Source organism: Sphingobium baderi, assembly GCF_001456115.1.
Lineage (GTDB): Bacteria > Pseudomonadota > Alphaproteobacteria > Sphingomonadales > Sphingomonadaceae > Sphingobium > Sphingobium baderi_A.
In genome coordinates, this window is record NZ_CP013264.1 from 1 (window position 1) to 223,191 (window position 223,191).

Annotated in this window: 213 protein-coding genes, 2 tRNA genes and 14 pseudogenes (1 of these 229 only partly in view); 116 read left to right on the forward strand and 113 right to left on the reverse strand. The window is 62.8% G+C overall.

Annotated features, from left to right (window positions below):
* Nucleotides 1-2: 2 nt before the first annotated feature.
* The gene (locus ATN00_RS00005; RefSeq protein WP_062060601.1) at nt 3-1,307 is read left to right on the forward strand and encodes a cyclic di-GMP phosphodiesterase; all 1,305 of its coding nucleotides are present in this window, start codon (nt 3-5) and stop codon (nt 1,305-1,307) included.
* 91 nt (nt 1,308-1,398) lie between these two features.
* On the opposite strand, the gene dnaA is transcribed toward ATN00_RS00005, so the two are convergent.
* From dnaA to mutM, 3 genes are all read right to left on the reverse strand, one after another.
* A complete protein-coding gene (gene dnaA / locus ATN00_RS00010) occupies nt 1,399-2,814 on the reverse strand; it encodes a chromosomal replication initiator protein DnaA (RefSeq protein WP_062068198.1) in 1,416 nt (471 codons plus the stop codon).
* Between the two features lie 420 nt (nt 2,815-3,234).
* Complete coding sequence (gene rpsT, locus ATN00_RS00015; RefSeq protein ID WP_062060604.1) at nt 3,235-3,498, reverse strand: 30S ribosomal protein S20; 264 nt, start codon at nt 3,496-3,498, stop codon at nt 3,235-3,237.
* A gap of 113 nt (nt 3,499-3,611) precedes the next feature.
* Complete coding sequence (mutM, locus tag ATN00_RS00020; RefSeq protein WP_062060606.1) at nt 3,612-4,424, reverse strand: bifunctional DNA-formamidopyrimidine glycosylase/DNA-(apurinic or apyrimidinic site) lyase; 813 nt, start codon at nt 4,422-4,424, stop codon at nt 3,612-3,614.
* An 83-nt stretch (nt 4,425-4,507) separates the two neighbouring features.
* On the opposite strand from mutM, the gene ATN00_RS00025 reads away from it, so the two are divergent.
* From ATN00_RS00025 to infC, 8 genes are all read left to right on the forward strand, one after another.
* Complete coding sequence (locus ATN00_RS00025; protein ID WP_062060609.1) at nt 4,508-5,239, forward strand: class I SAM-dependent methyltransferase; 732 nt, start codon at nt 4,508-4,510, stop codon at nt 5,237-5,239.
* A 6-nt stretch (nt 5,240-5,245) separates the two neighbouring features.
* A complete protein-coding gene (gene ubiB / locus ATN00_RS00030) occupies nt 5,246-6,787 on the forward strand; it encodes a 2-polyprenylphenol 6-hydroxylase (RefSeq protein ID WP_062060612.1) in 1,542 nt (513 codons plus the stop codon).
* On the forward strand, nt 6,784-8,043 hold the full coding sequence (coaBC, locus tag ATN00_RS00035; protein WP_062060615.1) for a bifunctional phosphopantothenoylcysteine decarboxylase/phosphopantothenate--cysteine ligase CoaBC: 1,260 nt from the start codon (nt 6,784-6,786) through the stop codon (nt 8,041-8,043). The genes ubiB and coaBC overlap by 4 nt, the downstream gene beginning before the upstream one ends.
* Nucleotides 8,018-8,482 (forward strand): dUTP diphosphatase, encoded by a 465-nt coding sequence (dut, locus tag ATN00_RS00040; protein WP_062060618.1) that lies wholly within the window; start codon nt 8,018-8,020, stop codon nt 8,480-8,482. The genes coaBC and dut overlap by 26 nt, the downstream gene beginning before the upstream one ends.
* On the forward strand, nt 8,479-9,246 hold the full coding sequence (locus ATN00_RS00045) for a HesA/MoeB/ThiF family protein (protein WP_062060621.1): 768 nt from the start codon (nt 8,479-8,481) through the stop codon (nt 9,244-9,246). Before dut ends, ATN00_RS00045 begins: the two co-directional genes overlap by 4 nt.
* Complete coding sequence (locus tag ATN00_RS00050; RefSeq protein ID WP_021244141.1) at nt 9,234-9,599, forward strand: DsrE family protein; 366 nt, start codon at nt 9,234-9,236, stop codon at nt 9,597-9,599. Before ATN00_RS00045 ends, ATN00_RS00050 begins: the two co-directional genes overlap by 13 nt.
* 101 nt (nt 9,600-9,700) lie before the next feature.
* The gene (gene thrS, locus ATN00_RS00055) at nt 9,701-11,692 is read left to right on the forward strand and encodes a threonine--tRNA ligase (RefSeq protein ID WP_062060624.1); all 1,992 of its coding nucleotides are present in this window, start codon (nt 9,701-9,703) and stop codon (nt 11,690-11,692) included.
* Between the two features lie 127 nt (nt 11,693-11,819).
* Nucleotides 11,820-12,353, forward strand: coding sequence for a translation initiation factor IF-3 (gene infC / locus ATN00_RS00060; RefSeq protein WP_062060627.1), 534 nt, complete (start codon nt 11,820-11,822; stop codon nt 12,351-12,353).
* Between the two features lie 102 nt (nt 12,354-12,455).
* Here infC and msrA read toward each other — a convergent pair whose 3' ends face one another.
* From msrA to pabB, 5 genes are all read right to left on the reverse strand, one after another.
* On the reverse strand, nt 12,456-13,127 hold the full coding sequence (gene msrA / locus ATN00_RS00065; RefSeq protein WP_062060630.1) for a peptide-methionine (S)-S-oxide reductase MsrA: 672 nt from the start codon (nt 13,125-13,127) through the stop codon (nt 12,456-12,458).
* Entirely contained in the window at nt 13,114-13,341 is a 228-nt protein-coding gene (locus tag ATN00_RS00070) for a hypothetical protein (RefSeq protein WP_156415180.1), read from the reverse strand. Before ATN00_RS00070 ends, msrA begins: the two co-directional genes overlap by 14 nt.
* Nucleotides 13,342-13,497: 156 nt before the next feature.
* A complete protein-coding gene (locus ATN00_RS00075; protein ID WP_062060636.1) occupies nt 13,498-14,700 on the reverse strand; it encodes a pyridoxal phosphate-dependent aminotransferase in 1,203 nt (400 codons plus the stop codon).
* 110 nt (nt 14,701-14,810) lie between these two features.
* Nucleotides 14,811-15,434, reverse strand: a complete 624-nt coding sequence (locus tag ATN00_RS00080) for an aminotransferase class IV (protein ID WP_062060639.1) — start codon at nt 15,432-15,434, stop codon at nt 14,811-14,813.
* 34 nt (nt 15,435-15,468) lie between these two features.
* Nucleotides 15,469-16,650 carry an aminodeoxychorismate synthase component I gene (gene pabB, locus ATN00_RS00085; protein ID WP_062060641.1) on the reverse strand — a complete coding sequence of 394 codons (1,182 nt, stop codon included), beginning with the start codon at nt 16,648-16,650 and terminating at the stop codon, nt 15,469-15,471.
* A gap of 107 nt (nt 16,651-16,757) precedes the next feature.
* Between pabB and ATN00_RS00090 the strand changes: the two genes are divergently transcribed.
* Complete coding sequence (locus ATN00_RS00090; RefSeq protein ID WP_062060643.1) at nt 16,758-17,141, forward strand: DUF983 domain-containing protein; 384 nt, start codon at nt 16,758-16,760, stop codon at nt 17,139-17,141.
* Between the two features lie 10 nt (nt 17,142-17,151).
* Here ATN00_RS00090 and ATN00_RS00095 read toward each other — a convergent pair whose 3' ends face one another.
* Nucleotides 17,152-17,589 (reverse strand): acyl-CoA thioesterase, encoded by a 438-nt coding sequence (locus ATN00_RS00095; protein WP_062060645.1) that lies wholly within the window; start codon nt 17,587-17,589, stop codon nt 17,152-17,154.
* A 192-nt stretch (nt 17,590-17,781) separates the two neighbouring features.
* Between ATN00_RS00095 and ATN00_RS00100 the strand changes: the two genes are divergently transcribed.
* Both ATN00_RS00100 and ATN00_RS00105 read left to right on the forward strand, forming a co-directional pair.
* Nucleotides 17,782-19,035 carry a YceI family protein gene (locus tag ATN00_RS00100; protein WP_062060647.1) on the forward strand — a complete coding sequence of 418 codons (1,254 nt, stop codon included), beginning with the start codon at nt 17,782-17,784 and terminating at the stop codon, nt 19,033-19,035.
* 64 nt (nt 19,036-19,099) lie between these two features.
* Nucleotides 19,100-20,200 carry an AI-2E family transporter gene (locus tag ATN00_RS00105; RefSeq protein ID WP_062060650.1) on the forward strand — a complete coding sequence of 367 codons (1,101 nt, stop codon included), beginning with the start codon at nt 19,100-19,102 and terminating at the stop codon, nt 20,198-20,200.
* Between the two features lie 148 nt (nt 20,201-20,348).
* Here ATN00_RS00105 and ATN00_RS00110 read toward each other — a convergent pair whose 3' ends face one another.
* The 4 genes from ATN00_RS00110 to ATN00_RS00125 form a co-directional block, all read right to left on the reverse strand.
* Nucleotides 20,349-22,217 (reverse strand): ABC-F family ATP-binding cassette domain-containing protein, encoded by a 1,869-nt coding sequence (locus tag ATN00_RS00110; protein WP_062060653.1) that lies wholly within the window; start codon nt 22,215-22,217, stop codon nt 20,349-20,351.
* A gap of 198 nt (nt 22,218-22,415) precedes the next feature.
* Nucleotides 22,416-24,713 carry a glycoside hydrolase family 3 N-terminal domain-containing protein gene (locus tag ATN00_RS00115; RefSeq protein WP_062060656.1) on the reverse strand — a complete coding sequence of 766 codons (2,298 nt, stop codon included), beginning with the start codon at nt 24,711-24,713 and terminating at the stop codon, nt 22,416-22,418.
* 74 nt (nt 24,714-24,787) lie between these two features.
* Nucleotides 24,788-25,108 (reverse strand): DMT family transporter, encoded by a 321-nt coding sequence (locus ATN00_RS00120; RefSeq protein ID WP_062068200.1) that lies wholly within the window; start codon nt 25,106-25,108, stop codon nt 24,788-24,790.
* A 91-nt stretch (nt 25,109-25,199) separates the two neighbouring features.
* A tRNA-Tyr gene (locus ATN00_RS00125) sits at nt 25,200-25,286 on the reverse strand.
* 98 nt (nt 25,287-25,384) lie between these two features.
* On the opposite strand from ATN00_RS00125, the gene ATN00_RS00130 reads away from it, so the two are divergent.
* Together ATN00_RS00130 and ATN00_RS00135 are read left to right on the forward strand one after the other, a co-directional pair.
* On the forward strand, nt 25,385-26,128 hold the full coding sequence (locus ATN00_RS00130; protein WP_062060659.1) for a TrmH family RNA methyltransferase: 744 nt from the start codon (nt 25,385-25,387) through the stop codon (nt 26,126-26,128).
* 28 nt (nt 26,129-26,156) lie between these two features.
* Nucleotides 26,157-26,912: a hypothetical protein gene (locus ATN00_RS00135; protein ID WP_062060662.1), complete on the forward strand. Its 756-nt coding sequence runs from the start codon at nt 26,157-26,159 to the stop codon at nt 26,910-26,912.
* A 54-nt stretch (nt 26,913-26,966) separates the two neighbouring features.
* Here the strand turns inward: ATN00_RS00135 and ATN00_RS00140 are convergent, their stop codons facing one another.
* Complete coding sequence (locus ATN00_RS00140; protein WP_062060665.1) at nt 26,967-27,284, reverse strand: 2Fe-2S iron-sulfur cluster-binding protein; 318 nt, start codon at nt 27,282-27,284, stop codon at nt 26,967-26,969.
* Between the two features lie 77 nt (nt 27,285-27,361).
* Here ATN00_RS00140 and ATN00_RS00145 point away from each other — a divergent pair, with 77 nt between their 5' ends.
* From ATN00_RS00145 to ATN00_RS00155, 3 genes are all read left to right on the forward strand, one after another.
* Nucleotides 27,362-27,979 carry a DNA-3-methyladenine glycosylase family protein gene (locus ATN00_RS00145; protein WP_062060668.1) on the forward strand — a complete coding sequence of 206 codons (618 nt, stop codon included), beginning with the start codon at nt 27,362-27,364 and terminating at the stop codon, nt 27,977-27,979.
* Nucleotides 27,980-27,984: 5 nt separating this feature from the next.
* Nucleotides 27,985-28,215: a DUF2188 domain-containing protein gene (locus ATN00_RS00150; protein ID WP_062060671.1), complete on the forward strand. Its 231-nt coding sequence runs from the start codon at nt 27,985-27,987 to the stop codon at nt 28,213-28,215.
* Nucleotides 28,216-28,286: 71 nt separating this feature from the next.
* Nucleotides 28,287-28,724 (forward strand): response regulator, encoded by a 438-nt coding sequence (locus ATN00_RS00155; protein WP_062060675.1) that lies wholly within the window; start codon nt 28,287-28,289, stop codon nt 28,722-28,724.
* Here the strand turns inward: ATN00_RS00155 and ATN00_RS00160 are convergent.
* Together ATN00_RS00160 and murA are read right to left on the reverse strand one after the other, a co-directional pair.
* Nucleotides 28,669-30,189, reverse strand: a complete 1,521-nt coding sequence (locus tag ATN00_RS00160; protein WP_062060678.1) for a sensor histidine kinase — start codon at nt 30,187-30,189, stop codon at nt 28,669-28,671. The two genes, ATN00_RS00155 and ATN00_RS00160, sit on opposite strands and share 56 nt — an antisense overlap.
* Entirely contained in the window at nt 30,182-31,465 is a 1,284-nt protein-coding gene (murA, locus tag ATN00_RS00165) for a UDP-N-acetylglucosamine 1-carboxyvinyltransferase (protein ID WP_062068202.1), read from the reverse strand. Before murA ends, ATN00_RS00160 begins: the two co-directional genes overlap by 8 nt.
* Before the next feature lie 211 nt (nt 31,466-31,676).
* Between murA and ATN00_RS00170 the strand changes: the two genes are divergently transcribed.
* Nucleotides 31,677-32,414: a Crp/Fnr family transcriptional regulator gene (locus tag ATN00_RS00170; protein ID WP_062068204.1), complete on the forward strand. Its 738-nt coding sequence runs from the start codon at nt 31,677-31,679 to the stop codon at nt 32,412-32,414.
* Between the two features lie 6 nt (nt 32,415-32,420).
* Here the strand turns inward: ATN00_RS00170 and ATN00_RS00175 are convergent, their stop codons facing one another.
* On the reverse strand, nt 32,421-32,987 hold the full coding sequence (locus tag ATN00_RS00175) for an HNH endonuclease (protein ID WP_062060680.1): 567 nt from the start codon (nt 32,985-32,987) through the stop codon (nt 32,421-32,423).
* 107 nt (nt 32,988-33,094) lie between these two features.
* On the opposite strand from ATN00_RS00175, the gene gluQRS reads away from it, so the two are divergent.
* The 3 genes from gluQRS to ATN00_RS00190 are packed head-to-tail and all read left to right on the forward strand — an operon-like array spanning nt 33,095 to nt 34,838.
* Nucleotides 33,095-34,009: a tRNA glutamyl-Q(34) synthetase GluQRS gene (gene gluQRS, locus ATN00_RS00180; protein ID WP_062060682.1), complete on the forward strand. Its 915-nt coding sequence runs from the start codon at nt 33,095-33,097 to the stop codon at nt 34,007-34,009.
* 9 nt (nt 34,010-34,018) lie between these two features.
* Nucleotides 34,019-34,252: a twin transmembrane helix small protein gene (locus tag ATN00_RS00185; RefSeq protein WP_062060685.1), complete on the forward strand. Its 234-nt coding sequence runs from the start codon at nt 34,019-34,021 to the stop codon at nt 34,250-34,252.
* Nucleotides 34,253-34,256: 4 nt separating this feature from the next.
* Nucleotides 34,257-34,838: a cob(I)yrinic acid a,c-diamide adenosyltransferase gene (locus ATN00_RS00190; RefSeq protein ID WP_062060688.1), complete on the forward strand. Its 582-nt coding sequence runs from the start codon at nt 34,257-34,259 to the stop codon at nt 34,836-34,838.
* Between the two features lie 6 nt (nt 34,839-34,844).
* On the opposite strand, the gene ATN00_RS00195 is transcribed toward ATN00_RS00190, so the two are convergent.
* Complete coding sequence (locus tag ATN00_RS00195; RefSeq protein WP_062060691.1) at nt 34,845-35,900, reverse strand: DUF1176 domain-containing protein; 1,056 nt, start codon at nt 35,898-35,900, stop codon at nt 34,845-34,847.
* 147 nt (nt 35,901-36,047) lie between these two features.
* A complete protein-coding gene (typA, locus tag ATN00_RS00200; RefSeq protein ID WP_021244917.1) occupies nt 36,048-37,865 on the reverse strand; it encodes a translational GTPase TypA in 1,818 nt (605 codons plus the stop codon).
* A gap of 197 nt (nt 37,866-38,062) precedes the next feature.
* Between typA and ATN00_RS00205 the strand changes: the two genes are divergently transcribed.
* From ATN00_RS00205 to ATN00_RS23560, 3 genes are read left to right on the forward strand one after another with little or no spacing between them, the layout of a single operon-like run.
* Nucleotides 38,063-39,274: a toxic anion resistance protein gene (locus ATN00_RS00205; RefSeq protein ID WP_062060694.1), complete on the forward strand. Its 1,212-nt coding sequence runs from the start codon at nt 38,063-38,065 to the stop codon at nt 39,272-39,274.
* Between the two features lie 49 nt (nt 39,275-39,323).
* Entirely contained in the window at nt 39,324-40,034 is a 711-nt protein-coding gene (locus tag ATN00_RS00210; RefSeq protein ID WP_062060697.1) for a hypothetical protein, read from the forward strand.
* Between the two features lie 20 nt (nt 40,035-40,054).
* Nucleotides 40,055-40,210 (forward strand): hypothetical protein, encoded by a 156-nt coding sequence (locus ATN00_RS23560; RefSeq protein ID WP_197413634.1) that lies wholly within the window; start codon nt 40,055-40,057, stop codon nt 40,208-40,210.
* A gap of 12 nt (nt 40,211-40,222) precedes the next feature.
* On the opposite strand, the gene ATN00_RS00215 is transcribed toward ATN00_RS23560, so the two are convergent.
* The 4 genes from ATN00_RS00215 to ATN00_RS00230 all read right to left on the reverse strand — a co-directional run bounded on the left by ATN00_RS00215 (nt 40,223) and on the right by ATN00_RS00230 (nt 46,036).
* Nucleotides 40,223-40,951 (reverse strand): class I SAM-dependent methyltransferase, encoded by a 729-nt coding sequence (locus ATN00_RS00215; protein ID WP_062060700.1) that lies wholly within the window; start codon nt 40,949-40,951, stop codon nt 40,223-40,225.
* Nucleotides 40,951-42,078, reverse strand: a complete 1,128-nt coding sequence (prfB, locus tag ATN00_RS00220) for a peptide chain release factor 2 (RefSeq protein WP_062060702.1) — start codon at nt 42,076-42,078, stop codon at nt 40,951-40,953. Before prfB ends, ATN00_RS00215 begins: the two co-directional genes overlap by 1 nt.
* A gap of 66 nt (nt 42,079-42,144) precedes the next feature.
* Nucleotides 42,145-44,685: a penicillin-binding protein 1A gene (locus ATN00_RS00225; protein ID WP_062060706.1), complete on the reverse strand. Its 2,541-nt coding sequence runs from the start codon at nt 44,683-44,685 to the stop codon at nt 42,145-42,147.
* Nucleotides 44,686-44,752: 67 nt separating this feature from the next.
* On the reverse strand, nt 44,753-46,036 hold the full coding sequence (locus tag ATN00_RS00230) for an N-acetylmuramoyl-L-alanine amidase (RefSeq protein ID WP_062060709.1): 1,284 nt from the start codon (nt 46,034-46,036) through the stop codon (nt 44,753-44,755).
* Between the two features lie 537 nt (nt 46,037-46,573).
* Between ATN00_RS00230 and ATN00_RS00240 the strand changes: the two genes are divergently transcribed.
* From ATN00_RS00240 to ATN00_RS00280, 9 genes are all read left to right on the forward strand, one after another.
* Entirely contained in the window at nt 46,574-49,261 is a 2,688-nt protein-coding gene (locus ATN00_RS00240) for an Rne/Rng family ribonuclease (RefSeq protein WP_231746339.1), read from the forward strand.
* Nucleotides 49,262-49,422: 161 nt separating this feature from the next.
* Complete coding sequence (locus ATN00_RS00245) at nt 49,423-50,775, forward strand: M48 family metalloprotease (RefSeq protein WP_062068206.1); 1,353 nt, start codon at nt 49,423-49,425, stop codon at nt 50,773-50,775.
* Nucleotides 50,772-51,539, forward strand: coding sequence for a DsbA family protein (locus ATN00_RS00250; protein ID WP_062060718.1), 768 nt, complete (start codon nt 50,772-50,774; stop codon nt 51,537-51,539). Before ATN00_RS00245 ends, ATN00_RS00250 begins: the two co-directional genes overlap by 4 nt.
* Before the next feature lie 186 nt (nt 51,540-51,725).
* Nucleotides 51,726-51,860, forward strand: coding sequence for a 50S ribosomal protein L34 (gene rpmH / locus ATN00_RS00255; RefSeq protein WP_021317369.1), 135 nt, complete (start codon nt 51,726-51,728; stop codon nt 51,858-51,860).
* Nucleotides 51,861-51,904: 44 nt separating this feature from the next.
* Nucleotides 51,905-52,312 (forward strand): ribonuclease P protein component, encoded by a 408-nt coding sequence (gene rnpA, locus ATN00_RS00260; RefSeq protein ID WP_062068208.1) that lies wholly within the window; start codon nt 51,905-51,907, stop codon nt 52,310-52,312.
* Nucleotides 52,309-52,521 carry a membrane protein insertion efficiency factor YidD gene (yidD, locus tag ATN00_RS00265; RefSeq protein ID WP_062060722.1) on the forward strand — a complete coding sequence of 71 codons (213 nt, stop codon included), beginning with the start codon at nt 52,309-52,311 and terminating at the stop codon, nt 52,519-52,521. Before rnpA ends, yidD begins: the two co-directional genes overlap by 4 nt.
* A gap of 36 nt (nt 52,522-52,557) precedes the next feature.
* Nucleotides 52,558-54,261, forward strand: a complete 1,704-nt coding sequence (yidC, locus tag ATN00_RS00270) for a membrane protein insertase YidC (protein WP_062060724.1) — start codon at nt 52,558-52,560, stop codon at nt 54,259-54,261.
* A 21-nt stretch (nt 54,262-54,282) separates the two neighbouring features.
* Complete coding sequence (gene yihA / locus ATN00_RS00275) at nt 54,283-54,930, forward strand: ribosome biogenesis GTP-binding protein YihA/YsxC (protein WP_062060727.1); 648 nt, start codon at nt 54,283-54,285, stop codon at nt 54,928-54,930.
* A gap of 12 nt (nt 54,931-54,942) precedes the next feature.
* The gene (locus ATN00_RS00280; RefSeq protein WP_062060730.1) at nt 54,943-55,245 is read left to right on the forward strand and encodes an alkylphosphonate utilization protein; all 303 of its coding nucleotides are present in this window, start codon (nt 54,943-54,945) and stop codon (nt 55,243-55,245) included.
* Nucleotides 55,246-55,252: 7 nt separating this feature from the next.
* Here ATN00_RS00280 and ATN00_RS00285 read toward each other — a convergent pair whose 3' ends face one another.
* Both ATN00_RS00285 and ATN00_RS00290 read right to left on the reverse strand, forming a co-directional pair.
* Nucleotides 55,253-55,810, reverse strand: a complete 558-nt coding sequence (locus ATN00_RS00285) for a 2'-5' RNA ligase family protein (protein WP_231746340.1) — start codon at nt 55,808-55,810, stop codon at nt 55,253-55,255.
* Between the two features lie 96 nt (nt 55,811-55,906).
* Complete coding sequence (locus ATN00_RS00290) at nt 55,907-56,194, reverse strand: DUF3175 domain-containing protein (RefSeq protein WP_062060732.1); 288 nt, start codon at nt 56,192-56,194, stop codon at nt 55,907-55,909.
* A gap of 154 nt (nt 56,195-56,348) precedes the next feature.
* Between ATN00_RS00290 and ATN00_RS00295 the strand changes: the two genes are divergently transcribed.
* Both ATN00_RS00295 and ATN00_RS00300 read left to right on the forward strand, forming a co-directional pair.
* Nucleotides 56,349-58,397: a carbon starvation CstA family protein gene (locus ATN00_RS00295; RefSeq protein ID WP_062060735.1), complete on the forward strand. Its 2,049-nt coding sequence runs from the start codon at nt 56,349-56,351 to the stop codon at nt 58,395-58,397.
* A complete protein-coding gene (locus tag ATN00_RS00300; RefSeq protein ID WP_062060739.1) occupies nt 58,394-58,579 on the forward strand; it encodes a YbdD/YjiX family protein in 186 nt (61 codons plus the stop codon). Before ATN00_RS00295 ends, ATN00_RS00300 begins: the two co-directional genes overlap by 4 nt.
* 69 nt (nt 58,580-58,648) lie before the next feature.
* Here the strand turns inward: ATN00_RS00300 and ATN00_RS00305 are convergent, their stop codons facing one another.
* Both ATN00_RS00305 and ATN00_RS00310 read right to left on the reverse strand, forming a co-directional pair.
* The gene (locus ATN00_RS00305) at nt 58,649-59,566 is read right to left on the reverse strand and encodes an XdhC family protein (RefSeq protein WP_062060742.1); all 918 of its coding nucleotides are present in this window, start codon (nt 59,564-59,566) and stop codon (nt 58,649-58,651) included.
* A 46-nt stretch (nt 59,567-59,612) separates the two neighbouring features.
* Nucleotides 59,613-60,287 (reverse strand): S24 family peptidase, encoded by a 675-nt coding sequence (locus ATN00_RS00310; RefSeq protein ID WP_062060744.1) that lies wholly within the window; start codon nt 60,285-60,287, stop codon nt 59,613-59,615.
* Between the two features lie 115 nt (nt 60,288-60,402).
* Between ATN00_RS00310 and ATN00_RS23825 the strand changes: the two genes are divergently transcribed.
* Nucleotides 60,403-60,588 (forward strand): hypothetical protein, encoded by a 186-nt coding sequence (locus ATN00_RS23825; protein ID WP_062060747.1) that lies wholly within the window; start codon nt 60,403-60,405, stop codon nt 60,586-60,588.
* Between the two features lie 86 nt (nt 60,589-60,674).
* Nucleotides 60,675-60,956: a hypothetical protein gene (locus ATN00_RS00320; RefSeq protein ID WP_306812036.1), complete on the forward strand. Its 282-nt coding sequence runs from the start codon at nt 60,675-60,677 to the stop codon at nt 60,954-60,956.
* Nucleotides 60,957-61,065: 109 nt separating this feature from the next.
* Here the strand turns inward: ATN00_RS00320 and ATN00_RS00325 are convergent, their stop codons facing one another.
* Nucleotides 61,066-62,004, reverse strand: coding sequence for a hypothetical protein (locus tag ATN00_RS00325; protein ID WP_082635273.1), 939 nt, complete (start codon nt 62,002-62,004; stop codon nt 61,066-61,068).
* A gap of 52 nt (nt 62,005-62,056) precedes the next feature.
* Nucleotides 62,057-63,289, reverse strand: coding sequence for a TIGR04063 family PEP-CTERM/XrtA system glycosyltransferase (locus ATN00_RS00330; RefSeq protein WP_062068214.1), 1,233 nt, complete (start codon nt 63,287-63,289; stop codon nt 62,057-62,059).
* Nucleotides 63,290-63,377: 88 nt separating this feature from the next.
* Between ATN00_RS00330 and ATN00_RS24170 the strand changes: the two genes are divergently transcribed.
* Genes ATN00_RS24170 through ATN00_RS00340 form a run of 3 tightly spaced genes read left to right on the forward strand, consistent with a single transcriptional unit; the run spans nt 63,378 to nt 65,918 of the window.
* A complete protein-coding gene (locus ATN00_RS24170) occupies nt 63,378-63,500 on the forward strand; it encodes a hypothetical protein (RefSeq protein WP_257720651.1) in 123 nt (40 codons plus the stop codon).
* Complete coding sequence (locus ATN00_RS00335; protein WP_062060753.1) at nt 63,493-64,839, forward strand: putative O-glycosylation ligase, exosortase A system-associated; 1,347 nt, start codon at nt 63,493-63,495, stop codon at nt 64,837-64,839. The genes ATN00_RS24170 and ATN00_RS00335 overlap by 8 nt, the downstream gene beginning before the upstream one ends.
* The gene (locus ATN00_RS00340) at nt 64,836-65,918 is read left to right on the forward strand and encodes an acyltransferase family protein (protein ID WP_062060756.1); all 1,083 of its coding nucleotides are present in this window, start codon (nt 64,836-64,838) and stop codon (nt 65,916-65,918) included. The genes ATN00_RS00335 and ATN00_RS00340 overlap by 4 nt, the downstream gene beginning before the upstream one ends.
* A 16-nt stretch (nt 65,919-65,934) precedes the next feature.
* Here ATN00_RS00340 and ATN00_RS00345 read toward each other — a convergent pair whose 3' ends face one another.
* Nucleotides 65,935-66,489 carry a type 1 glutamine amidotransferase domain-containing protein gene (locus ATN00_RS00345; RefSeq protein ID WP_062060767.1) on the reverse strand — a complete coding sequence of 185 codons (555 nt, stop codon included), beginning with the start codon at nt 66,487-66,489 and terminating at the stop codon, nt 65,935-65,937.
* 117 nt (nt 66,490-66,606) lie between these two features.
* Here ATN00_RS00345 and ATN00_RS00350 point away from each other — a divergent pair, with 117 nt between their 5' ends.
* The 3 genes from ATN00_RS00350 to ATN00_RS00360 all read left to right on the forward strand — a co-directional run bounded on the left by ATN00_RS00350 (nt 66,607) and on the right by ATN00_RS00360 (nt 69,317).
* Nucleotides 66,607-67,614, forward strand: coding sequence for a DNA topoisomerase IB (locus ATN00_RS00350; protein ID WP_062060770.1), 1,008 nt, complete (start codon nt 66,607-66,609; stop codon nt 67,612-67,614).
* 30 nt (nt 67,615-67,644) lie between these two features.
* Nucleotides 67,645-68,808: a mechanosensitive ion channel family protein gene (locus tag ATN00_RS00355; protein ID WP_062060773.1), complete on the forward strand. Its 1,164-nt coding sequence runs from the start codon at nt 67,645-67,647 to the stop codon at nt 68,806-68,808.
* 110 nt (nt 68,809-68,918) lie between these two features.
* Nucleotides 68,919-69,317: a hypothetical protein gene (locus ATN00_RS00360; RefSeq protein ID WP_062060776.1), complete on the forward strand. Its 399-nt coding sequence runs from the start codon at nt 68,919-68,921 to the stop codon at nt 69,315-69,317.
* On the opposite strand, the gene dgcA is transcribed toward ATN00_RS00360, so the two are convergent.
* Nucleotides 69,311-70,288 (reverse strand): N-acetyl-D-Glu racemase DgcA, encoded by a 978-nt coding sequence (gene dgcA / locus ATN00_RS00365; RefSeq protein ID WP_062060779.1) that lies wholly within the window; start codon nt 70,286-70,288, stop codon nt 69,311-69,313. The two genes, ATN00_RS00360 and dgcA, sit on opposite strands and share 7 nt — an antisense overlap.
* 291 nt (nt 70,289-70,579) lie before the next feature.
* Here dgcA and ATN00_RS00370 point away from each other — a divergent pair, with 291 nt between their 5' ends.
* The 3 genes from ATN00_RS00370 to ATN00_RS00380 all read left to right on the forward strand — a co-directional run bounded on the left by ATN00_RS00370 (nt 70,580) and on the right by ATN00_RS00380 (nt 72,946).
* Nucleotides 70,580-71,512, forward strand: a complete 933-nt coding sequence (locus ATN00_RS00370) for an RcnB family protein (RefSeq protein ID WP_062060783.1) — start codon at nt 70,580-70,582, stop codon at nt 71,510-71,512.
* A 115-nt stretch (nt 71,513-71,627) separates the two neighbouring features.
* Complete coding sequence (locus ATN00_RS00375) at nt 71,628-72,305, forward strand: prolyl hydroxylase family protein (protein ID WP_062060787.1); 678 nt, start codon at nt 71,628-71,630, stop codon at nt 72,303-72,305.
* Nucleotides 72,306-72,475: 170 nt separating this feature from the next.
* Nucleotides 72,476-72,946: an RcnB family protein gene (locus ATN00_RS00380; protein ID WP_062060791.1), complete on the forward strand. Its 471-nt coding sequence runs from the start codon at nt 72,476-72,478 to the stop codon at nt 72,944-72,946.
* A gap of 211 nt (nt 72,947-73,157) precedes the next feature.
* Here the strand turns inward: ATN00_RS00380 and ATN00_RS00385 are convergent, their stop codons facing one another.
* Complete coding sequence (locus ATN00_RS00385; protein ID WP_062060794.1) at nt 73,158-74,738, reverse strand: lysine--tRNA ligase; 1,581 nt, start codon at nt 74,736-74,738, stop codon at nt 73,158-73,160.
* Nucleotides 74,739-74,865: 127 nt separating this feature from the next.
* Between ATN00_RS00385 and ATN00_RS00390 the strand changes: the two genes are divergently transcribed.
* The 5 genes from ATN00_RS00390 (at nt 74,866) to ATN00_RS00410 (ending at nt 80,247) form a co-directional block, all read left to right on the forward strand.
* The gene (locus tag ATN00_RS00390) at nt 74,866-75,249 is read left to right on the forward strand and encodes a PilZ domain-containing protein (RefSeq protein ID WP_062060798.1); all 384 of its coding nucleotides are present in this window, start codon (nt 74,866-74,868) and stop codon (nt 75,247-75,249) included.
* 116 nt (nt 75,250-75,365) lie between these two features.
* The gene (locus tag ATN00_RS00395) at nt 75,366-76,349 is read left to right on the forward strand and encodes a phosphatase PAP2 family protein (RefSeq protein WP_197413635.1); all 984 of its coding nucleotides are present in this window, start codon (nt 75,366-75,368) and stop codon (nt 76,347-76,349) included.
* 70 nt (nt 76,350-76,419) lie between these two features.
* On the forward strand, nt 76,420-79,176 hold the full coding sequence (locus ATN00_RS00400) for an ATP-dependent DNA helicase (RefSeq protein WP_062060805.1): 2,757 nt from the start codon (nt 76,420-76,422) through the stop codon (nt 79,174-79,176).
* Entirely contained in the window at nt 79,173-79,715 is a 543-nt protein-coding gene (locus ATN00_RS00405; RefSeq protein ID WP_062060808.1) for a SixA phosphatase family protein, read from the forward strand. The genes ATN00_RS00400 and ATN00_RS00405 overlap by 4 nt, the downstream gene beginning before the upstream one ends.
* Before the next feature lie 10 nt (nt 79,716-79,725).
* Nucleotides 79,726-80,247: a GNAT family N-acetyltransferase gene (locus tag ATN00_RS00410; RefSeq protein WP_062060811.1), complete on the forward strand. Its 522-nt coding sequence runs from the start codon at nt 79,726-79,728 to the stop codon at nt 80,245-80,247.
* 8 nt (nt 80,248-80,255) lie between these two features.
* On the opposite strand, the gene ATN00_RS00415 is transcribed toward ATN00_RS00410, so the two are convergent.
* The 5 genes from ATN00_RS00415 to rpmF form a co-directional block, all read right to left on the reverse strand.
* Nucleotides 80,256-80,597: a MerR family transcriptional regulator gene (locus ATN00_RS00415; RefSeq protein WP_062060814.1), complete on the reverse strand. Its 342-nt coding sequence runs from the start codon at nt 80,595-80,597 to the stop codon at nt 80,256-80,258.
* Between the two features lie 83 nt (nt 80,598-80,680).
* Entirely contained in the window at nt 80,681-80,977 is a 297-nt protein-coding gene (ihfA, locus tag ATN00_RS00420; RefSeq protein WP_062060817.1) for an integration host factor subunit alpha, read from the reverse strand.
* Nucleotides 80,978-81,093: 116 nt separating this feature from the next.
* Nucleotides 81,094-82,062, reverse strand: a complete 969-nt coding sequence (locus ATN00_RS00425; RefSeq protein WP_062060821.1) for a beta-ketoacyl-ACP synthase III — start codon at nt 82,060-82,062, stop codon at nt 81,094-81,096.
* The gene (gene plsX, locus ATN00_RS00430; RefSeq protein ID WP_062068217.1) at nt 82,059-83,081 is read right to left on the reverse strand and encodes a phosphate acyltransferase PlsX; all 1,023 of its coding nucleotides are present in this window, start codon (nt 83,079-83,081) and stop codon (nt 82,059-82,061) included. The genes ATN00_RS00425 and plsX overlap by 4 nt, the downstream gene beginning before the upstream one ends.
* A 65-nt stretch (nt 83,082-83,146) precedes the next feature.
* Nucleotides 83,147-83,326 carry a 50S ribosomal protein L32 gene (gene rpmF, locus ATN00_RS00435; RefSeq protein WP_031291030.1) on the reverse strand — a complete coding sequence of 60 codons (180 nt, stop codon included), beginning with the start codon at nt 83,324-83,326 and terminating at the stop codon, nt 83,147-83,149.
* Between the two features lie 216 nt (nt 83,327-83,542).
* Between rpmF and ATN00_RS00440 the strand changes: the two genes are divergently transcribed.
* Nucleotides 83,543-83,974: an MAPEG family protein gene (locus ATN00_RS00440; protein WP_062060824.1), complete on the forward strand. Its 432-nt coding sequence runs from the start codon at nt 83,543-83,545 to the stop codon at nt 83,972-83,974.
* Here the strand turns inward: ATN00_RS00440 and ATN00_RS00445 are convergent.
* The 4 genes from ATN00_RS00445 to ATN00_RS00460 form a co-directional block, all read right to left on the reverse strand.
* Nucleotides 83,971-84,627: an MBL fold metallo-hydrolase gene (locus ATN00_RS00445; protein WP_062068219.1), complete on the reverse strand. Its 657-nt coding sequence runs from the start codon at nt 84,625-84,627 to the stop codon at nt 83,971-83,973. The two genes, ATN00_RS00440 and ATN00_RS00445, sit on opposite strands and share 4 nt — an antisense overlap.
* A 62-nt stretch (nt 84,628-84,689) precedes the next feature.
* Nucleotides 84,690-85,124, reverse strand: coding sequence for an RrF2 family transcriptional regulator (locus ATN00_RS00450; RefSeq protein ID WP_062060827.1), 435 nt, complete (start codon nt 85,122-85,124; stop codon nt 84,690-84,692).
* A gap of 116 nt (nt 85,125-85,240) precedes the next feature.
* Nucleotides 85,241-85,597 (reverse strand): ArsC family reductase, encoded by a 357-nt coding sequence (locus ATN00_RS00455; protein ID WP_062060830.1) that lies wholly within the window; start codon nt 85,595-85,597, stop codon nt 85,241-85,243.
* A gap of 6 nt (nt 85,598-85,603) precedes the next feature.
* Nucleotides 85,604-85,984 (reverse strand): RidA family protein, encoded by a 381-nt coding sequence (locus ATN00_RS00460; RefSeq protein ID WP_062060833.1) that lies wholly within the window; start codon nt 85,982-85,984, stop codon nt 85,604-85,606.
* A 137-nt stretch (nt 85,985-86,121) separates the two neighbouring features.
* Here ATN00_RS00460 and ATN00_RS00465 point away from each other — a divergent pair, with 137 nt between their 5' ends.
* Nucleotides 86,122-86,415: a hypothetical protein gene (locus tag ATN00_RS00465; protein WP_062060836.1), complete on the forward strand. Its 294-nt coding sequence runs from the start codon at nt 86,122-86,124 to the stop codon at nt 86,413-86,415.
* A gap of 6 nt (nt 86,416-86,421) precedes the next feature.
* Here the strand turns inward: ATN00_RS00465 and ATN00_RS00470 are convergent, their stop codons facing one another.
* From ATN00_RS00470 to ATN00_RS00480, 3 genes are read right to left on the reverse strand one after another with little or no spacing between them, the layout of a single operon-like run.
* Entirely contained in the window at nt 86,422-87,870 is a 1,449-nt protein-coding gene (locus tag ATN00_RS00470; RefSeq protein WP_062060839.1) for an efflux transporter outer membrane subunit, read from the reverse strand.
* A 3-nt stretch (nt 87,871-87,873) separates the two neighbouring features.
* Nucleotides 87,874-89,406: a DHA2 family efflux MFS transporter permease subunit gene (locus ATN00_RS00475; RefSeq protein ID WP_062060842.1), complete on the reverse strand. Its 1,533-nt coding sequence runs from the start codon at nt 89,404-89,406 to the stop codon at nt 87,874-87,876.
* On the reverse strand, nt 89,403-90,509 hold the full coding sequence (locus ATN00_RS00480; protein ID WP_231746488.1) for an HlyD family secretion protein: 1,107 nt from the start codon (nt 90,507-90,509) through the stop codon (nt 89,403-89,405). Before ATN00_RS00480 ends, ATN00_RS00475 begins: the two co-directional genes overlap by 4 nt.
* Before the next feature lie 125 nt (nt 90,510-90,634).
* On the opposite strand from ATN00_RS00480, the gene ATN00_RS00485 reads away from it, so the two are divergent.
* The gene (locus tag ATN00_RS00485) at nt 90,635-91,585 is read left to right on the forward strand and encodes a LysR family transcriptional regulator (protein WP_062060847.1); all 951 of its coding nucleotides are present in this window, start codon (nt 90,635-90,637) and stop codon (nt 91,583-91,585) included.
* Nucleotides 91,586-91,871: 286 nt separating this feature from the next.
* Here ATN00_RS00485 and ATN00_RS00495 read toward each other — a convergent pair whose 3' ends face one another.
* Entirely contained in the window at nt 91,872-93,461 is a 1,590-nt protein-coding gene (locus ATN00_RS00495; RefSeq protein ID WP_062060854.1) for a PepSY-associated TM helix domain-containing protein, read from the reverse strand.
* The gene (locus ATN00_RS00500) at nt 93,461-93,763 is read right to left on the reverse strand and encodes a hypothetical protein (protein ID WP_062068220.1); all 303 of its coding nucleotides are present in this window, start codon (nt 93,761-93,763) and stop codon (nt 93,461-93,463) included. The genes ATN00_RS00495 and ATN00_RS00500 overlap by 1 nt, the downstream gene beginning before the upstream one ends.
* A gap of 323 nt (nt 93,764-94,086) precedes the next feature.
* On the opposite strand from ATN00_RS00500, the gene paoA reads away from it, so the two are divergent.
* From paoA to ATN00_RS00580, 18 genes are all read left to right on the forward strand, one after another.
* Nucleotides 94,087-94,722: an aldehyde dehydrogenase iron-sulfur subunit PaoA gene (gene paoA / locus ATN00_RS00505; protein ID WP_062060857.1), complete on the forward strand. Its 636-nt coding sequence runs from the start codon at nt 94,087-94,089 to the stop codon at nt 94,720-94,722.
* Nucleotides 94,719-95,669 carry an FAD binding domain-containing protein gene (locus ATN00_RS00510; protein WP_062060860.1) on the forward strand — a complete coding sequence of 317 codons (951 nt, stop codon included), beginning with the start codon at nt 94,719-94,721 and terminating at the stop codon, nt 95,667-95,669. The genes paoA and ATN00_RS00510 overlap by 4 nt, the downstream gene beginning before the upstream one ends.
* 3 nt (nt 95,670-95,672) lie before the next feature.
* Complete coding sequence (paoC, locus tag ATN00_RS00515) at nt 95,673-97,871, forward strand: aldehyde oxidoreductase molybdenum-binding subunit PaoC (RefSeq protein ID WP_062060863.1); 2,199 nt, start codon at nt 95,673-95,675, stop codon at nt 97,869-97,871.
* Between the two features lie 83 nt (nt 97,872-97,954).
* Nucleotides 97,955-98,476, forward strand: coding sequence for an MbcA/ParS/Xre antitoxin family protein (locus tag ATN00_RS00520; RefSeq protein ID WP_062068222.1), 522 nt, complete (start codon nt 97,955-97,957; stop codon nt 98,474-98,476).
* A gap of 110 nt (nt 98,477-98,586) precedes the next feature.
* A complete protein-coding gene (locus ATN00_RS00525; RefSeq protein ID WP_197413636.1) occupies nt 98,587-99,171 on the forward strand; it encodes an RES family NAD+ phosphorylase in 585 nt (194 codons plus the stop codon).
* Nucleotides 99,172-99,654: 483 nt separating this feature from the next.
* Entirely contained in the window at nt 99,655-100,209 is a 555-nt protein-coding gene (locus ATN00_RS00530; protein WP_062060869.1) for a hypothetical protein, read from the forward strand.
* Nucleotides 100,199-101,557 (forward strand): AAA family ATPase, encoded by a 1,359-nt coding sequence (locus ATN00_RS00535; RefSeq protein WP_062060873.1) that lies wholly within the window; start codon nt 100,199-100,201, stop codon nt 101,555-101,557. Before ATN00_RS00530 ends, ATN00_RS00535 begins: the two co-directional genes overlap by 11 nt.
* A complete protein-coding gene (locus tag ATN00_RS23240; protein ID WP_156415182.1) occupies nt 101,554-101,712 on the forward strand; it encodes a hypothetical protein in 159 nt (52 codons plus the stop codon). Before ATN00_RS00535 ends, ATN00_RS23240 begins: the two co-directional genes overlap by 4 nt.
* Nucleotides 101,705-102,091 (forward strand): HNH endonuclease, encoded by a 387-nt coding sequence (locus tag ATN00_RS24325; RefSeq protein ID WP_082635044.1) that lies wholly within the window; start codon nt 101,705-101,707, stop codon nt 102,089-102,091. Before ATN00_RS23240 ends, ATN00_RS24325 begins: the two co-directional genes overlap by 8 nt.
* The gene (locus tag ATN00_RS00540; protein WP_062060876.1) at nt 102,091-103,677 is read left to right on the forward strand and encodes a terminase large subunit; all 1,587 of its coding nucleotides are present in this window, start codon (nt 102,091-102,093) and stop codon (nt 103,675-103,677) included. Before ATN00_RS24325 ends, ATN00_RS00540 begins: the two co-directional genes overlap by 1 nt.
* Before the next feature lie 280 nt (nt 103,678-103,957).
* Nucleotides 103,958-104,296, forward strand: coding sequence for a hypothetical protein (locus tag ATN00_RS00545; protein WP_156415183.1), 339 nt, complete (start codon nt 103,958-103,960; stop codon nt 104,294-104,296).
* 112 nt (nt 104,297-104,408) lie between these two features.
* On the forward strand, nt 104,409-105,080 hold the full coding sequence (locus ATN00_RS00550) for a hypothetical protein (RefSeq protein ID WP_156415184.1): 672 nt from the start codon (nt 104,409-104,411) through the stop codon (nt 105,078-105,080).
* 151 nt (nt 105,081-105,231) lie between these two features.
* Nucleotides 105,232-106,542, forward strand: coding sequence for a phage major capsid protein (locus ATN00_RS00555; RefSeq protein ID WP_062060885.1), 1,311 nt, complete (start codon nt 105,232-105,234; stop codon nt 106,540-106,542).
* Nucleotides 106,539-107,057, forward strand: a complete 519-nt coding sequence (locus tag ATN00_RS00560) for an HK97 family phage prohead protease (RefSeq protein WP_231746341.1) — start codon at nt 106,539-106,541, stop codon at nt 107,055-107,057. Before ATN00_RS00555 ends, ATN00_RS00560 begins: the two co-directional genes overlap by 4 nt.
* Complete coding sequence (locus ATN00_RS00565) at nt 107,054-108,244, forward strand: phage portal protein (RefSeq protein ID WP_062060888.1); 1,191 nt, start codon at nt 107,054-107,056, stop codon at nt 108,242-108,244. The genes ATN00_RS00560 and ATN00_RS00565 overlap by 4 nt, the downstream gene beginning before the upstream one ends.
* Nucleotides 108,241-108,507, forward strand: coding sequence for a head-tail connector protein (locus ATN00_RS00570; RefSeq protein ID WP_062060891.1), 267 nt, complete (start codon nt 108,241-108,243; stop codon nt 108,505-108,507). The genes ATN00_RS00565 and ATN00_RS00570 overlap by 4 nt, the downstream gene beginning before the upstream one ends.
* Nucleotides 108,507-108,752 carry a helix-turn-helix transcriptional regulator gene (locus ATN00_RS23245; protein WP_062060893.1) on the forward strand — a complete coding sequence of 82 codons (246 nt, stop codon included), beginning with the start codon at nt 108,507-108,509 and terminating at the stop codon, nt 108,750-108,752. The genes ATN00_RS00570 and ATN00_RS23245 overlap by 1 nt, the downstream gene beginning before the upstream one ends.
* A complete protein-coding gene (locus ATN00_RS00580) occupies nt 108,734-109,813 on the forward strand; it encodes a site-specific integrase (protein ID WP_082635045.1) in 1,080 nt (359 codons plus the stop codon). Before ATN00_RS23245 ends, ATN00_RS00580 begins: the two co-directional genes overlap by 19 nt.
* 17 nt (nt 109,814-109,830) lie before the next feature.
* On the opposite strand, the gene ATN00_RS00585 is transcribed toward ATN00_RS00580, so the two are convergent.
* Nucleotides 109,831-109,906, reverse strand: a tRNA-Glu gene (locus tag ATN00_RS00585).
* Between the two features lie 99 nt (nt 109,907-110,005).
* On the reverse strand, nt 110,006-111,772 hold the full coding sequence (recJ, locus tag ATN00_RS00590; protein ID WP_062068226.1) for a single-stranded-DNA-specific exonuclease RecJ: 1,767 nt from the start codon (nt 111,770-111,772) through the stop codon (nt 110,006-110,008).
* Between the two features lie 181 nt (nt 111,773-111,953).
* Here recJ and ATN00_RS00595 point away from each other — a divergent pair, with 181 nt between their 5' ends.
* The 3 genes from ATN00_RS00595 to ATN00_RS00605 all read left to right on the forward strand — a co-directional run bounded on the left by ATN00_RS00595 (nt 111,954) and on the right by ATN00_RS00605 (nt 120,152).
* Nucleotides 111,954-114,026 carry a BamA/TamA family outer membrane protein gene (locus tag ATN00_RS00595; RefSeq protein ID WP_475630839.1) on the forward strand — a complete coding sequence of 691 codons (2,073 nt, stop codon included), beginning with the start codon at nt 111,954-111,956 and terminating at the stop codon, nt 114,024-114,026.
* Complete coding sequence (locus tag ATN00_RS00600; protein ID WP_062060903.1) at nt 114,026-118,219, forward strand: translocation/assembly module TamB domain-containing protein; 4,194 nt, start codon at nt 114,026-114,028, stop codon at nt 118,217-118,219. Before ATN00_RS00595 ends, ATN00_RS00600 begins: the two co-directional genes overlap by 1 nt.
* 145 nt (nt 118,220-118,364) lie before the next feature.
* Nucleotides 118,365-120,152 carry an ABC transporter transmembrane domain-containing protein gene (locus ATN00_RS00605; RefSeq protein WP_062060906.1) on the forward strand — a complete coding sequence of 596 codons (1,788 nt, stop codon included), beginning with the start codon at nt 118,365-118,367 and terminating at the stop codon, nt 120,150-120,152.
* A gap of 38 nt (nt 120,153-120,190) precedes the next feature.
* Here the strand turns inward: ATN00_RS00605 and ATN00_RS00610 are convergent, their stop codons facing one another.
* From ATN00_RS00610 to ATN00_RS00630, 5 genes are all read right to left on the reverse strand, one after another.
* Nucleotides 120,191-120,520 (reverse strand): PilZ domain-containing protein, encoded by a 330-nt coding sequence (locus tag ATN00_RS00610; protein WP_062068228.1) that lies wholly within the window; start codon nt 120,518-120,520, stop codon nt 120,191-120,193.
* A gap of 186 nt (nt 120,521-120,706) precedes the next feature.
* The gene (locus tag ATN00_RS00615; protein ID WP_062060909.1) at nt 120,707-121,129 is read right to left on the reverse strand and encodes an ExbD/TolR family protein; all 423 of its coding nucleotides are present in this window, start codon (nt 121,127-121,129) and stop codon (nt 120,707-120,709) included.
* 21 nt (nt 121,130-121,150) lie between these two features.
* Nucleotides 121,151-121,639, reverse strand: a complete 489-nt coding sequence (locus ATN00_RS00620) for an ExbD/TolR family protein (RefSeq protein WP_062060912.1) — start codon at nt 121,637-121,639, stop codon at nt 121,151-121,153.
* Nucleotides 121,640-121,752: 113 nt separating this feature from the next.
* Nucleotides 121,753-122,511 carry a MotA/TolQ/ExbB proton channel family protein gene (locus ATN00_RS00625; RefSeq protein WP_062060915.1) on the reverse strand — a complete coding sequence of 253 codons (759 nt, stop codon included), beginning with the start codon at nt 122,509-122,511 and terminating at the stop codon, nt 121,753-121,755.
* Nucleotides 122,512-122,585: 74 nt separating this feature from the next.
* A complete protein-coding gene (locus ATN00_RS00630; protein WP_062060919.1) occupies nt 122,586-123,239 on the reverse strand; it encodes an energy transducer TonB in 654 nt (217 codons plus the stop codon).
* Between the two features lie 255 nt (nt 123,240-123,494).
* Between ATN00_RS00630 and ATN00_RS00635 the strand changes: the two genes are divergently transcribed.
* From ATN00_RS00635 to glpX, 3 genes are all read left to right on the forward strand, one after another.
* Nucleotides 123,495-124,388 carry a hypothetical protein gene (locus ATN00_RS00635; RefSeq protein WP_197413722.1) on the forward strand — a complete coding sequence of 298 codons (894 nt, stop codon included), beginning with the start codon at nt 123,495-123,497 and terminating at the stop codon, nt 124,386-124,388.
* A gap of 80 nt (nt 124,389-124,468) precedes the next feature.
* Nucleotides 124,469-125,773 (forward strand): homoserine dehydrogenase, encoded by a 1,305-nt coding sequence (locus tag ATN00_RS00640; protein ID WP_062060922.1) that lies wholly within the window; start codon nt 124,469-124,471, stop codon nt 125,771-125,773.
* A gap of 344 nt (nt 125,774-126,117) precedes the next feature.
* A complete protein-coding gene (gene glpX, locus ATN00_RS00645) occupies nt 126,118-127,101 on the forward strand; it encodes a class II fructose-bisphosphatase (protein ID WP_062068232.1) in 984 nt (327 codons plus the stop codon).
* 142 nt (nt 127,102-127,243) lie between these two features.
* Here glpX and ATN00_RS00650 read toward each other — a convergent pair whose 3' ends face one another.
* The 19 genes and pseudogenes from ATN00_RS00650 to ATN00_RS23250 all read right to left on the reverse strand — a co-directional run bounded on the left by ATN00_RS00650 (nt 127,244) and on the right by ATN00_RS23250 (nt 149,282).
* Entirely contained in the window at nt 127,244-127,621 is a 378-nt protein-coding gene (locus ATN00_RS00650) for a MerC domain-containing protein (protein WP_062060925.1), read from the reverse strand.
* A gap of 88 nt (nt 127,622-127,709) precedes the next feature.
* Nucleotides 127,710-129,485, reverse strand: coding sequence for a sensor domain-containing diguanylate cyclase (locus ATN00_RS00655; RefSeq protein ID WP_062060928.1), 1,776 nt, complete (start codon nt 129,483-129,485; stop codon nt 127,710-127,712).
* 116 nt (nt 129,486-129,601) lie between these two features.
* Entirely contained in the window at nt 129,602-131,101 is a 1,500-nt protein-coding gene (locus ATN00_RS00660; protein WP_062060931.1) for a catalase, read from the reverse strand.
* A gap of 99 nt (nt 131,102-131,200) precedes the next feature.
* Nucleotides 131,201-132,667 carry an FGGY family carbohydrate kinase gene (locus tag ATN00_RS00665; protein WP_062060934.1) on the reverse strand — a complete coding sequence of 489 codons (1,467 nt, stop codon included), beginning with the start codon at nt 132,665-132,667 and terminating at the stop codon, nt 131,201-131,203.
* A complete protein-coding gene (locus ATN00_RS00670) occupies nt 132,664-134,172 on the reverse strand; it encodes a glycerol-3-phosphate dehydrogenase (RefSeq protein ID WP_062060937.1) in 1,509 nt (502 codons plus the stop codon). Before ATN00_RS00670 ends, ATN00_RS00665 begins: the two co-directional genes overlap by 4 nt.
* Before the next feature lie 151 nt (nt 134,173-134,323).
* The gene (gene clpS / locus ATN00_RS00675; RefSeq protein WP_062060940.1) at nt 134,324-134,704 is read right to left on the reverse strand and encodes an ATP-dependent Clp protease adapter ClpS; all 381 of its coding nucleotides are present in this window, start codon (nt 134,702-134,704) and stop codon (nt 134,324-134,326) included.
* 172 nt (nt 134,705-134,876) lie between these two features.
* The gene (locus ATN00_RS00680; RefSeq protein WP_062060943.1) at nt 134,877-138,350 is read right to left on the reverse strand and encodes an error-prone DNA polymerase; all 3,474 of its coding nucleotides are present in this window, start codon (nt 138,348-138,350) and stop codon (nt 134,877-134,879) included.
* On the reverse strand, nt 138,347-139,951 hold the full coding sequence (locus ATN00_RS00685) for a Y-family DNA polymerase (RefSeq protein ID WP_197413639.1): 1,605 nt from the start codon (nt 139,949-139,951) through the stop codon (nt 138,347-138,349). The genes ATN00_RS00680 and ATN00_RS00685 overlap by 4 nt, the downstream gene beginning before the upstream one ends.
* The gene (locus ATN00_RS00690; protein ID WP_062068234.1) at nt 139,839-140,654 is read right to left on the reverse strand and encodes an ImuA family protein; all 816 of its coding nucleotides are present in this window, start codon (nt 140,652-140,654) and stop codon (nt 139,839-139,841) included. Before ATN00_RS00690 ends, ATN00_RS00685 begins: the two co-directional genes overlap by 113 nt.
* An 82-nt stretch (nt 140,655-140,736) precedes the next feature.
* Nucleotides 140,737-141,516 carry a transglutaminase-like domain-containing protein gene (locus tag ATN00_RS00695; protein WP_062060949.1) on the reverse strand — a complete coding sequence of 260 codons (780 nt, stop codon included), beginning with the start codon at nt 141,514-141,516 and terminating at the stop codon, nt 140,737-140,739.
* A gap of 535 nt (nt 141,517-142,051) precedes the next feature.
* Nucleotides 142,052-143,125, reverse strand: a complete 1,074-nt coding sequence (gene recA / locus ATN00_RS00700; protein WP_062060953.1) for a recombinase RecA — start codon at nt 143,123-143,125, stop codon at nt 142,052-142,054.
* Nucleotides 143,126-143,224: 99 nt separating this feature from the next.
* Nucleotides 143,225-143,584, reverse strand: coding sequence for a response regulator (locus tag ATN00_RS00705; RefSeq protein ID WP_062060957.1), 360 nt, complete (start codon nt 143,582-143,584; stop codon nt 143,225-143,227).
* 82 nt (nt 143,585-143,666) lie between these two features.
* A pseudogene (locus ATN00_RS00710) lies at nt 143,667-145,220 on the reverse strand (ATP-binding protein); the annotation flags it as partial.
* Between the two features lie 55 nt (nt 145,221-145,275).
* Complete coding sequence (locus ATN00_RS00715) at nt 145,276-146,040, reverse strand: IS6-like element IS6100 family transposase (protein WP_001389365.1); 765 nt, start codon at nt 146,038-146,040, stop codon at nt 145,276-145,278.
* Nucleotides 146,006-147,316 carry a VirB4 family type IV secretion/conjugal transfer ATPase gene (locus ATN00_RS00720; protein WP_420496686.1) on the reverse strand — a complete coding sequence of 437 codons (1,311 nt, stop codon included), beginning with the start codon at nt 147,314-147,316 and terminating at the stop codon, nt 146,006-146,008. The genes ATN00_RS00715 and ATN00_RS00720 overlap by 35 nt, the downstream gene beginning before the upstream one ends.
* A complete protein-coding gene (locus ATN00_RS00725) occupies nt 147,309-147,653 on the reverse strand; it encodes a VirB3 family type IV secretion system protein (RefSeq protein ID WP_420496687.1) in 345 nt (114 codons plus the stop codon). Before ATN00_RS00725 ends, ATN00_RS00720 begins: the two co-directional genes overlap by 8 nt.
* Before the next feature lie 60 nt (nt 147,654-147,713).
* Complete coding sequence (locus tag ATN00_RS00730; protein WP_231746344.1) at nt 147,714-148,079, reverse strand: TrbC/VirB2 family protein; 366 nt, start codon at nt 148,077-148,079, stop codon at nt 147,714-147,716.
* Nucleotides 148,076-148,789, reverse strand: coding sequence for a lytic transglycosylase domain-containing protein (locus ATN00_RS00735; RefSeq protein ID WP_062060964.1), 714 nt, complete (start codon nt 148,787-148,789; stop codon nt 148,076-148,078). Before ATN00_RS00735 ends, ATN00_RS00730 begins: the two co-directional genes overlap by 4 nt.
* 205 nt (nt 148,790-148,994) lie before the next feature.
* Nucleotides 148,995-149,282 carry a hypothetical protein gene (locus ATN00_RS23250; RefSeq protein ID WP_062060967.1) on the reverse strand — a complete coding sequence of 96 codons (288 nt, stop codon included), beginning with the start codon at nt 149,280-149,282 and terminating at the stop codon, nt 148,995-148,997.
* A gap of 92 nt (nt 149,283-149,374) precedes the next feature.
* On the opposite strand from ATN00_RS23250, the gene ATN00_RS00745 reads away from it, so the two are divergent.
* The 6 genes from ATN00_RS00745 (at nt 149,375) to ATN00_RS00770 (ending at nt 152,844) form a co-directional block, all read left to right on the forward strand.
* Nucleotides 149,375-150,259, forward strand: a complete 885-nt coding sequence (locus ATN00_RS00745) for a DUF7146 domain-containing protein (RefSeq protein ID WP_231746345.1) — start codon at nt 149,375-149,377, stop codon at nt 150,257-150,259.
* The gene (locus ATN00_RS00750) at nt 150,256-150,855 is read left to right on the forward strand and encodes a thermonuclease family protein (RefSeq protein WP_231746346.1); all 600 of its coding nucleotides are present in this window, start codon (nt 150,256-150,258) and stop codon (nt 150,853-150,855) included. Before ATN00_RS00745 ends, ATN00_RS00750 begins: the two co-directional genes overlap by 4 nt.
* A gap of 244 nt (nt 150,856-151,099) precedes the next feature.
* Nucleotides 151,100-151,429: a hypothetical protein gene (locus ATN00_RS00755; protein WP_231746347.1), complete on the forward strand. Its 330-nt coding sequence runs from the start codon at nt 151,100-151,102 to the stop codon at nt 151,427-151,429.
* Nucleotides 151,430-151,514: 85 nt separating this feature from the next.
* Nucleotides 151,515-152,207, forward strand: a complete 693-nt coding sequence (locus tag ATN00_RS00760; RefSeq protein WP_062060970.1) for a hypothetical protein — start codon at nt 151,515-151,517, stop codon at nt 152,205-152,207.
* Nucleotides 152,208-152,269: 62 nt separating this feature from the next.
* Entirely contained in the window at nt 152,270-152,548 is a 279-nt protein-coding gene (locus tag ATN00_RS00765) for a type II toxin-antitoxin system ParD family antitoxin (RefSeq protein WP_082635046.1), read from the forward strand.
* On the forward strand, nt 152,548-152,844 hold the full coding sequence (locus tag ATN00_RS00770; protein ID WP_062060973.1) for a type II toxin-antitoxin system RelE/ParE family toxin: 297 nt from the start codon (nt 152,548-152,550) through the stop codon (nt 152,842-152,844). Before ATN00_RS00765 ends, ATN00_RS00770 begins: the two co-directional genes overlap by 1 nt.
* A 128-nt stretch (nt 152,845-152,972) precedes the next feature.
* On the opposite strand, the gene ATN00_RS00775 is transcribed toward ATN00_RS00770, so the two are convergent.
* The 4 genes from ATN00_RS00775 to ATN00_RS00790 all read right to left on the reverse strand — a co-directional run bounded on the left by ATN00_RS00775 (nt 152,973) and on the right by ATN00_RS00790 (nt 156,228).
* Nucleotides 152,973-154,481: an FAD-dependent oxidoreductase gene (locus tag ATN00_RS00775; RefSeq protein ID WP_062060976.1), complete on the reverse strand. Its 1,509-nt coding sequence runs from the start codon at nt 154,479-154,481 to the stop codon at nt 152,973-152,975.
* A gap of 359 nt (nt 154,482-154,840) precedes the next feature.
* Nucleotides 154,841-155,179 carry a DUF423 domain-containing protein gene (locus tag ATN00_RS00780; RefSeq protein ID WP_062060979.1) on the reverse strand — a complete coding sequence of 113 codons (339 nt, stop codon included), beginning with the start codon at nt 155,177-155,179 and terminating at the stop codon, nt 154,841-154,843.
* A gap of 157 nt (nt 155,180-155,336) precedes the next feature.
* A complete protein-coding gene (locus ATN00_RS00785) occupies nt 155,337-155,540 on the reverse strand; it encodes a hypothetical protein (RefSeq protein ID WP_062060982.1) in 204 nt (67 codons plus the stop codon).
* A gap of 220 nt (nt 155,541-155,760) precedes the next feature.
* Nucleotides 155,761-156,228 carry an efflux MFS transporter permease gene (locus tag ATN00_RS00790; RefSeq protein WP_062060985.1) on the reverse strand — a complete coding sequence of 156 codons (468 nt, stop codon included), beginning with the start codon at nt 156,226-156,228 and terminating at the stop codon, nt 155,761-155,763.
* A gap of 70 nt (nt 156,229-156,298) precedes the next feature.
* Between ATN00_RS00790 and ATN00_RS00795 the strand changes: the two genes are divergently transcribed.
* Nucleotides 156,299-157,063, forward strand: coding sequence for an IS6-like element IS6100 family transposase (locus tag ATN00_RS00795; protein WP_001389365.1), 765 nt, complete (start codon nt 156,299-156,301; stop codon nt 157,061-157,063).
* A 113-nt stretch (nt 157,064-157,176) separates the two neighbouring features.
* Here the strand turns inward: ATN00_RS00795 and ATN00_RS22655 are convergent.
* Nucleotides 157,177-157,674 (reverse strand): annotated as a pseudogene (locus ATN00_RS22655) (CoA transferase); the annotation flags it as partial.
* Between the two features lie 190 nt (nt 157,675-157,864).
* Nucleotides 157,865-158,341: a FadR/GntR family transcriptional regulator gene (locus ATN00_RS00805; RefSeq protein WP_051743924.1), complete on the reverse strand. Its 477-nt coding sequence runs from the start codon at nt 158,339-158,341 to the stop codon at nt 157,865-157,867.
* Nucleotides 158,342-158,409: 68 nt separating this feature from the next.
* On the opposite strand from ATN00_RS00805, the gene ATN00_RS00810 reads away from it, so the two are divergent.
* Together ATN00_RS00810 and ATN00_RS00815 are read left to right on the forward strand one after the other, a co-directional pair.
* Nucleotides 158,410-159,630, forward strand: coding sequence for an acyl-CoA dehydrogenase family protein (locus ATN00_RS00810; protein ID WP_062060991.1), 1,221 nt, complete (start codon nt 158,410-158,412; stop codon nt 159,628-159,630).
* A gap of 312 nt (nt 159,631-159,942) precedes the next feature.
* Nucleotides 159,943-161,001, forward strand: a complete 1,059-nt coding sequence (locus ATN00_RS00815; protein ID WP_257720652.1) for an iron-containing alcohol dehydrogenase — start codon at nt 159,943-159,945, stop codon at nt 160,999-161,001.
* A gap of 182 nt (nt 161,002-161,183) precedes the next feature.
* On the opposite strand, the gene ATN00_RS00820 is transcribed toward ATN00_RS00815, so the two are convergent.
* Nucleotides 161,184-162,548, reverse strand: a complete 1,365-nt coding sequence (locus ATN00_RS00820) for a transposase (protein ID WP_013039168.1) — start codon at nt 162,546-162,548, stop codon at nt 161,184-161,186.
* Nucleotides 162,549-162,730: 182 nt separating this feature from the next.
* Between ATN00_RS00820 and ATN00_RS23830 the strand changes: the two are divergent.
* Both ATN00_RS23830 and ATN00_RS24330 read left to right on the forward strand, forming a co-directional pair.
* Nucleotides 162,731-163,498 (forward strand): annotated as a pseudogene (locus tag ATN00_RS23830) (SphA family protein).
* A 655-nt stretch (nt 163,499-164,153) separates the two neighbouring features.
* Nucleotides 164,154-164,621, forward strand: a complete 468-nt coding sequence (locus ATN00_RS24330) for a flavin reductase family protein (protein WP_048574813.1) — start codon at nt 164,154-164,156, stop codon at nt 164,619-164,621.
* Nucleotides 164,622-164,907: 286 nt separating this feature from the next.
* Here ATN00_RS24330 and ATN00_RS00840 read toward each other — a convergent pair.
* Nucleotides 164,908-165,845, reverse strand: a pseudogene (locus tag ATN00_RS00840) (IS110 family RNA-guided transposase).
* Nucleotides 165,846-166,625: 780 nt separating this feature from the next.
* On the opposite strand from ATN00_RS00840, the gene ATN00_RS00845 reads away from it, so the two are divergent.
* From ATN00_RS00845 to ATN00_RS00865, 5 genes and pseudogenes are all read left to right on the forward strand, one after another.
* On the forward strand, nt 166,626-166,832 hold the full coding sequence (locus ATN00_RS00845) for a dodecin (protein WP_048574815.1): 207 nt from the start codon (nt 166,626-166,628) through the stop codon (nt 166,830-166,832).
* A 470-nt stretch (nt 166,833-167,302) separates the two neighbouring features.
* Nucleotides 167,303-167,533 (forward strand): annotated as a pseudogene (locus ATN00_RS00850) (transposase); the annotation flags it as partial.
* Nucleotides 167,534-167,721: 188 nt separating this feature from the next.
* Complete coding sequence (gene istA / locus ATN00_RS00855) at nt 167,722-169,227, forward strand: IS21 family transposase (protein WP_030092541.1); 1,506 nt, start codon at nt 167,722-167,724, stop codon at nt 169,225-169,227.
* Entirely contained in the window at nt 169,224-170,093 is an 870-nt protein-coding gene (gene istB, locus ATN00_RS00860; RefSeq protein WP_062061004.1) for an IS21-like element helper ATPase IstB, read from the forward strand. The genes istA and istB overlap by 4 nt, the downstream gene beginning before the upstream one ends.
* Before the next feature lie 130 nt (nt 170,094-170,223).
* A complete protein-coding gene (locus ATN00_RS00865) occupies nt 170,224-171,846 on the forward strand; it encodes an ISNCY family transposase (protein ID WP_030539573.1) in 1,623 nt (540 codons plus the stop codon).
* Between the two features lie 121 nt (nt 171,847-171,967).
* Here ATN00_RS00865 and ATN00_RS00870 read toward each other — a convergent pair.
* A protein-coding gene (locus ATN00_RS00870) for an IS3 family transposase (protein WP_148564655.1) occupies nt 171,968-173,139 on the reverse strand; the annotation gives its coding sequence in 2 pieces (ribosomal slippage) (nt 171,968-172,875 and nt 172,875-173,139; 1,173 coding nt in all).
* 383 nt (nt 173,140-173,522) lie between these two features.
* Here ATN00_RS00870 and ATN00_RS00880 point away from each other — a divergent pair.
* The 6 genes and pseudogenes from ATN00_RS00880 to ATN00_RS00905 form a co-directional block, all read left to right on the forward strand.
* Nucleotides 173,523-174,362 carry an alpha/beta hydrolase gene (locus ATN00_RS00880; RefSeq protein WP_030091690.1) on the forward strand — a complete coding sequence of 280 codons (840 nt, stop codon included), beginning with the start codon at nt 173,523-173,525 and terminating at the stop codon, nt 174,360-174,362.
* Nucleotides 174,363-174,389: 27 nt separating this feature from the next.
* Complete coding sequence (locus tag ATN00_RS00885; protein ID WP_030091689.1) at nt 174,390-175,085, forward strand: VOC family protein; 696 nt, start codon at nt 174,390-174,392, stop codon at nt 175,083-175,085.
* Nucleotides 175,086-176,324 (forward strand): iron-containing alcohol dehydrogenase, encoded by a 1,239-nt coding sequence (locus ATN00_RS00890; RefSeq protein ID WP_048575098.1) that lies wholly within the window; start codon nt 175,086-175,088, stop codon nt 176,322-176,324.
* 94 nt (nt 176,325-176,418) lie between these two features.
* On the forward strand, nt 176,419-176,817 hold the full coding sequence (locus ATN00_RS00895; RefSeq protein ID WP_062061007.1) for an alpha/beta fold hydrolase: 399 nt from the start codon (nt 176,419-176,421) through the stop codon (nt 176,815-176,817).
* Entirely contained in the window at nt 176,783-177,547 is a 765-nt protein-coding gene (locus ATN00_RS00900) for an IS6-like element IS6100 family transposase (protein ID WP_001389365.1), read from the forward strand. The genes ATN00_RS00895 and ATN00_RS00900 overlap by 35 nt, the downstream gene beginning before the upstream one ends.
* A gap of 47 nt (nt 177,548-177,594) precedes the next feature.
* Nucleotides 177,595-178,110 (forward strand): annotated as a pseudogene (locus tag ATN00_RS00905) (IS6-like element IS6100 family transposase); the annotation flags it as partial.
* A gap of 18 nt (nt 178,111-178,128) precedes the next feature.
* Here ATN00_RS00905 and ATN00_RS00910 read toward each other — a convergent pair.
* The 22 genes from ATN00_RS00910 to ATN00_RS01010 form a co-directional block, all read right to left on the reverse strand.
* Nucleotides 178,129-179,382, reverse strand: a complete 1,254-nt coding sequence (locus ATN00_RS00910) for a hypothetical protein (protein ID WP_231746349.1) — start codon at nt 179,380-179,382, stop codon at nt 178,129-178,131.
* Nucleotides 179,379-180,728: a tyrosine-type recombinase/integrase gene (locus ATN00_RS00915; protein ID WP_062061010.1), complete on the reverse strand. Its 1,350-nt coding sequence runs from the start codon at nt 180,726-180,728 to the stop codon at nt 179,379-179,381. The genes ATN00_RS00910 and ATN00_RS00915 overlap by 4 nt, the downstream gene beginning before the upstream one ends.
* Before the next feature lie 156 nt (nt 180,729-180,884).
* Entirely contained in the window at nt 180,885-181,268 is a 384-nt protein-coding gene (locus ATN00_RS23840; protein WP_062061013.1) for a zincin-like metallopeptidase domain-containing protein, read from the reverse strand.
* Nucleotides 181,265-181,612: an ArdC-like ssDNA-binding domain-containing protein gene (locus ATN00_RS23845; protein WP_053085592.1), complete on the reverse strand. Its 348-nt coding sequence runs from the start codon at nt 181,610-181,612 to the stop codon at nt 181,265-181,267. Before ATN00_RS23845 ends, ATN00_RS23840 begins: the two co-directional genes overlap by 4 nt.
* A 444-nt stretch (nt 181,613-182,056) precedes the next feature.
* Nucleotides 182,057-183,127, reverse strand: coding sequence for a phosphotransferase (locus tag ATN00_RS00930; protein WP_030093123.1), 1,071 nt, complete (start codon nt 183,125-183,127; stop codon nt 182,057-182,059).
* Complete coding sequence (locus tag ATN00_RS00935) at nt 183,124-184,314, reverse strand: acyl-CoA dehydrogenase family protein (protein WP_030093124.1); 1,191 nt, start codon at nt 184,312-184,314, stop codon at nt 183,124-183,126. The genes ATN00_RS00930 and ATN00_RS00935 overlap by 4 nt, the downstream gene beginning before the upstream one ends.
* Nucleotides 184,315-184,333: 19 nt before the next feature.
* Entirely contained in the window at nt 184,334-185,089 is a 756-nt protein-coding gene (locus ATN00_RS00940) for an SDR family NAD(P)-dependent oxidoreductase (protein WP_030093125.1), read from the reverse strand.
* A 102-nt stretch (nt 185,090-185,191) separates the two neighbouring features.
* A complete protein-coding gene (locus tag ATN00_RS00945) occupies nt 185,192-185,956 on the reverse strand; it encodes an IS6-like element IS6100 family transposase (protein ID WP_001389365.1) in 765 nt (254 codons plus the stop codon).
* Between the two features lie 134 nt (nt 185,957-186,090).
* Nucleotides 186,091-187,269 (reverse strand): acyl-CoA dehydrogenase family protein, encoded by a 1,179-nt coding sequence (locus ATN00_RS00950; protein ID WP_062061016.1) that lies wholly within the window; start codon nt 187,267-187,269, stop codon nt 186,091-186,093.
* 330 nt (nt 187,270-187,599) lie between these two features.
* Entirely contained in the window at nt 187,600-188,109 is a 510-nt protein-coding gene (locus ATN00_RS00955) for a hypothetical protein (RefSeq protein ID WP_197413642.1), read from the reverse strand.
* Nucleotides 188,106-189,242, reverse strand: a complete 1,137-nt coding sequence (locus tag ATN00_RS00960) for a phosphotransferase family protein (protein WP_062061019.1) — start codon at nt 189,240-189,242, stop codon at nt 188,106-188,108. The genes ATN00_RS00955 and ATN00_RS00960 overlap by 4 nt, the downstream gene beginning before the upstream one ends.
* 102 nt (nt 189,243-189,344) lie before the next feature.
* Nucleotides 189,345-190,394 (reverse strand): TIGR03857 family LLM class F420-dependent oxidoreductase, encoded by a 1,050-nt coding sequence (locus ATN00_RS00965; protein WP_030092905.1) that lies wholly within the window; start codon nt 190,392-190,394, stop codon nt 189,345-189,347.
* Nucleotides 190,395-190,528: 134 nt separating this feature from the next.
* Nucleotides 190,529-190,714, reverse strand: a complete 186-nt coding sequence (locus tag ATN00_RS23850) for a zinc-binding dehydrogenase (RefSeq protein WP_030092904.1) — start codon at nt 190,712-190,714, stop codon at nt 190,529-190,531.
* Nucleotides 190,715-190,731: 17 nt separating this feature from the next.
* The gene (locus tag ATN00_RS00975; RefSeq protein ID WP_081876369.1) at nt 190,732-191,799 is read right to left on the reverse strand and encodes a hypothetical protein; all 1,068 of its coding nucleotides are present in this window, start codon (nt 191,797-191,799) and stop codon (nt 190,732-190,734) included.
* Nucleotides 191,800-191,844: 45 nt separating this feature from the next.
* The gene (locus tag ATN00_RS23255; RefSeq protein ID WP_156415186.1) at nt 191,845-192,000 is read right to left on the reverse strand and encodes a hypothetical protein; all 156 of its coding nucleotides are present in this window, start codon (nt 191,998-192,000) and stop codon (nt 191,845-191,847) included.
* A 137-nt stretch (nt 192,001-192,137) separates the two neighbouring features.
* Complete coding sequence (locus ATN00_RS00980) at nt 192,138-192,530, reverse strand: TonB-dependent receptor (protein WP_062061022.1); 393 nt, start codon at nt 192,528-192,530, stop codon at nt 192,138-192,140.
* Nucleotides 192,531-192,610: 80 nt separating this feature from the next.
* Complete coding sequence (locus ATN00_RS00985) at nt 192,611-193,375, reverse strand: IS6-like element IS6100 family transposase (protein ID WP_001389365.1); 765 nt, start codon at nt 193,373-193,375, stop codon at nt 192,611-192,613.
* Between the two features lie 590 nt (nt 193,376-193,965).
* On the reverse strand, nt 193,966-195,153 hold the full coding sequence (locus ATN00_RS00990) for a CaiB/BaiF CoA transferase family protein (protein ID WP_030092754.1): 1,188 nt from the start codon (nt 195,151-195,153) through the stop codon (nt 193,966-193,968).
* A gap of 97 nt (nt 195,154-195,250) precedes the next feature.
* Nucleotides 195,251-196,441 (reverse strand): iron-containing alcohol dehydrogenase, encoded by a 1,191-nt coding sequence (locus ATN00_RS00995; protein ID WP_030092753.1) that lies wholly within the window; start codon nt 196,439-196,441, stop codon nt 195,251-195,253.
* A gap of 262 nt (nt 196,442-196,703) precedes the next feature.
* Nucleotides 196,704-198,317: an acetate--CoA ligase gene (locus ATN00_RS01000; RefSeq protein WP_062061025.1), complete on the reverse strand. Its 1,614-nt coding sequence runs from the start codon at nt 198,315-198,317 to the stop codon at nt 196,704-196,706.
* 84 nt (nt 198,318-198,401) lie between these two features.
* Nucleotides 198,402-199,550 (reverse strand): acyl-CoA dehydrogenase family protein, encoded by a 1,149-nt coding sequence (locus ATN00_RS01005; protein ID WP_030092751.1) that lies wholly within the window; start codon nt 199,548-199,550, stop codon nt 198,402-198,404.
* A gap of 109 nt (nt 199,551-199,659) precedes the next feature.
* Entirely contained in the window at nt 199,660-200,454 is a 795-nt protein-coding gene (locus ATN00_RS01010) for an enoyl-CoA hydratase/isomerase family protein (protein ID WP_030092750.1), read from the reverse strand.
* A gap of 394 nt (nt 200,455-200,848) precedes the next feature.
* Between ATN00_RS01010 and ATN00_RS01015 the strand changes: the two genes are divergently transcribed.
* From ATN00_RS01015 to ATN00_RS01030, 4 genes are all read left to right on the forward strand, one after another.
* The gene (locus tag ATN00_RS01015) at nt 200,849-202,090 is read left to right on the forward strand and encodes a thiolase family protein (protein ID WP_030092749.1); all 1,242 of its coding nucleotides are present in this window, start codon (nt 200,849-200,851) and stop codon (nt 202,088-202,090) included.
* Nucleotides 202,091-202,104: 14 nt separating this feature from the next.
* A complete protein-coding gene (locus tag ATN00_RS01020; protein WP_030092748.1) occupies nt 202,105-202,881 on the forward strand; it encodes an SDR family NAD(P)-dependent oxidoreductase in 777 nt (258 codons plus the stop codon).
* A gap of 121 nt (nt 202,882-203,002) precedes the next feature.
* Nucleotides 203,003-205,912: a Tn3 family transposase gene (locus ATN00_RS01025; RefSeq protein ID WP_006961814.1), complete on the forward strand. Its 2,910-nt coding sequence runs from the start codon at nt 203,003-203,005 to the stop codon at nt 205,910-205,912.
* 40 nt (nt 205,913-205,952) lie between these two features.
* Nucleotides 205,953-206,921, forward strand: a complete 969-nt coding sequence (locus ATN00_RS01030) for a recombinase family protein (protein ID WP_225870698.1) — start codon at nt 205,953-205,955, stop codon at nt 206,919-206,921.
* Nucleotides 206,922-207,138: 217 nt separating this feature from the next.
* Here ATN00_RS01030 and ATN00_RS01035 read toward each other — a convergent pair whose 3' ends face one another.
* From ATN00_RS01035 to ATN00_RS22675, 4 genes and pseudogenes are all read right to left on the reverse strand, one after another.
* A complete protein-coding gene (locus ATN00_RS01035; protein WP_062061028.1) occupies nt 207,139-207,423 on the reverse strand; it encodes a ribbon-helix-helix domain-containing protein in 285 nt (94 codons plus the stop codon).
* The gene (locus ATN00_RS01040; protein WP_062061031.1) at nt 207,423-208,058 is read right to left on the reverse strand and encodes a nucleotide-binding protein; all 636 of its coding nucleotides are present in this window, start codon (nt 208,056-208,058) and stop codon (nt 207,423-207,425) included. Before ATN00_RS01040 ends, ATN00_RS01035 begins: the two co-directional genes overlap by 1 nt.
* 117 nt (nt 208,059-208,175) lie before the next feature.
* Nucleotides 208,176-208,801: pseudogene (locus ATN00_RS01045) on the reverse strand (transcription elongation protein SprT).
* 75 nt (nt 208,802-208,876) lie between these two features.
* Nucleotides 208,877-209,634, reverse strand: a protein-coding gene (locus ATN00_RS22675) for an IS5 family transposase (RefSeq protein WP_156415188.1) whose coding sequence is annotated in 2 segments (ribosomal slippage) — nt 208,877-209,301 and nt 209,301-209,634 — 759 coding nt in all. Because the reading frame shifts where the segments join, the coding sequence is not laid out codon by codon here.
* A gap of 225 nt (nt 209,635-209,859) precedes the next feature.
* Between ATN00_RS22675 and ATN00_RS01060 the strand changes: the two genes are divergently transcribed.
* The 5 genes and pseudogenes from ATN00_RS01060 to ATN00_RS23265 all read left to right on the forward strand — a co-directional run.
* Nucleotides 209,860-211,425 (forward strand): glycosyltransferase family 2 protein, encoded by a 1,566-nt coding sequence (locus tag ATN00_RS01060; protein ID WP_420496688.1) that lies wholly within the window; start codon nt 209,860-209,862, stop codon nt 211,423-211,425.
* Nucleotides 211,426-211,682: 257 nt separating this feature from the next.
* Entirely contained in the window at nt 211,683-212,276 is a 594-nt protein-coding gene (locus ATN00_RS23855) for a DUF5672 family protein (protein ID WP_265736659.1), read from the forward strand.
* Between the two features lie 6 nt (nt 212,277-212,282).
* Nucleotides 212,283-212,855, forward strand: a pseudogene (locus tag ATN00_RS01070) (phytanoyl-CoA dioxygenase family protein); the annotation flags it as partial.
* Between the two features lie 55 nt (nt 212,856-212,910).
* Nucleotides 212,911-213,117: pseudogene (locus tag ATN00_RS01075) on the forward strand (transposase); the annotation flags it as partial.
* Between the two features lie 71 nt (nt 213,118-213,188).
* A pseudogene (locus ATN00_RS23265) lies at nt 213,189-213,338 on the forward strand (IS110 family transposase); the annotation flags it as partial.
* Between the two features lie 28 nt (nt 213,339-213,366).
* Here the strand turns inward: ATN00_RS23265 and ATN00_RS01080 are convergent.
* Nucleotides 213,367-216,258: a Tn3 family transposase gene (locus tag ATN00_RS01080; protein ID WP_016746447.1), complete on the reverse strand. Its 2,892-nt coding sequence runs from the start codon at nt 216,256-216,258 to the stop codon at nt 213,367-213,369.
* A 125-nt stretch (nt 216,259-216,383) separates the two neighbouring features.
* Between ATN00_RS01080 and ATN00_RS01085 the strand changes: the two genes are divergently transcribed.
* The 3 genes and pseudogenes from ATN00_RS01085 to ATN00_RS01095 all read left to right on the forward strand — a co-directional run.
* A complete protein-coding gene (locus ATN00_RS01085; protein WP_008832583.1) occupies nt 216,384-217,004 on the forward strand; it encodes a recombinase family protein in 621 nt (206 codons plus the stop codon).
* Entirely contained in the window at nt 217,001-217,531 is a 531-nt protein-coding gene (locus tag ATN00_RS01090; RefSeq protein ID WP_062061046.1) for a GNAT family N-acetyltransferase, read from the forward strand. Before ATN00_RS01085 ends, ATN00_RS01090 begins: the two co-directional genes overlap by 4 nt.
* Before the next feature lie 57 nt (nt 217,532-217,588).
* A pseudogene (locus ATN00_RS01095) lies at nt 217,589-218,223 on the forward strand (transposase); the annotation flags it as partial.
* Nucleotides 218,224-218,565: 342 nt separating this feature from the next.
* On the opposite strand, the gene ATN00_RS01100 reads toward ATN00_RS01095, so the two are convergent.
* Complete coding sequence (locus ATN00_RS01100) at nt 218,566-219,126, reverse strand: recombinase family protein (protein WP_062061052.1); 561 nt, start codon at nt 219,124-219,126, stop codon at nt 218,566-218,568.
* A 390-nt stretch (nt 219,127-219,516) separates the two neighbouring features.
* Between ATN00_RS01100 and ATN00_RS01105 the strand changes: the two genes are divergently transcribed.
* The 3 genes and pseudogenes from ATN00_RS01105 to ATN00_RS23270 form a co-directional block, all read left to right on the forward strand.
* Entirely contained in the window at nt 219,517-219,795 is a 279-nt protein-coding gene (locus tag ATN00_RS01105) for a CopG family ribbon-helix-helix protein (RefSeq protein WP_062061055.1), read from the forward strand.
* Nucleotides 219,783-220,076: a type II toxin-antitoxin system RelE/ParE family toxin gene (locus tag ATN00_RS01110; protein WP_059153568.1), complete on the forward strand. Its 294-nt coding sequence runs from the start codon at nt 219,783-219,785 to the stop codon at nt 220,074-220,076. The genes ATN00_RS01105 and ATN00_RS01110 overlap by 13 nt, the downstream gene beginning before the upstream one ends.
* A gap of 18 nt (nt 220,077-220,094) precedes the next feature.
* Nucleotides 220,095-220,190: pseudogene (locus tag ATN00_RS23270) on the forward strand (histidine phosphatase family protein); the annotation flags it as partial.
* A 14-nt stretch (nt 220,191-220,204) separates the two neighbouring features.
* On the opposite strand, the gene ATN00_RS22680 reads toward ATN00_RS23270, so the two are convergent.
* Nucleotides 220,205-220,486, reverse strand: coding sequence for a WGR domain-containing protein (locus ATN00_RS22680; protein ID WP_082635049.1), 282 nt, complete (start codon nt 220,484-220,486; stop codon nt 220,205-220,207).
* 436 nt (nt 220,487-220,922) lie between these two features.
* Nucleotides 220,923-222,296 carry a DUF7986 domain-containing protein gene (locus ATN00_RS01125; protein ID WP_062061067.1) on the reverse strand — a complete coding sequence of 458 codons (1,374 nt, stop codon included), beginning with the start codon at nt 222,294-222,296 and terminating at the stop codon, nt 220,923-220,925.
* Here ATN00_RS01125 and tnpB point away from each other — a divergent pair.
* Nucleotides 222,273-222,530 (forward strand): annotated as a pseudogene (gene tnpB, locus ATN00_RS24425) (IS66 family insertion sequence element accessory protein TnpB); the annotation flags it as partial. The gene ATN00_RS01125 and the pseudogene tnpB overlap by 24 nt on opposite strands.
* Here the strand turns inward: tnpB and ATN00_RS23860 are convergent.
* Together ATN00_RS23860 and ATN00_RS01135 are read right to left on the reverse strand one after the other, a co-directional pair.
* Nucleotides 222,489-222,761 (reverse strand): annotated as a pseudogene (locus ATN00_RS23860) (hypothetical protein); the annotation flags it as partial. The pseudogenes tnpB and ATN00_RS23860 overlap by 42 nt on opposite strands.
* Nucleotides 222,762-222,776: 15 nt before the next feature.
* On the reverse strand, nt 222,777-223,191 hold the 3' end of the coding sequence (locus ATN00_RS01135; RefSeq protein WP_059153565.1) for a tyrosine-type recombinase/integrase. It continues 548 nt past the right edge of the window; the window shows 415 of its 963 coding nt (coding positions 549-963); its start codon lies off the right edge, out of view — the gene reads right to left on this strand; the stop codon is at nt 222,777-222,779.

The following is a 223,191-nucleotide window of genomic DNA, read 5'->3' on the forward strand; positions in this document are numbered from 1 at the left end:
CGATGTTGAAACGGATCAAAACGGATGAAGTGAAGCTGGGCATGTTCCTCCACAAGATGGAAGGATCATGGTTCTCGCATCCCTTCTGGCGCAGCAGGATGCTGCTGGACGATCCCGATCAGCTGGAAGAACTCAGGGCCAGCAAGGTCGAATGGGTGCAGATCGACACCGCGCGCGGGATCGGCCCGGCGTCTGAAACCACACCCACGCCCCGTTCCTTCCAGCCCGCCGAAAAAGACGTGAACGAGCGTCTGTTCGGACGCACCAGCGCGCAGGGCGTGACAATCATGCGCCGCCATCCGGCCCGGCCCGCCGCCGCGCCGCAGAGCTTCGATCCGCTGTCCAAGGACAGGCTGCCGCTGCAAGCCGAAATGGCCCACGCCAGCAAGCTGGCGCGCAAGGCCAGCCGGGCGATGCGGAAGGTCTTCGACGATGCGCGACTGGGCAAGGCGATCAAGTTCAACCGGCTGCAGCCGATGATCGAGGAGATTTCCAGTTCGGTCCAGCGCAACCCCCACGCCTTCATGGCGGTGACGCGGCTCAAGAACAGCAGCGAATATCTCTACATGCATTCGCTTTCGGTCTGCGCCCTGATGATAAGCCTGGCGCAGCAGCTCCGGCTCCGTCCCGAACAGATCCAGGAAGCGGGTCTTGCCGGTCTGCTGATGGATGTCGGCATGGGCCATGTGCCGCAGGAAACATGGGACAAGGGCGCACCGCTGACGCCGGAAGAGTGGCAGGTGATCAAAAGCCACACGACGCTGGCGCATGAGTTCCTGACATTGGGCGGCGAAATGCCCGAAACGGTGCTGGACGTATGCCTGCATCATCATGAACGCATGGACGGCAGCGGCTATCCGCATGGGCTGGTTGGGGAAGAGATCAGCCTGTTTTCCCGCATGGCCGCGATCTGCGACACGTATGACGCGATGACGTCGGACCGCGTTCACCGGCAGGGGCAGGATCCGGCCGACGCCCTGCTCAACATCGACCAGGCCCATATGCTCTACGATCCGGAGATTTTCGCGGCGTTCCAGCAGGCCGTGGGCATTTATCCCATCGGATCGCTGGTGCGGCTGCGTAACCATCGCCTCGCCATCGTGATCGACCAGAATCCCGACGATCTGACGCTGCCCAAAGTCCGCCCCTTCTACTCGCTGCGGACGCGGACATTCGAAAATGCTCCCGACATCGACCTCAGCCGCTGCTTCGGCAGCGACCAGATCGTCTCACGCGAAACGCCTGCGGCATGGGAGATCGCCGATTGGCCCGCGGTCAGCGCCAAATTGCTCGCGCAGGAAAACTGAGCCGAAACCGGGCAAAAGCGCCGCCGCCAAAGGATCATCATAATGGCGGAGCGAACGGGAGCCAGGCCCCCGTCCGCTCCGCCACCCCCCTTCAGCCCTCCAACTGCCGTTGCAGCGCGCGTATGTCCGCGTCGATATCGGGGTTGCTCTGCCGCAGTTCCTCAATGGTCCGCACCGCATGGATGACCGTGCTATGATCCCGCCCGCCGAAGATACGGCCGATTTCGGGCAGTGAGCGCGGCGTCATCTTCTTCGCCAGATACATGGCTACCTGACGGGGACGGGCCACGGCGCGCGCGCGCCGCTTGGAGCGCATCTCCGCCGGATCGATCCGGTAATGGGCGGCGCACGCCTTCTGAATTTCATCCACGGTGATGCGGCGGACATTGGCGCGCACCGCGTCGGCCAGCATCCCCTGCGCGAATTCCAGGTCGATCGACCGGCCGGTGAGTTGGCCATAGGCGACCAGCTTGTTGAAGGCGCCTTCCAGCTCGCGGACATTGGAGCGAATCGAGCGGGCGAGGAAATCGATCACGGCATCGGGCACCGGCGGGTCGCCAGCAACCGCCCGCTTGCCTTCCAATATCGCCAGGCGCAGGCCGAGATCGGCGGGCTGGATGTCGGCGACCAGACCGCCCGCAAGACGCGAGAGGATGCGCGGGTCGATGCCGTCCAGCATCTGAGGCGCGCGGTCAGCGGTGATGATGATGCGCGCGCCCGCATCGATCAGGTCGTTGATCGTGTGGAGGAATTCCTCCTGCGTCGATCCCTTCCCCGCGATGAACTGAATGTCGTCGATCAGCAGCAGCCGCGCCGCGCGCAGCCGGGCCTTGAACGCCATGCTCTCATTGGCGCGCATGGCGTTCACGAACTCCATCATGAACCGCTCCGCCGACATATAGAGCACCTGCGCTGACGGCGAATGCGCGGAAAAAGCCGCGGCTGCCGCATGGAGCAGGTGCGTCTTGCCCTGTCCGGTGCCGCCATGCAGGAACAGCGGCGTGAAACGCGGCTGCTCCACCGACGCCATGGCCTGCGCCGCCGAAAAGGCGAAGCGGTTGGAGTCGCCGGTCACGAACTGGTCGAAGCTGTGACGGGGCTGGAAATTGGAAGCGGGCGCGCTTTCCTCCACCGACGCGTCGCATGCCGCCTCTGCGTCATGCGAATCGCGAACGATCTGGAGCAGACGCGGGCCCGTCGAATCGGGTGCCCGCAGCAGGCGGACTTCCCGCACGCCCACATTGGCGGAACGCCACGCCATGCGGAGCCGGTCGCCAAACTGGCCCGACACGAAGTTCGCGCTGAAATCGGAAGCGAATAACAGGTCGATCGTCTGCGAATCGGGGCAATAAACCCCAAGGCGCGCCGGCTTGAGCCACTGATCGAAAAGGCGCGCACCAATGTCGCGGCGCAAACCCGCACGGATTACGGCCCAGGCGGACTCCAGACGGGCGTCATTCCCTTCCGTCTGTCCCTCCCGTCCATCCACCGCTGCGTTATCCTTTATCAAAATGCCGCCCCCTTAGCGTCCCCCGCGCTGCCAGAAATGACGACACAAAAAGCCTTTCCGGAAAAGCCTCGCTTTTCCAGGCGTTCTCGTCCCACACAACAACTAGCAACGACCCGCCGAAAACGATTCGATCAGCGGCCAGAGGGAGAAAATAGACAGGCCTTCTCCGCCGGATCAAGGGCCGGGTGGTTCAAAAAAATGAAATAAAGACGTTGACTCAGCAAAGCCGCCAAAAATCCGAAATATGGATTTTTCACCTATATTTCATAATCTTAATTCATGGATTTTTTGCCGCAGTGCGTCGAATCGGTGGAAATCCGCCAATCCCGAAATGTGACAATGGGATAAAAGCCACATGAAAAAAGCCCACCCCGGACTTTGCCGGAGCAGGCTGTTGAAATGTCGAAGCCGAAAGGTTCAGCCGAGCGCGCTGACAGCCTTGGTCAGGCGGCCGAACTTGCGGGCGGCGGTGTTCTTGTGCAGCACGCCGCGGGCAACGCCGCGCGCGAGTTCGGGCTGAACGGTCTGAAGCGCGGTCGCGGCGGCCGTCTTGTCGCCGGCGACGATGGCAGCTTCCACCTTCTTCACCAGGGTGCGGATCCGGCTGATGCGGGCGCCATTGATTTCGGCGCGGCGCGCGTTGCGGCGGATGCGCTTCTTGGCTTGCGGCGTATTGGCCATTCTTGTCCTCGGCTTGCAAATCTCGTGAAAGAACCGCCCGGAATCGCCCTGGCGGCTCGTGAAGGCTGGCCCCTTACAGGGATTGAAGCATAGCGTCAACCAATGCGGTCACGCTATTTCTGGCATTTCGGGCAGTAAAAGGTCGATCGTCCGCCGTCCACGCGCCGCTCTACCACGCCGCCGCACGGGCAGGTTTCCCCTTCCCGGCCATAGACGCGCCATTGTTTGGAAAAATAGCCCAGCTCGCCGTCGGGCCGCGCATAATCACGCAGGGTGGAACCGCCCGCCACGATGGCGGCGGAGAGGACTGCGCGAATCGATTCGACCAGCAGGGCAAGGCGCGGACGCGTGATCTTCCCCGCCGTGCGAGTCGGCGCGATGCCCGCCATGTTCAGCGCCTCGCACACATAGATGTTGCCAAGGCCCGCGACGATCCGCTGGTCGAGCAGCGCGGCTTTGATCGACGTCGCCTTGCCCTCCAGCGCCCGCGCCAGCGTGGCGGGCGTGAAATCCGGCCCCAGCGGCTCAGGCCCCATACGGGTGAAGGGGGCATAATCCTCCCAAGCCTCGCTCCGCACCAGATCGAGCGAACCGAAGCGGCGCGGATCGTTGAGCGAAAGCAGCCGTCCAGCCCCTGTCTCGATCAGCAGATGATCATGCGCGCCGATTTCCGCCGGATCGATCCGCCAGCGTCCCGACATGCCGAGGTGGAAGATGAGCGTGTCACCCCTGTCGGTGCCGATCAGGCCATATTTGGCGCGGCGCGACAGGGTGGTGACGGTCGCGCCGGTCAGCCTCTGGCGCAGATCCACGGGGATCGGGAAGCGCAGGTCCGCGCGGCGCGGCTCCACGCGCACCAGCATCGCGCCTTCAAGCACGGCGCGCAGGCCCGCGACGGTGGTTTCGACTTCGGGAAGTTCAGGCATGATGCCCTGTCTAGCGATGCGCGGACGATAATCCCAGCTTCACGGCTGGCATGGCGTGTAAACTCCGGCTAGAGCGCTTTGCCATGAACGATACTGCATCCTTCGGCTATCGCGATGTGGACGCCGCTGAAAAACAGGGCATGGTCCGCGCGGTCTTTTCCAATGTCGCGTCGAAATACGACCTGATGAACGACGCCATGTCGGGCGGCGCGCACCGGTTATGGAAGGACCAGTTCGTGAACCGCGTGAAGCCGCGCAAGGATGAGCATATCCTCGACATGGCGGGCGGCACCGGCGATATCGCGTTTCGGATGCACCGACATGGAGCGCGCGTGACGGTGTCCGACATCAATCCCGAAATGCTGGCGGTCGGCATCGAGCGGGCCAGGAAGAAGGGCTATGAGGGACTGATCTGGTCGGAACAAAATGCGGAGGAACTGACCTTCGGCGACCGCGCTTTCGACGCCTATACGATCGCCTTCGGCATCCGCAACGTCACGCATATCGACAGAGCCCTGCGCGAGGCGCATCGGGTATTGAAATATGGCGGGCGCTTTTTCTGCCTGGAGTTCTCGACAACGACCTGGCCGGGCTTTGCCGATGTTTACGACGTCTATTCACACCGGCTGGTGCCCAAGCTCGGCAAGCTGTTCGCCGGTGACGAGGACAGCTACCGCTATCTGATCGAATCGATCCGCCGCTTTCCGCCCATGCCGAAGTTCGAGAGCATGATCCGCGAGGCCGGTTTCGTGAACACGAAGGTCGAGCCGATATTGGGCGGGCTGGTGGCGATCCACAGCGGCTGGAAGATCTGACGTCCCGTGCCTTCCCATACGACTCATATCTGGCGGCTGCTGAAATGGGGCCGCACATTGGCGCGACACGGTGCGCTGCGCGGGATCGAGCGCGATCCGCTGACCCCGGCGCCGGTGCGGCGGCTGGTGCGGCTGGCCCGTTTTGGCGCGCGCGTGCCCAAACAGCCCCGTTACGCGGACGCCTTCCAGGCCATCGGCCCCGCTGCGATCAAGCTGGGGCAGACGCTGGCGACTCGGCCCGATCTGGTCGGCGACGAGGCTGCGAATGACCTGTTGCGCTTGCAGGACGCGCTGCCTCCCGTCCCGTTCGCCACGATCCGCGCGCAGATCGAGCAGAGCTTCGGACGGCCGCTCGAATCCATATACAGCCATTTCGATGAAGTGCCGGTGGGCGCGGCCTCCATCGCGCAGGTGCATCGCGCCGTCACCACCGATGGCCGCGATGTGGCGGTGAAGGTGATCCGCCCCGGCGTGATCGACCGCTTCAACCGCGACATCCAGACCTATGAATGGGGCGCCGCCCATCTGGAGATGCTGGGCGGCGAAGCGGCGCGCCTGCGCCCGCGCCTGGTCATCGCCAACATGAAACGGTGGACGGCGCGGGAACTCGACCTGCGGCGCGAGGCCGCATCCGCCTCCGAACTCGCCGAAGCGATGGAGGCGATGCCGGGATACCGCATCCCCGCCATCGACTGGGACCGCACGACCGGCAAGGTCATGACGATGGAGTGGGTCGACGGCGTCAAGATCTCCGACCGCGACGCACTGATCGCCGCCGGACATGACGTGAAGGACATCGCGGCGCGGCTCGTCAACGCCTTCCTGCGGCAGGCGATCGCGGAAGGTTTCTTCCACGCCGACATGCATCAGGGGAACCTGTTCGTGACGGCGAACGGCGATATCGTCGCCATCGACTTCGGCATCATGGGCCGGATCGACCGCCGCGCGCGCATGTGGCTCGCCGAGATTCTCTACGGTCTCATCACCGGCAATTATCGGCGCGTCGCCGAAATCCATTTCGAGGCGCAATATGTGCCCGCCCATCATGACGTGGCGGAGTTCGCGACCGCGCTGCGCGCCGTGGGCGAGCCGATGCGCGGCAAGCCGGTGCGCGAACTGTCGGTCGGCGGGATGCTGGACGGCCTGTTCGCCATCACCCGCGATTTCGACATGCAGACGCAGCCGCATTTGCTGCTCCTCCAGAAAACGATGGTGATGGTGGAGGGCGTGGCGACCGCACTCGATCCCGACATCAACCTGTGGGAAACGAGCGGCCCCTATGTGAAGGAATGGCTGCGGACCGAATTAGGGCCGGAGGCCAAGGCCGCCGACACGCTGATCGAGAATTGGCGCACGCTGCAACGCTTGCCGGGGCTGGTGCGGCGGATCGAGGACGCCTTCCCCGAAAAGGGCGGCGCGCCCCCGCCTCCGCCGCTGAGCGAAGTCAGGGTCATCCGCATCGGCGGCGGTTGGCGCTATGCCGTGGTGGCGGCCATCGCGGCGGCGGCTGGAGCGATCGTTACGGCGCTGCTACATCTGCATATATGACTCAGCCTCGCGTCCTTCTCATCATCTCCGGCGGCATTGCGGCCTATAAGTCGTTGGAGCTTGTCCGGCTGCTGCGAAAGCGCGGCATCGCGGTGCGCGCCGTGCTGACGGCGGCGGCGGAGAAGTTCGTGACGCCGCTGTCGCTGGGCGTGCTGACCGAGGATCATGTCTATGGCGACATGTTCGACCTGAAGGAAGAGCGCGAGATCGGGCATATCCAGCTTTCGCGCCAGGCCGATCTGGTCGTGGTCGCGCCCGCCACCGCCGACATATTGGCCAAGATGGCGGCGGGCATCGCCGACGATCTGGCCACGACGCTGCTGCTCGCCACCGACAAGCCGGTGCTGGCCGTGCCCGCGATGAACGTCCGCATGTGGCACCATGCCGCGACTCAGCGCAACCTCGCGCAGCTTCGCGAGGACGGCGTGCACATCATGGAGCCGGACAGCGGCGAGATGGCCTGCGGCGAATATGGCAGGGGCCGCCTGCCCGAACCGGAGCAGATCGCGGCGGAGATCGCGCGGCTGATCGCCCTGCCCTCGCCCACCGATCCGCTCGCGGGCCAGCCGGATTTCGAAGGGCCTGAACTGCCGTTGACGGGCAGGCATGTCCTCATCACCGCCGGGCCGACGCATGAGCCGATCGACCCGGTGCGCTACATCGCCAACCGATCGTCGGGCAAGCAGGGTTTCGCCATCGCCGCCGCCGCCGCGCGGGCAGGCGCGCGGGTGACTTTGGTCGCCGGGCCGGTGAACCTCCCTACGCCGCAGGGTGTCAAGCGCGTGGACGTGGAAACCGCGCTGGAGATGATGGCAGCGGTCGAAGCGGCCCTGCCCGCCGACGCCGCGATCATGGTCGCCGCCGTCGCCGACTGGCGCACCGCCGGCGCGGCCAACCAGAAAATCAAGAAGGACGGGTCGGGCAAGCCCGCGCCGCTTTCGCTGGTTGAAAATCCCGACATCCTCGCGACACTCGGCAAACATGGGCAGCGCCCCACGCTGCTGGTCGGGTTCGCCGCCGAAACCGAAAAGGTCGCCGACCATGCCCGCGCCAAGCTGGCGAAGAAGGGCGCGGACTGGATCGTCGCCAATGACGTGTCAGGCGCCCCCGGAGCAAGCGTGATGGGCGGCGACGCGAACAGCGTTCATATCGTCACGGCCGACGGCATCGAAAGCTGGGAAAACCTGCCCAAGGATGTTGTCGCCACCCGCCTCATCGAAAAGGTCGCCCATGTCCTCTCCGCTCGTCCCGATTGAAATAAGGCTGAAGCGCCTGCCCCATGGCGAAGGGTTGCCCACGCCCGCTTATGCGACCGAACATGCGGCAGGCATGGATGTGGTATCGGCGGAAGATGTCACGATTGCACCCGGCGGCCGCTATGCCGTTGCAACCGGCTTCGCCATGGCCATCCCCGAAGGCTATGAGGTGCAGGTGCGCCCGCGTTCGGGTCTGGCGTTGAAGCACGGCATCAGCCTGCCCAACACGCCGGGCACCATCGACGCCGACTATCGCGGCGAACTCAAGGTGATCCTCATCAATCTGGGTGACACACCCTTCATCATCGCGCGCGGCGATCGGATCGCGCAGCTTGTGGCCGCCCCGGTCCAGATGGCGCGCTTCGCCGAAGTCAGGGAACTGGACGACACCGCGCGGGGTTCAGGGGGTTTCGGCTCCACGGGCATCGCTTCCTCATGACGCTGACCGACGACCAACTCGAACGCTATGCACGCCACATCGTCCTCAAGGAGATCGGCGGCGCGGGGCAGGCGCGGCTGCTGTCGGCGGATGTGGCGGTGATCGGCGCGGGCGGCATCGGCAGCCCGGCGATCCTGTATCTGGCCGCGGCGGGCGTCGGCACTATCCGGGTGATCGACGATGACGCGGTGGCGCTCTCCAACCTGCAGCGGCAAGTGCTGTTCGGCACCGCCGACATCGGCGCGTCCAAGGCGGAGGTCGCCATGGCCGCCGTCGCCCGGCTCAATCCCGACGTGAAGCTGATCCCCATCAACGCCCGCATCGATGCGGAAAATGCGGGGTTGATGCTGCGCGAGGCGGACGTGGTGCTGGACGGCTGCGACAGTTTCGCGACGCGTCTCGCGGTCGCCGACGCCGCGCAGGCGCTGCGTATCCCGCTGGTGTCGGCTGCGGTCGGCCCGTTCGAGGGGCAACTCGCCACCTATCGCGGATGGGAAAGGGACAAGCCCTGCTATCGCTGCCTTGTCGGGACGCCGGAAGACGCGGCGGAGCGCAATTGCGCGGAAACCGGCGTCATTGGCGCACTGACCGGCGTGATGGGCAGCCTCGCCGCGCTGGAGGTGATCCGCGCGCTGGTTCCCTTTGGCGAGGACAGCGCGGGCAAGCTGCTGCTCTGCGACCTGCTCTCCATGCGGTTCCGCACCCTTACGGTGCCCAAGGACCCGGCCTGTCCCGCCTGCGCGGTGGAACTGTGCGCGAACTGAGGATCATCGTTGCCTGCGCGGATTCAGAGCGGTTGCGCGCCGCCCTGGTGACGGCATCGGCGCAGGCGGCGCTGGGCGGCAAGGCAGCGGTATTCCTGCAACTCGACGCCGTGGCCCTGCTGCGCGCGCCCATCGCGGCCCGCCTGGACGACGCGCATGAAGCGGCGGGTCTGCCGACGCTGGCGCTGCTGCTGGAGGACGCGGTCGCTTTAGGCGTCGCGCTCTTCGCCTGCCAGAGCGGATTGGCGCTGTCGAACTTGTCCGCGAGCGACCTGCCCAAAGGCGTGGAGATGAGCGGCCCGGTCGCTTTCCTGCAACAGACCAGCGACGACGCCCGCCTCCTGTTCGCCTGACCCAGGCACAGCCCTTCTATTGACAGGCGGGATGGCCCATTTAAGGGGAAGGCGCGGCCTTTGCGCCCATCCACATAAATGAAAGTCATCCCGTGTCCGCCATGCTCAAGATCACCCTGCCCGATGGTTCCGTGCGCGAAGTCGCGCCCGGCACTACCCCGGCGGACATTGCGGCGGCGATCGGGCCGGGCCTGGCCAAGGCCGCCATCGCGGCGCGGGTCGATGGCGAGCTGCGCGACATCACGCGCCCGCTGGAGGCAGACGCTGCGCTCGCGCTAGTGACAGCGAAGGATGAAGCCGACGCGCTGGAACTGGCGCGTCACGACTTCGCGCATCTGCTGGCCGAAGCGGTGCAGGAACTGTTCCCCGGCACGCAGATCACTTTTGGACCCGCGACCGAGGACGGCTTTTACTACGACTTCGCGCCCGATCCGAAGCGCGGACCCTTCACCGAGGAAGACCTGCCCGTCATCGAGGAAAAGATGCGGGAACTCATCCGCGCCGACAAGCCGCTGCGCCGCGAAGTGTGGCGCCGCGAGGATCTGATCGCGCGCTGGCAGGCGGAGGGGGAGACGTTCAAGGCGCAGTGGGCCGCAGAACTGCCCGAGGGCGAGGAACTGACGGTCTACTGGTCGGGCAATGACTGGCTCGACATGTGCCGGGGGCCGCACCTCGCCTCGACGGGAAAACTCGACCCGCAGGCGTTCAAGCTGACCCGCGTGTCGGGCGCTTACTGGCGCGGCGATCAGAAGAACGCGATGCTTTCGCGCATCTACGGCACCGGCTGGCTCAACAGGAAACAGCTCGACGCGCATCTTCACATGCTGGAGGAAGCGGGCAAGCGCGACCATCGCAAGCTGGGCGCGGAAATGGACCTGTTTCACCTCCAGGCCGAAGCGCATGGCTCCGTCTTCTGGCACGCCAAGGGCTATATCATCTGGCGGCAACTGGAATCCTACCTGCGCCGCCGGCTCGACGCGGCAGGCTACCAAGAAGTGAAGACGCCGCAGATCATGGACGCCCGCCAGTGGGAGCAATCCGGCCACTGGGGCAAATATCGCGAGAATATGTTCGTCATCCCCGACGAGGTGCCGAACACCGAGGATGAAGGTCCGGTCGTATCGCATGACGCGGCATGGATGGCGCTTAAGCCCATGAACTGTCCCGCGCATGTCCTGATCTTCCGCCAAGGGATCAAGAGCTATCGCGATCTGCCGCTCCGCATGGCGGAAATGGGCTGCTGCCATCGCAACGAACCGCATGGCGCGCTGCACGGCCTGATGCGCGTGCGCCAGTTCACGCAGGACGACGCGCATATCTTTTGCCGCGAAGACCAGCTGGTGAGCGAGGTCGCGCAATTCTGCGACCTGCTGGATGTGGTATATAAGGATCTGGGCTTCGCGGACTATGCCATCAAGCTGGCGCTCCGCCCGGAAAAGCGGTTCGGCACCGACGAAATGTGGGACTGGTCCGAACAGTCGCTGCGCGATGCCGTCGCCGCGACGGGCCGCAACACGGCCGAATGGGGATGGGAAGAATTACCGGGCGAAGGCGCCTTCTACGCGCCCAAGCTGGAGTTCCACCTGACCGACGCGATCGGGCGGACGTGGCAGGTCGGCACGATCCAGACCGACACGGTGCTGCCCGAACGACTCGACGCCAGCTATGTGGGCGAGGACGGCGAACGGCACCGGCCGGTGATGCTCCACAGGGCGATCCTGGGCAGCTATGAACGCTTCATCGGCATATTGATCGAACATTATGCGGGCAAATTTCCGCTCTGGCTCGCCCCTGTTCAGGCGGTCGTGGCGACCATCGTATCGGATGCGGACCCGTATGCACAGGAAGTTGTCGAGAAGCTCCGTGCCGCCGGAATCCGCACCGAAGCGGACGTACGGAACGAGAAGATCAACTACAAGGTGCGCGAGCATAGCCTTGCAAAAGTGCCCAATCTGCTGGTCGTCGGAAGGCGCGAGGCGGAGGAAGGCACGGTGGCGCTGCGCGAACTGGGCAAGGAAGGGCAGTCCGTCCTTTCACTGGACGATATCATCGCCCGACTTGCAAAAGAGGCGCTGGCTCCCGATATGCGGTGAGGCTGCCATGTCACAGAGGGACCGGCAATCCGCAACTGCGGACTTGCCGCCCCTTTCGGCTTTGCGCTAAAGGCGCATCCACCGACATTTTTGAACGACCATAGGAGATACCGCTATACGTCCCCCAATGATGCGCCGTCCAATGGCGCCGCCGCCGAAGTCCGGTCCCCGTTATAATGAGTTCATCACCGTGCCCAAGGTGCGGGTGATCGACGACGAAGGCGAAAATCTGGGCGTGATGTTGACGCAGGAGGCGATGGAGCGCGCTTACGAGATCGGGCTGGACCTGGTCGAAGTGTCGCCGACAGCCGATCCGCCGGTCTGCAAGTTTCTGGACATCGGCAAGTTCAAATACGAAGCGCAGAAAAAGGCGAATATCGCCCGCAAGACGCAGCGGACGCAGGAACTCAAAGAGATCAAGATGCGTCCCAACATCGACGATCATGACTATGATACGAAGATGAAGAAGGTGCATGATTTCATTGGCGATGGCGACAAGGTGAAGATCACCCTGCGCTTTCGGGGCCGCGAATTGTCGCACCAGCAGCTCGGCATGCAGTTGCTTCAGCGCGTTGCTGAGAATGTGGCGGAGATCGCCAAGGTCGAAGCCTATCCCCGCATGGAAGGCCGCCAGATGCTGATGGTGCTCGCACCGAAATAAGCGCGGCTGCTCGCAAAGCGACACAAGCAAATGGGCGGAGTCTGGCGACAGGCTTCGCCCGATGCTTTTGGAGGTCCGGCCAGATTGACCCTACCCGCCGAATCAGGCCGAAGGCTTGTCTCGATAGAGTGCCGGGAACATCGCCTTGAGCGCCGCCACCTTGGACGCATCCCAGCGCAATATATAGGGATGGCGTGGGTTGCGGCGCATGAAATCCTGATGATAGCTGTCGGCATCCTGAAAGCCGGTGAAACGCTCCACCCGCGTCACGATGGGGTCGCGCCACAACCCTGCCTTGCCTAATTGGATCAGATAGGCGTCCGCTGCCTTCACCTGCTCCGCGTTCAACGGGAAGAGCGCACTGCGATATTGGGTGCCGCGGTCCGGTCCTTGGGCATTGAGCGTCGTCGGGTCCGCGATCACAGAGAAGAATATCCGCAGCAGCGCGCCATAGCTTACCAGCTTTGGATCATAGGTGACGCGCACCGCTTCGGCATAGCCGGTATCGCCCTCGCTCACCCGCTCATAGTCCACCTTGCGCCCGCGCGGTCCGCCCGCGAAACCCGAAACGGCGAGGTGAACGCCTTTCACATGAGAAAACACGCCCTCCACGCCCCAAAAGCAACCGCCCGCAAAAACAGCGGTTTCCAGTTTCCGGCCGGGCGACGCATCGACCGCCGGAACAGGCGCCAGCACCGGCCTTTCGGCGCGCAGGGGAGAAGCGGCGGTCAGCGCCGCGACAAGAGCAAGAAAGATGCCGTCAGCGCGTCGCATAATCCGCCGCCGGCGCGGCGATGGCGGACGGCGCGATCATTGACGGTTCTTCCTGATGAAAGGCAAACATGCCGATGGCGCCAAGGACGAATCCCCCCAAGAAGCGGAAGAACAGGTCGGATTTCAAAAATGCCTTCATGGGCGTCTTGTCCTCGCGCCGCCTGCGGCCCAATGGGCAGAGCGGCTTTGCAATAAAGTTCGCCTTCGCCGCCACTCATAAACTTTGTCGATGAGTGCTCGATGAACACCCGTCAGAAAGCGATCGGTAGCGGCAAGGCGGAAACAGGTTTCGGTTCGAAACGGGATATAGAAACCGCCGCGCCAATCGCAAGACGGCGCGGCAGGAAAAAGACCGTTTCCGCTTTCGCGCCTATTTGAGCGCGGCGCAGGCTTCCTGGATGCGGATGCAGGCGGTTTTCAGCACTTCGTCCGAGGTCGCATAGCTGATGCGAAAAGCAGGCGAGAGGCCGAAGGCCGCGCCATGCACCGCGGCAACCCGCGCTTCATCGAGGAAGTAGCCGATCAGCGTTTCGTCGCTGTCGATCACCTGCCCCTTGGGCGTCGTCTTGCCGATCAGGCCACTGGCGTCGGGATAGACATAGAAAGCGCCTTCGGGCGTCGGGCAATCGAGGCCCGGCGCGTCGTTCAGCATGGCGACCACCATGTCGCGGCGCTTTTTGAACGCTGAATTGCGTTCTTCGAGAAAGTCCTGATCACCGGTCAGCGCGGCGACGGCGGCGGCCTGGCTGATCGAGCAGGGGTTGGAGGTGGATTGCGATTGCAGCTTGCCCATCGCCTTGATGATCCATTCCGGGCCGCCCGCGAAACCGATGCGCCAGCCGGTCATGGAAAAGGCCTTGGAACAGCCGTTGACCGTCAAGGTGCGATCGTAAAGCTCCGGACACACCTGCGCGATGGTGGCAAAGGGCGTGGGCGCATACCAGACATGCTCATACATGTCGTCGGTCATCACCATCACATGGGGATAGCGCAGCAGCACATCGCCCAGCGCCTTCAATTCCGCCGCCGAATATGCCGCACCCGACGGGTTGGAGGGCGAGTTCAGGAGCACCCACTTGGTCCGGGGCGTGATCGCGGCCTCAAGCTGGGCGGCGGTGATCTTGTAGCCTTGACTGGCGGGACCCTCGATAAAAACCGGCGTGCCCCCCGCAAAGTTCACGATGTCGGGATAGCTGACCCAATAGGGCGCGGGGATGATGACTTCATCGCCCGCATCGACGGTCGCGACCAACGCGTTGAACAAGGTGTGCTTGCCGCCGGAGTTCACGCTGATCTGGCTGCGCTTGTAGACGAGGCCATTATCGCGCTTGAACTTGAAGGCGACCGCTTCCTTGAGATCGGCGGTGCCGTCCACATCGGTATAGCGAGTGAGGTTGTTGCGAATCGCCGCAATCCCCGCTTCCTTGACGAAATCGGGCGTGTCGAAATCCGGCTCGCCCGCCGACAGGCCGATCACGTCCACGCCTTCGGCTTTCAGCGCGTTGACCCGCGCGCTCATGGCGAGCGTGGCGGAAGGCTGGATACGGCCAAGGGCGGCGGAAGTCTGGCTCATGACGACAATCTTTCTGAAGAATCCCCAAGGTCCGCGAGAAGGCGGACGCCGCGTCCCTTAGTCCGCAACGGACGCAGGGGCAACCATGTGTTGCCGCCCCGGCGCGAAAGCTATCGCGCCAGCGAAGCGGCCACCATGCCGCGCGCCGCATTGCCGATGAAAAAGCCGCCCTCCAGATCGTGCGGGCGCAGATCCGCCTCTACCGCTTCCCCCATGTCGATCAAGCTTTGGCGCAGGATTCCGGGAAGCAGCCCGCGCCGCAGGGGCGGCGTCACCAGCTTGTCGCCGCGCTCCACGAAGATGGTGGAAAAACAGCCTTCGGTAAGGAAGCCCTGAGCATCGGTCATCAGCACTTCAAAGGTGCCGCCGCGGCGGAGCGCATCGCGATAGATCGAACGGTCGGTCGTCTTATGCCGCAGACGCAAATCCTCGGCGGTCGCGTCGCGGGAAACGATGGCCACATGCATGATCGCTTCCGGCCATGTGCGATAACCGCGCACCTCGATCGCGATCGAGCCCCGGCGCGATGCCAGCAGGCGCAGGCGGCTTTTCTCACGCAGGCGGAAAGTCGCGGCCTGAAGCTCGTTACGCACTTCATGCCGGTCGAAAACGAAGCCGAGCGCCTCCGCGCTGGCCTTCATCCTTTCCAGATGCAGTTCCAGCAGCCTGATGCCTTCGACCGGATCGAAAGCCATGGTTTCCAAAAGGTCGAAGCGTTCGTCAGCCAATGCCATTGCACCCATTGCAAAGCCTCACAAACGAGAGAAGTCAAGTATCGGCAAGAAACCGCCCCTTGGCCAGGCATTCCGCCCATTCCGACGCCGCGTCGGAATCCGCCACAATCCCAGACCCAAGGCCCAGACGGCCCAAGGCGCTGCCCTTTTCGACGCAAATGGTCCGTATGGCAACATTGAAGGCGGCGTCCCCTTCCGGGTCGATCCAGCCCATCGCGCCCGTATAGACGCCCCGGGCAAAGGGTTCGATGGCGTCGATGACCTCCATCGCCCGCACCTTGGGTGCCCCGGTGACGGAGCCGCAGGGGAAGAGGATACGCAGCACGTCCACGGGCGACAGGCCCGGCAGAACGCGAGAGCGCACGGTGGACACCATCTGATGCACGGTGGGGAAGGTTTCGACATGGAAAAGTTCGGGCACGGTGACGGTGCCCGCCCGCGACACGCGCGACAGATCGTTGCGGAGCAGGTCCACGATCATGAGGTTTTCGGCGCGCTGCTTCGCGTCATTTTCCAGCCATCGCGCCAGCGCCGCGTCACGAGCCGGATCGGCATCGCGCGGGGCGGTGCCCTTCATGGGCCGCGCCGTCAGCTGTCCGCGAACCTGCGTGAAGAACAGTTCGGGGGAGAAGGACAGGATATCGTGCCCGCCCGTGCGAATAACGCCGCCATAGCCCGCCGCGGCGCGGGGACGGACGGCGGCATAGAAGGCCATGAGATCGCCGGGAAGGGTCACGTCGCAGGGGAAGGTCAGGTTCGCCTGATAGATATCGCCGGCCCGGATATAGTCCTGCACACGCTCGAAGGCTTGACGATAAGCCGCTTCATCGATCAGGGGCCGGGGCGCCGCCATCGTGCCGGGCGACGGGGGAGGCAACAGATCCGCCAATTCGTTCGGGGCGATCAGGCGGCATCCCTCGAAAAGACCGAACCACAGCAAAGGCGGTGCGCCCGGCTGTGCTTTCTCCACCTGACGCAGGCCGATGGCGTGCAGGCGGTCTTCCAGCGCCAGCCCGGCTTCGTAGCTCAGGAACCCGGCGGCATGAAGGCCCTGCTCCTGCGCCTGCGCCAGACGGTCCAGCGCGGGTTGCACCTCAGCCTGATGCCGCGCCACGATTGTCGCCACCGGGTCGCGATAGAGCCGCGCCGGAGCGGCGTTATGCGCGCGCGCATCGTCGAACAAGGCAAAGACTTCAGAAGGTCCAGGCAAGCGCATAGCGCCCTCTTAACAGGCTTTGGCCAGCGCGGAAGGCGTTAGCGCCAGGGAAGGAACCGAAGATTCCTTCGTTGCCGCGCAAAACGAATCAGCCTAGCGGAACGGGCATGACCGACAGACAGCCATCGCGGCCGACCGACCGCCCTTTCGGCCCCGCTTTCGCGCTCGCCATAAGGGGGCGCTGTCCCGCCTGCGGTGAAGGCCGGATGTTCGCGGGCTATCTCAAGCCGGTCCATAGCTGCAGCCATTGCGGCCAGCGTTGGGACGTGCATCAGGCCGATGATTTCCCGGCCTATATCGTCATCCTGCTGCTGGGTCACATATTGGTGCCGCTGATGATAGAAGTGAACGCCGCCTTTTCCATTCCACTGGGATGGCAGGCAGTGATCTGGCCCGGCCTGGCGATCATCCTGTGCACTTTGCTGATCCAACCGGCCAAAGCGGCGGTCATCGCATTCCAGTGGACGCGAAGGATGCACGGCTTCGCATGATGGCGTGCGGTCAGTCCGGCTGACGCAGGAAATTCCGCTCCATCGCTTCACGCAGCGTTCCGTCGATCACGCGACGTCCTTCCGGGCCATGGGTGACGACGGTGGTGTCGCAGGTGGCGACGCAGACGCCCTTCTGGAATCCGGCGGAGCTGATGGTCCAGCTCGTGCGGCCGATATGGCCGATGGCGCAATGGACATCGAAGGGATAGGGGAAATGCGCTTCCTCGATGAAGCTCAGGGAAACGGCGGCGACCAGCCAGCGCACGCCCTGTTCCTGCGGATGGCGGCCCAGATGATGGTGAAACCGGATGCGCGCGGTTTCGAATATCCCCGATATCGCCACATTGTTGATGTGGCCCATCGTGTCGATGTCCTGGAAGCGTGTATCGATGCTGGTAACGAAATTATAGGCGTCGGGACTGAAACGCCAGGAATCGGGTTTTGCCATCTGCTGCTTTCCGCTGCGTGATCCTTTTCGTCATACTCGCGCAAGCCGCCGATGCAATCGCGACACGCGCATTATTACGGAAACTGCGGCCTTTTTAACACAGGGGAGGGCCACGCCCTGTTTTCGCACGGGATGGTGGACTTCGCGGCTGGGGCTTTCTAGCCTGCGCTTCCCTTTGCCCGGAGCGTGCCGATGCAACGATACAGCCTTGCCGCCATCTTCCTCCACTGGACCATCGCGATCCTGCTGGCTTTCCAGATCAGCGTCGGGTGGGCGCTGGAGGGCCTGGGCGCGCGCGGCTTCGCCCTGTTTCAGCTGCACAAGTCGATCGGCATCACCATCCTTGCGCTCACGCTGGCGCGGATCGCGGTGCGATATTGGAAACCGCGCCCCGCGCCGGTCGAAGGCGGGTGGCAGGGCGCGCTCGCCAAAACGGTTCATGGCGGGCTGTATCTTTTCATGATCGGCGCGCCGCTGACCGGATGGGCGCTGGTATCGACCGCCAAGGTGAAGGTGCCGACGCTGATTTTCGGCCTCATTCCCCTACCCCATCTGCCCCTGCCGATGCACGGGCACGAACTGGCGGAAGGCGCGCACGGCCTGCTCGCATGGATCGGCGTCGCGCTGTTCCTGCTGCATGTGGCGGGGGCGCTCCGCCATCATATTCTGCTGCGCGATGGACTGATCTGGCGGATGATGCCCGCGCGCTCGCCGGTGCTGATCCTGCTGTTGCCCGCGCTGGTCCTGGGCGGGCTGGCGCTGGGCAAGGCGATCCTTCCCGCCCCGGCGCCCAAGCCAGCGGCAGAGGCAGCACAACTGGCGGTGGCGGGGAATGTCATGGAGGCGGTGGAGAATGAGCCTGCGCCGGTCGAGAACGGCACGGACATAATGGATAATTCAGCGGCAGCGGCAGGGGCCGACAACGCCGCCCAGCCGGAGGAAAAGCCAGTCGGGCCGCCCCCCGCATGGACCATGCAGCCCGGCGGGCGGGTCAGCTTTTCAGTCGGCAATGGCGGCGAGACGATCAGCGGCAGTTTTTCGAAATGGACGGCCAAGATCGCGATGGACCCCGACCATCCGCAATCCGCCGACATCCGCGTCGACATCGATCTTGCGAGCGCGAGCGTCGGGGACGCCTATAAGGACGGGATGCTGCCCGGGGACGAATTTTTCGACGTGGCGGCGCATCCCTCCGCGCGCTTCGTGGCCAGGGGCGCGGAGAAGGCGGGTGCGAACAGCTATCGCGCATCGGGCACCTTGACCCTGAAGGGCGTCAGCCGCCCGCAGAACATCCGCTTCACCCTGTCAGGCGACGGCGCGACGCGGAAAGTGGCGGGTTCCGCGACCATCGCCCGCGCGCCCTTTGGCGTGGGGAACGGGGCCAGCAGCACCGGGCTGGACCCCAAAGTGTCAGTGGATTTCAGCTTCTCCGCCACCCGGCAATGACAATCGAGCCGGCACCCGCGAGCAGCCATGGATTCCCGCCGGAAATCATGGCATTTGCTGATCCATGAATGCTGAAAAACCGCCGAGCACACGCATCGAGGACGGAGTCTTTCTCGCCCTCGTCCTGCTGGTCACCATCGCCTTTGCCTGGGTGATCGAACCTTTTGCCGCGGCGATCCTGTGGGGCGTGATCGTGGCGATCCTCTTTGCGCCGGTGAACCAGCAACTATTGGCGTCGATGCCGGGACGGCGCAACGGCGCGGCGCTGCTGACGCTGCTTCTTATCCTTGTCATCGTCATCGTGCCCGCCATCGTGCTGGCGATGGCGCTGGTGCAGGAAGGGAGCTATTTTTACGGTCGCCTGCAATCGGGCCAGATCAATGTCGCGGAAATCTTCGACCGTTTCCAGGCCAGCCTGCCCCATTGGGCTTCGGCCTGGCTGGAACGGCTGGGCATCACCAATTTCGCGACGGTGCGGGACATGCTGAGCGACGGCATCGCATCGAGTTTCCAGACGCTTGCAGGGCAAGCCCTGTCGATCGGGCAAAGCGCCATGGGTTTCGTGCTGGCGCTGGGCGTGATGCTGTATCTCACATTCTTCCTGCTGCGCGATGGCAGCAATCTGGTCGCGATGCTCGACAGGGCCGCGCCCCTGCGCGCCACCCCGCGCCATGCGCTGATGCAGCAGTTCGTCATCGTCGTTCGCGCAACCATCAAGGGCAGCCTGGTCGTCGCCATCGTGCAGGGCCTGATCGGCGGCATCGCCTTCTGGGCGCTGGGGATACCGGGCGCGCTGCTGTGGGGCGTGCTGATGGGATGCGCGTCGCTATTGCCCGCCGTGGGCACCGGACTCGTCTGGGTGCCGGTCGCGATCTACCTGCTGGCGACAGGCGCGCTGGTGAAGGGGTTGATCCTCGTCTTTTGCGGCATATTCATCATCGGCATGGTGGACAATGTGCTGCGCCCCATCCTCGTCGGGCGGGAGACGCGGATACCCGATTATGTCGTGCTCATCACCACGCTGGGCGGGATCGAGCTGTTCGGCGTGAACGGCATCATCATCGGGCCGGTGATTGCGTCGCTTTTCATCGCCACATGGAACATCGTGACGCGGATGCGCCGCCCCGGCGGAATGGAGGGTCCGCTCGCCGACCGGACCGAATGAAGGCTTAGGGTCAGCGACATTCGGTTCTGGTCGGCTGCCAATGGCGTCGTTTCGTACTTCCGGTGCTCACGACCCTATAGGTCGCTGCGCGCCGGGTCACGAAAACCCACCATTTTCGTTCCACCATCTTCCGAATATCGCTGACCCTTTAGAGCGCCTCCAATCCGGCGCTGGCTTCCATCCAGGCTTCCTCAACGGCTTCCAGCTTCTTTTCGACGGCGGCGCGTTTCACCATCAGTTCAGTCATGGTCATCTTCGCCTCCGCCCCGCTCGCGGCCTTGGGATCGAACAGCGCCTGATCGATGCGGCTGCGTTCCGCGCCCAGGGTCGCCATTTCCTTTTCGGCCTTGCTGACGGCAGCTTTCAGGGCCTTTTGCTTTTCGCGCCATTCGGCGGCGTTGCGTTTTTCGGCCTTGCGGTCGGGCCTGGGCGTATCGCCGCCGCTGCCGTTGCTGTCCGCCTTACGCAGGACGATGTCGGTATAATCGTCGAGGCTGCCCGCAAACTCCTGCGCCGTACCGCCATCGACCAGCACGAGGCGGTCTGCGGCAAGTTCGATCATGTGGCGGTCATGGCTGACGATCACCACCGCGCCCGAATATTCGTTGAGCGCCTGCACCAGCGCCTCGCGACTGTCGACGTCAAGGTGGTTGGTCGGTTCATCGAGGATCAGCAGATGCGGCGCATCGCGCGTGATGAGCGCGAGGGCGAGACGGGCTTTCTCCCCGCCCGACATGCTACCGACCTTCTGCGTGGCGCGCTCGCCGGAAAAGCCGAAGCGGCCCAACTGGGCGCGGACGGCGGCGGGGGTCGCGCCCTTCATCACGCGGCTCATATGTTCAAGCGGCGTGTCGGTGACGTCCAGTTCCTCCACCTGATATTGCGTGAAATAGCCTACGCTCATCTTGGAAGAGCTGTTCATCGCGCCTTCCATGGGCGCAAGCTGCGCGGCCATCAGGCGTGCCAGCGTGGTCTTGCCATTGCCGTTGCGGCCGAGCAGCGCGACGCGGTCGTCCGGGTCGATACGCAGGTTGACACGTTTCAGGATCGGCGTGTCGCCATAGCCGACCGCCGCCATATCCATGGTGATGAGCGGCGGGCGCAGTTCGGGCGGGCTGGGGAAGGTGAAGGCCAGCGTCGGATCTTCGATGGCGGCCGCGATAGGCTGCATCCGCGCAAGCGCCTTGGCGCGGGACTGGGCCTGTTTGGCCGTGGAAGCACGCGCCGAGTTGCGGGCGATGTAATCCTGCAGCTTCTCCCGTTCGGCCTGCTGTTTCGAGCGGGCGGCTTCCTGCTGGGCGAGGCGTTCGGCACGCTGGCGCTCGAAGGCGTCATAGCCGCCGGGGTAGAGCGTCACCTTGCCCCCCTCCAGATGCAGGATGTGGTCGACCACATTGTTCAGAAGATCGCGCTCATGGCTGATGACGACCACGGTGCCGCGATAGTTTTTGAGGAAGCTTTCCAGCCACATCGTCGCTTCAAGGTCGAGATGGTTGGACGGTTCGTCGAGCAGTAGCAGTTCCGGCTCGGAAAAGAGCAGCGCGGCAAGGGCCACGCGCATCTTCCAGCCGCCCGAATAGCTATCGAGCGGGCGGCCCTGCATCTCCTCGTCGAAGCCGAGGCCGACGAGGATGCGGGCGGCGCGGGCGGGGGCGGTATAGGCATCGATGGCGTTCAGGCGCTCATAGATGTGGCCGAGGCGGTCGGGGTCTTCGGTATGCTCCGCCTCCGCCATCAGGGCGGCACGTTCCTTGTCGGCGGCCAGCACCGTTTCGAAGGGGGTGGCGGTGCCGGCAGGGGCTTCCTGCGCGATATAGCCCAGCCGCGTGTCGCGCGGCATGTCGCAACTGCCTTCGTCCGGGTCGATCTGGCCGATCATCACCTTCATCAGCGTGGACTTGCCCGCCCCGTTGCGGCCGATGAGGCCCACGCGGCTGCGCGGCGGCAACGCGACGCCGGCGCGGTCAAGGATGGTGCGTCCGCCAAGGCGCACGGTGATACCGTTCAAGTTAAGCATGGCGGCCCCCTAGCCTATTTTGGCGGCGGGGGGAAACCGGTGACGGCAGAGAAAGCGGGGTGACTGTTTTCGGCCAATAGCCGCCACCCCCCTTCCGTTCGGGCTGAGCCTGTCGAAGCCTGTCCTGAGCGGCGTCGCTCAGGGCGAACGGAGATGGGAATAGCGGACAGTCCACCTTCCACCCAAAACCAGTCTCTCCTACCCTTTCTTGGCCGGCACCTGTTCCGCATAAAGGGTGAACTGCGCGTGGAGCCCGCCTTGCGAAGACTGCCCTAGCCACAGGTCGAACAGGCCCGGTTCGGCGATGCGCTTGCTGCCGGACCCCACAAATTCCAGATCGGTGCGGGATAGGGAGAAGCGGGCCAGCCTGCTTTGCCCGGGGCCGAGCGTCACGCGCTCAATGCGTTTGAGTTCGCGGATCGGGCGGGTGCGGCTGGCCACCCTGTCGCGAATGTAGAGTTGCACCACTTCGCTGCCGGAGCGGTCGCCGGTGTTGCGGACGCGCGCCGTCACCTCGATAGCGCGGTCCCAGCGCAGCGCGGTGTCGGAGAGCTTCAAATCCTCCAGCGCGAATTGCGTGTAGGACAGGCCATGGCCAAAGGGAAAACGGGCGCTGTTGTCGGTGGTGGCATAGCGCGCCTTATATTCGGTGCCGCCATTGTCGGTGACGGGGCGTCCGGTGGATTTGCGATCGTAGAAGAAGGGCTCCTGCCCCGATTCCCATGGGAAGCTGACGGGGAGCTTGCCGGACGGGTCCGCCTTGCCAAAGAGAAGGTCGGCGATGGCGTGGCCGGTTTCGGAGCCGAGGAACCATGTCGCCAGGATCGCCTGCGCGTTCGCCACGCCGTCATGCAACGCCAGTGCGCGGCCGTGGCGGAGCATGATGATAACCGGCTTTCCGGTCATGGCGACGGCATCGGCCAGCGCCTGCTGCGCGGCGGGGATTTCAATGACGGTGCGGGACTGGGCCTCACCGGACATATCCTGGGATTCTCCTATGGCCAGGAGCACGATGTCGGCGGCCTTGGCGGCGTCCACCGCCCCTGCGATGCCATCGTCTATCGGTTTGCGGACGCCGCAGCCCTTGACGATGGTGAGCAGCGAGGGGTCGGGCATCGCCGCGCGCAAGCCGGTGGCGATGTCCACGCCCTTGTCGGGATCGCCATAGAAAGCCCACGGGCCGTAGAGATTCGCCTTATCCTCGCCGAAGGGACCGATGAGCGCGATCTTCTGCCGTTTCGCGGGATCGAGCGGCAGGACGCCTTCATTCTTGAGCAGCACGACCGAGCGGATCGCGGATTCGCGGGCCAGGGCGCGATGGGCGGGCGTGGCGATGCGGCTCTTTTCCGCCGCCTCGTCCAGCGAGCGATAGGGATTGTCGAACAGGCCGATGGCGGTCTTTACATAGAGGATGCGGCGGACGGCGACGTCGATGGTGCCTTCGGGCACCGCGCCGCTCTTCACCAGATCGGGCAGATATTTGATGAAGAGGCCGCTCTGCATCGACATGTCGACCCCGGCAAGCACCGCAAGCCGCGCGGCGTCCCGGTCATCCTGCGCGAAGCCATGAGCGACCAGTTCCTCGTCCGCCGTATAGTCGGAAAAGACGAAACCCCGGAAACCCATCTCGCCGCGCAGCAGATCGGTCAGAAGCTCCCGGTCGGCGGTGGCGGGGACGCCGTTGATCTCGTTGAAGGCGGCCATGGTCGTGAGCGCGCCCGCCGCGAAGGCCGAACCAAAGGGCGGGATATGGGTTTCGCGCAGCGTCTCGTCGGAAATGTCGACATTGCCATATTCCAGGCCCGCCGCCACCGCGCCATAAGCGGCGAAATGCTTGGGACAGGCGAGCAGGCTGTCGGCGCGGCGCAGATCGCCCCCCTGAAAGCCGCGCACGCGAGCGGCGGCGAACAGGCTGGTGAGGGTGACGTCCTCTCCCGCCCCTTCGACCACGCGGCCCCAGCGCTGATCGCGCGCCACGTCGACCATCGGCGCGAAGGTCAAATGCAGGCCCGCCGCCGTCGCTTCAACCGCCATGGCGCGGGACGTTCGGCGCGCCAGTTCCGGATCGAAGCTGGCCGCTTCGCCCAGCGGCACAGGAAAGACGGTCTTCAGCCCATGGATCACATCGCCCGCGAAAAGCAGCGGAATGCCGAGGCGGCTGTCCTTGACCGCGATGTCCTGCGCGCGGCGGCCACCCTCCACGCCGATGCCGTTGAAGAGGCACCCGACGCGCCCCTTGCGAATTTCCCCGGCGAGGCGCTTTTCGTCCTGGATGCCCACTTGCGGGTTAGGCGGATTGAACGGGCGGAAACTGTCGGCGAGGCAGGTCATCTGCCCGGCCTTCTCCTCCAGCGTCATGCGGGAGATAAGGTCGTCCACCCGCGCCACGTCACTGGCGGCAAGGGCAAAGGCCCGTCGCGACGCCGCGAGGCTCAGGGGTAAGGTCAGAAAAGACGCAAGGGATGCGGTCAGCAGGGAACGGCGGTCAAGGCTCATGCAGGCGGGCTAACAGGGTCCATATGAATATAGCTTGTCCGCCGAACGCATGAACCGAGCCATGTTGCAGCGCATCACGCCGAAGCGAACAGCTTGGTCCCTACCACGCCGATCACGGTCAGCGCCATGAAAGCGGCCTGCACCGGCGTCACCTTGTCCCCGAAAAGGATCACCCCGCCGATGATGACTCCCACCGCGCCAAGACCGGTCCAGATCGCATAGGCGGTTCCGGCGGGCAGGCCCCGCATCGCCAGCGCCAGCAGGCCCATGTTCACGAAGCTCAGGGTGATGGGCACCAGCGACGCCTGCCAATGTCCGACGGTGGCGGCCCATTTGAGGCTGAGCGCCCAGATGATTTCGGTGATAACCGCGATGCCAAGAATTAGCCACGCCATGTCCGCGCGTTCCTTCTGCTCAATCAGGCTCGGGAAAAAGGGGAAGCGTGCGGGCCGGAAACCCGAAAGAGGCGGCACGCCGGATATGCGATGGTGGACAGGGCTGGATTCGAACCAGCGTACGGGAAACCCGGGCAGATTTACAGTCTGCTGCCTTTAACCACTCGGCCACCTGTCCAGTCGCCTGACCGTTCCGGGGATGCCCGATCCGGTTGGAGGGCGCTCAATGACGAAAGGAGGCTTGCCTGTCAATGCTTCCCGTGAAAAGAGCGCGACATGAAGAAAAGAGGTCATCGCCCGACGGGGCACAAGGGCAATTATCCGCGCTTCTATGGACGCCATGCCGTGATCGCGGCGCTGGCGAATCCCGATCGCGTGGTGCGGAAGATATGGGGCACGCGCGATGCGCTGAACGCGCTGGAACTGCCGCCGGTGCTGCCCATCGTCTATGCCGACGTGGCCGATCTGGGGCGGATGGTCCCGTCGGACGCGCCGCATCAGGGGCTGGTGGCGGAAGTCGAGCCATTGGACGACGTATGGCTGGGCGATGCGCTGGAGGCTGGGCAGGACGACAAAAGGCCCGTTCTGGTGCTGGATCAGGTGACGGACCCGCATAATGTCGGCGCGATCCTTCGTTCGGCCGCCGCGTTCGATGCGCTCTGCATCGTGACGCAGGACCGCCACGCGCCCCCCGAATCGGGGGTGCTGGCGCGGTCGGCTTCGGGCGCGCTGGAAATCATGCCGTGGGTGCGCGTGGTGAATCTCGCCCGCGCGCTGGATGAGATTGCGGAGGCGGGATATTGGCGCATTGGCCTCGATGGAGAGGCCGATACCACGCTGGGCGAGGCAATCGGCGAATCGCGGGTCGCGCTGGTGCTGGGGGCCGAAGGCGAGGGCCTGAGGCATAACAGCATGGCGCATTGCGATATTCTGGCTAAACTGCCGATCAGTCCGCGGATGGAGAGCCTGAACGTCTCCAATGCCGCGGCCATCGCGCTCTACGCCGCCGCCAGCCGGTAGCGGCAGAAACGCAAGACAGGGGGTTGTCATGTCCGTTCTGACGCGCGCGGTCGCCGCGCTCTTGCCCATGTTGCTGCTGTCCGCCTGTCTGGTGACGCCGGGCAAATTCGATTCCACGCTCGATATCCGGGCCGACCGCAGCTTCACTTTCACCTACAAGGGTGAGATTATCGCGTCGGACATGGGCAAGGACCTGCCGGGCCCCGACGGGTTGGGCGACGAGCCGACCGACGATGCCGCGCCCACGACGCAGGACAGCGTCTACCACATGGCGGGGATCTGGCGGATCAAGGACGAAACCGCCGAACAATCCTTCGCCAACCGCAAGAACCCGGGCGACGACGCCAAAATGCAGGCGATTGCCGAAGCGCTGACCAAGGAAAAGGGGTTCCGCGCCGCGCGCTATATGGGCGATCACAAGTTCGAGATCGATTATGCGATCAGCGGCAGGCTGGATCACGCCTTTCTCTTTCCGTTCAACACGGACGCGCAGATCGTGCTGCCCTTCGTGGCGGTGGAACTACGCGGAGCCGATCGGTTGCGGGTGAAGGCGCCGGGCTTTTCCACCAGCTATGACAAGAGCCAGGGACCATCCATGGGCGGTTCGGACGATGATGCGGCCAAGGCGCTGGACGGCACCTTCACCCTGACCACCGACGCCGAAATCGTGGCGCAGAATCAGGAAGACGGCGCGCAGGACACGCCGCAGGGCAAGCGGATCGTCTGGAAAGTGACGCCGATGACGAGCGATGCACCCAGCGCGACGCTGCGAGTGAAGCCGTAAACCCGGCGGGAATGCGAACCGTGCCCCCGCAAAGGCAGGAGCACGGCGTGCTTGTCAGTCTTCCGGCGCGATGGTGACGCGCAGGCCGTCCAGATCGTCCGATATCATGATCTGGCAGGACAGACGGCTCTGTTCATTGCGGTGATCGGAACTGTCGAGCAGGTCATTCTCATCCTCGCTCATCGCCGGCAATTTATCAGCGAATGCGGGATCGATATAGACGTGGCAGGTCGCACAGGAACAGCAGCCACCACACAGCGCCAGCAATTCATCGAAGCCATTGTCGCGGACAATTTCCATCACCGACAGGCCATTGTCTCCATCGACAGCCCGTTCCTCGCCCTCACGGTTGACTACAATCAGCTTCGGCATTTACTCAATCCCCTCGAAAACATTTCCGCCGCTCTGGCGAAGGAGCCGGTGAAAATCAAGGGTCGGATAACGATTTCATGGTGGCGACAGCCGAACAGTTGCGCGAAAGCATCGACGCGATAGCCGCGCTGGAGCCCGGCTTTGCCGATGTGCTCAAAGACATAGGCTATCCGGGAACGCGGATGCGACCGGCCGGCTACGAAACCCTGCTTCGCACCATCGTGGGACAACAGGTGAGCGTCGCATCGGCGGCGGCGGTATGGCGCAGGCTGGAAGCGGAACTGGGCGCGGGATGCGAACCGGCGGCGCTGCTGGCGCGGGATTTCGACGCCTTGCGCGCCTGCGGCCTTTCCCGTCAAAAACAGGGCTATGCCCGCAGCCTTGCCGAACTGGTGACGAGCGGCGCGCTCGACCTGCATTCGCTGCCCGCCGATGACGAGGAAGCGATCGCGCAGTTGGTGCGGATCAAGGGTATCGGGCGCTGGTCGGCGGAAATCTACCTGCTCTTCGCGGAAGGGCGGCCCGACATCTGGCCCGCGGGCGACCTGGCCGTGCAGATCGCCATCGGCCGCATATTGGGCCTGCCTGAACGGCCGAGCGAGAAGATGATGCGCGATCTGGCCGAACGCTGGCGTCCGCACCGGGGGGCCGCGGCGATCATGGCCTGGCACCATTATAATACGGAGGTTCTTTAACACCCATGCCCCTGCCCCATGCCCGCTACATCGTCCTCAATCATGACGGCCAGTGGAAGATCAATCTCGACAACCGCTATTACGGTCCTTTCGCGACACAGGAGGCGGCTGTCGAGATGGCGACCGACACCGCGAAGAAAGCCGATTCGGCCGGCTATCCCGCTACCGTGCTGCTGATGAAGGGCACGGCGTTCGAGACATTGTGGACCAGCAGCGTTCCAGACCATCCGGGCTGAAGACCCCCTTCCCGGTTGGAACCGAACGGGAAGAACTGCATTATTGGGCATCAAGGAGCGAATGTGCAGGAATGACCAAACGGGTTCTGATTGTCGAAGACGAGATTTTCGTGGCGCTGGAAATTGAGCAGATCGTGCAACAGTCCGGCCTGGACGTGATAGCCATCGCGGCCGACCGGGAAGAAGCGCTTGCGGTCGCATCGCTGTGTGACATCGCCCTTGTCGACCTGAATCTGCGCGACGGGCCGACCGGGCCGGGCATAGGCATGGAACTGGCCAGCCGCCACGATGTGCGGGTAATCTATGTCACCGCAAATCCCGACCAGATCGGCGCAGCGTCCGACACCGCCATCGGCTTCGTCACCAAACCTTTCGGCCCACACTGCATTGCCGCCGCCCTGAAGCAGGCCATTGCGGAAGAATGCGATCCGGAAGAAAGCCGGACCGACGGTTTCACGCCGTTTCTTGCTGCGCGCGATGCATGGCGCGGCGGGGAATCCATACACTGACCTCCAGCCCGCCAGGCTGCCAGTTCCGCGTCATCCGCCCGCCCAGTTGCCGCTCGACGCTCAGCGACATCAATCTTGTCCCGAACCCTTCCGCTTCCATCGGCGGGACAGCCGGGCCGCCCTCCTCCCGCCAGTCTATGCGGATGTCCTCATCCTCCTGCGCGACGTGCAGGCGCACAATCCCGCCCGCCGCCGACAGCGCGCCATATTTGGCGGCGTTGGTCGCAAGCTCATGGAACAGCAGGGCAAGGGGCGTGGCGGAACGGTCATCCACTTCGGGATCGTCGCCGGACAGGATGAAACGCGGCCGGCCTTTGCCCCGATAGGGCGCGAAAAGCTGATCCAGCACGCCCCATAGCGTCGTATGTTCCCTGGACAGCGCGGGCTCCCCATGCGGACGCACGAAATCATGCGCGCGGCCCAAGGACAGAATGCGTGCGCGCAGATCCTCTGCCACCGCCCCCATTTCGGGATGTTCGCGCGCGGACAGGCCGACCAGCCCGCTGATAACCGAAAAAATGTTCTTGATGCGATGCGACAGTTCATGCGCGATCATTTCGCGCTCCTCCATCATCATCTTCTGTTCATGGATGTCGGTGCAGGTGCCAATCCAGCGAATGATCCTTCCATGGTCATCGCGAATCGGATGCGCGCGGCCCAACGTCCAGCGATGACCGCCCTCATTATGACGCAGGCGATATTCGATCTCATAAGGCTCACCGGTTTGCAGCGAATGGCTCCAGCGGTCCAAAGCATGGTCCTTGTCGTCCGGGTGGAGGATGTCCACCCAGCCCTCTCCCTCGCTCGACCCGACCGGCGCGCCGATATATTCATACCAGCGCGCATTGAAATAATCATTATAGCCGTCAGGCCGCGCCGCCCAGACAAGCTGCGGCATGGTATCGGCAAGGGTGCGGAACAGGCGGTTGCTTTCGGCCAGCGCTGCGGCATCGCGCAATTGCCGGGCGTTTGTGGCCCGATCCCGGCGGCGGCTTTGCAATGCGGCCAGCACCTGCTGCGCCATGAGGGTCAGGCCCTGCCGCTGAAGCGCGGTCAGATCGGCGCGCGGCCTGTCTTCTATGACACAGAGCGCGCCCAGCGGCACGCCATCTTCATCGACCAAAGGCGCCCCCGCGTAAAAGCGGATATGGGGTGCGCCCGTCACCAGCGCGTTATCGGCAAAACGCGGATCAAGCCGCGCATCCGGCACGATGAAGATGGCATCGTCCAGCATCGCATGGGCGCAGAAGGACAGTTCGCGCGGCGTTTCTTCCGCCTCCAGCCCGGTGCGAGCGATAAAGCGCTGGCGCACATCCTCCACGATGCTGACCAGCGCGATGGGCGCATCGCACAGCGCCGCGGCGAAGTCGGTAATCCGGTTGAGCGTTGCAAAACCCCCGGCATCGAGATCGTACTGCGCGAGAACAGCCGCGCGGTCCGTCTCAAGGCCGTGCCAGTCAGCCATCGCTGACCCGCTCGATGTCCGCTCCCACGGCGGAAAGCTTTTCCTCCAGCCGCTCATAGCCGCGGTCGAGATGATAGACGCGGTTGACCTGCGTTTCCTCCTCCGCTGCCAGACCCGCCAGGATCAGGCTCATCGAAGCGCGCAGGTCCGTCGCCATCACCGGCGCGCCGACCAGCCGCTCGACGCCGCGCACCACGGCTGTGCGGCCGTTGACGGCGATGTCCGCCCCCATGCGCGCCAGTTCAGGAACGTGCATGTAACGGTTTTCGAAGATGGTCTCGGTCAGCACCGAAGCCCCGTCCGCCAGCGTCAGCATCGCCATGAACTGCGCCTGCATGTCGGTCGGGAAGGCCGGGAAGGGCGCGGTGGAGAGATTGAGCGGTTTCAGCTTCCCGTCGGAAGCGACACGGATGCCGTCCTTCGTCACGTCCACCTGCACACCCGCGTCGCGCAGGGCGGCAAGAATGGCGTGCATGTCGTCGGCATTGGCGCCGATCAGGTCCAATGTGCCGCCGGTAATCGCGACCGCGCAGGCATAGCTGCCCGCCTCGATCCGGTCCGGCATCACGCGGTAGGTCGCGCCGTGCAGCCGATCGCGGCCATGGACGACCAGCTTGTCGCTGCCCACGCCCTCAATCTGCGCGCCCATGGCGATCAGGAGGTTGCACAGATCGACGATTTCCGGTTCGCGCGCCGCATTTTCCAGCGTGCATGTGCCCTTGGCGAGCACGGCGGCCATCAATGCGTTTTCCGTCGCGCCGACCGACACGACCGGGAAGGTGTAGATGCCCCCCGCCAGGCCGCCGTCCGGGGCGCTGGCGCGGACATAACCCGCCGTCACTTCGATCTTCGCGCCAAAGGCTTCCAGCGCTTTCAAATGCAGGTCGATCGGGCGGTTGCCGATAGCGCATCCCCCCGGCAGCGACACCCGCGCTTCGCCCGCGCGCGCCAACAGCGGCCCCAGCACGAGGATCGACGCGCGCATTTTCCGCACGATGTCATAGGGCGCTTCGGTCGAGGTGACGCGGCCCGCACGCATGGTCATGACGCGGCCGAAATCCTCCGGCCTGGCCCCTTCGATCATGGTCGACACGCCAAGCTGGTTCAGCAGATGGCCGAAGCTGTCGACATCGGCCAGCCGCGGCAGGTTGCGGAGCGTCACCGGTTCGTCGGTCAGAAGCGCGCAGGGCAGCAGCGTCAACGCCGCATTCTTCGCGCCAGAGATGGGAAGGCGGCCATTGAGCGTTTTGCCGCCGCGGATGTGAATGCGGTCCATTGCCTTCGGTTCATAGCGGGAAATGCGCGCCACGCAAGGCGCATGGATACCGGATCGCCGCGCAGGCAGGCCGGAAAACCACGCCGCCGCGATAATCGCACAGCGACGGAAGGAACCTTAATCGAGTTTAGTGCACGGACTGAAAATGCAGCCAAAAGAGTTGCTGGGGCGTTCTGCCATCGTAACGACAATTCAGGCAAAAAAGGTATTATTGGTGGCAACAAGCTGCTTCGCAGAAAGACTGGGAAAGCATGTGCCGCTGTCCGACGCGGAAAGGGCGGCTCTTGCCCGGTTGGAGGAAAATCCGCGCAAGATCAGGCGCGGTGGAATGATCCAGCGCGTCAATGAGACAGTGACGGAACTCTTTGTGCTGCGTGAGGGGCGGGTGATGAGTTTCGTGATATTGCCCGACGGCAGCCGACAGATATTGCGCGTCTACTTCCCGGGCGATTTCATCGGATCAGCCAGCACAATCTACAACAAGGCGCCCGAATCGCTTGTGGCGCTGTCGGATGCAGTCATCTGTCCATTCGACAAACATGCCCTGCGCCGGTTGCTGGAGGAATATCCGCGGGTCGCGGCCCTGCTGTTCCTGCTGTCCAATGCTGAGCGGGTGGCGATGACCGACCGGCTCGCCTCGCTGGGGCGGACATCGGCCAAGGCGCGCGTCGCATCCTTCCTGCTGGACATGTTCGACCGGCTGCGGCTGACCGATGACAGCATCACCGACAGTTTCGACCTCAAGCTGACGCAGGAGGAAATTGGCGACGCCATCGGCCTCACCTCCGTCCATGTGAACCGGATGATCCGGCAGATGGAGCAGGAAGGCCTCATCAGCCGCGCCAATGGCCGCATCACGCTGCTCGACATGGCGCTGCTGGAGGAAATCGGCCATTATACCAATCGGCACAAGGACATGGACCTGGACTGGCTGCCCACCATATCCTGACCCGGTTCAGGCCAGCAGTTCCACGTCCCAGTAAAGCCAGTCATGCCAGCTTTCATGCAGATAGCCGGGTGGAAAGGCCCGGCCATGTTCCTGCAACTGCCAACTGGTCGGGCGGATCGGCGGGACATGGAGGCGCATGCCCGCTTCTTTGGGCGTGCGGCCGCCCTTGCGGAGGTTGCAGGGTGAACAGGCGGTCGCGACATTTTCCCACGTCGTGCGGCCGCCCGCGCGGCGCGGGACCACATGGTCGAACGTCAGGTCATGGGGCGATCCGCAATATTGGCAGGCGAAGCGATCACGCAGGAACAGGTTGAAGCGCGTGAAGGCGGGGTGTTCGGACGGGCGCACATATTGCTTGAGCGCGATCACGGAGGGAATCTTCATGCCCAGGCTGGGGCTGTGGACTTCGCGTTCATAGCTGGCGACAATATCCACCCGCTCCAGAAAGACCGCCTTGATGGCGGTCTGCCACGGCCAAAGACTCAGGGGATAATAGCTGAGCGGCGTATAGTCCGCATTCAGCACCAGCGCCGGACAATTTTCCGGATGCCGTATCAGGTCGGGATGGTACATAAGACCCTTCTACCCCCTTTTCGCTCCTTTTTCGCCAACCCGCTGATTGACCGGAAACGTGACGCAGGCATGACAGCATTAACCACTCGCCTTCGTCAAGAGCCGGTATGACTCAATCCGTCGCACCACATCATATGGTGATTCGCTTTGCCCCCAGCCCTACCGGGCGGCTCCATATGGGACATGGCTGGTCGGCGCTGATGGCTTGGGACATGGCGCGCGGCGCGGGCGGCGCGTTCCGGCTGCGGATCGAGGATATAGACGGCACCCGCAGCCGACCGGAACATGTCGCGGGGATTATCGAGGATCTGCAATGGCTGGGCGTGGACTGGGACGGCGAGATCGTCTTGCAGTCGGCGCGGTTGGCGCAATATGATGCGGCGCTGGAGCGATTGCGGGAGATGGGGCTGCTCTATCCCTGTTTCTGTACCCGCGCCGACATTCAGGCGCAGTGGACCGCGAGCGCCAGCGCACCGCATGGGCCGGAGGGAGCGATCTATCCGGGAACGTGCCGGCATCTTTCCGGCGCGGAAGGGGCCAGGCGAATCGCGGCGGGCGATACGCATGCGTGGCGGATAAACATGGCCGAAGCGGTAGCGCGAGTGGGGCCGCTGCACTGGACCGCCCTGCCCTTTCCACCGGGTGATGGGACAGAGCGGAAAATCGCCGCTGATCCGCTGCCGGCGGGAGACGTCGTGCTGGCGCGCAAGGATGCCCCTGCCAGCTATCATCTGTCCTGCACGCTGGACGATGCGGCGATGGGCGTGACCCATGTGCTGCGCGGCGAAGACCTGTTTGCGACCACGCATATCCATCGGCTGATCCAGGCGCTGCTGGACCTGCCGACGCCGGCCTATGTGCATCATCCGCTGCTGGTGGGGATGGACGGCAAGCGGCTCGCCAAGCGAAGCGGGTCGATCGCTCTGGCGGACCTGCGGGCGCAGGGCGTCGATCCCGCCGCGCTCGCCGCCGATCTGCGCGCCGCGCGCTTTCCGGTTGGCATTTCGCTGGGGCAGGCTTAGACTCCGCCCATGAATATCGTGCTAGTCATCGCCTTGATCCTTGCCATGGCCGCGACGCTGTTCGCGCTGATCCGGGGCATCGTCGCTTTTCTCCAGACCACCAAGGAGGAACTCAACTCCCCCGAAGGCGGTCCCAGCCGGTCCAGCCTCAAGCAGAACAGGATGATGATGAATCGCATCCTATTCCAGGCAGCGGCGATCATCATCGTCGCGATCCTGCTGCTGATGAAGGGCACTGGCTGACGCCATGGTCAAGCTGAACAAAATCTACACCCGCACCGGCGATGCGGGGACGACCGGCCTTGTCGACGGATCGCGCCTGCCCAAACATGCGCCGCGGATGCAAGCGGTGGGCGATGTGGACGAAGCAAACAGCGCCATCGGCCTTGCCGTCCTCGCCATTGGCCTCGCCATCGGCGACGCGCAGGAAGCGCGGTGGCTGACGGTGATCCAGAACGACCTGTTCGATCTGGGCGCGGACCTTGCCACGCCGGTGCCGGAAGGGGCGGATGAACCCTGGGCGCTACGCATCGTCGAAAGCCAGGTGAAGCGGCTGGAAGCTGAGATCGACCTGATGAACGCGGAACTGAAGCCGCTCGACAGCTTCATCCTGCCGGGCGGATCGCCTGCCGCCGCCGCCGTCCACCTTGCCCGCGCCGTGACACGTCGCGCCGAACGCAGCGCAACCGCTGCGGCGGCGGAGGTCGCCATCAACCCGCAGGCGCTGGCCTATTTGAACCGGTTGTCCGACCTGTTGTTCGTGATGGCGCGGCGTCTCAACGGCAATGGCGCGAGCGACATCAAATGGGTGCCGGGCGCATCGCGCTAAATCGCTTTAATGGGCTGGCTTTTCGGCGATGCGGGCCGACCATGTGGTGATCCAGTGCCATGCGCCGCGACATTCGCCCATGGCGGCGGCTTCGACCAGCCGGAAGCCCATACCATCCCAGACATAGGATTCGCTGCCGCCGCAATCGCCAAGGCCGCGGCCCTTGGCATGGCTCTCCAGCCGCGCCTGCTGCGGGGACCAGCTTGCATTGACCAGCATGGGACGCTTCGCGTCCTCGCTCCAGCCGGGCTCGTAATCGAAAGTCGCGAAGCGGAAGGTGCGGCGCCCCGGAACGCCCGTGGCGATCACCGGGACAGACGTGAAATTATAGGCCCCCGACCCGCAGGGCACCAGCACCAGTGCTTCAGCCTTGGACAGGCGATGCTGTTCGAGGGTCTGGGCGTCACGCATTTCCTCCGCGCAGCCGGTGAAACTGCCCAGCGCCGTCAGTTCCTCGCGCCAGAAGGCCGCAGGCGCCGGCCCGGATGAAATGGGGAGACGGATGACTGTCGGTGCGAGCGGCGCCGGACGGACCGCGTTGGCGCGCAACGGCCCGGTGGCGATCAGCGCGGTGGTGGTGCCTGCCCTTCCCTGCTGCGCGTCCATGTAACGGAGCGCCGCACCCGATCCGGCGAGCGAAGGACGGCCCAGCAATCTCGCGCCGGAGCGGATTTCCAGCGAGAAGCCGCGCGCCATCGCAACGGCGAGCGCGGAAGCCTGCGGTCCGCTGATCTTCGCCTCGCCATCCATGCCCGTCGTGCTGGCGATCCTGCGCCCATCGACCAGGAAGGCATATTCCGCCGGTCCCTTCGCGTCCCGGCTGGCCCAGACTTCGGGTTCCGCAGCGGGTCCGGCATCGCGGCTGATGCCCACCATCACCGGATTGTCCGGCCAGTCCGCGCCTTCCGCCAGCAAGGATACCGCTTCGCACCGGCCGCGATTGTCGCAACCGATGGTCCAGTCCTTATAGGTTTCCAGCGTTCCCGGTTTCGGCGCCTGCGCCCCCGCAGACGCCGAAACGGCGCAGGCCATTACAGCCGCCAGAAAATATTTTGCCCCCATGGATTAACCATAACTTAATCGCGCTTTGAGCGATAGAGTTTTCGTTACAGAAACAAAACGACTGGCGCTTTCAGCGCCACCCGCGAAATATTCTCTATATTTCCAAAGATATAGGGGAAACGGCTTGAACCGCTTCCCCTTAAAAGATCAGGCCGCCTTGGCGCGGGACATGCGCTTGCGTTCGTTGGGGTCGAGGTAGCGCTTGCGTAGGCGGATATTCTGCGGGGTCACTTCGACCATTTCATCGTCGTCGATATAGGCGATGGCCTGTTCCAGCGTCATCTTCCAAGGCGGGGTCAGGCGGATGCTGTCATCCTTGCCGCTGGCGCGGAAGTTGGTGAGCGCCTTCGACTTCATCGGATTGACTTCCAGGTCTTCCGGCTTGGCGTTCTCGCCGATGATCATGCCTTCATAGAGCGCCTCGCCCACGCCCACCATCAGCACGCCGCGCTCTTCGAGCGGGCCGAGGGCATAGGCCACCGCCTCGCCCGCGCCGTTGGAAATCAGCACGCCGTTCTTGCGGCCTTCGATGGTGCCCTTGTGGGGGCCGTACTTCTCGAACAGGCGGTTCATGATGCCGGTGCCGCGCGTGTCGGACAGAAACTCGCCATGGTAGCCGATCAGGCCGCGTGACGGCGCGGAGAAGGTGATGCGGGTCTTGCCGCCGCCCGATGGGCGCATGTCGGTCATTTCCGCCTTGCGCTGGTTCATCTTCTCGACGACCGTGCCGGTGAATTCGTCGTCCACGTCGATGACGACGGTTTCATACGGCTCAGTGCGGTCGCCCGCCTCGTCCGTGCCGAACAGCACGCGCGGCCGGCTGATGCCCAGTTCGAAGCCTTCGCGGCGCATCGTTTCAATGAGCACGCCAAGCTGCAATTCGCCGCGGCCGGCGACTTCGAAGCTGTCCTTGTCGGCAGCTTCAGTCACCTTGATCGCCACGTTGGATTCCGCTTCGCGCATCAGGCGGTCGCGGATCATGCGGCTCGTCACCTTGCTGCCTTCGCGGCCCGCCATCGGCGAATCGTTCACCGCAAAGCGCATCGACAGCGTCGGCGGATCGATCGGCTGGGCCTGGATCGGTTCGCTGACCGAGGTGTCGGCGATGGTGTTCGCCACGGTCGCGACGGTCAGGCCCGCGAGGCTGATGATGTCGCCCGCTTTCGCTTCCTCCACCGGCACGCGATCGAGGCCGCGGAAGGACAGGATCTTCGACGCGCGGCCGGTTTCGATCACCTTGCCCTCGCTGTCGAGCGCGTGGATCGGCTGGTTGACCTTCAGCGTGCCGGACTGGACGCGGCCGGTCAGGATGCGGCCAAGGAAATTGTCGCGGTCGAGCAGCGTGACGAGGAAGCTGAAGGGTGCGTCCTGATCCAGCGACGGCGGCGGCACATGATCCACGATCTTCTGGAACATCGGTTCCAGCGTGCCTTCGCGGCGAGTCGGGTCTTCGCTGGCATAGCCGTTGCGGCCCGACGCATAGAGCACCGGGAAATCAAGCTGCTCGTCGGTCGCTTCGAGCGTCACGAACAGGTCGAACACCTCGTCCAGCACTTCCTGGATGCGCTCGTCCGGGCGGTCGACCTTGTTGACGACGACGATGGGCTTCAGGCCCAGCGCCAGCGCCTTGCCGGTCACGAACTTGGTCTGCGGCATCGCGCCTTCGGACGAATCGACCAGCAGGATCACGCCGTCGACCATGGAGAGGATGCGCTCCACCTCGCCGCCGAAATCGGCGTGGCCGGGCGTGTCGACGATGTTGATGCGCGTGCCGTTCCATTCGATGGAGGTCGGCTTCGCCAGGATGGTGATGCCGCGTTCCTTTTCGAGGTCGTTCGAATCCATCGCCCGTTCCTCGACCCGCTGATTGTCGCGGAAGGTGCCGGACTGGCGGAAAAGCTGGTCGACCAGCGTGGTTTTGCCGTGGTCGACGTGCGCGATGATCGCAATGTTACGCAGGGACATGGGTTCGGATGCCTTCGGGGTCTGGTGCCCGGCCGGCACAGCGCCTGACCAGTGATTTGCGCGCGCCCTTACAGGAAATGATGCGGTGCGGCAAGACGCCGCGCGGTTGTCGTGGAGAAGGGAAGCCCCTATCCTGCTTTCCTGTCGACCTTGCAGCATCGGTGTTATATATCCATATGACACCGACAGGAGATACTATGGCCACGACCGCGCCCGCCACGACTGCCGAACCGCTGAACCTGACGCCGCCCGATCCGGTGCCGCCCGTCTCGCTCGAAAAGGCAGCGGGGCTGGTGCCGCTGGACGAAGGGCAGAAGTCGAAGCTGGACGAGAAGGTGGACGCCTTCATCGACGATCTGGTGGCACAGGACGCCGCTTCGCCGGAGTTCGGCAAGCGGGTCGATCAGCTCACCAATATGGGGCGCAAGGAAATCGCCGAAGCCGCCGGGCACAGCAACCGCTTCCTCGATCGGCCCGTGCGGGCGATGGACAGCGACAATAAGGTGGGCGCGGACCTCGCCGAACTGCGCCGCACGGTGGAAGACCTCGATCCGGGCAAGCGCGGCAATTTGATGACGCGCAAGAAGCTGTTCGGGATCATCCCCTTCGGCAACCGGATGCGCGACTATTTCGACGGCTATAAAAGCGCGCAGAGCCATATCAATTCGATCCTGGGCAGCCTCGCCAGCGGCAAGGACGTGCTCATCAAGGACAATGCCGCCATCGATGTCGAGCGGCAGAATATGTGGGCCGCCATGGGCCGTCTGGAGCAGATGATCCATATTTCCAAAACCCTGGACGCGCGGCTGGAAGCCAAGGCGCTGGAACTGGATTCAACCGATCCGGCCAAGGCGAAGGCGGTGCGGGAAAGCGCGCTCTTCTACATCCGCCAGCGCACGCAGGATCTCCTCACGCAGATGGCGGTGACGGTGCAGGGCTATCTGGCGCTGGACCTCGTCAAGAAGAACAATGTCGAGTTGGTGAAGGGCGTGGATCGCGCCAGCACTACCACGGTCGCGGCGCTGCGGACGGCGGTGACGGTGGCGCAGGCGCTGGTCGGGCAGAAACTGGTGCTGGAGCAGATCACGGCGCTCAACACGACGACCGCGAACATGATCGATTCGACCGGCGAGATGCTCAAGAGCCAGACCGCGCAGATCCATGAGCAGGCGGCCTCCAGCACCATTCCCATCGAAACGCTGCAACGCGCTTTCCAGAATATCTACGACACGATGGACAGCATCGACACCTTCAAGCTCAAGGCGCTGGAGAATATGAAGACGACGGTGAACACCCTGTCGAACGAGGTCGAAAAGTCGAAGGGCTATATCGCGCGGGCCGAAGGACAGGCGCAGGCGGCGCAGGAAGCGCGGAGCGAGAACCCGCTGCTGAGCGCGATCGAGGGGTGAGGATGCAGGCCGCCCTTTCCCGTTCGGTTCGCGCGAAGGGTGAGAACATATGACCCGCTCCGACCGCGTGCTGGCCGATGCGGAGGCCGTGCTGCGCCGCCATAGCGAGCGCGGGCAGAGCCTCTCCACTCGTGCGCGGCAGAGGCGCAATGCGGGGCTGATGCGGAAGGTCAAATATGCCTTCTGGGCCATCGTCGCCGTGCTGGTCGCGGGCACGGTTGCCGGTTTCGTGACGCCTCTGGGCACAACCGGCGTGATGGTGGCGCTGGGCGTCATGGTCGCCGCCGTGCTGCTGATCGCGCTGATGCCGACCGAGACGCGGGTGCGGACGGAGGCGCTGGCCGAGACGGAACTCACCGCCCTCCCCCTCAAGACCGAAATCTGGCTGGAGAACCAGCGCAAGGCGCTGCCCGCGCCCGCGGTGACGCTGGTGGACAGCATCGGGGTGAAGCTGGAGGCACTGGGACCGCAACTCGAACGGCTGAACCCGCAGGAACCGGCGGCGCAGGAAGTCCGCAAGCTGCTGGCCGATCATCTGCCTGAACTGGTGACGGGCTACCAGTCCATTCCCGAATCGCTGCGGCGCGAGGAACGAAACGGCCGCGTGCCGGAGAAACAGTTGATCGAGGGGCTGTCCGTCATCGACGCCGAAATCGCGCGGATGAGCGAGACGCTGGCGAGTGGCGATCTCGACAAGCTGGCGACGCAGAACCGCTTTCTGGAACTGAAATATCAGGAAGCAAAGGAACTGGGGGACTAGTCCCCGCTTTTCCTTATCCGATGATCCATCTCACCCTCATCATCGTCGATTTCCTGACGGGCCTGCTCGCGGCAGGCGCATGGGCGCTGGCGTCCGCGGGCGGCGCCATCGCGGCGCTGGTGGGGAGCGGTTTCGTCGGCTTTTCCCTGTTCAGAAGATGGCGGCGACGGCAATAGAGCAACCGCCTTCTATTCCTGAACCTGATAGGTGCAGGGCACGATGCTGGCCGGATCGGGCCGCGCGGCGATACGCTTGAAGCGGGCGAGATAGCCACCCGCCGTGGGTTTGGGGATCAGTTCCTCCAGCCGAAAGCCCATGGCCGCGAACTCGCAGGAGAGGAGGCGCGGCGGCGTGCCGTGCTGCTCGGTCGGGCGGTTCGCGTCGACCACGATGATCTCGCCATCGGGCCTGAGCGCGGGGCTGAGGTGCCAGAGAAAAGCGTATGGCTCGCCGATCTCATGATACATATGGACCATGAAGATGCGGTCGAAACTGTTTTCGGGCAAGCGCGGGTCTTCCGGCGCGCCCAGCTTCACGCTGACATTCTTCCAGTCCTCCCGCGTGATGCGGCGGGACAGCGCCTCGATCACTTCGGGCATGATATCCTCGGCCAGCACCCGGCCCTTGGCGCCCACGCGCTTGGCGAGACGGACGGTGTAATAGCCCTCTCCCGCGCCGATATCCGCGATGGTCATGCCCGGCTTGATCCCGGCGCGGTCCATAATGTCATCCGCTTCGCGCACCCGGTCGCGCGCCTCTTCGCTGGACCAGCGGGTCGAGACGATAGGGGCAACGGGCCGGTCGGCGCGCGGGAAAGGCCGGGCGGCGGGCGATCGGTCGTCCTTGCCGGACGAAAGCATGTCGCAGGCGGCCAGCAGGAACAGCAATGCCCCTCCCAACGCCCCGCGCCGCTGCATCAGTCGACATCCTCCACATCGACCTTCTCGCCCGTCACTTTCTGCGACAGGGCGGCGGCCATGAAGGGATCGAGCGCGCCGTCCAGCACATCGTCGGGCGCGGTCGAGGTGACGCCGGTGCGAAGATCCTTCACCAGCTGATAGGGCTGGAGGACATAGGAGCGGATCTGGTGGCCCCATCCGATCTCCGTCTTCGCCTGATAATCGGTCGATGCGGCTTCCTCGCGGCGGCGCAGTTCGGCCTCGTAAAGCCGCGCCTTCAGCATGTTCATCGCGGTGGCGCGGTTCTTGTGCTGGGATCGGTCGTTCTGCGAAGCGACGATGATGCCGGATGGAACGTGGGTGATGCGGACGGCGGAGTCGGTCGTGTTGACGTGCTGACCGCCCGCGCCCGATGCGCGGTAGGTATCGATCTTGAGGTCGCTTTCCTTGACCTCGATGTCGATATCGTCGTCGATCACCGGATAGACCCAGACGGACGAGAAACTGGTGTGCCGCCGCGCCGAGCTGTCATAGGGGCTGATGCGGACCAGCCGATGCACGCCGCTCTCGGTCTTGGCATAGCCATAGGCGTTCTCGCCCTTGATGAGGAAGGTCGCGGACTTGATCCCCGCCTGATCGCCCGCCTGATAATCGACCAGTTCCACCTTGTAGCCGCGCCGTTCCGCCCAGCGGCGATACATGCGGCTGAGCATCTCCGCCCAATCCTGGCTTTCGGTGCCGCCCGCGCCCGCATGGATTTCCAGATAGGTGTCGCTGGCGTCTGCTTCGCCCGCCAGCAGCGCCTTGATCTTGTCCTCGTCCGCGCGGTCAGCAAGTGCCTTCAGGGAAGCTATGGCTTCGCTGACCATATCCTCATCACCCTCGGCCTCGGCCATTTCGATGAGTTCGGCGGTGTCGGTCTTGTCCTGCTCGATGGCGCGGGTCGCGCCGATGGCGGCGTCTAGGCGGGTGCGCTCGCGCATCACTTCCTGCGCCATCTTCTGATTGTCCCACAACGTCGGGTCTTCGACGCGGGCGTTCAGCTCATCCAGCCGCCGCAGCGCGCGGTCCCAGTCGAGGAAACGGCGCAGCAGGTCCAGCGCGGCGTCGATACGGTCGATATATTGCTGCGCTTCGGCGCGCATGGTCTGTTCTCCAAAGTTCCTTGCGGCGGCCCCTAGCACCCGAAAAGAGCGCGAACCAGCCGCATATCAATATATGCCGCCCTGATCCTGGAGGAAGTCCGCGTCGGTGCGCTGACGCCGCGCGCCGGAAGCTGCCCCGGCCGCAGCCGCCTTGTCCTGCGCTTCCACTTCCTCCTTGCGGATGGAGCGGCGCGGTTCGGATTCGGGCTTGAAGGCTTCCCAGATCACCGATGCCTTGGGTTCATCGGTTGGCCACGCGCCATAGATGCGCTTGCCCGAACGGCGGTCGATCGTGACCATTCGCACCCCTGCCGGGGCAACGAACGGCGTCTTGGGCATATTCTCAAGCACCGGGGCCATCGCCGCCTTCCAGATCGGCGCGGCGATGCGGCCGCCCTGCGCCCAGCCGCCCAGGCTGCGCGGCTGATCATAGCCCAGATAGACGCCCGCGACGAGATCAGGCGATCCGCCGACAAACCAGACATTGGTGGGGCCGTTCGTCGTGCCGGTCTTGCCGAACAGCGGTCGATTAAGGTCGCGCAGGACCGTCGCCGTGCCGCGCTGGATCACGCCTTCGGCGATATGGACGACCTGATAGGCGGTCATGGGGTTCATGACCTGTTTCCCTTCAAAACCGAAACGGGGCATGGGCTTGCCATCCCAGTTCGGCAGGTTGCACCCGTCGCAGGGCCGCCAGCGTTCCGGCCAGATCACCTTGCCGCGCCGGTCCTGCACATAATCCATGACCTTGGGGCTGAGCTGCCGCCCATGGTTGGCGAGCATGGCATAGGCGTTCACCATCCGCTCGACCGTGGTTTCGCCCGCGCCCAGCGCAAAGGAGAGATAGGGCTGATAGTCGCCGATGCCCATCGCCTTGATGGTGCGGACGACCCGCTCCATGCCGGTCTGGCTGGCGGCGCGCACGGTCATCAGGTTGCGCGACTGCTCGACGCCCCAGCGCAGCGTCTGCGGCCCGGCGCCGCCGCCGGAGAAATTGCGGAAGCATTTCTGGCCGAGACTGGCCGATTGATAGACGCACAGGGGGCCATCGACGATGATCGAGGCGGGCGTCATGCCATTGTCCAGCGCGGCGGCATAGACGAAGGGCTTGATGGTGGAGCCGGGCTGCCGCATCGCCTGCGTCGCGCGGTTATAGGATGACAGGCGGGAATCGAAACCGCCCTGCAAGGCGCGGAGGCGGCCTGAATGGACTTCCTCGACCACCATGCCGCCCGACACTTCGGGAATGTTGCGGAGCGCCCAGTCCGACCCGTTGCGCGCGACGACGATCAGGTCGCCCGGCTTCATCGCGGAGAAGGCTGAACCCCCGGTCTTGCGATAGGAAAGCTGCGCCGACCCGGCAGGCAGCGTGCCGGTGGTGCCGTCGGCAAAACCGATCTGCGCGGAAGACGCACTGCGGCTGATGACGGCGGCGACGCGCCAGCCTTCATAATCGACGCTGACATAGCTGGCGGCCAGTTCCCGCTCCCAGCCATTATCGACCTTGATCTCGCCGACCGGGCCGGACCAGCCCCGCCCGGCGTCGAAGCGCAGCAGGCCGTTGCGAAGCGCGGTCGTCGTGCTGGCCTGGATGGCCGGGTCATAGGGGCTGCGGACCCACAGGCCGCCCGCATAGACGCTGTTGGGGCCGTCCTCCGCCTTTTCCCCGAATCGCTGGATCAGGCGGCGGCGGATTTCCTCCATATAATAACCGCCCGCCCGGTCCTCGAAGCTCGCCCCGCGGGAGGCGACCGTGCCCAGCGGCGCGGCGCGGGCCGCATCGCGCTGCGCTGCCGTGATCCAGCCGTTCGCATGCATTTCGCCCAGCGCCCAGTTGCGCCGCTCCAGCGCGCGTTCATGGCCGGTCGGGCTTTCCGGGCGGTAATTGGCCGGACCCTTGGGCAGAATGGCGAGATAGGCCATTTCCGGCAATGTCAGGTCGGCCACATCCTTGTCGAAATAAGCGCGCGAGGCCGCCTGCACGCCATAGGCGTTGCGGCCCAGGAATATCTGGTTGAGATAGAGTTCAAGGATCTGCTGCTTCGACAGCACTCCTTCCATGCGATAGGCGAGGATCATCTCCTTCACCTTGCGCGTGGGGGAATATTCGTCACCGATCAGCAGGTTCTTCGCCACCTGCTGCGTGATGGTGGAGCCGCCGCGGGCGCGCTGGCCCGACCCGATCTTGCTGGCATAATCGAACACCGCGCCGGCAAAGCCGGGAATGTCGACGCCATGATGCTCGAAGAAGGTCTTGTCCTCCGCCGCCAGATAGGCGCGGATAAGGAGCGGCGGATAATCGCTATATTGAAGCTGCACACGTCGTTCGCGGGCGTAGCTGTGCACCGGCTGGCCGTTGATGTCGCGCACGATGGTCGGCAGCGGCGGCTCATATTCCAGCAGGGTGGAGGCGTCGGGAAGGCCGCGCGCGAAGATCAGCCAGAACAGGAATATCGCCAGCAGGAAGCCGCCCAGCAGGATCGCGCTCCAGCGGAACAGGCGGCGTCCCCAGAAGGGGCGAAGACGGTCCCTGATGCCCCCGGCCTCACGGCGCAGGCGATAGGCGAAGGACGACGGTGCGGCGGTTTCAGGGCGAGCCTCTTCCATGATGGAGCAGGCTCTACGGTCAAAATGCGGTCAATGCCAGCACCGATCGGCGGATTGCGTGCAGACTCTATCCCCCCGCCCCGCTTCCCCGCAGGGCGAGCTTGCGAGCAAAGTGCACTTCGATGGCGCGGGCTACGCCCTTCGCGATACGACCTTGCCCCTCCTTCGACGACAGGAAGGCAGCGTCCTCGAAATTGCTGATATAACCGGTTTCGAACAGCACCGACGGCATGTCGGGCGCCTTCAAAACCATGAGTGAGGCAAAGCGGTGATAGGCGCTGCGGAAGGGCACATAGGGCGACGCCTCCCGCTGCAACAACCGCGCGAAGTTCGATGATATATTCATGGATTCGCGCTGCGTCAGGTCGATGAGGATCGAAGAAACATCGCTGCTCTGCCCGCCCAGGTTGACCCCGTTGATGATGTCCGCCTTGTTCTCCCGCGCCGCCAGACGCGCGGCTTCGCGGTCGGACGCGGTTTCAGACAGGGTGTAGACGGTCGCGCCCCGCGCCGTATCATTTTCCGCCGAATCGGCATGGACGGAAATGAAGAGGTCCGCGTTCAGCTTGCGCGCAATGCCATAGCGTTCTTGCAGCACCAGGAAGCGGTCGTCGTCGCGGGTCAGCGCGACACGCACCCGGCCCGCCTTCACCAGTTCGTCGCGGATCGCCTGCGCTATGGCGAGCGTCACGTCCTTCTCGCGCTTGCCCGTCTGCGGATTGATCGCGCCCGGATCATGACCGCCATGGCCCGCATCGATCACGACCAGCGGGCGAGCGCCATCGCGCGGCCCTTCGATCGGCGGCAGCGCCACGCCCTTGGCGGCACGTGGGATCGGCACGGTGATGCTGTGCACGCGCTGACGCGGCCGCGCGCTCATATGGGCGGGCGCGTCGAATTGGGTGCGACCCCGGCCGAGCACGGTGCGAAAAGCGTTATCCGACACCCCCTGCAAGGAAAAGCTGAGCGACTTCCCATCGGGCGCGATCCGCGCATTGCCCAGCGTCGCGGGCAAGGCGAGGTCCAGCACCACGCGGGCGGTGCCCTCGTTCAACTGCCCCTGGCGTACGGCGGCAACCGCCGCATTGCTCCCCGCATAGGATTGCCCGCGCCCCGCCTGCGCGCCGCTGATGTCCAGCGCAAGACGGCGTGGTCCGTCCAGCAGGAAGGCCGATGCGCCCTCCACACTGTCGTCGAAGCGCACGACGACGCGGTCGCCCTGCACATCGACAGCGGAAATGCCGCCCGCGAAACCGGGAGCCGCCGCGAATATCGCGCCTGCCATGGCAAGGCTCTGAAGCATGCGCCGCTTGTGCAACGCAGTGGCATTGGCCGTCCAGCCAAATATCATGACGTAAATCCGTCCAGCGCGTCCCCACGCTGAATCGGGCATTAAGCATCACCTCTTGTCCCGGCGTAAAGTGAGACGGTTAATGCTATCTTCAGCACGATCATGCCAATGGATCAGATCAGCGATCCGGCGCAAGAATTTGCAAAAGAGAGAATATTTCCACCAGCCGTTGCTCCGCCGCGCATTGGCTGCTAACCATTCACATTCCGATAAGTGTGGCCAGATAAAGCGATACCTTCGGGGCCAATTTTTTGCACGCATCGGCGCGCTTTTCCAGCGACGCCGATGTTCGAACAGGTTGACGCTGCATGAGGCATGTTTTCCATTCCCCGCTGAACCCGGCAACGGGCGATGCGGCGCGGATGGACCGGTCCGGCATAATGCCCGGCCATGCCGATGCAGTAGACGCACATAATTTCCTTCAAAACCGGACGATGCAGCAATCCGCGCCGCTGGCGACGCCCATGCTGCCGTCCCTTCACTATCGCGTGGCGGCCCGGCCCTCAGCCGCAGGCCGCCGACGCCGGAGACTCATAAATGACAATGCGTATGCTGATCGATGCGCGCCACCGGGAAGAAACCCGGGTCGCGGTCGTCAAGGGAAACCGGATCGAGGAGTTTGACTTCGAGTCCGCCGAGCACAAGCAGCTCAAGGGCAATATCTATCTCGCCAAAGTCACCCGCGTAGAGCCCTCGCTCCAGGCGGCGTTCGTGGATTATGGCGGCAACCGCCATGGCTTCCTCGCCTTTTCGGAAATCCATCCTGACTATTACCAGATCCCGCGCGAAGACCGCGAGGCACTGCTGCGCGAGGAACGCGCCCATGCGGAGGAAGAGGCCGCGCTGCGCGCCGAGGTCGATGACGATGAAGAGGGGCTGACCGGCGAAGACGGCGTGGAGGTCATCGTCGCCACCCATCATGAAGATGATGAAGGTGGCGAGGATGCCGAAACCGACGAAGGCGGCGACAAGCCTGCGCGCCGTGGGCGCGGCAGGGGCCGGGGCGGCGACGAGGCTGCCGACGAGCTGCGCCGCAAGCGCATGGCGCTGCGCCGCCGCTACAAGATCCAGGACGTCATCAAACGCCGCCAGGTACTGCTGGTGCAGGTCGTCAAGGAGGAGCGCGGCAACAAGGGTGCGGCGCTGACCACCTATCTGAGCCTTGCGGGCCGCTATTGCGTGCTGATGCCCAACACCAGCCATGGCGGCGGCATTTCGCGCAAAATTTCCAATGCCGCGGACCGCAAGCGGCTCAAGACGATCATCGCCGACATGGCGCTGCCCTCCACCATGGGCTGCATCGTCCGCACCGCAGGCCTTCAGCGCACCAAGACGGAGATCAAGCGCGACTTCGACTATCTGGCGCGCCTGTGGGACGAAATTCGCGAAAATACGCTCAATTCCGCCGCACCCGCATTGATCCACAATGATAGCGACCTCATCAAACGAGCGATCCGCGATATCTACAACAAGGATATCGAAGAAGTCATCGTCGAGGGCGAGCATGGCTATAAGGCCGCCAAGGATTTCATGAAGCTGCTGATGCCCAGCCATGCCCGGCGGGTGAAGCAATATGCCGATGCCGTGTCGCTGTTCCAGCGGGCCAGTGTCGAAGACCAGCTCGCAGCCATGTATAATCCGGTCGTGCAGCTCAAGTCCGGCGGCTATCTCGTCATCAATCCGACGGAGGCGCTGGTGTCGATCGACATCAACTCGGGCCGTTCGACCCGCGAGCATGGCATCGAGCAGACCGCCGTCGCCACCAATCTGGAAGCGGCGCGGGAAATCGCGCGGCAGCTTCGCCTGCGCGACATGGCTGGCCTGGTCGTTATCGACTTCATCGACATGGAGATGAACTCCAACATTCGCAAGGTCGAGAAGGCGATGAAGGAGGCGTTGAAGGACGATCGCGCCCGCATCCAGGTCGGCCGCATCTCGGGCTTTGGCTTGATGGAGATGAGCCGCCAGCGGCTACGCACCGGCGTACTGGAAGCATCGACCCGCCAATGCCCGCATTGCGAAGGCACCGGGCTGGTGCGGACCGCTTCGTCGGCGGGGCTTTCCGCGCTGCGTATGCTGGAAGAGGAAGCGGCGCGCGGTCGCGGCAGCATCGTCACGCTGCGCGCAAGCCAGGAAGCGGCCTTCTACGTCCTCAACAACAAGCGGCGTGAACTCGATGAGATCGAGCAGCGCTATGGCGTCACTATCGTCATCCTGCCCGATGGCGAAGTGGAAGGCGCGCGCATGTCGGTGGAGGCCAGCGGCCCCCGTCCCGAGCGCGTCGTGAGCTATGCGCCGCTCGCCGAAGAGGAAGATGACCTCGACGTGATTGAGGAGGAGGAAGAAGAATCCGAGGAGGAAGAAACTTCCTCCGAGCGTGAGGAACGCGGCGAGGAACGCGAAGGCGGCCGTCGCCGTCGTCGCCGTCGTCGTCGCCGGGGTGGTCCGCGTGACGAACAGGATAGCCAGGCCGCTGCCGATGGGAGCGAAGAAGCGGAAGGCGAAGCGGACGTGGATGCCGACGCTGGCGAAGACATTGCCGAAGCAGCCGCAGGCGAAGGAGCCGACGAAGGCGAAGCGGGCCGCAAGCGTGGCCGCCGTGGTCGCCGGGGCGGTCGTCGTCGGCGCGAGGCTGGCGAAGCGGAGGCTGGTGACGCTGCGAGCGAAACCGCCGAAGCGGTGGAAGCAGTCGAAAATGCCCCCGAAGCGGAACCTGTGGTCGCGCCGGATGCGGCAGCCGCTGTAGAGCCCGTCGCGGAGGAAGCGCCCAAGACACGCCGCCGTCCCCGCGCTCGCAAGGTGAAGGAAGCCGTAGCTGAACCGGCTGCGACGGAAAATGCCGAGCCGGTCGCGCAAGCGCCTGTCGAGGAGCCTGTCACCGAAGCGGCTCCGGCCAAGCCCAAGCGCACCCGCCGCAAGAAGCCTGCCGCGAGCGATGCCGAAACGGCCGATACCGTGATCGTGGCGGAAGCCCCTGCGGTGGAGACAGAAGCCGAAGCAAAGCCCAAGCCCAAGCGCACCCGCCGCAAGAAGGCGGATGCCGCCGTCGAGGAAATCGCTGCCGAGGTTGCGCCGGAAGCGGCTGCAGAAGTGATCGAACCGATTGCCGCGCAAGCAGCGCCCGAAACGGTGGCGGCTTCGGTCGAGGGCGCGGAAACCGCCGAAGGGGAAGAGGAAAACGGCTCGCCCCGGCGCGGTTGGTGGCAGCGCACCTTCGGCCAATAAGCTCTATTGCCTGGTTTGAACAACGCCGTCCCGTGCCCGGCCCACGCCGGAACGGGGCGGCGTTTCCATTTGCTCAAAGCGCGGCTTCATTGTGTATTCAGCGGCGCCATGGCAGAGTGACGCCGATGCCTGCCTCCCTTGCCCTCGCCCGGTCGCGCATCATGACGGGCCGATGCCTTCGCTTCCTCGCCATTCTTCTGGCATCCTTCGCGCTGCTCGCGCGGCCTGCGCTGGCGCAGCAGATCCTGCGCGACGCGGAAACCGAAGCCTTCATGGCCGACATGTCCGGTCCGCTGGTCAAGGCAGCGGGGATGGAACCGCGCAATGTGCAGGTCTTCGTCATCAATGATCCAGAGATCAACGCTTTCGTCGCGGGCGGGCAATATGTCTGGGTGCATAGCGGCCTCATCGCGCAGGCCGATAACGTGAACCAGTTGCAGGGCGTCGTCGCACACGAACTGGGCCATATCGAGGGTGGACATATCATCCGCTCGGCCGAAGGAATGAAGGAAGCGACCGGCATCACGCTGCTCAGTCTGGTATTGGGCGCAGCGGCCATCGCGGCGGGCGGCGCGGAAGCGGGCATGGGCATATTGGGCGCCGGGCAACAGGCGGCGATGGGCAAATTCCTCGCCTTTTCCCGCGCGCAGGAAAGCTCCGCCGACTTGGCGGGCGCGCGTTATCTGAGCAAGGCCGGGGTTTCGGGCAAGGGCAGCCTCGAATTTTTCAAGAAGCTGCAAAACCTGGAATATCGCCTCGCCATCCCGCAGGAGGACAGCTATGGACGCACGCACCCCTTGTCGGGCGAGCGCATCAATGTGCTGCGCGAGGTCTATACTGTCGATCCGGCCTGGGACAAGCCGGTCGATCCCCCGTTGGAAGCGCGGTTCGAACGGATCAAGGCAAAGCTGATCGGCTTCGTGTCCGAACCCACCCAGACGCTTCGAAAATATCCCGAAAGCGACCAGACTATCCCCGCCCATTATGCACGGGCCTATGCCTGGCACAAAAGCGCCTATCCGCAAAAGGCGCTGGCGGAAGCGGATGCGCTGCTCGCCGCCATGCCGCACGATCCCTATTTTCTGGAACTCAAAGGCCAGATCCTGCTCGAGAGCGGCAAGCCCGCCGATGCCATCGCGCCCCTGCGCGAGGCAGTGAAGCTGACCAACCAGCCTCTCATCTCCACGCTGCTGGGCCATGCATTGATCGCGACGGAAGATGACGCCAATTTCGCCGAGGCCGAGCAGGTGCTACGCAATGCCGTGGCGCGCGACCGCGAAAACCCCTTCGCCTGGTATCAGTTGGGCGTCGTCTATGAGCGACGCGGGGATACCGCGCGCGCGGCGCTGGCGACGGCGGAACGCTATTCGATGATGGGGCAAGACGCGATGGCGATGCGAAGCGCCGACGCCGCCCTGCAGGGATTAAAGCCCGGCACTGTTGACTATCTGCGCGCACAGGATATCGCCATGGTATCGCGCGCCGCGGTGGAGCAACAACGGAAGAAAAAATGACGGACTCCAACCGGCCGGGTTTCCGCGCGGCCCTTTCCAACAGGACCATGCAGATGACTCTTGGCGCTTTCGCCTTTATTGCCGCCGCCGCAGGCACCGCGCTTGCCATGCAGGCAGGAAACAACGTGAATGCAGGCGATAAGACCGCGATCGAGCAGATCGTGCATGACTATATTCTCGAACATCCCGAAATCATCCCGCAGGCGATCGAGAAATTGCAGTCGAAGCGGATGGAAAGCACCATCGAATCAAGCCGCAGCGCTCTTGAAACGCCCTATGCGGGCGCATGGGAAGGCGCGGCCAAGGGCGATGTCACCATCGTCGAATTTTTCGACTATGCCTGCGGCTATTGCCGGGCTTCCCTGCCCGATCTCGCCAAGCTGGTCAGCCAGGACCGGAATCTGAAGGTCGTCTATCGCGAACTGCCGATTCTCTCTGAGGAGAGCAGCGATGCGGCCAAGGTATCGCTGCTGGCGGCGGAACGCGGACAATATATGCCCTTTCACCGCGCGCTTTACGATGCGGGCCGGGTGACGCGAAATACAATTCTTGCGTCCGCCGCCAAGGTCGGGATCGGCAAGGCCGACGCCGAAGCCGCTATCGCGTCGAAAAAATATGATGCCGAAATCGCCTCCAACATCGCACTCGCCCAGAAATTGCAGGCCAGCGGCACACCGACCTTCGTGATCGGCAATCAGGTGCTGAACGGCGCGGTGGGACATGAGGCGCTCAAGGAAGCGGTGAGCGCGGCGCGGGGGAAGTGAAGCGCGATACGGTTTTTCATCGCGAAACATCCGCCATTTCCTGACGCGCGCAAAGCGAAGGCAGGCACCTTCCGCCATTGACTTCACCGGGCCTTTTGCCTATCGGCACCCCCCTGACATGCGGTCGCCAACCGGCGGCCCTTTTTTGTCACGCCCGATTCTCTATTTGTTTTTGAGGAATGAACGATGAAGCGCACCTTTCAGCCGAGCAATCTGGTTCGGAAGCGCCGTCACGGTTTCCGCGCCCGCATGGCGACTCCCGGCGGCCGCAACGTGATCCGCGCGCGCCGTTCGCGCGGCCGCAAGAGCCTGAGCGCCTGAGCCAAGCGACGCGCGAATCTGTGCCGGACCGAGGGCCTGCCGTAATAGGCAGGCGCGCGGATTTTCTGGCAGCGAATCGCGGCAAGCGCGCGCCCATGCCAGGCTTCGTCCTGTTGGTGCGCGAACGCGGTGATGGCAATCCGGCGATGCGCTATGGCATCACGGTCACCAAGAAGATTGGCGGCGCTGTCGTCCGGAACCGGATGAAGCGCCGTTTTCGCGTTCTCGCGCGGGAACTCCTGCCCGTTCATGGCGTGTCGGGGGCGGACCATGTGCTGATCGGCCGCGCGGACGGCGTGGAGCGCGATTTCATGAAACTGCGGCAGGAACTGGAAAAGGCCCTGCAGAAAATCCGTCGCGCGGATTCGCAGGCAGGCGCGCCACCTTCCCGACATCGGCGCGACAGCAAGAGCAAGCCCTCTGCTCCCGAACAGCGCAAGGCAGGCCGGTGATCTCCCGCATCCTCATCCTGATCGCGCGCGGCTGGCAGCTTGGCCCTTCGCGGGTTTTGCCACCTTCCTGCCGCTATGCGCCTTCCTGTTCGGAATATGCGATTCAAGCGATCGGCAAATATGGCCCGATCAAGGGTAGCTGGCTGGCGGCGAAGCGGCTAATGCGGTGCCACCCGTGGGGTGGATCGGGCTATGACCCGGTTCCCTGACTCATCAGAATAACGATTACGGCGGAGCCGAGATAAGTGGACGACAAGAAGAACATTGTGCTGGCGGTTATCCTGACCGCGCTGATCCTGTTCGGCTGGCCCTATATCGCCAATCATTTCTTCCCGGCGGCCAACCCGCCCGCAACCAAAGTGGAAAGCGGCAAGCAAGTCCCCGCACCGCAACCGGGCGCCGATCCAGCGGCGGATTCGCCGAGCGCGATCCGCGACCGCGCGCTGGTGCTGAAGGAAGGCCCGCGCATTGCAATCCGAACGCCCAAGCTGACCGGCTCCATCAACCTCAAGGGCGCGCGCATCGACGATATCGTGCTGCCGACCTACAGCGAGACGATCTCCAGGGATTCACCCGCCATCCGACTGTTTTCGCCCAGCGGCACGCAGGACGCCTTCTTCGCGGGCTTCGGCTGGCAGGGCGAAGGCGTCAAGACGCCGGATAACAACACGCTCTGGACGGCGGACGATACGGAATTGACGCCGACCAGCCCGGTCACCCTGCGCTGGAACAATGGTGCGGGCCAGACCTTCGAAATCCGCTATTCGGTCGATCAGAATTACATGATTACCGCGCAGCAGAAAGTATCGAACAGCGGCGCGGGCGCCATTGGCGTCAAAAGCTATGGCTATGTCAGCCGAACCGGTATTCCTCATGATCCCGACACCTGGACTATCCATATCGGCCCGATGGGCGTGTTCAACGGCGCGGCCAATTATGACGTGAACTACAAGGATCTGGACAAGGGTCCGTCGACCCAGAGCTTCCAGTCGACCGGCGGCTGGCTGGGCTTTACCGACAAATATTGGCTCTCCGCGCTCGTTCCCGACCAGAAGGAAGCCTTTGCAGGCCAATTCCGCAAAGGCGCGGGCACGCAATATCAGGCCGACTACAGCTTGCCCCCTGTGATGCTCGCCCCGGGCAAGGCGATCACCCAGACCGCACGCCTGTTCGTGGGCGCCAAGGAAGTGAAGACGCTGGAAGCCTATCAGGACGCGGGGATTCCGCTGTTCGACCGGGCGATCGACTGGGGCTGGTTCTACTGGTTCGAAAAGCCGATCTTCGCCCTGCTCCACTGGCTGTTCCAGCATATCGGCAATTTCGGCGTGGCGATCATCTGCCTGACCTTCGTGGTCCGGGCGCTGATGTTCCCCGTCGCCCAGCGCCAGTTCGCCAGCATGGCCGCGATGCGCGCCGTGCAGCCCAAGATGAAGGCGTTGCAGGAACGCTACAAGGACGACAAGCCCAAGCTCCAGCAGGAGATGATGGAGCTTTACAAGCGCGAGAAGGTCAATCCGCTGGCCGGCTGTCTGCCGATCTTCATCCAGATTCCGATCTTCTTCGCGCTCTACAAGGTGTTGCAGCTCACCATCGAAATGCGGCACCAGCCCTTCGTCCTGTGGATCAAGGATCTGTCCGCGCCCGACCCGCTGCATATCCTCAATCTGTTCGGCCTGCTGCCCTTCACGCCTCCGGCTTTCCTGGGAATCGGCGTTCTGGCGTTGCTGCTGGGCATCAGCATGTTCTTCCAGTTCAAGCTGAACCCGGCGCAGATGGACCCGATGCAGCAGCAGATATTCGCGATCATGCCATGGGTGATGATGTTCATCATGGCGCCTTTCGCGGCGGGTCTGCTGGTCTACTGGATCACCAACAACTGCCTGTCGATGGCGCAGCAATGGTGGCTCTACAAACGTCACCCACAGCTGAGCACGGCGGAAGCGAAATAGGCCGCCCTTGTGAACCAACCCGTGACCGAACAGGAACAAAGCGAACTGATCGAGGAAGCCCGCAAGGTCTTTGCCGGGCCGATCGCCTTCCTCAAATCCGCGCCGGACCTTAAATTCCTGCCCGACATGGCGGTGAACGAGGTGGCTTTCGCGGGTCGGTCCAATGTCGGCAAGTCGTCGCTGCTTAATGCGCTGACCGGGCGCAACAGCCTCGCCCGGACGTCCAATACGCCGGGACGGACGCAGGAACTCAATTTCTTCGACGTGGGAGAGCCGCTGCGCTTCCGGCTCGTCGATATGCCGGGCTATGGCTATGCGCGCGCGCCCAAGGACATGGTGCGAAAGTGGCGGTTCCTGGTGAACGACTATCTCCGCGGGCGGGCGAAGCTGAAGCGCACGCTGGTGCTGATCGACAGCCGCCATGGCGTCAAGGAGGTAGATACCGACATATTGGACATGCTGGACGCGGCGGCGGTCAGCTATCGCATCGTTCTCACAAAGGCGGACAAGGTGAAGGCCAGCCATCTGGCCGAGGTGATGGAAAAGACCGCGCAGGCCATCCGCAGGCGCCCCGCCGCCCATCCCGACATCATCGCCACGTCGAGCGAAAAGGGCATGGGACTGCCCGAACTGCGCGCGGCGGTGCTGGAAAGCGTCACCCAGGGATAAGGAGCCGGTCGCATGAGCGATGATGATTATGTCTATGACGAAGCCAGCGGTGAATGGATCAGCGCGACAGACGCGGCGGCGAAACAGGGTGCAAGCGATGTCGTGGAAGTGCGCGATGCGGTCGGCAATCTACTGGCCGATGGGGATCAGGTGACGCTCATCAAGGATCTGACGGTCAAGGGCGCGGGCCAGACACTGAAACGCGGCACGCTCATCAAGTCAATCCGGCTGACCGGTGACTCCCAGGAAATCGATTGCCGCTATGAAGGCATAAAGGGACTGGTGCTGCGCGCGGAGTTCGTCCGCAAGCGTTAGGCATAGGTCAAAACAGGCTGAGCTGCGCCCCGCCCCTGAGCGGCCAACGCCCCAGTTCCTCATGATGCGTGCGGCCGACATGGCTGCAGATCAGCACAAAATCCTCCACGCGCCAGCCAAAGCCCTCGATGCGGCGCTGTCCCGCCGCCCCGTCGCGATAGAAGAGCGTTTGGTGCGGACTGAAGCTCCATTCGCCACGCAGAGCCACGCCGGCATCGCGCGTGGCGCGCATGAGGTCGCGTTGCAGGGCCTTCAAGGGCTGTACGGCGCGGGACGGGCGCAGCGCCACCGACCGGTTGGCGAAGCTCAGATGATCGAGCCGCAAGTCGAACGGGTCCGCCATGACGGTCGCGCCCACCTGCAACAAGCGGCCAGACACCCAATCAGGATAGGCCTCATAATCCTCCGTGATGGCAAGCGTCATATGTTGATGCTCAACATGGATGCGGGAAGCCCTCCCCGCCAGACCTTCCGCGAAACGATCGACCTGACGTGCAAGCATGAGCGGCGGCTTGAGCGCAAAGAACAGCCGATAAAGCGAGGCTCTGCCAACTTGACGCTGCACCGTTGTCACTCCGACTCACATCATAAATGTTTATGATATGTTCTTTGCATTTCCGTGGCGAGAGCGGTTTGGTCACGTATCGAAAACAAATGAGATTCAGGCCTTACGCGGCTTTCCGAAAGCTACACGCAATTCGTCCTTGGCCTGCTCCAATATCCGGCGCTGGCGCGCATCCAGCCCCTCCCCCGCGCGGTTGATGTAGAAAGTCAGCATGGACATGGCCGAACGGAACGGCCCGCTCTTGCGGTGGCGGCTGGCCTCCGCCGAGCGTTTGAGGGAGGCTGCGATCTCATGAGGATCATGCAAGGTGAAAACATCAGGCTCCAGATCGAGCGCATCGCTCTCTTCAGTCACTTTCTGCGACCATTTGCGGGTTTTCGCCATCTGTCCATCCTCCGGTCTGCATGGTGGTTGAAGATCAGATGATAACGGCGCTTACGGCAAAAGGTTCGCCCGCCAGGGGCAGGAGGCGATTGTCTTTCGGTCGCGCGCCCTTACTGTACGGCCAACCCAAGTAATAAACGAGCAAGAGAGAGCGATGGCGCGGCACATTCCATGGATCCTGATCGCGATTGTGGGGGCCGTGGCGCTGGCCGTGGTCGCAGTATCGCGGGGCGAGGCGGTGAACGCGCTGTGGATCGTGGTGGCGGCGGTCAGCAGTTTCCTCGTCGCCTATCGCTATTATGCGCTCTACATCGCGCGGCATGTGATGCGGCTCGATCCGGCGCAGCCGACGCCGGCAATCCGCCGGGCCGACGGCATGGATTATGTCGCGACCGACCGCACCGTGCTCTTCGGACATCATTTCGCGGCCATCGCGGGCGCGGGGCCTTTGGTGGGACCGGTGCTGGCGGCGCAGATGGGCTATTTGCCCGGAACGCTGTGGATCATCGCGGGCGTCGTGCTGGCAGGTGCGGTACAGGACTTCATGGTCCTCTTCATCTCCATGCGTCGCGACGGCAGGTCGCTGGGCGAACTCATCCGCATGGAAATGGGGCAGGTCGCGGGGACCATCGCCCTGTTCGGCGCGTTCATGATCATGGTCATCATTCTGGCCGTGCTGGCGCTGATTGTGGTCAAGGCGCTGGCGGAAAGCCCCTGGGGCATGTTCACGGTCGCGGCGACGGTGCCGCTCGCGATCTTCATGGGCGTCTATACCCGCTGGATCAGGCCGGGACGCATCGGCGAAGTGTCGGTGTTGGGGCTGGTCGGGCTGCTGACGGCCATTGTCTATGGCCAGAGCATTGCCCAGTCGCCTTTCTGGGGTCCGGCCTTCACCTTCACACCGGTGCAATTGTGCTGGATATTGATCGGCTATGGCGCGATGGCGTCCGTGCTGCCGGTCTGGCTATTGCTGGCGCCGCGCGACTATCTGTCGACCTTCCTCAAGATCGGAGCGATCGCCGCGCTGGCCATCGGCATCGTCATCATGGCGCCGCCGCTCAAAATGCATGCGGTCACGCAGTTCGTGGACGGCGGGGGACCGGTCTGGTCGGGCGGGCTGTTTCCTTTCCTGTTCATCACCATCGCCTGCGGAGCGGTGTCGGGCTTTCATGCGCTGATCGCCAGCGGCACGACGCCAAAGCTGATCGCCAGCGAAGGCGACGCGCGGATCATCGGCTATGGCGCGATGCTGATGGAGGCGTTTGTCGCGATCATGGCGCTGGTGGGTGCGTCGATCCTCGATCCGGGCATCTATTTCACGATGAACAGCCCCGCCGCCGTCATCGGCACGGATGCTGCGAGCGCGGCGGCGGCCGTAACGAGCATGGGCTTCCCGATCTCATCGGACCTTATTCTCCAGACCGCGAAGGATGTGGGCGAACATAGCATCATATCCCGCGCGGGCGGCGCACCGACGCTGGCGGTGGCGATGGCGGAAATCTTTTCCCATGTCGTCGGCGGTCCCGCGATGAAGGCCTTCTGGTATCATTTCGCGATCCTGTTCGAAGCGCTGTTCATCCTGACCGCCGTGGATGCGGGGACGCGCGCGGGACGCTTCATGCTGCAGGATCTGATCGCGCTGGCGGTGCCGGGTTTCAAGGATACGACCAGTCCCATCCCCGGTTTCGTCGCTACCGGGCTGTGCGTCGCCGCGTGGGGCTTTTTCCTGCATCAGGGCGTCACCGATCCGCTGGGCGGGGTGAATACGCTCTGGCCGGTGTTCGGCATTTCCAACCAGATGCTGGCGGCCATCGCGCTGATGCTGGCGACGGCGGTGCTGTTCCGCATGAAGCGGGACCGCTATGCTTGGGTGACGATGGCGCCGACGGCGTGGCTGCTGATCTGCACCGTGAGCGCGGGGTGGCTGAAACTGTTTTCCGCTGACGCCAAGATCGGCTTCCTCGCTCATGCCGCGAAATTTTCCGAAGCCGCCGGGCGGGGCGAAGTGCTGGCGCCCGCCAAATCGATGGCGGAAATGGAGAAGATCGTCTTCAACGACCGGATCGACGCCGCATTGTGCGCGATCTTCCTGGCGGTGGTGCTCTCCCTCCTGTTCTTCACCATCCGCACCTGCCTCGCCGCGCGGCGGACGGATCGCCCCACGGCGCAGGAAATCCCGGCGGCAATGGCGGCGGCGGAATGAGCGCCTTCCTCACCCGCCTGCGGCAGATCGCGCGCGCCATGGTCGGCGCACCGGATTACGACGCCTATCTGCGCCATATGCGCGAACATCATCCCGGCACATCGCCGCTGAGCGAGACGCAATTGTTCCGCGAACGGCAGGAGGCGCGCTATGGCGGTAAAAATGGTGGGAAATGCTGTTAGCATTTTTCAGACGATCAATGGCGCTGAACCATGGGCCAGCGCAGCTAAAAGCCGCAATCAAAAAGCGGTTCAGCGGTTGGCGTTAAATCCAGCGATCATGCCCGCCGCGATGGAAAGAGCGATCTCCGCCGCGCCGACCGCGCCGATGTCCATACCGGCGGGGCCATCTATTCGCGCCAGATCCTCTTCCGCAAAGCCCATGGCGGAAAGGCGCTTCAGCCGGGCGGCGTGGCTTTTGCGCGACCCCAGCGCCGCGATATAGCCAGTCGGCGCGCGCAGAGCGGCGGTCAGGGCGGGATCGTCGATCTTGATGTCATGGCTGAGCGTCACCACAGCGGTGGATTGACCCGGATGATGAGCCGCGACGGCATCGTCAGGCCAGCGATCGTCGAGCGCAACGCCTGGAAAACGCTCCTCCATCAGGAAACGGCCACGCGGGTCGATAACGATCGGCGTCACCCCGATGGCCTGCGCCAACGCGCTCAGGGACTGGGCGATCTGCACCGCCCCGACGATCAACAAGCGCCGGGGCGGATCGTAGCGGTTGATGAACTGCCCTTCGACTGTCCCTTCCACCGTGAGCCCGCTTTGCAAATCGGTCGATAGGATGAGCGGCCGGCCCAGCGCACTGGCGGCCGCGATCCGGTCGAACAGGCCGGGCGGGAAACCCTCCACCGAGACAGGCTGCACCAGCACGCCGATTTCTCCACCGCAGGGCAGGCCAGCCGACCAGGCGTCGCCGTCCGTCACGCCATAGCTTTGCAAATGCCCCGGACGCCCGGCCAGTACCTCCGCCGCGCGCTGGAGCACATCGGCCTCCACGCAGCCGCCCGAAACGCTGCCTTCAAAGCGGCCGTCCCCATGCACGATCATATGGCTGCCGCGCGGGCGCGGCGCCGAGCCCCAGGTCGACACCACCGTCGCCAGCGCCAGCGGTGCCCCCCCCCATTCCATCGCCTTGCGGATCACCGCTTCATTATCGATCATCGTTCGAAATTACCTCTGATGGCATCAGATAGGGAAGATCGGGCGATCAGACCAGCCTGCGCCCGGTCCACACCACACGGCCCACTATATCGACCAGCGCCGGATCGATATCGATCCAGTCGGGATAATGTACATTGTCGCTGAGCACGCTGATCGCGCCCCGGCGCGGCCCCAGCGCCACCCGCTTCACCATCAGCACGCCGTCGAGCCGCAGCACATAGACACCGTCGCGCAGCCTCTCAACGCCGTCATCATGATCGACCATGATCTCATCCCCATCGCTGAGCGTGGGCGCCATCGATTCGCCATCGACGCGAATAATGGAAACGCGCTGCGGCCGGACGCCGATATGGCGTAGCCAGTTGGCGTCGAACGCCATGACGCCTGCCGCCCTTTCATCCTCGTCCAACGTCCCTGCACCCGCTGAGGCCCCCAGCGCCAGACGCGGCACGGTGACAATGGCCGGGATGGAACGGGAACGCGCCGATGGCCCGGGAGAAGGCGAGACCCGACCACCCAGCATCTCCTCCGAAATGCCGAAATAACGCGCCAGAATATGGCGGTCCTCCTCATCCAGCTTGCGCGGCGTTCCGCGCTTTATGAACTGCTGGATATAGGCCGGGTTGCGTTTGAGCAGGCGCGACAGGTCGGCATAATTCTCTCCCCGCTCGGCAATCAGCCGATCCAGCACAATCCTGGGATCTTCTCCATTACCGATCATGTTGCATCCATAATGAAAGGAATTTTCCTAGACAAGTAGGAAATCGTTTTAGAGATAGGAATAACCCTATCGACTTGCAGTGGGCGAGTCGGCCCGGAGAGGAGAATGAAAACCGATGATTCTGCGCGCGATCGAAAAATTCCTGCGTGAACATGACATTGCGCCAACCCGTTTCGGGCGTGAATGCGCGCGCGATCCTCGGTTGGTCTTCGACCTGCGGAGGGGCCGCGAACCGGGCCAGCGGGTGACGCAAAGAATAGAACATTTCATGAACACATATCGCAGGAGTGTCGGCCTGTGACAAGTGTGGATCATGGCTTCACAAGCCGGAACTTGGTCCGAAATCAAGCAATAGGAAATCGCTCAGGCGATCCTCTACCGCGCCTGTTGACGCAATTGTTGGAACGGGCGGGAACGGGCTCGACCGTCCTGCACGCGACCAGCCGCCCCTGGGCAAGCGCCCTGTTTCAGGGACGACGGCATATCATCGTTCTTGCGCTGGAAGGGGTGGATGCTTCCACCCGAGCCGACCGCTTCGCAGATGGCATCGAAGAAGCGCAATGGAATCTCAATCGGCATTTCGTCGCGGACATCACCATAGACGATCAACGGCCAACGGATAACGGCGTCCAGATAGAACTGGCCGCCCTAACGATCGAGGATTGGTAAAAGGGAATGGCGGGTCACTCGATGCGGTGAACGATCGGATTGGATCGGTCACCGCATCAAGGATCTTTCGCATTCCGCAAGCGGTCGGCTCGAGTCGATTGCAGAATGTTCAGCCCGCCCGCCCGGCCATCATCCGCAATGTGCCAAGCGCGTCGCGCAGCGCCGCGTCGACATCTTCCACCACGGCATCGCGCACAGGCACGGCGGCAGCGACGGGCATGTCTGCGATGACCTGATGCGATCCGGCGCTCGCCTGCCTGACGCGCGCGCGTTCCGCCAGTCCCCGCTCCAGCCGCGCCGTCAGTTCCGCGATCGAAAGCCGCTCTGCGGAAGAAACCACGCTGGCCTCCGCCGGATAGAAAGTCGCTGGTTCATCCCCCGCATCGGAGATGATGGGATCGACCTCTCTACAAATGGCGGCTTCAACCGCTTCTTCGGCGAAGTCTGGTTCCTCTTTCAGGACCACGCCGGAAAGAGGCAAGCCAACACTCGACTGGAGCAATTCCTCGTCCGACAGGGGTTCCGGCGCGTTTGGCAATGTCAGGCCGACCGGCGAAGCCGCTTCCTCGGCGAATGCTTCGGCTTCACCTTCCGTTTCAGAGTGCCGCGCGGGTCCGGTCCGCCCGAAAATGTCGAGACCATCAAAGTCGCGGCTGGCAAAGATCGGCGCGCGGGCGGGCGCATCCGGATGCGCGTCCGCGCGGCGCAGCGCCGGCTGGCCGAATCGATCCGAAGGATGCTCCCGCCTCCGCGCGAAAGCTGTCAGCCTAGACAATGCAAAACCCATTTTACCTGCTCCCCGGACGCCATCGTGGCGCCCTCCATGTTCCAAAGCCAAAAGCCGCCCTTCGCGGCGCATAGCTCCCATGATTCCCATCGCCATCAACGCCGCGAACAGCGTCAGCGCCAGCCGCGCCTTCATGCCCAGAGGCGGCGCGGCGGCAGGCAGAATTTCCGAAACGCCGGTAGACGCGATCAGCGTTTCCACCAGCCCAACCGGCATCGACAGCATGGCAAGCGCCGCGCCGGCACCGGCCAGCAACACCATCGCCACGGCTTTATTCCGATTCCTGCGCCGTCCCATTTTCAGAACCTTCCGTTCATGCCGCCGCCCGCGCATCGGATGCGGCGGATGCCAGCAGGCCCCGATAGACAGGTTCATAGCGCAGGATGTTTGACGCCCAGTTGCGTTCGCCCTCCACAAAGGCACGCGCGGTCGCACGCCGTTCGTCCCAGAACTGCCGGTCGGCAAACATGCCGGCCAGCGCGGTGGCGATAGCTGCCGGATCGTCGGGCGCGAACAGGGTGCCGGTGACGCCATCCTCGATCAATTCGCGATGACCGCCGACGCTGGACGCGGCGACAAGCCTGCCCTGTGCCATGGCTTCCAGCGGCTTGAGGGGGGTCACCAGATCGGTAAGCCGCATCGCCTTTCGCGGATAGGCAAGAACATCGATCTGTGCATAGTAATCCTCGACCTGTGCATGCGGCACACGGCCCACGAACAGGATGTGATCGGCAAAGGGCGATGCCATTGCCCGGTCCCGCAGCGCCTGTTCGCAAGGCCCTCCCCCTACAAGCAGCAGTTTCGCCCTGGGCCGCGCCCGCACGAGACGGGGCATGGCGGCGATCAGGTCGTCCAGCCCTTCATAATCATAGAAGCTGCCGATGAAGCCAACGACATCCGCGCCCTCCAGACCCAGCTTCCCGGTCAGGGCGGGATCGCGGGCAACGGGCGCGCCAAACTGGTCCATGTCGACGCCATTGGGCGAAACGATGATCTTTCGTGCATCGATCCCGCGCGCGATCAGGTCCGACCGCAGACCTTCGCAGATCACGGCGACCGCGTCGGCGTTTCGCACTGCATGGGTTTCGAGTTGGCGGGTCAGCCAATAGCGGGGGCTGCCTTCGGTGCCGGTGCCATTGCCGACCGCGGCATCCTCCCAGAAGGCGCGAATCTCGTAAACGAAAGGGATGCCGTGCCGCCGTGCGATTCGCTGGGCCGCGATGGCGTTAAGCACGGGCGAATGGGCGTGAATGATGTCCGGGCGCCATTGCCTGACCAACGCATCGATCGCATCGGCATGGGCGGCAATGTCCCGCCATTCGCGCAGCAGGGCATTACCGGTCGCGGCCTCACCGGGCGTCCGGTGAAAATGCAGCCCATCCACGATTTCCTGTAATGGCCCCGGCGCGCCATGGCGGTGGCCGGTGATTCCCCGCACGTCCCAGCCCTTGCCCATCTGCGCCCGCAAAATGGCGCGGGTGCGGAACGTATAACCGCTTTGCAACGGCAAGCTGTGGTCGAGCACATGAAGAATACGCGTCGTCATGGCCATTTCTCTGCCAGAAATTGTTTAACGGCCCGTCAACTCTGCCGCGCTAGGACAATCCCGTGCGTAGCGGAGCCTTCAACCCACGATGATCGACACCCTATCCCTGCTGATCAGCCATGGCGTGATCCTGCTCGCCGCCTTCCGGCTGCTGTCGCGCCCGGATCTGGACCGCGATCCCGAAGCAAAGGGGCCGTCCGGCGATGCGTGACCTGTTCTTCATTGCTTTTCTGGGACTTTTTTTCCTGCTGGGCTTCCGGCGGCCGTTCCTGCTGATCGCGGTCTATGCCTATATCGACATCGTTTCGCCCCAGCGTCTTTGCTATTTCCTGCTCAACAGCATCCCGATTTCAGCCATCGCCTTTCTATTGGCGACCGGCGCGTGGCTGCTGGTGGACGACAAGAAGGATTGCCGATTCTCTTTCCGGCAGGTGCTGTTGCTGATCCTGCTTGGCTGGTGCGCCTATACGACCGCGACGGCGGATTTCCCCATTGAAGCGTCCCAAAAATGGTCCTGGGTGTGGAAGGCGCTGATCTTCGCGGTTTTCCTGCCGGTGACGCTACGCACGAAGCTGCGAATCGAGGCGCTGGCGCTGTTCATGGTGCTCTGCGCCAGCACGATCATCATAAACGGGGGCATGAAAACCGCGCTGTCGGGCGGCGGCTATGGCGTGCTCAACCTGATGGTCGACAATAATAGCGGCCTGTATGAAGGCAGCACGATCTCCACGGTGGCGATCGCGATCATCCCGCTGATCTGGTGGCTGGCGCACCACGGCACGATCTTTCCGCCCGACCGGCGCGTCAAGCTGTTCGCGCTCGCCCTCACCCTGGCTTGCCTTTTGATTCCCATTGGCACCGAAACGCGCACGGGCCTGCTCTGCATCCTGTTGCTGGGCGGAATGGCGCTGATGCGCTCCAGGAAAAAGATGGTCTATGGCCCGCTGCTGATGCTCGCGGGGCTGATGGCCATCCCCTTCCTGCCTGCCAGCTTTACCGAACGCATGTCGACGATCGAAAATCACCAAAGCGACGAAAGCGCATCGACTCGCGTTGCCGTATGGATGTGGACCATCGACTATGTGAAGGATCATCCAGGCGGCGGCGGCTTCGACAATTATCTGGCGAACAGCTTCACCTATCTGTCGAGCGGCATTGTGTCCGACAGCGGCGGAAAGCGAGTCGAAACGCGTATCGTGACCGACCGGGGCCGCGCCTATCACAGCGCCTATTTCGAAATGCTGGGCGAACAGGGCTATTTCGGATTCGCGCTCTGGGCGTTGATCCATATCGTCACCCTGGTCCGCACGGAAACGATCCGCCGCCGCTATTTGCGCGATACAGAAGCTGGAAACGGCTGGATCGCGCCACTGGCGTTAGCGCTGCAACAGGGACATCTCGTCTACCTGTTGGGCGCATTGTTCATCGGCATCGCCTACCAACCCTTCATTTTCATGCTGCTGTCGCTGCAAATCGGTCTGGACACCTATCTTTCCCGCCTCCGCAAGAATCAGGCGCGGCAACCAATGCTGGCGGGAGTGGTGGCATGAAGGGCGAGTTGCGTAGCCTGACCACCGCACGCGGCCTCGCGGCCTGGCTGGTGGTCTTCTATCATATCCGGATCGGCTTGCCCTGGCTGCCAGAACCGTTGATGGCCGTCGCGCGCAAGGGTTATCTTGCCGTCGACTTTTTTTTCCTGCTGTCGGGATTCGTCATCTATCTGTCGGCCCATCGCGGGCTGCTGCGTGAGGGCGCGGCGGCCGTTCCCGCATTCCTCGCCCGCCGCTTCGCCCGGATCTATCCGCTCTATGCCGTGATCCTGTCCGGCACTGTCGCCTTCGCCCTGCTCCTGACGCTGACCGGCCGCGACACAGCGGGCTTCCCCTGGGCTGAATTACCGCTGCATGTCGCGATGATGCAGAATTGGGGGCTGACTTCATCCCTCAGTTGGAATCACCCCGCCTGGTCGATCAGCGCGGAGTTCGCCGCCTATCTGCTTTTCCCGGCGCTGATGCTGTGGACACCTGTCAGCCGTGCGCGCCGACCCAATCTGCTGGCGGGCATGATCCTGCTGATCGCCATCCTCTTCCTCTGGCTGCGATGGGATGGACAGACGACATTGGGCATGGACATTCCGCGCCACGGCCTCATCCGCTGTCTGACCGAATTCGGCTGCGGCGCGCTGCTCTGCGCTTTCTGGTTGCGCGGGCGGGATTGCGACAGGCGGGCGCTGCTGCTTTCGCTGGGGGGCGTGGCGCTGTTCTGGGGCCTATGGCTGCTGACGGGCGTGGGCAGCGAGATCTGGGCGTTCCCGGCGGGCGCCGCCTGCCTGATCCTGATGCTCGCCCACGCATCCAACTTGCGGAAAAATCCGCTCCACTGGCGCCCACTCGTCTATCTGGGCGAGATCAGCTATGCGACCTATCTCGCCCATTTCATGGCGTGGATCGTCTTCAAGATCATGTTCGTGGAAGACGCCGCGGCCATATCGCCAGTTCTGTTAGCAGCCTTTCTGTCGCTCCTGTTCCTCCTCTCCATGCTGCTCCACCATGGCGTCGAGAAGCCCGGCCGGCGATGGTTGACACATCCCTTTCCGAACTGGCGGCGCATCATGGCGAGCGATCGGTAACCATCCGGGCAAGGCATCAGGCGGCGGCGGTTACGCCTTCGATCACGGCCTTTCTGAATGCGAAGACGAAGGCGGGGATGTCGGCGGGTTTGCGGCTGGTGATGAGGTTGCCGTCGATCGCGACTTCCTGATCCACCACCTTCGCCCCGGCGTTGGCGAGGTCGGTGCGGACCGAAGGCCAGGATGTCACTGTCCGGCCGGACACGATGTCCGCCTCCACCAGCAGCCAAGGTCCGTGGCAGATTGCAGCGACCGGTTTTCCCGAATGGACAAAAGCCCGCACCAGATCGACCGCCTTTCCGTTGGTACGCAGCCTATCGGGATTGGCGACGCCGCCGGGAAGGATAAGGCCGTCATAATCCTCGACCCGCACATCATCGAGCGTCAGATCGGGCGTGATGGTGGCGCCTTTTTCATCATGTTTCATGCCCTGAATGGGCTTCTTTTCGGGCGAGGCGAGCTTCACGGTAGCGCGCGCGCCGATGAGTTGGTCGCGCGGGTCGAACAATTCCGATTGCTCGAAACCGTCTGTCGCGATGATGAGGATACGTGTCTGATCGATGGCGGGCATGGGACGATCCTTTTTTGCCTGTGAGAATGAAGCGACAACAATGCTGGCGAGCATGTGTTGCGGAACGAAGCGATGAACGGCGGGTTTGCAGGGATGATAAGGAAGGCCGCCCCTTCTATGCCCGCACATGCCATTATCCATTCCGACGATAGCCAGCCGGGCATCACCCGCCGGGCATTGAAGCGAGGTTGGGCTTATTTCGGCGTTGACGGGACGCGCATCACCGACAGGGAGGAGATCGACCGGCTGAACGCCATCGCCATGCCGCCTGCCTATACGAACTGCTGGTTCTGCCTCTCCCCCTATGGCCATATCCAGGCGACGGGGCAGGATGCCCGGGGCCGCAAGCAATATCGCTATCACCCCGATTTCCGGGCCGAGCGGGAAGCGGAGAAATATGCCGGATGCCTCGCCTTCGGCCTTGCTCTGCCGCGCCTGCGCGCCCGGCTGGACACCGATTTGTCCTGCCGCGGGATGCGGAAGGAAAGGACCATCGCCGCCGTGGTGCGCCTGCTCGACCTTGCCAAGTTGCGCGTGGGGAATGAACATTACGCCACCACCAACAAGAGCTTCGGGGCGACCACCTTGCGCCGCCGCCATGTGGACATGGCGGGGCATTCGCTGATGCTGCGCTATCGCGCTAAGTCTGGGCTGCTACGCGAAATGACGGTGACAGACCGGCGGCTGTCGCGCTTCTTGCGGAAGCTGCATGACCTGCCGGGCCAACATCTGTTCCAATATCTGGACGAAGCGGGGGAAGCGCGGCCGATCACCTCCGGCGACGTCAACGCCTATATCGCCGAAACGATGGGCGATGCGTTCACCGCCAAGCATTTCCGCACTTGGGGCGCTTCCACCATCGCCTTCGCAGCGCTGTGCGAAGGGCCGGTCTCGCTCAAGCAGATGATCGCGCCAGTCGCCGAAGCGCTGGGCAATACCCCTGCCATCAGCCGGAAAAGCTATATCCATCCCGCGCTTATCGACTTGTGCAGGAACGGCCAGGACAAATGGCGTGAAGGGCTTCGCTTGCCGCGCCGGACGCGCTATCTGTCGCGACATGAGCGCGGGTTGATCGCGCTGCTGGAAATGCTGGCGGATAAGGAGCCGCTGCCTGCGGCGGCCTGACCTCCTTTACGGCATGAGCGAAGGACAAGCATGGCGGACCAGAAGGATGTGACGATAACCGGGTTGGACGGAAAGCCGCTGAACCTGCGTAACGACTGGGATCTGATGACGGGATGGGTTTCCGATCACGCCGTCCAGATCATGATCGCGGCGGGCGCGGCCATTGTCATCTATCTGCTGCTGACGGCGATGCGATCCTTCGGCACCCGGATAAAAGGCAAGCCCGGCGATCATCTGGGGGTATCCAATGTGCTGGGCCGGACCTTTGCCCGCACAACGCAGTTCTTCATGGTGATGGTCTCCGCCCGGCTGGTGGCCGGCTATGCCGATCCGCCGCCCGCATTTTACAAGACCGTGACCTTTCTTTTCACTATCGCCGCCGTATTCCAGGTGGCGATCTGGCTGCGCGAAGTCATCCTGGGCCTGATCGAGCGAAAAGCCACAGAGGACGGTCAGGCCGACACGCTCAGCAACGCGATGGCCCTGATCCGGGTGCTGGTGACGGTGGCCCTGTTCGCCATCGCAACGGTGGTCGTGCTCGACAATCTGGGCGTCAACGTCACTGGCCTGGTCGCGGGCCTCGGCATTGGCGGCATCGCCATCGGTCTGGCCGCGCAGGGCATTTTTTCCGACCTGTTCGCCGCGCTTTCCATCATCTTCGACAAGCCGTTCCGCCGGGGCGAGATCATCACCTATGACCAGACGACCGCAAGGGTGGAGCGCATCGGCCTTAAAAGCACGAGATTGCGAGCGGTGTCGGGCGAGCGAAAGGTCATTTCCAACGCGAACCTGCTGCAAAAGGAAATCACCAGCCTCCAAACCCTGACGCAGCGGCGGGTCCAGTTCCTGATCGGCCTCATTTACCAGACGCCGGAAGACAAGGCCGAAGCCGTTCCCGCCATGCTGAAGGACATCGTGGAGAAGGAAGGGCATATATTCGTCAATGCGGGGCTGGTCAGCTTTGGCGCGAGTTCCCTGGATTTCGAGCTGAATTTCGATGTGCCCGACCCGGACAGGCACGATTATTTCCAGTCGCGGCACAAGGTCGGCCTCGCCATCTGGAAGCGTTTCAATGCCGAGGGGATCGAGTTCGCCTATCCCACGCAGACCAGCTTCACCGCCGCGCCGGATGGAAGAGCGGTGATGCCCTATCCTGATGTTCAGCCGGTGATCCGTGTTGACGGCCACTCCTGATCCAGGATTCGGCCTGCCGTGAACGGGACTCGCCTCATCCCCAAGGCGTTGCGCGGCAGCGGCGGTCGCCCCTACTGCTCCCCGAAAGCATGACAAGCGGGAAGCCGGATATGAACTTCACGAAAATCCTGACCGGCGCAGCGGCGCTGGTCATCGCCGCCATCGCGCCCGCCGCCCATGCCGAAGGGCTGGGCGCGGAAGTGAATTACGGGCGCGCGGACGGTCATTGGGGTGCGGAAATCGGCGCGGGCTATGCCATGGGTTTTGGCGGTTTCAGCCTGACGCCGGGCGCTGGCGTCTATTTCCGCAATGGCGACGAGCGGCTCTATGGCCGGATCGAGGCGGCCTATACGCTGCCCGCTTCCGCCACCATCGGGATCGGCGCGCGTTTCAGCAGCGACAATACCCGTCCCTATGCAACATTTGCCATGCCGCTGATCCCCAAGCTGCGGGTGAAGGGCAATGTCGGTCCCAAATATTATGCGGTCGGTCTGACGCTGGGTTACTGACCAAGACCCCACAGCGTTCCGGGGCGCAGCAGGCCGTCCTGAACGCAAAGGCCACCATCCCGATCGCTTGCCAGCAGCAAGGCGCCGTCCAGATCAATCCAGTCCGCCCCCTGCGCCACCAGCGCGGCGGGCGCGATGCCCAGCGACGTTCCCAGCATACAGCCCACCATGATCCGGAAACCCCGCGCCCGGGCTTCCCCTGCAAGCGCCAGCGCCTCGGTCAATCCACCCGCCTTATCGAGCTTGATGTTGACCGCATCGAAATCGCCGAGCCGGTCGAGATCGGCCCTCGTATGACAACTCTCGTCGGCGCATAGCGGCAGGGACGCGCGGACGCCGGACAAGCGGCCTTCCTGTCCATGCAGCACTGGCTGCTCGACCATTTCGACACCCAGCTCAGCCAAGGCCTGCGCCTCGACCGCTATATCCAGCGCGTGCCAGCTTTCATTGGCGTCCACGATCAGGCGAGCAGTCGGCGCCCCCATCCGCACGGCGGCAATGCGAGCACGGTCGTCCTCGCCCGTCAGCTTGCATTTGAGCAGGGAGAACCCCCTTGCCACGGCGGCGCGGGCATCGGCCTCCATCCGCTCTGGATCATGCAGGCTGATCGTAAAGGCCGTGGGGAACGGCGCGGGTTCCGACAGTCCCGCCAGCTTCCACACAGGCGTCCCCGCCCGTTTCGCCTCCAGATCCCAAAGCGCGCAATCCAGCGCATTGCGGGCAGCACCCCGCGGCATGGTTTCCAGCAACGCGAGCCGGTCGAGTGGCCCGTCATAGGCGTTGATGGCGGCGGCGCAGCCTTCCGCGCTCTCGCCCTCATAATAAATCGCAGTCCCCTCCCCGCGCCCGACCAGCCCATCTCCCTCCACCACGCAGACTATGACATCCACCACCGTCTTTGCACCCCGGCTGATGATGAAGGCTCCCGCCACCGGCCAACGTTCGACGGTTGCGGAAAGGATGCGGGTCATGCGGTGTTCCTGCGATGCGAGATGAACGGACGCGCGAATGGTGTCCTTACCACGTTCATAATGGCCCCTCCGCTCTTGTCCAATCACGCTTGATCTGTCGGTTTCATCATGCCTGCAATCCCTGCCTCCGCAGAAATGACGGAAGCCCCAAAAATGAATGGGCGGGCAGCGCTTTTCCTTGCCGCCGATTCTTTCAAATCGCTGACAGCCCGGTTCAGCACCGCGACATCGCCTTGCCCGCATAAGGGTGGCACGAGGGGCGCTATGCCCCGTGCAAGGAAAGCAACGACGATGCTGAGGAAAGTCATGCTGGCGGGCCTGATGGCCGCGACGACGCTGGGCGGGATCGCACCCGCCTACGCCCAGAACTGGGGCGAACGGATGCGCGGCCGCATGGAGCAGCCATCCGGTCACGCGCAGGGCCAGGCCCGGCCCGGCGGCGATGCGGGGCGAAGCGCGGGACGCGTGCGCGCTGACAGGCCCGCGACACCGCGCGCGGAACGGCCCGCGCAGAACTGGCAGCAGCGCGCACGGCAGGATCGTCCGGCGCCCGATGTGAGGCCATCACCGCAACCACGCGCCGAATCGCGCTGGAACGGGAATGACCGCAATCGCGGTGAGGTTCGGCAGGGTGCGCGCCCCGGCTGGCAGGGGGGAACCGCGCGGAACGACCGGGACCGGCGCGACAATGATCGCGGCGCCGCTTCCAATGTGCCGCAGCGGCAGGAATGGCGCGACCGCCAGAACGATGGCCGCAGCGCCGCCGACGACCGCCGCTGGGATGATAATCGCCGCAACGGCAACGACCGGCGCTGGAACGACAACCGCCGCAACGGCCGGGACGACCGCAACTGGAATCGCGGTTCCGCCAACAACCGCTTCGATGATCGGACGCGTTGGAGCAACCAGCGGCGCTGGGACAATGGCTGGCGCAACGACAGGCGCTATGATTGGCACAACTATCGCGCCCGTTATGGCGATCGCTATCGGGCAGGCCGCTATTATGCGCCACGCGGATGGGACTATGGCTATCGGCGCTTTTCCATCGGGATTTTCCTGGGCGCCCCGCTCTATGCCAATAATTACTGGCTGGACGATCCCTGGTCCTACCGCCTGCCGCCCGCTTACGGCACGCTGCGCTGGGTCCGTTACTATGACGACGCGCTGCTGGTCGATGTCCGCGACGGCTATGTGGTCGACGTGATCCACAATTTCTTCTGGTAAGCGCCGGATGATGCGAACTTCCTGAACTGGCCTTCAGGAACCACTTGGCCCGAAGCCGCGCGCTTCGGGCCATTTTCATTTGCGCCGGGCGCGGCCCCGGTGGCAGGAGGGCGCGATGAGCGAGATTATCGACGATGGCGGCGTCGCATCCGCTGCCCGCGCCCACATCGGCGACACCATTCGGGCGCGGCTGGACCGCAATCCCATGGTGCACCGGATCGACACTCCGCATCTGGAAATCTATGGGCGGCAAGACTTCCTGAGCGCGCAGGAATGTGCGGGCTTGCGCGAACTGATCGATGCGGGCGCGCAGCCATCCACGCTTTTTTCGGGCAGCGCCAATGCCGAGTATCGCACCAGCCACAGCTGCCATCTCAGCCCATGGAGTCCGCTGGTCGAAACGATCACGCAGCGCATCTGCGCTCTCACCGGCATCGCGCCCGAAACAGGAGAGACGCTGCAGGGACAGCGCTATACGCCTGGGCAGGAATATAAGGTCCATTGCGACTTCTTCCCGGTCACTGCCAGCTATTGGCCGCGCATGCTCAAAAGCGGCGGGCAGCGGTGCTGGACAGCAATGATCTACCTGTCCGGGGTGGAGGAAGGCGGAGAAACGCATTTCCCGAAATGCGAATTTATGGTGCCACCAGTCGAAGGCATGGTCCTGGTCTGGAACAATCTGGATCTCGACGGCGCGCCCAACGAATATAGCCTGCATGCGGCGCGGCCAGTCGTGCGCGGCACTAAATATGTCGTCACAAAATGGTTTCGCGAGCGCAAATGGGCGCCCTGAAATCTCTGCGGGCCGTTACATCTTGCGACATAAATAACTGATTCCTGACTATTTCATTCCCGCTCGGTTCAGACGGCGGAGCGCATATGCGGGGCACCGGCAAAGGAACCGGCGACCAGCCCGCAGGGTTGATCCCCCCACCTTTCCGAATCGGACGATGGAGACAGATTATGCGTAAGTTGATCATATTGGGCCTGATCGCAGCGACCGCCGCACCGGGAATCGCTACGGCCCAGTCGGCCTCCGAATTGCGCCACGATCGGCGCGAAATCCGGCAGGACCAGCGCGACCTGCGTCAGGCCCAGCGCCATGGCGACCGTCATGACGTGCGCGATGCGCGCCGCGACGTGCGCGATTCCCGGCAGGAATATCGCGAGGACTGGCGCGACTATCGCCGGACGCACCGCGATGTTTATCGGGGCGGCAACTGGCGTGCGCCCTTCCGCTATTCGCGTTGGAACGTCGGCGCGCAGATGAGGCCGGCCTATTACAGCTCGCGCTATTATATCGCCGATCCCTATCGCTATCGGCTCCCCCGTCCGGGCGCCAATTTGCGCTGGGTGCGGCATTATAATGACGTGTTGCTGGTGAATGTCCGCACTGGTCGCGTTGTACAGGTCCATCGCGGCTTTTTCTGGTAAGCGCGGCCCCCGAAAAGGGCTGACGCAAGAACGGCTCCGGGTTCCCTTTCCCCGGAGCCGTTTGTTTTTTGCCCGACAACAAAGCCACCGCCCTTGGCCGCGCCGCCCATTTCCAGGCGAGCGCGGCCGATGGCGCGTAAACGCCATCAGTCCGAAAGGGGGTGGACCGAGCGCGAAACGATCCGCAGCGCGAAAAGTTCCCTCGCTCGCCTCAGGCGGAGAGCGCCTGGGCGATCAGTTTCCGGCTGTTGTCGATGCCATAAAGCGCGATGAAACTGCCCATGCGCGGTCCCTGATCCGCACCCAGCAGCGTCTGATAGAGCGCCTTGAACCAGTTGCGTAGCTCCGCGAAGCCGAACGCCTCATCCTTGCCGATGGCATAGACGATATTCTGTATGTCCTCCGCCGAGGCGTCAGCAGGGAGCGCGGCCAATTCCTCATCCAGTTTTCGCAGTGCCGCCGCTTCATGGGTTTCGGGCGCGCGCTTTTTGAGCGTGGGGGCCACGAAATCGCGATGGTAAGCGAGCGCATGGCCGATCAGGCGGTCGAGATCGGGATAGGTTTCCGGGCTGGCGTCCGCGACATAGTTGCGGAGATAGCTCCATACCTGATCGCGGGTCGCATCGCCCATCACCCCGACAAGGTTGAGCAGCAGACCGAACGTCACTGGCAGCGATCCTTGCGGAAGCTTGCCGTCATGGACGTGGTGGACCGGATTGCCCAGTTGCTGTTCGACCGGCTGGCTGGGGTAATTGCCCCGGAACTGCCAATATTCATCCACCGCGCGAGGAATGACGCCCATGTGGAGCTGCTTCGCCTTCTTCGGTTCGCGATAGGCGTAGAAGGCAAGGCTTTCCTCCGGCCCATAGGTCAGCCATTGTTCGAGGCTGAGGCCGTTGCCCTTGGATTTGGAGATCTTCTCTCCCTTTTCGTCCAGGAACATTTCGTAATTGAAGCCTTCGGGCGGACGGCCGCCGAGCGCACGGCAGATCTTTGAGCTTTGCGTGACCGAATCGATCAGATCCTTGCCCGCCATCTCATAATCGACGCCCAGCGCAACCCAGCGCATCGCCCAGTCGACCTTCCATTGCAGCTTCGCGCCGCCGGACAGGATCGACTGCTCGATGACCTCGCCTTCATCCTCGAATCGGATGAGGCCCGCATCGGCATCCACCACCTCGACCGGCACCTGAAGGACGATGCCGCTTTTCGGACTGATGGGGAGGACAGGCGAATAGGTCGCTTGCCGTTCCTTGCGAAGCGTCGGCAGCATGATGTCCATGATCGCCTGATAGCGGCGCAGCACCAGCTTCAACGTTTCGTCGAACGCGCCTGACTGATAGCGTTCGGTCGCGGAGACGAACTCGTAGTCGAAGCTGAAGCGGTCGAGAAACTCGCGCAGCATTGCGTTGTTGTGATGCGCGAAGCTTTCATATTTGCCGAAAGGATCAGGCACCTGCGTCAGCGGCTTGCCCAGATGTTCCGCCAGCATCGCCTGGTTGGGCACATTGTCCGGCACCTTGCGCAGGCCGTCCATGTCGTCGCTGAACGCGATCAGGCGCGTGGGATTGTCCGACAGCGCATGATAGGCGTTGCGGACCATGGTTGTCCGCAGCACTTCGTTGAAGGTGCCGATATGCGGCAGGCCCGACGGACCATAGCCGGTTTCGAACAGGATATGGCCTTTTTCAGGTGCGCCCTGCTGATAGCGCTTGAGCAGCTTGCGGGCTTCCTCATAGGGCCAGGCCTTGGATGCGCTCGCGGCGGCGCGGAGAATATCGGAAACGGTCATGAGCCAAGCCAGTAGCGGCGAACAGGCCGAAAGAAAACGCCCTTTCGGGGTAAATCTGTATCAAGCATCCGAGCGGTTTTCAGACTTCATTAACCTCATAAGTTCATATGAGCATTAAGGAGGAGCCATGCAGATTCAGCGCGCCCGTGTCCGCATCGCAGTCGAAATTCCGATTGTCATCACCACTGTGCTTGACAGTCTGGAGGGAACGATCGTCGATCTGAGCGAAGGTGGCGCACAGGTAGTTGGGTGTTCCCTGCCCGCGAAAACGCAGTGCCAGCTCGATCTGGATGGCCATGTCGTGTTCGGCACGGTCCGTTGGTCCGAAGAGGACCGAATGGGAATCCGATTCCCCTATGAATTGACCGAAGGGCCATTGCTGGAGCGGCTACATATGGCGCGGGCCGCACGGCGAGCACCGATGGCGGCCTATCAACCCGCCTATGAACGTCTGCCCACGACGCCTTATGCCCCGCTGATACAAAGCGGCTTTGGACGGCGCATCCGCTAACGTCGGTCCGTGTCACGAACCAACTAGACGCTTGCCCGTTTACGCTGGATTAACCCTGTTGTCCTATGCCGGTGACAGGCTTCCGCGCCAAGAAACCGCGCATTGAAGGACTGTCTGTGGCGTTCGACCTTTCCCTATCCAATCACGATAAGGAAGAGCCTCGTTCGCCCATTCTCCACGCTTGCCCGCCGTTGCTGGTCATGTCGGTGTTTTCTATCATCCCGGCAATCGGCGTGGGCACGGGTCTGTTTTCCATGGATATCGCTGCACTCGGCCCAATTTTCCTGGCGATTTCGGTGATAGTGGCATGTGGACTTCGCCTGAGCTGCCTAAAGATGCCGATGATAGGCCACTTAGTCTGGGCCAGCGGCACCTTTTATCTGATCGCCCTGATCGTGCCGCTGGCCTGTGCAGTATTGGCCCGGACAGCCCTGCCTTATGCGGATGAAGCATTGAGCCAAGCGGATCAGATGCTGGGCTTTGACTGGATGGCAATGATTCACTTGTATCAGGCGCATCCCATCGCGTCCGAATTCCTTGCAAGAGTGTATATGACGCTGAACTGGCAACCTCAACTTCTGCTTCTGCTGCTCTGCATTTTCCGATCCACGCCTATGGTTTATCGTTTCCTGACGGCATGGGCCCTCTGCCTGCTCATGACCGTCGCACTCTTTCCCTTTTTTCCTGCCGTGGCCGCGTTCGATTTTTATCGAATCAATGTTGCGGACATGCCTGGCCCCATCATGGAATATGACTGGAAACTGCGGGAAATCATGGACGGATTAAGGAACGGAACGGACGCCGTTTTGGGTCTTGATCATCTGAAGGGCATCATAACCATGCCTAGCTTCCATGCGGCTTCAGCCGTATTGCTGACATGGGGTTACTGGTCGCTGACATGGATGCGCTGGCCTTTTCTTTTATTGAACGTCATCATGATCATCTCTGCGCTACCCATAGGCGGTCATTATCTGATCGACATTTTCGCGGGCATGGCGTTGGCTGCTTTGTCGATCCAGGGCGCCAATCACATCCATCGCCGGATCGACAATTTCGAGGGTGTTCGACTCATCGCAAGATCATCTCTGCAAGCAGCCTGAAACGCCGCGCGGACTCCCGATCACCGCTTTTCGGGTTTCCCTTTTGTTCCGGCTCGCCTAAGCCGGACGGGTGATCGACCCGTCCGCCCTGCCCGCACTCCATGCCAGCCATGGCGGCATCTGGCATCGGGAGGAGGATCACACCCAGGGCATCGCCAAGGGGCAGGCGATCAGCCGCGCGGCGGAGACCCCGACCCTGATCCTGAATGCGCCGCTCACCGGACAGAGGCTGGGCTATCCCGATCTGAATGGCCTCGACCTGCTGGAGTTGTGGGCATTCGTCTATCCCGCGCATTTCCTGGTGCCCACGCCCAAGGGGCTGGCCGAGGCGCTGGACCTGCCCGCCATCGCCAGCGAAGCGGATATTCCCGCGCTGTTGCAGATGGCGACGGCGCGGCTGCTCGACCGGATCGGATCGCCTGCATGGAAGGAACGCGAGGGCGCGTGGACGGCGGCGCAGGCGCTGCACCGGCTGCGCTGGCCATGGGCGCCGCTGGTGGCGCGCCGGATCGCACAGCCGAAGGAAGCGGAACGCTGGCTCTTTTCCAAATTGCCCGAATGGGAGGAGACACCGCCGCGCCCCGCGGCCCGCGTGATCGCGCTGGAGGAGGATCAGGTACTCGGCCGGCTGGCGCACCTGACCGGCATGGATGCGGAGCCGCGCCCCGGCCAGCAGGCCTATGCCGCCGCTGCCATCTCCGCCTTCCGCCCGCGCGCGCATCGCGATCAGCCCAACATGCTGCTGGCTGAGGCCGGGACCGGGATCGGCAAGACGCTGGGCTACCTCGCGCCCGCCTCGCTCTGGGCGGCGCAGGCACAGGGGACGGTGTGGGTGTCGACCTATACCAAGGCGTTGCAACGGCAACTGGACAGGGAAAGCCCGCGCCTCTTCCCCGATCCCGCGATGGCGGCCAAGCGCGTCGTGGTGCGGAAGGGGCGGGAGAATTATCTCTGCCTGCTGAACCTTGAGGATGCGCTGCAAGGCGGCTTTTCGGGGCGCGCGGCGATATTGGCGCAACTGGTGGCGCGCTGGGCGGCCTTCACCAAGGATGGCGACATGATCGGCGGCGACCTGCCCGGATGGCTGCCGATCTTGTTCCGGCGCAACGGCTCCACGGCGCTGACCGACCGGCGGGGCGAGTGCATCTATGCGGGCTGTCCACATTACCGGAAATGCTTCATCGAGCGGTCAGTGCGGGCTTCGGCGGAGGCGGACATCGTCATCGCCAATCATGCGCTGGTGATGATCAACGCCGCGCGCGGGCGGGAAACGGGGCAGCAGCCGCAGCGCATCGTCTTCGACGAAGGCCATCATCTGTTCGACGCGGCCGATTCGACCTTCTCGGTCGCGCTGTCGGGGCAGGAGGCGATCGAACTGCGCCGCTGGATCATGGGGCCGGAAAGCGGTTCGCGCGGGCGACGGCGGGGGCTGGCGGCGCGGCTTTCGGACCTTGCGAGCTATGACGAGGCGGGCGGCGAGGCGATCCGCATGGCGGCGGACGCGGCGCGCGCGCTCCCCGCCGACGAGTGGCTCAAGCGGATCGTCGCGGGCGAGCCTTTCGGGCCGGTCGAGGCGCTGCTCTCGGCGGTGCGCGGGACGGTCTACACCCGCGCGGGCGACAATGGCGAGGCGGATGCCGGATACGGGCTGGAGACGGAACTGGCCGAACCCGACGGCGCGCTGGTGGAGGCCGCGCAGGAAGCGGCGCGGGCGCTGGACGCGCTGCTGCGGCCCCTCACCCAGCTCGCCAAGCGGCTGGAAGCGGTGATCGAGGATGCGCCCGACTGGCTGGATGGCGCGGCGCGGGCGCGGGTCGAAGGGGCCATCGCTTCGCTGGGCTGGCGGTGCGATCTGGTTTCGGCCTGGCTGGCGCTGCTGGCGCGGATCGGGGGACCGGCGGACGGGGACTTCGTGGACTGGCTGGCGGTCGACCGGATCGAGGGACGCGAGTTCGACATCGGCATCCATCGCCACTGGCTCGATCCGACGCGGCCGCTGGCGGAGACGGTGCTGAAGCCCGCGCAGGGCGTGGTCGTCACGTCCGCGACGCTGAAGGGCGGCGGCGATTGGGACAATGCGGAGCGGCGCTGCGGCGCGGCCCATCTGCCGCGCGGGGCGGATCGGTTCGAAGCGTCCAGCCCCTTCGACTATGCGGCGCGGTCCGAGGTGCTGATCGTCACCGACATAAAGCGGGGCGACATCGCCGGGCTGTCGGGGGCCTATGCGCGCCTGATCGAGGCAGCGGGCGGGGGGACGCTGGGGCTGTTCACTGCGATCCGGCGGCTTCGGGCGGTCCATGCGCGGATTGCGGATCGACTGGCGCGGGCAGGGCTGCCGCTTTACGCGCAGCATGTCGATCCGATGGATACCGGCACGCTGGTCGATATCTTCCGCGACGATCCGCGCGCGTCGCTGCTGGGAACCGACGCCCTGCGCGACGGGGTGGACGTGCCGGGCCATTCGCTGCGGCTGGTGGTGATGGAGGGGGTGCCCTGGTCCAAGCCCACGGTGCTGCACGCCGCGCGCAAGCTGGCGGAGGGCGGGAGCGCCTATGACGACCGGCTGATCCGGGCGCGGCTGGCGCAGGCATTCGGGCGGCTCATCCGGCGCGCGGGGGACAAGGGCAGCTTCGTCATCCTGTCCGCCGCTATGCCGAGCCGGTTGCTGTCCGCCTTTCCGCCCGGCACGCCGATCCGCCGCCTGACGCTGGACGAAGCGATCATCGCCGTCAGCGTCGGCGGGCAATATAGCGATGGCCTTGGCGGCGGCATGAGGCTAGGGGATCAGGGAATCATCCATGATCCGCCCGCCCCGGAGAGAGAATGAAGCGCCTGACCCTGCTGCGCCATGCCAAGTCCGACTGGGACGATCCGGTCGCCCGCGACTTTGACCGGCCGCTCAATCGCCGGGGAGAAAAAGCGGCGCTGTTGATGGGGCAATTCGCGCAGACGAAGAAGATGCGCTTCGACCGGCTCGTGGCGTCCCCCGCCGTGCGGGTCGTACAGACGCTGGAAACCTTCTTTGCGGGTTATGGCGAAGCGCTGGACGCGCATTGGGACCGGCGCATCTATCTGGCGTCGGCGGCGACCCTGCTGGACGTGGTGCGCGATCTGCCCGAAGAGACGGGGAGCGCGCTGATGGCAGGGCATAATCCGGGTTTTGAAGAACTGATCCTGGAACTGGTGCCGGACGATGGCGCCAGCCCGATACGAGAGGATGTGGAAGTGAAATTCCCCACCGCCAGCCTTGCCGTCATGGACCTGGCCATCGACCGCTGGGCCGATGCGGCAGAAAATAGCGCGACGCTGGTGAGCTTCATCCGGCCCCGCGATCTGGACCCCGCCTTGGGACCGGGCACGCGCTGAGGCTTACTCGATGACACCGATCCTTTGGCGCAGAGCCGAAATGCGCGATGCGCCTGCTCTGTCGATATTGGGCTGCGCGACATTTCTGGCAAGCTTTGCCCATGATCATCCGGGCAAGGCGCTGATCGACCACATCCTTGGCGCTCATGATGAAGCCTTTTATCGCGCCGTGCTGGGCGATCTCGACCAGACGGCGCTGATCGGCGAAACGCCGCTAGGCGCACCGGTGGGTTATGCGCTGCTGACGCCGCCAGACCTTCCAGTTCCGGTAGTCAAAGGACTGGACGCAGAATTGAAGCGCTTTTACCTGCTGAGCGGCTGGCAAGGGCGGGGCAATGGCGACGCGCTGATGGAGCTGGTAGTGGCCGAAGCGCGGGCGCGAAAGGCGCAGCGCCTGCTGCTGGCCGTCTATTTCGCGAATGAAAAAGCGCGCCGTTTCTATGGGCGGCATGGCTTTGCGGAAATCGGCGAAACCGTCTTCATGGTCGGGGACGTGCCGTTCCGCGACCTGATCTATGCTCGTTCGCTGTAAATAGACCCTTACTCGCCCAGCGCCTGCGCCAATGTGGTGCGGATCGACTCCAGACGCCTGAGCAGATCAGTTCCGGGCTGGCTCGGCTGCGACTTTGGCGAAGATGCGCCATTGCCGTCGGCCAGCGCCTTTTGCGCGCCGCGCACGGTGAAGCCTTCGACATTGAGAAGCTGGTTGATCCGGCGAACCAGCGCGACATCGGCCGGGCGGTAATAGCGTCGGTTACCCGCCCGTTGCAGCGGACGAAGCTGTGGGAAGCGCGTTTCCCAATAGCGCAGTATATGTTGCGGAAGATCCAGCTCACCCGCCAACTCACTGATGGTCAGAAACGCACCCTCTGCCTTTTCCATGAAGCAGATGTTGCACCCATAGTTGAGCCAAGGTCAACCATGGTAAATGCATGATATGTGCTAAAAAAGACGCAAACCGGCGTTCAGCCGCCGGCCACGCGGTCCCGCATGGCCTGACTGGCGCGGAAGGTCAGCACGCGACGCGGTTCGATCGGCACTTCCACACCCGTTTTCGGGTTGCGGCCCATACGCTGATTCTTGTCGCGCAGGACGAAGGTGCCGAAGCTGGAGATTTTCACATTTTCTCCCCTCTCCAGCGCGTCAGCCATATGTTCGAGGATGGATTCCACCAGCGCCGCCGCTTCGGCGCGCGAAAGGCCAATGTGACGATTGACGCTTTCTGCAAGGTCGGCCCGCGTCAAGGTTCCATTGCCCGTCATATGACTTCCCCGTTTAGTACCCCTTTGATGAAGGTGCCCCAGAAGCGCAATTTTTGCAAGGTGGCATAAGGACAAGAAAGCGTTTCAAAACTAGACTTTACAAGGAGGAGAAAGAGCTAGACGCGCAAGGCGCAAGCGCCCCAGGTGAAGCCGCCGCCCATGGCTTCCAGCACGAGCAAGTCACCTGTCTTGATCCGGCCGTCGCGCACCGCCAGATCGAGCGCCAGCGGCACCGACGCGGCGGAAGTATTGGCATGCTGATCCACCGTCATGACGACCTTTTCGGGCGGCAGCTTCAGCTTGCGCGCTGTCGCGTCGAGGATGCGGGCGTTGGCCTGATGCGGGATCAGCCAGTCGATATCGGCGGGGGTGAGGTCCGCCAGCGCGAGCACTTCGGTCAGGACGGAAGCGAGATTGACGACCGCGTGGCGAAAGACTTCCTGCCCCCTCATCCGCAACTTGCCAACGGTCTGCGTGGTAGAAGGCCCGCCGTCTACATAGAGCAGCTGGTTATGGCGGCCATCGGCATGGAGTTTCGATGCGAGGATGCCGCGGGTGCCCTCCGTGCTTTCCTCCGCGCCAAGCACGATCGCGCCCGCGCCATCGCCGAACAGAACGCAGGTGCCTCGGTCTTCCCAGTCGAGAATGCGGCTGAAGGTTTCGGACCCGATCACCAGCGCGCGCCGGGCCGCGCCCGAGCGGATCATGCTGTCGGCGACTGTCACCGCATAGAGGAAACCGGAACAGACAGCCGCCACATCGAAGGCGACGCAATCGTCGATGCCGAGCGCCGCCTGCACCAGCGTGGCGCTGGCCGGGAAAGTCTGATCGGGCGTGGCGGTCGCCAGGATGATGAGATCGATGTCCTGTGGAGTCAGCTTCGCGGCATCCAGCGCGGCGCGGGCCGCATCGGTCGCCAGCGACGCGGTAGTTTCTCCTTCGCCCGCGATATAGCGCGCGCGGATGCCGGTGCGCTCCACAATCCATTCATCGCTGGTGTCAACCGTCTGCGCCAGTTCCGCATTGGTGACCTTGCGCGCCGGCAGAGCCGAACCCGTGCCCAGAAGTATCGAACGGCGGATCACTTTGCGGACAGCTCCTGCTTGGAGGGTGCGGACAAGGCTTCGATCCCCGCCATGTCGGCGGCGATGCGCCGGGTGATGTCTTCCTCCAGCAGGCGCGCGGCGACGTGGACGGCGTTGGCCACGCCCTTGTCGGTGGCGCCCCCATGGCTTTTTATGACCACGCCGTTGAGGCCCAGAAAAACCGCACCATTGTGATTATTGGGATCGAGATGATGTTTGAGCAGATCCATCGCAGGCTTGGAGATCAGGAAGCCGATCTTGGAGCGCAGCGAACTGGTGAACGCCTTGCGTAGCAGGTCGGTGACGAAACGGGCGGTGCCCTCCGCGGTCTTGAGCGCGACATTGCCCGAAAAGCCGTCGCACACGATCACGTCGACATCGCCCCGGCCAATCTTGTCGCCCTCGGTAAAGCCTTCGAAGGACAGTGGCAGCGCATCGGCGGCGCGCAGGATCGCGGCGGCGTCGCGGATTTCGTCGGTGCCCTTGAGTTCCTCGGTGCCGATGTTCATCAGGCGCACGCGCGGGCGGTCGAGGTCGCAGGCGATGCGGGCATAGGCCGCACCCATCACCGCGAACTGGACGAGGTTGCGCGCATCGCATTCCGTGTTCGCGCCAAGGTCCAGCATGACGACATCGTTATCGCCCAGCGTTGGCAGCATCGCAGCTAGCGCGGGCCGGTCAATGCCCGGCATGGTGCGAAGCGCAACCTTCGCCATCGCCATCAACGCACCGGTATTGCCCGCCGACACGGCTGCCCCGGCATCGCCCGATTTCACGGCAGCGATTGCCATGCTCATCGAACTGCCCTTCTTGCGAACGGCGGCACTGGGCTTGTCGCTGCCATCGACCACCGAATCGCTATGGACGACTTCGGAAGCCGCGCGCAGATTGGGGTGGTTGTCGAGCGCCGCCTTGATCTGCGTTTCGTCACCGAACAGGATGAAACGCAGGCCGTCATGACGGCGACGGGCCAAAGCCACGCCCGCCATCATAACGCGAACGCCTTCATCCCCGCCCATCGCGTCGATTGCGATTCGCGGATGGTTCGGCACGTCAGATCACCTTTGCGGCGGAAAGAATGTCGTCAGGCTCCGACGGCAACGACTTCACGACCATTATAATGGCCGCAAGCATCGCAAAGATTATGCGGACGCTTCAATTCGCCACAGTTCGAGCATTCCTGGAACGCTTCGACGCGCAGCGAATCGTGGCTGCGGCGCATACCGCGGCGGGAGGGAGACGTTTTCCTCTTTGGGACAGCCATGTCGGCACCTTATTCCGTAAATAAAAATCTGGTTGTGCGACTGGCCGTAATCCGATGGATGCGGACGCCACAGGCGCCGCAGACCCATGCGGCCCGGGTGATCGCGAAGCCCTGCGCCTATACCGCTTTTTAGCCGGGGCGCAAGTCCTTCCTTGCCCCTGCCCGCTCCTGTCTTATGCTGCGGCATCCCGTCACGTCCCTGGGGGAGAGGACATCATGCTACTGCCGATCACGCTGACGCTGGCTGCCGCCTGCGCGCTCATTAACCTGTGGCTGGCGAGCCGCTGCGTGCGAATCCGGATGGCCGACAAGGCCATACACGGCGATGGCGGCAACGCCCTGCTGGCGCGGCGGATGCGCGCCCATGCCAATTTCATCGAATATACGCCGATCGTCCTGATCCTGTTTGCGCTCATTGAGATGGCGCTGGGCGCATCGCTGTGGCTGTGGATCGGCGCGCTTGCTTATGCCATCGCGCGAATCGCCCATGGGCTGGGCATGGATGCGGAAAGCGGCGGCGGCCTGCGCGCCATGGGGGCGCTTGCCACATGGATCATCATGATCGCGCTGGCTGGCGCCGCGCTCTATGCCGCTTATTACGGTACGCGGGAAATCCCCGCGCCGCCCGCACTGGCCGCCGTCGTCTAGGCCAGCACTGCATCGGCAACGAACGGGTTACTCCGTCGTTCATGCGCGAAATTGCTCATGGGGCCATGGCCGGGAACGAAGGCCGTGTCCCCGCCAAGCGGCCAGAGCTTGCCGGTGATGGCGTCGATCAAATCCTGATGATTGCCCATGGGGAAGTCGGTACGGCCGATAGACCCTTGAAACAGCACGTCGCCGACGATGGCGAGCTTGCTGGGGGCGTGGTGGAATATGACATGGCCGGGCGTGTGGCCGGGGCAATGCAGCACATCCAGCACCAGATTACCCACCGTCACCTGATCTCCATCGTGGAGCCAGCGGTCCGGTTCGAAAATTTGGCCTTTTATGCCGTAACGGCTGCCATCCTCGGCAAGCCGGTCGATCCAGAACCGATCCGCTTCATGCGGCCCTTCGATCGGCACGCCCAGTTCTTCCGCCAATATGCCCGTCTGCCCGCAATGATCGATATGCCCATGGGTGACGAGCAGCTTTTCGACGGTCACGCCCTGTTGTTCGGCGGCCGCCTTGAGCCGGTCGAGATCACCGCCCGGATCGACGAAGGCGCCCTTATTGGTGGCCGTGCACCAGAGCAGGGTGCAATTCTGCTGCAAGGGCGTGACAGGGATAATAGTGGCTTTGAGCGGAGGCATGGTCATGCTCCCCGATGTGGCGAAGAGGCGGGTCGGGCGCAAGGCCCTGCCCCAGAACTATCGTCCTATCATCGTTCCTGCTCCGCTTCCTCCATGTCGAACCTCTCGGCCAGGCTGATGCCGTCAAGCACCTTGGCCGTTTCGTCACGCAGACGCAGCATCACCCGATGCAGGCGACACTCCGATTCGGGCAGGCAATTATTGCAGGTTTCGTGCGCGAAACGGCTGGCGCAGGGCGTGAGCGCGAGCGACCCACGCGTCAGCCGCACAATGTCGCCATAGCTGATGTCGACTGGCGCAAGGGCCAGCCAATAACCGCCATCCCGCCCACGCTGCGTTTCCACCAGCCCTTCGCGCGCCAGTTCGGACAGGATCACCGTCAGGAACTTGGAGGGAATATTCTGCTGCGACGAAATTTCGGTAAGCGGAACCGGGCCCTGACGGTAGCGATCGGCCAGATGCTGAAGTGCGCGGATGGCATAGCGGGTCTTCTGCGAAAGCATGGGTCCGTTATTCGCTCATGTCCGCGATTTGACAAGGTCGGGGCGCAGAAATCCGGGCATCGCCCTGCACGGCGATGATGGCGCGCGCGGTTCCGTGGGAAGCCGCGCGCCGCGCTTCACGCCGCCGCACCCTCCAGCGCGGTTTCATAGGTCGATGCCTTGAAGCCGACGATGGTGCGCCCACCCACGTCCAGGATCGGGCGCTTTATCATCGACGGGTTCGCCATCATCAGCAGCACCGCCTTGTCCGCGTCGATATGCGCGCGATCCCCTTCCGGCAAAGCGCGGAACGTCGTGCCCGAACGGTTGAGGATGGTTTCCCAGCCATGCTCGTCCACCCATCCGCGCAACGCCGCTTCGTCGACGCCCGACACCTTATAGTCGTGGAAGCTGTATGGAAGGCGGCTGTTGTCGAGGAAATTGCGCGCCTTCTTGATCGTGTCGCAATTCTTGATGCCATACATGGTGATCATGGCGGATTATCCTTTGAAAGCGGTGACGTCGATTTCGATCTTCATCAACGGCTCGATGAGGCCGGTGACGGTGCAGGTGGCAGCGGGGCGGATGTCCCCGAAAACCGCGCGCAGGGGCGCTGCGATTTCGTCCCAATATGCAGGGTCGGTGATGTAATAATTGACGCGCACGACATCGCCGAAGGAAAAGCCGTCCTCCGCCAGCGCGGCGCCTATGACCTTGAGCGCATTGGCGGCCTGATCGGCAACGCGTTCCGGCATGGCTCGGGTGTCGGGGTCATAGCCGGTAGTGCCTGACACAAAGCACCAGTCGCCCTGAACCAGAGCGCGCGAATAGCCGACATGCGCCTCAAACGGCGAACCGGAAGATATCAGCCTGCGGGACATGAGGATTCCTTCGATGCTGCGCGGAAAGGGATCGCGCGGCTCTTGCCCCGTTGGCGACCCGCTGTCCAGCGCTTTCGGGAACAGTGGGCGGCGCGATCCGTTGGAACGGCAGGATCGAGAACCAAAAGGATCAAGCGATGAGCCAGCTTCCCCCTGAAGAACCGGAAGAGAATAGCGAACAGGCCGAAGCAGGAACGCAGGCGCAGGATGTGGCGGAATCTGCGCGAACCAATTCCACCGACCTGGCCGAGGACAGCGAACATGGCGGCCGGTCCAATCCCGCACTGATCATGCCCGAGGATGCGCCCGACCTGGTCGACCGGATGACGGACATGGTGCGGTCTGGCCGGATCGACACCGACGCCTTTGCGGGAGAGCCGCAAATGGATGACGAGGAAGACGAACTGGGACCAACCGAAGACGAGGATTGACCGGAGCTATTGCGCCGCCCAGCCCCCTGCCGTCGCGACATAGAGGCGCGCGACATTGCGAAGCTGGCGCGCCCGCGCTTCGACCAGTGATGAAGTGGCGCGCTGATACAGGCGGTTGGAATCGAGCACTTGCAGGATGCCGCTATTGCCGACCTGGAAACTCTTGCGGGAAAGATTGAGCGACCGTTCCGCGACGTCGAGCGCCTCGCGCTGATTGTCGACCGTACGGGCGTCGTTGTTCAGGGAATGGAGCAGGTCGGCCACCTGCCCGAAAGCCTCGATAACGGTCTGCCTGTAGGTCGCGGCGGCCACCTGCATACCCGCCTGCGCCCCGCGCCGTTCAGCCTTGAGCGTGCCGCCATGGAAGATCGGCGCGGTGATACCGCCGAAAATGTCGAAAGCACGGAAACCGCTGTCAAGAATATGGCCGACATTGGGCGCGCCCTGTTCGATCGTGGCGCCTAGGGTGATGCTCGGATAAAGCCGCGCCGTCGCGACACCCACGCCAGCGGTAGCCGCGTGAAGTTCCGCCTCCGCCTGGAGGATATCGGGCCGTTTGTGCACCAGTTCCGACGGCAACGTTACGGGCACGCTTGCCGGCAGGGTGAAGCTTGCAAGCGTGAAATCGGTCGACCCCAGATCGGATGGAGCCACACCTACCAGCACTGCGAGCATATTGCGCGCCTCCGCTAGTTGCTGGTCCAGTTGGGGCAGTTCGCCGCGATCATTGGCAAGCTGGCTCTGCACGCTCAACAGTTCGACCATCGTTCCCTTGCCCGCCCTGCGACGTGCGTCGGTGAGGTCCACCGTGCGCTGATCCTCGGCAAGCAAGGCCGTCGTCGTCTCGATGCGGGCGCGGGTGGCGGCTATGGCGAGTACCTGATTGACCACCCGTCCAGCAATGACGAGATGCGCGGCCTCCGTCTCACGGGCCTGCGCCTCGGCCTTGGCGACTGCCTGTTCAACAGCGCGCTTCTTGCCGCCGAACAGATCGAGGTCGTAGCTGATGCCGCCGCCCACGGAATAGAGATTGAAGATCGGATTACCGCCTGTGGACCCTATGCCCGCCGGGTCGAAGCCGAAACCGGCAAGGTTCACCTCCTCCCGTTCGGCGCGTGCATGAGCGTCCACCTGCGGCAGGCGCGCGCCTGCGACCGCGGCGATGCGCGCCTGCGCCTGCAACAATGTGGCATTGCTGGCCGCAAGGCTCTGGTTATTGGTCATGGCTCGATCAACCAGCGCGTTGAGTTCGGGCGAACCGAAGGATTCCCACCAGCGCAATGCCGGTCCCTCGCCGGGTTGCGCGACCGGGCCACCGGGCGATGTCTGCAAGGTGGCGCCCGGCGCGATATAATCGTGCGTCGGGGGCGAGGCAGGGCGCACGAAATCGGGACCGGCGGAACAACCGGCCAGCATCAGCCCCGAAGTAAGAGCAAGAAAAAGCGAATGTCGCATATATCATTCCATATGGAAGGCGAAATCGTCCTCGGTCGGCTTGTGGCGCGCCGACCGCATGAAGAGGAGCATCGGCATCATCAACAGCGTCACGATGAATAGCGCCCAATAGGTATCGATATAGGCGACCATCGCCGCCTGACGTGTAATTTCGGCATTCAGCCGCGCGACCGCCGAGGGCAGGTTGAAGTCGAAGTCCGGCATTTGCCAGCTGAGCAGCGGATTATCAGGCCTGATGCCTTCCACCAGACGCGAATGGACCGTGGCGGTGTTGCGGATTGTCATGGCCTGAACCACCGAAATGCCGATCGCCGAACCCAGATTGCGGATCAACGTGAACATGGCTGCGCCCTCATTACGCAAACGCTGATCCAGCGTCGCAAAGGCAAGGGTGGAGAGCGGCACGAAAACAAGACCGGTGCCCAATCCCTGAATGAAGCCCGACATGATGATGGGTCGTTCGTCCATGCCGAGCGAAAAACCGGACATGGTATGCATCGAGACCGCGCACAGGATGAGTCCCGACAAGATCAAAAGGCGCGTGTCGTAACGCCGGATCAACTGGCCGACCAGCATCATGGACACCATAGTGCCGACACCACGCGGCGCGGTTACGAGCCCGGTCAGCACGACCGGATAACCCATGAGTTGCTCAAGCATCGGCGGGAGAAGCGCCAGAACCGAGAACACCACCACGCCTATGAAGAAACCGAAAATCGAACCGAGCACGAAATTACGATCGGCAAACAGTCCCAGTTCGATGAACGGCTTCTTCGCCGTCATGATGTGAACGAGGAAGAGATAGAGGAAAAAGGCCGCCGCCAACGCTTCGATCCAAATCTCCGTGGAGCTGAACCAGTCCTGCTGCTGGCCCCGGTCGAGCATCAACTGAAGCGCGCCGATGCCCAGCGCCAACAGCGCAAAACCAAAGAAATCGAGGCTCCGCTTTTCCTCGTCCTCCGTTTCCGAGAGAAAGGCTGAAATGCCCATGAAGGTCACGATGCCGACCGGCAGGTTGATGTAGAAGACCCAGCGCCAGGTCAGATTATCAGTAAGCCAGCCACCCAGGGCAGGACCGACGATAGGCCCGAGAACAGCACCCATGCCCCAGATCGCCATGGCGGACCCGTGCCGCTCCGGCGGATTGATATCGAGCAAGATGGCCTGGCTCATAGGCACGAGCGCCGCGCCAAACATACCCTGCAACATGCGGAAGGCGACCAGTTCGCCGATATTCGTTGCAATGCCGCAAAGCGCCGAGGCGATGGTGAAGCCAATGATCGAGACCTGCATCAGCCGCTTGCGGCCGAACCGCCCGGCCAGCCAGCCGGTGAGCGGCGTGAAGATGGCGGCGGAGACGATATAAGAGGTCAGAACCCAGGTGATTTCGTCCTGGGAAGCTGAAACGCTGCCCTGAATATGCGGCAGCGCCACATTCGCGATAGTGCTATCCAGCGCATTCATGATCGTGGCGGTCATCACCGAAAAGGTGAGGAACCGGCGTGTCGTGGCGTCGGGATAGGTGACGTCGCTCATTTCGAGGGTGCGGCCGTCGCTCGCGCCGAACCGAAGAGATGCCGACGGTGTCCGGTGTCGACCGTGACCAGCGCGCTTAGCCCAGCGTGAAGCGGAAGATCCGCCGGCGCGTTCGCCAGTTCCAGTTCGACCGGTAAGCGCTGCACGACCTTCACCCAGTTGCCGGTCGCATTTTCAGGCGGAAGCAAGGAGAAGGCATTGCCGGTGCCAGGGCTGAAACTGCTGATCCGCGCCTTAAGCTCATAGTCGGGATAAGCGTCGAGCTTCACCGTCGCCCCTTGGCCCAGCCGCATGTAACGCAACTGGCTTTCCTTGAAATTGGCTTCGATCCACAGATGTCTGCCAACCAGCGTGAAGACCGGGCGGCCGGCGGCTACATAATCGCCGACCTGAAGCTGGCTCACCTTGGTGACGATGCCGTCCTGCGGCGCCTTGACCGTGGTATAGTTCAGATTGAGCTGTGCATCGTTGACGTTCGCGGCGGCATAACGCACGCTTGGCTGATCGGTGACGGGCGCGTCGACCTGGCCAGAGAGCGCAGCCTTGATCCCCGCCGCGTCCTGACGCGCCCCGGCGATCGCCTGACGTGCGGTCTTTACGGCCAGGGCCGCCTGTTCATACTGATCCTGGGAGCTGATGCCCTGCCCCAGCAGATCCTTCTGCCGCGCGGCCTCGCGCGTTGCATAATCGAGCTGGGCCTGTGCCGCTTCTATCTTCGCATCGGCCGAGGCATAGTCGGCCCGCCGCGCCGCAACCTGGCTGCGGGCATCGGCCAACTGGGCATGGGCGGCGTGCAACGCCGCCTGATAATGGTCGGGATCGATCCGGAACAGAACCTGTCCGGCCTTCACCACCTCATTCTCATGGACCATGACAGCGATGACATGGCCGCTCACATTGGGCGTGATCGCGACCAGCCCGGCCTGGACATAGGCATTGTCCGTTTCCTCATAACGCCCACCGGAAAGATAGGCGATCAACCCGCCGACGATCAGCACTACCGGCGCGGCGATCAGCAGTGGCCGACGGAGTCGTGCTTTGAGCGAGGGACGCTCGGGTTGCGGCGTATCAAAGGCTCCGTCTGCTTGAGAATCCGGCGACATATCGAGCACGATGAGTTCCTGTAAATTGGATAAAAGCATGGCCTGAACGGCATCCGCCCGTGCCTATAGAGCAGCAACATTCCCTGCCTAGTGATTATTGGCCAGCTTTATTATGAATCATATTCATGCAAACTATCGACCTCAATCTTCTTCGCGTGTTCGAAACCCTCTATGATACGCAAAGCGTCACTCGCGCAGCGGAACGGCTGGGCCTTACCCAATCCGCGATCAGCCACGCGTTGGCCCGCCTGCGCCAGGCTATCGGCGATCCCCTGTTCGTGCGGCGTGCCGGTGGGTTGCAGCCGACCGCGCGCGCTATCGAAATCGCGCCTGGCATTCGGGACGGGCTGAACCAGTTGCACGGCGCTCTGGAGACCGCACCGTTCGATCCTGCTACCGCCAGCCGCCGATTCCGCATCGGCGCCGGCGTCTATTTCTGCACCCTGCTCATCCCGGATCTGATCGCGCGCGTTCGCACCCTGGCGCCTCAAGTCTCGCTCTCCATCCACGCGCTGGGTTCCGATCTCCTTGCCTCGCTCGACAATGGTGCGACGGACATCGCGCTTGGCGTGTTCGGCAGCGCGCCGAAGCGACTGTTGCGCCAGCACCTCTTTCGTGAGGAGATGGTCTGGATCGCAAAGCCCGACCATGCCGTCGTGCGCGACCCCGCGCTGCTCGCAGCCGTACCGGCTTCCGGCCTGCTGCAAGTCGCGACCGGCCGCCCCTTTCCGGGACATGGCGCTTTCAGTTGGGAGAACGGGCTGGAGCGTCTTGTCGTCGCCACATCGGTCGGCGACCTACCCAGAGGTTCCGAAGTGACCAGGGAAGCGAGCAATGTCCATGACGCGCTCACAGCCATCGCCATCGTCTCCGTCACGGACCTTGTCGCGCTGGTGCCGCGCCAGCTTGCCCGCAAAAGCGCGCAGGCGGGCCAGATCGCTATCGTTCAGGCCGGGGAACCGAACAGTCATATGGACATGACCATGCTCTGGCACACCCGGATGGCGGGCGACGCTGGCCTCCGCTGGCTCCAGGGATTGATTCTTTCCTGTCTTGATCCGGCCAGGCAGGACTGATCACGGCGGAGAGGTCAGTCCATCTTCTGCCGGCCTGCACTGAACCAGACAGCCACAACCCACCCACAGAGCGCGCAGGCCCCGAGCCAGACCAGAAAAGCGGCGGCATCTCCGCTGAGCGCCAGAAGAAGGCCAGGAATACCGGCCGCAACGCTCAGTGCCTGACGCGACCTCCGGCGCCATTCACGCCTCGGCACGCGCCCGACGCGGATTCGCTTAGGATCGCCCAGACACAAGATAAGGATGCAGATCGCGGAGAATGCACTCGCCAGAAAGGCCCAGATCATTATGCAACGGCCATTGTGGAAGAGGCAGACGACGCCGCTCCGCCGCGACGCCCGCGTTGCCTGGTGGCCTGCCAGACAGTCCACATGCCCGCGAGAAAAAAGGCAAGATCAAGGGCCGGAATGATGACCTGTCCGACGGCGATCGTTTCCGGCCAGCCCGGCCCCCCGGCAACAAGGCGCAGGGGCGGAAGCGCCATCATGATGAGGCCGGTCACAAACTGGAGGGCGCGCACGAGCGTTGCTGATCCGAATAGTAAGCCGCCGGCGATCACGGTACCCGATGCGATCAGGAAAGACGCAGGCGTCCAGAACGTCGCCGATCCCAGCGGCATGGTGATGAGGAACCCGGCAGCGGACGCCACCAGCGCCAGCGGCAAACCAAAGCCCACGACCGTCACCGTCCGGTCCAGCCATTCAAGCGAGCGCATGGTTTCACGCCGGCGCACAAGCCATAGGCGCAGGCCCGTGATCGTGACGTAGCACATCGCAAAGCCCAACCCGAACCAGACCGCCTTGGAAAGGACACCCGCGAAATTCCCGAAGTGAAGGGGCGCCATGGTGGCAGCCAGGGTTCCGCCCGCCGACGGTCGGGTGCCGATGGAGGGCTTGGTCCGCAGGAATTGCGCCTTGGCGCCATCGTAGAGCAGTGTCACCGGCTCGATATCGCCAGCCTTGGGCGAGTGGAAGCTGGTCACCTTTGCATCGGCGCGCCCGAAATTCTCTATCGAAACGAAGGTCGGTATTTCTCCGGTGCGGCGTATGGCGTCCGCCGTGATCCGGTCGAGATTGCCCATGACGACGGGCCTGGGATCGGGCGGCCCCGGATTGCCGAAAACCGCGTCGCTGAGCGCCTGAACATTGCCGCCAAAGGCCGCCATGGCGACGACCGGCACGCCGATCGTGCCGAAAAAGGAAAAGAAGCTGCCCGTGAATGCGAGGATGAAAGCAAAGGGCAGGCTCCACGATCCGGCCACGCTGTGCCGATCGCGATCGACCAGAACGGGATTGGCCCGGCGGCGCAGGGTAAAAATGTCCTTGAGCAGATGCCGGTGGATCAGCAATCCGGAAATGGCCGCGACCAGCATGGCAAGACCCAATATCCCGGTCAGCAGCAGGCCCCAGGGATCGGGAACATGCAAGCGAACATGCGTGTCAACAAGGAAGCTGCTGAGCGCGTCATCGTTGCGCGGGCCGAATACTTCCTCCCCGGTTCCGTGCAGCGTTGCGGCGACATTTCCTTTGCTATCGAGCTGATAATATATGCCTCGGCTGACGAACGTTCCGTCCGGGTCGGTCTCATGCCGGTGAAAGAAGGCCCCCAGATTATGGTCGCCGATCTCGAACAGATCGACCCCTTCATGATATTTTTCCGGCGTCCGGGCGCTCAAACTCCGGATCGCGCCGTCAATCGGCCGTTCAAACGCGGACCGGCTTTCCACGTGCCCCGCCGACCAGATGCCGATCTCTTCCGCAAAGACCGCCGCCATGCCCGTGAATACAACCGCATAGAGCAGCAAACCCAGCACGATGCCCGACCAGCCGTGGACGGCGACCATCAGCTTGGTCTGGTCCTTTTCCAGGTGAATCATCAATGGCTCTCCTGCACGACGGGGACCGGGCCGAGTAACTTGAATGCTACCAGTCCGCCATGCAGGACCAGCAGGGCGATTGCGGCAATGCCCACACGCGCCAGCTTGCGGTCAAGGCAGGCATGGAAGAAGAGCGCGGCCCAGATCAAGGGCGCCAGGACCAGGGGCAAGACCAGATTGTCGACACCCGCAGCCCCGCCGGGAAGCCAGAGGGGCATTCCGGCCATGACGACAAGCGTCACGATGACTGCACCTGGTCCCGCAAACAGGATACGAATCCACTTACGCCAAGCCAGCGACACGGCTTTCTCCATACTTTCGTTCCGGGCCGTTGCGACCGTTAGCGACCCTGCTGAATAGAGGCAAGAGAAATGCTATTGATAATCTTTCGCATATTAGAATCCGCCTGCCGATACTCCACCCCTGCCGGAACCGTCTGTCAGCGATCCGCAATCAGAAGCTGCTCCAACGATGGATGGGTAGGTTTCCGGCACTTTCATGAAAATTTTGCATGACTTATGCCCAATTGAAGTGTTGGTTATCATGTTCCCATGATATTACATCGCTTCTCCGTAGGTGACGAAGCGCATAGCGCCGTCCCGCCGACAGGGAAGGGCTATGAGGCATGGAAGGCACCAGCGAGGTTGAACTTTCACGACGAACGCTATTGGCCGCCAGCGGCGCTTCGGTCGCGGCAAGCGCCTTGCCGGAAACATCCGCGCACGCCGCACTGCCTCGGAGCAAGCCAATGACCTCGCAGCTTTCGTTCACGGTCAATGGAAAGCGTGAAACGCTGGAAATCGACACGCGCACCACCTTGCTCGATGCTTTGCGCGAACATTTGAAGTTCACCGGCACCAAAAAAGGCTGCGATCATGGCCAGTGCGGCGCCTGCACCGTGCTCGTCAACGGCAAACGGATCAACAGCTGCCTCTCTCTCGCCGTCATGCATGAAGGGCATGAAGTCACGACCATCGAGGGGCTGGGCACGCCCGACAAGCTCCATCCGATGCAGGCGGCCTTCATCAAGCATGACGGCTATCAATGCGGTTATTGCACGCCAGGACAGATCTGCTCGGCCGTTGCCGTGTTAGAGGAGATCAAGGCGGGCGTCCCCAGCCATGTCAGCGCCAGCCTGACGGACGCACCCGGCTTCACCAACGAAGAGATGCGCGAAAGGATGAGCGGCAATATCTGCCGCTGCGGCGCCTATTCCAATATCCTCGAAGCGATGACCGAAGTTGCAGGAGGGAAGGCATGAAGCCCTTCACCTACGAACGCGCGACCGCGCCGCGCGATGCCGCCGCCAAGGCCGCATATACGCCAAACGCGAAATTCATCGCGGGCGGCACCAACCTGCTCGACCTCATGAAGCTGGAGATCGAGGCTCCTGCCCATCTGATCGACGTCAATGGCCTGGGCTTCGACAGGATCGAGGAAACGAAGGATGGCGGCCTGCGTATCGGTGCGCTGGTGACCAACAGCGACATGGCAAGCGATCCGCGCATCCGCCGCGACTATGGTCTTCTGACCCGCGCGACGGTAGCAGGCGCTTCGGGCCAGTTGCGTAACAAGGCGACGACGGCAGGCAACCTGCTCCAGCGCACGCGATGCCCCTATTTCTACGATACCAACCTGCCCTGCAACAAACGCAAGCCAGGCGCCGGATGCGCCGCCATCGGCGGATTCAGCCGCCAGCTTGGCGTCATCGGCACCAGCGATGCCTGCATCGCCACCCATCCCAGCGACATGGCGATCGCCATGCGTGCGCTCGACGCCACGGTGGAAACGATCCGGGCGGACGGTTCGACCCGCGATATTCCCATCGCCGATTTCCACCGCTTGCCCGGCGACACGCCCCATGTGGAAAATGCGCTGGAGAAGGGCGAATTGATCACTGCCGTCACGCTGCCCAAGCCGATCGGCGGGACGCATATCTATTATAAGGCGCGCGACCGGGCCTCCTATGCCTTTGCGCTGATTTCAGTCGGTGCGGTCATCCACAAGGATGGGACCGGCCGCGTCGCGCTGGGCGGCGTCGCGCCGAAGCCATGGCGCGTGGAGGCGGCCGAAGCCCAGATGCCCAACGGTGCAAAGGCCGTGACGGCACAGCTTCTGGCAGGCGCAAGACCGACCGAACATAACGCCTTCAAGCTCACTCTGGTCGAACGGACGCTGGCGGCCGCGATCGCGCAGGCAAGGGAATAGACGATGAAATTCGACACGCCCGCCATCGCCAATCCCATCGACAAGCTCAAGGTCATCGGCCAGCCGACCGATCGCATCGACGGGAAGTTCAAGACGACCGGCACAGCACCCTATGCCTATGAACGGCACGATGTGGCCCCCGGCCAGGCCTATGGCTTCATCGTCGGATCAGCCATCGCCAAGGGCCGCGTCGACACCATCGACCTCAAGGATGCGCGCGCCGCGCCTGGCGTGGTCGACATCCTCACGACGCTTGACATGCCACCGCTGCCGCTGGGCCCGATGAACTTCGCCAACCTCTTTGGCGGGCCCGACATCCAGCATTATCACCAGGCGATCGCGATCGTCGTTGCGGAGAGCTTCGAGCAGGCGCGCGCAGCGGCGGCATTGGTCAAGGTCGACTATGTGCGTAGCGACGGCCGGTTCGATCTGGCGGCGGAGGCTTCCAATGCGAAACCTGCGGACGAGCGCAGCGGCATCAAACGAGTCGGCGACTTCGAAAGCGCCTTTGCCGCCGCGCCGGTGAAGATCGACGCCCATTATACCACGCCGGACGAAACCCATGCGATGATGGAACCCCATGCCAGCATCGCGTCGTGGGCAGGCGACAAGCTGACTTTATGGACATCCAACCAGATGATCGCGTGGAGCAAGGGAGCGATCGCGAAGATGCTCAATCTCGCTCCAGAGAATGTCCGCCTCGATTCTCCCTATATCGGCGGCGGTTTCGGCGGAAAGCTGTTTATCCGTTCAGACGCGGTTCTGGCGGCACTGGCCGCAAAAGCGGTAGCCCGCCCAGTCAAAGTAGCGCTGAGCCGGCCCCTCATGGCCAACAACACCACGCATCGGCCTGCAACGCGGCAACGCATCCGCATCGGCTGCTCGCCCGAAGGGAAGATCACGGCGATCGCGCATGAAAGCCTGTCGGGCAATCTGCCGGGCGGATCGCCCGAACCAGCCACACAACAGACCGAACTGCTTTATGCGGGCGAGAATCGGCTGACTGCATTGAACCTTGCCACGCTTGACCTGCCGGAAGGCCATGCGATGCGCGCTCCGGGCGAAGCGCCGGGCCTGATGGCGCTGGAAATCGCCATCGACGAAATGGCGGAAAAGCTGGGCATGGACCCGGTGCAATTTCGCATCCTCAACGACACGCAGGTCGATCCGGCCAATCCCCAGCGTCGCTTTTCACAGCGCCAACTGGTTGAATGCTTAGGCACCGGCGCGGAGAAATTCGGCTGGGATCGCCGCAACGCCAAGCCAGCCGCGGTGCGGGACGGGCGCTGGCTGGTCGGCATGGGCGTGGCGGCGGGATTCCGTAACAATCTGCTCACCCGGTCTGCCGCCCGGGTCCGGTTGGACGCACAGGGCATCGTGACGGTGGAAACCGACATGACCGACATCGGCACCGGCAGCTATACGATCATTGCCCAGACGGCAGCGGAAATGATGGGCATCACCCTCGATCAGGTCGTCGTGAAACTGGGCGATTCCGATTTTCCGGCCTCGGCCGGATCAGGTGGCCAGTGGGGCGCGAACAACGCCACTGCGGGCGTCTATGCCGCTTGCGTCAAGTTGCGCGAAGCCGTGGCGCAACAGCTTGGCTTCAACGCCACCGACGCGCAGTTCAGCAATGGACAGGTCCGTTCGGGCAATCGCACCGCACAACTGGCCGATGCAGCCCGCAACGGCGAACTGGTGGCCGAGGACTTCATCGAATATGGCAATCTCGACAAACAATATCAGCAGTCGACCTTTGCCGGCCATTTCGTGGAGGTGGCAGTCGACGGCTTCACCGGAGAAACCCGTATCCGCAGGATGTTGGCGGTCTGCGCGGCTGGACGCATCCTCAATCCCAAGGCAGCGCGCAGCCAGGTGATCGGCGCAATGACCATGGGTGTCGGCGCCGCGTTGATGGAGGAACTGGCGGTCGACAAACGCTTCGGGTTCTTCGTCAACCACGACCTTGCGAGCTATGAAGTGCCGGTCCACGCCGACATTCCGCATCAGGAGGTGATCTTCCTGGACGAGGTCGATCCCATATCCTCGCCAATGAAGGCGAAGGGCGTGGGCGAACTGGGCTTGTGCGGTGTCGGCGCTGCTGTCGCCAATGCGATCTACAATGCCACAGGCGTGCGGGTGCGCGACTATCCGATCACGCTGGACAAGCATCTCGACCGGCTGCCGCAGCCCGTGTGAGCATTGCCCGCTACAAAAATGCATCACCGCTTTCCCTTGTTGCATGTCCAAATATGGACTATGCCTTGATCTGGAGGCGCAAGATGATCGAACAGCCCAATGATGCAGCGATAAATGCCGGCCCTGCCGTGCTCGATCTTTCCCGTTTCGAGCCGGTCAACCGTCGTCGCCTGAGCGCGCCAGCCTTGCGTACCTTCCTGGTTATCGCCGATCTGTGGGGCCTGACGGAGCAGCAGCGCCGCTTGATCCTCGGCTATCCATCCCGCTCCACCTTCCACAACTGGTGCAAGCAGGCGCGTGAGCATGGCTCGATCACCCTAGATGTCGACGTGCTGACACGCATCTCCGCTATACTGGGCATCCATCAGGCTTTGCGCGTACTCTTCACCGAAGAACGTGAAGGCGTCGCCTGGTTGCGCCAACCACATAATGCACGCCCGTTCGGCGGGAATCCGCCGCTCGACATAGCCACCAACGGGACGCAGGACGGCCTGATGACCATCCGTCGTTTCCTCGATGCGGCGCGGGGAGGTCTCTACATGCCTCCAACAGCCACAGAAGCGGATTTCGTGCCCTATGAGGATAGCGAGATCATATTCCAGTGACAGGCACACTTTCAAGCGCGCCACATCCAAGCTTTCGCCTCATCCCATCCCGCTTTCCTCCGATCGGGCTCTTCGACACAGTCGCCACGGCAGCCGATGCGGAGGCCGTCATGGAACTTGCCGGCTGGACCAACGACCGTCTGGTGGCCAATCGGCTGGCCCGGCTACCCAAGTCCCAATGGGTCTATGGCCGCGCCAATTCCGGGGTCATCATGGCCACGTTCCTGCATACGGCCCCCCGGGGCATGCGCTTCAACGGCCCGGATCTCGGCGCCTGGTATGCATCCAGCGAGATCGAGACAGCGGCTGCGGAGGTCGGACACCATCTGCGCCGCGAAGCGATCGCCCGCAACGTGCCGAGCATGAACCGAACCTACCGGACTTATTCAGCCAAGCTGCTTGGCGATGATTATCACGACCTTCGTGCGCTACAGAGCAGTCTCAAAGATATTTATCGATCCGACAGCTATGATGCTGCCCAGCAATTTGGAGAAGTCATTCGGACTGAAGAAAAGGCCGGCATCATATTTGACAGCCTCCGTCGCAAAGGCGGAACGAATATTGTTTCTTACATCCCGACTAACATCGTCGACGTAATGCAAACCGATCATTTCGAAATCAGCGTCGAAGCCGGAGCGCGCGCGATTTACGTGCGGCGCCTGGATGCCATCAATATCCGACATCTCAAGCAGTAATCGGATTGGGCGTCCAGTCCGTTAAAGGGCACAGGCCTGCTCATTTGGCATCAGTTTTTCACATGACGGCGCAAACGCCCGGAAGATCGCCAAGGACAGGATCGTTCATCATTGGACCACAGACCAGCACTCCCCACCGGGAATCTGTATGTAACATCTGGCTGGTAACTCTTCCCTCAAGGGGTGAGGCTCTCTTTGGAGAGTTAAAACCCTGCAAAAGCAAGGTGGTGACCCCTACGGGAATCGAACCCGTGTTTCAGCCGTGGAAGGCGAAAAGCGTTTAGAAACAAGGGCACGTCCCCTGTTTCATGTTTCGTTCCCGCCATTGTATTTCAATGGGTTGCAGGGAAGGGGGGACGGATACGCGCCCCCTGATGGGCAAAAGAAAACCCCCGATCTGGCGGCAACCGGATCGAGGGCGGAATACCTTTCCATGACGGCGGACAGGCTGGCGGACGTTACCGTACGCCAGGCGGTGACGCAATGAGCGCCGTGGATCTTTACGCAGAGGCGCGCACCGCATCCGAGCGGGTGCGACAGCCGCATATCGACCGCCTGCTGGCGCTGGGCGTTCCCGGCCCCGCCATTGCGATCCTGGGCAACCGTGAAATCCCTTTCGGCGTTGGCACGGTCGAGAGGTTAGAGCGCGGGCTTTACCAGCCCGGCGACGGCACCTTGCATGTCATTTCCCCCGTCTATGCAGAGGGCGAGATTATCGACCTTCTCGCATGGCGCAGCGATGCCCCCGGAAACTGGGCTTGGCGGACGGGCTTAGGCTGGGCGCTGGGCACTGACATGTTGCTCCCGCGCTGGGATGACGATGCCGTGCAAATCCACGCCACGCCGTTGGACTGGCTGCGCGCTGGCGGCGAGGGAATGTGCATCCTCGATTGGGAAGCGCCTGAGCTGGGCGAGCTTCGTGCACTGGAGGCGATCGCGGCAGACGAATGGATTGCGCAACGCCTTGTCCGCGCTCTGAGCAAGCCTCAGCGGCTCCCGAACATTATCAGGCGGAAGGAGGAGCGCCGTGCTGCGTAACCTCGAATCCCTGGACAGCCACGCATCGCGATGGTCTGGCAACTGGAACAACCCCGCCGGGGGCGGAGCATCCGCTGCGGACGCGCATCCGTTGCCGAGCTTAGACCTGGCTGCGCTCGCGAACGTCAAACCCCAGCCCAAGCCCTTCGCCATCGAACGTATCGCGCCATCGGCAGAGGTGACGCTTTTGACCGGCCCTGGAAGCGCGGGGAAATCGCTCTTGGGTCAGCAACTGGCGACGGCTGCGGCGGCGGGCCTTCCTTGCCTTGGGCTTGCCGTCATGTCTGGCCCGGCGATCTATCTGACATGCGAGGACGATGCCGGGCAATTGCACTGGCGGCAGGCGCATATCTGCGAAGCCATGAACGTGCCTATGGGCGCGCTGGCAGGCAAGCTGCACCTTATCAGCCTTCGCGGCGAGCTAGATAATGCGTTAACCGTGGAGGCTGTGGACGGAAAGACAGCGCCCTCACCGTCCTATGTACGTCTCGTTCAGTGGATTAGGAGCAGTGGCTGCGGACTGGTCATTCTCGACCACGTAGCGCATCTTTTCACCGGCAATGAGAATGATCGCGGCGACGTTACCCGCTTCGTCAATCTGCTGAACAGGCTGGCAGGCGAGACAGGCGCGGCGATCCTGCTACTCGGACACCCGAACAAAAGCGGTGATAGCTATTCCGGCTCGACGGCATGGCTGAACGCGGTGCGCTCGCAAATCACGATCGACCATGAGCGCGATGCGGATGGCACCATCATTGATCATGACGCCCGGGTGCTGTCGATCGGCAAGGCGAACTACGCTAAAAAGGGCGAGGCGCTGCGCTTCCGCTGGCATAAGTGGGCGTTCGTTCGGGAGGATGATTTACCGGCTGATACGCGTGCGGAACTGGCCGAGGTGATCCAGCTCAATAAGGAAGATGATGCTTTCCTCGCCTGCCTTCGCGAGCGCGATGCCCAGGGCGATGGTCGATCGGTCGGACCGTCCCCCGGCCCCAACTACGCCCCTAGTCAATTCGTGGGGATGAAGCAGGCGAGAGGGCTGAAAAAGGAAGCCCTGAAGCGAGCGATGGACCGGCTATTTTCAGTCGGTCGGATAGAGTCCGCGACCGTCCACAACAAGGCTAAGGGGCGCGATGTGACGATCATTCGGGAGGTTCCCCAGACTTCCCCGAACGCCTCCCCGAACGCTTCCCGAACACTGATCCCGAACGATCCCGAACCCGCAGAAATGCGTCCCCGCACACACACTATATATACTACGTATATAACGGGCGCGGCCCATGGGTCCGCCGCGCCCTATCCAGATGATGAAATCGACTGGGGCACGGATGGGGAGGCGGACGAATGACCGCTCCCGCTTTCACGGCTCGCCAGCTTGCCAAGGAGATCGGCAGGCTCTCCCCCGACTGGCGCAACCCCGAACGCTATTTTGAGAACAGGCACGAGATCGAGCGCGAGCTGCAACGCTTGGCCCGGCAACTGGAAAGGATGGGCAATGGCTAATTGGCCCTACAACACGACGACATGGAAGCGGCTCAGAGCAGCGCACCTATCCTTGCACCCGCAATGTGAGGGATGCGAAGCCATGGGCAGGCTCACCCTCGCTAACACGGTGGACCATCGTGTCGCTATCAGCGACGGCGGGCATCCCTTCCCTGGGCATGATGGCTTGGCGTCCTACTGCGCACCCTGTCATGGGGCAAAGACGGCGCGGGGCTCTGAGGCGGGCGCGATCAAGAGCACGAAGCCGAGGAAGGGATGCAACCCCGATGGCTCGCCGCTCGACCCTGCGCATCCGTGGTCAGAAAAATCGCTCAGAGCTGAGCCTAAGGGACCGACGCCTGACCTTCACAATCAGTTAGTTTCAAAAGGAAACCTATAATGGGTGCAAGGGGTCCGGGCGCTGGTCGCCTGAAAGCCGTTGCTGCGAGGGCTGTGTCGGCTGCGCTTCCGTGGGAGCAGGAGAACATGCCGCCTGCCGAGAAGGTGTTGGCCTTCCTGCGAACCCTGCCCATCGTGTCGGGCCTCAAGGCTGGCGAGAAGATGGAATTGCTGGCGTTTCAGGAGCAATTCGTGCGCGGGATATATGAACCCTGCGACGATCAGGGCAAGCGTCTGGTGCGTCTTGCTGCGCTGTCTGTGGCACGTGGCAACGGCAAGTCTGGTCTGCTGGCCGGTCTGTCGCTGGCTCACCTCATGGGGCCGATGCTGGAACCCTATGGCGAGTGCTATGCCGCCGCACTCGACCGCGAACAGGCTGCGGTCCTGTATCGCATGGTCTGCGCCTATATTTACGAAACCCCATGGATGGCTGCGCGTGTGAATATCCGCGACCAGTTCAAGGAAATCACCGATCACGAAAGCGGCTCGATCTGGCGGGCGCTGACTTCGGACGCGCGCAAGGCCCACGGCTTGGCCCCGTCCTTCTGGGTGGCGGACGAGGTGGCGCAATGGCGATCCCGTGAACTATGGGATAATCTGCGGACGGGCATGGCGAAGCGCAAACATGCCCTGGGCGTCACGATCAGCACGCAGGCGGCGGACGATCTGCATTTCTGGTCTGAGATGCTGGACGCGGAGCCAGCACCATCGGTCTATGTCCAGCTTCACGCCGCACCTGATGACTGCGCGCTGGATGACCGGGAGGCATGGGCGGCGGCTAATCCTGCGCTCGGGGCGTTCCTCAACGAGGATGAATTTGCGGATGCTGCGGCCATGGCAATGCGCTCGCCATCCTTCGCCCCTGCCTTCCGCCTGCTGAACCTCAATCAGCGCATTGCAGCCGAGGGCCGGTTCATCGAACAGGCGGATTGGGACGCGAACGGCGATCCCTTCGACGTGGCCGAGCTGGAGGGCAAGCGATGCTATGGTGGCCTTGACCTGTCGAGCACCCGCGACCTGACTGCGCTGGCGCTGTGGTTCCCCGATGAAGGCAAGCTGCTGGTCTGGCATTGGGTTCCTGCTGATACGATAGGCGAGCGCGTGGAGCGTGACCGCGTGCCCTATGACCGCTGGGCCGATGAGGGATGGATAGAGCGGACCGTGGGCAGGGCGACCGACCGCACGGCCATAGCGCGCCAGCTTGCCGAGATCAGGCAAGCCTATGACGTGCAGGGCATCGCCTTCGACCGCTGGCGTTTCGAGGATCTGGGAAAGCTGCTGAGCGACGAGGGCATAGACCTGCCCATGGTCGAGTTTGTGCCCGGCTTCAAAAGCTACGCCCCTGCCGTGGATGCCTTCGAGCGGGCGCTGCTGGATCGCCGGATGCAGCACAACGGCAATCCGCTGCTGCGCTGGCAGGCCGGTAACGTGATCGTGGAGCCGGACCCGGCCGGGAACCGCAAGCCGACCAAGGCGAAGTCGCTGGACCGGATCGACGGCATCGTGTCCGCCATCATGGCCTGCGGGCTGGCTGAGAGGGACGAAGGGCCGCAAACCTATAAAGGCAGCGGGCCTATGTGGCTTTAGGGAAGTCGTATCGCGACCAGGCGTAGGATGCGGCGCATCGCTTCGGGACGGCTCATGCTAGGATCATTCCCGGCAATCCAAAGGTCGAGCAATTCGAGGTCATCGGGTTGGAGGCGGACGCCAACAAGCGCCCCGCGTCCGCCGCGCGATGCCGGACCACGTTTCCGGGTTAACCTAGTTTCTTGACTGTCCATGAAAACCGGGTTCACACATTTTCGAGCCGGACGAAAGTTTGCACCTTCCGCCCGGCTCTAACCGCAACCGTCACTTGGAGACGATCATGGCTATCACCGATCTACGGGCGGATTCCGCCCTTGTCACCCTACCGAATTGCATACCCTCCATGCCTGCCGTAGCGCGCATCCTGTCCCGCTATGACCGGGAGCGGCTGGAGGGATTTGTCGCTATTGCTATCGACCTCATGGACCTGATGGACGGCGATCCTGATCTTGAGGACGACGATCCGGCGGGCGGTAACGTCGAGGACGAACGGCAAATGGCGGAAGGTGAAGATTACTATCGCCTGCCGCCCCGCTACGGCATCGACCAGACCAAAGGGCCGATCAATGAGATCGAGGCCTATCGCCAGCATCGGCGGGATATGGGGTGTCTGGGTTGACCGCGTGTCCCGCTCGGTTCGGCTGAGCGGGTTTATTTCGCGTATCACTCAAAATGAGTTGACGCCTCATTCATTCTGAGCGATAGACGGAATGGAAAAGCGAGGCGGGTATATGGCGACTATGCCGGAATTGATTGCAGTGCTGGAAAAACATCGCGTTGATAACGGCGCGACGTTGGAACTGTTCGGCCGCCGCCTGCGCGAAGCGGGCCGTATCACGAAGGGGAAGCGTGGGCGGGGCGCGGCCCACATGACGTATCTCGATGCTGCTCGGCTGTTGATCGCTTGCGCTGCGACTGACCACCCGGAGCGCGCCGTTGATGCTGAATATGTTTTTAGCAATCTCGTCCGCCATTCGGAAGCCGGCATTGATGGAGATTTTCCATTGCCTGCTGTCGAAGCAGCTACGCTCGACCTTGGACTGGCTATGACGCTTGAGGCCATTGGCAACGGCAGCGTTGATGCTATTGCAAAGAAACGTTGGGAAGCAGAGCACCCGGAAAGCCACATCCGTGCTCCCGCTTTCTGCTGGCTTCGGCTTCATCGGAGCCACACCAGCGCCGATATTCGCGTTTTGGCTGGTCGATACATCTATCATCATCCGGCGCTCAAGGCACTCACTGACAGTATCGACAACGGCACTCTGCACGAAGTCCGTGACTTCGCCACGGACGCGCTGGATCGCGAGACGTATCGTTTTCGTACCGGCAAGAATCTTGCTGCTGAGTTCGAAGAAAAGCTTCTGAACGATGTCGCCAAGCTGATCGCTGGTGAGGAATATTAATCTTGAACCCGCCTCTCCCCAAGGCGTCCTCCGCCGCGTCCGGCACTGAGGAAGGGGTGCACCCCATGGGGACGTTTTGCCCACGCTGCGAAGCGTCGGCTTTCACCGCGCCGGGGGCTTCGGTCCCCGGCCAGATTGAGGAAGTGAGACTATGAATCTTCACCAACTGCGCCAGCGCAAAGCCGAGCTACGAGCGGCAAGCGCGGCTATTATCGCTGCTCCGGCTGGTGCCGATGGGCTGCTTTCCGACGAACAGCGTTCGCAGTTCGACACCAACGCCACTGAGCTGGACCGCCTACAGGGCGATGAGCAGCGCATGGAGCGCATGGCTGCGGACGATCATGCAGCATCGGGCACTACCCTTGCGGGCAAGGGCAACGGCAACGCTGTTGAATATCGCGTTTTCGCGGACGCCAAGGCGACCGGCAACGCCGATCTGGATTCCTGGCGCACCCCGGAAGGCGAGCGCGTCCCCGTCCTGAGCCGCGAACAGCGCATCGCTGATTTTGCGGACGCATCGAACAGCGCCGCGAACGAGATCGGTTTGCGTGGCGTCCTTTCCGCGCTGGTGAACGGCCCAAAGAACGAGCTGGAGCGCCGCGCTCTCACGGAAGGTTCGGCCTCTGCTGGCGGCATCCTGCTGCCCGCTCCTATGGCTGGCGGCATCATCGACGTGGCTCGCACCAAGAACGTGGCGTTTCAGGCTGGCGCTCGCACCGTCCCGATGGCGAACAAGACGCTTCGCATGGGCAAACAGCTCACGGACGTTGTGCCCCAGTGGCGCGCTGAAAATGATCCGATTGCCGAAAGCGATCCGACTTTTGGCGACGTGACGCTGGACGCCGAGAATCTGGCGGTTCTTATCAAGGTTTCGCGGGAATGGCTGGAGGACGTGCCGAACGGCGATCAGCTGCTGCGGGACAGCATGGCGGCGGCATTTGCGCGCGGTCTGGATGCTGCCATTTTCTTCGGCACCGGCACGAGCAACGCACCCCTGGGTCTGGCTAACACCACTGGATTGCAGACTGTCAGCATGGGCACCAACGGCGCGGCGCTCACCGGCTGGGCACCGTTCCTTGACGCTGCGCTGGCGCTGGAAACTGTCAACGAGGGTAAGATTGACGCCATCGTTCTGGCGCCCCGCACCAACCGCGTGATTGCCGGTCTGACCGACACCACCGGGCAGCCCCTCCAGCGTCCGCCGCTGTTGGCAAATGTTCCGATCCTCAGCACGACCGGGATTCCTGTCAATGAGACGCAGGGCACGGCGACCAACGCCTCCAGCGCCTTCATGGGCGACTTCTCGCAAGTCCTGGTGGGCATCCGCACGGCGCTGCAAATCACCGTCCTGCACGAGCGGTTCGCGGATACCGGACAGGTTGGCTTTGTGGGCTGGCTCCGCGCCGATGTGGCGGTTGCACGTCCTGCGGCTCTTGCAAAGATCGTGGGCATTAAGCCGTGATCGAGCGCCGCTCTCTGGCAATGGGGGAGGTGCGGGCAGAGTCCCGCACCCTTTCCGGCTACGCTATCGTCTATGGCGCTGAGGCGCGGATTAACGGCGGGCTGGAAACGATCGCTGCGGGCGCAGTATCGGAATCTCTCGCCAGTGGGCGGGACATTCTGGCGCTGGTCGATCATGACGCGAGCCGCGTCCTGGGCCGCACGAAATCGGGCACGCTGCGGCTGGTCGAGGATGCCCGTGGGCTTGCCTTCACTATCGACCTTCCCGACACCTCAGCGGCGCGTGACGTGCTGGCGCTGGCTGAGCGTGGCGACCTGGGCGGCATGAGCTTCGGCTTTTCCGTCCCAGCTGGTGGCGACGAATGGCGCGGAAACAAGCGCACGGTCCGCAAGCTGGCGCTTCATGAAATCAGCGTGATCGCATCGCACCCGGCCTACACCTCAACATCTGTGGAAGCGCGCGCTGCAAGCAATGAGCTGGAGCTGCTGCGGCTTCGTCTGGAGCTTTACAGATGACCTTCATGGAAACCCTGCGGGGCTGGTTAGGAGCGCCTGAGCGCCGCGACTATCAACCGCCTGTCACTATGACCACCTTGGGCGTGGGCGTCCCCTGCGAGCCTGCTAACCCCTATCTGGCGGAAAACCTCGCTGTCGTGCTGGCTGCCGTCAATATCCTGTCGGGCACCATGGCGGCGCTGCCGGTGATCGTCTATACGCGGCGACAGGGCGAGCGCATCGAGCAGCCCGACCACTGGCTGCAAAAGCTAGTGCGCGGCGGACCTAATTCGCAACAGGTATGGGGCGGATTGATCGAGTCCGCTGTTGCCTCAGTCGAGCTTCACGGCAATGCGCTGGTCGAGATCGAGCGGGACGAGAACGGCAGCGTCAATGGTCTGCGCTTCATCCCATGGCCTTGGGTAACGGCGCAGCTGCTTTCGACCGGACGCATGGCGTTCGACGTTTACGAGCCGCAGATGCCAGCCATGGGCGCGCGCAAGCGCCGCCTCCTGGCCGCTGACGTGATCCACCTCAAGGACCGCAGCGACGATGGCCTTATCGGGCGCTCTCGCCTGAGCCGTGCCCGTGAGACGCTGAGGGCGGCGACGGCGCAGCAAACCTTCGCCACTGCCTTCCTGGAGCGTGGAGCGCAACCTAGCGGCGTTCTCGAAGTCCCCGGCGTGATGACGCAGGAACAGCGCACGACCTTGCGCGAGGCGTTCAAGAGCCGTCACGGCGGCGCAGACAATGCCGGTTCTACCTTGGTCCTGGACGGCGGCATTAGCTGGAAATCGGCGCAGATTAGCCCGGAAGATGCCGAGCTTTTGGCCTCGCGTCGTTTCAGTGTGGAGGAAATTGCTCGCGTGTTTGGCGTCCCCCCGCCGCTGGTGGGCGACCTGTCGCACGGCACATTTACCAACAGCCGGGAGGCGGCGCGATGGTTCGGCCAGTTCTCGCTCACCCCTCGCGTTCGCCGGATCGAGGCGGAATTGAACCGGGCGCTGTTCGGCCCTGGCAGCCGCTATGAAATCGAGTTCGACATGAGCGACCTGTTGCGCTCCGATCCTGAAACCCGCTGGGCATCGCACAAGATCGCAGTTGAGGCGGGCATCCTTGACCCTGACGAAATCCGTCAAATTGAAGGATGGAATAAGCGCAAGGTGGAGGCGGCCAAAACCCCGGTGGAAGGAGAACAGGCGGCATGACTGATCTTGTCACCCTAACGGAAGCAAAGCTGTTCCTGCGCGTCATCCATGACGATGAGGACAGCATCATTTCCATGATGATCGCGGCGGCGTCGGAAGCGGTTGGCGATATTGTCGCGGAGATCGACCCGGACAATGTGCCGGTGCGCCTCAAGCTGGCTGTCCTGAGCCGCGTGGCGGTCATGTATGACAGCCGGGATAGCATGGAGGCGGGCAAGGGCGAATTGCCGATGCTCACCCCCTTGCGGGCGTTGGAGGTCTGATGACGGACGCGGCTGCCCTTCCTAACTGGCCCGCGCGGCTGGGCGAGGATTTGGCCGCCGCGTATCTTGGCGTCTCGAAAACTAACTTTCGCGGGAAATGGCAATCGCGCCAATATCCTCAGCCGGTGCGGGACGGAAACCGCCTGCTATGGTCGCGTGTCCAGCTCGACCGCTTTGTCGAGGCTCAGTTCGGCCTCACCGGCGCAAATGAACAGGGGGATGATTCGTGGGCCGACTTGAGATGAAGGGCATCTGTCAGAAACACGGCAGGCTCTACTACCGACGCAAGGTCGGCGGGCGTGACACCTATATCCGCCTGCCTGCCCTGGACGATCCCAACTTTGCCGCTGCCTATGCCGATGCTTCGCGTCCCGACAAGGCCCGCGCTAAGCCTGCCAAGGGCACGTTTGCAGCGCTGGTGGCGGACTATCGGGCTTCCAGCGAGTTCACGACCCTTTCGGACACGACCAAAACCAACCGCCTGCGCTATCTGGATATGATCGTGTCCGAGCATGGGCATCGGACGGTGGCAGGATGCCGCCCTAGCGACGTTCGGAAGATGAGGGACGCCTATGCTTCCCTTTCCGGTAAGGCGAACAACTGGCTGGCGACCTTCAAGGCGCTGATGAGCTACGCGGCGCTTAACGACTGGCGGCGCGACAACCCGGCGCGCGAGGTCCGCAAGCTGGAAGATGGCGAGCACGAGCCATGGCCTGCGGACGTGCTGGAGCAGGCGCTTGCCCATGCCTCCCCTACCCTTCGCCTGGCGATCATCACCGGCCTTTGCAGCGGCGCGCGGATCGGTGACGTTATCAAGATGCAGCACGGATGGCATGATGGCCATTTCATGCAGTTCACGACCAGCAAGCGCGTGGGGCGCAAGACGGTCGGCGTTCCGGTCGCTGTTCCGATGCACCCGCTTTGGCTGGAAGAAATCGCCAAGTTGCCGCGCAAAACAATGACGCTGATCTATGACCGATCTGGCAAGCCGTTCGCAGATACCGGAGTGCTGCAAGAGCGCGTTCGGACCCTCATGAAGTCCATCGGAAAGCCGACTTATCTCAGCAACGGCAAAGAGCGGAATTACACCTTTCACGGCCTGCGGAAGAACGCGGCCTGTTACTTGGCCGAGCTTGGCCTGAGTGACATCGACATTGGCGCTATCTGTGGAATGACCCCTGACACAGTGCGCCATTACACGAAGCGGAAACGGGCGCTGATGATTGCGCGCGGTGCTGCTGATCGTGTGACGCGGGGGGACGTTCTCCCCTTAAAAGGGGGACGGTCGCAAGGAGCAGCAAAATAAATGCCGCAAAATCAATATGGTGACCCCTACGGGAATCGAACCCGTGTTTCAGCCGTGAAAGGGCCGCGTCCTAGACCGCTAGACGAAGGGGCCACATGCAGTCCGCCTGAGCGATGCTGCGAAGCGAGGCGGGCATTAGGGGTTGGCTTCGCGCCGGTCAACCCCCTTAGGTCATCAAAATGCAGCTTTGTTTCAATCGGCCCAGGCGGCGTCTTCCAGATGGAGTTCGGCAGCGGGGCGCGGGCCCCAATCGTCGATCTTCGCCCGGCCAGCCACCCAAAGCCGCCGATCCCTGGGCGCTGCGAGAATGGCCTGCCCCAGTTCCGTTTCGGCCTTGCGGAAGGCGATGGTCTTGATCGACCGGCCATCGTCGCCCGCCATGATGGCGCGCAAATGGCCGTTGCCGACCACATCCGCCTTGATGACGCGCATGGGCCCGGACGCGATGAGCGGCGCGGGCCAGCCCGCCCCATAGGGACCGCCGGCTTCCATCGCCGCGACGAAATCGGGATTGACCCCGGCAGGCGCGAGCACGGCGTCTATCATCAGGGCGCGGTCGTCGCGGGAACGGGCCACGGCGGCGGAAAGGCGATCGTCGAGGAAATCGATCAGCGCATCCAGCTTTTCCGCCGCAACGGTCAGGCCCGCCGCCATGGCATGACCCCCGCCGGCGACCAGCAGACCGCCATCCTTGGCGGCGAGGACGGCGGCGCCCAGGTCGACGCCGGATATGGACCGGCCCGACCCCTTGCCGATGCCGTCTTCGTCGAGGGCGATGACGATGGCGGGACGCCCCGCTTTCTCCTTGAGGCGGCCCGCCACGATGCCGATGACGCCGGGATGCCAGCCCGCACCGGAGACCAGTGCAACAGCACGATTGCCCTGCGCCTCCAGCAACGCCTCCGCCTGTTCCTGCACCAGCGATTCGATGGCGCGCCGCTCTTCGTTGAGACGGTCGAGTTCGGCCGCGATGCGGGCGGCTTCCAGCGGATCCTCGGTCGTCAGCAGGCGCACGCCCAGATCCGCCTTGCCCACGCGCCCGCCCGCATTGATGCGCGGCCCCAGCGCGAAGCCCAGATCATGACACAGCGGCGCGCGGCTAAGGCGGCTGGCGTCCATCAGCGCGGCAAGGCCGATGTTGCACCGCTTCGCCATGACCTTCAGTCCCTGCGCCACAAAGGCCCGGTTCAGCCCCTTGAGCTGCGCCACATCGGCGACGGTGCCCAGCGCCACGATGTCGAGCAATTCCATGAGCGGCGGTTCGGATCGCGCCGCGAACCGTCCGCGCGCACGCAACGTCCGCACCAGCGCCGCGCCCAGCAGGAAGGCCACGCCCACCGCCGCCAGATGGCCATGCGCGGCGGCTTCATCCGCTTCATCGAGGCGGTTGGGGTTGACCAGCGCGAAGGCTTCGGGAAGCGCGGCGGCGCATTTGTGATGATCGACCACGACCACATCGACGCCGGCCTGCTTCGCTTGCAGCAACGCGTCGAAAGCCTGCGCGCCGCAATCGACGGTGACGATCAGGCTCGCGCCCTCTCCCGCCAGCCGCACCAGCGCCTCGCCCGATGGACCATAGCCTTCCATCAGGCGATCGGGGATATAGGGTTTCGCCTTCAGTCCCAGATCGCGCAATAGCCGGATCAGCAGCGCCGCGCTGGTCGCGCCGTCCACGTCATAATCGCCAAAGATGCGGACATCCTCCTGACGCTGCACGGCGTCAGCGAGCCGGTCGGCGGCGGCGTCCATGTCGCGGAACAGGCTGGGGTCGGGCATGAAATGACGGATGGTGGGGTTGCGGTGCGCCTCCACCGCCTCACGCGGACAGCCGCGTGCCAGCAGCAATTGCGTCACCAGATCGTCGGGGCGATAACCGGGATCGCGGGCATCCGCCCCCTGCCCGCGCCAGCGCCAGGGTTGGCCCGATATGGAGCGGGAGATGTTCAGCGCGATCGTCATGGCACGGCTGTAGACCCGTCCCGCCGCCGAGGGAAGCGCGCCGTCGATCGTAGCGGGTTTGGAACCTGCACAAGACATTGAGCGTATTGTCAATTCCACGCTCCTGTGAAAGAGCGGGCATGAAAGGGGCAAAAGATTGACGGGCGACAGGCGCAGAACCGGGATGGGGCATGCCATCGGCATGGCTATGATCGCGGCGTGCCCACCCACTCTGATGGCCCAGACACCACCTCCCGCCAATGTAGACCAGCCCGCGCCCGAGCCTGAAAAGCCGATCCTGTCAGACGACCAGTTCGAACAGCGCCTGCCCCCTCTGGGCGACGCGCCATCGGACGCCGCATCGCCGCTGCCGTCCGTCGACAGCTGGCTGGATCAGCAGATGCCGCAGACCGCCGCAACGCCCGGGGAATTGCCGCCCACCACCGAGCCGGCCGCCGACGCAGAACTGGCCCAGCCCCTGCCCGCGCTCGACAGCGTGACGGTGCCCGCGCAGGTCGCTGAAGATGTTCCCGACGAAAAACTGCCCGCCGTGCATTATGCGGTTTCGGTGGAGGGTTTCGACGGCACCGGACTGGAAGACGAATTCCGGGAAGCCTCCGCCCTGGTCGACGGCAAAGGCAAGGCGGACACCGCCGCCATGGTGCAGGCCCGCGCGCAGGAGGATGAGGCGCTCGCGGTGCGGCTGCTCTATTCGGAGGGCTATTATGACGGAACGGCGCTGTCCTCGCTGGAACAGTCGGGCGACGGCGCGCTGAAGGCAGTGGTTTCGGTGACGCCGGGGAAAAGATACCGGATCGGCGACATCGTCATCAATGTGGGGCCGACCGTGCCGCCGGGCCTGATCCGCGACAGCCTGCCGCTCAAGACCGGCGATTATATCGTGGCGGCGCAGGTGGAGGGCGCGGAGGCCAATGTCGCGCTCAAGCTGCCGGAGAACGGCTATCCCTTCGTGAAGGTAGGGGACCGCGATATCTTGCTCGATCCCGCCACCGTGACGGGCGACTATATGCTGCCGGTCGAAACAGGACCGCGCGGCTCCTTCCGGGGCATCACCACCAGCGGAAAGAAGCAGGCGTTCGGCGCGGATCATATGAAAGTCATCAGCCGCTTCAAGCCGGACGAGCTTTACGACAGCCGCAAGGTGGACGACCTGCGCCGCGCGCTGGTGGCGACGGGGCTGTTTTCCAGCGTCGCCGTCGATCCGGTGCAGACCGGCGCGCCGGGACCGGACGGCACGGAATATGTCGACCTGCATGTCGAGCAGGAAGCCGGGCCGCCGCGCACGCTGGCGGGCGAGCTGGGCTATGGCACCGGGCAGGGATTCCGGGCCGAAGGGACATGGACGCACCGCAATTTCTTCCCGCCCGAAGGCGCGTTGATCGGCGGGGTGATCGCGGGGACGCAGGAACAGGGCGTATCGGGTACCTTCCGCCGGTCCAACGCAGGCAAGCGCGACCGGACGTTCCAGGCGGGCGTCAACGTCAATCACCAGAAATATGACGCCTATGAAGCCTTCACCCTGGGCCTCAACGCCAGCATCTCCCGCCAGTCGACGCCGATCTTCCAGAAGCGATGGACTTATACTTATGGCGTCGAAGTGCTGCTTTCGAACGAAAAGACCACAGTCGACGAAAGCACGGCGGACGCCAAGCGGCTGACCTATTTCATCGGCGCATTGCCGATGCAGCTTGGCTATGACCGGTCGAACGACCTGCTCGATCCCACCAAGGGATTCCGCGCCAATCTGCGCGTGTCGCCCGAAGCGTCGTTGCAAGGCAATGTGTCGCCCTATGTCCGGGCGACCTTCGATCTGGCGGGCTATTATCCGGTGTCCGACAGTCTGGTGGTCGCGGCGCGCACGCGCGTGGGCACGATCACCGGGGCGGCGCGCGACGACATTGCCCCGTCACGGCGCATCTATGCGGGCGGGGGCGGATCGGTGCGCGGCTATGGTTATCAGGAGTTGGGGCCAAAGGACGCCAACAACGATCCGGTCGGCGGCCGGTCCGTGAACGAGTTCGCGGTCGAGGGGCGCTATCGGTTCGGCAATTACGGCATCGTCGCCTTTGTCGACGCGGGGCAGGTCTATGAAAGCGCCATGCCCAAATTCTCCGACATTCGGTACGGCGTCGGCATAGGCGGGCGCTTCTACACCAATTTCGGTCCCTTCCGCGCGGATATCGCCATGCCGATCAACCGGCAGCCGGGCGAATCCAAATTCGCCCTCTATATCGGCATAGGGCAGGCATTCTGATGGCGGACGATACTCCCCTTCCCCCAGCCCGTCCGGGACGCCCGCTCTGGGCGAAGATCGCCATCGGCGCGGCGGGCCTGGGGGTGGCGCTGGCCATGCTGGTCGCCGGGCTGCTGCTGTTCCTCAATACCCAGCCGGGCAAGACATTCCTGATCCGCCAGATCGCCGCGCTCAAGATGGAATCCGGCATGGCGATCGAGGTCGGGCGGATCGATGGGTCGATCTACAGCGACATGGTGATCCATGACCTCGTCCTGCGCGATCCCAAGGGCGTGTTCGCCGTCAGTCCGCAAGTGCATGTGGTGTGGCGCCCGTTCCGCTACATCAACAACCATATTTCCGTGCAGTTGCTGGAAAGTCCGCTGGTGGTGCTGGCGCGCAGTCCGCAGTTCAACCAGACGCCGACCGATCCCAACGCGCCGATCCTGCCGGACCTCGACATCGACGTGGACCGGATGAAGCTGGCGCGGTTCATCCTCGCCAAGCCCGTCATCGGGCAGAAGCGGGAAATCGCCATCGACGGCGTGACCCATATCGCCGATGGCCGCGCGCAGCTTTCCGCCAATGCCGTGGTGGACAGCGGCGACCGCCTGGCCGCGAGCCTGGACGCCGTGCCTTCGCAGAACCGCCTCGCCATGAAGGGGACGCTCACCGCACCCAAGGGCGGCGTGATCGCGGCGATGACGGGACTGACAGACGGCGTCACCGCAACGCTCGACGGCAAGGGCACATGGCAGGCATGGGACGGGCGACTGGTCGCGACATCGCCCAAAGGCGAGCTTGCGAATATCGCGCTGGCGGCGCGGGATGGGAATTTCACCGCCAAAGGCCCGCTGCGGCCCGGCCTCGTCTTTGCCGGGACGGTGGACCGGCTGACGACCCCCGCCCTCGACGTGGACCTGTTCGCGGGCCTCAACGAGCGGCGCGTGAACCTCAAAGGCACATTGCGCTCGCCTGCGCTGGCGGCGAACGCGCAGGGCCTCATCGACCTGGGCAAGAGCCGGTTCAGCGCGCTCAAGATCGACGCGACGCTGCTGACGCCCGGCGCGATCATGGAAAAGGTGAAGGGCCGGGATGTGCGCGCCTCCGTCATTCTCGACGGGCCGATGGCGACGCCCTTTGTCGACTATGACATCACGGCCGCCATGCTCGCCTTCGATGCGACCGGCATCGAAGGCTTGAAGGCCAGCGGGCGGGCGGTGATCGACACGGATCGCATCCGCATCCCGGTGAGCGCCACGGCGCGGCGGGTGACGGGCCTTAACGCCGCCGCTGGGGGCCTGCTCGAAAATCTGCGCGTGAAGGGCGACTTCGCTTATGCAGGCGGAAAGCTCATCAGCGACAACCTCAAGATCAACAGCAACCGGATCGACGCGACGGCCATTGTCCTCGCCGACCTCGACAACGCCATCTATCGCGGCGCGCTCAAGGGGCGGGTCAATGATTACAAGGTCGACGGCGTCGGCATCGTGAACCTGACCACGGACATGGAGCTGGTGCCGGGGCCGAAGGGCGGCTTTGGCCTGTCGGGCAAGTTCGGCGTGCGGACCGCGCGATGGGACAATGCGTCGGTGCGCGATTTCCTGGGCGGCAACGCAGTCGCGAGCGGGCGGATCGGCATGACGCCGGAGGGCAAGTTCACGCTGGCGGGCCTGAAAGGCGCCGCGCCCAATTTCCGAATTCTGTCCGGCTCCGGCAGCTATGACACGGATGGCGCGATAACCTTCGACGCGGCGGCGGCGTCGAAGCAATATGGGCCGCTGACGCTAGCCGTGCGCGGCACGATGGAGCGGCCGCAAGCGGTGCTGCGCGCGGCGCGACCCAATGTCGGCGTGCAGTTGCGCGACGTCGTGGCAAAGCTGAACGGCGAGGCGGCGGGATACCGGCTGGAGGCGACGGGCGGGTCGGACTATGGCCCCTTCTTCGCCAATTTGCTGATCCGCACGGCGCAGGGACCGCTCACCATCGACGTGACCAGGGCGCGCTTTGCAGGCGTGGATATGGCTGGGACACTGCGCCAGACGCAGGCAGGGCCGTTCTCGGGCCAGCTTTCCCTGAACGGATCAGGCATCAACGGCGCCGTTCGTCTGGCGGCGGTCGGCGAGGCGCAGGGCGTCGACGTGAACGCCACCGCCAGCAATGCGAAGCTGCCGGGCGAGGCCGATGTGGTGATCGGACGCGCGCTCGTCAGCGCCTCCATGGTGATGACGGACCACCCCCGCATCTTGGCCGATGTGCAAATGGCGAACGCAGCCTATGGCGACTATATCGTGCGGAAGGCACGAGCCAGGATCGACTATCAGGGCGGACGAGGCCGCGCGCAGCTTGTCGCCGACGGGTCGAGCGGCGTACCCTTCTCTGTCGCGGTCAACGCAGCGCTGCGGCCGATGCTCTATGCAGTGGCAGTGCAGGGCAAGGCGAGCAATGTCGATTTCCGGCTCGACAAACCCGCGATCATTCGTATCGAGCAAGGCGGATACCGGCTGGAACCGGCGACGCTGGTGCTGCCGCAGGGGAAAGTCGATCTGGCCGGCCGTTTCGGTGACCGCACGACGATGCAGGCGCGGTTCAAGGACTTCGACCTCGCCATCGTCAACATGTTCAGCCCCGGCATCGGCATTGGCGGGCGGGCGACGGGGACGCTGGACTTCGCGCAGGAAGGAAACGCCTTCCCCATCGCGACGACGCGCCTCGCGATCAGCGACTTCCGCCGTTCCAGCCTGACCGCCGTGTCCGATCCGGTGGCGATGAATGTCGAAGGCAAGCTGACGGCGGCGGGCGGCGACCTGCGCGGCGTCATCCGCCGCGGCAATGCGTCGCTGGGCCGCTTCATCGCAACGCTGGCGCCGCCCGGACCGGGCGCAACCTGGTCCGAGCAACTGATGGCCGCGCCGCTGGACGGAGGCATCCGCTATGCCGGGCCTGCCGATGTGCTCTTCTCCTTCGCCGGGCTGGCCGATCAGCGGCTGACGGGACCGATCGCGGTGGCGGCGGACTTTGGCGGCCGGGTGAACGATCCGCGCATCAACGGCCTCGTCCGCGCCAATGCGCTGACCTATGAAAATGAGACGTTCGGCACGCGGGTCACGCAAATGCGGCTGGACGGGCGCTTCACCAATGACCGGCTGGAGATCAGGGACTTTTCCGGCCGGGCGGGCGACGGTACCGTGCAGGCGAGCGGGACGGTGGGGCTGGCGGCGGACAGCGGCTTCCCGATGAACATCGCGGTGAAGATGGACCGCGCCCGCCTCGCCCGCAGCGAAGCCATCACCAGCGTCGTCAGCGGCACGCTCGCCATCACCAACAGCGCGGCCAATGGCGGGCTTATCAAGGGCGACCTGTCGCTGCCCGAAACCCGCTACCGCGTGGCGTGGCAGGGCGGCACCGACATCCGCCAACTGCAAGGCGTGCGGCGCAAGGGCGAGGGCACGGATATCCTGGACCAGCGCATCGCGGCGCGGCAGGCGGCGGCCAAGCCCGCCGACTGGAAGCTCGATATCCGGGTGCGGGCGGATAATGAAATCTATGTGACCGGCATGGGCCTCGATTCCGAATGGAAGACCAACATGCGCGTCACCGGCACCACCGCCAATCCGCGCGTGGTCGGCAAGATCGAGGTGATACGAGGCCGCTACAGCTTCTCGGGCCATCAGTTCGAACTGGAGCAGGGCGTCATCAACTTTGACGGGGAGATGATGAACCCCACGCTGGCGATCCGGGCGGAAACGAAAATCGACGCGGTAACGGCCGGTATCGGGGTCACCGGAACGGCGCAACACCCGGATATCGCCTTCATCTCCAATCCAACCCTGCCGCAAGACGAGATATTGGCGCGCATCCTGTTCGGCAGCAATGTCGCGAACCTGTCGGCGACGCAGGCGGTGCAACTGGCGGTGGCGCTCAATGGCCTGCGCGGCGGCGGCGGGGGACTCAATCCGATGGGCAAGCTGCAGGGCGCGTCCGGCCTCGACCGCATCGGCATTGTCGGTGGGGACGAGGCGAGCGGACGCGGCACGTCGCTGGCGGTCGGGCAGCATATCTCCAACAATGTTTATGTGGAGGTGATTACCGACCCCAAGGGCTTCACGGCAACCCAACTCGAAATTGCACTGTCCAAGACGTTAAGCCTGCTGTCGAAAACCGGCACTAATACGGGGTCCTCTGCAAACCTGCGCTATTCGAAGGATTATTGAGGACGACGGAGGGCTGTCGTGGATGGGATTTACGGCTCCCACGGCAGCCAAGGTCCCACCTGCCTTCGACACGTCCGCTCCTAAATGGCTGTCCGGTCGGGACGGCCATTGAGGCTTGCGGGCTGGACTGCTAAGCGCGGCCATCATGGATGATATGACACAGTCATCGCCCCGCGCCGCCGAGCGTCCGTCCCTCGGCAGCCTCGGGATGGTGTGGGGTTTCGCGCGGCGTTATCCCTCCCGTATCGGCGGAGCGCTCATAGCCTTGCTGGTATCTTCCGCCGCCACGCTTGCCATTCCGGCCGGTTTCCGGCTGGTCATCGACCGGGGCTTCATTGGCGGCGGCGATATTGGCCGCTGGTTCGAATATCTGTTCCTGATCGTCACCATTCTGGCCATCGCCACTGCACTGCGTTTTTATTTCGTGGCATGGCTGGGCGAACGGGTGGTCGCCGACATACGATCCGCCACGCAGGCCAATCTGCTGCGGCAAGCCCCCCGTTTCTTCGAGGAAAACCGTCCTTCCGAAATAGCATCACGCATGACGTCCGACACGGCCATCATCGACCAGGTCGTCGGCTCCACCGTATCGGTGGCACTCCGCAATATCGTCACGGGGATTGGCGGATTGGTCTATCTGTTCGCCCTGGCTCCCAAGCTGGCCGCTTTGCTCCTTCTGGGCATTCCAGCGATCGTGCTGGCCATGGTGAGCCTTGGCCGCCGCGTCCGTAAACTGTCCCGCACCAGTCAGGACAGGTTGGCCGATGTTGGCAGCGTGACATCCGAAGTGCTGGGCGCAATGAAAGTTGTTCAGGCCTTCGGACAGGAAAAGCGTGAAGCGGCGCGATTCGACAGCACGGTCGAGGCAGGTTTCGATACCGCGCGTCGCCGGATTTTGCTGCGCGCTGCTATGACCGCAGTGGTGATCGCCTTGGTTTTCGGATCGATCACCGCCGTGATGTGGCAGGGCGCAGTCGATGTGTCCGCAGGACGGCTTTCGGGCGGAAGCATCGCCGCTTTCGTGCTGACCGGCGGCCTGGTTGCCGGGGCTTTTGGCGCCCTGTCGGAAACGTGGGGAGATCTTCTGCGCGGCGCCGGCGCGGCCAGCCGTTTACATGAATTGATGGCCGCTGAACCTCAGATCCTCCCTCCAGCGCAGCCCAAAGCACTTCCGTACCTTCCTGACGGTGCCCGACTGGAGTTCGACAAGGTTCATTTCCATTATCCCACCCGCCCGGACCAAGCAGCGCTCAAGGGTGTGTCACTGGATATCGCGCCTGGACAGACCATGGCGATTGTCGGCCCTTCGGGTGCAGGCAAGTCGACCCTGATCCAGTTAGCCCTGCGCTTTTATGATCCGGATGCGGGCGAAATACGCCTGAACGGTATTCCCCTGACACAGGCAGATCCGGCTACCCTGCGTTCTATGATCGCTCTGGTTCCGCAGGAAAGCATCATCTTTGCAGGATCAGCGCGTGACAATCTGCGATACGGCCGATGGGACGCTTCGGATGAAGAGATCTGGGTTGCCGCACGGGCCGCCAATGCCGAAGCTTTTCTGCGAGCCTTGCCCGATGGGCTGGACAGCCATCTGGGCGAAGGTGGCTCGCGTCTGTCGGGCGGTCAGCGTCAGCGCATTTCGATTGCCCGCGCCTTGCTACGCGATGCGCCCATATTGCTGCTGGATGAAGCCACTTCCGCTCTGGATGCCGAATCGGAAGAGCTGGTCAAGGACGCGCTTGAGCGGCTGATGCGGAACCGAACGACGATCGTCATCGCCCACCGCCTGGCAACCGTTCGCGCGGCCGACCATATTGTCGTGCTGGATGAAGGCCAGGTGGTTGAACAGGGCGATCACGCCACGTTGGTGGCTGAAGGCGGCCTTTATGCCCGATTGGCGCGGTTGCAGTTCCAAGACGGCGTGCCCGCCTGAACATTCCGGCGCATTGCGCCGACCCAAAAATAATTCGCTCAATTCAGGAGATCTTGACGCGCCAGTCCGATGACATGATCGAAAATTGCGGGGTGTAGGGGTCTGTCGAAAGCACATCCCGATTCATGCGCCCGCGTCCACAGCACGATAGCCCGGCGCCCTTCGAAACCTGGTAAAGCGATCCACAATTCCTTGCCAGGGGTCAGCTTCGCGAAACTTTGAAGGCGAAAGCCCGCGAGAGACAGATTTGTGATCCGGCTTGTGAACCAATTTTCGCCTGGCCGCCGAATCCTGACATCGATCGACACGGACCGCCGTTCCGCCCCCCGTCCTCTCCGATCCGGCCCTGGCTGCCGTTCGGCATCGATGGTCCGATGTCGCGTCATGTCACATTTTTACATGGGCCTTCATCGTAACAAAAAAGTTAACGAGCAGCCCCCAGCGTATATGCATGACAAAAAAAGGGCCGCCGAAGCGGCCCTTTGGGCAGGTAGAAACTTCTCTTCCAACACGCCAGAAAGCAGGATTATCCTCTCCCCAGCGCGGCGGCGGTATCAGAAGTTCCCATATTGCTCATTGCCAACGAAGCCCAGCTTCGTGACGCCAGCGCGTTTAATTTCCGCCAACACCTGATCGACCACAACATAGCGGGTCTGGGCATTGGGCTGGAACTGCAGTTCCGGCTCAACTGGCAGACGCAGCGATTGCTGCAGATACTGACGCAGGGTCAGCAGGTCGATCGAGGAACCGTTCCAAGTGATGACACCGCTGGGATCGATTGCGACCTTGTTCTTGACGGGATCGATCACGCTGTCCGTCGGCGGCGCATTCTGCGGCAGGTCGATCTTGACCGCGTGGGTCTGGATCGGGATCGTGATGATGAACATGATGAGGAGAACGAGCATGACGTCGATAAGCGGCGTCGTGTTCATTTCCATCATTGGTTCGCCGTCATCTTTTCCGGCACTCATAGCCATGGGGCGATACTCCTAGAACTTTTACAGCCGCTGCGTGGTGGTGCCCGGTTCAGGTTCGGAGATGAAGCCGACCTTCGGGAAACCAGCGCGCTGCATCGTGTAGATGGTGCCGCCGATGCACCGATATGGGGTATTGATATCGCCGCGGATGTGCACTTCAGGCAAATCCTCCGGCGTCAGATTTTCGACGCCACCCGCTTTCTTGATATCCGCTTCCAGCTTCGCCACCGCACGATTAAGCAGCTCATCGGACGAAACCCGGGTCAGGTTCCAATACACCGCGCAGCTACCGTCCGAACCAGTCGTGACCGACAGGGAAACATTTTCCGGCTTCGTCGTCGTCGGCTCGAACGCCACCTTGGGGAGCTGCAGCTGAACCGTCTGGACGACGACCGGGACCGCGATGAGGAAGATGATGAGCAACACCAGCATGACGTCGACGAGCGGCGTCGTGTTGATGTCGGACATCGGGGCGTCATCACCGCCGTCGGAGCCAACACTCATTGCCATTGATAATATCCTAACATACGTCTCTATGGCGCCCCGCCAAGCGAGGCCCATGGCCGGTTGGGAACCAGGCGATCGCAGCCGCCCGCCGGTTCCCGAACCGGCTTTTCAAGCGATCAGGCCTTGTTCGGCGCAGCGGCCGGCTTGGCAGCCGAAGCAGCCGGAGCGGCAGCCACGGACGGACGAACCGCACCGTTCGAAACCAGATAAGCCAGCAGATCAACGGTGAAGCTGTTGAGCTGTTCCGCGATCGACTTGTTGCGGCGCTGCAGGAAGTTATAGGCAAGCACCGCAGGAACGGCCACGGCCAGACCCAAGGCGGTCATGATGAGCGCTTCACCGACCGGGCCTGCAACAGCGTCAATCGATGCCTGACCAGCCGCGCCGATCTTGATGAGCGCGCGATAGATGCCGATAACCGTACCGAACAGACCGATGAACGGCGAGGTCGCGCCAACGGTCGCGAGGAAGGCAAGGCCGCCACCCAGGCTGGAGTTGATCTGCGCTTCCGAACGCGCAAGCGAGCCGTGCAGCCAATCATGCGCTTCGACCGGATCGGTCAGCTTGGTGTGTTCTTCCTGAGCCTTGATGCCGTCATCGACGATCTGCTTGTAGGCCGAATTCTTTTCAAGCTTCGCCGCGCCTTCCTTCAGGCTGGGCGCACGCCAGAAGCTCGCGCGGACCTTCTTGCCCTGGTTGATGACCTTCTGCTGCTCGATCAGCTTGGTGAACAGGATGTAGAAAGTGCCGACCGACATGGCGCAAAGGATGATGAAGACGGTCCAGGCAATGACGCCGCCCTGCTCGAGGGCTTCCATCAGACCGTAGGGATTGGCCGCCTTTGGGGCAGCGGCCGCTGCGATAGACATCAACATGTTCAAGACTTCCCTCTCAAATAGATCGTAAGAAAGGGAAGGCGGCGTGGGTCGCCAGCCTTCCCGTCACTGAATTACTCCGGCAGTCGCCAAGTGATGCGGCCATTATATGTATCCGCCATCTCCTGGCCGTCCGAACCCTTGGCGGGCTTGAACCTGGCGCGTTTCGGCAGCAGGCGGCATGTCGCCTCGTCGAGATCGGAATGGCCGGTCGAAGAGGTGATGGTGCAGCTGGTCACGCGACCATCCGGTCCGATTTCCAGTCTGAAGCCAGCGGTACCCGAACGTTCTTCACGCTGGGCGCGGCTTGGATAGTCGGCATCGCTGAGCCAGCTACCAGGCGCCGAGCGCGGCGTTGCACGGCTTGCCGCGACCGGGGGCGGAGGCGGCGGCGGCGGTGGGGCCGCTACCGGAACCGGATTGAAAACCGGCGGAGGTGTACGCACGGTCTGGATCGGCGGCGCAGGGGCCGGCGTCTGCACGATCGGCGGAGGAGCAACGACCGGCGGCGGCTCGACCGGCTGGTCTGGCGGCGGCGGCGGCGGCTCCTCATCAGGCGGCGGCGGCTCCTCTTTCACGTCGATCACATTCAGCTGTTCCGCCGCCTTTTTGACATATTTCATGCCAAGACCGGTGACGAAGGCATAGCCGAGAACAGCGTGAATCAGGGCGACGATAATGATCGAGATCGTGCGACTCGATCCTTGCGAGTGGTCAGCATAGGCCATTCGGCAACGACACTCCTTAACTCAGCTTACTAGTTGTTATGCACAAATGAGCCAAAAACGACCCAAGACGGCCGGGCTCTCCCGGACATCCTTGGCCTATATCCTTCCCATTTGCTACCCTTCAAATTCCTATCGCGGCATCTTCCGCCACGCAAACGCTTTATCGCTTCACCCGTTTGCGTTTACAAACAATCTTAGCATCTCGCCATGGAATGGCTTGCATGTGACATTGATGCAACGGATTGCAAGCATATGATGAAGAAGACAGAGAAATCTACCGGCATGTCGAAAAATATCCTTTGGGCATGCCTCATTTCCGCCTCAAACCCTTTGATTTGGGCAAGTCCGATTGCTCAAGCCGCTCCACAATACTCGGAGTCCCCCCACTCCATCGTATCTTCCGGGCCCTCCTATGCGGACATTGCCGACCTTGCCGATGAGGCGCCCATCATCGCGCATGTGCTTATCCGCAACAGCATCCCCCTGTCCGAAAAACATGCCGGAGACGTGCCGCCTGGCTATCGACGCCTCTATATCGAAGCGGATGTAATGGCCCTGATTCGCGGAGAGGGCGGCGTCAGCCCCTCCGTCAGCTACCTATATGATGCGCCGATCGACACCCGGGGAAAAACGGCCAAGCTGAAAAAGGTCCAAATGCTGCTGTTTGCGAGACAAGGCACGCGGCCGGGTGACATCCAACTGGTCGCGCGGGATGCACAGATTCCCGCCACCTCCGCGGATATGGAACAGGTGAAGAATATTGTTTCGGCGCTTGTAGCGCCGGATGCTCCGCCCCGCATCATAGGACCCGGCGATGCCTTCCATGTGTCGGGCACCATAGCGGGTGAAGGAGAGACACAGATTTTCCTTCGAACGGAAAATGGAGACCCTGTCTCTCTCTCAATCATAAGGCGACCCGGTCAGGAACCGCGATGGGCCGTGGCCTTGGGCGAGATCGTCGATGAAGCGGCGCGCCCGCCGCAGCCCGGCAGCCTGCTCTGGTACCGGCTTGCCTGCGCCCTTCCTCCCACGCTTCCTCCCCGATCGATCCGGGCATTGTCAGTGCCCGATGCCGAAGCGGCACAGGCGGACTATCGGCTTGTGATGCAAGCGCTGGACCAATGCGACAGGACAAGGCAGGTTCGCTAAGCTCCCTGCTTTTCCTTGGACTATGGCGTTAGGGCCGCTATCAGCGCGGCCCTGACCTGCTGGAAGAATAAGGATAGGCCATGACAAATCTCCACCGCCATGCCCCGCTGCGCGTCGCGCTCGTTGGTCTGGGGACAGTGGGCGGCGGCGTCATCCGGCTGCTCCAGACCAACGGCGACCTGATTGCCAGGCGCGCGGGCTGCCCGATCCAGGTCGTCGCGATTTCGGCGCGGGACCGCAACAAAGACCGAGGTGTCGACATATCCCCTTATGAATGGGTGGACGACATGACCACGTTGGCGGCGCGCGATGATATCGATGTGGTGGTCGAACTGATCGGCGGCGCTGATGGCCCTGCGCTGACGCTGGCGCGGCAATGCCTGACTGCGGGCAAGCCCTTTGTCACGGCAAACAAGGCGATGCTGGCGCATCATGGGCTGGACCTGGCAGCACTCGCTGAAAAGGCAGGCATTGCGCTCAAATATGAAGCGGCCGTCGCCGGAGGCATTCCCGTCATCAAGGGCATGCGCGAAGGCGCCGCCGCCAATGAGATCAGCCGAGTCTACGGCATTCTCAACGGAACCTGCAACTACATCCTGACCACCATGGAGAAGGAAGGACGCGGATTCGACGATGTGTTGAAGGAGGCCCAGGAACTCGGCTTTGCGGAAGCCGACCCCAGCTTCGACATTGACGGCGTGGATGCGGCGCACAAGCTGACTATCCTCGCCAGCCTCGCCTTCGGCACTGAGCTGGATTTCGACAATGTCGCCATCACCGGCATTCGTCATGTGATCGCGGCCGATATCGCCGAAGCCGCGGCACTGGGCTATCGCATTCGCCTCGTCGGCATGGCCGAGAATGGTCCTGATGGCCTGTTCCAGCGCGTTCATCCGATGCTGGTCCCGACCGATCACCCCCTTGCCCATGTCGACGGATCACTCAACGCCGTGGTGGTGGAAGGCAATTTCGTCGGTCGCCTGTTCTTTGAGGGGCGGGGAGCTGGCGAAGGCCCCACGGCATCGGCGGTCGTCGCTGACCTGATCGACGTCGCGCGCGATGAGTATGGCGATGCCTTCGCCATGCCGGTGGCCGCACTCAGTCCGCAGCCGCCGGCCGACGCCGGCCATCGCATCGGACGCAGCTATTTGCGCTTCAAGGTTCAGGACCGGCCCGGCGTATTGGCGGAAATCGCTGCCGCGACCCGGGATGCGGGCGTATCCATTGAAAGCATGATCCAGCGTGGCGCGAATCAGCAGGACGGCGTTCTGATGGCGATCGTCACCCATGCTGGGGAAGAGCGCCGCGTAAGCGAAACGCTGGATCGCCTTGCCGGATCGGACAGCCTGCTCCAGACTCCGATGGTCATGCATATCCTCGACTGATGCCAGTTGGGATTCAGCGCAACCAGAAGCTGTGCAACAAAATATCCTCAACTGGCTCCCCCAACCGCAGCAAGGTGCGATTGGCGCGTTTGGGACAATCGAGATTGCCGACGACGGCAAGCGCACAGGATGGGCTGACGCCGGTGCTCCAGCAGCAAAACTGGCGACGATCAGCGGAACGACCAATCCTGGCAACCCTGCTTCTTTTCCGCATTTGCTAACGCCGGAAACGCCCATCTGTTGCATCATACCGTCAAAAGGAGTCGCATACGCGACACATGGCTCGACAAGGCAAAGCCGACCCCGTATCGCCCTCCCCAATACCGCTCAAAAGAGGAATGGACATGGTGCAGGCTAGCTCGATTCTCGATCGCGTTCTGGTGCTGGAAATGGTGCGCGTGACCGAGGCCGCTGCCATCGCGGCGTCGAAGCTGATCGGTCGCGGCGATGAAAAAGCGGCAGACGCAGCCGCCGTGGAAGCCATGCGTCTGGCGTTCAACGATCTCTATATGGATGGCACCGTCGTCATCGGCGAGGGTGAACGCGACGAAGCGCCGATGCTCTACATCGGAGAAAAAGTCGGTAACGCCATCGGCAAGGGCCCCAAGATCGACATCGCTCTCGATCCGCTGGAAGGCACCACGATCACCGCGAAGGCTGGCCCGAATGCGCTGGCAGTGCTCGCGATTTCAGAAGAAGGCGGCCTGCTCAACGCGCCCGATGTCTATATGGAGAAGCTGGCGGTTGGCCCCGGCTATCCGAAAGACATTATCGACCTCAACAAATCCGTGAGGGCAAATGTCGAAGCAGTTGCCAAGGCCAAGGGCGTGGAACCAGGCGACATCATCGTCTGCGTGCTGGACCGTCCACGTCATGAAAAGCTCATCACGGAACTGCGCGCCATTGGCTGCGGCATCATGCTGATTCCCGATGGTGACGTGGCTGGCGTGATCGCCACGACCAATCCCGAAACGACCATTGACATGTATATGGGTTCGGGCGGTGCGCCCGAAGGCGTGCTGGCCTGCGCCGCGTTGCGCTGCGTGGGCGGACAGTTCAAGGGCAAGCTGCTGTTCCGCAACGATGATGAGCGCGCACGCGCTCGTAAATGGGGCATCACTGATCTCGACAAGATTTACGACCTTAAAGAACTGGCCAAGGGCGACTGCATTTTCGCGGCCACCGGCGTGACCGACGGTTCACTGCTGGACGGTGTCAAGCGGCTGCCGGGTGGCCACCTCACGACGGAAAGCGTGGTTATGCGTGCCAGCACAGGCACGGTTCGCTGGGTCAAGGGCGAACACCGGTTGGAACGCAAGGACAGTTAAAGGCGTCCCTGACGAAATATATCCGATTATGGGGAGGGGCCACTTGGGCCCCTTCTTCATACTGGCTAGGGCAGTGAACGACTGGAATGAATCGTTCACCGCCTGATTTCTTTTGTTTTCCGCGTTCTGCGAATGGCCGGCTTTAGCGACCCGCACGATGATTAAGATCGTGACCGAGCGCCAAAATCGCTACGCCCAACAAGGTATAGGCGCTTTCCTGCAACCCATGATCCATCGTCAGGGCGCCTGCCATGATGCCAAGACCTAACGAACCGATAGCGGCGGGCATCATGAAACCATGCACCACCGCTCCATGCCCGAGCGCCACAGCCCCAAGTAAGATCGCCAACACCAGCCCCGTCTCATGAAATAACGGACTGGCGAAGAAACCTCCTGCCGAAGCGAGCAGGCCCAGGATCACAGCCGTTGCAAAGCAATGGGCAACACACAGCCCGGACAGGCCCATGGCGATCCGGTCGATCCGGCCTGTTGACAGGGCTTGGCGAAGGCTGAACTGCATGACGACCGCTACATAGGCGATAGCCGCATAGGTTACAATATATCATTGCGATTTTTTCGCTGGTGAAACGACGATAGATCGCCGCGCGTCAGGCAGCCAGATGCAAGCAGTTGCGGCCGCTGTTCTTGGCACGATAAAGCGCCTTGTCCGCAGCTTCCAGCAGCGCCGCCGCGTTTAAAGCGCCATCAAGTTCCACCAAGCCAGCGCTGAACGTCACGGTCACGCTCAGACCGGTGTCGAGATAGACGGGTTCATCCGCCATCATATGGCGCAATCGTTCGCAAACAGTACTGGCCTGGCGGATATCCAGATCCGCCAGCAGGATCGCAAACTCCTCACCTCCCAGACTTCCGATACAGTCCTCGCCGCGCAGGCCGGGCTTCAAACGCTCCACGAAGACGCCCAGAACCTTATCGCCGGCGGCATGACCATGACAGTCATTGACCGCCTTGAAATGATCGAGGTCCAAAAGCAGCAGGCAGGAACGGACATTATTTCCGACCCGGTCGATTTCCGTTTCGAGCTTTTCCAAGAACGCACGGCGGCTCGTCGCTCCTGTCAGCGAATCATGAGATGCCACCTGCTGCAATGCCTGCTGCCGCGCCTTGTGACGGGACATGTCCCGAATGGTGCAAACGACGCCAGTGGCCCCGTTCTCCTCATCCATCACGGCGCGCGCCACCATCTCATACCAATCGAGATCGTCGATGGCGCGAAGAAGACGGAACTCGACCCGATGGATGTCGCCTGGCTGTTCCAGCGCACGGCGATAGGTGGCGACTACGAGACCCCTGTCCTTGGGATGGATGAGGTCGGCCGCCGGCTGCCCCATCAACAAAGCCGGCGCACAGCCGATCTGTTCCAGAACGGAGGGCGACGCGTAATGAATACGGCCGTCAATGCCCAGGTTCAGAACCATGTCACCGCAATGTTCAGCGATGATTCGGTATCGCGCTTCGCTTTCGCGCAACATCTGGAACAGCTTGCGCCGTCCGTTCAGCTCGGCCGCCACGGGAAGGGAGAGGAGAAAGCTGAAAACCAGATAGATCTGAAAGAATTGGGTTTTCGTGCCCGCTGACGCCGCGATTGTCGACAAATAGCCATGATTGAACAGGGACGATGCGCCCCCCATGAGCGCGAGAACGACGATGGACGCCGCAGCCCCATAATGACCCGCGCGAAAGGAAATGATGACCAGAGGCAAAAGCGGCACGAACAGCAGCGGGTAATGATTTTGATGAAACACATACCATGTCGTTCCCCCCAACAGGAGGAGCAGGCCAAACAACTCCAGCCGGAGCAGCCGGGACGTGGTCCGGAACCATCGCGCCCATTCGCCCTGCATGAGCATGACAAGCACCGGCGTGCAGACCAGCCCCCCCAACACATGCCCAGAACACCATTGCAACCAACTGTCGCCAAAGGACGCTGGCGTCAGATTCGAGGCGACCAGAGCGGAACCCAGGCCCACGACGACATTCACGCCACATAGGGCAACCACGAAAACCGCCAATGGAACCAGTGACACCATGATGTTCCGGCCGGAAACGCAATATCGGCAGATCACCGCTACCGTAAGCGATTCGGCTACGTTCATCAGCATCATCGGGATCGCCGCAACCGGCCCCATGCCGAACAGGGCCGTGGAAATGGCGCTGGCCAAGGCACATGCCGTGATCGCGCGCAGCCAGTTAGCGCGTTGCGATGTTAGCAATTCCGCCATCAAAAAAGCATTGGCAGCCCAGATGAAAGCAATGCCACCTTCAAAGCACGACGTCATGAGAGAGAGGGAGGCGACCAGAAAATAGATGCCTCCGGTCAATGCCGGCGCAAGCAGGGAAGAAAGGCGAAGAGAGGAACGCATGTCGCGTACCCTGCTAATCGCCCTTGGTTAAAATATGCTCACGACAGGGAACGCAATCTATGCGGACGCCCCCCCAACCCGCAAAGGAGGGGAGCGTCGATTTCCCTGGCGCTTCTTCAGTTCGAGGCGTCCGCCAACGTCTGATCGGTAGGCGCGGATATGGCGGGATTGCGGTTCCTGATCGTGGTCCGCGCCACCCGGACACCCGCGCCATAATCGGGATGGACCTGATCGAAGAGTTTGCACTGCCGCTCTTCGATTTCGGCGGGAATGTCCCCCATCGCGGCCGCTATGTTCGCGAACAGGCGCTGTTTCTGTGCATCATCGAACAGATTGAACAAGGCGCGCGGCTGGCTGAAGTCGTCATTCCCCTCGCGATGGTCATAACGATCCGCATCGCCCGAAATCCTGAGCGGCGGCTCCCGCAACCGTTCGTCCTGCACCGGACCGTTGAAGCTGTTAGGCTCATAATAGGCGGCCGGATTCGGATTGTTGGGGAAGAAGCGCATCGCTCCGTCCTTATGATAGTGATGGACCGGGCATTTCGGCGCGTTGATCGGCAATGCCTCATAATGCGTGCCCAGCCTGTAGCGATGGGCGTCGGCATAGCTGAATATGCGCCCCTGCAGCATCTTGTCGGGCGAAAAGCCAATCCCCGGCACGATGTTGGAGGGAGAGAAAGCCGCCTGCTCGATCTCCGCGAAATAATTGTCGGCATTGCGGTTCAATTCCATCACGCCGATATCGATCGGCGGATAGTCGGCATGCGGCCATACCTTGGTCAGGTCGAAAGGATTATAGGGCGTCTTTTCCGCATCCAGCTCCGGCATGATCTGGACCTGCACTTTCCACTGCGGGAAATGGCCGGTTTCGATGGCCTCGAACAAATCCTCCTGCGTCGATTCCCGCGTGCGGCCTACGACATTGGCCGCCTCCTCATTGGTCCAGTGCCTGTGTCCCTGCATCGTCTTAAAGTGGAACTTGACCCAGAAGCGCTCGCCAGCTTCGTTGAGGAAAGAATAGGTGTGGCTGCCATAGCCGTTGATGTGGCGCACGTCGGTCGGCAATCCACGGTCGGACATAAGGATCGTCACCTGATGCAGCGATTCAGGTGAGAGCGACCAGAAATCCCACATAGCCGTCGGCGAACGCAGATTGGTGCGCGGATGACGCTTTTGCGTGTGGATGAAATCGGGGAACTTCAGCGGATCGCGCACGAAGAAAACCGGCGTGTTGTTGCCCACCAGATCCCAATTACCTTCAGGCGTATAGAATTTGAGCGCGAAACCGCGCACGTCCCGCTCGGCATCCGCTGCGCCCAGTTCGCCCGCGACGGTGGAAAAGCGCGCGATCATCGGCGTTTCCGCACCTGGCTGAAGCACCTTGGCCTTGGTAAATTTGCTGATATCCCCGGTAATACGCAGCACGCCATGGGCGCCCCAGCCCTTCGCATGGACAACGCGTTCGGGAATACGCTCGCGATTCTGATGGGCGAGCTTTTCGATCAGCTGATAATCCTGCAACAGCAACGGTCCGCGCGGCCCCGCGCTCAAGCTGTTCTGATTGTCGGCAATCGGCGCACCGGCGCTCGTCGTCATGGTCGGTTTATCGGCCATCGTCATCCTCCTGGGCTGTTGATGCAGCTAGACTAAGCCTCAATCTATTTTGGGGGAAATTGATTAAATTTGCCTCACTGATCGATTTGACCGCGCATATCAGGCATGAGCCGCTAACATATCGTGCCATCCGCGCAGACGCGCCGCGCGTTCCTTGACGCCCATATCCGGAACGAAACGCGTCGCTTGCGACGCCATGGAGGAGGCTTCCTCCAGCGAACCGAACAGCCCCGCTCCCAGCCCCGCCAGCATGGCCGCGCCCAATGCAGTGGTTTCGACATCCGATGGCCTGTCGACGCGCAGGTTCAGCATATTCGCCATATCCTGCACGATCCAATCGTTCGCGCTCATGCCTCCATCCACTCGCAGGAGGCGCCAAGGCGCGCCGTCCGCCGCGAAGGCATCGGCGAGATCGTGGATCTGATGCGACAGCGATTCCAGCGCCGCGCGAACGATGTGGGCGCGCGTGGTCCCTTGCGTCAAGCCGGTGATCGCGCCCCTCGCCTGCGGCCTCCAATGCGGTGCGCCCAACCCCACCAGCGCGGGCAACACGAATAGGCCGCCATTGTCCGGCACGGAACGGGCGAGGGCCTCGCTATCTTCCGCCGCCTCTATCAACCCCAGTCGATCGCGCAGCCACTGGATCAGACTCCCCGCCACGAAGATTGATCCTTCCAGCGCATAGGCACGGCGCTCCCCGATTCGATAGAGCAGCGTGCCGAGCAGCCGATGACCGGACGTAGGCATCGCCTCCCCCATATTCGCGAGGATGAATGCGCCGGTGCCCAGCGTCGCCTTGGCGTCACCAGGACGCAGGCAAGCCTGCCCGATGGTCGCAGCCTGCTGGTCGCCCGCCAGCCCGCAAATCGGCACCGGTCCGCCTAGGACATCGGCGCGCGCCTCTCCGAAAACACCGGCATTATCGACGATTTCCGGCAGAGCGGCACTGGGGACGCCGAACAGCGCACACAGATCACTATCCCAGCCGTCGCCGTCCAGCGCCATCAGTTGGGTACGGCTGGCATTGCTGGCATCGGTAATGTGCAGCCCGCCGGTCAGCTTCCACACCAGCCAGCTTTCCACCGTGCCCAGCGCCAATCGCTCACCCGTTTGCCCCACCGCCGACGCATGGTCGAGCAGCCAGCGCATCTTGGTGGCGGAGAAATAGGGATCGACGACAAGGCCCGTGCGTCGCTGGAGCATCGGTTCGTGCCCCGCTTCGCGCAAGGCCTCGCACTCCGCCGCTGTGCGCCGGTCCTGCCAGACGATAGCGCGGTGCAGCGGCTCTCCACTGCTGCGGTCCCAGGCGACGACTGTCTCACGCTGATTGGTGATGCCGATGGCCGTGATGCCGTCCACGCCGCCCGCACGCTCCACCATCTGGCGGGCGCAAGCGAGGCTATGTTGCCAGATTTCTTCCGCATCCTGTTCGACCCAGCCAGAACGCGGGTAATATTGGGTAAGGTCGGCTTGCGCTGTCGCGATCCGCCTGCCGTCCGGCAAATAGAGCATCGCCCGCGTGGACGTGGTGCCCGCGTCGAGCACGAGAATGAAGCGATCCGTCATGACCTTTCCTCCAGCCAGCGCGAAAGAGGCGAGGTTTGAACCGCATCGAACCGCAGGCCCAGTTTTGTGCGCCGCCAAAGAATATCATCTGTGGTTTGTGCCCATTCCTGTGCAGTCAGATAATCCACTTCGGCTTCGGTGAGGCCATGACCGAAATGAACGCCCAGATCGTCCAGCCGCCTAGCCCCGCCAAGCCAGCGGCGGGTAGCGGTGCCATAGGCGCGGCTGATGCGGTCAATCCAGTTCGGATCGAGGAAGGGATAGTCACGCGACAATCCGGCCAGAAGGTCGGCAAGGCCGGTCATCGGGAAATCGCCGCCTGGAAGGGGAGCGGAGGCAGTCCATTCCTTCCCCGCCAATGTGGGCAGCAACGGTTTCATCATGTCCACCGCTTCGGCGGCAAGATGGCGATAGGTGGTGATCTTACCTCCAAAAATGCTGAGCATCCGCGCTTCGCCCTCCTTTCCCTCCAGTTCGAGGCGATAGCCCCGCGTGGCCGCCTCGGGCTTGCCGGAGCCGTCATCCACCAGAGGACGCACGCCGGCGTAGCTCCAGATCACATCGGCCGGAGTAATCTGGCGCGAGAAGTAGCGATTTGCGCCTTCGCAGAGATAAGCTACTTCCTCCGCGCTGGCGGTGACATGGTCGAGAACACCATGATGGTCGCTGTCGGTGGTGCCGATCAGCGTGAAGTCCCGTTCATAGGGAATGGCGAAGAATATGCGGTCATCGGGAAGCTGGAAGAAATAAGCGAAGTCATGATCGAACAGACGCGGCACGATGATGTGCGATCCACGGACAAGGCGCATATGTCGATCCGTGGACTGATTCGCGCGGGCGAGCAGGGCAAGGACCGATGGGCCGGTGGCATTCACGACGACCCGCGCCCTGAAACGGCTTGTTTCGCCAGACGAGAGACGGGCGTGGATGGTCCAATGCTCCCCTTCCCGGTCGAGCTTCACGACTTCGGTGCGCGTGTGGATGCTGGCGCCCCGGTCCGCTGCGTCGCGCGCATTGAGGATGACGAGGCGAGCGTCATCCACCCATCCGTCCGAATAGACATAGCCTGGCCCGAAGCCCGGCTGCAACGGCGCTCCGGCCGGGTGGCGGCGCAGGTCGATGGACTGCGTGGGCGGCAGCGCGCGGCGACCGCCCATATGGTCGTAGAGAAACAGGCCCAGGCGCAACAACCAACGCGGGCGCAATCCCGGCACCCATGGCAGGACGAAGCGCATCGGGTGGAGGATGTGGGGCGCCATGCTCCAGAGCCGTTCGCGTTCGGACAGGGATTCGCGGACCAGTGCGAATTCATAATGTTCCAGATAGCGCAGGCCGCCGTGGATCAGCTTGGTCGAGGCGGAGGATGTGCCCTGGGCCAGATCGCCCTTTTCCAGCAGCAGAACGGAAGCGCCGCGCCCGGCGGCGTCGCGGGCGATGCCGCAGCCGTTGATGCCGCCGCCTATGACGGCAAGATCATGAATGGGATCGACGGCCTGGCTGCTCACCGGGGCAGTCTAGACCGGATGGGGCGATAGTGAAACCAAGAGTGAGGTGAAGAAGGAAAGCGTTCTGGACGGATGCCGCAGATCGGCGGAATCCGCTATATTATTCAATATTTTCAATCTATTATGAGATATTCCGGTGAGCGAGGCAGGCTCAGGCCTTTTCCAGCGTGCATTGCAGGGGGTGCTGGTTCTGCCGGGCGAAGTCCATCACCTGATTGACCTTGGTTTCGGCCACTTCATAGCTGAAAATGCCGCATATGCCGACACCGCGCTGATGGACGTGGAGCATCACGCGGGTCGCTTCCTCCATGTCCATGCGGAAGAAATGCTGGAGGACGTGAACGACGAATTCCATCGGCGTATAATCGTCGTTCAGCATCAGAACCTTGTAAAGCGACGGCTTTTTGGTGCGCGTGCGCGTCCGGGTGGCGATGCCGACATTCGGCCCACCGGCGCCCTCGCCATGATCGTCCTGATCATTGCCCGCCATGAGGAAAGGCCGTGCCGACGCCGAAGTGATGATGCTGTCCATGATGGACGAGAATATGGCGATTTGGGCCCTGATGACAAGAGGGCCGCGCGTCAGGCCATCGCACGGACAACCGGGCCTGTGGGACAGCGGGCATTTGCCCCCTTTTGGATGGGAGGAAGCGGGCGCCATCCCCTCCCCCGTCCGGCGGCGTAGCGGCGCTTTCACCCGCCCTTCAATGAAAATCGCGCGAGCCGGGGAGGATGCGGACGTTGCGCGGGTGGCTGGAAGCGCGGGCGCGGGGATGGGCGCTGTGGCCATCGGTCAGGCGGTCAAGCTCAGCCGTGCGGTCGTGCACGCGGGTCGCCATCAGGTGCACGACGCCTTCCTTGCTGCGCTGAACCTCGCCTTCCACCAGCATCAGGCGGGACGCCATGACCGGACGGCGCTGCATTTCGAAGAGGCGCGCCCAAAGCAGGATATTGGCGATGCCGGTTTCATCCTCGATGGTGATGAAAACGGCATTGCCCTTGCCGGGACGCTGGCGGACCAGCACGACACCGGCGACCTGAACGCGCGCGCCGTTCTTCGCGGCACCCACCCCGGCGCAGGTCAGCGCGCCCTCCCCGGCGAAAACCGGGCGCAGAAACTGCATGGGATGGCCTTTGAGGGACAGGCGCGTCACCTGATAATCGGTCGCGACATGCTCCGACAGCGGCATGGCGGGGAGCCTGGCGTCCGACTCCTCGCCCAGTTCGCGGGCAGCGGGATCACGGCTGCGGGCGGCGGCGAACAGGGGCAGTTCGTCGGACGGCGTGCGCCGCGCTTCCCAAAGAGCGGCGCGGCGGTCCTGCCCCAGCGAACGGCAGGCATCCGCATCGGCCAGCAGGCGCAGGGCGCGGGCGGGGAGACTGGCGCGGCGAGCCAGATCCTCCATGCTGGTGAACAGGCCGCCCTCTGCGCGGGCCTGCGCCAGTCCGGCGGCCCAATCCTCACGGAAGCCATCGACCTGACGCAGGCCCAGCCGCAGGGCAAGCGCCCTTCCCTCCCCCTCTCCCCGCACCATGTCGCGGGATCGCAACAGCGGTTCGAGGGCATTGTCCCATGCGCTCATATTCACATCCACGTCATGCACGGTGACGCCATGCTCGCGCGCGTCGCGGACGATCTGGGCGGGGGCATAGAAACCCATGGGCTGCGAATTAAGCAGCGCGCAGGCGAAGATGGCCGGGTGATGGCATTTGATCCAGGCGGAGACATAGACGAGGCGGGCGAAGGACAAAGCGTGGCTTTCGGGGAAGCCATAGCTGCCGAACCCCTCGATCTGCTTGAAGCAACGCTGCGCGAAATCGCGGTCATAGCCACGCGCCGTCATGCCATTTATCATCTTGTCGCGGAAATGGTGGATGGTGCCGGCATTGCGGAAGGTCGCCATGGCGCGGCGGAGCTGGTTGGCTTCCGCTGGTTTGAAGCTCGCGGCGGTGATGGCGAGCTTCATCGCCTGTTCCTGAAAGAGCGGCACGCCGCAGGTCTTGCCCAGCAGCGCCCTGAGTTCATCGGAAGGGCCGCATTCCGGCGCGGGTGACGGAAACACGACCTTCTCCTCCCCGCAGCGGCGGCGTAGATAGGGATGGACCATGTCGCCTTCGATCGGACCGGGGCGCACGATCGCGACCTGAATCGTGAGGTCGTAGAGATCGCGCGGCTTCAAACGGGGAAGCATGTTGATCTGGGCGCGGCTTTCCACCTGGAACACGCCGATGCTGTCGCCCTTGCACAGCATGTCGTAGACCCTGGGATCGCTGGAATCGATGTCGACCGTCAGCTTCGGGTCGCCCAGCCCCTGCTGCCGGATCAGGTCGAACGCCTTGCGTATGCAGGTCAGCATCCCCAGCGCCAGCACATCGACTTTCATCAGGCCAAGGGCGTCGATGTCATCCTTGTCCCATTCGATGAAGGTGCGGTCCTTCATCGCGGCATGGTGAAGCGGCACGGTTTCATCGAGCCGATTCTGCGTCAGGACGAAACCGCCGACATGCTGGGACAAATGCCGGGGAAAAGGCGCCATAAGCAACTGGTCGACAATCGCCCGCAACTGCACGATGCGGGGATTATCGAGCGCGAAACCGGCCTCCGTGAAGCGCGCTTCGTCCATGTCGCTGGAATAGCTGCCCCAGACGGTGCCGGCGAGGCGGGCGGCAATATCTTCGCTGAGCCCCAGCACCTTCGCCACTTCGCGCACGGCGCTGCGCGAGCGGTAATGGATGACGGTCGCGGCGATCCCGGCGCGGTGGCGGCCATAACGCTCATAGATATATTGCATGACCTCCTCGCGCCGTTCGTGCTCGAAATCGACGTCTATGTCGGGCGGCTCTCCCCGCTCCTCCGACACGAAACGGGAAAAGAGCAGATCGTGCCTGGCCGGGTCGATGGAGGTGACGCCGAGCAGGAAGCAGACCATGGAATTGGCGGCCGATCCACGCCCCTGGCACAATATGCCCTGCATCCGGGCGAAGGCGACGATGTCGTGAACGGTCAGGAAATAATAAGCATAGTTGCGGCTGGCGATGAGGCCGAATTCCTCGTCCAGCAGCTTGCGGACCTTGGGCGGGATGCGGGGGCCGTAATAGGCATGGGCGGCGGTGAGGGTGAGTTCCTCCAACCATTGCTGGGCGGTCCAGCCTTCGGGCACCGGCTCATGCGGATATTCGTAGCGGAGCTGGTCGAGCGTGAAGCCGACACGGGCAAGGAAGCGGACGGTTTCCGCCACCGCTTGCGGGCAGGCGCGGAACAGGCGGGCTATGGCGGCAGGCGCGTGGAGATGACGTTCGGCATTGGCCTCCAGCAGGCGACCGGCCTGCGCGATGGTGACGCCTTCGCGGATGCAGCTGAGCACATCCTGAAGCGGGCGCTGCTCCGGCGTGGCGTAGAGCGCATCCATGGTCGCGATGAGCGGCGCGCCGGTTCGGGCGGATAGCGCCTGATATTGCGCCAGCCTGCGCGCATCGCGTCCGTCGCGGCGCAGCGCAGCGCCCAGCCAGACCCGTCCCGGCGCGAGGCGGGAAAGGCGGGCGAGCAAAGCCTCCAGGTCGGCGGGCGGCGGCGGCGGGAGGAGGCTGAGATGACCCTGGGTGACGGCTTCCGGGGAAGGGCGCTCATCCTGTTCATAGTCCACCGGATTGCTGTGCGCGGTCTGCTCCGTCGCGGTGGAACAGGGCAGGACGATCAGCAGCAGATCGTCGAGATGGGCGGTCAGGTCCGCATATTCGAGGATGCAGTCGCCCTTGATGGAGCGCAGATTGCCCCGCGTCAGCAATTTGGTGAGTTCCCCCCATCCCCGCCGCGTCGCGGGATAGGCGACGATGTCGGGCGTACCGTCGGCAAAGACCAGCCGCGCGCCCGTCAGCAGCTTCATGTCGGGCACGCAGGCGGCCTTTTCAGGGCCGGTGAGTTCCGCGCTCGCGCCTTCCCGCGCCCGCTTGTCCACCAGCATGGTTTCCTGCGCGTCGGCGATGATGCGTTTGCGGGCCGACCAGGCGCGGACCACGCCCGCGACCGTGTTGCGATCGGCTATGCCCAGCCCCTTGAGGCCCAGCAGGATCGCCTGCCGCACCATATGCTCGCCATGGGATGCGCCGCGCAGGAAAGAAAAATGCGTGGCGGCGACCAGTTCCGCGAAGAGCGGCGGATCGGGAGGGCGGGCGCTCATGCGAACAGGCCGTGCAAATACCAGCCGGGATGCGCCGCCTCCGTCCCGTAAAGGCCGTGGCGGAAAATCCAGTAGCGGCGGCCGCGCGCATCCTCCACCCGGTAATAGTCGCGGGTGCGCCCTATATCCTCGCCCTTCACCATGCCGCTATGGGCCGTCCACCATTCAGGGGCGATGCGTTCGGGCCCTTCGTAACGCGTGACTTCATGGAGCATCCGCCGCCAGCGGAAGCGATGGGGCGGGCCGTCCGGCACCTCTGCCAGCACATCGATCGGCTGGGGCGGGTCGAACAGATGGAGCGGCCGCAGCGGCGGATCGCCAGCCGCCGCCTGTCGCGCCCATGGGGCAGGCGTGGGGCTTTCGATGGCGGGAAGCGCCAACTGGGCCTGTTCGGGAATATGGCTGTCGCGCGGGTGAAGGCGCTGGATCTGCATCCGGCCCGCCCGGATCGAAAGCCGGTCGATCAGCGCGGCGATCCCTTCTTCCCGGCGCGCCTCGCCGCCTTCCAGCGCGAGCTGGGTAGGGGCCATCGGCTCGGCGCGCGGCACGGTGAGGCGCAGCATGTCGAAGCCGAAACCGGGATCGAGCGGATCGGACAGGCCGTTAATCTTCTCCTCGATCAGGCGCAGGATCGCGGGCGCGTCGCGGACAGGCAGGCTGGTTTCGACGCGCAGGGGGAAAGCCAGGCCGTCGCTGCGGAAGAAGACCGCTTCGAAGCGGCGGCCGCCCTGCCCCCGTTCGGCAAGGCGCGCGCTGGCTTCGTCGATCATGTCCGACAGGACGGCAAGGGCGTGGACGGTGCGGGCCATGGGTTCGGCGAAGCGGCGCTCCACGCGGATGGCGGGACGAACGCGGCGGGGCGCGAGGGGGCGCTGCCCCAGACCCAGCAGGCGATGGAGCGCATCCACCGCCGCCTCTCCGAAGCGCGCGGCCAGCGTGGCGGCAGGACGCGCGGCCAGATCGCCCACGGTCCGCAGACCCGCGCGGCGCAGGGCCACCGCGCTTTCCTCCTCCAGACACAGCGCCTCGACGGGCAGGCGGCGCAGGGCGGATTCCTCATTGGGCGCGGAAGCGATGGGGAAGCGGACGAGCGCATGGGCAGCTTCCGGCGTGGACGCAAGCGCATGACGCACCGTCATGCCATGCCGCTCCAGTCGGTCCGCGGCCTCCTGCACCAATCCGGCTTCCCCATTCCAGAGATGCGCGCAGCCGGTAATGTCGAGCATCAACCCGGCGGGGGGATCGAGCGCGGCGATGGGGGTGTAGCGGGCGCAGCCGTCGCACAGGCGCTCCAGCCAGTCCTGATCGGCATGAGGGGCCGCTTCGAACACGGCCAGATCCGGCTCCCGCGCCCGCGCATCGGCCAGCGTCATGCCGGGGGCAAGACCCAGTTCCAGCGCGGCGCAATCCAGCGCGGCCAGACGCATCGCGCCGCGTACCGGCTCCACCATGGCCGCAGGCGCGCCATCCGGCCGCGCGGCCCACAGGTCAGGCCGCGCGATCCGCAGCCGGTCGAACGGCAGGAAAGGAAAGTGAAGCGCGAGATAGCGGCGCGCCGCCCTCTCGTCCCTCTCCCTGCCGTCCATGGTCATCGCGTTCATCGCGCCCGTCTCCAAATAGGCCTCGCTCATTGTCCCAGATCAATCGCCACGCCACGCCGTCCCGCCCGCCGCGATGGCGCAGCAGGGTGAGATCGAAAGCGCTCATGCCCGGCGCGTTTCCGGGCAAGGGCACGGAAGGCGCGGCCCCCACTCGCCAGCGCGTGTCGGCGGCGCTGGCCGTTGGATCGGCATCCAGGCGCAAAAGCAGCGCAGTGACGCCCGATTGCTCCGCCGCCAGCGTCAGGCGACGGCTGGCGGTGAGGTCCAGTTGCGGCGCCCGCCCCCGGATTTCGAGCAGCAGCGCACCCAGAGCAGGAGATCGCAAGGCTTCCACGGCGGCGCGCAGCAACATTCCCTCATCCTGCATCACGCCGATCAGCAGATGCGCCGGGTCTACGCCCAAAGCCGTCAGCCCCGGCCCATAAGGCACGCCCTGACGCGCGGCGGCGGAAGGACGCAGCCACAGGGTCGTGGCCTGCGGTCCCGCAAGGCGCGCAAGGATCAGCGAAAGTCCCGTGGCCGCCGCCTCCCCGCCTTCGCAGGCAAAAAATTCATGCACCCGCCCCCGCGCCAATCCGCCGCCCAGCATCCGGTCAAGGGGCGCATGACCAAAGGGGAAATGGGCATGGCGCGTCCTGACCACGCGATCCAGCGAGGCGAGGCGCCGCTTGAGGGCATCAAGGTTTCGGGCCGACTCGATCATCATATATGTTCTCTATTTGTTCTTTTCGAGCCTGCGACCTTCCCTGTCAATCGCCGGTTTGCGCTAATGGGAAGGTAAAAGCCTAAAGCCGCTGCACGCGGATGGACTGGCGATGAAGGGAGGCGGCCCCGAAAACCGTCATGAAAGCGATATCCGTCGCATCGCGGCCCACGGCGATGCGGACCATGGTTTCCATGGGCGCCAGATCCGTGGCATCGACCAGATGCCATGCCCCATCCAGCCAGACTTCGACCACGGCATGGAAGTCGGGCGGATCGAGGTCCAACGCATAGACGGAGACGAGCCGGGCCGGAATGTCGCAGGCGCGGATGAGCGCGGCGGTCAGATGGGCATAGTCGCGGCAGACGCCCTGTTGGGTGACGAAGCTGTCGACCGCGCTGGTCGTCACGTCCGAACTGCCCGGCACATAGCGCAGATTGTCCCGCACCCATTGAACCAGCGCCTGCACCAGCGCGCCGCCCTCCAGTCCGGGGAAATGCCCTTCGACGAAGCTGGCGAAACGGTCCGCCTCGCAATAGCGGCTGGGCCAGATGAAGGGGAGCACCAGTTCGGGCAAATCGGGCAAGGGCGACTTACGCAGTCCCGAAAGATCGGGCGCGATCCGCTCCACCTCCACCGTCGCATGGTAACGCAGCGTCATCCGGCCCACGCCCGCATGGGTCCATGCCCGACGGCCCACGGCGCTGCCTCCGCCCAGAGTGGAGACAGGCCCCGCCCCTTGGATGGTCAAAGACTGTTCCACCACATGCTGGTCTGGCATTTCCGCCGGTTCCAGCGCCAGCAGGACATCGGCCGGCTCGGCAAAATCATAATCCAGCACGGTTTCGATTCCGAGGCGCATGCCTGCCCTTTCCCTTGTCCCGCAACACAACCGGTCAGTCCTGTGTCCGTTCCTCCCCCCGCGATGCTCCAGCCATTTATATGGCCGAGACGAAAGGAAAGGCGATTATGTCGCTTGCAATTCCGAATGGCGGTTTTGGGTGGGAAGTGGACGGTCTGCTATTCCCATCTCCGTTCGCCCCGAGCGAAGTCGAAGGGCGTAAGGGAGGCCCTTCGACGCCGCCTGCGGCGGCGCTCAGAACAGGCTTCGACTTCGCTCAGCCCGAACGGAGGTGAGGTGGCGGCTATATGGCCGGAACCCGCCATTTCCGTCCCCAAAACAAAGGCGGTTCTATCATTTGCACGTTCCGCTTAACGGCAAGGTCTGGCCGAAAGCGGCCCTTCAGTCACTCCGGTTTACAAACGACATGATCGTCCATGTAAAAGGCCCGCCACGCGCTTTTGCGCGGCGGGCCTTTTCAGTGCGTGAAGCATGAGACGGGCAATCTTGCGCCGACCAGCCTCCGGTTGATCCGACCGGAGGTTGCAGTCAGCCCCTATTCGCCATCGTCATCCGCTTCGGGTCCGGCCATCATCCCTTCAGCGACCTCTTCGGTCTTGCCCCGGATCGCCCGTTCCAGACGATCCGCCATTTCGGGATTTTCCTTGAGGAAGGTTTTCGCATTTTCCCGGCCCTGACCGATGCGGACCGAGTCATAGGAGAACCATGCTCCCGATTTCTCGACCACGCCGGCCTTGACGCCAAGGTCGAGGATCTCGCCGATCTTGGAGATGCCCTCGCCATACATGATGTCGAATTCGACCTGCTTGAAGGGCGGGGCGACCTTGTTCTTGACCACCTTCACGCGGGTCGCGTTGCCGACGATGTCGTCGCGATCCTTGATCTGGCCGGTGCGGCGGATGTCCAGGCGGACGGATGCATAGAATTTGAGCGCATTGCCGCCGGTCGTCGTTTCCGGATTGCCGTACATGACGCCGATCTTCATGCGAACCTGGTTGATGAAGATCACGATGCAGCGCGAACGGCTGATCGACCCGGTCAGCTTGCGGAGCGCCTGGCTCATCAGGCGGGCCTGGAGGCCGACATGGCTGTCGCCCATTTCGCCTTCGATTTCCGCGCGAGGGACCAGCGCCGCGACCGAGTCCACCACCAGCACGTCGATCGCATTGGAGCGGACCAGCGTGTCGACGATCTCCAGCGCCTGCTCGCCGGTGTCGGGCTGCGACACGATCAGTTCGTCGATGTCCACGCCCAGTTTCTTCGCATAGCCCGGATCGAGCGCATGTTCCGCATCGACGAAAGCCGCGACGCCACCACTTTTCTGCGCTTCGGCGATGACGTGCAGCGCCAATGTGGTCTTGCCCGAGCTTTCCGGCCCGTAAATCTCTATGACGCGCCCACGGGGCAGGCCGCCGATGCCGAGCGCGATGTCGAGACCCAGCGAGCCGGTCGAAATCGACTCTATCTCTATCTTTTCGCGGCTGCCCAGCTTCATGGCCGAACCTTTGCCAAAAGCGCGGTCGATCTGGGAAAGGGCCGCTTCCAATGCTTTCTGTCTGTCCATTGTCCCTGTCTTTTTGGAATCGATGAGTGAGAGCGTTGCGTTCATGGCCCTGTCCCCTGTCAAGCGGAACGCGCCGATTCTTCCGGCGCCTGGCCATCATGTATCCCGTTTGTTCCATAAGAACAAGAGGGGAACGGAATTTTCCTATTTCCTCTCCAGCGCCTTGCCCAGCGCGCGTTCCACCGCCCCAATAGTGAAAGGTTTGGCCAAAGTGGGCCGGTCCGCGTGACTGGTCGGCAGGTCATCGGCCATCCCGCCCGTCGCGAACACGAAGGGAATGGCATTTTCGACGAGAATGTCGGCGACCGCCCAGCTTTTCTCCCCTTGAAGATTGCAGTCCAGCAACGCGGCATCGAAGCCGCCCTGCCGCGCAAACGCGCAGGCTTCCTCCACCGAGGTCGCCAGCCCGTGCAGCCGGTAGCCCAACGTATCGAGATAATCCTCCAGCATCATGCCGATCATCGCTTCATCTTCGACGATCAGGATGGATTTGCCGTCCGACATGCCAGCCTTCCCTGTTAGAAAACGCTTCGCTATCGTATCGGATACGGCTTGCCCAGCCCTAATGCCTTGATCGAGCGCAAGGTCATTCCACCCCCGGACCCAGGGCCAGCGCATCCCGCGCGGCTTCGGCCAACTGGCTGACGGAGAAGGGTTTGGGCAGGAAGGCGACATGGGCGATGTCGATCGACTTGCGGAGCTGTTCCTCGGCATAGCCCGACATGAAAAGCACCGGCAGATCCGGATACATCTGGCGCGCGCGCGCGACCATCGACGGGCCGTCCATATTGGGCATGACCACGTCCGATATGAGCAGGTCGATCCTCTCCTCCCCGGCCAGAACCTCCAGTCCCTGTTCGCCGTCGCTGGCGGTCAGCACCTTATAGCCCTGCCGCACGAGCGCGCGTTCGGCGACGGCGCGGACCATGTCCTCATCCTCCACCAGCAGGACGGTGCCGGTGCCCCAAGTCTCGCTGCGGCGGACGGGGGCCTGCGGCTTTGCGGCCTGATCGACGTCCGCGCCCTGATAGACGGGCAGGTAGATGACGAAACTCGCGCCCTGTCCCGGATCGGATTCGGCGAAGATATAGCCGCCCGACTGCTTGACGATGCCATAAACGGTCGAAAGGCCAAGGCCGGTGCCCTTGCCCAGTTCCTTCGTGGTGAAGAAGGGTTCGAAGATCTTGGCAAGCACGTCCGGGGATATGCCAAGGCCGGTGTCGGATACGCGCAGGGCGGTGTAGTCTCCCGCCGGCAATATCTGATGGCGCATTTCGCGCACGCGCGCGGCGGGCACGGCGTAGGTCTGGATGTTGAGCGTGCCGCCTTGCGGCATGGCGTCGCGGGCGTTGACGGCCAGGTTCACGATCACCTGCTCAAGCTGGCCGGGATCGGCGCGCACCGCGCCCAGATTGCGGCCGTGGCTTACCTCCAGCTTCACGCTTTCGCCCAGCAGGCGTTTGAGCAGGTTGGAAACATCGGCCACGATGTCGGGAAGCTGGAGAATCTGCGGCCGCAACGTCTGCTGGCGGGAAAAGGCGAGGAGCTGGCGGGTCAGCCCGGCCGCGCGGTTGCTGTTGGACTTGACCTGCTGAATATCGTCATAATCGCTGTCGCCCGGCGTATGACGCATCAGCATCAGGTCGCAATGGCCGATGATGGCGGTCAGGATATTGTTGAAGTCATGCGCCACGCCGCCCGCGAGCTGACCGATGGCCTGCATCTTGGTCGCCTGCGCCACCTGCCGCTTGAGCTTGCTTTCCTCGCTATTGTCCTTGAGGCTGAGGAGCACCGCCGCTTCGCCAAGGCCGCGCACGCCCGCCAGGCTGAGCGCGGTCGGATCGTCGGGCTGGCCGCGCATCCGCACGGCAATGTCGCCCGACATTTGCGGACCGACCGCAAAACGGCGCACAGCGTCGGCCACGGCGGCCTGATCCTCCCGCACGACGAGATCGCCGGGATAGCTGGGCTTGTCGCCGGGCTTCAGCCCGACCGCGCGGCCAAAGGCATTGTTGAGGAAGAGCACGCGCCCGTCCCGGTCCGCCATGGCAAGGCCGAAGGGCAGCAGCGACAGCAGGGTTTCGATGTAGGAAAGCGCCGATGTCCCGCCACCGCCGCCCGGTTCGTCGATGAGGAGGAGGGGCTCTGTTGCAAAGATTGGCGGCAGTCAGAGGTAGGCTGTCGCTCTGCGCCGATCAGGCGGCTGCTGCGAAATGGTGGTTGAGCATGCCCATGGCCTCCGTCAGCGCCGAGGGCCCAATGCCAAAAGCTCTCTCCACAAGGCGCACCTCGCCCCTGATGCCGGGCTGCAGGCACCAGGGGCGAGCCTGTCCTTTGCGCAGGGCTCGCATGACTTCGAATCCCTTGATCGTGGCATAGGCCGTGGGGATCGATTTGAAACCGCGCACCGGCTTGATCAGTATCTTGAGCTTTCCGTGATCGGCCTCGATCACGTTATTGAGATACTTCACCTGCCGGTGGGCCGTCTCCCGGTCCAGCTTTCCTTCGCGCTTCAATTCGGTGATCGCTGCACCATAGCTCGGCGCTTTGTCGGTATTGAGCGTGGCAGGCTTTTCCCAGTGCTTCAGGCCTCGCAGGGCCTTGCCCAGGAACCGCTTCGCTGCCTTGGCGCTGCGGGTCGGCGACAGGTAGAAATCGATCGTGTCGCCCCGCTTGTCGACTGCCCGGTACAGGTAGGTCCACTTGCCCCGCACCTTGACGTAGGTTTCATCCAGGCGCCAGCTCGGATCAAAGCCACGCCGCCAGAACCAGCGCAGCCGCTTCTCCATCTCCGGGGCGTAGCACTGGACCCAGCGATAGATCGTCGTATGGTCGACCGAAATGCCGCGTTCCGCCAGCATTTCCTCAAGGTCGCGATAGCTGATCGGATAGCGACAATACCAGCGCACCGCCCACAGGATCACATCACCCTGGAAATGGCGCCACTTGAAATCCGTCATCGTTCCGTCCGTCCAATCTCCGCCAAGCATGCTCAAGCTTCACGATTTTTGCAACAGAGCCGGTGTGGAAGGGCGAGAAGGCCGCGAAGTTGAGCGACGTGATCGGCGCCGGCCTCGCCCGCCACGAGAAATTGCCGACGAGCTGGCTCCAATAGGCCGCCTCCAGCGCCGCGCCCTCGCGTGCCGCGACCATGCCTGTATCGGCCAGCGCAGCACGCGCGATCGACATATTGTCGCGCAGGCCCTTCAAGCTGTCGGAATAGACCGCGAGCGTGAAATGATGATCGCCCAGCACGAAGTCGTTCGACATGAGCTTGTCGGCGGCATGGGAGAGATCGAGCATCTGGCTGACCGCCCGATCCTCCGCGTTCTCCATTTGTTTCTGACGCAGGCGGAACCGTTCGGAGGCGGCGGCGCGCCCGAGGAAGGTAAAGGATTGCGTCAGCACGAAGCCGAAATCGACCGCCAGGAGCGACTGGAACTGGCGCGGCGTCGTGTAGGCTGGATATTCGCGGATACCGAAGATGCCGCCAAAGGCGCTGCGATCGGCGTCGCGCACTTCGACGGTCTCGCCGCCGAAGACGACGCGCTGGCGGTAGAGGGCGCTGCCGAGATGACCGCGAATGACGGGGACGCGGCGGTGCCGGCCCGTCATCACCATTTCGGCGACTTCCATCGTCTCGGAAAATTTGATGCCGTTATGGCCGTAGATCGACAGCCGGCGCGGCGCGCAGCGCGCCATCAGCTTCGCGAAATCGCGCGCCTTGTCCTCCAGCGCCTCCAGAAGATCGGCATCGACCGCATCGGCCTCCGCGCCCGCCCTGGCCTTGTTCTTGAAGAGCTGGACCAGCATGTCCGCGCCGTGGACCGAAGGGCGCAGCACCAACGTCACGAAGAAGCGGTTGATGAACATCCGCTCCTTGTTCATCCGCGCAAAATAGGCGGCGTCGAGATCGCGCGCGAAGCGCGAGCGGAAATTGCCGCCGGGATATTGCTCGACCCGCGCGCGCACCAGATGCGTCCAGACCGACAGGCGATCGTCGTGCAGGTTGCGCAGCGTGCCGTTCAATTTGGCGTGCCAGTCGTTGAGATCGCGCACGTCGGCGGTCTCGAACGCGAGGCCCTGCAGCTCGAACGCGACCATGATCGCGCCGGAATCGAGCATCACCATGTCGTCGGTGACATGCCGCGCATAAGGCAGGAAGCGCGTCGGCATCACTTCCTTGAGCGCGACCTTGAGCGGCACCTGATCGGCGAGCTGACTGGATCTAGCCATTGCGCCCGAACCCCCGGCGCTTGATGCCCTTCAGCGGGAGCGGCGTGTAGCTGGACCCGCCCCAGAAGGCCCGATTGGGATTGGCTTGTTTGGTGCGGCCCCACAGGAACAGGAGCCGGAAAGCGTTGACGTCATGGCGCACGACGAGGCGCGAGATGCCGAACATCACCGCGCCCAGCACTGCGCCGTAGAGCGGATTGGCGGTGCCGATCAGGGTGATGACCGAGGCGAGCAGAACAACCACGGCCGCCTCGATCGGGATGCCGGCGAACAGCGCAGGCCGCGTCACCGCCAGAAACAGCGGATTGCGCACCATGACTTCATGCTCTTCCTCCACGCCACGCACTCCCAAAACAGGTGAGGACGGGGCGCTGTTCGCGCTCCGCCCCCATAACGATCAGCCCTGGAGCTGGTCCACGATCCACGGCGCCGAGAAGATGAGCGCGATGCCGATGATGACGGTGACGAGCGCACCGGTGTTGACCCGGCCCGTCAACCACCCGAACCCCGCCGCGATGATCGCGAGAATGGCGACGATGCGCAGCAGGCCGTTGCTGAGCAGATCCAGCACCGACTGGCCGAAGCTCTCCAGATTGGTCTGCGCGAACGCCGGCTCGGCCGACAGCAAGGATGTCAGCGCCACCAGGCCGAACATCGCGGCGAGGTCGGCCGCCTTGCGCCGGCGCGGCGTCAGCGCGCCCAGGCGGGCCATGATTTTCGATCGGAGGGCGAGCGCCGGCCCACCGAGCATGACGAGGTTCATCGCTGTTCTCCTTCTGCGAGCCGCACGCGCTCGTATTGCGCCCGCGCGAACACGTCCCACGCGGGCGGCGGTGGTGAAGGCGCGGGCTGCGCGTTCGCGGACGTGTTTTCCTCGACGAGCGCGGCGAGCTGCGCGGACGCGCTCGAACCTTCGTCTGCATTTGGGCTGATTATGGGGCTGGCGCTGGCTTGCGCGGAGATCGGGGCCAGCGGCATCGCGGCGCGGATCGCGACGGGGCGGATGCCGTTGGCGACGCCGGCATTGCCCACGACCTTGCCGACATAGCCATTGGCAAAGCCGCGCGAGCGCGAGCCGGTGTTATACATGGAGAGCGCGATGCGCAGCGCGCGCTGGGGATGCAGCCCCGCGCGCACGCTATGATAGTTGCCCGACAGCACCCCGCCGGCAGCCGCGATGTTCGTGCATGGGTCGAACACAGTTTCCCAAGAGAGGCCGAGTCGCTTCATGTTGCGCGAATTGATCTGGCCGAGGCCCAGATCGACCGAATAGCCCTGGCCCACATAATGGCGCGCGGTCTCGATCGCGTTTTCAAGGCTCGTCGGCACGATCTTGCGGCCGAGGCCGTTGACGTTGATAGCCCATTCGAAGCCCTGGCTTTCGGTCTGGACGATCGCCGCGATCGTGGCGGGCGCGACATCCGGCGCGCATTGCGCCGCGAGCCCCATGATGACCGCGGCGGGGAGTGTCATTGCGCTTCCAGTGCCCGTGCAGCGCCGCGCCGGCCCGGCTGTGCCGGGGCGCTCGCGCGTGCAAAGGAAACGGTTGCCGCGCGGGATGCAAACAAGCGATTTGCCATGTTTTCACTCCACTGGTGAAATCAGGCTAAATTGCTCCAGGTTGTTTGCCTACCCAGAATCCGACAAAGGTTCATATTGGAGGTTTCGTCCTGCCCCACTAAAATGCCGCTTCGTCCCTCGAACCGGGATAAGGGTGGACATGGATCACGCCGTCATAGCCATATCCCAATATGATATGGCGGATCGCGGAAGCTGCCTTTTTATACAATCGGATACGCTTTTTGTCGTAGAGGCCGACATGATACATCGACGTGCCACGCCAGCTCACGCGAACATTGATGAGCCACTTGCCCGTATCATGCTGGTGAACATGGACGTCGGTAATCGTGCCCCCCAGGGGCCGCATCGAGGTCAGTTCGCGTTCCAAGATAAGCTCTAATTCCATGCCGCCCCTGCATAAGTGATTTCATAGCTTTTCGCTGGTGCTCTTTCTTGCCGCGCACTAGCCTATGCGTCCTTCAAAGGAGGTATCCAGATATGGCGCGACAAGAAAGGGCGTCGATCGAGGCGGACGCGGACCGCGTGGTCCGTCAGCTCGGCGGCAAATGGACCGGCGACTTCGCGATGTGCCGCTGTCCCGCGCATGCCGACGGCAAGGCCAGCCTGTCGATCCGCGTCGGCGAGCGCGCGGTCCTCTTCCATTGCTTCGCGGGCTGCACCGCCGATGCGATCATGGCGGCGCTGCGCTCGGGCAAGATCCTCGCAAGCCCCGATCACGATCCCGGCCAGCGCCAGGAGGGGAAGGGGGACTTGAACAAGCTCGCCCTCGCCGTGTGGCGGCACGCCGAACCCTTCACCGGCACGCTCGCCGACCGCTATCTGCGCGAGACGCGGCTCATCATCCCCGATGGCATCAACGCGCGGTTCGATCCGCGCTGCCAGCTCGGCGCCGGCGCCGCCAAGGCGTTCGCCCCGGCGCTGATCGTGCCGATCGAGGAAGACGCCGGCGTCGTCGCCATCCACCGCACCTTCCTCACCCCCGATGGCCGCGACAAGGCGGCGGTCGAGGAGCCCAAGCGGATGCTCGGCAATCCCGGCGCGGGCGCGGTGCGCTGGGGCGGCATCCCGCTCGACGGCATCCTGCGCCTCGCCGAAGGCGTCGAGGACGCCGCCAGCGTCATGAACATGCTCGGCCCGGGCCGCTTCGTCTGGCCGGTGCTGGGGATCGAGCGCTATCAGGCGATCACGATCCCCGAGAGCGTCCATACCGTCGTTATCTACAGCCAGCATGGGCGCGAGGCGGCGCGCGCGATCGCGCGCGCTACCCCGCACCTGACGGCCAATGGCCGCCAGCTCGCGGTCAAGCCGCCGCCCCATGCCGGCGACTGGAACGACCTGTTGCGCGAGATCCGGTCGCTATGAAGCTGTTTCCCGGCGCGACGGCGTTCCAGCGGTGGACGATGGGGATCAGCTTCGTCGTCGTCGCGCTCTATGCGATTTCGCAAAATAGGGAATCGCTGGTCGAAGCCTCGCGGACCCGGCTGGCATCATCGTCTCCGGCGATCATTGACGGCGATACGATCGATTTTCCCACAGCAAGGGTGCGGATTATCGGGATCGATGCGCCCGATGACGATGTGCCGCAGCTCAAGGCGATGGCGAGCCAGGCCTTGCGCGATCTGACGAACCGCGATGGCGGGTTGGACTGTTCGGTGTCGATGTTCGACTATGCGCTGCGCCGGGAGAACCAGTGCCGCACCGATGCGAAAAGTTCGGGCCGTCTCAATCTGGCGTGCCGCTTTCCCGCGAACCGGGCCAGTGTCGGGGCAACGCTGGTGGCTCAGGGCTATGCCGTCGATTACCGGGTGTTCTCAGGGGGAGCCTATGTCGCGCTGATGCAGCAGGCAGCGGCGAAGCGGGCGGGACTATGGGGCGTCGACTATGAAGCGATGCGCCAGTTGGCGGTGCGCAGGGCACAGGTGCCCAAGGGATGCAGCACAGGCACCATCGCGCGATGATCGGGCAAGGTGTAACCGGGATAGCCAAGATAGGGCCGGAAACGGCGTCAGAAGCGCCAGGAAGGCACCCAGAAAGGCCACAAGGGGTCCGGGCCTGCCTTCGGCCCGCGCTCTACGGCGCGCCGCTCTGGCGGCGCTCCACGGAACCCCGCGCACGGGTTTCCGCCCATCCGGGTGACGATCAGGCTAGGCCACAGATGACCGCCCGTGCGGGCGGGCGCGGCGTGCCGGGTCCGGCACGCATATGATCGAGCGCGGCTCTCCCCAAGCGATCCGCGTCGGCCGCTGGGGCATGGCGCTCGCGCTCGTGATCGGCGCGGTGCCGATCGGCCGCCTCATCCGCAATTTTCCCTATCTGCTGCCCAATCGGCTTCCCGGCCTCATCCTCTACGAGCTGGGGCCGGGGCTGATCCTCGCCGCCGCGATCGGCACCGCCATCGCCGTCACCCGCGACAGCGGGCCGCGCTACGGCATCGCCGCACGGCTCGCGCTGTTCCTCATCGCCGCGCTGGTCGCCGGCGCCGTCACGCTAGGAATCGAGTTCGCCGGCGTCCTGCAGGGCCAATGGCTGTGAGCGGTCCGAAACCCGTTGCACCCCGCGAGCCGCGCGCCCCATCATCCTTTCCGCGTCCTTTCCGTCCTTCAGGCGAGCCCGTCCCATGACTTTCGACCCATCCATGATCCACAATCTCGCCGCGGAAATGTTCTGGCGCACGGCCGAGACAATCGGCGTGCCGGAAGCCAACCGGCTCGTGCTGGAGAGCGAGGGCGCGATCCTGCTGGAGCAGGACTATGCCGAGGATCTGTGGCAGGCGTTCCCGGTCCCCTCGCTCACCGAGGCCGAGGCGCGCGCGGTGCTGAACGCGGTCGCCGCCGAAGCCCATGCCTATGCGCGCGACGAGGAAAACATCCAGGGCAGCATCTATCTGGAGGACCGCGACACGGGCCGCTCGCCCAGCGCCGCCGCCATCGACTGCGCGCCCCTCGCGATCGTGCCGACATGCGCCTACAAGAGCCCCGTGGAGCGTCTTGGCCGGCTTTGCCTGCGTCACCCCCTCCCGGCGGTCGTCTTCGCGCCACGCATGCCCCAAGGCACGCTGATCGAGGTCGCCGACACTGAAACGGCGCTCGGCTTCGCGATGCCGATGTTTCTCATCGTCACCGGCACCCAGCAGATCGATGCCGCGTCGGTCGTGCTGATGGGCTATTTCATGATCCCGACGCCCAGCCTCCAGCACGGCGCGCTCTGGGATCGTGTCATCCAGAATTCGCAGCGCGTGACGGAGGCGATACACTTCGGCCGCGATCTGGAAGTCACTTTCACCTGGCCGGATGAGGTCGGCGAGGCATAGCGTGCGGCGCCTGCCTTGAAACCGATGGCAGTTTTTGCCATTATATTTGGCGAGGTGATTTTATGGCGTCGATGAATGTCTCTCTTCCCGATCCCATGCGCGACTATGTGCAGTCGCGCATCGACAGCGGCCACTATGCCAGCGTCAGCGACTATGTGCGCGACCTGATCCGGCGCGATCAAAGCGAAGTCGTCGACGAGGAACGCTGGCTGAAGGAGCTTGATGCCTCGATCGAAGAGGGCCTGAAGGAGATGGAGGCCGGTGGCGGGCACGATCTCGATGAAGCCTGCGATGCGATCATTGCCAACCTCCGCGATACCGCCGATCGCAAGCAGCACTGATGCTGGTGCGGCTGTCGTCGCGAGCCGTTCGCGACCTGGAGGGGATCAGGACGCGGATCGCCGAGGATAATCCCGCGCGATCCGTGACCTTCATCGCGGAGGTGCGCGAAGCGGCCGCCCGTATCGGCGGGATGCCACGGGCCTTCCCGCTGGTGCCGCGTTACGAGCATCACGGCATCCGCCGCCGGTCCTATAAAGGCTATGGCATCCTCTATTCGGTGCAGCCCGATCGGATCTTCGTCCATCGCATCATCGGTCCCGGCCAGGATTATGATCGCGCGCTAGGGCTGGCCTGACCCGGCCATATGTGAGGGAGCGCGCCGGTGACAATCGATATCGATGACATGGCGGTTGAAGGCATCATCAGCGCATGCGGCGATCAGGGCGGCGCGATCCTGTTTATCCGCCCCGTCACATCCGCGAGCTAATGACTTCCCGAGACGTTCGCGGGCGGCAGAACCCGCGCGAGATAGTCCCCGATCCGGTCGGGGCAAGCGACATCGAAGGTCGCGCCGACATAGCCGTCAGGCCGCACGAGGACCGCGCCGCCGCTGGCCAGACCGAGCTGGTCCGATGGATCGCGCAATTCCGCGCCGTCGCCAATCGTCACCACGCGCACGCCTTCGCGCGGCGGCGCGGCGGGGCTATAGCCGGGTTCGGAAACGAGCAGCGTCCAGTGCGGCCCGGTCAGCACGTCGAACAGGCGGCGCGGCTGTCCCGCCGCCCCGATCAACGCCGCGTCGGGCATCCGGTCGCCCGCCAGCGGCCCTGTCGTTCGGGCACCGGCATCGTGCGACAGCGCCGATCCCGCATAGCCGATATCGAGCTGGTGCGTGTCGCGTCCGCGTAGGCCGCCGCCCTGCTGGTGGTGCCCTTCGAGTAGGCGGGTCGACAGGCCCAGCACGTCGGCCGCGACCGCACGCCGTTCCTCTTCATAGGTATCGAGCAGCGCGTCAGGCGCGCCGGCGAGGACCGCGGCGAGCTTCCAGCCCAGATTATAGGCGTCCTGAATGCTGGTGTTGAGCCCTTGTCCCCCGGTCGGCGGATGGATATGCGCGGCGTCGCCGACGAGGAAGATCCGGCCCGCGCGGTAGCGATCGGCGAGACGCGCGTTCATCGCACAGGCCGATGCCCAGGATACCGAGCGCAGCTCGATATCGCGCCGCCCCGTCCGCTCGGCGATCATCTGTTCTAGCCCTTCGGCCGAGAGATCCGGTTCGCCTTCCAACGGGATCGGCGCTTGCACCTGAAACAGATCGGTGCCGGCAAGCGGGCAGATCGCCACGAGCCGTTCCATGTCGCCGTCGTTGAACTGGTGCCAGGCATCGCGTGTCAGACCGCTCAAGCGCACGTCGGCGACGACCGCGCGCACCCCCAGTGTCTTGCCGGGAAAGCCGATGCCGATCGCACCGCGCACGAAGCTGCGCCCGCCATCGGCGCCGATCAGGTAGCGCGCGTGGATCAGCTCTTCGTCATCGCCGCGCTTGAGGCGCGCGATGACGCTGGCGTCGTCCTGCTCGAAACCCGCAAGCGCGGTGCCGAACGTCACTTCATGGCCCAGCTCGGCAAGCCGCTCGCGCATCACCCCTTCGGTCAGGAATTGCGGGATCATCAGCGCCAGCAGATAGGGCGTGTCGGCCGATGCAGGCCGCGCCTCGAACACCGTCGTTTCCGCGTAGCTGCCATCGGCGCGGTAGTTGCGCATCGGAGGATAGAGTCCGCCCGCCGCCACGATCCGGTCGATGATGCCGAGATCCTCGAACACTTCCTGCGTGCGCGGCTGAATGCCTTTGCCGCGCGAGCCGCCGAACGGACAATCCAACTGGTCGATGATGCGGAACGACAGCCCGCGCCGCGCTAGATCGATCGCCAGCGTCAATCCGGCGGCGTGGGCTCCACAAATCAGGACGTCGATTTCAGCTCGCTCTTCCACGTCTAACTCCTGTGGGCGGACGATTGCGCGCGCTGCCTACCGCGTAGGGTGTGCCATGTGGCACACCTGTCGGCGATCTTTCGCGCCGGTGAGCGTTGCCAAAGCGCTCACCGCTTAGAATTTGACGGGGATCGTCAGTTACACTTCGGCAGCCATGTCCGCGGGGACATTGACAGTGCTGGTCAGCGTCTTGAGGCGCTGTCGTGCTAGCTGCATTGGCAAAGGCATTGCCGTTTATCAGTGGAAACGGTCGAAGGTCGTCGACGATGTTCCCCGAGCGGAGGGACGCGATCCGCATTAGGTAGATCATGTACGCCACGGCAGAAGATCACAGCGCTGATTGCGCCCGCTATTCGCACTCATTTGTTCAGGGGATTGCGTGCGAGCACCCACGCTGCCCATAGCCACCCTATGATCAGCACCGTGCCTCCAACCGGCGTCACCGCGCCGAGCCAGCGGGGTCCGCCGATGGCCATGAGATAGAGGGAGGCTGCAAACAGGCACCCGCCTCCGAGCAGGGTCGCGGCGGCACGCGGGGCTCGTCCCATGATTGCCAGAGCGGCAACTGCGTGGATCAACTGATAGATTCCACCTGTTCGCAGCCATTCGGCCTCCTGCGGACCGGATGCACCGTGAGCGCCAAATGCGCCCGCCGCTACCGCAAGGGTCGCCGACAGGGCGGCAATTAGTCCGATCATTGCGCACATCCTTCCACGCTTTCTCCGCGTTTCCGCACGCTGAATCGGCAGCGAGCGGCCAGCGTCACGGCGCGCATTTCCGCTGCGACACCTTGTCCGTCGTTGAACAACCAAGGCTGGCCAACAATGCGACCAACCGCCTGCAGGCAGGATCTCCTCACAGCGGGCTCCGCCCGGCATCCTCTTGCCGTCGAAGCGCCTCTCTTCCCTTGAGGATTCGTCGCACCTCGGCTTCGTACTCGACCGCAAGGAAGCGATGGCGCGAGGCGATCTCGGGCGTCGCCGCGGTCTCGGCTGCTGCGCGCTCCTGATGCGCCCGCGTTTCATAGTAGCTCAGATGGTCGGCATGAGGATCGGTCATAGAGTCTCCGCAGCAAGTGGGGACCGGATCGGAATGCCCGTCGAGCGGCAAAGGGGGCCTGTCTGCCGGCCGCGGCCAAGCTGGGGCATGCGAGGCCGCATCGGGGGCGGGGATGATGGCCGGCAGACAGGCGGCAGGATCATGGGCAGTCCTCTCCTTTCGCTCATGATCCCACCAAGGCATTCTGGTCGTCGCGTGGTGAAGACGCGGATTTCGCGCATCAATGCCCCCCGCTCATGTCGATTGGTCCCTTGGGTTTGGGAGCAAACCAGATCAGGACAGCGCCCAATGCGAAGCACATGGCAATCGCCGCGAACATGTTGAGCGTCGCCAGCATCACACTCTGGCCCTCGACCATTCCGGACAGCATGGCGGTCGCCCTTTCGTGCGACATGCCATCCGCCATCATCCCATCGATCGTGGCCTGGCCCTGCGTCATGGCGCCGACCAGCTCGGTCTGGTTCTGCCGCGCCGCGCTTGTCCATCCTGTCTGGACAAGCGATGCGGCGAACGCGCCTCCGAGAGTCCGCATGAAATTGGAGATGCCGGCCGCGTCCGCCTGCTCCTCCCGGTCCACGCTGGCCATGCAAATCCCCGTCATGGGAATGAAGAACATCATCAGGAAGGGCCCGGTCATGAGCATCGGCCATGCCATCTGGAGAAAGGTCATGTCGGGCGTGAAGCCCATGCGGTAGACGGCTCTGTTGCAAAAATCGTGAAGCTTGAGCATGCTTGGCGGAGATTGGACGGACGGAACGATGACGGATTTCAAGTGGCGCCATTTCCAGGGTGATGTGATCCTGTGGGCGGTGCGCTGGTATTGTCGCTATCCGATCAGCTATCGCGACCTTGAGGAAATGCTGGCGGAACGCGGCATTTCGGTCGACCATACGACGATCTATCGCTGGGTCCAGTGCTACGCCCCGGAGATGGAGAAGCGGCTGCGCTGGTTCTGGCGGCGTGGCTTTGATCCGAGCTGGCGCCTGGATGAAACCTACGTCAAGGTGCGGGGCAAGTGGACCTACCTGTACCGGGCAGTCGACAAGCGGGGCGACACGATCGATTTCTACCTGTCGCCGACCCGCAGCGCCAAGGCAGCGAAGCGGTTCCTGGGCAAGGCCCTGCGAGGCCTGAAGCACTGGGAAAAGCCTGCCACGCTCAATACCGACAAAGCGCCGAGCTATGGTGCAGCGATCACCGAATTGAAGCGCGAAGGAAAGCTGGACCGGGAGACGGCCCACCGGCAGGTGAAGTATCTCAATAACGTGATCGAGGCCGATCACGGAAAGCTCAAGATACTGATCAAGCCGGTGCGCGGTTTCAAATCGATCCCCACGGCCTATGCCACGATCAAGGGATTCGAAGTCATGCGAGCCCTGCGCAAAGGACAGGCTCGCCCCTGGTGCCTGCAGCCCGGCATCAGGGGCGAGGTGCGCCTTGTGGAGAGAGCTTTTGGCATTGGGCCCTCGGCGCTGACGGAGGCCATGGGCATGCTCAACCACCATTTCGCAGCAGCCGCCTGATCGGCGCAGAGCGACAGCCTACCTCTGACTGCCGCCAATCTTTGCAACAGAGCCGCGTGGAGCGCCCCGGTTAAGGCTAGGTAGTTTATGTCGTGACCTGCGGCGGTAGCGAGCGGGCCGAATTGGCCCCAGCCCGTCATCCGGCCGTAGACAAGTCGCGGGTTGCGCGTGAGCATGACCCCCGGACCAAGTCCCAGCCGCTCCATTACGCCGGGCCGATTGCCCTCGAACACCGCCTCTGCCTTGTCGCAAATGTCGAGACACAAGGCAACGGCATCGGGCTGCTTCAGGTCCAGGATGATAGTCCGCCGCCCCCGCGCGTCCAACCGTTCGGGCGTGGGATCGCTGGCCCCCTTACGCTCGATCCGCAGAACGTCAGCACCCATATCCGAGAACATCATCCCGGCGAAGGGGGCCGGGCCAAGGCCAGCGAACTCGACAACACGGATGGCCGCAAGGGGGCCTTTGGCGTTGCTCACTTCGGCTCCTCTCTCTCGTCCCGACCCGCATGACGGACAAGCGGCACTGCAACTTGCGGCTCGGTTCCGGGGCGGGCCACCCCTCAGGGTCGCCGGCGACACCGCTTCTCGCTGCGGTCGCGCTCCGCCCATAGTGTTTCGGGCAAAGACGAGTCCAGAGCGAAACGCACGCCGCGACGGATCAGGCCGTAGGCCCGCGGGAGCCTGGGACGCAAACCGACGTCCCCCGGTCGCAGCCGCTCAGCGCCTGGTCGCCAACGACCTCGCAGATCATGCTGCAGTTCCCCGCGGGTTCGACGGGCTGGTCTAGGTCTATGCGGCATCAACCCAGTGCAGCGTGTCGCACAGGTTGGGACATGTCCATGTCCGCGAGCTCATGGCCGCGCTTAAAGTCAGTCACGTGCTTCTCCATCCACTCCTTCGATTTCCGGGTATCATGGTCGCGGAGCGCGTCCAGGACATTCTGATGCGCGACCAGAAGGCGCTCGCCGGCGTTGAGTCTGTTCATGACGGTGTAGAACGGGGGGTAAAAAAGCGAAGTCAGCGGTTCCCTCGCCAACTGGAGAGCCCGGTTCTTCGAAGCCTCGGCGATCAGGTCGTGGAACTCAATATCCAAGGCTGTGAGGCTTTCCTTGTCCTCGAGCGCCCGGCGGGTGGCATCGAGATTGGTCTCGAGAGCAGCGATGTCGGCGGCGTCTGCGCGCTGAGCGGCCGCCTGGGCCGCAGCGGTCTCCAGGGCGTACATGGCTTCCCAGAGTTCATCGAAGGTCACCTGCTGCATGACCATGGCCTGGGTCATGCGCTTCGAAAAGTCGCTTGACAGACGGCGGCGAAGAGCTCAACACTTAGTTCAGGGAGGATTAGAACATGACCCAAGCGATAGATGCGGGCGAGCGAGTTGTTTCTTTGGACTTAGAGACACATGGTCCGGAGGCATTGATTAAGCGGGCCGCAGAGCTGGTCCCATTGCTGCGGGAGAACGCCGTTCGCTGTCATAATGAAAGGCGAATTCCCAGCGAAAACTTGTCCGCGATGCGACAGGCAGGGCTCCTACGCATGAGCCGCCCCCGGCGATACGGGGGCCACGAGGCTATGGTTGCAACCAAGACAGCCGTCTTTGGCGAGCTTGCCCGCGGCTGTGGCTCCACCGCGTGGGTGACTACACTCTACGAAGACGCGGCCTTTCTGATATCTCTCTTTCCTGACGAGGTTCAGGATGAGGTCTTCGCCGACCAGGACACCTTAATCACGGCGACGTTGATCCCGGCGGGGAAGGCTCAGCCGCAGGGTGAAGGCTTTCTCGTCAACGGCAAGTGGCCATTCAACACCGGCTGTCTTGACGCCACCTATGTGGTCGAGCCGGCCGTCGTGGAATTGTCTAAGGGCGCCCCAGAGGTGTGTCTATTCCTGATGCCATACTCGGAACTGGTGATCGAAGACGATTGGTCCCCCGTGGGATTGCGCGGCACCGGAAGCAACAGCGTCAGGGCGAAAGACGTCTATGTCCGCCCGGAGCGCATGCTTCGCCTTGCTGACGTGATGCGGGGCATTTACGGGACGAAGTTGAACAAGGGCCCCCTCTACCGGGTCCCGCCGATACCTTACATCGTCAGCAGCGCCGGAGGCACCTTTCCTGGACTAGCCCAGAGCGCTTTTGAGCTCGTTACCGAGCGCCTCGTCGGCCGGCCGATCACCTACACGCTATACACCGACAGGGCGCAAGCGCCCGTCACCCATTTGCAGCTTGGCGAAGCGGCGCTGAAGATCAAGGCGGCTAATCATCTAATGACGGAAGTCGCAGATCGGCTTGATCGACGTGCGCTAAACAATGAGGCTCTTACGCCGGACGAGGGGCCAATGATTTGGGGGATTATCGGTTACACTAGTCGGATCTATGCTGAGGTGATCGAATCGCTCAGGCAGATGAGCGGCGCGAGCGCGTTGAGCGAGACCTCTGCGATCCAAGCTGTGGCCCGTAATGCGCAGGCTCTCGCGACCCACGCGATGCTGATCCCAACCACCGGGATCGAGCATTACGGTCGCGCGATTTGTGGCCTACCACCTAATACGCCGTTCCTTTCATCTTAACACGGAACATGCCTGCTCTAATCAGCCATGGTGCGAATACCTTGATATGCGGACGTAGTCGGCACGGGATTCGTGCGGGCCAACAGGACGGTTCCTGGATGCTTGCGATATGCCGGAGCGCCTTCGGAGCCCTATGGAGCAAAGACGATGGCTTACTTGAACGGAGCGCCGTCTCTTGAGCCTACTCTCGTGGCGGTACCGCGGGGCGGGCCTCAGTTGAAGGGTGGGCAGTTCGGGCTGCGGAAACAGCCTGTGGTCCATTATGGCGTGCGGCTCGCGACCGCTCTAAGTGGGGCTGCGGGTACACCAGGGATGCGGCGGCTTCTCCCGGTGGTGACGCCCGCATTGCTGGGAGACAGTCACGTCAGCGACGCACTCGTCGCGCTCGGGTCTGTGGCTGCGCCCGTGTTCAGCGAGGTGCGGCCTCACACTCCATTTGACGCCGTTCTTTCTCTCATCACCAGGATCGAGCGCTTAGCACCGGACGCCCTCCTGGCGATAGGCGGGGGCAGCACGATCGACGCCGCGAAGATAGCGAGTTTGGCATTGGCGGCGGGTGCGCGTGATCAGGACGCGCTCCTTGCGCTGAGCAGCGTTCCGGATAGCCGCGGAGACCTGACTATAGCGCCGGTTCCGCCATCCCTTCCCGTGATCGCTGTACCGACCACCCTGTCGTCGGCGGAGCATGGAATGATTGGCGGGGCGACACATGCTGGGATCAAGCATCTCTTCAAATCTTACGATCTCCCGCCCAGCACCATCATCTACGATCCGTGGCTCGCCACTGGCACGCCGCTCACACTTTGGCTCGCCACGGGGATCCGCTCCCTCGACCATGGGATCGAGACATTCCTGTCGCGAGATTCCAACCCCTTTACCGATGCCCTTGCGATGCGTGGCCTAGCGCTTCTCCGAGAAGGCCTACCCACTGCTTATAGACGCCCGGATGACGCGTGCGCACGGCACACGTGCCAGATGGGCGCATGGCTGAGCGGGTGCAGCATCGGCCGCGTGCGCTATGGTGCCAGCCACGGCATCGCGCATCAACTTGGTGCCATAACTGGTGTGCCACATGGGCTCACGTCATGCGTCCTGCTGCCCGCGGTTCTGGCCTATAATGAAAGCGTCTCCGCCGACAAGCAGGCGCTAATTGCAGCAGCCCTAAATTGCCATGGTGCACGGGCGGCGGACGCAGTTCGCGATCTCATCCGGTCGCTCGGATTGCCAACGCGCATATCGGAACTGGGTGTCGGGAGGGAAATGATGCCGCGAGTTGCGGAAAGCGCCCTAAACAATGCATTCGTGAGAGCAAACCCTCGCCCAATAAAGTCGCCGAGCGACATATTGGAGATTCTCAATATGGCCTACTAACACTGGAAGCAGTATAGACGATTAGAGTAGGAAAAACGTGTTGGGTGAAGCGAAGCCCGGCCAAGGCGGCTAGGAGTATGTGGGTCTGACAGCTGATTTTCGGAAGGATGGCGCGCTATAGGCGCTGTAAACACAAGGGCGGGATGCAATGTATACTAACAGCGCGGTGACGAAGTCGGTTTTCAGCCGGGTCTGTCAGCGCCTTCAGGGGTAAAAACGATGAGGAGCATGGCCCTTTCTCCGTCGAACTCGGCGACGAGGGCGATGACGAGCGCAACATCGGTCTGAACTACGAACAAGAATGCCTTGGATGCGCCCCTGGCGCCCCTCGGAGTGCCGCAACCGAACAGGGCGCGCATGAGAATGCCAAGATTGAACCCGGCGACGTGGATCAAATAACGCTTGTGAACATTCTCGCGCCCGCGCAGCCACGCGCGGCGCATGCCGCCGCGATCCAGGACGTGGGCAAAGCTACGCTCGACCATCTCACCACGCTTGCGCATCGCCTTGCGTCCGACGGCGGATTTCAGGCGAGACCGATTGGCGTAGACGGCCTTCTGGGCAGCCTCGTCGCCGTGCCAGCGCAGATATCCATTCGGCGGTGCCGGCTCGGCGATGCGCGTCTTCCAGATGTCGCCGTCGAGACCCTTGAGGAGCTCGCGCGAATGATAGCCTTTATCGGTCACAAGATCGCAGGGATCCCCGGACGTCGGCGCCAGGCCAATGTCGGCGAGGTTGCGTGCTGCCGTCTCCAGCGTGGCGTCGAGCGTTGTCGTGTCGCCCTTGTCGGCCGGGTGGATCGGCGCTGCCACGATAACACCCGTGTCGAGATCGACCGCGTGTTCGGGCTTGTAGGCCAGACGCGTCGAGCCGTTCTTCATCCGCGCGACCTTCGCGTCGGGATCGGTCTTGCTCGCCCAGTCCGCATTCGACAGCTTCTTGCCCTTGCGTTTGCGATCGAGCCGGACAAGGTCGTCGATCGTCGGCGTGTCGATGCCGCTCTCTTGCGCCATGCGCACCAGCATCTCGCGGTAGGTCTCGCCATTGTCACGCCGCACGATGGTACGCAGCGCGGCGTTCGCCTCCATGGTCGAGCCATCGACGCCGATCCGCTCGCCTTTCACCAGATCGTGCCCGGCGACGAGGGCCAGTACCCAGCCGAAGATCTGGTCATGTACCTCGTGCGGCAGGCGGCTCCGCGTCTTCGACAACCAGCTATGATCAGGGACCTTGTCGCGGCTCGACAGTCGCAGGAACTCCCGCAGCGACAGCGAATCCGAACAGCGCCAGACAATCCCGCGTTCGCTGTCGATGCCCTCGAAATAGCCGATCAGCAGCATGCGGAAATAGCGGCCCGGCGGCAGCGACGGGGCTCCCATCCGCGGCGCATAATAGGGCTTGCACGTCTTCTCGACAAAGCCATCGAAGCCCGCCTCGGCCAGCAGCTTCTGGAGCTTGTCGTAGAAAACATGCCCCGGTGAACGCGGTATCTCCGCCCACGTCACGATCAAATCGGACTGGACCTCGCTATCACGCCCCATCGCCATCGCCGCTAACCCGCCAGACAATCCCACTGCCGCACTGAATCAGCCACCGCCGACTTCGTCAACGGCCTGCTAAACTGATTGGCGGCGCGGCGGCCGCTTTGTGCGTCTGGACGCCGGCCCTAGCGACTGAAACCGCGGGCGGGGCCTATCCGAACGGGGCGGAGGCGCTCGCGATTGCGGTGGTGCCGCCGCCCGGACTCTACTTCCTGAACTACACGACTTCCTATAACGCCGACCGCCTTAACGACCAGAACGGCAACAGCGCCGTTCCGAAGTTCGCGCTCGACGCCTATTCCGAGGTGGGGCGCTTCATCAATGTGACGCCCTATAAGTTCCTGGGCGCTAACTGGGCGCAACAAGCCTTTGTTTCCGTGACCAGCCTCACCGTCCACGCCGCAGGTCAACATCAAAGTAAGTTCGGGTTCGGCGATCTTATCGTCGATCCCTTCATCCTTGCTTGGGGCAAGAACGACACGCATTTCGTGGTCGGCATGGATACGTTTGTGCCCACAGGGGGGTACAACAAGAATGACCTCGCCAACATCAGCCGCCATTACTGGACTTTTTAGCCAGTCGTCGCCTACACCCATGTCGATCCGAAGGGCGGGTGGGATATCAGCATAAAGCTGATGTACGACTTCAATACAAAGAACACCGCTACGGATTACAGCTCCGGTCAAGAGTTCCACACCGATTTTGGGTTGGCCTACAATTTCAATCCGGTCACGGTTGGTGTTAACGGCTATTACTATCGACAAACTACGGCTGATGAGCAGTTCGGCCGGAGGGTGGGTCCTGATGGCTATGAGGGTGAGGCGTTCGCTCTCGGTCCCGTCGTCCGATATCAACTCGGTCCGGTTCCGATCGCGCTTCAGTATCAGCACGAGTTACTCGCGCACAATAGACCAGAAGGCGATAAAGTGTGGCTCAAATTCGCTTTGCGGCTTTAGTTGTAACGGTCGGCGGACACCTACGAGCGCCAGGAGGTCGGTCGCGAGCGTCGTTATGACACCTCAATGAGCTTTGAGCTCCGGACCAATCGCCAGGAAGGCGCTCGGACGAACACGTCGTTCGTGGGAAGCCGATGGTCGGCTGCGGCCCTGTTATGGCAGACAAAGATGCCGTTTACGCCTGGAGTGGCCTGCGTCGTCACGCTCTCAACCCACCACAACTCGGCGACGATCTCCTCAGGGTTGGGACACCTGGTTCACATTTAAGCCTGCTCTGGGCTGAAGCCTGAAATGTGGCAGGATCAATTCGTTGGGGGAGATAGGTAAGACATGGTTTGCCTCACTAGGACCGTTTGGAGAATTCAGACCGCCCCACGTGAAGCACTTGGGCGGTTGACCATTGCGCCACAGATCAGCAATCGCTGGATCTAACTCGGAGACAACTTTGAGCTCCGCTGAGATTACAACGTAGGAGAAGCCAAAGTCCAGATAGTGATTAAGAATCTCCAGCGGGTTAGCAAAAGTAAATGGGCAGCGTCGCGGGTGGTCGTTTTTTGTGTCTAGCGGGTTCGAGTAAAATCTAGAAAAGTTCGGAGGCAAGGCTGTGCAAAGGCCTGATGAGAATTCTAATGCGGCCGCCAACTTTCGTACCTGCATGCGCAGGTTGGCTGGCGGAGTGGCCTTGGTCACTGCCCGAGATGACTGGCGGCGCTACGGAATGCCCATGACAGCCGTAATGTCGCTTTGTATGGAGCCGCCCTCGCTCGTAATGGCAGTCAACCGCTCCGCCTCAATTTTTCAACCGCTGCACGCCGGCCGCGCTTTTTGTGTGAACCTTTTGAAGCACCACAGCGCGGAGATGTGTCAGACGTTCTCGAGCCTTCCCTCGGAGGAACGATTCAGCGTCGGCCAATGGGGCGAGGGGCCCCACAGGACCCCCTACCTTTTGGATGCGCAGGCTGCGATCTTTTGCGACAGCGGACCTATTCATGATTTCGGAACACACAGCTTGATCATCGGGCTAGTCTCGGACGCTTGGGTTGATGAACACATCTCACCACTTATTCATCTAGATGGCCGCTACATGGCGACCGAAGAACGCTCTGACCGCACTGAGCGTTAGTACATCAAGCGGGAGCTGTCATCTTTGGACGGCCCCTGCTCTGCAAGAGTGAAGTTGGGCTGAGGTGACGATCTGTCGGGGTGCGGTCATCTTTCCGGCCTGTTGGCGCGGTGCATTGACCGCTGGCCCTGATGGAATCCGCTAGTCAGGTCCCTCTCAGACTATCGAGCTCGGGGCTCCGACAGCTCCTCGGGTTTTCCTGGTCTGCGGCCGCGTTCAGATCCTCATCAACCCTCGTGCACCCTTACAGTCTGGAGCTGCGGCCGTGTGGCCGCGGCGATCTTGTTCAGATGGCGACCGTCGTGCGGTAGACCTCGCCCCGCGCCAGCACCGCCCAGGCGATGCGGGCGGTCTTGTTGGCCTGCGCCACGGTGACCAGGCGGGCCGGCCGGCGTTCAAGCAAGCTTTGGATCCACGCCGCCGATGGCGAGGTGCTGGTGCGCGCCCGTCGGATGACGGAGGTGGCGCCGACGACCAGCAGCTTGCGCAGGTAGCCATCTCCCATCTTGGAGATGCGCCCGAGCCGCTCTTTTCCACCGGAGGAGTTCTGGCGGGGGACCAGACCCAGGAAGGCTGAGAACTCCCGGCCGGAGCGGAAAGCGCTGGGATCAGTGATGGTGGCGGCCAGGGCTGTCGCAGTGATGATGCCGACGCCGGGGATGGTGGCCAGACGCTGGCTGGCCTGATCCTGGCGATGCCAGACGAGCAGCCGTCGCTCGAGATGGTTGATCTGAACCGCCAGCGCATCAAGCTGGTCGGCGAGCATCAGAAGGGCTGAGCGGGCTATTTCGGGGAGTCGCGACGCCTCGGCTCGACGGACCTGCTCGACCAGATCCGCGGCGCAGCGCACGCCCTGGGGCGCGATCAACCCGAACTCGGCGCAGTGCCCGCGGATGGCGTTGACCAGCATGGTGCGCTGTCGCACCAGCAGCTCTCGCGTCCGGTGCAGCACCAGCACGCTCTGCCGCTCAGCGCTCTTCACCGGCACAAACCGCATCGTCGGCCGGGTCACCGCCTCGCAGATGGCCTCAGCGTCTGCAGCGTCATTCTTCTGGCGACGGACATAGGCCTTCACATACGCCGGCGGCATCAGCCGCACATCGTGGCCGAGCGCGCCGATCTCCCGCGCCCAGAAGTGGGCCGTGGCGCAGGCCCGCCGGCGTCAACCGCATGGATCTGAAAGACGTTCTTGGCGAGATCCAGCCCGATCGTGGTAACTTGCATGTGGACGGTTCCTGTCTTTGTGGCCGCTTCAACAACGACCATCCTATGGCGCATCGACGCCGGAAACAGGGGCCGTCCACCCCATCAGACTTCGCGCAACGGTATGACCCGCGCGGGCCTTGTGATCTGTGGATCCCCCCTACGCTCCAAGGGCTAATTGGAGGTTTATTCTGCTCTCGAAGGACGGCGTGTCGATCCCGATGGGCTAAGTTTGCCGATGATGTCTGCATCCGGGCCCGATAGTCAGGCCGCCGGCGTTTGGGCATAGCCGCCCCCGCAATCGACTTCGCCTGAGTCGAGAGCACCTCAACCGTCGAACCGTGGCGACGATCTCCTCAGGCTCGGCTCGCTTTCCGATCTGATCCTGCCCGGGGCCGCAGCCCTCAATGTGGGTGGATCACTTAGCGTAGTCCCGGTAGGCGCCGGGGACCACCCGGCTATGCGGTTCAGCAGCTGTGGCGGAGGATCATAGCTCGGTTCTGAAAATCGGCGATTCTAAGCTACTCTGGGCGTGTTGGTCGATTTGCCTCATGGCTGAAGCTATTGAGGCGGCACAGAGGAAGCAGACGCAAATACATGTCGGCTCGCGGCGTCTTGCTCAGTGCCGTCAACGACCCGGAAAATGCGACCCGAGGCGTTTTGGACTTTTTCAACCCTATCAAGCCGAAGCGGGCCGCCGGCTTCCGCAGGAAAACGGGCAGTGCCAGCTGCGCTCGCGCGACGGACGGTTCCGAGTTATGCTAGCGCTCAGGCCAGCACGTAAGACGCTTAGGGAAATACATGAGCAGCGAAATCTTCAAGGTCATCGAGGTAGTTGGGACCTCACCAAAAGGCGTAGATGCCGCCATTCAGGCTGCTATCTCCAAAGCTAACGAAGCGATCCGAAACATGCGCTGGTTTGAGGTAGTAGAGACGCGTGGGCATATCGAGAACGGTGCCGTTGGTCATTTCCAGGTCACCCTAAAAATTGGGTTCACGCTCGATTGAGCAAGGAATCCTCATGGTCGGCCGGGCGGATGCCCCGGCGATCGCCTTCCCATCGCGCTCGTAGTGTTTCTGAGCATTGACGTAGGATGCAATACTCAGGGCACATCAGGCGCACTGTGTGGCCCTGAGCTTCCAGAGCTCGCCCGAAATGATGGCACCGCACCAGGCCTCCCTTGCCACCGCGCACCACGGCCGGCCCGAGGCAAGCATGCAATCGTGCAAGGCTTAATGCCGATTATAGAAGAACCTACATTGAGCGGCGAGGTAGGCGAGCTTCAAGCCCCTGAACCCTTCCGCACGGCAGGGCGGGGTCGTGTCCCGGGTGGTGGTGTAGCTCGACGGTAGCGGAGCCGCTCGCGACGCGCGCCTTTCAGGGGGCGCCGTAGCGAGCGAGCGGCGCAGCGGTGGTCATCCGCGATTCTTCGGTAGGGTCGGGTTGCTGAACACAACTCTGACCAAAGGAACCGAAGATGACCGATGACATGATGGCCTTTCGCGGGCTGATGGAGAAGAGCGCCGACGCCGATCTGCTGCGCGACATGATCGGCTTCGCCGCGCAGCGGCTGATGGAGCTTGAGGTGGGCGGCCTGACCGGCGCAGCCCATGGCGAGAAGAGCGCCGAACGGCTGGTGCAGCGCAACGGCTACCGCGACCGGGACTGGGAGACCCGCGCCGGGACGGTGGAGCTGCGGATTCCGAAGTGAGCAGTGTCGCGCGACGATCAGGGTGAGAAGGCGCGACGATCAAGATGAGAATCCGGTGTGTCGGGATCGGCGGAGGGCGTAGCCCGTAGTCGATCCCGACACACCGGAGGCACTCTCTGCCGGGTGCCTGTGATGGTCGTGGTGGCCGTTATGTGTCGGGTTTTCCTGAGAGGAGGACCTGACGTGTGGCCGGTCGACACATCAACGATCATCAGGTGAGACTTTTCATGACCAACAGACGTAATGCCCCCGTCGCTCTGGCGGCGGCGAAGGCCGGGTTCAGCCCGGCAACGGGCTATCGGATTCTGCAGGACGCCCGGTTGCCATCACAGCGGCAAGCACCGCGCAGCCGGCGCCGACCCGACCCCCTTGCCGGTATCTTCGATGAAGTGGTCGTGCCGATGCTCGAGGCTGCTCCCGGCCTTCGACCTATCGCGATCTTCGAGGAACTGCGACGCCGATACCCCGAGACGGTGTTCGGTTCCCGGCGAACCCTGGAGAGGCGCATTCGCGATTGGCGCGCCATGAACGGGCAGGATCGCGAAGTCATTTTCCGGCAAGTGCACGAAGCGGGACGGCTCGGCCTGTCCGACTTTACGTGCATGGACGATCTGGCGGTTTCGATCGCCGGACAGCCTCTGGACCACCTGCTTTATCACTTCCGGCTTCCTTGTGGCGGCTTCGAGCATGGGCACATCATCCTGGGCGGCGAGAGTTTCGTTGCCTTGGCCGAAGGGCTGCAGAATGCGCTCTGGTCCGCGGGCGGCGCGCCGAAGCTCCATCGCACCGACAGCCTCTCGGCCGCCTTCCGCAATCTGGACGCCGATACCAGGATCGACCTGACCAAGCGCTATGACGCGCTTTGTGCCCATTACGGAATGGAGCCCACGAGGAACAACCGCGGCATTGCCCATGAGAACGGCGCGATCGAGAGTGCCCATGGCCATATCAAGGCTGCAGTAAAGGATGCGCTGCTGTTGCGCGGTAGCGGCGACTTCGCCGACCTTGCCGACTATCGCCGCTTCATCGACGAGGTCGTAAATGCGCGCAACCGGCGGCACGGCCCCGGGATCGATGCCGAACGCAAGTTCCTGCAACCGCTGCCGGATGTGCGCACCACCGATTACGAAGAGATTCTCGTGACGGTCACGTCATCGGGCGGCTTCACGCTGCGAAAGGTGTTCTACACGGTCCCATCCCGCCTGATCGGGCATCGCTTGCGGGTCCGGCTGTATGATGACCGCCTCGACGTCTTCATCGGGGGCACGAGGCTCATGACCCTGCCCCGCGGCCGCGCCGGCATGAACGGGAAGCACGGCCACGTCGTCGATTACCGCCACGTGATCCATTCCCTGCGCCGCAAGCCCATGGCGCTGTTGGGGCTGGTCTATCGCGATAGCCTGTTCCCGCGAGATGCCTATCGCCTGATGTTCGACCACTTGCTGGAAGTTCATGGCGAGCGGGAGGCATGCTGCATCACCGTCGAACTTCTGGCCATGGCCCACGAACGCGCATGCGAGGCTGAACTCGCCGGGCTCCTGGCCGAGGATCTGGCCGCGCGCCGAACACCGTGTCTGACAGCTCTGCGGGCCCGGTTCAGTCCCGACCCTGCTGCTCTGCCCGAAGTCGTGGTCAAACTGGTGCCGCTCTCGATCTACGACGGACTTATCGAACAGGGAGAAGCCGCATGAGTGCAGTTCCCATGATCGATGCACAGCGCCTCAGCCTGATGCTCAACGAGCTGCGCCTGCCCACCATCAAACACATCTGGGGGGACTTTGCCGCCCAGGCGGACAAGGAAGGGTGGCCCGCCAGCAGGTTCCTCGCCGCGCTCGCCGAGCACGAACTCGCCGAACGCGATCGCCGCCGGATCGAACGCCATCTGGCAGAGGCCCATCTACCCGCAGGCAAGACCCTCGACTGCTTCGCCTTCGATGCCGTGCCGATGATCTCCAAAGCGCAGGTCATGGCCTTATGCGCCGGCGATGGCTGGCTTGAGCAAGGCGCCAACCTCATCTTGTTCGGCCCGCCGGGTGGCGGAAAGACTCATCTGGCCGCGGCCATGGGCCTGGCGCTGGTGGAACGGGGCTGGAGGGTTCTGTTCACCCGAACTTCCGACCTCGTGCAACGCCTGCAGGTCGCCCGGCGCGAACTCGCACTCGAATCCGCAATGGCCAGGCTCGACAAGTACCACCTGCTCATCCTCGACGACTTCGCCTACGTCTCACGCGATCAGGCCGAAACGTCGGTGCTCTTCGAGCTGATCAGCGCACGCTACGAGCGAAGGTCGTTGCTGATCACCGCCAACCAGCCCTTTGGCGAATGGAACCGGGTCTTCCCAGATCCCGCCATGACGCTCGCCGCCGTCGACAGGCTCGTGCACCACGCCACCATCTTCGAGATGAACGTCGAAAGTTACCGCAGACGTACCGCACAGGCCAGGCGCACCGGCGCCGGACGCCCCCCCGCCTACACCACGCCAAAGGTTCTCGAGACCATCCGCGACAATCAGGATGAGAACGACGACCTTGCCAGCGACAATCAAAACAGGCACTGATCGACGCGCCGCGACAATCACATTCTCATCCTGATTGACGCGCAATCCCGCATTGCCTCACCGTTTTTGCTCCTGAGTGACGGGCTGTTGCCTCATCTAGACTGCTCCCGGCAACGGTTGGGAGGGAACGATGAGGAAGGTGAGCATGGCAACGCGGAAAGAATTGATCGAGGCGGTCGGCGCTCGATACCGGGCATGCGATCGGTCAAGTAAAGGCAAGGTGCTCGACGAGTTCGTTGCGGTCACGGGTTTCCATCGCAAACATGCGATGCGGGTTCTCCGGCAGGAGGCATCGGACCGAACTCCTGGGCGTGTCGGGCGCAGGGTCTACGATGAGGCTGTGCGCACTGCACTAGTGGTGTTGTGGGAGGCGAGCGACCGTTTATGCGGCAAGCGGCTTAAGCCGCTCATTCCGATCCTTGTCGAAGCGATGGAAGGTCATGGTCACCTCGATCTGGCGCCGCAGGTCAAGGCCAGTCTGTTCCGGATGAGCGCGGCGACGATCGACCGCTCACTGCGCGCCATACGCGAGGCAGGCCAGACGAAAAAGCGGCGGCGTGGCGTATCTGGAACCGAGCTCCGGCGCAGCGTACCGATCCGTACATTCGACGACTGGGGTGATCCGGCGCCGGGGCACATGGAGGTCGATCTGGTTTCGCACAGCGGACCGGCAGCAAAAGGTAGCTGGGCCTGGACGTTCACTTTAACCGACATCGCAACGGGCTGGACTGAATGCGCACCGTTGCTGGTGCGCGAGCAGACGCTGCTGGTGGCTGTGCTTACCGAACTGCGCAGGCTGATGCCTTTCCCCTTGCTGGGATTCGACTCTGACAACGACAGCGTATTTATTAACGAGACGGTGCGCGATTATTGCGTGGCTCATGGGATCGCGTTCACCCGCTGCCGTCCTTATCGCAAGAATGATCAGGCCTGGGTTGAGCAGAAAAACGGTTCCGTCGTTCGGCGCCTGACGGGCTATCGCCGGTTCGAGGGCCTGGCAGCCACCGGCGCGTTAGCGGAATTGTACACGGCTGCCCGCCTGTTCGTGAACTTTTTCCAGCCATCGTTCAAGCTTGCCGAGAAGCAACGCGATGGCGCCAAGGTCTACAAGCGATACCATGCTCCCGCGACACCGTTCCAGCGGTTGCTGGCCGACCCACGGACCTCCGAGGAGACGCGCCGAAACCTCCGCGAGGCGTTCGCCGATCTCGATCCGGTCCGGCTGTTGCGGGACATCCGAACGGCGCAAGAAAAGTTGGTGGGACTGGCCGACGGGGCAGTCGTAATGAATCCGTCGGAACCCTCGCCGCCAACGCTGGATGCGTTCATGACGAGCCTGCGGACCTTGTGGCACGAAGGCGAGGCAAGGCCGACAGCAACCGCAAAGGCCCCGCAGAAGCGTTGGCGCCGCCGTCCTGATCCGCTTGCGACGGTGACTGAACAGTTGAAGGCGTGGTTCGAGGAGGAGCCATGGCGCACCGGTCGGGAGTTGCTCGAGAAGCTACAGGCTGAGCAGCCTGGCGATTATCCGGATGGTCTGCTGCGGACCGTGCAGCGCCGGTTGAAGGTGTGGCGATCAGAACAGGCGCGTGCCTTGGTATTCAACCCGTCAGCTGCCCCCGCTGGCAGGCGCTTGGGGGCAGAGACCGTCTCTTCGTTGCCGCGCGACTGGGTACCGCTCCGCGTCGCCTCCGGCTCCGCTGCGCGGCCCCCAGTCGCGCAAGGAATAGTCCGTGAGGGTGATCTCCTGTAGGGAGCATTTACGTGAGGCAATGGCTATGCCGCTCGGGAACATCGCTTAATGAGGCAACACGAATCCTCATCCAGTTTGTCGCGCTACAGAGCAGCCCCCACCGGGTGGTCCGGGTAAATAGTTAGTGCATTGTCGTCTCCGCCGCCATTGTCGGGCGGAGGTGGAGCGAAGCGGAACCGGAGACCGACAATGGTGGTGTCGCCGCTTCTGGTGCCGGTGGGCGGTAGCCCAAGCTGCTGTGCGGCCGGACGGTGTTGTAATGACGCCGCCACGCCTCGATCAGCACTCTGGCCTCGGCGAGGCTGTAGAAGATCTCTCCGTTAAGCAGCTCGTCACGCAGCGAGCCATTGAAGCTCTCGTTGTAGCCGTTCTCCCATGGCGAGCCTGGCGTGATGTAGAGCGTGTTCACGCCGATCTGCCCAAGCCATTTCTGGACTGCGGTGGCGATGAACTCGCTGCCGTTGTCCGATCTGATGTGCGCCGGCGGGCCCCGAGCAATGAACAGCTCGGCAAGTGCTGCCAGTACGTCCTCATGCTTGAGCTGGCGCGCAACGATCAGCGCCAGGCACTCGCGGCTCGCCTCGTCGATGATGGTGAGGATGCGAAACTTACGGCCATCATGCGTCCGCCCTTCGACGAAGTCGTATGCCCAGACATGCCCCGGATATTCGGGTCGCAGCCGGACGCACGAGCCATCGTTTAACCAAAGCCGGCCACGTTTAGGTTGCTTCTGTGGCACCTTCAGCCCCTCACGACGCCAGATGCGTTCGACGCGCTTGTGGTTCACCGACCACCCAGCAGCATGCAACAGCGCGGTCACCCGACGATAACCGTAGCGCCCGTATTGCTTGGCCAACTCGATGATGTCCTCGGTCAGCGCCTGTTCGTCATCTGCCCCGCACGGCACCTTGCGCTGCGTCGACCGATGCTGCCCGAGCACGCGGCACACGCGTCGCTCGGATACATCCAGCGTCTCCTTCACCTGATCGATGCAGCGCCGACGCCGTGCGGGGCTCAGAAGTTTCCCCGTGCCGCCTCCTGCAGGATCAGCTTGTCCAGTGTGAGGTCGGAGATCGCACGGCGCAGCCGCAGGTTCTCCTTCTCCAGGTCCTTCATCCGCCGAGCCTGATCCGTCTTCAGGCCGCCATACTCTTTGCGCCAGCGGTAGTAAGTCTGCTCGCTGACCGCGATCCGCCGGCATGCCTCCGCGGTCGTCCCGCCCTGGCCCAGCACGATTTCAACCTCACGCAGCTTCCCGATGATCTCCTCGGGCTTGTGCTTCTTGGCAGGCATTCGTCGTCCCTTCCTTGATCCAGACTGTCATAGTCGATGGACCACTCAGAAGGGGGCAGCTCAAATAGAGGGGAGGTGCTCGTAAACGCATCCAGATACGTCCATCATGAGCAGCTCGCGCTCGGCAAGGTTGCGCTTGACAATCCGATCCAAGCGACAGATACTGTCGGACAGTTAGTAGGATGTGCAGATCAAGGGGCGCTCAGGCGTTTTCAGATGGCCTGATCGCATATCGGGTTGCCAAACGTCTGCGGTCCGATGGTCGAGGCATTTATTTTGATAATATAAGTAGAAGTTCGCCGTATTGTGGGCGGACCGATCGGGTGATCAATCTCAGATAGTTAGTGAGACAATCGTCCGATAGATAATCGAAGGGAGGCGAGATGCTGAGAGAAGCGCATATCCTTGATGAGATCTACGTCCACCGTTATCATGGGCCTGACCCGAGCTACGCGATCGTGCTGTGCCACGGCATCGGAGGGCATGGCGGCATCTACGATCGGTTCTGCGTTCCGCATGCGATGCGCGGAGTTGACATCTGGTCGCTCGACGCGCCGGGCCATGGTCAATCGACATTGAACCGGCCTCGCGGGCAGTGGACGCTCGGCGAATATGCGGACGCCGCGGTGATGGTCGCAGAGCATGTTGCCGCGGAGACTGGGTTGCCGGTTTTCGTGCTGGGATCAAGCATGGGCGTGGCGGCCGGCTTCTCGGCGTTGCACAGCGACGTAGTCCGTGGTGCGATCCTGATGGGATCGCCGATGGTGCCGCAGGGTCCTTGGATGTCGGATCTCGCCGGTCCGTGGCAGACCGAAGGCGTGCAGCAGATGCTGGCCGCAAGCTGGCCGGGCCGCGCTGCGCGTCTCGACGTAAGCATCCTGTTCGATTTCGATGAGGATTATGGTTATTCCGGTGCCGGCGAGCAGAAGCGCGGCGATCCGTGGAACACCTGGTCGTATGATCTGTCCTCGTGGGCGTCGCTGTTCACCTATCAGCCGAAAATCCCGCCTTCGGAAAATCGCAAGCCGATTCTTATGGCCAGCGGGGCTGAAGATCCGGTGTTTACGCCAGACGTGATGGAAACGACCGCGCGCGCAATCGCCGGTCCAGTGACCTTCCACTGCTTTGAAGGGGGCAAGCATCAGCTGATGTTGTTCAGCACTGAGCGCTTCTCTGCCTTGGTTCACGAATGGGTCGGAGAACAGCTTGGAAGTCGGGCGTAAGCACTGCAAACCTCGGAGGACATTCCCATGAGCACACGACCGAACAGTATCCATCATTTGGCTATCTCGACGTCCTCGATGAAGGCGCAGATCGAGTTCTTCACCGGAGTGCTCGGCTTTGAGCTGGCAGCACTCTACTGGATGCACGGTGCCGACGATACGTTCCACGGCTTCCTGCGCATGAACGACCATAGCTACTTGGCGTTCGTCCAGTCGCCAAAGGTCGCGTTGATCGACAGGGAGATCGGCAAGACCCATGCGGCCAATCCACTAGCGCCGAGCGCCGGTGGGACGATGCAGCACATCGCGTTCAACGTGGATACGGACGAGGAATTGCTGGCGATCCGCGATCGCGTCCGCACTCGCGGCATCAACGTTTATGGCTATATCGATCACGGCTTTTGTAAGTCGATCTACTTCGCCGGGCCGGAAAACCTGCTGCTTGAGGTCTCCACTTCGCAGGCGGCAATCGACGCTCGGGCGTGGATTGATCCCGAGGTTGTCGCGCTGATCGGCGTTAATGCGGAAGAGCTGGCCCGCTACAAGGCGCCGGAGGCCTTCATGCCCACGGGCACGCGCGTGCCCCAGCCCTCGTTCGATCCGGCTAAGCCGAACATGACCATGGACGCCGGGCTGAAGGCCTTCATGGCCGATCTGTCGGATGACGAACTCGCGGAGGCATCGCGCCGATTCTCCGATCCGCCGGTCAAGGTCTCCGGCTGAATGGCGCCGGGTGGGTCCATCCGCCACGTTCGCGAGCCGTTCGGCGCGGGAATCGTGATCCCCGCATCCGCGCCCTACGCCGGGATCGACCATGGCCATGTTGGGCTTCGTAAGCAGCCCATGGTTTATTACGGCGCGAGGCTGGCTGACGCAGTGGCCACCGAAGCGGCGACGGCAGGGTTACGGCGCATTCTCCCGGTGGTCACGCCCTCGTTGCGCAATCATCATGCCGTCCGCGACGTGCTCGACGACGTCGAATTTATCTTGGCACCCGCGTTCAGCGAGATACGCCCGCACACGCCGATCGATACGGTTGTGTCGCTGATCGCGGCGATCCGGCGCTCCTCGCCTGATGCCCTTCTCGCCATCGGCGGCGGAAGCGCGATCGACGCTGCTAAGATTGCGAGCCTTGCGATCGCGGCAGGGGCGGACGATATCGGCGACCTGCTCGCACTGAAGAGCGCCGCCGACGCCGACGGCGAGCTCGCGCCGGCCGCCATCGATCCCTCGCTGCCCATCATCGCGGTGCCCACCACCCTTTCGGCCGCCGAGCACGGCGTCATCGCCGGCGCGACCCACGCCGGGACCAAGCACCTGTTCAAGTCGTTCGAGCTGCCGCCGGGCACGATCGTCTACGATCCGTGGCTCGCGGCGACGACGCCGCCCATGCTATGGCTTTCGACTGGGATTCGAGCGCTCGATCACGCGATCGAGACTTTCCTCTCGCTGGATGCCAATCCTTTTACTGATGCGCTGGCTGCACGCGGCATGGCGCTCCTCCGATCGGGACTGCGCATGGCGCATGATCGCCCAGACGATGCCTGCGCGCGACATGACGGGCAGATGGGAAGCTGGCTCAGCGGCTGCAGCATCGGCCGAGTGCGCTACGGAGCCAGTCACGGGATCGCGCATCAACTCGGCGCAGTCGCCGGCGTGCCGCACGGGCTCACCTCGTGCGTGCTCCTGCCCGCAGTGCTCGATTACAACGCGCCGGTATCTACCGCCAAGCAGGCGGTGATTGCGGATGCATGCGGCCATGCCGGTGGCTCTGCGTCTCAGGCGGTGCGGGACCTAATCCGATCGCTGAGCCTGCCAACGTCGATGTCGGAACTCGGCGTCACGAGGGATGCGCTGTCGCGGGTTGCCGAAAGCGCGCTGAGCAACGCGTTCGTCAGGGCGAACCCCCGCCCGATCAGGTCGCCTGAAGACGTGATGGCCATTCTCGATGCCGCATTCTGAGTGGGCGCAACCGCCCGACGAACATCGGCCTACGCGCAGACGCAACCGGCAGCAGCGAAGCCGCCGACCGCGGCAGGCGGCGCGACGTCGCTCGATGGTGGTGTGGAAGGGGCCGCAAACCACCTTCTTCGGCAACAATGTGATCGCCGGCGCCTTCAACATCACCAAACCAATATTGCTGCTCTCCAGTTCGCTCGGCACAACGATGGACATGTGGGAGCCCCAACTGGCCGCGTTCGCGGAGCAGTTCCGGGTACTACGCTGCGATACCCGTGGACACGGCGGATCAGATGCGCCGCCCGGATCATATTCGCTTGATCGCCTTGGCCGGGATGTCGTGGAACTCCTGGATGCGCTCAACATCCGACGTGTCCATTTCTGTGGGCTTTCCCTCGGTGGCTCTGTTGCAAAAATCGTGAAGCTTGAGCATGCTTGGCGGAGATTGGACGGACGGAACGATGACGGATTTCAAGTGGCGCCATTTCCAGGGTGATGTGATCCTGTGGGCGGTGCGCTGGTATTGTCGCTATCCGATCAGCTATCGCGACCTTGAGGAAATGCTGGCGGAACGCGGCATTTCGGTCGACCATACGACGATCTATCGCTGGGTCCAGTGCTACGCCCCGGAGATGGAGAAGCGGCTGCGCTGGTTCTGGCGGCGTGGCTTTGATCCGAGCTGGCGCCTGGATGAAACCTACGTCAAGGTGCGGGGCAAGTGGACCTACCTGTACCGGGCAGTCGACAAGCGGGGCGACACGATCGATTTCTACCTGTCGCCGACCCGCAGCGCCAAGGCAGCGAAGCGGTTCCTGGGCAAGGCCCTGCGAGGCCTGAAGCACTGGGAAAAGCCTGCCACGCTCAATACCGACAAAGCGCCGAGCTATGGTGCAGCGATCACCGAATTGAAGCGCGAAGGAAAGCTGGACCGGGAGACGGCCCACCGGCAGGTGAAGTATCTCAATAACGTGATCGAGGCCGATCACGGAAAGCTCAAGATACTGATCAAGCCGGTGCGCGGTTTCAAATCGATCCCCACGGCCTATGCCACGATCAAGGGATTCGAAGTCATGCGAGCCCTGCGCAAAGGACAGGCTCGCCCCTGGTGCCTGCAGCCCGGCATCAGGGGCGAGGTGCGCCTTGTGGAGAGAGCTTTTGGCATTGGGCCCTCGGCGCTGACGGAGGCCATGGGCATGCTCAACCACCATTTCGCAGCAGCCGCCTGATCGGCGCAGAGCGACAGCCTACCTCTGACTGCCGCCAATCTTTGCAACAGAGCCAGTGGACCTACCTGTACCGGGCAGTCGACAAGCGGGGCGACACGATCGATTTCTACCTGTCGCCGACCCGCAGCGCCAAGGCAGCGAAGCGGTTCCTGGGCAAGGCCCTGCGAGGCCTGAAGCACTGGGAAAAGCCTGCCACGCTCAATACCGACAAAGCGCCGAGCTATGGTGCAGCGATCACCGAATTGAAGCGCGAAGGAAAGCTGGACCGGGAGACGGCCCACCGGCAGGTGAAGTATCTCAATAACGTGATCGAGGCCGATCACGGAAAGCTCAAGATACTGATCAAGCCGGTGCGCGGTTTCAAATCGATCCCCACGGCCTATGCCACGATCAAGGGATTCGAAGTCATGCGAGCCCTGCGCAAAGGACAGGCTCGCCCCTGGTGCCTGCAGCCCGGCATCAGGGGCGAGGTGCGCCTTGTGGAGAGAGCTTTTGGCATTGGGCCCTCGGCGCTGACGGAGGCCATGGGCATGCTCAACCACCATTTCGCAGCAGCCGCCTGATCGGCGCAGAGCGACAGCCTAACTCTGACTGCCGCCAATCTTTGCAACAGAGCCCTCGGTCTTGGTGTACCATAACGCCTTGTGGGTCTTGCGGAGCCGGGAGAGCAGCAGGTGGAGCGGCTTGCCGTCGTCATCGACAATATCGTTCTGCGCCACCCAGGCATCGATCCGTTCCGTCGGGTGGCGGATACCTGCCCGCAGGCCGCCAGCGTTGTGATAAACCCAAATACGATCGTCGTTTAGATGCGTGCGGGCAGTCGCCGTGACCTCGATCAGGCGACGAATAAGACCGCCAGGCGTGCCACCACCGCCGTCGCGGACGTGCATGCTCTTATGCTCGGCGCCGCGAGCGCGGCGCTTGAGATAGCGCAGTTCCACCGTGCCGGCATGGGGGTTGGTGAGACAATCCACGGTCAGCGTCTTCAGGCACTCGGGCTCGAGGCCGGTATCGAGCGTGAGCAACACGAGCAGCGCCGGCAGATCGCGCGCAAGCAGGTGATGGCGGCCATGCAGGTCGTCGATGAGCGTGCTGATCGGCAATGCGCGCCGCATGCGCATGAAATAGAGGCTCTTCAGCGCGGGCTGGTCTGCGACGATAAAGCCCTGCCGCGCGATGATCGCTTCGACATCGGCGCGCGCGCTGGCGATGACCGGGTCGCCCTCATCGGTCCGGTCGTCGGCGCCGAGACGGCGGAACATCGCTTCGACATCGGTCCTCGCGGCGTCGCGCAACGCGCGGGCGACGAAGGGGCTATAAGCATCGCGCGGGGTCGAGCGGCCCGCCGATGTGGCCAGCGTGTAGCGCAGCCGCTCATGCAGGTCGGACGCGATCCGATCGGGCCGGTCTGCCTCGATCGCGCGCAATGTGTTGATGATCTTGCCGACCGTTATGTGCCGGTGGATCGCGCCCATCCCGCGCTGTTCGAGCGCGGAGGCGAACCCATCGATATGGACTGCGCGCAGGTCGCTGACGCCAGCCACGTTCAGCGCGTCATCGCCAAGCCAGGCGAAGAACAGGCGGTAGGCATTTACATACTGCTTGATGACGCTGGCCGCACCGATGGGGCCGCCGAGCGCCGCTGACCGACGTAGCGCGCCCGCGAAGGCGATGGCGAGTGGGCGAGGAACGAGCCCAGTCATATCGATCAGGACCGTTCCGCCATGCCGTGCCTCGATCGTGAACTTGAGGCCGAGCACAGGATCGGGCTGCACGGACTCCGGCGTGATCGGCGCGAAAGCGACAGGCCGGCCCTTGCGGGGATGCCCGCTCATGCGCCCTGCGGTCCCGGCAGCAGCGCGAGCAGCTCCTCGACGGCCGCGTCCACTGTATCGGCGCGCGTCGCGATATGATCGAGGTAGATATAGGTGGTGGTGAGGCTCGCGTGGCCGAGCAGACGTTGCACCTGTTGCAGCGGGTCGCCCAGGATCAGCCGGTAGCTCTCCACCGGCCCCGCCGGCAATGCCGCTTCGCGCCGCCGCTGCTGGATCAGCAAGGCGAGCATATGGACTGCGAAGGTGTGACGAAGCTGGTGGGGACTGATCGACAGCGGGAAACCGTTCTCCTCGCACCGCTTGCAGGCACGGGTGAAGATCACCTCCCACGAGTTGGGGCGAACAGGCTGCCCTACCTCGGTCAGCCATAGCGCCGCCGGCTCGTGGGGTGGTCCATCCTCGTCGCACAGGATCAGGCGGCATCGTTCCTCTGGGGTGCAGACATCGCGCATGCGGTCGAGACCGGCGCGGGTGACAGGGATCGGTCGTTCGAGCTTGGCCGCGCCGTCCCGCGCGGCGAACTTGGTCACGCCTGCGGCGCGTTCGACGGCGACATAGGCGGCGATCTGACGCAGCAGCCGACGCGGGACCAGCACACTGCGTCCCCGGTCGCCCTTGGTGAGCGGCGGCGGCAGGCGCAGCCAAAGCTGCTGAGCCTGATCGTGGTCGTGATCGATGGCCGCAAGCTCATCGGCGAGCAGGCCCGACGCCTCTTCAAGACGCAGGCCAGTGGTGACGAGAAGGTCGGCGAACAGAGCGTTGCGCAGCCCGTTGCGATCGCGAGCGCCGGGGCGCTCGGTGCCGTCCGGGGTGAGGCCGCGCAGGCCGACCTCGCGGAAAATGTGGTAGTCGTCCATCGTGACGAACCGCACATCCGACCGCCTGGCAACACGTTCATAGGCGTCGTTGCGCGCCGCGATCATGCCACGACGGCCACCTTGCGCCGGTCGCCACACGGCGCGGCGGCTAAACGGCGCGTCGGCGATCAGCCCTTGCTGCTCGCCCCAGCGGTAGAGGCGATCGAGGCTGGCGACAGCCCGGTTCCAGCTTGCCGCCGTGATCCGGTGATCGGCCTCGTCGCGGCGTCGCTCACGATGATAGGCATCGACATCGTCGCGGGTCGCAGCCCACACGGTCTTGCCGCAGGCATCGAGAAAGCGGAGCCAGACCGCAACATCATAGGCGTAGGCGCGAAGCGAGTGCCGCGAGCGGACCCCCGACAGCGGCAGGTCGAGAAAGAAGCGATCCAGATCGGGATCATAGAGCGCGTCACCGCGCAGGATCAGCGGCACATGCGCATCGAGACCCTTGGCCTCGCGGCGCTCGCAAACAGTAATGATCGACACCGGCCCGAAACCCTCCCCCCGGACCCCCCACCCGGAAGCTGACCTCACACCGATGCGCTCTATGGCCCGGCAGTAATCAGGCTGGCCTCCGCCAGCTCTTGGGTCAGCGCTACGGCCAGCCTGATTACTGCCTACCGTGGGCGTCCATCGCCGACCTTACTGCAATGTTGCGGACGGCGCAGACTGTCCAGATAACGCAACAAGTTCCTCCCTCGCATACGCCTGATCCCCGAACCGCTTCCCGAAAGTTCGGTCTAGGCGGGCAGTGCTGCCGCTCCAATGAACAAGTTCGTGGCATAGGGTCGCCGCGTACCCTTCGGGCGTCTTGAACTGCTCGAAAGCCGGCATTTGCACGAAGTCATGACCGGGATTGAAAAAGGCGCGATTGCCGCCGTGGCGAAGATCGACGCCCGTGTTTTCCACGAAGCGATCGACCTGCGTCAGTCGCTCGCCGGTTATTTTCGGCTCTGGCGCAACCGGGTAGTATTGGGCGTCCAAGCCCTCGATCTGCTCGGCGTTGAAAACGGCATAGGATTTCAAAAACGGGTGCGGCGCTCAACATCCTCGCCGCTGTCGCTCTGCTCCGTCTTTTCCATGCTGCCGGCATAGACCACGAACGTCCCGCGCTCGCCTTTCTTGACGCAAGCCTTCATCGCCAACGCCTGCTTGAAGGTGCACCAGTAAGGGGAGGAATACCCCGCCTGTGACGCTGCATCCCACAAAACAAGAACATTGATGCCGCGATAGGGCTCACCGTTGGACCGGGTTGGGCGAACGGGAAGGCCTTTCGTATCCCACGGGCGAAGCCAAGGGCAGACGCCGTTTTCCAGCTGCTGAATGATCCTGTTCGTGATCTGCTGGTAAATGTCTTTCCGCTCGGACATGGCTTCTTCCTTTCGCCTGTGGGCGAAGCCTTTCCCTCTGCCCAGGGAAATGCCTCTCAGCATTTCCCTGGGCAGAGGGGAGGCGAAGCCCGCCCACCGGCGCGCGATCAAGGGGGGGGGTCAACCGGTCGCCTGCTGAAAAGAACGGAAGGTTTGGGCGAAGCCTGAAAGTCGTTTTTAGAAGGCGACGTGGCGATGCCGCGCTTGCCGGTTGATGCTGCGGCGCGCGATGGCAGACTCGAACGTGCGCTTCTTCGTGGCCACTCGACCGTTGACTTGGATCGCGCTCGGAAATACGCTTCCTGCTGCGGGCACGTGCCTCGCCTGTCGGCAGCTTCGCGGATCTGGTGGGAGCATTCATCGCATGACCATGAATCATGGCAACGCCAAAGGCCGCCCGAAGGCGACCCTAGACAGTTCTGTTCTCAGCTTCTGCGCCGAGCATCAGGCCTTTTGGCACGCCTCCATCGCCTTTTCGGCGAGCGCGATCAGGCGCGGGAGGGCTTCCACCCGCGCCGCGGCATTCTCCGACGCGGCCGAGCCGCGTAGATACCGGCCCTTGATGCCGTGGAAGATCGCCGCCAGCCGGAAGAAGTTAAACGCGACGTAGAACTCGTAGTCCGGGATCGTACTGCGGCCGGTGTTGGCGCAATATTGCGCGACGTATTCTTCCTCGGACGGGATGTTCAGCGAGCGCGGATCGACATGGCCGAGCCCGGCGACGATGTCCGGCGGCATCCGGTACATCAAAGCATGGTAGGCAAAGTCCGCCAGCGGATGGCCGAGCGTCGACAGCTCCCAGTCCAGCACCGCGAGGACGCGCGGCTCGGTCGGGTGGAAGATCATGTTGTCACAGCGGAAATCGCCGTGCACCACCGACGTTTCGTCGCGCTCGGGGATCGCTGTCGGCAGCCATTCGATCAGCTGGTCCATGCCGGCATCGCGGCCCGCATCGGTGTCGGCCAGATAGGTCTTGCTCCAACGCGAGATCTGCCGCTCGAAATAGTTGCCGTGCCTTCCATAGTCGCCAAGGCCGATCGCCTCCGGATCAAAGCTGTGCAGATCCGCCATCGTGCGGTTCATCGCCGCGAAATAGGTGGGGCGCTCGGCGGCCGGCACTTCCGGGAACGTGGCGTCCCAGAAGATGCGGCCCTCGACCATCTCCATCACGTAGAACCAGCTGCCGATGACGGCATCGTCCGTGCACAGGCCGTAGACGATGGCGACCGGAAACCCTTGCGCCTCAAGCGCGCGCATCACGCGGGCCTCGCGGTCCACCGCATGTGCGCCGGGCGCAAGCGGCCCCGGCGGCTTGCGGCGCATCACATAGGAGCGTCCCGGCGTGACGAGCTTATAGGTCGGGTTCGACTGCCCGCCCTTGAACTGCTGCACCTCGAGCGGACCCGCAAAGCCCTCGACGTTCGCCTCCATCCAGCGCGCCAGCGCCGCCTCGTCAAAGCGGAAGCCCCCGCGCACCGCGCCGGTGCCGATATTGGCGTTCGGCTCGGCTGTCATGCCGCCTGGCCCTTTTCCCAGTCGCGCTTGATCTTCCCGGCAAGGCTCCACTTGTGAACCTCGGTCGGGCCGTCATAGATGCGGAAGGCGCGCACTTCGCGGAACACCCGCTCGACCACGGTGTCGGCCGTGATGCCCTGCCCGCCCATCATCTGCACGCAGCGGTCGGCAATGCGCATCAGCGCCTCGGAGACGGCGACCTTGGTCATCGAGCTTTCGGTCGTGCCGCGCGCGCCGCTGTCGAGGATGTCCGCGCACCAGTAGGTCATCAGCTCGGCCTGCTTGAGGTCGATCAGGCTCTCGGCCAGCATGAAGCCGACGCCTTCGTGGTCGATCAGCTTCTTGCCGAACGCGCTGCGCTTGTTGGCATAGTCGCCGGCGATCTCGTTGGCGCGCACGCAGGCGCCCAGCCAGCGCATGCAGTGGGTGAGGCGCGCCGGCGCAAGGCGAACCTGCGCATAGCGAAAACCCTCGCCGTTCCGGCCGAGCATCTGGTCGGCCGGAACGCGCAGATTGTCGATCTTCACCACTGCGTGGCCGCCGGGCATGGTGCTGTCCAACGTGTCGAGCACGCGCTCGATGGTGATCGCCGGGTTGGGCAGGTCGACCAGGAACATGCAGGCGCCGTCATCGGACTTCGCCATGACGATGCCAACGGTCGCGCCCTCGACGCCGGTGATGTAGGCCTTGCGCCCGTTGACCACCCAGTGGTTGCCGTCCGGCCGGCAGGTCGTCTTCATCATGGACGGATCGGAGCCCGCGCCATCGTCTGCGGCAAGCTCGGTCATGAAGAAGGCAGAGCGCGTCTTGCCGGCGACGAGCGGGTCAAGGAAGCGCTTCTTCAGTTCCGGGCTCGCCACCTTGCCGAGAAGGTACATGTTGCCCTCATCCGGCGCGGCCGTGTTCACGGCGGTCGGTCCGAGCGGCGAAAGACCGCTGCGCATCAGCACCGCGGCCGTCGCGCGGTGGGTGAGATGGCTGCCGTCGGGCAGGATGTGCGGCGTCATCACACCTGCCTCGCGGGCCAGCGCGCGCATCTCCTCCACCATGTCCTGCGAGGGGCCATGCGCGCGAAGGCGCTTGTCGTGCTCGAAAGGCACGATCTTGTCGCGCACGAAGGCCTCGACGCGGTCGGCGATCTCGAGCGCGGGGTCGGAAATTCCGTTTCTTTCGAACTTGAATGCCATGTCGGCCTCCCTTGAACCCTTAAAGCGACGAGACGAGGTGTCCGCCATCGACGACAACCGAGGAGCCGGTCATGTAGCGGCCAGCGTCGGAAGCCAGCAGCAGGAGCGCGCCATCAAGATCTGACGGCGCGCCAAGGCGGCGCTGCGGAATGCGCTTGATGAGCGCCTGGCCCTGCTCCGTCGCGAAGAAATTGCGGTTGATCTCGGTTTCGATATAGCCGGGGCACAGCGAGTTCACGCGGATGCCGTAGCGCGCCCATTCAAGCGCCAGCGCCTCGGTGAGGTGCACGACGCCGGCCTTGGAGGCGGCATAGGCCGCGACATTGCCGGCAACGCGATGGCCGAGGATCGACGCGACGTTGACGATCGACCCGCCACGCTTGGTATCGCGCATGCGCTGCGCCGCCGCCTGGGCGACGAGGAACACGCCCCTGAGATTGGTGTTGACGACGCTGTCCCAGTCCTGCGCGGAAAGCGTGATGGCCGGGGCCGCGCCGGAGATGCCAGCATTATTGACGACGATGTCGAGCGCGATGCCGCGCTGGTCGAGCTCGGCGAAGGCAGCTGCAATGCTCGCCTCGCTGCTGACGTCCAGCGCGACCGTCTGCGCCTTGCGGCCTGCGGCCTCGATCTCGGCCTTGAGTGCTGCCAGTACCTCGACGCGTCGCGCCGCGAGGATGACGGTCGCGCCCTCCCCCGCTAGCATGCGCGCGAAATCCGTCCCGAGCCCAGAGGATGCGCCGGTCACCAGCGCTACGCGATCCTTCACCGTCATCGGACTCTCTCCCCAACAAACCAAACGAGCGCTCGCTTTTATCTGGAGGGCTCTGTTGCAAAGATTGGCGGCAGTCAGAGGTAGGCTGTCGCTCTGCGCCGATCAGGCGGCTGCTGCGAAATGGTGGTTGAGCATGCCCATGGCCTCCGTCAGCGCCGAGGGCCCAATGCCAAAAGCTCTCTCCACAAGGCGCACCTCGCCCCTGATGCCGGGCTGCAGGCACCAGGGGCGAGCCTGTCCTTTGCGCAGGGCTCGCATGACTTCGAATCCCTTGATCGTGGCATAGGCCGTGGGGATCGATTTGAAACCGCGCACCGGCTTGATCAGTATCTTGAGCTTTCCGTGATCGGCCTCGATCACGTTATTGAGATACTTCACCTGCCGGTGGGCCGTCTCCCGGTCCAGCTTTCCTTCGCGCTTCAATTCGGTGATCGCTGCACCATAGCTCGGCGCTTTGTCGGTATTGAGCGTGGCAGGCTTTTCCCAGTGCTTCAGGCCTCGCAGGGCCTTGCCCAGGAACCGCTTCGCTGCCTTGGCGCTGCGGGTCGGCGACAGGTAGAAATCGATCGTGTCGCCCCGCTTGTCGACTGCCCGGTACAGGTAGGTCCACTTGCCCCGCACCTTGACGTAGGTTTCATCCAGGCGCCAGCTCGGATCAAAGCCACGCCGCCAGAACCAGCGCAGCCGCTTCTCCATCTCCGGGGCGTAGCACTGGACCCAGCGATAGATCGTCGTATGGTCGACCGAAATGCCGCGTTCCGCCAGCATTTCCTCAAGGTCGCGATAGCTGATCGGATAGCGACAATACCAGCGCACCGCCCACAGGATCACATCACCCTGGAAATGGCGCCACTTGAAATCCGTCATCGTTCCGTCCGTCCAATCTCCGCCAAGCATGCTCAAGCTTCACGATTTTTGCAACAGAGCCCGCAGGAGTGTTCCCACATCACACGCGCCCAAGAGGTCCTAGCGGAGCGGCAGCGCTTACGATTGGCTGTTGCTCAAACGACGCATTGCGGCGGCAGACCCAAGGCCACACGACCCAGCGCCTGCGAACCGGTCTCCAGATCCAGAGAACCATGGACGCGAAGCATGTTGATATCGCGGAAAATCCGCTGCAACGGCGAGTCATTCCTGAACACCGAAGCGCTCGAACCCTTCATCACTTCGTTCACGCCGTTGGCGCAAAAATCCGTAATCGCAGCCACTCTTGCGCGGATCGCCGCCCGAGCCTCCACGGTCTTGATCTCTTCTCGATCCATATTGAGGACGAGGTCGAGACAATTGCGCAACATGTCATCGGCCAGCGCGCTATCCGTCAGCGCCTTGCCGAGCCGGATTTGCGCGGACTGCTTTTCGGCAGCCTTCTCCGAGGTATGTGACTGGACGCGCTGCTGCGTCAGCTTCTGGAACTCGCGAACCGCGCCCTGAAATGCGCCGACGACGCATGGCAGAACTTCGCACTGGAGCAACGGCACCATTGGCAGCGAATAGATGGGGTTGGCATGCAACTTGGCGCCGGGCGAGCGCCCTTCGAGGATATCCACGGCGGGCACGCACTGGTGATGCGGCACGAACGCGCCGTCAATGGCGATGTCGCAGCTGGACGTTGCGCGCATCCCCGCGACATCCCAGTTGCCGATAACCTGGACGTCCGAAGCTGGAGCCATGAATAGTATAAGTTCGGGCTTTTCCGCATTCACGACCATGCCGCCGTTCATGTACCATTCGGCACGAGAGGATCCCGAGTTCCAGGAACTCTTGCCCTTGACGATATAGCCACCTTCAACCGGGGTGAGCTTGTAACCGGGTGCGGAAGTGCCAGGAGTCAGCGAAAAGCCGCGCGGGGCAAAGACCTCGTCCTGCGACTGTTTGGGAAACAGGGCATGCAGGAAATTATGGCCGATGTAAAAGGCCAGAACCCAGGCCGCCGATGTGCTGTAAGGGGAAATTTCCTTGACGACTTCCGCCATCACGTCTGGCGCCATTTCGTACCCGCCGTAGATTTTGGGCACGAAGATCTTCATGAAACCGGCATCGCAGAAGGCATCAATGGTGGCATCGGACACCATGCCGGCAATATCGTCCTTCTCGGCGTTGGCCGCCACCATCGGCGCGATCTCCCGAGCGCGACCTACCAACTCCTGCTTTGTGATCATTTTGTTATGCGCCTCTTCCATCGTCTCACGGATGCTTCGTGCCGATCGTACAGTCCGCCGTGCATCTCAGATTTCAGTTCGGCCCTGGGCATGAAAACGCGGATATTGCGTCCCGCCGGCATGTCAGAAGCACGAATCGTCCTGATGAATGACCTCTATCAAATGTTGGTTTGTTGAACAAGCGCCGATTGACGCCTCGGGTGTAACCATCTCGGTTTCTTTGCCCCTTGGCGATCAGCGCATCGGCTCGAACCCTCTCGTTCGCCCGGCCGGCGCCGTGGGAAGGGCGACCCAAACGGCCAGTCCAGCAGGCCCGGCATCTCTAGTCCCGTGGCCCCGACGAAGGCCGTGTCATCGCGCCTCCGTCAGCGCGACGAGCGGATCGACATCGGATGATGCCGGTTCGAAGCCCGACGGCATTGACCATGCGCGCGCCAGGGACGTCTGCTTGCACGAGACCTGCAGCACGATGCGCAACAACTGCGCCTTGGCGTCGAGATCGTCTTCCCGGTCGATCGACGCAGCCAAACAAGAGAGGAGCGACTTTCTGATGGCGTCGCGCTTCTTGTCATTCATCGCGTCGCCCCCCCCTCGCCGGGCAGCCTCCAGCGCGGCCTTCAAGGCCCCGGGATCGCTGAGCACGGGGGTGATCTGTTCCGCCAATTCGATGGCGATCTCCAGTTCCATGATCGATCGCGCGCCTTCAAAACTTACCCTTTGCTGCAAAAGGGAAAGCACGCCGATGACCATGCGCGCCTGCTCGGCGGCGACGCCACGCTCTACAGGGATTGCAGGCGCCACCACATCCTGCATGGCACGCAGCGCGGTGCCGATGAGCAGATCAAGATCGGGGACCATCAAAGTACCTCCTCTAGATACCGCCGAAGCTGTTCAGCGATAGGATGGCCGATCATGGAGAGCCACCCGACGACCACATCCTGATGCGTGGCGCCATCCGCCACACGCGGCGCAGTGCCCAGCATGTGGACGACCGCTATGTAGCTGTTAAATATATCGAAATATTTCAGCCTCTTGGGATCGACGGAAAGGCCCGAGGACTCCTCATAGCGGGCGAAGAACTCACCCAACGGCAGCAGCCCCCCTAGCAGGAACGTCTTCCCGTCTTCCGCCAGATGGCCAAGATGGCGCCCGCTTGCCCAGCTCAGATCCTGATGGCGATCACCCAGAACCGAAAGCTCCCAGTCGAGCAAGGCCGTGATGCGGCCCGACGCCTCGTCGAAGAGGAAGTTCCCCGTGCGATAGTCGCCATGCACGACGGACACATGATCGAGCCTGGGCGCGTTAGCGACAAGCCATTGCGCAGCGACATTGACCAGGGGGAAGTCCTCCAGACGATCTTCCTCCCACACCCGACGCCACCAGTTAACCTGGCGGATGATCGACGCGTTCGATCCAGGTGCGACCGGCTCGAATCCGGGAATTTCGCCCATGGCGGCTACATCCAGCCGATGGATCGCCGCCAACTGATCAACGAAGTCGGGGCCGAGGGTGGCGCGGAGATCCGGCCCGAAGCGGGTGCCTACTCCTGTGACCTGTGCGGCCTGGTGTTTCGTCGGTTTGGCGACACCTGGCACATATCCGTAAATCAGGCCGGGCGAGTGAAGATGGGTGCCGTCTGGATCCACCCAATGACATTCCGGTACCGGCACGACACCGCGCACGGCCCGTAATATCTCAAATTCTCGCAACCTGCTGGTTTCCACGATGGACGCCGGCGGATCCATCCGCAGGACAAGCGCCTGGGGAGGCTCGCCGGATGTCGCGTCATCCCAGACAAGTTCGAACGCCATCTGAATTTTCGAGGCGCCGCCATGAAACCAGCGCGGATTGCGGACCTCGAACGGCCGCCCGACATGCGCCGCGATCAGCCTGGTGCAGCCGTCGACCGCCTCCGCCAGCGACGGCGCCGCCAGTTTCGGCCCGCCGCGACGCCGCAGCTTCGCGCGCAGCACCTTGTCGATTTCGGCTTCCACGGGAAATCTGCTCCCTGGCGACACGGCTTCGCCGGAACGCTGACCGATCCTGGATGTCCGGTCACTCTCTCCGCTATATATCATCGTCTTTGGCCCTGATTTTCATCGCACCGGAATGGTCTTTGCCGCGGCCAGCAGATCGCCCTGCTGCTGTGGGACCGTGCCGTGCAGCAGGATATTGTCCACACCGGCTTCGAGATACTGGCCCAGCCGTTCGAGACACTGATCGACAGTGCCCGTGGCAGCCCCCTCCGCCAGCCAGTGCGCGGGCAGCGTCGAAACGGCCATCGCCATCTGCCGGCGCGATTCTGCCACGTCGGCATTGGCATATTCGAGATGCTGGAGGTTCAGTTCGGCGAGCCGCGCGAGCGGCGCCTGATCCCAGCCATTGATCGCGGTCAGGGCCAACCCGATTTCGTGGTGCATGAAATAGGATACCGCCCGGGCGTCCCTGGCATCGGCGAGCACGTCCGCCCCCAGGCTATCCGGCACGGTCACCACGGTCGCGAAGATTTCCACCGCATCCGGCGACCGGCCAGCGCGCGCCGCCGCATCGCGCACGATCGCGGTGGCGCGGCGCACGCCCTCCACGCTCAGGAAGGGATGCAGCACGACGCCATCGAAATGCGCTCCCGCCAGCGCCAGCGTCTTGGGACCGATTGCGCCCAGGATGATGGGAGGCGGGTTCGTCAGATCCCTGCCGAATTGCATCGCCGGATAATTTCCCGCCGGGCCGGCATAGGATATCGTCTCGCCCGCCCAGAGCCGGCGCAGAATGTCGGCATAATCGATCATGCCCTGATTATTGACCACGGGAATGCCGAGTTGGGCGAAGACCGGCGGCACGCCGCGTCCAAATCCGAGTGTAAAGCGTCCCCGACTGAGATTTTGCAGGCCGGCGGCCATCCCCGCGAGCACCAGCGGATGGCGCGTTCCGAAATGCGTAAGGCCCGCGACCAGCCTCACCCGGTCGGTGACCTGCGACAGGGCGCCCAGGCCCGAAGCGATTTCCTTATTCTCCCAGCGCTCCGCCAGGAAGACGCCGGCCACGCCGATACGTTCGGCCTCTCTGGCCTGCTCCAAAGCCAGCTGCAAATCCCCGGCGCGGCCGGGCAAGACATATGAAAATAGACGGTCAGCCAAAACGGCCATATTCGCTCTCCCATTTAAGGACGCTGTCGACCGTCCCGGTTGTCATGTCCTGTCCATTCCGGCCAATCGCATTGATCGCCCCGCGGCGGCTGAAGGCAATGATTGAGCCGGTTCACTTTCATGCGGCGGGCGGGTCATGGCACCGTCAGAACGACCTTGCCCAGGCCCTCCCCGCTTTCGAGGTACCGGTGCGCCTCCGCCACTTCCGAAAAGGGGAAGGTCCGATCGATGACGGGGGCCAGGCGACCGGACTGGATGCCCTCGGAAATGAAAGCCGTCGCCTGGCCTTTCGCCTCCGCATTCCTGAACACCCTGCGCATACTGTAGAAATGCAGCGTCAGTTCCTTTCGGATGGCCGCCGATGCGGTGATCGCAACAGTGCCATGTTGACCACACAGGCGAGATAGTGCGTCGGTCCACGATAGGGTGCGCGGTCCCCCTCCCGCGCAGGCTGGCGGTCGGTGTAGGGCGCGCGCACTTCCAGCCCCACGCGAACCGACGGGATGCCCTCGATCTCCACGAGATAATAATAGGGGTGCAACGCTGCGGCCGGCTTGACGCTGTCGTCGAGATACCAGTGAAGCTCGTTAACGAAGAATGGCTTGTCTCCGACATAGCCCGTCCAGCTGTGCACCAGATAGGCGACCGTGCCCTCCTTGGCCGTAAGGCCGCCCGGCGTCGTGATCGTCTTCGGCGTCACGATAGGGGTTACCTTCTGTTCGATCCGATCGATCGGCATCCCCAACTTGTCCGCCAGAAAGTGCAAGGCCATGCTTATGTATCGGCTCGCGAACACGGCAGCGATGTTGTTATTCTCCATGTCCGCCAGGGTCGTGCTGAAACCCACCGGCACGAGAGATTCCGGAGCGTGGTTTTCCATCCGCAGGAATTCCTGCAGCTTGATATATTGAATGTCGTTGGTGACGCCGGTCGCCAGCGCGGCCAGGCGCTCATAAAGGAACCCCGGATTCGTGCCGCTGCTATAGAAGGTAGTGTCGCCACGCTTGCAGGCGTCCTCGAACTTCTGGTGGAATTCCTGGCCGCGCGACCTGGGATATTGATAGGCGTGCACACTGATCACGTTGATACCGGATTCGAGCAGCCTGATGATCTCGTCGTCCGCCTCAGAGCCTCCAAGGTCGCGGGCCGTATGAATAACGACCTCCGGCTTGGCCTCGATCATCCTGTCCATATTGGTGGTCACCGTCACGCCCGTGGGCGCGCCACCGATCAGCTTGCTGATATCGGCTCCGTCATTGTCACGGTTATAGCCAAGCACTGCGACCAGTTGTGTCTCGGGCAGCCGGAGTATTTCCCGAATTGCCGCCAGGCCCATCTTGCCGGGCCCCCATACAGCCACCCGATAAGGGGGACGCGGCGCGCTCCTGGGTTCAGTCGGCATCATATCCTGTCCTATCCTATGCAAACCGCGCCTTGCCTGGATGTGCGATCACCAGGACTGCGGTTCGCCGTTCCACTGCATGAAATCGCCCGACAGCTCCAACGTCCACGCGGCAGCGACCTGGCGGCAGCGTTCCGCGCTCTCCTTCACCATGGGGGGAGCGTCGGGTCCGCGCGCCGCGCCTGTTGTGGCAATGTTGTTCAAGACCATTCTCCTTTCGAACGAGGTCTCGATCGCAACGCGGCGCGGCGCGCACCCCCGTGGACTGCTTCGGCAACGGGTCGCCGGTTAGAAAGACATGCGTGCCGTCACGCCATACGTACGCGGCTGGGCGTAGCGGACTATCCGTGAGGTGGCTGCGCCGGGATTGAAATTCGGACTTCCGGATTGAAAGCCTCGCCAAACGAATAAGAGAAGAAACGGAAGTCGTTTCCGAATATGACGACATCTTTATTCGTGAGATTCTTGCCCCACACCGTAAACTGCCATTTGTCTCCCGGAGTCCGGTAGGAGATGCTGCCATTCAGCACACCCGGAGTTTCGGAACTGAAGGCAGGATCGTCGTTCAGTTCAAGCTGATATCTGGACTTGTACTGCCAATCGGCCGACAGTGTCACACCGCCGCCATTCGCCAATTCCAGCTCATATACACCAGTCAGATTCAGCGAGTGCTTCGGCGTCTGCCCGGTATTGATTCCGTTCGGGATCCCGGTTTGCACCGGGATGCCGGTCACCCGACCTTTTTGAAAGCTGTAGTTGGGGCTCTGTTGCAAAGATTGGCGGCAGTCAGAGGTAGGCTGTCGCTCTGCGCCGATCAGGCGGCTGCTGCGAAATGGTGGTTGAGCATGCCCATGGCCTCCGTCAGCGCCGAGGGCCCAATGCCAAAAGCTCTCTCCACAAGGCGCACCTCGCCCCTGATGCCGGGCTGCAGGCACCAGGGGCGAGCCTGTCCTTTGCGCAGGGCTCGCATGACTTCGAATCCCTTGATCGTGGCATAGGCCGTGGGGATCGATTTGAAACCGCGCACCGGCTTGATCAGTATCTTGAGCTTTCCGTGATCGGCCTCGATCACGTTATTGAGATACTTCACCTGCCGGTGGGCCGTCTCCCGGTCCAGCTTTCCTTCGCGCTTCAATTCGGTGATCGCTGCACCATAGCTCGGCGCTTTGTCGGTATTGAGCGTGGCAGGCTTTTCCCAGTGCTTCAGGCCTCGCAGGGCCTTGCCCAGGAACCGCTTCGCTGCCTTGGCGCTGCGGGTCGGCGACAGGTAGAAATCGATCGTGTCGCCCCGCTTGTCGACTGCCCGGTACAGGTAGGTCCACTTGCCCCGCACCTTGACGTAGGTTTCATCCAGGCGCCAGCTCGGATCAAAGCCACGCCGCCAGAACCAGCGCAGCCGCTTCTCCATCTCCGGGGCGTAGCACTGGACCCAGCGATAGATCGTCGTATGGTCGACCGAAATGCCGCGTTCCGCCAGCATTTCCTCAAGGTCGCGATAGCTGATCGGATAGCGACAATACCAGCGCACCGCCCACAGGATCACATCACCCTGGAAATGGCGCCACTTGAAATCCGTCATCGTTCCGTCCGTCCAATCTCCGCCAAGCATGCTCAAGCTTCACGATTTTTGCAACAGAGCCGTTCAGGACTCTGAGTGATAAGCTCGCCAATGAGATTTGGACCTGATCCGCTGATCACCATACCGGCCAGCGGCCTTCGAAAGCGCCGTAATCAAGGCCTGACAGAAGACCGCACTCGATCACCAGTTCAGAAGGTCAAAACCCTCTTGCATCACGGGCGGCAACCACAGAAGTCCTGACCCTAGCTCGTCCACCCAACATCAAACCGCGTTTACCGGCCTGCTAGCCCTTCCTTCGGGCGCAATGGCCGATCGAGATGGTCTATTCCACCACAGCTTGCGCTTGCGTGCTTCAGATGGCCGCGGCGCCGGGATCTGGCCAGATAGACATCCCCGAAGCGGAACGCATCGCGCGGATGGGATAGAACCGCAATTCCAATGGCGAGCAAAGCCGGCCGCCGGGGCAGTGAAACGCCAGTACCCTTCAGCTAGTGTGCACCACGTCCGCAGTTGGTGCGGAGCCTTATAAAGCTCCGCAACTCGGTATGATGCTTTGCAGCGTCTCCCCACGGAGATAAGAACCGAGTCTTTTACACCGCCCCAATTGCCCGCATTGCCTCAATTGCCTCAGCATCGTAGCCAATTTGGGCGAGCACCTCCGCCGTGTGCTCCCCCAACTGCGGCGGCGCCGAGCGGATCGCACAGGGTGTCTCCGACAGCTTCACCGGGAAACCGATCTGTGGCACCCGTCCCTCCACCGGGTGATCCACATCGGTCAGCATCTCTCGTGCTCGCGCGTGGTCCGTGTGGAGCGCCTCCGCGATCCCAAGCACCGGTCCAAAGGGTATATCAGCGGGCTCCAACTCCGCCACCCATACGTCGCGGCTCTTTGTCAGGAATCTGGCCTGAAGTGCCGCCTTCTGCGCCTGGGCCGCCTGCCCGACTGGCCATTGCTGGTCCCCGAGTTCCGGCACGCCGAAGGCATCGCAGAACCGCCGCCAGAAGTGCTCCTCGATTGCCCCCAGCGCCACAAACCCTCCGCAAGCGCATTCATAAACGTTGTAGCAGGGCGCTTGGCCGATGAAGGGCCGTTCGCCACCTTTCGGTTCGATCCCGGCGAACAGCGTGTCTGCCCCGTGCATCGCTAGCCATGCAATGGCCCCGTCGTGCATGGAGATGTCGACGAATTGCCCCTGCCCGGTGCGGGCGCGAGCTGTCACTGCCGCCAGGATCCCGGTGGTTGCCATCAGCGATCCGCCGCCCATGTCTGCGATTGAGAGTCCCGGCACGATTGGCCCCTCTCCCGCCTTACCGAACAGCTGTAACGCCCCCGCCTCGGCCAGGTAGTTCAGGTCGTGTCCCGGCTTAAGCCGCCATGGCCCTGTTTGGCCGTATCCGGAGATCGCACAATAGATTAGTCGGGGGTTGATTTCCGAAAGATCGTCGTACGACAAGCCGAGCCGGTCCATTACGCCTGGCCGAAAGCCTTCTACCAGAACATCCGCATCTGCAGCGAGTTGGCGTAGTACTTCCTTGCCCTCGGCAGTCTTGAGGTTCAGTGTCAAACTTTTTTTATTACGGTTTAATAGCAGAAATGATCCCGATTCCACCTTGGCGATTGGTTCGAAGCTGCGGTTGTAGTCTCCTCCGACAGGATGTTCTATCTTCAGCACATCCGCGCCCATGTCAGCCAAGATTTGCGTAGCAAAGGCTCCCGGCAAGAGACGCGTTAGGTCGAGCACCCTAAGTCCTTCAAGTGCACTTGGCTGCTTAAGCATATGGCATAACTCCTCTCTATGATCACGCTGGCAGGGTGCTCAGCCTTTCGTGGACAAAAAGCCTTCCGGCTCTACAACGGAGGCTAACCGCCGGTGGTCATTTGGCAGATACTAGAATCTCAAGAAGGTCGGACGGGCCGGTGATCTCGCGTGGATTGGTTCGGCTCCAGATATCTTGCATCGTGTATTCGGCAATGGCCGGAAATTGATCCTCAGTGACGTTCACGGCAGATAGTGCGCGCGGCATTTTCAACGCGGATATGAAGGCGGCAACGAGGTCACCAGCAGGGGTTCCCGGCTCCCCAAAGGCAGCCGCGATGCGTTTCTGGCGCTCGCCATTCACTGAAGCATTCCACCAAAGCACGGCAGGAGACATCACGCATGAAGTGTAACCGTGCGGGACGGCGCATAACCCGCCTAGCACGTGGCCAATCGCATGGCTGGCGCCCATCGGGACGCCGCTTATGACCGGCAGCATCGATTGCCAGACACCAACCTGGCATTTAAGTCGCGCCTCCAAATCACCTGGGTCAGCCTTGACGCGCGGTAGCCCCTCTACCAGTAGCCTTAGCGCGCTGTCTGCCAGACCGTCACAATAGTCGTTGGATTGAAATGATTGCAAAGTTTCGATCGCATGGTCCAAGGCGCGCACACCAGTGGACAGAAAAAGCCACTCCGGCGTGTGACGACTTAACCCGGGATCGAGGATCACCGTGACCGGCGCCATCATACGATGTTCGTAAAGATGCTTGTGCATACTCACTGCATCTGTCGATCCGGACAGCGAATTGAATTCCCCGCCCGAAAGGGTGGTTGGGATGCAAATAGTCCGCACCGTTTGCGGGTTAAAAAGAGGCTGGTTAGCTGGGTTGATAATCGTCCCGTCTTGGCCGACCCGGATGTGATAATCGGCGAGCGCCTCTGTGCTGCGTAGGTCGTTCGAAAGGCAGAAGGGCACGAGCTTGGCGCAATCTGTAACAGAACCGCCACCAATGGAGACGATTAAGTCAGCGCTGTATTCGCGCGCTACGTTAGCGGCTGCGATAACGTCGCTATGTGGCACATGTGGCGCAACACCAGTGAACGTGACGGCATGACGTTCCCCCAACGCCTTCTCGACGTTAGCGATCTCGTCCGTCGTGCTGGCCAAAGATTGGCTGGCAATCACCATGACACCCTTTGCTTGCGAGAGCTCAAGCTCTTCCGCCAAAGCCTGCGCGGTTGGCTGACCGAACCTGACGCGTTCCGTCGAACTTAGCTTCACCGTGCCTGAGTTCACGCCGATCATTTCACTCCCCCTTATATTCCATACACTGGTGATAGCAGCCATCGCCTAAATTCGAGGCGATAGCCAAATGCAGAGGCGGTCTTCATTGAAGACGAGGTCTGGGAATGCACCAGCCGGTTTAAGCGCCGCAATACTGAAGCGTACCATGGCCGAAGATAGCTAGCGTGACTGAACTAGACCGCCGCATTATGCTAATTCCATCATTATAAATATCGTGCCCAATCTCATCTCGCAGATCCCCGCTTGACGGCAAATCGTCGCTTTAGAAAGCGGCTTTCCTTTCCAGGTCACGCAATGCCTTGCGCTGAATCTTTCCAGTTGCAGTTTTGGGCAACTCGGTGACGAACTCTACCTCCCGGGGGTATTTGTAGGGCGCAGTGACCGCTTTTACGTGCTCTTGAATGGCCCGCACTAGCCCCTCTGCGTCTTCGGGAGGCTGACGTGGAACGACAAAGGCCTTCACAATCTCGCCGCGATGCGGGTCGGGCTTACCTATTACCGCGCATTCCAACACTGCTGGATGCTCTAGTAGCGCGTTCTCCACCTCGGATGGGCCGATTCGATAGCCCGATGAATTGATTACGTCGTCGCGCCGCCCGCGATAGTAGAAATAGCCATCCGCATCCCGTATCCCCCGATCGCCTGTCACGAACCAGCGTCCCGCCGGGCCTTCTACGTAGCATTCGGCCGTGCGCGCTGGATCGTCCAAATAGCCCAGCATCATCTGCGGCGTCGGCGCCCGTAGCGCAATGTCGCCCTCGGTCCCCGCCGGCAGCCTTTGGCCCTCCGGGTCGATTACGTCCAGATCGAGCCCCGGCAGCGGGAGACCCATCGACCCGTCGCGTACCGGCATACAGGGATAGTTCAGTAGCGTCATAAGTGTCTCTGTCTGGCCGTATCCCTCCAGGATCGGCACGCCAGTCCGCACGCGCCATTTGGTGGCCACCGCCGGATTAAGCGTCTCGCCACCGGAGACGGTCAGGCGAAGCGCGCTCAGATCATAGCGCGCTTCATCCTCGTCTACCACGCGGAACAACTCGGTCGCCGGCGCGCAGTACACGCTGACCCTGTGACGGGCCAGCAATTCGAGCCGTTGGGCCGGATCGAAAGGGCCGTCATAGAAGAAGCTGCAGGCGCCCATGCTCCAAGGCCCGAATAGGATTGACGTCCCGGCCTTTGACCAGCCGACATCCGCCGTGCACCACATTACATCGTCAGGCCCCAAATCGAGCCAGTACTCGGCCGAATTGCGCCAGGCATAAAGCGCCCGCGCCGCATGCAGCACGCCCTTTGGCTGCCCCGTCGAGCCTGAAGTGTAATAAAGCACCGCCGGATCCTCGGAGAGCATCTCCGCCGCGGGATAGGTTGGATCGCCCGCCGCCAAAGCGGTCTCCCAGTCGTCGAAGCCCTCAGCTCCGTCGATGGCAAGGCGCGCGGGTACATCATCCAACAGCCCGTCGAACTTACCTGCCGTGGCCCCGCGGCAAATCACCCCCCGGACGCCGGCGTGATCAATTCGATAGTTCAGATCCTTGTGCGTCAACATCTCGATGGAAGGGATAGGCACCGCCCCCAGCCGCAAGCAGCCCACCATGGCAATCTGCCACTCTGGGATGCGCGGGGTCATAATCAGCACCCTGTCACCCTTGACGATCCCTCTTGCGGCAAGGGCCGACGCACAACGCGCGGCGGCTGAGGATATGTCCGAAAAGCGGAATCGCCGCTCCTCTCCGGACCCGTTGGACCAGATCAACGCCCAGCCGTCGTTTTCAGCCGCCCAGCGATCAACCACGTCAGTGGCAAAGTTAAATCGCTCAGGCACATTCCAACGAAAGTTCGCACGTGTCGCAGCGTAGTCTCGCATGTTGTGCGCCATCTTCTCCCTTTCCTCAAAGTATTATCTGGCTGGAGGCGGTCGCCGACTTAGACCAGGCAACTTTCTGTTCTTGTCGATTGTAAGTCAGAGATTACGCGAGATGATCAATTTCTGGATCTCGCTCGTCCCTTCATAGATACGGCAGATTCGGACATCGCGCAGGAAACGCTCAACCGGGAAATCCCTCGTGTAGCCTGCTCCGCCATGCACTTGCAGCGCTTCGGAGCAAACGCGTTCCGCCATCTCGGAGGCAAACAGTTTTGCTATGGCTGCTTCCTTGGAGCAGGGGATGCCAGCGTCGATCATACGAGCGACATGGCGATAATACTGGCGGGCGACATCTATCTCAGTGGCCATTTCTGCCAGCTTAAAGGCAACGCCCTGAAGCTCTATGATTGGCTTGCCGTAAGCCTCACGCTCTTTGGCATAGCTTACGGCAGCATCGAGAGCCGCTTGCGCGATTCCCACTGCTTGCGCAGCAATGCCGATACGCCCGTCCGATAACAGGCGCATCATATCGCGATAGCCGCACCCAACCGCTCCAACCACATTCTCGACTGGCACGCGTACGTCACTGAGAGCCATCTGTGTCGTATGGGCGGTGTGCTGACCGAGCTTATCCTCGATTCGCAAAACATCGACGCCAGGGGCTTTCGGGTCCACCAAGAATGTAGTGAAACCATTTTTGCCGGCAGTTTTGTCTGTCACGGCCAAAACGAGCGCAAACCCCGCCTCTGAACCGTTGGATACGTAATGTTTCGTTCCATTCAACACGTAGTGATCGCCATCTAGCCGTGCGGACGTTTTGAATGCGGCCGTGTCTGATCCACTATGCGGCTCAGTGAGCATGGCCGCGCCGATGAGTTCGCCCCGTGCGACAGCCGGTAGGTATTTCTGACGCTGATCTCTCGACCCAAGTTGGTACAACGGCATGGCGCCGCCCAAATTATGCACATGAACGATCGTCCCGAGACCAGCATCTGCTGCAGAGAGCTCCTCGATCACCAACGCATAGTTCAGGAAACCGATCTCGGAGCCGCCGTACTCTTCAGGAATCATCATTCCCATGAAGCCGAGCTCGCCAACCGCCTTCAGCTCCTCATGCGGCCAGGCGCTCGACTTGTCCCGAGCTGCAGCTGTCGGTGCGATCACCTCGCGCGCCAAACGCCGTGCAGCCTGCCTGATAAGCTCTTGCTGCTCCGTCAGCCCGAATCGTTCATGGTCGACAGTCATAATCATCGGATCCTGTGCTTCGATAATGAAACCTATGGAGCGCCTTTTTAAAGCGCCAACTCGCCGGGGTTACCGATCCCAAGGCTTAATCGGCATCCGCTTTTGCAGCCTACGCTCCAATGAAGCTCGGCTTACGTTTCTCTTGAAAGGCTGCGAGTCCTTCCTTCATGTCGTGACTGGATGCGTGGAGCTCGCCTGCCAGCAACTCCAACCGCAAAGCGCTCGCAAGAGGCTGATCCAGACCATCGTCGACCAGCGCCTTCATCCGTCGCAACACGAGCGAACTTTTGTCGGCGAGCTTCAGCAAGAGGCGGTTGACAGCAACCTCCAGTTCGCTGTCAGCCACCACTTCGTTGACCAATCCACATTGAACCAGATCCTCAGATGGCACGAATTCACCTGTATAGAGCAGGTACTTAGCGCGCGTAGCACCAATCTTGCGTGGGAGGCGTACGGAGTTCCCCGCACCCGGCAAGAGGCCAAAGTTCGCATGAGCATCACCAAGCTTGGCCGACTTCGCAGCAACCACAAGATCGCAGCACAGAACCAGCTCCAGCCCGCCCGCCAAGGCCAGCCCATTGACTGCAGCGATCACTGGTCGCGGGAAGCTTTCAAGCCTCATGAAGGTTGCCAGTAGATCATCCAGGAACGCACGAGCCGCTTGAGGCCCATTAACGACCTGCGACTGAACATATTTGAGATCCGCCCCCGCGCAAAATGCTCGACCGGCTCCCGTCAACACCACGGCTTTTACATTGGGATCATTCTCAACCTGAGTGAGCCCGTCATTGATGCCCCTGATAACCTCAGGGGTAATGGCGTTCATCGCTGCTGGGCGGTTGAGCGTAAGCCATAGCGCACCATTTCGAATCCCGGAAATGAGCGTAGCTTCAGTTGCCGCCATCTAATTACCCCGCAAACTCATCAAACAATTTGACTCTAGGGACAGTTATCTGTCTAATTGGACGAAATGTAAACCCCCGTTTCGAAATGTGGGGGCACATGGCCCACTCAGGAGAGCAAGGATGAGGGGCGGTCTTGAGGGCGTCGGGAGACGATGCCGGGCTATACGTCTGGCTGGTGCGGACTTGATAGGTCGTTTGATTGCAGCCGTTGCTGTTCGTCATGCAGTGGAGCGCTCCACATGAGTGACCATGAGAGTAGTCGCGCTGAACTGCCCTTAAGTCTGCTTGGCTTCCGGGCGGATGGTGAACATCACCTTTGCGGAGCCTGCCGTTACCCGACTATACCGCCATGCGGATGTACACAAAGAAGCCCATTCTGAAAGGACTTGTATAATGACCGATATCTATGTCGTTGGCGTTGGCATGACGCCCTTTGGTCGAATGCTCGACGTCGATTTGAAGACAATGACCCGCATAGCTGTTGAAGCGGCGTTTGCCGATGCGGGCATTACCAAGGACGCAGTCGAAGCTGCCTGGTTTGCCAATGCCGCCCAAGGACATATGGAAAAGCAGCACATGATCCGTGGCCAGATTGCGCTGCGTAGCATGGGCATAGGCGGCATCCCGGTCGTAAACGTCGAAAACGCCTGCGCCAGCGGTGCCTCCGCATTTAATCTCGCCGTTACCAATCTAAGAGCCGGTGAATCCGATGTCGTATTGGCAGTTGGCGCCGAGAAACTCTTCTCACGCGACAAGGCCCTGATGTTTGGCTCGTTTGATGGCGCGAGGGATGTCGCCGACGCTGACTGCATCCACAGCCAGCTTATGGCGCTAGGAGAGGGTATTGTCGCACCAGAGGGCTCCACGTCTGACAAGCCATACAGCGTATTTATGGATGTCTATGCGGCGTTCGCTCGCTTCCATATGAAGACGTTCGGGACCACGCAACGTCAGATCGCTGCGGTTTCGGCCAAGAACCATATCCATTCCGTTGAAAATCCTTTGTCCCAGTTTCGCGTTGCCTACACGACCGACGAGGTGCTTGCGGCGCCGCCGATCACATACCCTCTCACGCTGCCCATGTGCTCACCGATTTCAGACGGCGCTGCGGCCGCCGTTCTAATGACTGAGGCCGGGCTTAGGCGGCATGGCATCGACAAATCTCGTGCGATCAAGGTGCTCGCTTCCGTAATCCAAACAGGCAGCGATCGTGCCCCCTCCGATGTTGCAAATCACGTGACAGCGGTCGGAGCCCGCCGGGCCTATGAAAAGGCAGGCATCGATCCGAAGGACGTTTCAGTCGCCGAAGTCCACGACGCCACTGCCGTGGGTGAAATCATCCAGATCGAGAATCTCGGCCTAGTTCCTTTCGGAGATGGTGGGCCCGCATCGGAGCGCGGTGACACGACGATCGGCGGCCGCATCCCGGTGAATCCGTCTGGCGGACTTGAATCGAAAGGGCATCCTGTGGGCGCCACGGGTATCGCCCAAATCTATGAACTTGTGGGCCAACTGCGCGGTGAGGCTGGAGCACGGCAGGTCGAAGGTGCCCGCATCGCCGTTGCGGAAAACGGTGGCGGCCTCCATGGCATCGAAGAAGCTGTCGCCTGCATCACAATCCTCGGCAAAAACTAATATCTGGAAGCGTTATGAACCTCCAAGACAAGATCGCTATCGTCACCGGTGCTGGCTCGGGCCTAGGTCGTTCCACAACCCGCGCTCTCGCTGAAGCAGGCTGCCGGATCGCCGCTTTTGATCTCAGCGCCGAACGCCTTGACGCCTTGAGAGACGAGTTAGGCGACGTTGTATTTACTGCCGAAGTGGATGTCGCTGATGAGATCAGCGTTAAGACCGGGATCGAAAGGGCGCGCTCGGCATTCGGCGCGATCCACATCGCTGTCAATTGCGCCGGTGTCGCCGATGCTGCCAAGACCGTCTCCCGTGGCGAACCTTTTCCACTCGCCATCTGGAACAAGGTTCTCAGCATTAATCTTACGGGGACCTTCAATATAATCCGTTTCGCGGCGCAAGCGATGATTGCAAACATCCCCGATGGGGGCGACCTCGGGGAACGCGGAGTGATCATCAATACAGCCTCGGGCGCAGCAACCCAAGGACAGATAGGCCAGGCTGCATATTCCGCAAGCAAAGCCGGCGTTATGGGCCTTACCCTACCCGTCGCTCGCGATCTCGCCCAACATCGCATCCGTGTTGTATCCATCAACCCCGGTCTATTTGACACTAATATGGTCGCCGGGATGCCTGATGTGGTCTCCCAGTCCATCATCGATCGAATGATCTTGTTCCCGGACCGGATGGGTCGGCCAGAGGAATTTGCTAGCCTCGTCCGCCACATTGCCGAGAACAGCTATATCAACGCAACCACTATAGATCTGGATGCTGGCGCGCGAATGCATCCGAAATAGGCCCAGTCGGCCCGAAGCTGCGATTTTGGTCATCTTGGAGAACACGTCGGGAACGGGCTGGTTGTTGTTGACGATCGCCCATGCGAGGAACGACGTTCCGCTCCGATAAGGGAGCGGCGTTATGAGCCTTGGCGTTTCGAGTGGGGATCTGATCGGCTCCTGGAGCCTGAGTTTTTCGGACATCGCGTTCGTGACCGGCAAAGCGGAGACGGCACGACTGGGATTGGCGGTTCAGCTTAGATTTTTCGCCGGGCATGGCTTCTTTGTGCCGGATCATGCGTCGATACCCTCCGACGGTGTCTTGTATCTGGCGGAGCAACTTGGTCTCGATGCCAAATCCGTGAACCACTATGATTTTTCCGGGCGCACCGCCCGCCGGCATTGCGCGGAGATTTTGCGGCATCTCGGGTTCCGCCGTATGACGCAGACGGATCGCAGGGCGTTGTCGAGGTGGATTTCCGACGATCTTTGTGCGGGCGGGCAGCCGATCAATGCCATGCTCGAGCATGTTTTCCTGTGGTGCCGCGACCGCCGTATCTATGGGCCGTCGCGCAAGGAGCTGGAACGCCTCGTCCGTTCGCAACGACACCTCTATCTGGAGGCCCTGTTGGCCCGAGTCCGCGATCGGCTTGCGCCGGATGCGGTCGCCTTGCTGGAAGCCTCGCTCGCCGATCCCGATGGCCCGACCGGCTTCAACACGATGAAGGGGGATGCAGGTCAGGCGACGCTCGAAAACATTCTTGGCGTGACCGCCAAACTCGCCTTTATCCAACGGCTTGCTCTTCCCCGAGATTTCCTATCGGTCACGGGCAAGGCATGGGTCGATCAGATCGTTCGCCGGGTTGCCGGCGAGAAAGCCTCGGAGATGCGCCGGCATGTACCGGCGCGCCAGCTCGGGCTCTATGCCGTTTATCTGATGGCGCGGGAAGCTCAGCTTACGGATGCGATGGTCGACCTGCTGATCGAGACGGTCCATAAGATCGGATCGCGCTCGAAACGCAAGGTGGTGGGCGATATCGCGAAAGACATCGAGCGGGTCTATGGCAAGGAGCGACTCCTGGTCGAGATTGCCAGCGCTTCGATCGACGATCCATCCGGGCGCATCTGCGATGTCATTTTCCCAATCGCCGGCAAGGACAAACTGGCGGCGATCATCAAGGAAAGCCAGGCAAAGGGCGCCTTGGATCGGCGGATCTACAAGGTGATGCGGAGGTCATGGGCCAATCATTATCGCCGTATGCTGCCAAGCCTGCTTTCGGCACTGGAGTTCCGGTCGAACAACGCCGTGTGGCGTCCGGTGCTGGCGGCCCTGGACTGGATCAGAAGCAAAGTGGATGATGGATGCCGCTACGTGCCGCCGCACGCAGTGCCGGTCGACGAGGTCATTCCGGCGAGATGGCGCAGTTCCGTCATTGATGAAGAGGGGCGCGTAAACCGGATCAGTTATGAGCTTTGTGTCCTCGCGCAACTGCGCGATCGCATCCGTTCTAAGGAAATCTGGGTTGTCGGGGCGGACCGATACCGCAATCCCGATGACGATCTTCCCAAGGACTTCGATGCGCGGCGAGAAGCATATTACACAGGATTGAACCTGACGGCGGATGCGCGTGCATTTTCAAGCGCCATCCGGGAAGAGCTTGCTCAGGAACTGTTGCTCCTCAATGCCAATATTCCCCGGAACGACAAGGTTCGGCTGCTGTGGCGCGGCGAGAACCGTATATCTCTCACCCCGTTCAAACCCTTGCCCGAACCCAGGGGTCTCGCCTCGATCAAGACCGAGATCGGCCAACGCTGGCCGATGACCGGGCTGCTCGACGTACTGAAGGAGGCTGCCCTTGATACGGGACTTCTCGAAGCGTTCGAAACATCGGCCTCGCGTGTTGCACTGCCGAAAACCGCGCTGGATCAACGTCTCCTGCTATGCCTCTACGGCCTGGGAACGAATGCCGGGCTCAAGCGGATCGCCGGCGCCACCCCCGATGTCAGCTATGAAGAGCTGCTGCATGTCCATCGCCGCTTCGTTCATGCCGCGGCGCTCAAGGAGGCGTGTGCCAGGGTTGCGAATGCGACCCTGGCAATCCGCAATGCTGCAGTCTGGGGGGACGCCGGCACGGCCTGTGCGTCAGATTCCACAAAGTTCGGAGCCTGGGATCGCAACCTGATGACGGAATGGCATGCGCGTTATGGTGGACGGGGCGTCATGATCTACTGGCATGTCGAACGACGCGCGACATGCGTCTATTCCCAGCTCAAGCGCTGCTCTTCCTCCGAGGTCGCCTCCATGATCGAGGGCGTGCTGCGCCATTGCACCGACATGGAAATCCAGCGACAATATGTTGATAGTCATGGCCAAAGCGCGGTTGGCTTTGCATTTTGCCGGCTTCTCGGATTTGAGCTTGCACCCCGCCTGAAAGCGATCGCTCGCCAGAAGCTGGCTCTTCCCGATGTCGGCATGCGAACGCGGCTTCCCCACTTGCAGCCGATCCTCTCCAGTCCGATCAACTGGGATGAGATCGAGCAGCAATATGACGAGATGGTCAAATATGCAGCCGCGATGCAGACAAAAACCGCCGACCCGGAGGCGATCCTGCGCCGGTTTAGCCGCTCCGAGGTGATGCACCCGACCTACAAGGCGTTGAGTGAGCTGGGCCGCGCGGTCAAGACGATCTTCCTGTGCCGGTATCTGCGCGAGGAGTCCTTCCGCCGCGAAATTCATGAAGGCCTGAATGTCGTTGAAAACTGGAACAGTGCCAATGGGTTCGTTTTCTTCGGCAAGGGCGGCGAGATCGCCACTAACCGCATCGATGAGCAGCAGCTCTCGGTCCTGGCGCTACATTTGCTGCAAGCGTCGCTTGTCTATGTGAACACCCGAATGCTTCAGAGCGTGCTGGTGGAACCGAAATGGACGGGCCGGATGACGCCGGATGATTATCGCGGCCTCACACCGCTGATTTACAGCCACGTCAATCCTTATGGCCGCTTCGACCTCGATCTGAATAGCCGGATCGATTTTGGGCGGCTTGCTGCCTGACCGGGGCCTTTCCGCTCGCACCATTTGGGTGCACCCGAACGTGACGATCGGAAGTGACATATACGACATGTCACAAAAGGGTGGTTCCGTCACCAATGTTACTGTACGAGGGCAAAGCCACCCTAATGTGACGGATTTGCCCATGACCCGCGTCGGCTACGCCCGCGTCAGCACCATCGACCAGGATCTCGACATCCAGGTTGCCCGGTTGAAGGCAGCGGGCTGTGAAATCCTCCGCTCCGAAACAGGCTCGGGCGCATCGCGCACTGGACGCACGGAGCTTGAGACGATCATGCAGTTCCTGCGCGCCGATGACGAACTCGTCGTCCTGCGTCTCGATCGGCTCGGTCGCTCCACACGCGATGTTCTCAATCTGGTTCATGAACTCGACCAGAAGGGAGCCTCATTGCGGGTGCTTGAGCCGGAGGTGACGACGGCCGGAAGCATGGGGCGGATGGTGATCACCATTCTGGGCATGGTCGCGGACATGGAACTGACGTTCATCAAGGACCGGCAGCGCGCCGGGATCGAGGCGGCGCGCGCCGAAGGCGTCTACAAAGGCCGGAAGAAAAACATCGATGACGATGAAATCCGACGCCGGATCACCGCCGGCGCGAGCAAGGCCAGCGTCGCGCGCGACCTCAAGATCTCAAGAATGACCGTCTATCGGGCGCTTGACGTCATTCCTTCAAGGATCGGGCTGCCGGAAAAGCCGCCTTCTGTCACCATCGCCCTGCATCTGACCATCGAGAACTTCAACAAGCATGGTCGTGGCAGAAAGCCCGCTCGCGAGCGCATTGAGGCGATGCTGGAGCGGGATTACCAGATGCAAAAGACCGGGAACTGCGATTACACGCTGACCGTCGCCTATGATCAGGGTGCCGATGGCGTCAGCCTCGATGATGAGATCGCATCTCTCCAGACAGAGATGTTCAACATCGCAGAGAGCTACAGGTGCTCGATCGAGACCGATGTTTACGAGATTGGAGGACAAGAGCGAGCCTGGTAGATCGCCATGTTCAATCTTTGTTCTTCAACATGGCCAAAATCGCAGCTTCGGGCCGACTGGGCCAATCCAGAGCGGCATTTCCTCAAGTTCTGCCAGAGCTGGTTTGAAAAGCGCGGGCGGCCGTAATCCGGCCCTGCGCTGGCTCGTTTTGGAACGTCCCTGACGGCTATCCGTTCAAGCACCGGCTAGTATAGGCGTATACAGGTATGCACCTATACTAGCCGGTAATGCGCCCCCTCCCCTTCTTCACGAACAGGTCGTCCAGCGCCTCGCCTAGCAGGCTTTGGACGGTCGTCCCCTCCTCGGCCGCGATGATGCGAAGCTGCGTGCTGACCTCCGGGGGGAAGTGCCCGCCAATCAACTTGGTTCCCTGTCGGCCATTCGGGGCGGCCTTGCGGGACACGTCTGCCGGCTCGATCGCCGGCGCTGGGGCCGGTGCCGCGTCGCCGTCCGCCTTGGCGCGGTTCAACACCGCTTGCAGACTGTTTCCGCCCTTCGCCATCACGCCGCCTCTGCTTTATTGTATAGGCGTATAGTTGTATACTCGTATAGTCGCCGGATTTCGTCGGCCGCTGGGCCATGCGGCTCGAACTCCTGCACGGCCTGGCCTGCCGCTTGGGCGCGGAAAAAGGCTTTGCGGTTGCCGATCGTCACCGGGCAAACGGTCGCGCCAAGCTCCGCCACGGCCTGAATGGCGTCGGCCGTCTCCTGACCTTGCGGGGGCACGAAAGTAAGGACCACGGCAAAGGCGCGGTCGAGCTGGCGCACAACGTCGAGCGTGTGCGTCATGCTCATCGTGTCGAACACGGCCGTTTTGGTCGGGATCAGGATGAAGTCGGCATGGCGCGCCGCCTCATAGGCCACGTCGCGCGCGACCGCCGCCCCGTCGATCACGACAAGATCGGTGCCGGCGTCCGCGCAGGCTTTGAGCATGGCGGGCAGGCGCACCGGCTGAATAGACGCCACGGCGGGCGTGTCGAGCTGGCGCACGTCCTTCCAGAACGAAGCCGTCGCCTGCGGGTCCAGGTCGATGATCGCGGCGACCTTGCCCGCCTGCTCGGCCGCGACCGCCAGACAGGTCGCGAGCGTCGTTTTCCCGACGCCGCCTTTCTGTGAGAGAATGGCGAGAACCTTCATGCTACACTCCTACACGTATAGTCCTATACTTGTATACACACACTGGACGGGGAGGGGAAGCCTTATCGTCACTGAAATGACGATAGGGCACGCTGAATCTGAAATGACGAAAGCCCCTCAATCTTCCGGTTCGTCATCGTCCAGCGGCTCATGGCTCATCTGGCCGTGATCCTCGATCGGGCAGAGCGGCGCTCCGGCCTGCTCAAGCCATTTGCGCGCGGTCCCGACGGTATAGCCGCACTCCATGCACTCGCATTTGAGCATCCGGGCTTTCTGCTTCTTGGGCGCGGTCGTCTCGCCGCCCGTATCAAGCCGCGCATGGGGGAGGGGGCCGGCTGCGTCCAGTATCGGCGCGACGGCCGCTAGGAAGGCTTCGCCGGGAACGGTCGCCCGCATCTTCCCGACCAAGCCAAGGCCAAGCGCAACCCGTTTAAACGCCTTCCCATGCCCTGCCGGGATGCCAACCGCCGCGTGGACCAGTTCATGCGCGAGGATGGCCGCGATCTGCGCCGGCATGGCGTCGGGCGCTGCGCGAGGTCGGGCCTAATGAAGATTTCAAAATGCCCGTCCGCGCTCAGGCGGTTATCCCAGCACTCGCCGATCGCCTTGCCTTTACGGCCCGCGCTGGTGAAGCCGATCGCGACCCGCACGCGCGAGGGCAGGGGGGCATCCAGCGCCTCGAACAGCGGGGCCATGCCCGCCGCCACCCGGTTGAGCCAGCTTTCGCGATTGTCCTGCGTCATGCCTTCTACTCCCTTCAAATCGCCCTTCGGGGCGATGGCCTCTCGCCATCGCTCCCGAGGCTCAGGACTCACTGATCAGAGCCAGAAGAGCACGGTGGCCGCCAGTGCGAGTGCGGAGAAGTAGACGGTTGGGCAGCGGTCGTAGCGTGTTGCCACGCGGCGCCAGTCCTTCAGGCGGCCGAACATGATCTCGATGCGGTTACGCCGTTTGTACCGCCGCTTGTCGTATTTGACGGGCAGAGATCGGGATTTGCGGCCCGGAATGCACGGTTTGATGCCCTTTTGCTCCAGGGCATCTCTGAACCAGTCCGCGTCATAGCCGCGGTCGGCGAGCATCCACTTGGCCTTGGGCAAATCGTCGAGCAAGGCCGCTGCACCGGTGTAATCGCTGACCTGGCCGGCCGTGATGAAGAAGCTCAAAGGGCGGCCGTTGGCATCAGTCACGGCATGCAACTTCGTGTTCATGCCGCCCTTGGTCCGTCCGATCAGACGCCCGAGATCCCCTTTTTTACCCCAAGGCTGGACGCCGTGCGGTGGGTCTTGAGATAGGTCGCGTCGATCATGACGGTCTGCGGCTCGGCCCTCTGGGCGGACAGGCCTTCCATCATCCGAGTGAACACGCCCATTTCGCCCCACCGTTTCCAGCGGTTATACAATGTCTTGTGCGGCCCGTATTCTCTGGGCGCATCCCGCCAGCGCAGTCCGTTCCGGTTGACGAAGATGATCCCGCTTAGCACCCGTTGGTCGTCGACCCGTGGCTTGCCGTGGCTCTTGGGAAAATACGGCGACAGACGCGCCATTTGCTCGTCCGTCAGCCAATACAGGTCACTCATGCTCAGTCTCCTCGCGGAGCCTGAATCATATCGTTGCCTGCCAATCAATGGGTCCTGAGCCTAGCTATCTGGTATCCTTTCGGTCAAGGATATCATTATAGTAACATTGAATGGGCTGGGAATCGGGCGCTTTTCCTTTGTCGATTGCCTGCAGTCCGCTTAGTTGCAGGGGGCATGAAATCGGTTCAGACAAATCCATATTCCGCGAAACGTACAGGGTTGTGGTTGACCCTCGCTGTCCACTCCGATGCCTTTTGCTCATCCCCTCGCGCCTATCTCGAAGCCCTATGGTGGCGTCTTCGCCGGAAACGGCTGCGCTCCCGCAGCCAGTTCGCCCGTTTGCTGGGCCATTCTCGAAGGGCCTATGATCTGTGGTTGTTGCAGGAACATGCCACGCCGCCGACAGGGGAGGGCAGTGAAGCCATGCCGCTCATCATAGCTCTGGTCGATGGCAGGGCAGGGCAGCGGGGGTTGCAGGAAACGTTGAGCAGCCTAGCGGCCAACGGCATAGCAGCACTGCTGCTGGATGAAAATCATCTGTCCGCAGCGGCTGAAGTGGTCCGGCAAATCGATTGGACCAAGGGCCCCTGGCTAATGCCAATCGCTGCCGGAGACAGGATTGCACCCGGCACGGCAGCGGCCTACCGGACTGCGATTTCCGGGACGGAAGCCCATCTCATTTATGCCGATGACGATCTGCTGGACAAGGATCGGCGTTTTGCTCCGCATTTCAAGCCTGACTGGAACAGCGAGCTTTTCCGGCATTTCGACTATCTGTCAGGCGCCTGCATCCTGCGGGCGACAGGAGAGGAATTGGCGGCTCTGGCGTCGACGGAAGATTGGGGACGTGAACTTGTCCTGCGCGCGGTGGCGAAGGGCGCACCGCTCCACATCCGAAAGGTGCTGCATCACCGCCGGAAGCGCCCCAAACCGGAGGCGACCGCCGCCGCTCCTGTTCAGGCGCGGGATCTGCCCCCTGTCACCGTCATCGTGCCGACGCGCAACCGCGTGGACCTGCTGCAAACATGCCTTTGGGGCCTTGCCGCGACGGATTATCCCGACATTGAGGTAATTATCGTCGATAATGACAGCGACGATCCCGCGACGCTGGACTTTCTGAGCCAGCTCGATCCAGGGCGTTATCGCGTTCTGCGGCATGCAGGCCCGTTCAACTATTCAGCGATCAACAATCGCGCCGCCGCGGAAGCGCGAGGCCAGCTATTATGTCTGCTGAACAACGACATTGAGGTGATGGAGCCGAACTGGCTTGCCATCATGGCGGTCCAGGCCTTGCGCGATGATGTCGGGGCCGTAGGCGCGCGGCTTCTTTATCCAGATGGCCGTATTCAGCATGCTGGGGTCGTCATAGGCATGGGCGGAGCAGCGGGACATGCCCACCGCTTCCTCCATCCGAAGGAGGAGGGCTACTTCCAGCGCCATTCGCTGCCGCAATTTGCTTCTGCCGTCACCGCCGCCTGTCTGGTAGTAATGCGCGATCGTTTTCTGGCTGTTGGTGGCTTGGATGACCGTAACTTTTCAGTTGCCTTCAACGATGTGGACCTATGCTTGCGCTTGAACCAGCGGGGGTGGCAATCTCTTTACGAGCCGCGCGCGACGTTGATCCACCATGAATCGGTTTCGCGCGGTTTCGATCGCGATCCCATAGGAGCGGCACGATTTGCAGGGGAGTTAGCCGCGCTTCAGCAGTTGTGGAGTACGGAGGGGACAATCGACCCGTTCCATCATCCTGAGCTTAGCCGTGCCAGCGAACACTTCGTGATCAGGCTTTAGGGGGCATCATGATGGCCCTACACAAAATCCCATCCTCTGATCGCCTCGCTCTCCCGCAGGTGACTCTGTGCGCGGCGACATCGGTGAATGTGAAGGCGACGTTGCGAGCGTTGGAGGCCAGTGTAGCCCAAATAGATTTTGCCGCGTGCAAGCTGTTCACCGACGCGCCCCTTGAGCCGGAGAATCCCGCTATTTCCATCGTTCCGATCCCCCGGCTCGGTTGTTCTGCCGCCTATTCGGAATTTTTGTTGTCGCGGATGGTAGATCATGTCGACACATCCCACTGCCTTGTCGCGCAATGGGACGGCCATGTGCTCGATGCGTGGCGATGGCGACCAGAATTCCTTGATTATGACTATATCGGTGCGAGCTGGCCGCAGTTCGATGATGGACATGATGTCGGCAATGGCGGCTTTTCCCTGCGCAGCCGGCGGCTGATGGAGGCCTGTTGCGATCCCCAGTTTCGAGCGTCGCATCCCGAAGATATCGCCATAGGGCGGATTAATCGCACTTGGCTGGAGGGGAGGGGGATGCGTTTTGCCTCGCCCGCGCTTGCCGACCTGTTTGCGACCGAACGGACGGGTGATCTGCAAAGCAGCTTTGGCTATCATGGCGTATGGAACATGCCCCGCGCCCTCGGGGCTGAAGCTTTCTGGCAAATTTATCGTGAGCTTGATGACCGCGGCACGGTCAGGCACGATTTTTCGAGCATCCTGAAGGATGTAAGGCATGGCCCTGGCGGGCAGATCCGCATGATCCGGATGATTGCCGATCATATGAAACATCGCTTTGGTCGGACAAGAGGCGATACGTGCCTCACTTCCTCCCAATCGTCTGACAGAAAGGCCTGATGGGCTGTGTCCAATCTTTTTCCCGGTATGCCGCTGATCGAATCTCCCTTGTTTCCTTTGGGCAAGGCATCTCAAGGGCTGACTGCCGAGGAAGATCGGGTCGCCACCAGCCTTTACGAAAAAGGCTATGCCATATTCGACTTTCCCGATGCCGAGCTGGATGCCCGGATTGAACGGGTCCAGTGCAACCTGTCGCCGCGCTACGGGATCGATTTCGGCAACCCGCATGGCGACAAGACGACAGGGGAGCGCCGCATCCAGGATGCGTGGCTGTTCGATGAAGATGTCCGCGCCATCGCCGCAAACGAGGCCGTCCTGGATCTGCTCAGCAAGCTGTATGGACGCCGCGCCTTCCCCTTCCAGACGCTGAATTTTCCGGTTGGTACGCAACAAGAGGCCCATTCAGACTCGGTACATTTTTCAAGCCTGCCCGAACGGTTCATGTGCGGGGTATGGCTGGCAATGGAGGATATAGGGCCGGATGCAGGGCCGCTTTTTTATTACCCCGGCTCACACCGCTGGCCGATCATGACCAATGCGCTAATTGGTCGGCGCGGATACGGAAGTGATTTAGGCTCAGGACCCATTGATTGGCAGGCAACGATATGATTCAGGCTCCGCGAGGAGACTGAGCATGAGTGACCTGTATTGGCTGACGGACGAGCAAATGGCGCGTCTGTCGCCGTATTTTCCCAAGAGCCACGGCAAGCCACGGGTCGACGACCAACGGGTGCTAAGCGGGATCATCTTCGTCAACCGGAACGGACTGCGCTGGCGGGATGCGCCCAGAGAATACGGGCCGCACAAGACATTGTATAACCGCTGGAAACGGTGGGGCGATCTACCTCGCCGCAGCCGTCATCAACTCACGATGAATCCCCACAACCCCTAGAGTCGAAAGATTCAGTCACCAGCTATGTGGTCGACGCCGCTTCGATTGCTGTGTCGCGCCGGCATCGGCGAGCGAAGACCGACAGGATCGATGGAGAAACGCTGGTTCGTATCCTGATGGCGTGGATGCGCGGTGAGCCAAGGGTGTGCTCGATGATTCGCGTGCCAACAGGGGGCGTTTGCGGGAGGGGGCGGAATCCTACGCTAAGGATTTGGGCCAGCGATATTCCCCGGTTAGATTGATGTGTTCCCATCCCAACGGCGAGACGTGGGCGAGTAGATCAGGCGCGATATGGGTACCGCTGGCGGCCCGGGTATTGACGACCTCGCCGAGCTTCATGGTGTTCCAGAATATGATGATGGCGGCGAGCAGGTTCATTCCGGCGATGCGATAGTGCTGGCCTTCGCCGGATCGATCCCGGATTTCACCTCGGCGGTGGAAGCTGATGGCGCGCTTTAGGGCGTGGTGGGCCTCACCCTTGTTGAGGCCGATCTGAGCCTGGCGCTGGAGGCCGGCATCAAGAATCCAGTCGATCATGAACAGGGTTCGCTCGATGCGGCCCACCTCTCGCAATGCGAGGGCCAGCTCATTCTGGCGCGGGTAAGAGGCGAGCTTGCGAAGAATCTGGCTGGGGGCGACGATCCCCGCTGCGATCGTCGCCATGATGCGCAGGATGTCGGGCCAGTTGCGCTCGATGAGCGGTTCATTGATCTTACCTCCGACCAGCGCTCGCACATTGGCCGGCGTCGCGTTGGGCGTGAAGGCATAGAGTCTTTTCTGAGGGAGATCGCGGATACGGGGGGCGAACCTGTAGCCGAGCAAGGCGCAGGCGGCGAACACATGATCGGTGAAGCCGCCCGTGTCGGCAAAATGCTGGCGAACGCGGCGGCCCGCGTCATTCATGAGCAGCCCGTCCAGGATATAGGGAGCCTCGCTGACCGTTGCCGGGATCACCTGGGTTGCGAACGGCGCATATTGATCGGACACATGGCTGTATCCCTTGAGGCCCGGGACGTTGCCATATTTCGCGTTGATCAGATTCATCGCCTCGCCCTGCTCGGTAGCAAGGAAGAACTGCCCGTCGCTGGATGCCGATTGCCCTTGTCCCCAGAAGGCGGCCATGGGCAGGGCGGCGTGGGCCTCCACGATCATGGCGAGCGCCCGATCATAGGCGCTGCCTTCGACATGCCAGCGCGCGATCCGCAGCAATTCCCAGAAGCTGTGCGTGTTGGTCGCCGCCGCCATCTTGCGCAAACCGAGATTGACGCCTTCCGCCAGCAACACGTTCATCAGGCCGATCCGGTCGCTGCAGGGCGCGCCGGTGCGCAGATGCGTGAACGCCTCGGAAAATCCGGTTCGCTCATCGACTTCCAGCAACAGATCGGTGATCCTCGCGGGCGGGAGCTGTTGATAGAGATCGAGCACGAGATCCTCGGCCCCTTCGGGCGTGTCGGCCCTCAGCTTGTCGATGTGCAGCTTGCCGTTCTCGATGATGCCGCCTGGGATCGTGCCGGTTCGCGCCGCGCGGCCAAACTCCTTCAGCCGTGTATCCAGTCGAGCCCTGCGCTCGGCCAGCCATTCGCCGGGTCGCAGCGGCACGGCGAGCCGCGCGGTCTGCTCTATCGCCTGTGGCGGGACCAGAAGCTGCTTGAGGTCGCCATAGCGGCGCGATCCCGCCAACCATATGTCACCGGACCGGAAGGCGTCGCGGATGTGGAACAGCACCGCGATTTCCCAAAGCCGGTGGTCGCCGCTGGGCTCAGCGCGAAGATGACGATGCCATTTCGAGTTGGGACGTAGAAAATCCACCGGCGGATCGACCTTGATCCCGTTACGCAGCATCGCAACGGCCGCCAGAAGAGGCGTGGCGATCGGCGCCGCCTGCATGTCGAGCAGGCGCAGCATCCTGGGCGCGTAGAGGCGGAAACGGTGATAGCCGTCCAGCACACGGCTGAGCGGGTCGGCCGCGAGCACGTTGGTCAGCGCGGAGGCCGTGGCGACAAGGGTTCTGAACCGTTCCCAGCCAGGCCCGGTGGCGATTATCCCGTCCAGGGCCGTGCCATCGTCCTGCGCTCCAAGCAAAGCACCACCGATTTCGGCAAAGGACTTCAGCGTGTCCCGAACGGCCGCCTTTTCGTCGGCGATCCTGGTGTTGCAAAGGCGTTCGGAGGCCCGATAGAGACGGCCTACGATGCGATCGTGGGTCTCCACGATGACATCGGCCAGCGATGACCGCCATTCCAGGGTGCAGACAGCGAGGATCGCAAGCCGCCTGTCTTCGGGCAGATCACGCATGCCGTCGGCGTAATAGCGCTCGCCCTGCCGGCGAAGCCGGGTCACACGATGCGCCGGCACGCCGTCCAGCAAATCCGCCGGAAGATCGAACCTTTGAAGATATTCCAGTCGATCCATCAGCCGGTTAGCGGCTGCTGAATTTGCGCCAACCTCGAACTGTCGCAGCCATACGAAGCGCGTGACGCGACCATCCACCGTATCCTCCAACAGGTGAGCCAAATTCTCGCTCAGGGTTGGCGTGATGCGATGGGCGATAAGATCCTCGATCCGGCGCTCGGCCTCAACCAGCGCATCGGCGCAAAGGCGCTCGATCGTCGAGGAGCCGGGAAGGATCGTGCGGGTGCGGCGACACTCCGCAACGAAGCGACGGGCAAGATCCTCATTCGATGTCGCCGCCTCGGCTTCCCGAGCGATCCATTCGCGCAAATCCCGTGCGCCCCGCCCCGAAAAGGAGCGATAGCCGTAGATTCGGCGAAGGTCCGCCAGATGCTCGTGCCGGGTCTCCTCGCGCGCGGCATAGAGGAGTAGATCGTCGCTGGTCAGGCCGAGCTGGGCCGCGATGAAATCCGATACCTGCGCCGGGATCAACTCGCCAGGAGCGAGCACCCGGCCCGGGTAGCGCAGGACGCACAGTTGCAGCGCGAAGCCAAAACGATTGTGGGCGCGCCGGCGCTGGCGGATATGCCCGAGATCCTCATCGCTGAGGGTATAGTGCCGCAGCAGCTCACCTTGATCGACCGGCAAGTGAAGCAGCGCCTCGCGCTGTCGATCGGTCAGGGTCACGCGACGCGGCATACATGCTCCTTATTCTTTCCGAGCTACGGTTTGAGATAGCTTGATTGAGATGCTGGTTAAGATACACAATAGCCCAATCTTATGTGCTCATGTTCGTCACCGCCTCAAACCTTCGTTTGTGATCCATGCTGATCGGCTACGCCCGCGTGTCCAAAGCCGACGGCTCGCAGTCGCTCGACCTGCAGCACGATGCCCTTCGCGCTGCCGGTGTCGAGCCAGGCAATATCTATGATGATCGTGCATCCGGTAGCCGTGATGATCGCCCCGGTCTTGCCGCCTGCCTGAAATCGTTGCGCGACGGCGATGTCCTCATCGTTTGGAAGCTCGACCGGCTCGGCCGAACGCTCACCCACCTGGTCAGCACGGTGCAGAATCTGTCGGATCGCGGTATCGGTCTGCGGGTGCTCACCGGCAAGGGCGCGCAGATCGACACCACGACGCCATCGGGCCGGATGGTGTTCGGCATTTTTGCCACACTGGCGGAGTTTGAGCGGGATATGATCCGCGAGCGCACCATGGCTGGCCTGGCCGCTGCCCGCGCGCGGGGACGCAAGGGTGGCCGCAAGTTCGCCCTCTCCAAGGCCCAGGTGCGGCTCGCTCAGGCTGCTATGGCCCAACGCGACACGTCCGTTTCCGACCTCTGCAAGGAACTCGGGATCGAGCGCGTCACTCTCTACCGCTATGTCGGTCCCAACGGGGAACTCCGGGATTACGGTCAGCGCGTGCTTGCTGCCAAAACGCGATGATGATGACGGGAGCCCCGATCAAACTTACCCAAGCGGACGCCGCAGACGCTGCAGACCTGTACAACCGTTGCAGCGACTATTTCCTGTTGCAGGACGGGGCCGCGCCCACGCTGGACGATGCTCGCGAGCTTTTCTCCGATGTGCCGCCCGAAAAGAGCGCCCACAATCAAGCTGTCCTGGGATGGAAGGGGCCTGGCGGCCTATATGCAATCGCGGCCATCCTCCGCGATTATCCGCGTGATGGCACATGGTATCTCGGCTTCATGATCGTAGATGCCGCACAGCGTGGTCGTGGCGTCGGACGCTCAATTTACTCGACGGTCGAAAGCTGGGCCGCTGCGAGAGGTGCCACAGAGATTCGGTTGGCCGTGCTGGAAGCGAATGAAGCGGCAGAGCGATTTTGGCGTTCTCTCGGCTTCATTGAGTATCGGCGCGTTGGGCCAGACACCTTCAAAATGCGTAGCCATCGCCGGATAGAACTGAGCCGTCGCCTTTCTGGCGCGACCGTAGAAGGCAGCAACAAGTAAGATCTCGCGCCGGCTATCTGGGCGAGCTTGGCGTAGGATTCCGCCCCCTCCCGCAAACGCCCCCCAACAGCCGAAGAGGAGGACCGTCGGCGGATCGGACGAGAACGCAAGGCGCTGGTCAAGGAACGCACTCTGCACACGAACCGTATCAAGGGCCTGCTCTTCAGTGTCGGCATTCGGGGTTATGAGCCGAACCGACGCGATCTCCGTGAACGCCTTGAGGATCTGCGAATGGGCGATGGCAAGCCGCTGCCTATGCATCTCAAGGGGCAGCTCAGTCGCGAGATCGATCGCCTTGAACTGCTCGCCACCCTCAAAGGCATAGGCCCGGAGTTCGCCAGCGTCCTCGCCGGCGAAGCGCTGTTCCGACATTTCGACAACCGGCGCCAGATCGCCGCCGACGCGGGGCTTGCGCCCTCACCATGGCGCAGCGGTTCGATCGATCGCGAGCAGGGCGTCTCGAAGTCCGGCAATCCGCGCTTGCGCACGACGATGGTTCAGGCCGCATGGCTGTGGCTCCGCTACCAGCCGGGCTCGGCTCTGTCGCGCTGGTTCCAGGAACGCATCAGCCGCAACGGCGGACGCGGCAAAAAGGTCGCCATCATCGCGCTGGCACGCAAGCTGCTCGTGGCTTCTGGAAATACGCGATGAGCGGCGTCGTAATTGAGGGCGCTGTCATGGCCAACGCGTGATACAAATCGACCCTATCCCCAGGGCTTGATCAGCCCTGACGGATCCAGGTGAACGGACCGGCACAAACCATGGCCTAAACAGCCGCCCTCAAGAATGGTCTCGTTCTCCTGAGCCAAGCCCCGAACGCGGGATTATGGTGCGGCCGCGCCGAGCGGCGACCGGATATGAGGTGGTACAGGCGAGGCGTGCCTTGCTGGTACTCGTGAAAATGACTCAGCTGGATACCGTCGACTGCAGAAAGAACCGAAAAATGCCAAGACAATTCCTCATTGACCTCAAACTCATCATATGAGGTTTGTGCGCCAAACAACGATTTGACGGACATAATGAGAACATAGATGTCACGCGGCCGCGCGGAGATACTGGTATAGGGTTTCACGGCTGATTCCCAGATCGCGGGCGATGACGGCCTTGCGCTCGCCGGCGGCGACACGGCGATGCAACTCGGCCAGCTTTTCATCGGACAGGGACCGTTTCCGTCCACGATAAGCGCCGCGTTGCCTGGCGACCGCAATGCCTTCGCGCTGCCGCTCCCGGATCAGGGCGCGCTCGAACTCGGCGAAAGCACCCATGACGGAGAGCATCAGATTGGCCATCGGGGAATCCTCGCCCGAGAAGGCCAGGCTCTCCTTCACGAACTCGATCCGGATGCCCCTTTTGGTGAGGGACTGAACCAGCTTTCGCAGGTCATCGAGATTACGCGCCAGTCGATCCATGCTGTGGACCACGACGGTATCGCCCTCGCGGGCGAAGGTGAGCATGGCATCGAGCTGGGGCCGGTTAACGTCCTTGCCCGAAGCCTTGTCGGTGAAAGTCCGGTCGAGCGACTGCCCTTCCAATTGGCGATCGACATTTTGATCGAATGTGCTCACTCGGACGTAACCGATCCTCTGGCCTTGCATTGCCGCCTCCGGTCAATTTGTCAGGTTGAAATCTATGACACCGCGCAACAGGCGTCAACAAATTCGTTCACCAACTCTAATCTGACAGAATAGTAACCGCCGCCCTGACGTCCGGTTAGGCTATACCCTATATTGACATAAACGAGCCTGAAGGCACTGGCCGCCTTCAATGCCCAAAACCGCTCAAAGGCTCATCGTCAATGATGTGCCGCTTGGCTCGGATATGACTGACCGCTCTCGCTTGCCAGTGGATCGTCACCTTGAGCGAGTCCGCTTGCGAGTTTGGGAAGCGCGAGCGACTAGGGGCGCAGTAACGGCAGAGGATGGACGGCTGAGTGCAGGCAGCATATAGTAGTGCTGGGTAACACCTTTCATTATGGAGGTAGGACGATGGCAACGGCAACATCTATTAAGCTGGACGATGCCCTGAAAGAGCGTGTGCAGCACCTGGCCAACGCGCGCCGGCGCAGCTCGCATTGGATTATGCGCGAAGCTATCGCGCAGTATGTCGAGCGCGAGGAAAAGCGCGAGGCATTCAAACAGGACGCCATTCGGGCATGGGAAAACTATCAGCAGACGGGCTTGCATGTGACGCTTGAGGAAGCCGATGTCTGGTTGGCGAAGCTCGAAGCGGGTGAGGATGCGGAGCCGCCTAAGTGCCACGTCTGATCTGGACGGCCGAAGCACTGGCCGATGTTGACCGGCTCCATCGCTGGTTGAAGACCAAAGACGCCGACGCAGCGAGACGCGCGGTCGCCGCGATCCGGGGAGGGGTTCGGATTCTGGCGGCAACCCCGCACATCGGCCGACCAACTGAAGATATGGAGTCCGAGTATCGGGAAAAGCTGATCGACTTTGGAAACAGCGGCTATGTTGTCCTGTATCACTTCGATGGTGAGACGGTGGCGCTGTTGGCCGTGCGCCACCAAAGGGAGGCGGGTTATCAATAGTCGGCTAAGGGACGCGCTATGAGGGCGATATTCATCCGCCACAGTGAGGCCACCGGCAACGCCGGCATGCCCTGCCACGATCTCGCAACGATCGAACTGACGGAGCGAGGCAATTGAAGAGTTTCTCGTTACGCTCCGCTCCTCTCTACCGGCCGATAGGCAATCCCGATCCGCCTTTCGGCCGTACCACGTCTCCGGAGAATCGCGGCGATATGACGATCAGCTGCGGCACGATCGGCAAAGGCGTGACACTGGGTTTGGCCGGCTGCGCCGATCCGCCCCCAACGGGTTTCGACAATGATCATGCCGAACAGATCAAAACTCGCGCTAATGCTATAACGCCGGCGAATGTTGCGCGTCGGGTCAAGCGCCACCAACTCGATCGGATCAGGGGGGATTGCGCCTTTCATGGCGCAAAGCCTACAAAATCGACCCCGTAAAGTCCGATGACTTTTTTGAATCAGTTGCCGGTCATTGATTCACAAAAGTCTATAGAGTGTCACGATACGCTCGGTCTGCGATGCTTGTTGCCTTCCTTGGTTCAATCCACACCATGCCCATGCGCCACAAGGCTTCCACCATTATCGCCTTGATGCTCGCGATCGGCGATCGGCACGGCACCGTTCTTGTTCAACCCGTCCCGACAGACGATTCCCGTGCGGTGGCGCGCGCGGGCGGTGCGCCCTCTGCCTTGGCAAGGGGCACGGTCGCCCTGAAGTGCAGTCAACGCTGAGCGTTTGCCGGCTTCACCTCAATCGTGCAGCGCACCGCCTTCTTGAGGGCATAGCGTGGAAGGTACGCCAGACAACGCTAAGCGAGAACATATCAAGAATGGCGTGATTGCCGTTACCGCCGGAGGTCGCTGAGCCCCAGCTCTGCCCACATCCATGTGAAGTCATAGGTGCCCATCGGATCGGCAGCGTCGGATTTTGCCGCGCCGTTTTCAATATATTTGAGCCAGTCGGCCACTTTCGTCCGTCCGGCCTTTGTGCGGGCTAGAGCACGCGGAGTCTTGTGGCCGAGGGCAGGAGCCGGCTCATCGAGCGTTTTCGTATATTCACGGGTCAGCATGTCGTGAACGATGCGCTCCATTTCGTGTGGCGGTATATCCAGCGTCTCGTCCTGCGGGGCGCGTGCTGCATCATCGGCCATGATCTGGGCCAGTGTCCGAATTTCAGTCATGGGAGCACTGACGGAATCACCGAGCCATTCGCGCATCTGTATAATCGCTTGTTCCGCACGGGCGGCGCTGTTCACCTCGACGATCAGCTTGCGGCCTGTCAGTTCCACATTGGCGAAAACCGGCGTGCCGTCTTCCATCGTTGTGACGAAGGCCTGCTTGCCTTTGCTTGATTGGGACTTCCCGCCCTTTTTGACTGGAGCCAGCCAGTTCCAGAAACTGTCGCTGGCAGGCTCAAGCCAGGGGGCTGCGTCCAGCCTTCTGGCCACGCTCTTGCCGATCACGCCCTTTGCCAGAGGGAAAATGATTCGGTGGAATACGAGATCATCGCCGTCCGCGTTGATCATATCCGGAGTGCTGCCGGGCATCGCCTTGCCCAGGCAATCGAGCAGCCACATATTCGTGAACATCGGTCCCGATGCCCGCAGGAGAGCGTCCCGGTCGAGGGGGGGCAATCCGGCAGTGTCCTGAACATCGTCGGAAAGTCGGGAAAATGCGTCGATTACGCGTGCGGCACCTTCAGCACTGAACGGCAGCAGCGCTCCGGAAATGCCGTGGCGACCGTTCACGTCAACAATCCTTGCGGCGATCTTGTCCCAGTTGACGAGGGTCTGGGTTGCACCGTGTTCCCGCACCGTCACCGGGGCAACGTCGCGCAGCAGATCGCGCAAGGTCATCGACTGGCCGGGCAGAACCTCGCTCACCTCATAGAGCGACATGACCGTATCGCGCAGTGCGCGCATATAGGCCTTGTTCGGCGCCTTTTCGTTCCAGCCCCGCCGCTTGAGATAGTCATCGACCAGATTGCCACCGTCCGGTTCCAGTTCCTGCGTGAGCAGATCTTCAAAGGCGCAGCCCCATAGCGACCCTTGCCAGTGATCGCCGATGATTTCGAATATGGCGTCGGGCTCCAGTCCCGTTGCCTCGCACGCCGGTTCCAGATGTGCGGACAGCATTTCGGCCATCGCTTCATCCCAGGGCTCACGATCCACATATTTCATCAGGCCCGAAAGATCATGGGCAGATTTTGGTCTGGACATTCAGACAGGCCTTTCCACGCCGAGGCGGCGCATTTCTCTATAGATGGTCGATCAGCCGATGCCGAGCTGCTTTGCCGCCTCTGTTGGCGAGATGCTTGCCTCGACCAGCTTGATTCATTCTCGGGGGCGGTTTTCCTGTTCTGCGGGAAAAGGGGCGACAGGTTGAAGGCCCTAGTCTGGGACGGGTCTGGGCTATGCGTGTATGCGAAGCGTCTCGAGCGCAGAAAGTTCATGTGGCCCCGTGCTCATGAGGTCGCGCTCCGCCTGTCGGCAGCCCAGATGACGATGCTCACCATAGCCGATGAAAGACTGCCCAAAGAGATAAAAATCGGGTCCCCCGCCCAACAATCGTGGCAGCGGATAGAACAGATCGGCGTTCAAGCTCCCCTTTCCGCTGTTGAAATTGAAGCGGGAGAAGGTCGAGAGGCGCAGCCCGTCATCCTTGCCGACTTCCAGGAAAAACCCTCGAATTTCGAGACGCTAGATCAGCACGCGCTCCACTTCGTCCAGCGTCACGTCATCGGGCCGGCGATCGTAGAGCTGAGTGGTGCGCGTCGAGCTATGGTTCGCCATCGTCGCGGCCGTCTCCAAGGTGCCACCGTTCTTCAAATAGGTGGTGATCCCGGTCGCGCGGAAACTGTGATTGCCGATCGCCGTGCCGATCCCGGCCGCCGCCGCGCGCCGGCGCACCATCGCGAACGCATTGGGCTGGGGCAGGGGGGTATCGCTTAGTCGCTTGGTCTTGCGTCCGATCGTGCGGAACAACGGCCCCTTGCGATCGTCGCTCAGCGCGCAGCCGTCGAGATATTCGGCCAGGTAATGCTCAAGATTGTGGTGGCAGGGCATCTCATGGCGCTTGCCGCCCTTTTCGTGCAGCCGGACCCATAGGCGGCGG

Excerpts from the sequence above, each read along its gene's own strand:
- ATN00_RS00810 (WP_062060991.1), top strand. The coding sequence starts at position 158,410 with ATGACCCAAGCGATAGATGCGGGCGAGCGAGTTGTTTCTTTGGACTTA.
- ATN00_RS00175 (WP_062060680.1), bottom strand. The coding sequence starts at position 32,987 with ATGTACCATCCCGACCTGATACGGCATCCGGAAAATTGTCCGGCGCTG.
- ATN00_RS00930 (WP_030093123.1), bottom strand. The coding sequence starts at position 183,127 with ATGACAGCCGAGCCGAACGCCAATATCGGCACCGGCGCGGTGCGCGGG.
- ATN00_RS00110 (WP_062060653.1), bottom strand. The coding sequence starts at position 22,217 with ATGCTTAACTTGAACGGTATCACCGTGCGCCTTGGCGGACGCACCATC.
- ATN00_RS00625 (WP_062060915.1), bottom strand. The coding sequence starts at position 122,511 with ATGTTGATGTCTATCGCAGCGGCCGCTGCCCCAAAGGCGGCCAATCCC.
- ATN00_RS00160 (WP_062060678.1), bottom strand. The coding sequence starts at position 30,189 with ATGGCTGACTGGCACGGCCTTGAGACGGACCGCGCGGCTGTTCTCGCG.
- ATN00_RS00540 (WP_062060876.1), top strand. The coding sequence starts at position 102,091 with ATGGGTGCAAGGGGTCCGGGCGCTGGTCGCCTGAAAGCCGTTGCTGCG.
- ATN00_RS00910 (WP_231746349.1), bottom strand. The coding sequence starts at position 179,382 with ATGAGCGGGCATCCCCGCAAGGGCCGGCCTGTCGCTTTCGCGCCGATC.
- ATN00_RS00695 (WP_062060949.1), bottom strand. The coding sequence starts at position 141,516 with ATGCGCCTCGGAATCGAAACCGTGCTGGATTATGATTTTGCCGAGCCG.
- thrS (WP_062060624.1), top strand. The coding sequence starts at position 9,701 with ATGCTCAAGATCACCCTGCCCGATGGTTCCGTGCGCGAAGTCGCGCCC.
- ATN00_RS00975 (WP_081876369.1), bottom strand. The coding sequence starts at position 191,799 with ATGATGCCGACTGAACCCAGGAGCGCGCCGCGTCCCCCTTATCGGGTG.
- mutM (WP_062060606.1), bottom strand. The coding sequence starts at position 4,424 with ATGCCTGAACTTCCCGAAGTCGAAACCACCGTCGCGGGCCTGCGCGCC.
- ATN00_RS00280 (WP_062060730.1), top strand. The coding sequence starts at position 54,943 with ATGAGCGATGATGATTATGTCTATGACGAAGCCAGCGGTGAATGGATC.
- ATN00_RS00130 (WP_062060659.1), top strand. The coding sequence starts at position 25,385 with ATGAAGAAAAGAGGTCATCGCCCGACGGGGCACAAGGGCAATTATCCG.
- plsX (WP_062068217.1), bottom strand. The coding sequence starts at position 83,081 with ATGGGCGGGGATGAAGGCGTTCGCGTTATGATGGCGGGCGTGGCTTTG.
- ATN00_RS00885 (WP_030091689.1), top strand. The coding sequence starts at position 174,390 with ATGAGCACACGACCGAACAGTATCCATCATTTGGCTATCTCGACGTCC.
- ATN00_RS00745 (WP_231746345.1), top strand. The coding sequence starts at position 149,375 with ATGGCGCGACAAGAAAGGGCGTCGATCGAGGCGGACGCGGACCGCGTG.
- ATN00_RS00815 (WP_257720652.1), top strand. The coding sequence starts at position 159,943 with ATGCGGCGGCTTCTCCCGGTGGTGACGCCCGCATTGCTGGGAGACAGT.
- ATN00_RS00890 (WP_048575098.1), top strand. The coding sequence starts at position 175,086 with ATGGCGCCGGGTGGGTCCATCCGCCACGTTCGCGAGCCGTTCGGCGCG.
- ATN00_RS23850 (WP_030092904.1), bottom strand. The coding sequence starts at position 190,714 with ATGCGCAGGGTGTTCAGGAATGCGGAGGCGAAAGGCCAGGCGACGGCT.
- ATN00_RS00555 (WP_062060885.1), top strand. The coding sequence starts at position 105,232 with ATGAATCTTCACCAACTGCGCCAGCGCAAAGCCGAGCTACGAGCGGCA.
- ATN00_RS00790 (WP_062060985.1), bottom strand. The coding sequence starts at position 156,228 with ATGGGCTTCACGCCCGACATGACCTTTCTCCAGATGGCATGGCCGATG.
- ATN00_RS00805 (WP_051743924.1), bottom strand. The coding sequence starts at position 158,341 with ATGACCCAGGCCATGGTCATGCAGCAGGTGACCTTCGATGAACTCTGG.
- ATN00_RS00380 (WP_062060791.1), top strand. The coding sequence starts at position 72,476 with ATGCGTAAGTTGATCATATTGGGCCTGATCGCAGCGACCGCCGCACCG.
- ATN00_RS00415 (WP_062060814.1), bottom strand. The coding sequence starts at position 80,597 with ATGGAAAAGGCAGAGGGTGCGTTTCTGACCATCAGTGAGTTGGCGGGT.
- ATN00_RS00470 (WP_062060839.1), bottom strand. The coding sequence starts at position 87,870 with ATGCGACATTCGCTTTTTCTTGCTCTTACTTCGGGGCTGATGCTGGCC.
- ATN00_RS00600 (WP_062060903.1), top strand. The coding sequence starts at position 114,026 with ATGGCGGACGATACTCCCCTTCCCCCAGCCCGTCCGGGACGCCCGCTC.
- ATN00_RS23855 (WP_265736659.1), top strand. The coding sequence starts at position 211,683 with ATGGTAGATCATGTCGACACATCCCACTGCCTTGTCGCGCAATGGGAC.
- ATN00_RS00780 (WP_062060979.1), bottom strand. The coding sequence starts at position 155,179 with ATGATCGGACTAATTGCCGCCCTGTCGGCGACCCTTGCGGTAGCGGCG.
- ATN00_RS00615 (WP_062060909.1), bottom strand. The coding sequence starts at position 121,129 with ATGGCTATGAGTGCCGGAAAAGATGACGGCGAACCAATGATGGAAATG.
- ATN00_RS00350 (WP_062060770.1), top strand. The coding sequence starts at position 66,607 with ATGCCCGCACATGCCATTATCCATTCCGACGATAGCCAGCCGGGCATC.
- ATN00_RS00115 (WP_062060656.1), bottom strand. The coding sequence starts at position 24,713 with ATGAGCCTTGACCGCCGTTCCCTGCTGACCGCATCCCTTGCGTCTTTT.
- ATN00_RS00605 (WP_062060906.1), top strand. The coding sequence starts at position 118,365 with ATGGATGATATGACACAGTCATCGCCCCGCGCCGCCGAGCGTCCGTCC.
- ATN00_RS00120 (WP_062068200.1), bottom strand. The coding sequence starts at position 25,108 with ATGGCGTGGCTAATTCTTGGCATCGCGGTTATCACCGAAATCATCTGG.
- ATN00_RS24325 (WP_082635044.1), top strand. The coding sequence starts at position 101,705 with ATGGCTAATTGGCCCTACAACACGACGACATGGAAGCGGCTCAGAGCA.
- ATN00_RS01025 (WP_006961814.1), top strand. The coding sequence starts at position 203,003 with ATGAGCCTTGGCGTTTCGAGTGGGGATCTGATCGGCTCCTGGAGCCTG.
- ATN00_RS00310 (WP_062060744.1), bottom strand. The coding sequence starts at position 60,287 with ATGATCGGTAATGGAGAAGATCCCAGGATTGTGCTGGATCGGCTGATT.
- ATN00_RS00225 (WP_062060706.1), bottom strand. The coding sequence starts at position 44,685 with ATGGAAGAGGCTCGCCCTGAAACCGCCGCACCGTCGTCCTTCGCCTAT.
- ATN00_RS00935 (WP_030093124.1), bottom strand. The coding sequence starts at position 184,314 with ATGGCATTCAAGTTCGAAAGAAACGGAATTTCCGACCCCGCGCTCGAG.
- ATN00_RS00195 (WP_062060691.1), bottom strand. The coding sequence starts at position 35,900 with ATGGGGGCAAAATATTTTCTGGCGGCTGTAATGGCCTGCGCCGTTTCG.
- ATN00_RS00440 (WP_062060824.1), top strand. The coding sequence starts at position 83,543 with ATGCTACTGCCGATCACGCTGACGCTGGCTGCCGCCTGCGCGCTCATT.
- ATN00_RS00510 (WP_062060860.1), top strand. The coding sequence starts at position 94,719 with ATGAAGCCCTTCACCTACGAACGCGCGACCGCGCCGCGCGATGCCGCC.
- ATN00_RS01015 (WP_030092749.1), top strand. The coding sequence starts at position 200,849 with ATGACCGATATCTATGTCGTTGGCGTTGGCATGACGCCCTTTGGTCGA.
- ATN00_RS00335 (WP_062060753.1), top strand. The coding sequence starts at position 63,493 with ATGCGTGACCTGTTCTTCATTGCTTTTCTGGGACTTTTTTTCCTGCTG.
- ATN00_RS00595 (WP_475630839.1), top strand. The coding sequence starts at position 111,954 with ATGGCTATGATCGCGGCGTGCCCACCCACTCTGATGGCCCAGACACCA.
- ATN00_RS00735 (WP_062060964.1), bottom strand. The coding sequence starts at position 148,789 with ATGACACTCCCCGCCGCGGTCATCATGGGGCTCGCGGCGCAATGCGCG.
- recA (WP_062060953.1), bottom strand. The coding sequence starts at position 143,125 with ATGAACGCAACGCTCTCACTCATCGATTCCAAAAAGACAGGGACAATG.
- ATN00_RS00465 (WP_062060836.1), top strand. The coding sequence starts at position 86,122 with ATGAGCCAGCTTCCCCCTGAAGAACCGGAAGAGAATAGCGAACAGGCC.
- rpmF (WP_031291030.1), bottom strand. The coding sequence starts at position 83,326 with ATGGCTGTCCCAAAGAGGAAAACGTCTCCCTCCCGCCGCGGTATGCGC.
- ATN00_RS01005 (WP_030092751.1), bottom strand. The coding sequence starts at position 199,550 with ATGACTGTCGACCATGAACGATTCGGGCTGACGGAGCAGCAAGAGCTT.
- infC (WP_062060627.1), top strand. The coding sequence starts at position 11,820 with ATGATGCGCCGTCCAATGGCGCCGCCGCCGAAGTCCGGTCCCCGTTAT.
- ATN00_RS23560 (WP_197413634.1), top strand. The coding sequence starts at position 40,055 with ATGATCCATCTCACCCTCATCATCGTCGATTTCCTGACGGGCCTGCTC.
- ATN00_RS23245 (WP_062060893.1), top strand. The coding sequence starts at position 108,507 with ATGACGGACGCGGCTGCCCTTCCTAACTGGCCCGCGCGGCTGGGCGAG.
- ATN00_RS00785 (WP_062060982.1), bottom strand. The coding sequence starts at position 155,540 with ATGACCGATCCTCATGCCGACCATCTGAGCTACTATGAAACGCGGGCG.
- ATN00_RS00075 (WP_062060636.1), bottom strand. The coding sequence starts at position 14,700 with ATGAGCCAGACTTCCGCCGCCCTTGGCCGTATCCAGCCTTCCGCCACG.
- recJ (WP_062068226.1), bottom strand. The coding sequence starts at position 111,772 with ATGACGATCGCGCTGAACATCTCCCGCTCCATATCGGGCCAACCCTGG.
- ATN00_RS00375 (WP_062060787.1), top strand. The coding sequence starts at position 71,628 with ATGAGCGAGATTATCGACGATGGCGGCGTCGCATCCGCTGCCCGCGCC.
- ATN00_RS00475 (WP_062060842.1), bottom strand. The coding sequence starts at position 89,406 with ATGAGCGACGTCACCTATCCCGACGCCACGACACGCCGGTTCCTCACC.
- ATN00_RS01105 (WP_062061055.1), top strand. The coding sequence starts at position 219,517 with ATGGCAACGGCAACATCTATTAAGCTGGACGATGCCCTGAAAGAGCGT.
- ATN00_RS00720 (WP_420496686.1), bottom strand. The coding sequence starts at position 147,316 with ATGGCTAGATCCAGTCAGCTCGCCGATCAGGTGCCGCTCAAGGTCGCG.
- ATN00_RS00150 (WP_062060671.1), top strand. The coding sequence starts at position 27,985 with ATGCCCCTGCCCCATGCCCGCTACATCGTCCTCAATCATGACGGCCAG.
- paoC (WP_062060863.1), top strand. The coding sequence starts at position 95,673 with ATGAAATTCGACACGCCCGCCATCGCCAATCCCATCGACAAGCTCAAG.
- ATN00_RS00090 (WP_062060643.1), top strand. The coding sequence starts at position 16,758 with ATGACCGACAGACAGCCATCGCGGCCGACCGACCGCCCTTTCGGCCCC.
- ATN00_RS01080 (WP_016746447.1), bottom strand. The coding sequence starts at position 216,258 with ATGCCGCGTCGCGTGACCCTGACCGATCGACAGCGCGAGGCGCTGCTT.
- clpS (WP_062060940.1), bottom strand. The coding sequence starts at position 134,704 with ATGGACAGCATCATCACTTCGGCGTCGGCACGGCCTTTCCTCATGGCG.
- ATN00_RS00940 (WP_030093125.1), bottom strand. The coding sequence starts at position 185,089 with ATGACGGTGAAGGATCGCGTAGCGCTGGTGACCGGCGCATCCTCTGGG.
- ATN00_RS00485 (WP_062060847.1), top strand. The coding sequence starts at position 90,635 with ATGCAAACTATCGACCTCAATCTTCTTCGCGTGTTCGAAACCCTCTAT.
- ATN00_RS00215 (WP_062060700.1), bottom strand. The coding sequence starts at position 40,951 with ATGCAGCGGCGCGGGGCGTTGGGAGGGGCATTGCTGTTCCTGCTGGCC.
- ATN00_RS01000 (WP_062061025.1), bottom strand. The coding sequence starts at position 198,317 with ATGGCGCACAACATGCGAGACTACGCTGCGACACGTGCGAACTTTCGT.
- ATN00_RS00345 (WP_062060767.1), bottom strand. The coding sequence starts at position 66,489 with ATGCCCGCCATCGATCAGACACGTATCCTCATCATCGCGACAGACGGT.
- murA (WP_062068202.1), bottom strand. The coding sequence starts at position 31,465 with ATGGACCGCATTCACATCCGCGGCGGCAAAACGCTCAATGGCCGCCTT.
- ATN00_RS00305 (WP_062060742.1), bottom strand. The coding sequence starts at position 59,566 with ATGATCGATAATGAAGCGGTGATCCGCAAGGCGATGGAATGGGGGGGG.
- ATN00_RS00530 (WP_062060869.1), top strand. The coding sequence starts at position 99,655 with ATGAGCGCCGTGGATCTTTACGCAGAGGCGCGCACCGCATCCGAGCGG.
- ATN00_RS00900 (WP_001389365.1), top strand. The coding sequence starts at position 176,783 with ATGACGGATTTCAAGTGGCGCCATTTCCAGGGTGATGTGATCCTGTGG.
- ATN00_RS00570 (WP_062060891.1), top strand. The coding sequence starts at position 108,241 with ATGACTGATCTTGTCACCCTAACGGAAGCAAAGCTGTTCCTGCGCGTC.
- ATN00_RS00620 (WP_062060912.1), bottom strand. The coding sequence starts at position 121,639 with ATGGCAATGAGTGTTGGCTCCGACGGCGGTGATGACGCCCCGATGTCC.
- ATN00_RS00410 (WP_062060811.1), top strand. The coding sequence starts at position 79,726 with ATGACACCGATCCTTTGGCGCAGAGCCGAAATGCGCGATGCGCCTGCT.
- ATN00_RS01085 (WP_008832583.1), top strand. The coding sequence starts at position 216,384 with ATGCTGATCGGCTACGCCCGCGTGTCCAAAGCCGACGGCTCGCAGTCG.
- ATN00_RS01125 (WP_062061067.1), bottom strand. The coding sequence starts at position 222,296 with ATGTCCAGACCAAAATCTGCCCATGATCTTTCGGGCCTGATGAAATAT.
- ATN00_RS00100 (WP_062060647.1), top strand. The coding sequence starts at position 17,782 with ATGCAACGATACAGCCTTGCCGCCATCTTCCTCCACTGGACCATCGCG.
- ATN00_RS00660 (WP_062060931.1), bottom strand. The coding sequence starts at position 131,101 with ATGGCCGATAAACCGACCATGACGACGAGCGCCGGTGCGCCGATTGCC.
- glpX (WP_062068232.1), top strand. The coding sequence starts at position 126,118 with ATGGTGCAGGCTAGCTCGATTCTCGATCGCGTTCTGGTGCTGGAAATG.
- ATN00_RS00290 (WP_062060732.1), bottom strand. The coding sequence starts at position 56,194 with ATGGCGAAAACCCGCAAATGGTCGCAGAAAGTGACTGAAGAGAGCGAT.
- paoA (WP_062060857.1), top strand. The coding sequence starts at position 94,087 with ATGGAAGGCACCAGCGAGGTTGAACTTTCACGACGAACGCTATTGGCC.
- ATN00_RS00525 (WP_197413636.1), top strand. The coding sequence starts at position 98,587 with ATGGAACTTGCCGGCTGGACCAACGACCGTCTGGTGGCCAATCGGCTG.
- ATN00_RS00730 (WP_231746344.1), bottom strand. The coding sequence starts at position 148,079 with ATGAACCTCGTCATGCTCGGTGGGCCGGCGCTCGCCCTCCGATCGAAA.
- ATN00_RS00820 (WP_013039168.1), bottom strand. The coding sequence starts at position 162,548 with ATGGCGATGGGGCGTGATAGCGAGGTCCAGTCCGATTTGATCGTGACG.
- ATN00_RS00985 (WP_001389365.1), bottom strand. The coding sequence starts at position 193,375 with ATGACGGATTTCAAGTGGCGCCATTTCCAGGGTGATGTGATCCTGTGG.
- ATN00_RS00690 (WP_062068234.1), bottom strand. The coding sequence starts at position 140,654 with ATGATCGAGTCGGCCCGAAACCTTGATGCCCTCAAGCGGCGCCTCGCC.
- ATN00_RS00105 (WP_062060650.1), top strand. The coding sequence starts at position 19,100 with ATGAATGCTGAAAAACCGCCGAGCACACGCATCGAGGACGGAGTCTTT.
- ATN00_RS00665 (WP_062060934.1), bottom strand. The coding sequence starts at position 132,667 with ATGACGGATCGCTTCATTCTCGTGCTCGACGCGGGCACCACGTCCACG.
- coaBC (WP_062060615.1), top strand. The coding sequence starts at position 6,784 with ATGACTCAGCCTCGCGTCCTTCTCATCATCTCCGGCGGCATTGCGGCC.
- ATN00_RS00550 (WP_156415184.1), top strand. The coding sequence starts at position 104,409 with ATGGCGACTATGCCGGAATTGATTGCAGTGCTGGAAAAACATCGCGTT.
- ATN00_RS23240 (WP_156415182.1), top strand. The coding sequence starts at position 101,554 with ATGACCGCTCCCGCTTTCACGGCTCGCCAGCTTGCCAAGGAGATCGGC.
- ATN00_RS00495 (WP_062060854.1), bottom strand. The coding sequence starts at position 93,461 with ATGATTCACCTGGAAAAGGACCAGACCAAGCTGATGGTCGCCGTCCAC.
- ATN00_RS00080 (WP_062060639.1), bottom strand. The coding sequence starts at position 15,434 with ATGGCATTGGCTGACGAACGCTTCGACCTTTTGGAAACCATGGCTTTC.
- ATN00_RS00370 (WP_062060783.1), top strand. The coding sequence starts at position 70,580 with ATGCTGAGGAAAGTCATGCTGGCGGGCCTGATGGCCGCGACGACGCTG.
- ATN00_RS00770 (WP_062060973.1), top strand. The coding sequence starts at position 152,548 with ATGCTGGTGCGGCTGTCGTCGCGAGCCGTTCGCGACCTGGAGGGGATC.
- ATN00_RS00945 (WP_001389365.1), bottom strand. The coding sequence starts at position 185,956 with ATGACGGATTTCAAGTGGCGCCATTTCCAGGGTGATGTGATCCTGTGG.
- ATN00_RS00715 (WP_001389365.1), bottom strand. The coding sequence starts at position 146,040 with ATGACGGATTTCAAGTGGCGCCATTTCCAGGGTGATGTGATCCTGTGG.
- ATN00_RS00155 (WP_062060675.1), top strand. The coding sequence starts at position 28,287 with ATGACCAAACGGGTTCTGATTGTCGAAGACGAGATTTTCGTGGCGCTG.
- ATN00_RS00330 (WP_062068214.1), bottom strand. The coding sequence starts at position 63,289 with ATGACGACGCGTATTCTTCATGTGCTCGACCACAGCTTGCCGTTGCAA.
- ATN00_RS00190 (WP_062060688.1), top strand. The coding sequence starts at position 34,257 with ATGGTCAAGCTGAACAAAATCTACACCCGCACCGGCGATGCGGGGACG.
- ATN00_RS00300 (WP_062060739.1), top strand. The coding sequence starts at position 58,394 with ATGAGCGCCTTCCTCACCCGCCTGCGGCAGATCGCGCGCGCCATGGTC.
- ATN00_RS00950 (WP_062061016.1), bottom strand. The coding sequence starts at position 187,269 with ATGGAAGAGGCGCATAACAAAATGATCACAAAGCAGGAGTTGGTAGGT.
- ATN00_RS00895 (WP_062061007.1), top strand. The coding sequence starts at position 176,419 with ATGGTGGTGTGGAAGGGGCCGCAAACCACCTTCTTCGGCAACAATGTG.
- ATN00_RS00250 (WP_062060718.1), top strand. The coding sequence starts at position 50,772 with ATGACGGACTCCAACCGGCCGGGTTTCCGCGCGGCCCTTTCCAACAGG.
- ATN00_RS00765 (WP_082635046.1), top strand. The coding sequence starts at position 152,270 with ATGGCGTCGATGAATGTCTCTCTTCCCGATCCCATGCGCGACTATGTG.
- dut (WP_062060618.1), top strand. The coding sequence starts at position 8,018 with ATGTCCTCTCCGCTCGTCCCGATTGAAATAAGGCTGAAGCGCCTGCCC.
- ATN00_RS00340 (WP_062060756.1), top strand. The coding sequence starts at position 64,836 with ATGAAGGGCGAGTTGCGTAGCCTGACCACCGCACGCGGCCTCGCGGCC.
- ATN00_RS24170 (WP_257720651.1), top strand. The coding sequence starts at position 63,378 with ATGATCGACACCCTATCCCTGCTGATCAGCCATGGCGTGATCCTGCTC.
- ATN00_RS00240 (WP_231746339.1), top strand. The coding sequence starts at position 46,574 with ATGACAATGCGTATGCTGATCGATGCGCGCCACCGGGAAGAAACCCGG.
- ATN00_RS00545 (WP_156415183.1), top strand. The coding sequence starts at position 103,958 with ATGGCTATCACCGATCTACGGGCGGATTCCGCCCTTGTCACCCTACCG.
- ATN00_RS00355 (WP_062060773.1), top strand. The coding sequence starts at position 67,645 with ATGGCGGACCAGAAGGATGTGACGATAACCGGGTTGGACGGAAAGCCG.
- ATN00_RS01100 (WP_062061052.1), bottom strand. The coding sequence starts at position 219,126 with ATGCAAGGCCAGAGGATCGGTTACGTCCGAGTGAGCACATTCGATCAA.
- ATN00_RS00325 (WP_082635273.1), bottom strand. The coding sequence starts at position 62,004 with ATGGTGTTGCTGGCCGGTGCCGGCGCGGCGCTTGCCATGCTGTCGATG.
- ATN00_RS24330 (WP_048574813.1), top strand. The coding sequence starts at position 164,154 with ATGCGCAGGTTGGCTGGCGGAGTGGCCTTGGTCACTGCCCGAGATGAC.
- ATN00_RS00760 (WP_062060970.1), top strand. The coding sequence starts at position 151,515 with ATGACTTTCGACCCATCCATGATCCACAATCTCGCCGCGGAAATGTTC.
- ATN00_RS01020 (WP_030092748.1), top strand. The coding sequence starts at position 202,105 with ATGAACCTCCAAGACAAGATCGCTATCGTCACCGGTGCTGGCTCGGGC.
- ATN00_RS00210 (WP_062060697.1), top strand. The coding sequence starts at position 39,324 with ATGACCCGCTCCGACCGCGTGCTGGCCGATGCGGAGGCCGTGCTGCGC.
- ATN00_RS00480 (WP_231746488.1), bottom strand. The coding sequence starts at position 90,509 with ATGTCGCCGGATTCTCAAGCAGACGGAGCCTTTGATACGCCGCAACCC.
- ATN00_RS00705 (WP_062060957.1), bottom strand. The coding sequence starts at position 143,584 with ATGTCGGACGGCAAATCCATCCTGATCGTCGAAGATGAAGCGATGATC.
- ATN00_RS00385 (WP_062060794.1), bottom strand. The coding sequence starts at position 74,738 with ATGACCGTTTCCGATATTCTCCGCGCCGCCGCGAGCGCATCCAAGGCC.
- ATN00_RS00045 (WP_062060621.1), top strand. The coding sequence starts at position 8,479 with ATGACGCTGACCGACGACCAACTCGAACGCTATGCACGCCACATCGTC.
- typA (WP_021244917.1), bottom strand. The coding sequence starts at position 37,865 with ATGTCCCTGCGTAACATTGCGATCATCGCGCACGTCGACCACGGCAAA.
- ATN00_RS00635 (WP_197413722.1), top strand. The coding sequence starts at position 123,495 with ATGAAGAAGACAGAGAAATCTACCGGCATGTCGAAAAATATCCTTTGG.
- ATN00_RS00145 (WP_062060668.1), top strand. The coding sequence starts at position 27,362 with ATGGTGGCGACAGCCGAACAGTTGCGCGAAAGCATCGACGCGATAGCC.
- dgcA (WP_062060779.1), bottom strand. The coding sequence starts at position 70,288 with ATGACCCGCATCCTTTCCGCAACCGTCGAACGTTGGCCGGTGGCGGGA.
- ATN00_RS01090 (WP_062061046.1), top strand. The coding sequence starts at position 217,001 with ATGATGATGACGGGAGCCCCGATCAAACTTACCCAAGCGGACGCCGCA.
- ATN00_RS00990 (WP_030092754.1), bottom strand. The coding sequence starts at position 195,153 with ATGCTTAAGCAGCCAAGTGCACTTGAAGGACTTAGGGTGCTCGACCTA.
- ATN00_RS00245 (WP_062068206.1), top strand. The coding sequence starts at position 49,423 with ATGACGGGCCGATGCCTTCGCTTCCTCGCCATTCTTCTGGCATCCTTC.
- ATN00_RS00360 (WP_062060776.1), top strand. The coding sequence starts at position 68,919 with ATGAACTTCACGAAAATCCTGACCGGCGCAGCGGCGCTGGTCATCGCC.
- ATN00_RS00845 (WP_048574815.1), top strand. The coding sequence starts at position 166,626 with ATGAGCAGCGAAATCTTCAAGGTCATCGAGGTAGTTGGGACCTCACCA.
- rpmH (WP_021317369.1), top strand. The coding sequence starts at position 51,726 with ATGAAGCGCACCTTTCAGCCGAGCAATCTGGTTCGGAAGCGCCGTCAC.
- ATN00_RS00965 (WP_030092905.1), bottom strand. The coding sequence starts at position 190,394 with ATGGCCGTTTTGGCTGACCGTCTATTTTCATATGTCTTGCCCGGCCGC.
- ATN00_RS00680 (WP_062060943.1), bottom strand. The coding sequence starts at position 138,350 with ATGAGCGCCCGCCCTCCCGATCCGCCGCTCTTCGCGGAACTGGTCGCC.
- ATN00_RS00025 (WP_062060609.1), top strand. The coding sequence starts at position 4,508 with ATGAACGATACTGCATCCTTCGGCTATCGCGATGTGGACGCCGCTGAA.
- ATN00_RS00405 (WP_062060808.1), top strand. The coding sequence starts at position 79,173 with ATGAAGCGCCTGACCCTGCTGCGCCATGCCAAGTCCGACTGGGACGAT.
- ATN00_RS00795 (WP_001389365.1), top strand. The coding sequence starts at position 156,299 with ATGACGGATTTCAAGTGGCGCCATTTCCAGGGTGATGTGATCCTGTGG.
- ATN00_RS23845 (WP_053085592.1), bottom strand. The coding sequence starts at position 181,612 with ATGTCCGAGCGGAAAGACATTTACCAGCAGATCACGAACAGGATCATT.
- ATN00_RS00995 (WP_030092753.1), bottom strand. The coding sequence starts at position 196,441 with ATGATCGGCGTGAACTCAGGCACGGTGAAGCTAAGTTCGACGGAACGC.
- istB (WP_062061004.1), top strand. The coding sequence starts at position 169,224 with ATGAGTGCAGTTCCCATGATCGATGCACAGCGCCTCAGCCTGATGCTC.
- ATN00_RS00390 (WP_062060798.1), top strand. The coding sequence starts at position 74,866 with ATGCAGATTCAGCGCGCCCGTGTCCGCATCGCAGTCGAAATTCCGATT.
- ATN00_RS00520 (WP_062068222.1), top strand. The coding sequence starts at position 97,955 with ATGATCGAACAGCCCAATGATGCAGCGATAAATGCCGGCCCTGCCGTG.
- ATN00_RS00455 (WP_062060830.1), bottom strand. The coding sequence starts at position 85,597 with ATGATCACCATGTATGGCATCAAGAATTGCGACACGATCAAGAAGGCG.
- msrA (WP_062060630.1), bottom strand. The coding sequence starts at position 13,127 with ATGCGACGCGCTGACGGCATCTTTCTTGCTCTTGTCGCGGCGCTGACC.
- ATN00_RS00650 (WP_062060925.1), bottom strand. The coding sequence starts at position 127,621 with ATGCAGTTCAGCCTTCGCCAAGCCCTGTCAACAGGCCGGATCGACCGG.
- ATN00_RS00095 (WP_062060645.1), bottom strand. The coding sequence starts at position 17,589 with ATGGCAAAACCCGATTCCTGGCGTTTCAGTCCCGACGCCTATAATTTC.
- ATN00_RS00630 (WP_062060919.1), bottom strand. The coding sequence starts at position 123,239 with ATGGCCTATGCTGACCACTCGCAAGGATCGAGTCGCACGATCTCGATC.
- pabB (WP_062060641.1), bottom strand. The coding sequence starts at position 16,650 with ATGCGCTTGCCTGGACCTTCTGAAGTCTTTGCCTTGTTCGACGATGCG.
- ATN00_RS23825 (WP_062060747.1), top strand. The coding sequence starts at position 60,403 with ATGATTCTGCGCGCGATCGAAAAATTCCTGCGTGAACATGACATTGCG.
- ATN00_RS00230 (WP_062060709.1), bottom strand. The coding sequence starts at position 46,036 with ATGATATTTGGCTGGACGGCCAATGCCACTGCGTTGCACAAGCGGCGC.
- ihfA (WP_062060817.1), bottom strand. The coding sequence starts at position 80,977 with ATGACGGGCAATGGAACCTTGACGCGGGCCGACCTTGCAGAAAGCGTC.
- ATN00_RS00640 (WP_062060922.1), top strand. The coding sequence starts at position 124,469 with ATGACAAATCTCCACCGCCATGCCCCGCTGCGCGTCGCGCTCGTTGGT.
- ATN00_RS22680 (WP_082635049.1), bottom strand. The coding sequence starts at position 220,486 with ATGAAAGGCGCAATCCCCCCTGATCCGATCGAGTTGGTGGCGCTTGAC.
- ATN00_RS23250 (WP_062060967.1), bottom strand. The coding sequence starts at position 149,282 with ATGGAATTAGAGCTTATCTTGGAACGCGAACTGACCTCGATGCGGCCC.
- ATN00_RS00750 (WP_231746346.1), top strand. The coding sequence starts at position 150,256 with ATGAAGCTGTTTCCCGGCGCGACGGCGTTCCAGCGGTGGACGATGGGG.
- ATN00_RS00005 (WP_062060601.1), top strand. The coding sequence starts at position 3 with ATGTTGAAACGGATCAAAACGGATGAAGTGAAGCTGGGCATGTTCCTC.
- ATN00_RS00685 (WP_197413639.1), bottom strand. The coding sequence starts at position 139,951 with ATGAACGCGATGACCATGGACGGCAGGGAGAGGGACGAGAGGGCGGCG.
- ATN00_RS00205 (WP_062060694.1), top strand. The coding sequence starts at position 38,063 with ATGGCCACGACCGCGCCCGCCACGACTGCCGAACCGCTGAACCTGACG.
- ATN00_RS00185 (WP_062060685.1), top strand. The coding sequence starts at position 34,019 with ATGAATATCGTGCTAGTCATCGCCTTGATCCTTGCCATGGCCGCGACG.
- ATN00_RS00135 (WP_062060662.1), top strand. The coding sequence starts at position 26,157 with ATGTCCGTTCTGACGCGCGCGGTCGCCGCGCTCTTGCCCATGTTGCTG.
- ATN00_RS01010 (WP_030092750.1), bottom strand. The coding sequence starts at position 200,454 with ATGGCGGCAACTGAAGCTACGCTCATTTCCGGGATTCGAAATGGTGCG.
- ATN00_RS01035 (WP_062061028.1), bottom strand. The coding sequence starts at position 207,423 with ATGGCGAAGGGCGGAAACAGTCTGCAAGCGGTGTTGAACCGCGCCAAG.
- prfB (WP_062060702.1), bottom strand. The coding sequence starts at position 42,078 with ATGCGCGCCGAAGCGCAGCAATATATCGACCGTATCGACGCCGCGCTG.
- ATN00_RS00295 (WP_062060735.1), top strand. The coding sequence starts at position 56,349 with ATGGCGCGGCACATTCCATGGATCCTGATCGCGATTGTGGGGGCCGTG.
- ATN00_RS00460 (WP_062060833.1), bottom strand. The coding sequence starts at position 85,984 with ATGTCCCGCAGGCTGATATCTTCCGGTTCGCCGTTTGAGGCGCATGTC.
- ATN00_RS00450 (WP_062060827.1), bottom strand. The coding sequence starts at position 85,124 with ATGCTTTCGCAGAAGACCCGCTATGCCATCCGCGCACTTCAGCATCTG.
- ATN00_RS00565 (WP_062060888.1), top strand. The coding sequence starts at position 107,054 with ATGACCTTCATGGAAACCCTGCGGGGCTGGTTAGGAGCGCCTGAGCGC.
- rpsT (WP_062060604.1), bottom strand. The coding sequence starts at position 3,498 with ATGGCCAATACGCCGCAAGCCAAGAAGCGCATCCGCCGCAACGCGCGC.
- ATN00_RS00445 (WP_062068219.1), bottom strand. The coding sequence starts at position 84,627 with ATGACCATGCCTCCGCTCAAAGCCACTATTATCCCTGTCACGCCCTTG.
- ATN00_RS00865 (WP_030539573.1), top strand. The coding sequence starts at position 170,224 with ATGAGGAAGGTGAGCATGGCAACGCGGAAAGAATTGATCGAGGCGGTC.
- ATN00_RS00880 (WP_030091690.1), top strand. The coding sequence starts at position 173,523 with ATGCTGAGAGAAGCGCATATCCTTGATGAGATCTACGTCCACCGTTAT.
- ATN00_RS01040 (WP_062061031.1), bottom strand. The coding sequence starts at position 208,058 with ATGAAGGTTCTCGCCATTCTCTCACAGAAAGGCGGCGTCGGGAAAACG.
- ATN00_RS00755 (WP_231746347.1), top strand. The coding sequence starts at position 151,100 with ATGATCGAGCGCGGCTCTCCCCAAGCGATCCGCGTCGGCCGCTGGGGC.
- gluQRS (WP_062060682.1), top strand. The coding sequence starts at position 33,095 with ATGACTCAATCCGTCGCACCACATCATATGGTGATTCGCTTTGCCCCC.
- ATN00_RS00140 (WP_062060665.1), bottom strand. The coding sequence starts at position 27,284 with ATGCCGAAGCTGATTGTAGTCAACCGTGAGGGCGAGGAACGGGCTGTC.
- ATN00_RS00655 (WP_062060928.1), bottom strand. The coding sequence starts at position 129,485 with ATGCGTTCCTCTCTTCGCCTTTCTTCCCTGCTTGCGCCGGCATTGACC.